Source organism: Edwardsiella hoshinae NBRC 105699 = ATCC 33379 (assembly GCF_000474215.1).
Taxonomy (GTDB): domain Bacteria; phylum Pseudomonadota; class Gammaproteobacteria; order Enterobacterales; family Enterobacteriaceae; genus Edwardsiella; species Edwardsiella hoshinae.
On record NZ_BAUC01000017.1, the window covers coordinates 1 to 184086 of the forward strand.

Sequence of the window (184086 nt, forward strand, 5' to 3'; positions counted from 1 at the left end):
GCCCAGCCCAGCCCAGCCCAGCCCAGCCCAGCCCAGCCCAACTGCATCGTCGGAAAATCCGCCAGTTACGCCGTTCCCCTCGTCTCAGGCTTGAAAGCCGGACGCGCTCTACTCATACTGCATGCTGAGTCCCTTAATTATCTTTGCCAGTGGCGTCTGGGGGAATTAAGAGACTCGCTTCGGGTTACGAAATTACTTTTATCACTATCTCAATCAAGGACATCCGTCATGGCTGAAGAGACCATTTTTAGCAAGATTATTCGCGGTGAGATCCCCGCCGATGTGGTGTATCAGGACGATCTGGTGACCGCCTTCCGTGACATTGCCCCGCAGGCACCGAGCCATGTGCTGATCGTACCCAACAAGCTGATCCCGACCGTTAACGATGTGCAGCCGGAGGATGAGGCCGCACTGGGCCGCATGGTGCGCGTCGCGGCGCAGATCGCGCAGCAAGAGGGCATCGCCGAGGATGGCTACCGTCTGGTGATCAACTGTAACCGTCATGCGGGGCAAGAGGTGTTCCACATTCATATGCATCTGCTGGGCGGTCGTCCGCTGGGGCCGCTGTTGGCACACTGATTGGCGCATGGGCATGGGGGCGCTATGGTCGGAAAGGCACAATGGGCGACGCTCATATTGGTGCTGCCGCTGGTATTGGCGGGATGCGGCTCATCGGCACGTATTCCGATCAATGCCGCGCAGCGTCTAGTGATGGAGCCGGCGTTACTGAGCGCAGGCGTGACCGCCGTCGCGCCACAGCTGGTGACGCGCGGGCTACTACGCCAGGCCGAGGCGCAGGTCAGTTATGGTGATGGTGAAGGGGGCGAGGCCTTGACGCTGCATTACCGTTTCTATTGGTATGATCGTCAAGGATTGGAGTTGAGTCCGCCTGCGCCACCTCGGTCGCTGACGTTGCGGGCCGGCGAGCGGGTCACCTTGACTTCATTCAGTCGCGATCCCCAGGCGCGTCAAGTGCGGTTGTACCTCTATCGTTGAGGATAAACAGGATTGAACACGATGAAAAAAATAATGGGTGTCACGCTGGCCGCCTTGGTATTGAGTGGCTGTCAGGGGTTGTTGCCACGCGGTGAAACGCCGGTTACACCAGCGCCACCGGCACCAACCACGCCGGCGACGCCGAGCGTGGTGCCGCCACCTGCGGTGACGCCGGTGCCACAGCCACCCAAGATGAGCAGTGTCGATTGGCAGGGCAGCTTTGCGCCGTTGGTCGCGCAACTGCTGAATGCGCAGGGTATCGAATCCGGCGCGGTGTTGTTAGTGGATGGCGTGCAGAACAAGACCAACGGCCAGTTGAGCATGGCGAACGCCAGTGAGGTGCTGCGTAGCGCGCTCTCTGGCGCTAGCCGTTTTCAGTTAGTCTCCGCCGCGCAGCTAGCGCAGGCGAAACAGAGCCTGGGATTGTCGCCCGACGATCGCCTTGGCTCGCGTAGCAAAGCGATTAGCCTGGCGCGTTTGCTGAGCGCCCAGTATGTGCTGTACACCACCGTCAGCGGCAATATCCAGTCTCCTCACCTGGCGATGCAGCTGATGCTGGTACAGAGCGGCGAGATTATCTGGTCAGGGAAGGGGCCGCTTGCGCTCTGAGTCCGCGGTTTCCCAAGACGAGTTGCGCGCGTTGCTGCGCCGTCGTTTCGCGGATCGGCTTGCCGCTGACTGGCGTTTTTGTCGGGTAAGTGGCCTGAGCGGCGCGAACTGGCGGGCGCGGAATGGTGACGGTGTCACTTTTTTGCTGCGCCCGACGACCGCGCTACGGCGTCAGTTGGGTATCGATCGGCGCTACGAGTGTCAGGCGTTGCGCCTGGCGGCGGCGGCGGCGTTAGCTCCCGGCTGTCATGGGGTGTTGGACGGCTGGTTGTTTGCCGACTGGCTGGCGGGGCGGTCCTTGGCGACGGGGGGGACGGATATAACGCGTTTGGCCTCGTTGCTGGTCGGTGTGCACCGTTTACCTCCGCGTCTGCCATTGCGCTCGTTGCGGTGTTACTGTGCGCGCTATTGGCAGCGGCTCGCACCGGCGCGGCGTACCTTTCAGGCCCAGCGGATTCACCGGCGTTGGCAGCGCCGACGCGAACCGCGTCCGCTCAAACTGGCCTTGCTGCATATGGACGTCCATGACGGTAACCTGTTGGAGACAACGCAGGGATTGCGCCTGATCGATTGGGAGTATGCCGCCAGTGGCGACATCGCATTGGATTTGGCCGCGTTGAGCCGTAACTATGGCCTAGAGCGCGCCGGACGGCACGCGTTGGCCGTCGATTATTGTCGCCACGGCGGTTATGCCGACCCCGCGCGTCTGGCGCGGCAGCTCGAACGCTGGCTGGGCTGGGTCGATTATATGGCCTGGCTGTGGTTCGAACTGCGTTGGCAACAGAGCCAACAAGCGAGTTATCGTCAGCAGGCCGATGCCTTGCTGACCCATCTAAGCCAATGAGTCATGCGGCGCGTTGTGCCGCCAGAAAGGAGAAGTGGTGTGGGTCCTGTAATGCTGGATGTCGTCGGCTATGAATTGGATGCCGAAGAGCGTGAAATCCTCAATCATCCGTTAGTCGGCGGTCTGATCCTGTTCAGCCGTAATTTTCATGATGCCGAGCAATTGCGTGAGTTAGTGCGCCAGATTCGTCAAGCCTCGCGCCAGCGTATTCTGGTGACCGTCGATCAAGAGGGCGGTCGGGTGCAGCGTTTCCATCAAGGATTTACCCGTTTACCGGCGGCTCAGGCCTATGGGGCATTGAATTCGCCGCAGGAGGCGCGGCGCTTGGCGTTAGAGGGCGGCTGGCTGATGGCCTGCGAGATGATCGCCATGGATATCGATCTCAGCTTTGCTCCAGTCTTGGATCTGGGACATGGCAGCGCCGCCATCGGCGAACGCGCGTTCCATCATCAAGCGTCGCAGGCGATTCCGTTGGCCGAGGCCTTTATCGATGGCATGCATCAGGCGGGCATGAAGTCGACCGGTAAGCATTTCCCGGGGCATGGTAAGGTCAGCGCGGATTCGCATAAAGAGACACCGATCGATGATCGTCCTCTGGCGCAAATCCTTGAGCATGATATGGTTATTTTCAGCGAACTGCATGCGCGCGCGAAACTGGACGCGGTGATGCCGGCACATGTGATCTTCCCTCAGGTCGATCCTCGCCCCGCCAGCGGCTCGCCCTATTGGCTGCGGCAGGTGTTGCGCCAGGAATTAGGCTTCGAGGGGGTGATTTTCTCGGATGATCTGTCGATGAATGGGGCGGCGGTGTTGGGCGGCTATGCGCAGCGGGCGCAGGCCTCGTTGGACGCCGGCTGTGACATGGTGCTGGTATGCAACAACCGCCAGGGTGCGGTCAGCGTGTTGGACAATTTGCGCGCCGCCGCCTCACCGCGTATCGCCAGCCTGTATCATCGTGGCGTGGTCGATGGCGCGGCGTTGCGCGCCAGTACGCGCTGGCAGCAGGCACATCAAGCGTTACAGCAGTTACAGCAGCGTTGGGAAGAGGCCAAAGCGGCCGGCATGCAGGCATAGCGAGCACTGCCTTATGGCTGTGTGATCGGCGGTGTAACGGCCCGGCGCGGGACTTGCCTCGCGGCGATGCCTGCGCCTGTGGGACGTCAGAATCAGCGCGGGAAACCGCCTAGGGAGAGAGATGATTATTTATCTGCATGGTTTCGATTCCACCAGCCCGGGGAATCATCAAAAGGTGTTGCAGTTGCAGTTTATCGATCCGGACGTACGCTTAGTGAGCTATAGCACGCGTCATCCGCGCCACGACATGCAGCATCTGCTGAACGAGGTGCATCGCGTAGTACAGCAGGGCGGCGATCAACGTGCGTTGATCTGTGGGGTCGGATTGGGCGGCTACTGGGCCGAGCGCATCGGTTTCCTGTGCGGCATCCGTCAGGTCTTGGTCAACCCGAATCTCTTTCCGCAGGAGACGATGCTGGAACTGATCGATCGCCCCGAGGAGTATGCCGATATTGCGACCAAGTGCGTAGACAACTTCCGCAGCAAGAATCGGGAGCGGGCGCTGGTGCTGCTGTCGCGCCATGATGAGGCGCTGGACAGCGCACGCAGTGCCAGCGTGTTGGCACCCTACTATGAGGTGGTGTGGGATGAACAGCAGGGGCATAAGTTTCCCAGCCTATCGCCGCATCTCCAGCGTATTCGCGCCTTTAAAAGCGTCGCATGATCATGTGGGCGGGGGCGTTGCGCCCCCGCGCCAAGTGGCGACGGCGCTTAGCGCCCGGCCTTCAGTTTCTGGAAGTCGGTTTCGTAGATTTCGCTGGCGCTGCCGACATCGTTCTGCCACTCACCCTTGGCGATGGTTTGCGCATCCGGGTAGAGCGACTTATCACCGACCACCTCTTTCGGCAGCAGTTTCTGTGCCGCCAGGTTCGGCGTCGGGTAGCCGATGGTTTCCGCAACCTGCGCCGCGATGTCCGGGCGCAATAGGAAGTTGATCAGCTTCAATGCCCCTTCCGGGTTCTTGGCGTTGGCCGGAATGGCCAGGCTATCCATCCAGAAAATGGCTCCCTCTTTCGGCCAGACGATCTGCACCGGCGTGCCCGCCTGACGCGCCACGTAGGCGGAGCCGTTCCAAATCATCCCCAGATTGACCTCCCCCTCCATGAACGGGTTGGCCGGGTTGTCGGAGTTGAAGGCCAATACGTTAGGCATCAGTTTCACCAACTCGTCATAGGCTGCCTGGATCTGCTTGGGGTCGGTGGTGTTGCCTGAGTAGCCCAGTTTACGCAGAGCGATCTGGAAAACTTCGCGCGCGTCATCCGTTAATAGCAGGCTACCTTTATACTCCGGCTTCCACAGGTCGGCCCAACTGGTGATGGTGGCGGGATCGATGGCGTCGCTGTTGACCCCGATCGCCGTCGCTCCCCAGATGTAAGGGATAGAATAGTCGTTTTGCGGGTCGAAGGACTTATGCAACAGGTTCGGATCCAGGTTGTGGAAGTTGCTCAGTTTACTGTGGTCGATCTTTTGCAGCATTCCTTCGTTACGCATCTTGGCGACGTAGTAGGTGGAGGGAACCACCAGATCGTAGGCCCCGTCCTGGTACGTCTTCAGCTTGGCGTACATGGTTTCGTTGGATTCGTAGGTCGAATAAATGACTTTGATGCCCGTCTCCTTGGTGAACTGCTCCAGCAGTCCCGGCGGCACATATTCGGTCCAGTTGTAGAAATAGACAGTGTTATTGTCAGTTTTCGGCGCATCGGCAGCGTATGCGACATGGCTCCCGCATACCAGCAAAGCTGCGGCTACCAGAGGTGACCACTTTTTCATTCAGCGTATCCCTATAGTGAAGGTCGAAACAGAAGGTGAAACTGTCCGCCGCCGGAACGCCTTGGCGAACCACAACAAACAGGCGGGCTATTATAGGAGCGCCTCGGACGGGGGTAAAGCTTCAATGGCCGAGACGGCGCGGAGCAGGGTAGACCGTCCGGCAAGGAAGCCGGACGGTCGGAGGGATGCGCTTAGCGCGACGTCTCACGGTTGAGACGGGCATAGGCTTGTTCGTGCGCGCTTTGGCGACGGGCGTAGAACATCAAGATACTCAGGCTGATGATGAAGGTCAGTGCTAGCTTGACCGACTCCGCTCCGCTCAGCGCGATGAAGCAGAACAGACAGCCCAGGGTCGCAGCCGTCAGGCTCAGCAGGTGATGCAGCGAGGCTCCCTCCAGGCGGATCAGGGCCACACAGGAGTAGAAGTAGGGCAACATGGTCAATAACACGGCGATGCCGATCAGGTTGCCGAAGATGTCCGAGGTTTTAGCACCGCTACTGGCCAGGCAGGTCATCAACGCCATCAGTGCCGTCATTTTCAGCGCCGACAGGATGATCCCCTTACGTGGAACCCCGTTGGCGTCGACCTCGCCGTAGATCTGGGGGAAGTTGCCGTCGCGCGCCGCTCGAACGCCCGCTTGGCCGACCAACATCATCCACGAACCTAATGCGGCTAGACAGGCGAAAGCGGTGAAGGCGGACACCAGCGGCGCAGCCCAGCCGCCGAGGATCATGGCGGCGCTGGCGGCGAAGGGGGCGCCGGTCGCCGCCATGGTGGCGGCGGGGAACATCCCACTCATCACCTGGGTCGCCAGGATGTAGATCAGACCGGCCAATGCCGTGCCTAGCATGGTCGCCAGCGGCACGGTGCGTTGCGCATTCTTCACCAGTCCCGAGCTAACGGCCGCGCTCTCGACGCCGACGAACGCCCACAGGCAGATCAAGATACTGTGCAGTATCGCATCGCCGCTACTGCTGTGGGTGGTGTTCCAGTTGGCGTGATACAGCGCCGGATCGAACCAGTGCCAGCCAGCGATGGCGGTGCCGACCACCGGGAGTAGTACCAGGATCAAACCGAGAGTGGTCAGGCGGCTGACCCAACGCCCGCCCATCAGGTTGATGAACGCCATGATCCAGATGATGACGATGCTGGCGATCCCGGCGGGGATCGGGTTATTTAGCATCGGGAAGAAGACCGACAGGTAGGCCACCCCTGCCAGGCAGTCGGCCAGGTTACCGATCCAGTTGGCGTGGTAGTAGAGCACCGCCGTTTGGAAGCCGAAGGCCGGGCCGAGACGGCCTGCATAGGCGATAGGCCCGCCAACCTGCGGGTCGCGTGTAGTCAAACGTGCAAAGACGAAGGCCAGCGACATCGCGCCGACCAACGCAATCAACCAACCAAAGAGAGCGATGGAGCCAATCTTGGCCAAGTTTGCCGGTAACAGTGCGATGCCGCTGCCCATCATGTTACCGGCGACAATACCCGTACAGGCGAAAAGCCCAATTTTTTTTGAAGACGCCATGTTAGCCCCGTAAATACTGACGTGGTGACCGTGCTCCTTCACGGTGCGCGCCGCTGCTATTAATCAATTCCTGGACGTAATTATAGGTTAATTTGTGATTCAAATCACAGGTGGTGGTATGATTAATGTATTACGGCGTTGTCCTCTTTCCCGTTTCTGCATCTTTATCCTGGCATGATCGCGGCTTCGCGCCGGCCCGCGGCGTGGGAGGGGACGTTGAGGGGAGCGAGCGCGTTGGGGGCCGGTAATACGCGGCACAAGGCGCCGTTAAGAGGCGTTTCCGCCCAGAGCGCGGTGGACGGCATCGTGCTACACCAGGCGCGTCAGCGCCGTGTTAGTGCGCGGCGACTCTCGCGGCGGGGAGGGGCGGCGGCCTGTATGCCCGCCGCACGCCATGGCCTCAGTGTTTGGTGCGGTCGCGGAGGATCAGTTGGCTGGCCAGCACCAGCAGCAGCGATAGCGCCAACAGGATGGTTGCCAGGGCGTTGACCTCCGGCGAGACGCCTACTTTGACCATCGAGTAGATCTTCAAGGGGAGGATCTCGTAGCCCGGCCCGGTGACGAAAGAGGAAACCACCACGTCATCCATCGACAGGGTAAAGCTCAGCAGCCAGCCGGCAGCCACCGCCGGCATAGCCAGAGGCAGCAAGATCTTGCGCAGAATGACCAGCTCGCTGGCGCCGAGATCGCGCGCCGCCTCCAGCATACGCACGTCGAACCCTTTCAGGCGTGAGAAGACCGTGACCACCACGAAAGGCAGGCAGAAGGTGATGTGCGAGAACAGCAGCGACCAGAAGCCGAGCGAAACGCCCAACAGCATAAACAGCACCAGCAGAGAGATCGCCATGACGATATCCGGCGACATCATCACCACAAACAGCATACCGCCGACGAAAGGCTTGCCACGAAAGTGGTAGCGGAACAGGGCCACGGCGGTCAAGGAGCCGATCAGGGTGGCGAAGGTCGCCGAGAGCACCGCCATGGTGATCGAGTGGCCGGCAGCCTGGAGCAGGCTGTCGTTGTTCATCAGCGTGCGGTACCAGTCGAAGGTAAACTGCTTCCAATTGATGCCAAAACGCGAGCTATTGAATGAGTTGGCGATCAAAATAATGATAGGGATATATAAGTAAGCGTAGATCAGGGTCATGAACCCTCCGCGCATCAGGCGACCAAACATGTCAGATCCTCCTGGGCGTGGCGGTATACGCCCCCGTGATACTTATGCAGCGTGGACAATTTGATTATCTTCTCCCAACCATTTGACATATCGTCAAATAAAACAAATGGATATCATCGTTTACTCCGTCGCTTCCCTGCGGCAGTCGTGGCGCCGCGTGCGCCGTCGTCAGTCACCTAAATCGCTGGCCTTGCGGTTGAGCAGTTTACCGACGCGGTAGTAGATCAAGAGCATCACGCCCATCACCAGCGTCAGGCAGATACTGGTGGCCGCACCGAACGGCCAGTCGCGAATATTCAGGAACTGGCTCTTGATGACGTTACCGATCAACAGGTTCTTCGCGCCGCCCAGCAGGTCAGCGATATAGAACAACCCCAGCGAGGGCAGCATCACCAACAGACAGCCAGCGACGATGCCCGGCATGGTCAGCGGAACGATGATGCGCAAGAAGGTGTGTAACTTGTTGGCTCCCAGATCGCGCGCCGCCTCCAACACCGAACGATCGAGCTTTTCGATGCTCGAATAGAGCGGCATCACCATGAAGGGGAGCAGGATATACACCAAGCCTAGAACCACTGCCGTCGAGGTATACATCAGGCGTAGCGGCTGATCGATGAGACCGATCCACAACAGAAACTCGTTGAGGTAGCCGCGGGTGCTGAGGAACAGCTTCAGCCCATAGACGCGGATCAGCGAGTTGGTCCAGAAGGGGACGATCAACAGGAACAACAACAGCGGGCGTACCCGCTGTGGCAGGCGTGCCAGAATAAAGGCGAACGGATAGCCGATCACCAGGCAACTCAGCGTCGCCATCAACGCCATGTTGAGCGAGTGCAGCAATACCTCGGCATACAGCGGATCGAATAACCGCTGATAGTTATCCCAGCTGAACACCATGCGAACCAGATTGGCGTCGTCACGAGTCAGGAAGCTGGTGGCGATGATCATCAAGTTGGGCAGGAAGACGAACAGCGACAGCCAGCCCACCACCATGGTGATCACCACATTCTGGAAAAGCTTACGCGATCTCTTCATCGGGTAGCACCACCTCCCAGCTTTCGACCCAGGTCACCGCCATCTTCTGATTGAGCGAGTGGTCCACATCGGGATCGTCTTCGTTAAAAAACTCGCTGACCATCACCATCTTGCCATTTTCGAGCTCGACGCTGGACTCCAAGGTCATCCCTTTGTAGTTGCGCTCGCGGACATAGCCGACAATGCCATCCACCTGCTCGCTGTCGCTGATCTCCTCGACGCGCAGATCCTCGGGGCGCAGCAGCACCTTGAGGCGATCGCCCGCGCCGACATGCATCTCAGGATTCACGTAGATGTCACATTCGCGTCCCTCGACGTTGGCGCGTACCCGCTGTTCGTCGATGCGATGCAGCACGCTGGCGTCAAAGATATTGATCTCACCGATGAAGCTGGCGACAAACAGGTTTTTCGGCTCCTCGTAGATCTCGCGCGGGGTGCCATCCTGCTCGATACGGCCGTCACGCATCACCACGATGCGATCCGACATGGTCAGCGCCTCTTCCTGATCGTGGGTGACGAAGATAAAGGTGATACCCAGTTTGCGTTGCAGCGCCTTGAGTTCATTCTGCATCTGTTTGCGCAGTTTGTAGTCCAGCGCCGATAGGGACTCGTCCAGCAATAGCACGCGCGGCTTGTTGACCACCGCGCGGGCGATGGCTACGCGCTGTTGCTGACCGCCGGAGAGTTGGTGGGGGCGACGCTGGGCCATCTCATCCAGCTGTACCATGCGCAGGGCGTCCATAACGCGCGGGGCGATTTCATCGCGCGGCGTCTTCTGCATACGCAGACCGAAGGCCACATTCTCAAACACGGTCATGTGCGGGAAGAGCGCATAACTCTGGAAGACGGTGTTAACGTGACGCTGCTCGGCAGGCAGGTGGGTGATCTCCTCACCATCCAGTACCACCTGGCCGCTGTCGACCTCCTCTAAACCCGCGATCAGACGCAGCACCGTGGTCTTGCCACAGCCGGAGGGGCCAAGGATAGTCAAAAATTCACCATGATTAATGGTGAGATCGAGATCGTTGATGATCGCTTTGCCATCAAACGATTTACGGATTTGGGTCAGACATACGACCGGAAGCGTTTGCGAGTCTACAGAGGAAGTCTCAGTCATTTAGTGGTTACTCTATCCCGAGAGATGTTGCAGATAGAACCGCCGCTGAAAAAGACTGCGTGAGCGGCGGAACGATCCCGTGCTCGAAACCAGCGGCGTCAATCAAATTTTTAGAGCGCGCATGATAGACCCTGTAGACAATAATTGAAAGCTAACGTGGGCAGAATTCGCCACTTTCCTGTCAAAATCCCAGCACTTGGTCGACGCTCAGCGCCAAATTTGGCGTCAAAGTGCCATGGACACTCGCCGCTCGCTAGCCGACACCGGGTCGAGTCAAGGCCATCAGCGGCCTGCGCTTCCGCGAGCCGAGTGAGGCGTCACCGCGCGTTCCTCGGCGTCTGTGGCCTCAGTGGATGAGGAGTGTGCGTAGTCGCTAATTCTCCCCAACCAGCCAAATGCCGGCTGTTTTAGTAGCGTTTGCCGGGAAAGGCGGCGGCATTTCGGGGCAATTCCCTGTCCGATCAGGTTTTTTCGCTGATAGGTAAAAGTAAAGATCGTTAAAAATGACCTGACGCAATATTCGGCCAAGAGCGGCTCCGCATAATGGGACGACAATAATGGGGAAAATAGCAAATGAATAACTTACTTGATCGTTTTCTTAACTACGTCTCTTTTGACACACAGTCCAAGCCAGGCGTACGCCAGGTGCCGAGTACCGAGGGCCAGCTGAAGCTGGCCCGCGTCTTACAGAGCGAGCTGACGGCGTTGGGGTTGGAGCAGGTGACGCTGAGCGAACATGGCTGTGTGATGGCGACGCTGCCGGCGAACGTCGATTGGCCGGTGCCGACCATCGGTTTTATTGCGCATATGGATACCGCGCCCGACGCGAGCGGGAAGAACGTGAATCCGCAGATCGTGGAAAATTACCGCGGCGGCGACATTGCCCTCGGTGTCGGCGATGAGATCCTGTCGCCAGTGATGTTTCCGGTACTGCATCAGCTATTGGGGCAGACACTGATCACCACCGATGGCAAGACGCTGTTAGGCGCCGATGACAAGTCGGGGATCGCCGAGATCATGACTGCGTTGGCCCGGCTTAAGCAAAGTGATGTGCCGCATGGAGAGATCCGTGTCGCCTTCACGCCGGACGAAGAGGTTGGCAAGGGGGCGCAATACTTTGACGTTGCCGCCTTCGACGCCGAATGGGCCTATACCGTCGACGGTGGCGGAGTGGGCGAGTTAGAGTGTGAAAACTTTAACGCCGCTTCGGTATCGATCAAGATCAGTGGTAACAATGTGCATCCGGGAAGCGCCAAAGGGGTGATGGTTAATGCCTTGGGCTTGGCTAACCGTATTCATGCGTTGCTGCCAGCGGCGGAAGTACCGGAGTTGACCGAGGGCTACGAAGGATTCTACCACCTGGTCGCGATGAAAGGCAGCGTCGAGAAAGCCGAAATGCACTACATCGTGCGTGACTTCAGTCGCGAAGGCTTCGAAGCGCGTAAGAAGCGCATCATGGATATCGCCAAGCAGGTCGGTCAGGGGTTGCATCCGGAGTGTTACATCGAAGTGACGCTGGACGATAGCTACTACAACATGCGCGACGAGGTGGCGAAGCACCCGCATATCGTTGCGCTGGCGCGCCAGGCGATGCGGGATCTGGACATCGAGCCGATCGAGCGGCCGATCCGTGGCGGTACCGATGGCGCCCAGCTCTCCTTCCGGGGGCTGCCTTGTCCGAACCTGTTCACCGGCGGCTATAACTTCCACGGTAAACATGAGTTCATCACCCTGGAGGGGATGGAGAAGGCGGTGGCGGTGATCATGCGTATCGCCGAGCTGACCGCCGAGCGTGCGCGTAACGCCTAAGCCTCCCCCGACCGCGCGGCGTGCCGGGCACGCTCGACGCCGTGCGGGATAGCCGAGTTAATGCGCCGGACGGAATAGCGGGGCCAGGTGTTCGCGATAGCGTGCCAGGTTGTGCTCGACGTCGGGCCGTTTGATCACGTCGCTACATAGGAAGGTCGGCAACGGGCGCATGCCAAGGAACTGGTTGGCCTTATGGAAGTGCAGGTAGACGCCATCGATGCCTTGACCGTGGAAGAACTGCGCGGGGTCGTCGAAGGCTTCTTGCGGCGCGTTCCAGGTCAGCGACAGCATATACTGCTTGCCTTGCAGCAAGCCGCCGGAGCCATATTTCTTGCTGGCGTCAGAGCGGGTGCGGCCATCGTTGCGATACAGGCGGCCGTGACCGGCGGTAAACACCTCATCCAGGTACTTTTTGACGATCCAGGGTTCTCCCATCCACCATCCCGGCATCTGATAAATAATGCAATCCGCCCACAGAATATTCTCCACCTCCTGTTCGATCTGGTAGCCCTGATCGATGGTGGTGGCACGCAATGTATGCCCCCATGCGCCCAAGACTTCACAGGCGGTATCATGCAGGGTGGTGTTCAACTGGCCGTTGGAGTGGCCAAATTTTTTCATGCCATTAAGCAATAAAATGCGACTCATATGAGACTCCGATAGTTCCGCTAGAGCGTTATATTTACCTGTTAGTGAAATTATCACCACGATGACTATATGAAAACCATTATGCTGGAGGCAGGGCACAAAATGGGTTGTGATGTTTGGCCGCGTCTGTGCGTTGCTGCCGCGGCCAAGTCGGTCGATGCGTTAGATTTCACTAGGATGGCTGTGTAAAAAAACATAGCAGCGCGTTGCGTATCGATTCTGTGGCGCAGATCCGTCGTCAGTGCAAAATCGTGCATTGTAATCCTCTACGCTGTCCCCTCTAGTCTGTGATCGGGCGCAAGTGAGATTCATGCTCAATCTCCGGCAGGTGTTTTTTAATAATTTAAATATCAATTAATTATCCGATGTGGTCGCCAAACTAACGTCGTGTGCTACCAGATATCCTCGCCGTCACAGGGCGAGCGATAGCGTAATATCGCGTCGGGAGAAAATCATCGCTGCCAAGTGGCGTCTGGGGGGGCGTAAAGAGGGACTCTTTTCTACGCGGCTGTGCTAGCTTGATGCGGAGACGCACAATCAATTAGCGCGCCGCGCTGGGGCCTTCGCGCGGCGCCGTAGAAGAAAAATTGCGTATACGGTTAACCAGTCGACAGGGAGTCAGTCCATGAAGGGAAATACCATAGCGAGCGCACAGGCACTCGCCGCCGGGATGGATAACGCGCAGTGGCGCGCCGCCACCCGGTTCGATCGTACTGATATCGCGTGGATCACCATGAGCATCGGGATGGCCATCGGGGCCGGGATCGTTTTTCTGCCGGTGCAGGTCGGGTTGATGGGGTTATGGGTCTTTCTGCTCTCGGCGCTGATCGGCTATCCGGCGATGTACCTGTTCCAGCGCTTGTTTATCAATACCTTGGCCGAGTCGGCAGCGTGTGACGACTATCCCGGGGTGATCAGCGGTTATCTGGGGAAGAACTGGGGGATCACGCTGGGTATCCTCTATTTTATCATGTTGATCATCTGGGTGTTCGTCTACACCTTGGCGATTACCAACGATAGCGCCTCCTACTTGCACACCTTTGAGGTGACGACCTCGCTACTGTCGCAGAACCCGCTGTATGGCCTGGGGTTGATCTGCCTCTTGGTGTTCATTGCCGCGGTAAGCGAGCGTCTGTTGTTCAGCCTTTCCGGGGTAATGGCGATCACCGTGCTGCTGGCGGTGAGCATGCTGGGCATCTTGATGGTGCCGCATTGGGATAGCGCCAACGTGGGGCCGTTGCCGCCGACGGGTGAGCTGATCAAGAACGCCATCATCACGCTGCCCTTTACCTTGACGTCGATCCTGTTCATTCAATCGCTGAGTCCGATGGTGATCGCCTACCGCGCCAAGAATGTCAGTATCGCCGTCGCCCGCTATAAGTCGCAACGGGCGATGACCGTGGCCTTTGTGATCCTGTTCGTCATCGTCTTCTTCTATGCGCTGTCGTTTTCACTGGGCATGTCGCATGACAGCGCCGTTTCGGCGAGCCAACAGAACATTTCATCGCTGGCGATTACCGCACAGTATATCCCCGGAGCCTGGCTGACCGTCGTCGGCATCGTGATTAATCTGTTCGCCGTGGTGACCTCATTTTTCGGCGTATTTCTGGGGTTTCGCGAGGCTTGCATCGGCTTGGTGAACAATGCGTTATCGCGTTTTCGCCCGCAAGAGTCACTGGATCAGACCCTGATCCGCCGTGCGGTCACCGGCGCGATCATCCTCATGGCCTGGGGCGCGCAGGTCACCAATTTACCGATCCTCAGTTTTACCTCGGTTTGTAGCCCGATCTTCGGCCTGGTTGGCTGTCTGATCCCGGCGTATCTGGTGTATCGCGTACCGGCGTTGCATCGTCTGAAGACGCCGAGCCTGTGGCTGGTGGTCATCACCGGTATCCTGCTCTGTATCTCGCCGTTGTTGGCGTTTGCCTAAGCCTAATAACGCCATCGGGCAGCCGTAAGGCTGCCCGATGCGCGCGGAGGTAGAGCCCGAGTGCGTCGTTAGGCGCTGAATGGGCGTGCGATCAGGCTGCGGGTGTCGAGACGGACCTCGCTCAGCGTCACCGGCACGGTGTCCCCCTGGCGGAAGACGACTTCGCCTTTCACCTGGATGGTGCCGCTCTCTTGGCTACAGACCAGCTCGTCGCGGACCGCATGGATGAAGGAGGCGGGGACGAAGGCCACCGCGCCGTTCTCCAGCAGACGCACGCGCATGCCGCCACGGGAGATGTCGATGATCTCCGCCTGGAATGGCGTCGGAGCGTTCACCTTGTCCTTCAGGAAGCGGGCGTACAGCCAATCGCCGACGTCACGCTCAGCCAGGCGGTTCTGGCGACGGCGCTCGGCCAGTTGCAGCGTTAGCGCCGCATCCGGCCGCGTCGTCGGTTGGTTGGCGATCAACGCCTTCAGCAGGCGATGGTTGACCATATCGCCATACTTACGGATCGGCGAGGTCCAGGTGGCGTAGGCCTCCAACCCTAGACCGAAGTGTGGCCCCGGTTCGGTACTGATCTCGGCGAAGGTTTGGAAGCGGCGGATACGGCTGTCCAGGAAGGTGCTCGGCAGCGAATCCAGGTGACGTCGCAGGGTGCAGAAGCCCTCCAAGGTCAGCAGCGCCTCGGCATTGGCGGCGACGTCGTTAGCAGCCAGCAGCGAGACCGCCTGTTCGACCAGCGCCGGATCGAAGCCGGTATGGGTGTTGTAGATGCCGAAGCCGAGCCGCTCGCGCAGTACCAGCGCCGCGCAGACGTTGGCGGTGATCATGCACTCTTCGACGATGCGGTTGGCGACGCGGCGCGGTTCGGCGACGATGTCGCGCACATCACCATTCTCGTCGAGGATGAAGCGGTAGTCGGGACGATCGCGGAACACCAGCGCATGCTGCTGGCGCCAGGCGGTACGGGCGTTGGCGACACGGTGCAGCAGGCGGATCTGCTCGGCGATTGTTTCATCGCTCGGTTGCCAATCGCCACATCCCTCCAGCCAGTCGGAAACTTGGTCGTAAACCAACTTGGCCTTGGATTCGATCCAACCGCTAAAGAAGCGGATGTCGTCGCGCAGGCTGCCGTCGCTGTCGATGGTCACTTCGCAGGCCAGCACCGGACGGCGTTGACCGGCGCGCAGCGAACACAGGTCATCCGACAGGTCGCGCGGCAGCATCGGAATGTTGAAGCCCGGCAGGTAGGTGGTGAAGGCACGCTGACGCGCTTCGGCGTCCAGCGGGCAGTCGGCGCTGATGTAGGCGGTCGGATCGGCGATAGCGATGGTCAGTTTCAGGCTGCCGTCGGCGTTTTCCGCCACGTACAGCGCATCGTCCATATCTTCGGTGCTGGCGCTGTCGATGGTGACGAAAGGCAGGGCAGACAAATCCTCCCGCGCCAGCCCCTCATCCAGCATCTCGCCGGCTTGCCATTGCGGTGCCTGACGCGCCAGATCGTGGCGTGTCAACGTCACCCACCAGGGGGCGAAATGGTCATTACCGTCGGTGATGAAGGCGGTGATTTCGGCGAAGAAGTTGCGATCGCCCTTCAGTGGGTGGCGGCGCATCTCGGCCAGTACCCAGTCGCCCTGTTGGAAATCGCGCTCCAGGCCGCGCGCCGGGCGGCAGCCGATGGCGTCTTTCAGCAATGGATGGTCGGGGATAATGGACAGGCGATCCTCGTTAGCCTTCTTCTGAACGCGGCCGACGAAACGGGTCAGGAATGGCTCGATCAGCGCTTCCGGTTCGGCGATTTCACGCTCCTTATCCATCTGGACGGCGGCACGCACGCGGTCACCGTGCATGACCTTCTTCATCTGCGGCGGTGGAATGAAATAACTTTTCTGCGCGTCGACCTCCAGAAAGCCAAAGCCTTTGTCGGTCCCCTTGACCACGCCTTCTACGCGCGGGGTTTGCGAGTGAAGTTGCTGTTTTAGCTGGGCAAGCAGCGGGTTGTCCTGAAACATAGTGTGAAATAGTGATTCCGGCTGATAAATGATCGTGACGACCAAAAAAGTGGTTGCCATTGTTACGCAAAGTGCCCTGCCGGGGCAAGCGTGGCCGGCGGCGGCATAATTCCCGCCGCCGGCAGGGTTAGCGGAAAGGCGGCTCGTTAAAGGTGCGTAGTTTGCGCGAGTGCATACGATCGCCTTCGGCGCGTAGCAGATCCAGGGCGTAGATGCCGATCTGGAGGTGCTCGGAAATGGCCCCTTGGTAGAAGCGGTTGGCCTGGGCGGGCAGCTTGATCTCGCCGTGTAGTGGCTTGTCCGAGACGCACAACAGGGTGCCGTAGGGTACGCGGAAGCGATAGCCTTGTGCGGCGATGGTGGCGCTTTCCATGTCGACCGCCACCGCTCGGCTGAGATTGAAACGGCGGGCGGAGGCGCTATAGCGCAGTTCCCAGTTACGATCGTCGGTGGTGACCACCGTCCCGGTGCGTAGCCGTTGTTTGACCTGCTCGCCAGGCATGCCGCTGATCTGCTTAGTGGCATCATACAGTGCGCGTTGTACCTCGGCGATGCTGGGAATGGGGATATCCGGTGGCAGAACGGCATCCAGCACGTGATCGTCGCGCAGGTAGGCGTGGGCCAAGACGTAGTCGCCGATGATCTGGCTTTGGCGCAGCCCGCCGCAGTGGCCGATCATCAGCCAGGCATGGGGACGCAGCACCGCCAGGTGATCGCAAATGGTCTTGGCGTTGGCCGGCCCGACGCCGATGTTGACCAGCGTGATGCCGTTCCCATCCTCTGCCATGAGATGGTAGGCCGGCATCTGGTGGTTTTTCCACGCCAGATCGGAGACGACCTGTTCGCTGTCGACGTTGTCGGCATCGATGTAGATCCCGCCAGCGCCGGAGAGCGCACAGTAGCCGCTGTTGGGGGCGGCGATCTGCCGGCAGGCCCAACGCACGAACTCATCGACATAGCGGCTGTAGTTGGTAAAGAGGATATAGGGCTGCACATGCTCCGGCGGTGTGCCGGTATAGTGGCGCAGTCGCGCTAGGGAAAAGTCGGTACGCAGGGCATCGAAGTGGGATAACGGCGCATCCTGCCGCCCGAGCAGGGCTCCGTCGGCGGTCTCATCCCCGATGTGAGCGAGATCGGGAATGGGAAAGTGACGGGCCAGCGCCGCACTCATCATCCGATCGAGCGCGAGATCGGCGCCGTCGATCACATAGGGATAGGGGATCTCCTGTGCGGAGGGGCGCACCTCAATGCGCGCGCCATACTCGCGTACCAGCAGGGTCAGCTGTTCCAGCAGGTAGCTGCGGAATAGCTCCGGGCGGGTGATGGTGGTGACATAATGGCCGGGGTGGTTAAAGCGCCCATAGGCGCGGGTACGTTCGGCCGGCTGGCCTTCGCCGTCCCAGCTGACGTGCAGCGCCGGATAGACAAAGCCTCCGGCGGCCCGGGCCGCGTCATCGGGGATCTCGCCGCGTTCGATAAACGCGCTGATGGCTTCGCGTAGGGCGTAGACGGCGCCATCGTAGTAGGCGCTCAGGCGATTGATCGCCTGTTCGGGGGTTAGGGATGTCGTGTGATGGACTGAACTCATGGCCTCTCCCACTAAGCTGGTATAATGCGCCGGAGCGATCGCCGGCGTTCTTGCAAGCCTAGTCGAGAGCGGCGGCGGGGAAAAGGGGGGCATAGCGGACTTTTTCGCGGTTGGCAACACATCAGAGCACCCAATTGGGGTACAATGCGCTATCTTATGCCCTGATTTCATCCATAAAACGGATAACAGACATCTATGATTATCAAACCTAAGGTTCGCGGTTTTATCTGCACCACTACCCATCCGGTTGGCTGTGAGGCCAACGTTCGCCGTCAGATCGCCTATACCCAGGCGAAGGGTCCGATCGAGAACGGTCCGAAGAAAGTGCTGGTGATCGGCGCCTCTACCGGTTATGGCTTGGCGTCACGTATCTCCGCAGCCTTCGGCGCCGGCGCCGCCACCATCGGTGTGTTCTTCGAGAAGCCGGGTACGGAAACCAAACCGGGCAGCGCGGGCTGGTATAACGCTGCCGCCTTCGATAAGGCCGCCAAAGAGGCTGGCCTGTACGCCAAGAGCATCAACGGCGATGCTTTTTCCAACGCCTGCCGCCAGCAGGTGATCGATCTGATCAAGCAGGATCTGGGCCAGGTGGATCTGGTGGTTTACTCGCTGGCATCGCCGGTGCGCAAGCTGCCGGACAGCGGGGAGGTAGTCCGTTCCGCGCTGAAGCCGATCGGTGAGGTGTATACCACCACCGCCATCGACACCAACAAGGATCAGATCATCACCGCCAGCGTCGAGCCGGCCACGGAAGAAGAGATCCAGAATACCATCACCGTGATGGGCGGGCAGGATTGGGAACTGTGGATGGCCGCGCTGCGTGATGCCGGTGTATTGGCCGACGGGGCTAAATCCGTCGCCTACTCTTACATCGGCACCGATCTGACTTGGCCGATCTACTGGCACGGTACCCTGGGGCGTGCGAAAGAAGATCTGGATCGTGCCGCTGCCGGCATTCGCGCCGATCTCGGCGCGCACGGCGGCACCGCTCATGTCGCCGTGCTCAAGTCGGTGGTCACTCAGGCGTCTAGCGCCATTCCAGTGATGCCGCTGTACATTTCCATGTCCTTCAAGATCATGAAAGAGAAGGGCATCCACGAAGGGTGCATGGAGCAGGTCGACCGCATGATGCGTACCCGTCTGTACGGCAGCGATCTGGCGTTGGACGAGCAAGCGCGTATCCGTATGGATGATTGGGAACTGCGCGACGATGTGCAGCAGGCCTGCCGCGATCTGTGGCCGTCCATCACCAGCGAGAACCTCTACCAACTGACCGACTATGCCGGTTATAAAGAAGAGTTCCTGCGTCTGTTCGGGTTCGGCCTGGAGGGCGTGGACTACGAGGCGGAGGTGAACCCGGACGTGCAGTTCGATGTGATCTCGCTGTAACGACCGTACGACGTATGACCCGCCCTGGGGGAATCGGTGATTCCCCCAGGGTTTCTTTTTGGCTTCTCGCCCCTGCTGGTGCACCTAGCGCCGATTCACCTTCTGTGATATGTCGCGCTTACGCACTGAACGCGTCACGGTTTTGCACCTCGCTCAGAGTAGGGTGCGTGCCATCTTGTGCCTCTCCGCTCGCCAGTTTCATGCATCCGGCAGCCGCCCGCGAACCACGCTGCGCTATCTATCGGGTGCCGCTATCGTCGCGCCCCGCGGGGATTAGCAGCTGACTTCTAATGCCTGTGCGGCGGCGGCCTCGACAGTATAGACGATCAAGCTCTGTTTCAGTTCCAGATAGACGGCGTAGTCGCGGGTGGTGGTATAGAGGCTGATCAGGATCTGGATACCATCTTTGGTGATGTTGTGCATGTGGACGAAGCGCTCCAGTTGCGTATTGACGCGGTTATCCTGGCTGATCTTGTCGTGCAACGTCGCCAGCAGTGTGGTGACCTGATCGGCATCGAAGGTCTTGATGATCGCCGCCAGCTCAACCCGGCGGTAGTCGCTGCGTCCAGGGTTCTCGATCATGATGGAGGAGAACACCGAGTTCGGAATATACAGCGGCTTCTGATCGAAGGTGACGATCTTGGTGGTACGTAGACCGATTTCGGCGACGACCCCCTCGGTGTTCTTCTCCGGCAGGCGGATCCAATCGCCGACGTTAAATGGCCGGTCGAAGTAGAGCATGACGCCGGAGAGCAGGTTCCCGAGGATATTGCGGCTGGCGATACCGATGGCCACGCCACCGACGCCGCCGAAGGTCAGTAGCCCAGACATATTCAAGCCAAGCTGTTCACCAAAGAGGGTGGCGAGCAGAAACAGGGTGATGATGTTGATGGCGCGGATCACCACCAGCGTCTTCGACTTGTTGATGCCGTTCTTGATTTGGCGATCGGCGATGATATTGATCGCCGAAGAGATGGCCTTAAACAAGACGAAGATGATCAGTACCGTCTGACAGAAAGAGATGTACTTGACCCACGGCCAGAGGCCGACGATCAGTAGGTACTTTTTGACCGCCTCACACAACAGCAGCACCAGCAGCAGCCATAGCAGCGTCTGCGCCACTTGGAGCAGGGCGGTGCTGCGATTTCCCCGGCATTTACGCAGGCCATACACTAATCCGCTGAGCAGCAGCAGGACGGCGGCCAGAATGATATGCGCATGTAATTTTTCGACTAACAACGTCACGGCAGGATACCTCTATTGGAACCAGCGGCGCCCTGGGCGACGCCTGTACTTGATCTCTTTCATCTGCCCCGCAGCGCCAGCGGGCCGCTTAAAAACCACCGCCATCGCGCCGCCAGGCATCGGCGGTCAACGCTTCGCCAAAGTGGCTGGTGATCAAGCGCTTGGTCAGATCGTGCAGAGGGGCGGCGAGCACGTCGGCGGTGCTGCCGCGCTCCACCACGTCACCGGCTTGCATCACCAAGACCTGATCACTGATATGTTTCATCATCCCCAGATGCTGGGTAACGTAGATATAGGCGATGCCGTGTTTCTGCTGTAGCTCCAGCATCAGGTTGATGATCTGCGAGCGCATTGACATGTCGAGCGCGGCCAATGCCTCGTCGGCGACGATCACCTTAGGTTGCAGGATCAGGGCGCGAGCCAGGGCGATGCGTTGCAGCTGACCGGCGGCTAGCATATGCGGGTAGTAGTAGGCGTGATCGTTACGCAGTCCCACTTGGCGTAGCGTCTGGTTGATACGCACCTCACGCGCCGGCGCATCCAAATCGGTGTTGAGGCGTAGCGGCACATCCAGGATCTGGCCGATGCGCTGGCGCGGGTTTAGTGAGGTCGCCGGATCTTGGAAGATCATCCGGATGCATTGGCTACGATAACGGTAATCGCCGTAGTGTAACAGGTGATCGTCGATCAGGATGCGCCCCTCGCTCGGCTCGATCATCCCGGCAATCATCTTGGCCAAGGTAGACTTCCCGGAGCCATTCTCGCCGATGATCGCCAGCGTTTGCCCTTCGCGTAGGGTGAAACTGAGCGGTTTGACCGCTTCGACCAGTTGCCGGCGGAACCAGCCGGTACGATAACGGAAAGTCTTTGCGAGATTGTGTACTTCGAGCAGGGTTTTCATCATTGCGCCTCCTCCATATTCAGCGGGAAGTGGCAGGCGAATTGATGCCCCTTCACGGTGCGCAGGGTGGGGGTCTCGATGCATTTCTTCTGGGCGTAGGGGCAGCGTGGCCCCAGACGGCAGCCGATCGGCAGGTGCTCCAGGGAGGGAATGGCCCCGGGCAGCGTGTTCAGCCGACTCTTGGGCGCGAGCGCACGGCCGAAGTCGGGCATCGCCCGGATCAGCGCCTGGGTGTAGGGATGATGCGGCGCGCTGAGGATCTCCTCGCAGCTGGCGCTCTCGACCGTCTGGCCGCAATACATCACGTTGATGCGGTCGGCCCACTTGCTCATCATCTGTAGATCGTGGCTGATCAGTAGAATGGTCGTGTTGTTATTCTGGTTCATGCGCGCCAACAGGCGGAAGATCTGCGCCTGCGTGGTCGGCTCCATGGCGTTGGTCGGCTCGTCGGCGATCAGCAGGCGCGGCTGGTTGGCCAAGGCGATGGCGATCATCACCTTTTGACACTCCCCTTCGGTCAGCTCATAGGGCAGGCTGCGCATGGCATCTTTATGATCCTTGATACCGACACGGTGCAACAGTTCGATGGCGCGGCGGCGACGCCAGCGTAAACGCTGCCACCAGCGTCCTTTGAAGGTCCAGCCGGGAATGGCCTGGATCAGTTGGCGGCCAATGCGCTCCGAGGGGTCGAGACAGGATTGCGGCTCCTGGAAGATCATCGACACGTTATGGCCGACCAGTTTACGCCGTTGGCGCGGCGTCAGGCGCAGCAGATCGATGTCATCGAAGCGCATGCGATCGGCAGTGACCCTCCAGTTGTCTTTAGTAATACCACAGATCGCTTTGGCGATGAGACTCTTACCGGAGCCGGATTCGCCGACCAGCCCGCGGATCTCCCCTTCGCTCAGGGTGAGGCTGACGCGATCGACAGCCTTGACCGCCCCCTCGGGGGTCATGAACTCAATCGTCAGGTTGCGGATATCGAGTAACGGCATTATTTCACCCCGGCGTTGATGGCACGGCGCAAGCCGTCGCCCAGCAGATTCACTAACAGTACGCTGAGCATGATGGCCCCCCCCGGCAACATGACAGTCCAGGGAGCCACATACAACAGTTCCAGTGCGTCGCCCAGCATGGCGCCCCACTCCGGTGACGGCAATTGGGCACCGAGGTCGAGAAAGCCGAGGGCGGCGATATCGATGATCGCCATGGAGAGGGCGCGGGTAAATTCCGACACTAGCACCCCGGCGATATTGGGCATCACCGCGTCCCAAAGGATAAACCAGGTCGAGGCGCCATCGAGTCGCGCCGCGACGACATACTCTTTCTCCAACTCCTCATGTACCGCGCTATAGACGGCGCGCACGATGCGCGGCAGCAGCGCCAGCCATACCGCCAGCATGGCGTGCTCCAGGCGTGGGCCGAGGAAGGCTACCACGATGATCGCCAGCAGTAGCGACGGAATGGCTAACAGGGTGTCGAGGATATGGTTGAGGATCGCCGAGCGGAGGCCGTGTGTAATACCGGCCAACACCCCGATCGAGACCCCGCACAGGCTGGCGGCGATGGTGACGACCAGCGCGGAACCGAAGGTCGGCGCGGCTCCGCACAGTAGGCGACTGAGCAGATCGCGGCCGAGATCATCGGTGCCGAGAAAGAAAGATACATTGCCATATCGCGACCAGGAGGGGGGCAACAGCTGATAGCCGAGGAACTGCTGATCCAGGCCATAGGGGGCCAACAGGCGACCGAAGGCGCATAGCAGTAACAGGGCGATGATGCCATACAGGCCCACCATGGCCAGTGAGTCGGCATGAAAGTGGTACCAGGTCTGACGCAGCGGGCTGGGGACCTTTTTTTCGCGATAGACGTTATCGAACTGCATACCATTCCTTATGTTTCAGCGGGCTGGTCATGGCGCCAATGATATCGCACAGGACGTTGACTACCAGCACTAACGCGCCGATCACCATCACGCCTGCCGAGATGGCGGCGAAATCTTGCTGACGAATGGCGGCGATCAGCCAGCGACCCAGTCCCGGCCAGTTGAACACCACCTCGGTGATCATCGCCAGGGTTAACATGGTGGAGAATTGCAGCCCTAACTGCGGAATGATCGGCGGCAGGGCGTTATGCAGCACATGACGGTGGATGATGGTCAGGCGCGACAAACCGCGCGTGGCCGCCGCCTTGATATAGTTTTGCCCCACCACGTTGTCGGTGCTGAGGCGTATCAGGCGGATCACCTCGGTCATTGGCACCAAGGCCAGTACGCTGACCGGCAGCACCAGATGGCGCAAGACGCTCAACAGCATCTGTTGGCGGTAGGGCGAGTCAGAGAGCCAGGCGTCCACGAGGGCAAAGCCAGTGATGTTCGGCACCGGGTACAACAAGTCGTAGCGCCCGGAGACTGGCAACCAACCGAGATGTAGGGCAAAGAACAGCATCATCAGCAACGCCAGCCAGAATACCGGCATCGAGTAACCGAGCAGCGCCAAGGTGGTGATGGCGCCATCGGGCCAGCGGCCACGCATCATACCGGCGGCAATCCCCATGGGGATGCCGCAGAACAGCGCCAGCAGGAAACCAAGGATACACAGTTCCAAGGTGGCGGGGACCACGACGCGCAACTGATTGACGATGGCCTGGCCGTTGATGCTGGAAACGCCGAAATCCCCCTGCAACAGGCTATGCAGATAGAAACGGTAGGCATCGCTCAGCGAAGCGCCGGACAGCGGCGCATGCGGCGTAAAGTAGAGCAGGCTGAAACTGACCAGGGTCAGGAAAAACAGGGTGACCAGTAACAGCAACAGGCGCCGTAGCGTAAAGATAATCATGGTGTCTCCTTGGTCGAGACCTGCGCTGAGGGGGGCGTCAGCGGCGCGGTCGGTGCCGCCTCACGGTATACCCCGGCGAAGGAGGCATTACCGAACGGGCTGAGCACCAGTCCCTTGATATCGTAGCGATAAGCTTGCAGGCGGAGTGAGGAGGCTAAGGGCAGGATCGGTAATTGCTGCTCCAGGATCTTCTGTGCCGCCTGATAGTCATCGATGCGTTGGGCGAGTTGTTGCGCCTGCAACGCCCGGTGTAACAGGGCGTCGAACGCCGGGTCGCACCAGTGTGCCAGGTTGGTCTGCGACTGGATGGCCGCGCAGCTCAGCAAGGGGCGGAAGAAACTGTCGGGATCATTACTGTCCGTCGCCCAGCCGGTGAGTGTCATGTCATGGCTCATGTCGCTGAGGCGTGCCTCCTGAAAGCGTCCCTCTACCGGAATGATGCTGACCTTGATCCCGACCTGGGCCAGGTCGGCCTGGATCAGTTCGGCCGTCTTCAGCGGGCTGGGGTTGTAGGCCTGCGAAGCGGTCGGCACCCACAATTGGAGGCGCAGGTTGCTGATCCCGGCGGCCTTGAGCATGGCGCGCGCCTTCTCGGGATCATAATCGGTGACGCGGGCATCGTTATCGTAGGCCCAGGAGGCGCGCGGCAGCAAGGAGGCGGCGGTCTCCGCTGTGCCGTAATAGATGGATTGCATCAGACGCTGATTGTTGATCGAGTAGGCAATGGCACGCCGTACATTTTCTTGATCCAGCGGCGGCTTGCGGGTGTTGAAGGCCAGGTAGGCCACGTTCATCCCGGGACGTAGCGTCAAGCGTAGGCGCGGGTCGTTACGCAAGATCCCCAACTGGCTGGCAGCCGGGTAGGCGAGGACGTCGCATTCGCCGGTCAACAGCTTAGAGATGCGCCCGGTGCCGCCGGCACCCAGATCGATCACCACTTGCTTCATGCGTGGGATGCCTTTCCAGTAAGTGGGATTGCGCAGCAGGCGGATGAATTGCCCGGCACGGTATTCTCCGCGCATGAAAGGCCCCGTCCCGACGGGCAGACGGTCGATCTGCGTCTGCCGGCCGCGCTGCGTCAGCTGGTCGGCATATTGTGCCGACAGGATCGGCGCATAGTGGGTTGCCAGATGCCAGAGGAAAGAGGCATCGGGCTGCTTCAGACGGATCTCGACCGTGTAATTGTCCAGCTTGCGCATGCTCTGCACGGCGTTGCTGAACTGTAGGCTATCGAAATAGGGGTAGTGGCCGCCATTGACGTCGTGGTAGGGATGCTTGGCGTCGAACATGCGTTCGAAGCTAAACAAGACATCGTCGGCGTTCATGTTACGCGTCGGTGTGAACCAGGGCGTTTTCTGGAAGGGCACATCGCGCCGCAGGTGCAGGATATAGGTGGCGCCACCGTCGAGTACTTCCCAACTCTGCGCCAGTTCCGGGATCAGACGATAGGTATAGGGATCGACATCCAGCAGCCGGTCATACAGCTGGGCGGCGAGGGTATCGACCGTCACACCGCCGCTCACCAGCTGTGGGTTAAAGGTATTCACGATACCGTTAACACAATAAATGAAGCCGCTCTGGCGGATATCCGGCACAGCGGGCTGCGGGGCGGTCGTCTTCTCGGCCGCCGTGGCTGCGGCCGACAGGCACAGCAGCGGGATCAGCAAGTTTTTCCAAGCACGCATAAAGGCTTCAACAGGTTGTGGGCTGTGTTCCTGGCCGGCGCTGCGCGAACCGTCGACGCAGACTACGGCGGCGCGGTAGACCAGCACGCCGGATAGTGGCGCTCCATTGAACGAATAGCCTAGTGTAACGTACATTGCCAGCCGGCCCAATCGCTGTGGCGATTCAGCGAGATTATTTGCTGTACGATTAGGCAATTAGCGCTTCCGTCCTGCGCGTAGCGAGCGACAAGAAAACGCTTTACAAACGATAGTGATAAACATTATCATTCAGGTGCTGCTTAACGATCCCGCGGCTCGGGGATCGTCGGGCGCGCGACATTGCTCACATTGCTTACAGTTTCATTTTAATGCCAGCTCGGGTGCTGGCTTTTTTTTGCGGCCGATTCAGGCCGGACCGTCCTCACCCTCTTCATCGTGCGCCTCGCGTACCGTCGTCGCGACGATCCCGTGTTTTTTCATGATGGCACGCAACTGATGGTAGCTGATGCCGAGCAGATCGGCGGCGCGGCGCTGCTGAAAGTGCGCCTGCTGCAACGCCGCGCGGGCTAAGGCCTGCTCCTGCTGATTCTGCCAGGTACGCAAATCGAGCGGCAGCGTTGGCAGGGCGTTCGTCGGGGAGGGCGTGGCACTGGCGAGCGTACTGGGGAAGGGATTGAGCACGATCTGCTGTAACGGTGTGTCATCATCGCCGTGACGGAATACCGAGCGCTCCACCACATTTTTCAACTCCCGAATATTGCCCGGCCACGGGTAGTCGAGTAAGACGCGTTGCGCTTGGGCGGCGAAGCCGGCGAACAAGGGGCGCCCCAGTTCGCGGCACATCTGCATGGCGAAGTGCTCTGCCAGCGGTAGAATATCCGCCTGACGTTGACGCAACGCTGGCAGGGCAATGACCTCGAAAGTCAGGCGGTCGAGCAGATCGGCACGGAAGCGCCCGGCGGCGGCCAGCGCTGGCAGATCGGCGTGAGTGGCGCAGATCAGGCGCACATCCACCTGTAGCGCCTGACTGCCGCCGACGCGCTCCAACTGGCCGTATTCGATGACGCGCAACAACTTCTCCTGGATCAGCATCGGCGCCGTGGCCAGCTCATCGAGAAACAGGGTGCCGCCGTCGGCCCGTTCGAAACGTCCCAGATGGCGGCGCTGGGCGCCGGTAAAGGCCCCGGCCTCATGACCGAATAACTCCGAGTCCAGCAGATTCTCGTTGAGTGCGGCGCAGTTGAGGGAGATAAACGGCCCTTGCCATCGTGGGGAGAGGTAGTGCAGCCGTTGTGCGATCAGCTCCTTACCGGTGCCCCGTTCGCCTAAGATCAACACCGGTTTGTTCAACTGGGCGAGACGTGAGGTTTGCTCCAGCACCTCCAGAAAGGCGTTGTCTCCGCCCAACAGGGTATCGTGTGTGGCCATGCTCCACCTTGCATTGGTTATTTTCACTATTTATTAGTTAAACTCATCACATCGAGTAGCGCAACGCTCACGCCCGACATTCTTTTAACGTATTAATTTTTAATGATATTTTAATCATTGAAAAAATGGCACGCTATTTGAATAGTATCGTTATAGATAGCGCGGGCGACGACAGCCCGTCGTGTGCCGGAGTGGCGCCATACTGACAGAGGACAACATCATGGGTATTTTTTCTCGCTTTGCCGATATCGTAAACGCCAACATCAATACGCTGTTGGATAAGGCCGAAGATCCGCAGAAGTTGGTGCGGCTGATGATCCAAGAGATGGAGGATACGCTGGTGGAGGTGCGCTCCACCTCTGCGCGCGCGCTGGCGGAGAAGAAGCAGTTGCTGCGCCGCATCGAGCAAGCGACCCAGCAGTGCCAAGAGTGGCAGGAGAAGGCCGAGTTGGCCCTGCGCAAAGAGAAAGAGGATTTGGCGCGCGCGGCGTTGATCGAGAAGCAACGCGTCGGCGATCTGCTGCTCAGTTTGCAGCATGAGGTGGAAAGTGTGGAGGAGACGCTGGAGCGGATGAAACGTGAAATCAGCGAGCTAGAGAGTAAACTAACCGAAACGCGCGCGCGCCAGCAGGCGTTAACCTTGCGCCAGCAGGCGGCGGCCTCCTCACGCGAGGTGCGCCGGCAGTTGGACAGCGGTAAGTTGGATGAGGCCATGGCGCGCTTCGAACAGTTTGAGCGCCGTATCGACCAAATGGAGGCCGAAGCGGAGAGCGTCGCGTTGGGCAAAAAGAAGAGCTTGGAGCAGGAATTTGCCGAACTGAAAGCCGACGACGAGATCACTCGTCAGTTGGCCGAGATGAAGGCGCGCCTGCAACGCGGCGAATAAGTGTGCCGTTCGGCGGCCACTCTCACTAATCCACCCAAGGAGCGTATATGGGCTATCTGTTTTTGGCCATTCCTTTAACGTTGTTTGTGCTGTTCGTCCTGCCGATTTGGCTGTGGCTGCACTATGGCAACCGGCAACGCAGCGATAGCGTCCTACAGGCACAGGAACAACAACGTCTGGCGCAACTGAGCGACGAGGCGCAGCGCATGCGCCAGCGTATCAGCGCCTTGGAGGCGATCTTGGATGCGGAGCATCCTAACTGGAGGGACGCCTGATGACCACATCGTTGCCTGAGCATCGTCTATACCGCCTGCCGCAACGCGGCATGATCAAGGGGGTGTGCGCCGGCATTGCCGACTATTTTTCAGTTCCGGTGGCGCTGGTGCGTGCGATGGCGGTGCTGTCGGTGTTTTGCGGGCTGTTTATCTTCACGCTGTTGGCCTATGTGGTTCTGACCGTGACTCTGCCGGTGGCGGAGGGGGAGCGGCCGCCTGCCGCGCCGTGCGCCCGTGACCAGTTGGCGCGCAGCGCGGGGGAGCTGGAGCAGTGTGAGCAACGCCTGCGCCGTTTGGAGCGTTACGTGACGTCGCCGGCCTTCACTCTGAATCGTCGCTTTCGTCAACTGTAAGGTGGTGTCAGCGCGCGGGAGTGGGACAAGAGGACGCCGCTCATCCGCTCCGCTCGTCTGGCGTCGCTGTGCCGGCGGTGAGTGGAGCCAGAGGCGCGCCGTGGTGTACGCTATGTGACGGAGCGTTATTTTCAGCCGACTGCTGCGGCGCACTCATCCGCTGGCAGTGGCAAGGAGAAGCATGAAAAGGTTACAACATGATCTCAATGCGTTAGTCAATCGCGGCTTGGATCGTCACCTCTGCCTGGCGGTGACGGGGCTGAGCCGTAGCGGCAAGACAGCCTTCATCACCTCGTTGGTGAACCAGTTGTTGCACGTCCATAGTGGGGCGCGTCTGCCGCTGTTTTCCGCCCAGCGTGAGGAGCGTCTCTTGGGCGTGAAGCGGGTTCCACAGCGTGAGTTAGGGGTGGCTCGCTTTACCTATGACGAGGGGATGGCGCAACTGTATGGGGAGCCGCCGGACTGGCCGACGCCGACACGTGGGATCAGCGAGATCCGCCTGGCACTACGTTACCGCAGCCGCGAGTCCTTGCTGCGTCACTTCAAAGAGACCTCGACGCTCTACCTGGAGATCATCGATTATCCCGGTGAATGGTTGCTCGACTTGCCGATGCTCGATCTGGATTATCTGAGCTGGTCGCGCCAAATGAACGGCCTGTTGCAGGGGGAGCGGCGGACGTTGGCCGAGCCTTTCTTACGCCTGTGCGCCGCCTGTGATCCCCATGCCCCAGCCGATGAGCGCCAACTGGCGGCTATCGCCCAGGCTTATACCGACTACCTGATCCAGTGTAAGCGGCAAGGGCTGCACTTTATTCAGCCTGGCCGTTTCGTATTGCCGGGCGATATGGCCGGGGCGCCGGCGCTGCAATTCTTTCCTTGGCCTGCGCTGGATGAGGCGAACGAATCGCGCCTGGCCCGCGCTGAACGCCACAGTAACCTTGGCATGTTGCGTCAGCGTTACGATTACTATTGCCGTGAGGTGGTGAAGGGGTTTTATCGTCAGCACTTTGCGCGCTTCGACCGTCAGATCGTGCTGGTGGACTGTCTGCAACCGCTGAACAGCGGGCCGCAGGCGTTTAATGACATGCGTCTGGCGCTGAATCAGTTGATGCAGAGTTTTCATTACGGCAAGCGTACTCTCTATCGTCGCCTGTTCGCGCCTTGCATCGATCGGCTGATGTTTGCTGCCAGCAAGGCCGATCATATCACCGCCGATCAACATGCCAACCTGGTATCGCTGTTGCAACAGTTGGTACAGGACGCCTGGCAGAATGCGGCTTTTGAGGGGATCACCATGGATTGCGCCGCTATCGCGGCGATCCAAGCGACCCAGAGCGGGAGGGTACAGCATCAGGGGCAGAGTATCCCGGCGCTACGCGGCGAGCGCTTGCGCGATGGCGCGCCGCTGACGGTCTATCCGGGGGAGGTGCCGGCGCGTTTGCCGCAGGCAACGTTCTGGCAGCAGCAGGGGTTCTGTTTCGAGCAGTTCCGCCCGCAGCGGATGACGGTGGACACGCCATTACCGCATATCCGGATGGACAGTGTGATGGAATTCTTATTGGGAGATAAATTACGGTGAGCGATCCGATTAAAGGCCGCATCGATTTCGCTGTCGATCTCAGCGCGGAGCCGAACCCGTCGGTGCGTCCCGGCGTCGCCTTCGACGGGCAACAGGCCGAGGCGTTTACCCCGGCAGCGATGGCGGAGGTGGAGACGGAGCAGGAGGAGGGACGTCTGGAGGGGATGGTCAGCGTGGCGCTGCGCCCGCGCCGTAGCCTGTGGCGGCGTATCGCCGGCGCTGGGCTGGCGCTATTCGGCCTCAGCGTATTGGCCCAGGGCGGACACTGGCTCTACCAGGCTTGGATCGATCAGGATTGGATCGCCCTTGGCGGCTGCCTGGCGGGGGGGATGATCGTACTGGCTGGCGCTGGCGCGACGTTGAGTGAATGGCGCCATCTTTATCGCCTGCGCCAGCGCGCCGAGGAGCGAGAATTGGCCGGCGAATTGCTGCACAGTCACGCCGTCGGCCAGGGACGGGCGTTCTGTGAACGCTTGCTACGTCAAGCCGGGTTAGATCACAGTCATCCGGCGGTACAGCGCTGGCGGGCTGCCTTGCACGAAACGCACAGCGACCGCGAGGTGGTGGCGCTGTACGCGACACTGGTGCAGCCGGTTCTCGACCGTCAGGCGCGCCGGGAGATCAGTCGCTATGCCGCCGAGTCGACGCTGATGATCGCCGTCAGCCCGCTGGCGCTGGTGGATATGGCCTTTATCGCCTGGCGTAACCTTCGCCTGATCAACCGCATCGCCGCACTGTATGGTATTGAGCTGGGCTACTATAGCCGTCTGCGTCTGTTCCGTCTGGTGCTGCTGAATATCGCCTTTGCCGGCGCCTCGGAGTTGGTGCGTGAGGTGGGGATGGACTGGGTCTCTCAAGATCTGGCGGCACGGCTATCGGCGCGCGCCGCCCAAGGGATCGGGGCCGGGCTACTGACGGCGCGCCTGGGGATCAAGGCGATGGAGCTGTGTCGGCCATTGCCTTGGCTCGACGACGATCGTCCACGTCTGGGCGACTTCCGGCGCGAGTTGCTGGCGCAGTTGCGTCGCACTCTGCCATCGCGCCAGGAGAACGATCCGGCATAACGCCAGGCCGCCGCCGCGTGACGCCCGCCTGTCGGCGTGGGGAGCGCGGCGGCTTATAGTTACACTGTCACTTCTAGCGGAAGGCTGGCGTCGGCTCCCCATTCGCTCCAGGCGCCGTCATACAGCGCCGTCTCGTCAATCCCCAATGCCGCCAGCGCTAACAGCAGCACCGCCGCCGTGACTCCAGAGCCACAACTGGCGATGATCGGGCGCGTCAAATCGAGGCCAGCCTGGTGAAATAAGGCGCGCAGCTCATCGGGCGTCTTCAGTGCGCCGTCACGCACTACCGTTTCCCAAGGAAGATTATGGCTGCCGGGAATATGGCCGCTGCGTAGGCCGGGACGAGGCTCCGGCGCCCGCCCTTGGAAGCGGGCGGCGGCGCGCGCATCGACGATTTGGCGCTGTCCGCTGCGCACCGCCTGCAAGACCTGAGCGGCACTACACAGGCGACGCGTATCCAGGCGGGCGCAGAACGCTCCGGGCTCGCTGGCACTCATCTCCCCTTGGCCGAGGGGCAATCCCAAACGCTGCCAAGCGGCTAGCCCGCCGGCGAGCAGGGAGACACGGGGCGCGCCGAAGACACGCAGCATCCACCAGGCGCGTGGGGCGCTGAAGAGACTACCATCGTCGTAGATCACCAGATGGTTGTCGCGCCGAATACCTAAGGCCTGCATCGCGGCGGCGAAGTCGGCGGCATCGGGCAGCATGTGGGGCAGGGGACTGCGCGCATCGGAGAGCGCCTCGATATCGAAACGACGGGCATGAGGCAGGTGTTGTGCGCGAAATTGTGCGGCCAGATCGCCCGCTTGTCCGGGCGGCAGTAGACGGGCATCAAGCAGTTGCAGATCCGCGTCCGCCAGGTGGGCGGCTAACCACTCAGGGGGGACAAACAGAGATGGCGACATAAGGGCTCCTGAAGATGAGAAGGATGGGCAATGGTATAGCGCAAAGGCGCGTCGAAGGGTAGTCGCTAGGGCATAGATAGATGCAGGGCGTATGCCATGTTTACATTATGTTCTGCTAAAATGTATGATAAATCTATGCTAAGATACTGTACGCGTTGGCTTACGCTCACCGCGGCGCGCCGTTGCAGACGGTGCGCGGGAAGTGAGGCAGTCGGCGTATGCCAAGCGGATGATCTGGCCTGTGAAAAACGATCAGATGGCTGGCGTATAACAGAAATGTCTGTAAACTTTATGTGACAGATTGTTACTTCAGCCGCTGTGCTGGTGGTTTGGATAAGCAACGGCTGTTTTTTCGCGTATACACGCAGCATAAGCAGAGTAGGATCAAAACTAATGCGTCTGGAAGTTTTTTGTGAAGACCGTATCGGTCTAACGCGCGAACTGCTGGATCTCCTCGCCGCACGCAGCATCGACTTGCGTGGCATCGAGATCGATACCATCGGGCGGATCTACCTCAACTTTACCGAGCTGGATTTCGAGATCTTTCGCCAGCTTATGGCCGAGATCCGTCGCATCAACGGGGTAACGGATGTACGCACCGTGCCCTTTATGCCCTCCGAGCGTGAGCACCGCGCCATGTGGGCGCTGTTGGAGTCGTTGCCGGAGCCGGTCTTTTCCATCGATATGAAAGGGAAGGTCGAGCTGGCTAACAAGGCGGCACTGTCCTTGTTTGCTACCAGCGAAGAGAAGATTTGTCATCAGACGGCGGCGACGCTGATCGGCGGCTACAATTTTCTGCGTTGGCTGGAGGATGACGATGTCGCACCACACAGCGAGAAGGTGGTGATCCGCGGTCAGGATTACCTGATGGATATCATGCCGATCTACCTAGACGACAGCAAACAGGCGCACCGTACCCCGGTCGGTGCGGTGGTGGTGCTGAAGTCAGCGGTGCGCATGGGACGCCAGCTACAGAACTTGGCGGTGAACGATAACAGCGAGTTCGACCATATCATCGGCATCAGCCCGAAGATGCGTCTGCTGCTGGAGCAGGCACGCAAGCTGGCGATGCTGGATGCCCCGTTGCTGCTGGTCGGCGAGACTGGCACCGGCAAAGATGTCTTAGCCCGCGCCTGCCATCTGCGCAGTCCGCGCGGCAAGAAGCCTTTCTTGGCGCTGAATTGTGCCGCCCTGCCCGACGAGGTGGCAGAGAGTGAACTGTTCGGCCACGCCGCCGGCGCCTATCCCAATGCATTGGAGGGCAAGAAGGGGTTTTTCGAGCAGGCTAACGGCGGCACCGTGCTGCTGGATGAGATCGGTGAGATGTCGCCGCGCATGCAGACTAAGCTGCTGCGTTTCCTTAACGACGGCACTTTCCGGCGTGTCGGCGAAGAGCATGAGGTGCGAGTCGATGTGCGGGTGATCTGTGCCACTCAGAAGAACCTGATCGATCTGGTACAACGCGGCCAGTTCCGCGAGGATCTCTATTACCGTCTCAATGTGCTGACCCTGAACCTGCCGCCGTTGCGTGAACGAGTGCAGGACATCATGCCGTTGACCGAGCTGTTTGTGTCGCGCTTCGCCGATGAGCAGGGGATGCCGCGTCCCAAGCTGGCGCCTGAGTTAAGCGCCTTCCTCAGCCAGTATGGCTGGCCGGGCAACGTACGCCAGTTAAAGAACGCCATCTACCGCGCCTTGACACAGCTACAGGGCTACGAGCTCCGTCCGCAGGACATCGTGCTGCCGGAGTTTGAGGCAGAGATGGCGCTGGGCGATGAGGTGCTGGATGGCTCGTTGGATGAGATCTGCAAGCGTTTCGAACGTTCGGTGCTGACGCGACTGTATCGCAACTATCCGAGCACCCGGAAGCTGGCTAAGCGGCTCGGCGTCTCGCATACCGCGATCGCCAATAAGCTGCGTGAATATGGCCTGAGTAGCCGCCGGCAGACAGAGCGTGAAACCCACAACCAGAGCGCATCGCGTTAAGCACCGCGTTCATCATTATTACAGGGCGGCATGGGCCGCCCTGTCTTCACTTAGCCCGTTTAACGCAATAGCGCCAAGGCCGCCTCGTAATCCGGCTCGTCGGCAATCTCGCTCACCAGCTGGCTATGGATGACTCGGTTATCCCCATCTAAGACCAGCACCGCCCGCGCCGTCAGTCCGGTTAACGGCCCCTCGGCGATCGCCACGCCATACGCCTGCTTGAATTGCGCGCCCCGTAGGGTGGAGAGGGTGATCACATTGTTCAACCCCTCGGCACCGCAAAAGCGGGCCTGGGCGAAAGGCAGGTCGGCAGAAATACACAGTACCACGCTGTTGTCGGCCTCGGCGGCCAATTGGTTGAAGCGCCGGACCGAGGTAGCACAGACACCGGTATCAATACTGGGGAAGATGTTCAGGATCTTACGCTGTTGGCCGAAGCTGGCTAGGGTAATGTCCTGTAACTCCTTGTTGACCAGGGAGAACGCGGGAGCCTGCTCGCCAGGCTGCGGGAAATGCCCATCCAGTTTGATCGGTGTACCACGGAATAAAACAGTTTGCGTCATGCTCGCTCCCCTTGTGTTTATGTTTTGTTAAAAACAAGTTTCAGTGTACGTCAATGACTGCGTCAGGGGTAGCGCCCTCGGCAGTATGCTTCGCGCCGACACGCGGCGAAATAGCGACAATAACGCGTGGCGACGGGCATCTCATTTAGACCAAGTATAGCTTGCCATGTCAGGGCGCGGTGTCGCCGGTCATCGCGTGCCATCGTGACAAGGAGGGCACGATAGGGCATGCATTTGCCACGGTGTCGTACCGTCTTAGCGCGTGATAGGCGTCGCGCAGCGGGGAGGCACCGGCCTACGCGTCAGAGGCGAGGCGGGTTAAATCGGGGCGGCAAAATGGAGCGGCATCCTTACCTTGAGGAAGCAAGCCGTCAACTGCACTTTATCCGGTACGCTCTCGATGGGCCTAGGGGAAGGGAACACATCATTTTTTCTGTAGACTTTCAGGTTATTTCTGGTCAATGCGGCGCGCGACCGTCTGAATAATTGAACGATTGTCATGCTAATTATAATAATTCATTTAAAAAAGTATATTTATTGTATTTTCCTTTAATTGTTCCCCCCTGCGGCTCTCCGCTTCCTAGAAAAAACACCTATTAATTTCCTTAATTGCATTATTCAGCGGGAAAAAAATGTTATGACCTCCGTGGAAATAGTCAATTGGCTGGCAAGCGAGTAAAAGCAAGACTTTTGTCGCAGGCCTGATCCTAGGGCATGATGCGCCCATCATGGCTAATTCACGCGGCGACCTGGGCCAAGCCAGGCGCTGGCGGCGCAGAGTGTGCGCGGGTCATCTTTTGCCAATCGTTTGAAAACAAATGTAAACTTAAAGTTTGTCGCAAGAAAACTAGGCACAATAGATTGCCATTAAGTAAGCAAGTATTAATACTTGTGTCATACGGCGTGGCGCCGGCTACCGTCACGGCGCCGTTGACTCATTGAATTGTTCAGGAACCCAGCATGAAGAGACGCGCATTAACCGCAATCAGCCTGATGTTGTCGCTATGGATGGCGGCAGGGAGCACCGCGCAAGCGGCCGATTATCCCCTGCCTGCGCCGGGTAGCCGGCTGATCGGTGAGAACTTTACCTATACCGTTCCCCAAGATGGTAAGCCGCTGGAGTCGACTGCCGCGCGCTTTCAGATTGGGTTGCTGGGAATGATGGAGGCCAATCCCGGCGTCGATCCTTTTCTGCCTAAGGCGGGCAGCGAGTTGATCATTCCGGCGCAAATGCTGCTGCCGGACGCGCCGCGCGAAGGGATCGTCATCAACCTGGCCGAGCTGCGCCTGTTCTACTATCCGCCGGGTGGGGAGCGGGTCGAAGTCTATCCGATCGGCATCGGTCAGTTGGGGCGTAACACGCCGGAGATGGTGACCCGGGTGTCACAGCATATCAAGGATCCAACCTGGACGCCGACCGCCAATATTCGCCGTCACTATCGCCAACAGGGCATCACTCTGCCGGCGGTGATGCCGGCCCGGGCCGGATAACCCGATGGGGCGTTATGCGCTGCGCCTGGCGGCGCAAGGCGGGGTCTATCTGATCCATGGCACCAATGCCGATTTTGGTATTGGCATGCGCGTTAGCTCCGGTTGCATTCGCTTACGACCTGACGACATCGAAGCGTTGTTCCGCAGCGTTCCGGCCAACACCCGAGTGCAGATAGTCAATCAGCCGGTGAAGGTTGCGATTGAGCCTGATGGCAAGCGTTATGTCGAGGTACATCAACCGTTATCGCGCACCGAGCGTGATGATCCGCAGACCATGCCGATCGCGCTCAGCCAGTCGCAGGCTGCTTTCGTCGCCAGCCCCTTGACAGATCGCGCCGCTTTCGCGCAGGCGATGCAGCGCCGCTCCGGTATGCCAGTGCTGGTGAGCTATGCGGCTAGCGTTACCCCGGCGGTGCTCTCCCGCTCTCCGTCGGCGGCACCGATCAGCGCGGCACAGCCAGAAACAGCGCCAGCAGCGCGTTAAATCGCTGTAGCGGCGAGAATGATGAGATAGGGGAGGGTAACCGCCCCTTTTTTTGTCGGCGCTGGTAGCGCAGCGCAGGGCGCGTTAACGCCAAAGGGCGACACCAGGCAATAAAAAAGGCGCACCGAAGTGCGCCTTTTTCGCTCAGCTCAAGAAATCTTATTTCTTGTAAGCGTGAGCCATGTTGTCCAGACGCTGGTTAGCGCGAGCTGCGTCGTCTTTAGCAGCCTGAACGTCAGCGCGCATTGCGTTCACGTCAGAAGACAGCTGGTCAACTTTGGTGTTCAGGGTCTGAACGTCAGAAGACAGCTGATCGATTTTCGCGTTAGAAGAGCAGCCAGCCAGCAGAGTAGAACCCAGGATAACGGCGCCCAGTACCAGTTTAGTACGATTCATTATAAAACCCTCTAGATTGAGTTAATCTCCATGTAGCGTTACAAGTATTACACAAACCATTTTCTAAAGAGAATAAATTTTTCATGCCAGAGCGGTTTATTTTGATCGTTCGCTCAAAGAACCACCTTGTTTTGCGGGAAGGTTAAAAAAGGGAGACAAAACAGGTCGCTTCTATTGGATTCTTCTTATTTCGCTATTCAGTTAATTCTATTAATAATATCAATTCAAGAGATAAAAATGTTGTACTCGGATAAAAAAAGCGCCGCAGTGCGGCGCTTGAAATTAATTATTTTTGTGCTATTACAGCACGTGGACAGAGGCGGTGTTGGTGGTGCCGCTCGGTACCAGCGCGCCGGATACCATTACCACCACGTCGCCTTTCTGAGCCAGGCCGCTTTCCAGCGCGGCCTCTTTACCGATACGGTAGAAGTCGTCGGTAGAGGCGATCTCTTTTACCATCATCGGAATGACGCCCTTGCTCAGGATCAGTTGACGCGCGGTCACCGGATTGGTGGTTAGCGCCAGGATCATCGCGTCCGGGAAGTACTTACGCACCGCCTTGGCAGACTTGCCGCCGGCGGTTGCGACGACGATCAGCGGGGCATCCAGTTTCTCGGCGGTTTCGACCGCGCCGCGGCAGACGGCTTCGGTGATGCGCAGCTTGCGTGAGTCGTGCAGGGTATCGATGCGGCTTTGCATGACGCGGTCGGTGCGCTCACAGATGGTGGCCATGATGCTGACGGCTTCCAGCGGGTATTTACCCTTGGCGCTCTCGCCAGACAGCATGACTGCGTCGGTGCCATCCAGGATGGCGTTGGCAACGTCACCGGCTTCCGCACGCGTCGGGCGCGGGTTCTTGATCATGGAATCCAGCATCTGGGTCGCGGTGATAACCACTTTACGCGCCCGGTTGCATTTCTCGATCATCATCTTCTGCGCGAAGATCACTTCTTCTACCGGGATTTCGACACCCAAGTCGCCACGCGCAACCATGATGCCGTCAGAGGCTTCCAGGATCTCGTCAAAGTTATTCAGGCCTTCTTGGTTTTCGATCTTGGAGATGATCTGGATCTGCTCGCCACCGTGGGCTTTCAGATGTTCACGGATCTCCAGCACGTCGGCGCGCTTACGGATGAACGAGGCGGCGACGAAGTCAACACCTTGCTCACAACCGAAGACCAGGTCACGCTTGTCTTTTTCGGCCAGTGCCGGCAGTTGGATGGAGACGCCCGGCAGGTTGACGCCCTTGTTTTCGCCCAGGTCGCCATTGTTCAGAACTTTACAGACGACGCTGCTCTCGGTGACATCGATCACCTCCATCCCGATCAGACCATCGTCGACCAGCACGGTGTTACCGATGCGCAGGTCGGCGGCGAAGCCCGGGTAGGTGACGGCGACGCGTTCGCGGTTACCAATGACACTCTGGTCGGTGGTGAAGGTGAAGGTCTGGCCGGCAGTCAAGGAGACATCGTTGCCCCCTTCCAGTTTCATGGTGCGGATTTCCGGGCCCTTGGTGTCCAGCAGGATCGCGGCTTTCTGACCCGTCTTCTCCATGACAGCGCGCAGGTTTTTGATGCGCTGGCCGTGTTCTTCATAGTCACCGTGGGAAAAGTTCAGGCGCATAACGTTCATGCCTGCGTTCAGCAGCTTACCCAGCATCTCTTCGGATTCGGTCTTCGGACCGATGGTGCATACGATCTTGGTCTTTTTCATGACATTCATTTCTGCAAGTTGTGATGGATTGGAAAACGCTTACGCTCACAGCCAGCGGCCGCGAGGACGGGGGGTAAAACAGGTGATGCGAAAATAGGACTACTAAGAAGAATAGATGGCAGCCGGGAAGCCGGGGCAAAAAGTGCATGCCCGAGGGGAGATGATAAGCGCGGAGGCCGCGTTGTAGTGTAATAGGCGCTGCGACGAATCAAGGGCTGAAACCATTCAACAAAATTGACGCCGTCTATTATACGTATATAACCGCTAGAAAGACAACGAATTCGGATGGCGTGTGCGCAATTACGAAAAATGACCTGCCGGATACGTTTTTTGTTGCGCAACAAAGCATGTTTTACCGAATTATTGCGCCCGTCAGACCGCCTTAGGCGCCAAGTTCGGGCGGCGGGGATCAGCCCGCGTCGCGGCTTAAGACCTGCCGTAAGGCGGCGATGAGGCGCGCATTATCGGGCCGTAGACGCACGCAGACGCGATAATAGCGGGCATCCAGCCCCGGGTAGTTGGCGCAGCTGCGGATCAACAGGCCGTGTGCCAACAACGCCTGACGGAGGTCGAGCGCCGGACGTTCGCAGCGTAGCAGCAAGTAGTTGGCGCGTCCGGGCCACACCGTCAGCCCCGTTAAGGCCTGGAGGGCGGCCTGCAACCACGGGCGCTCATGCGCCAGCCAGGCCAGCGTGCGCTGGCGGTAGTCATCATCACGCAGCACCCATTCGCCGGCCAACGCGGCGAAGGCGTTGATGCTCCAGGGATGGCGCAAGGCGCGCACTTGCGCCGTCAGCGCCTGATCGGCGCTCAGTAGGTAGCCGAGACGTAAGCCGGCGATGGCATAGAACTTGGTCAGCGAGCGCAGCACGCAGAGCGTGGGAAAGCGCGCCAGCAGTGGGATCGCGCCGGGCTCGTCGGCGATAAAGTCCCAGAAGGCTTCGTCGACGATCAGGCGTACGCCGAGGCGCTGGCAGCGCTCGGCTAGCGCCAGCAGGAGCTCGGGCGACACGGTTAGCCCGGTCGGGTTGTTGGGGGTGCAAAGAAAGACACAGTCGAGATCGGCGTTGATGGCGTCCAGCAGCGCGCCATCGACCGTAAATCCCGTTTCAGCCCGTAGGGTATAATGGCGCAGGGTGCAGCCCACGCGCTGCAACGCCCGGCGATACTCGGCGAAGCTGGGGGTCAGTAAGAGGGCCTGACGCGGCTGTAACGCCTCGACCAGATTAAAGATCAGCTCGGTCTCGCCGTTGCCGGCCACGATCCACTCGGGCGGCAGTTGATGGTGGGCTGCCAAGGCGCGATGTAGTGCGCGATAGTCGAGGTCGGGATAGGGTTGAGCCAGATCTAACTGGGCGTGCAGCGCCTGACGCAGGGTGTCGGGCATGCCCCATGGATTGATGTTGGCGCTGAAATCGGTGAGGCTGTGCACGGCGACGCCGAGCTGTTCGGCGACGCCGACGACGTCGCCACCGTGTGGGCTGAGCAACATAATGATCTGGACTCCTGAGCGGCTGTGGCGGCAAGGCGTCGACCCGGCGTAGCCGATGATCCTGCGCCGTTACGCTCACCGTCTCTCGGGGATATGTGGGCGCACAGCCTATTATTTTGCTTATTTTGCTGTAATTTATCCGTTTCGCCGGGCATCCGGCAAGCGCTTCCCGCGCCGCAGGGGGGCGGATGCGGTCGACATCCTCATCGTCGCCGCCTTCGCGGTGGCGATGGCCGCTGACGGGCGAGCCGCTGGGCGTAACGCGCCGCGCTGTTTTTTTGCGTCTGCACTGGATTAGTCGGCGGGGCAGACGCCGTGAGTTAATGATAACGATGGAGGGGGATATGACCCTATCAATTATGGTGCAAGGCACCGCGTCCGATGCGGGCAAGAGTGTGTTGTGCGCCGGACTGTGTCGGGTATTCTCCCAGGACGGCTACCGTGTAGCCCCATTCAAGTCACAGAATATGGCACTGAATTCCGGCATCACCGCCGATGGTGGCGAGATGGGGCGGGCACAGATGATGCAGGCCGAGGCGGCCGGCATCGCGCCGGATGTGCGGATGAATCCGATCCTGCTCAAGCCGAGCAGCGATTGCCAGGCGCAAGTGGTACTGATGGGACGGGTGTTACAGGATATGGACGCCGCGCATTATCATCGGTATAAGCCGCAATTGCTGGAGCAGGTGGCGCAGGTGTATCACCAGTTGGCGGCCCAGGTCGATATCATGGTACTGGAGGGGGCGGGCAGCCCGGCGGAGATTAACCTGCGTGATCGCGACATCGTCAACATGGGTATGGCGGAGAAAGTCGACGCTCCGGTGCTGCTGGTGGCCGATATCGATCGCGGCGGAGTCTTCGCTGCCATCTATGGCACTCTGGCGTTACTGGAGCCGCAAGAGCGCGCACGGGTGAAAGGCGTCATCATCAACAAGTTTCGTGGCGATGTCAGCCTACTGACGCCAGGCTTGCGCCAGATCGAAGCGCTGACCGGTGTGCCGGTACTGGGGGTGGTGCCCTGGCTGGATCTCGATCTGGATGATGAAGACGGCGTCGCCTTGCAGCGCGGCAAGTACCGTGACGAGACGGTGCGCGCGTTAGACATCGCGGTGCTGCAATTGCCTTATATGTCTAACTTCACTGATTTCTCCCCGCTGCTGGCCCAGCCGGACGTCACGCTGCGCTACCTGACCCGACCTGAGGCGATCGGTCGGCCGGATCTGCTGATCTTGCCGGGCAGCAAGAGTACGCTGGCCGACCTGCGCTACCTGCACGACAGTGGACTGACGCATGCGCTGCTCTGCGCCCATCAAGACGGAGTCCCTATCTTGGGGATCTGTGGTGGCTACCAGATGCTGGGGAGGCAAATCGTCGATGGCGTGGAGTCGACGCAGGCGGCGATGGCGGGGCTCGGACTGCTGGATTGCGAGACCCGTTTCGCTCGCCACAAGACCACCACCCAGGTGCAGGCACAGATCGCCGCCGCATTGCCCGGCCCTTGGGGCAGCTGTGCCGGCCTCGCGTTGACGGGCTATGAGATCCATATGGGGACGACGCAACGCGGCGCCGGCTGCGCGCCATTCTGCCAGCTACAGCAGCGTAACGGCGCACCCTGCGCGCAGGAGGAGGGCGCGATCAGCCATGATGGCCTGGTGATGGGCACCTACCTGCATGGCCTGTTCGATGCGCCGCGTGTGACGCGCAGCCTGCTCGATGCATTGCGCCGCGCCAAAGGAATGCCGCCGGCGGAGGGCGCACCACTGGATTATCATGCATGGCGCCAGCGCCAGTTTGACGCCTTGGCGGCGGCCTTGCGCGCGCATCTGGATCTGCCACAGATTTACCGCTTGATGCGTGAACATGCCAAGGAGTCCCAATGCTAACGTTGATCACCGGCGGCGCGCGCAGCGGTAAGAGCGCGCTGGCCGAGCGCCTAGCCGGCGCCCATGGTGCACGGGTATTGTATATCGCCACCTCACTGGCGACGGATGATGAGATGGCGGCGCGTATCGCCCATCATCGAGCGGCGCGCCCGGCCAACTGGCGTACGCATGAGGGGTTTACCCACCTGGATCAGGTGATCGCCCGCGAGGCACCGCAGTGTGACGCCATCATGTTGGAGTGTGTGACCACGCTGATCACCAATCTCCTGTTCGCCGAGGCCGGCGATCTTGCCCTGGAGGCGCTGGATTTCGCCAGGTTAGAGGCCACGATCCAGCACCAGGTCACGGCGTTGGCTGCGGCGTGCCGTCACAGCGCCTGCCCGGTCTATGTAGTGACCAATGAGGTGGGGATGGGCATCGTGCCGGAACATCGACTGGCCCGCCATTTCCGCGATATCGCCGGGCGCGTTAACCAACGCTTAGCCGCCGAGGCCCGCCAGGTGTACCTGGTGGTTAGCGGTATTGAAATGAAGATAAAAGGGTAAAGAGGAAAAGTCATGACGCAGTATGCCGAGGCGTTGGCGCAGATCATCGCCACGATCCGCCCATTGGATGAGGCGGCCCAGCAACGGGCGCGCCAGCACCAGGATAGTCTGTTAAAGCCCCCCGGCAGCCTGGGGCGCTTGGAGCAACTCTCGATCCAACTGGCCGGTATCTTCGCCGAGCGGCCATTGGCGATCAACAAGAAGCAGATCGTCGTGGTCGCCGCCGATCATGGGGTATACCAAGAGGGCGTAGCTATCACGCCACAGGCGGTGACGGCGATACAGGCGGGCAATATGGCGCAGGGTATCACCGGTGTCTGCGTATTGGCACAACAGGCCGGCGCGGCGGTGACGCTGGTGGATGCCGGCATCGACGCCGAACCGTTACCGCAGGCGATCGACATGCGGATGGGACGCGGTTGCGGCAACATCGCCCAGGGGCCGGCGATGACGCGGACGCAGGCTGAAACGTTGTTGGTGCGGTGTGCGCGCCTAGCTCAGACGCTGGCCGATGACGGGGTTAACCTGTTGGGGATCGGCGAGTTGGGGATCGCGAATACTACCCCGGCAGCGGCGTTGGTCAGCGTGTTGACCGATAACGCGCCGCAAGCGGTGGTCGGTCTGGGAGCTAACCTGCCGCCGGCGCGTCTCCAGCACAAGGTGGCGGTGGTGGAGCAGGCCATCCGTCGCAACGCGCCCGATGCTCAAGATGGCGTGGCGGTGTTGGCCGCCCTGGGCGGTTACGATCTGGTCGGAATGGCCGGAGTGATGATCGGCGCGGCGGCGGCGCGTATCCCATTGATCCTCGATGGCTACCTCTCCTATGCGGCCGCCTTGGCCGCCTGTCGCATCGCGCCGGGCGTACATCCTTATCTTATCCCTTCGCACCAGTCGGCAGAAAAGGGGGCGGCATTGGCGCTGGCTAGCCTCGGTTTAACGCCCTATTTGCATATGGAGATGCGTCTCGGCGAGGGCAGTGGGGCGGCGCTGATGATGCCGTTGGTAGAGGCCGCCTGCGCCGTCTATCAGCGTATGGGTCTGCTCAGCCAGAGCCAGATCGTGCTGCCAACGCATTGACCCGCCGCCGCCGGCATCTTTTCAAACCGCGATGCCGGCGGTGATACCTTTAAGGCGTATCCGGACGCTGGCGATAGCGGATGACGATTGGCGCGAGGATCACCAAGGCGATCACGTTGGGGATCACCATCAGCCCATTGAAGGCGTCGGCCATATTCCAGACCACATCCACCTGAAACAACGAGGCGGCGAATAGGGCCGCGATCACCAAGATCTGAAACAGACGTAACGCCAGCGGCGAGTCAAACAGGTAGCGGACGTTGGTTTCGGCGTAATAGTACCAGCCGATGATGGTGGAAAAGGCAAAAAACATCAGTGAGATCGAGACGAATACCCCGCCGAGGCCGCCAAATGCCAGTTGATAAGCATACTGGGTTACGGCGATGCCGGTGCCATTTTTCCCCATCAATGGCAGCAACTCCGCCAGGGGCAACCCCTGTTGCGCTAATGACTTCATTCCCGCGCTGATGATGACCAGCGCGGTCATGGTGATGATAAGACAGTCGATAAATACCCCCATCATGGCGATCAATGCCTGATCTTCCGCGTGGTTAACCTTGGCCACCGCGTGGGCGTGCGGCGTTGATCCCATCCCCGCTTCATTGGAAAACAGCCCGCGGGCGATACCGAAGCGGGCCGCTTGTTGGATCGAGATACCGATAGCGCCTCCCAGCGCGGCCTGGGGATTGAAGGCGGCGATGAAGATCAGCTTAAACGCCGCCAGGATGAAGGCGTAGTTAAGCAGCAGCACCAAGAGCGCTCCACAGAGGTAGAGTAGCACCATGAGCGGTACCATCTTCTCGGTGAAGGCGGCAATCCGATGCAGGCCGCCGACCACCACCAGCCCGGCCGCTCCGGCGACCAGCAGCCCGACTAACCAAGGATTGGCACCGAATGAGAGGGCAAAAGCATGAGTGATGGAGTTGGATTGCACCATGTTGCCGACCAGGCCCAGCGCCAGGATCAGCAGGATAGCAAAGAGCACTGCCAGCCACTTCTGATGCAATCCCTGTTCGATGTAGTAGGCCGGGCCGCCCACGGCTTGTCCGTGGCGGTCGGTCGCGCGGTATGTTTGCGCCAGGATCGCCTCGGCATAGATGGTCGCCATGCCGAGGAATGAGGAGATCCACATCCAGAATACCGCCCCGGGCCCACCGGCGATGAGCGCCGTGGCCAGACCGGCCAGATTGCCGGTGCCCACCTGGCCGGCGACGGCGGTAGCCACGGCCTGAAACGAGCTCATTCCCTCTTTGCCCGCGCGCTCGCCAGAGAGGGTGGCTCCGCGGTGCAGCATCATGAGCCCCGCCTTGAAACGCACGACCTGGATGAAGCGTAGGCGGACGGTGTAATAAATGCCGACGCCACAGAGTAGAACAATTAATAAATAGTCCCACAGGATCTGGTTGAGCGTGTCGACGATACTAGTCAGCGTAGCCATATCTGCTCCCTGCCATCGATGGTGATATATCCTTTGGCGTAACTTAATTGATGAATATGACGACCGTTCTTATAAATGATTGCCCGATAGCGCGGATGAATAGATGGCGGTTCTCGGTGAGGGGACACCGTCACCCTAATTTACTCTTGCCGGCGGTGATGTGATCGTTTTCATACTCTCCTCGTTTGCCTGCGGCGATTGGAGCGGAACGGGATGACAAGCAGAAACGGCGGGGTGAAAATATAGTGTTGTCTTATTTTCATCTATTACGTATGCATCAGCGTGATGCGGCGTCGGTGGCGCGAGCGGATGCTGGGCGACGTCGCCTTTAGGCGAGTCGAGCCTGTATGATGGGGCGTTATCTGCCGGCATTAATATCGCTGATTATCGTTATCGACGCAGCATCGCATTCTGGCGTGCGGCGATATACCGGCGGCGGATCACTATTACCATTTGCGCGCGATTATTCAACTCCAGATAAACTGGCGCGCCGTTTGGCGCCCGCGTAGGAGGTACCATTTTTTTATTCTGAGACGATGTGTGCCATTTTGGGGGCGGAGAAGTGCCGGTGCGTCGCTAGGGAGAGAAACCGCGCGGGTTTATTTCTGTCTGCATAATTCGCGAGCCGTTGCTGGCTGCAAAGGCTGGCCGGAAGGGGGCTTTCTTCGCGTGGATCTCGGCCCGTGTATCGGGCTGTCGCAACGCTATCGTCGTCGCGACATGGCGGCTTCGGCGCGCCTCACTGGCCGCATGCCGTGCTGCGCCGCCGGCCGCCACGCCCTGTGCGTTTGCCCGCCGCCATCGCTAGCGGAGCGTAAGGCGACCCGCTTGGTACGTACACCGTACGCCTCACTCGTCAAGGACGGTACCGTCGGCGGGGGGGGTTCGCCGTGGGGCGACGGTCTATTTTCGCTGAATCCCGCCGGGATTATGTGAATATGCCATAAATAAATTGATGGAATGATATGAGTGTTAATGCCAGCTATTTATCAATAGATAAAACGCTAATGCGGGGGAGGGATTTCGTGTATATGCCATAAATAAGCGAGGCGTAGTGCTCGGCGTTTCAGACGGTGTCTTATATGTGTTCGGCGAAATAGACCGAAAAGACGAGGCTCTCCTCTCTTGGCTTTATTGATAAGCATTGCTTGTCGCTTGGTGTGTTAAGTTGAGGTTGTCTCTGTTCTTAGATTTTTATTTCGTGCCAAGCGCCGGAATAAGTCTGTCATTGCCTGTTAGTGGCGTCCTGATGGGATGGTGATGGTTTGAAAAGAAACGGCCCACGGCCGCGTCGCGCGGCTTGTCCGGCTGGTGCGATGGCAGGGTTTAGCCGTTTTTTTACTGTGGCGATAAAACAAATCGCCGCTTTGCTTATTATTTTCTAATGATGCGAATGTCACGCCAAGCGGGGCGTCTCTGACGCCGCGCAACATAAATAAATACACGCTAATTACATTTAATGAACATGGCGCTGGCGTATTGTTGCTATTATTTCTGTCGGGGGATTTATTTGTTGGCGGCTTCAAAAAATAGTCTGCCTATTTCTCTATAATCAAAATATATAATAAAAAGGAGATTATATGAGCATCAGTCGTCGTGCTTTTTTAAAAACCCTCGGTGTAGGCTGTAGCGGATATGCCTTAACGAGTTTTCCCCCCGGTGCCTTGGCGTTAAATGCCTCTGCGGGCTTACAGGGTAAGACTACGCTGACCCCCAGTCTCTGTGAGATGTGTTCGTTCCGTTGTCCGATCCAGGCTCAGGTGGTCGATCAGCGTACGGTCTTCATCCAAGGGAATCCGGCGGCGCCCCATCAGGGCAGCCGGATCTGTGCGCGTGGGGGGAGCGGGGTGAGCCTGGTTAATGATCCGCAGCGTATCGTCAAGCCGATGAAACGTAGCGGCCCGCGCGGTAGCGGGCATTGGCAGGTGATCAGTTGGCAACAGGCGTATCGAGAGATCGCCGAGAAGATGAACGCCATCAAGGCGCAGCATGGTGCGCAGAGCCTGGTATTCTCGTCGAAGTCCGGCTCCCTGTCGGGGCATCTGTTTCACTTGGCGGCTGCCTTCGGCTCACCGAATACCTTTACCCATGCCTCAACCTGCCCGGCGGGCAAGTCCATCGCCGCGAAGGTGATGATGGGGGGCGATCTGGTGATGGATATCGCCCACACCCGCTATATGGTGGCCTTCGGTCATAACCTGTACGAGGGGATCGAGGTGGCCGACACCCACGAGATGATGAGCGCGCAGGAGAACGGCGCGAAGGTGGTGAGCTTCGATCCTCGTATGTCGGTGTTCTCCAGCAAGGCGGACGAATGGCATGCCATTCGTCCCGGCGGTGATCTCCCGGTATTACTGGCGATGTGTCATGTGATGATCGCCGAGCGCCTCTATGATGCGGCCTTCGTCGAACGTTATACCGAGGGGTTCGACCAATTGGCGCAGGCGGTCAGCGCCACCACGCCGGAGTGGGCGCAACAGCACGCCGATGTCCCGGCCGAGGTGATCGTACGCGTCACGCGAGAGCTTGCGGCCTGCGCGCCTCAGGCCATCGTCAATCCGGGGCACCGCGCCACTTACTCCGCGGAAGAGATCGACATGCGCCGGATGATCTTCGCCCTCAACGCCCTGTTGGGCAACATCGAACGCCGTGGCGGTCTGTTTCAGAAGAAGGGGGCGGCGATCTATAACAAATTGGCCGGCGAGACGGTCGTGCCCCCGTTGGCCAAACTGGGTGTCAAAGGGATGCCGGCGATTCAGGCGGCGCGCATCGATGCCACGGCCGCGCAGTTTAGCTACATCACCGCCAGCGGTGGGGTGGTGCAGAGTATCATCGACGCCACATTGCGGCAGACCCCTTATCCGATCAAAGGCTGGATCATGTCGCGCCATAACCCTTTCCAAACAGTGACTTGTCGGCCAGATCTGGAGCGGACGGCGCAGCAGTTGGATTTGATCGTCAGCTGCGACCTTTATTTGAGTGAGAGCGCCGCCTACGCCGACTACCTGCTGCCGGAGTGCACCTACCTAGAGCGGGACGAGGAGATCAGCGATGTCTCTGGCGCTAACCCGGCCTATGCCTTGCGTCAACAAGTGGTGGAGCCGATCGGCGAGGCTCGACCGAGCTGGCAGATTTGGAAGGAGCTAGGGGCGGCGCTGGGACTGGCACAGTACTACCCCTGGCAGGATATGCCGACGCGGCAACTGTTCCAATTGGCGGGCGATCAGGACGTGTATCGCGAATTGCGTAGCAAGGGCTACCTCAGTTGGGGCGTGCCGTTACTGCTGCGCGAGCCGGCATCGGTACGCCAGTTTGTCGCGCGTTATCCTCAGGCGGCGGCGCAGGTCGACAGCGATGGCACCCTGAGCCATGCCCTACGCTTCAAGTCGCCCAGCGGGCGTATTGAGCTGTATTCGGCGACCTTGGAAGAGAAGCTCCCCGGTTATGGCGTTCCCCGCTTCCGAGACGTGCCCTTAAAGCGCCCGGAGCAACTCTATTTCATCCAAGGTAAGGTGGCGGTGCATACCAATGGTGCCACGCAGTATGTGCCGCAGTTGAGTGCGCTGATGTGGGATAACGCGGTGTGGATCCATCCGCAGACCGCTTCGGCCCGCGGCATTCGCGATGGTGATGCGGTCTGGCTGGAGAATGAGACGGGCAAGGAGCGTGGGCGGGCATTAGTGACCCCGGCTATTCGTCCCGACACGCTGTTTGTCTATATGGGCTTCGGCGCCAAGGCCGGCGCGCGGACCGCAGCGACCAGCCATGGGGTCCACTGCGGCAATCTGCTGCCCCATGCGATTAGCCCGGTATCGGGTACCGTGATCCATACCGCCGGCGTAAGCCTGAGCCGAGCCTGACAGGAGCTCATCGATGAATCAGAAAGCCAATCACTATGTCATGCTGCATGATGAGAAACGTTGTATCGGCTGCCAGGCCTGTACCGTCGCCTGCCGCGTATTGAACGATGTCCCCGATGGCGTTAGCCGCCTTCAGGTGCAGATCCTGGGGCCGGATGCGGCGGAGGGCGGGCGTTTCCGTTTTATCCGCCTCTCCTGCCAACACTGTGAGGCGGCGCCCTGTGTCGCGGTCTGTCCGACCGGCGCCTCGTTTCGCGATGACGATGGCATCGTGCAGGTGGATAAATCCCGTTGTATCGGTTGTGACTACTGCGTCGCCGCCTGTCCATTCCATGTGCGCTATCTGGATCCGCGCAGCGGACTGGCCGACAAGTGCGATTTTTGCGCCGAGCGTCGGCTCAGCGAGGGGCTGCCCCCCGGTTGTGTCGCGGTATGCCCAACGGATGCCTTGCATTTTGGCCGGCTAGATGCGGCGGAGGTGCAGAGCTGGATCGGCCAAGAGGAGGTGTACCGGCGACAGGGTAAGCGCAGTGGTGCGGTGAGCCTGTATCGCCGTAAAGAGATCCATCGGGAGGAGCAAGCATGAATAGCATCTGGGGCGCAGAACTGCACTATACGCCGGACTATTGGCCGCAGTGGCTGGTGGCGGCGGCATTACTGCTGGCGGCGTTGCTGGTCGGGTTAGCGTTACATGCCGCGTTGCGTTATGCCTTGGCTCCGCGTGTGGCCAACGGCGAGTCGCAGCGCTTGTATCTCTACTCGCTGGCGGTGCGTACTTGGCACTGGAGCAATGCGTTGCTGTTTGTCCTGCTGTTGTTGAGCGGGCTCGGCGGCCACTTTAACCTCGGTCCGCTAGGGCTGTGGGTCTCGGTACATACCCTGTGTGGTTATGCGCTGATTGTCGCTTGGCTGGGTTATTTGCTGATCAATTTGCTGACGGGCAATGGCCGCCACTATCGGGTTCACTGGCGTGGCGTGTGGACGCGTTGCCGGCGCCAGGCCCGTTATTACCTGGTCGGTATCATGAGGGGGGAGGCACATCCTTTCGCCGCCGATGCGCAGAGCAAGTTCAACCCGCTGCAACAGTTGGCCTATCTGGCGATCATGTATGTGCTGTTGCCGCTGTTAATCGTCAGCGGTCTGTTGTGTCTCTATCCGCAGTCGCTCGCCGGCAATGGGCCGTTGATGCTGCGGCTGCATCTGTTGCTGGCGTTGGTGGCGCTGTGCTTTCTGTGTGCGCATATCTACCTGTGTACCCTTGGGGATACGCCGGGGCAGATCTTCCGCAGTATGTTGGACGGGTATCACCGGCATCGGCAGCAGGGTGCCGCCAGCGAGACGCCGCCGCGTGGTTAAGGCTTCGGCCAGTGGTTGACCGCCGGCCGCAACGGGGGGAGACCCCCGTTGCGCTTCTGGTGGTATGCGATCAGCTGCACTGCACTTTGATGGCCAAGCCGCCGCGCGAGGTCTCACGGTATTTGGCGTTGATATCCTTGCCGGTCTCATACATGGTTTCGATCACCTTATCCAGCGAGACGCGTGGCTCGGAGGTGCGTTGCAGCGCCATACGCGCGGCGTTGATCGCCTTCACTGCGGCGATAGCGTTACGCTCGATGCAGGGCACCTGCACCTGGCCGGCGACCGGATCGCAGGTCAGTCCTAGGTTATGCTCCATACCGATCTCGGCGGCGATGCAGACCTGAAGCGGGCTACCGCCCAGCAGCTCGGCCAGCCCGGCCGCGGCCATCGAACAGGCGACGCCGACCTCGCCTTGGCAGCCGACTTCGGCCCCGGAGATGGAGGCATTCATCTTATATAAAGCTCCAATGGCTCCGCTGGCGAGGAAGTAGCGCACGAAGATCTCCGGCGCAACTGGCTCGATAAAGTGGTCATAATAAGCCAGCACCGCCGGGACGATGCCGCAGGCGCCATTCGTCGGCGCGGTGACGACGCGGCCCCCAGCGGCGTTCTCTTCGTTGACCGCCAGGGCAAACATGTTCACCCAGTCGATGACGTTCATCGGATCGCGATTGTACTTGTCACTGGTGACCAGCATACGGCGCAGCGCGGCGGCGCGGCGTGGCACACGCAGCGGCCCCGGCAGGACGCCTTCGGTATTCAAGCCGCGCTCGATACAGGCGCGCATGGTATCCCAGATCGCGGTGAAGTAGGCGTAGATCTCGGCTTGGCTGTGCAGTGCCAGCTCGTTCTTCATCACCAGTCCGCTGATGGAGAGCCCGGTCTCGCGGCAGTGATCCAACAGAGCTTGGGCGGAGTGGAACGGATAGGGCACGTCGAGCGACTCGCCGCTCGTCTGGCCGAAGTGCTCGGCATCGACGATGAAGCCGCCGCCGATGGAGTAGTAGGTCTGGCTATACAGCAGGGTATCCGCGACGCCATAGGCGTTGATGGTCATGCCGTTCTCGTGCAACGGCAGATTGTCGCTGCGGAACACCAGGCCACTGTCGCGCGGGAAGGCGACCATGTGCCCCTGGGGGCCGAGAGGCAAGCGTTCGCTTTGCTCCACCTGGCGTATAAAGGTCGGGATAGCATCAATGTCGACGCTATCGGGTAAGTTACCGGCTAACCCCATAATGATGGCGATATCGGTATGGTGACCCTTGCCGGTCAACGATAGCGAGCCGTAGACATCGACGGCCACACGCGTGACCGACGGCAGTAGCCCTTGGGCCGTCAAGTCGTCGACGAACTGTTTTCCGGCCTTCATCGGTCCAACCGTGTGGGAACTCGACGGGCCAATACCGATCTTGAACATGTCGAAAACGCTAATCACGCTAAGCTCCTTAAAGAGGCAATGTCTCATGCTGCGGGTGTCAAATCGGCGCTCAAGAGGGGGCTCTCTCGGCGCAGGACACACCGTGCCGCGGGCGATACGCGCGGTTCGGGGTGTGTCTGGTTATTGTTATTCGCATTACTTTATTTCATGCTAACTAACCCGCTATCCGGCGGGGCGCCAACAATACCCGAACTTTTCCGCCGACGCACGTGCAATTATGCTGGTGGCGTGCCCACGGCGTGCGGTCGCGGGCTAAAGGCAGATTAACCTGCCACCGTTACCCCGCACTACCGATGATAATCGCTGTCGCTCTCCGCATACGCCGCCAATAATCTCAGATGATCATATGACCCTGTGATGAGGGAAAAGCAAGGGATATTGCTATATTTACTTGGTAATTACCCTGTCGCTTCACACATTGACTCGAATCGTGCCATCTGAGCACGCGCGTTGCTGGCGTACGTTGCCATTAGCCCGGCTTAGTGTAGGGATATCGCATAACGTGAAGTAAGGAGAGCGCCGCGCGCGTTAGCGCGCGGCGACTTGGAGCGCGAGACGCCGCAACATCGCCGCCGTGAGGCCCCAGATCAGGAAACGCCGGTAATGAGAGAGGTAGAGGCGATGGGGCTGGCCGCCCCGGGTGATCTCGAGTGTATGGTAGCGCCGGGCGTCCAGGGCCAGGGTCAATGGGATCTCGAAGATGTCGGCGACCTCGTGCGGGTTAGGACGTAGCGCCAGCGTAGGGGCGAGGAGGGCAACCACCGGAGTGACACAGAAACCGCTGCTGCTATCTTCCGCCGGTAGTTGGCCGAGGATCGCCGCCTGGTGTGGGCAGAGTGCGATCTCCTCCTGCGCCTCGCGCAGCGCGGTGGCGACCGGCGAGGCGTCGCGGGCGTCGCGGGCGCCGCCAGGAAAGGCCACTTGACCGGGATGTTGGCGCATCCTGAGTGCGCGCTGGGTGAGCAGCAGGGTTGGCTGCGGACGGTTGATGATCGGGATTAACACCGCCGCCTGGCGGGCATGGCGGGTTCCCCGTCCCGGTAACGGGGGCTGGAGCTGAAAACGGGTGACAAAGCGGGTCAACTCTGGGCTTAGGTGCATCAGAGAGACTCGCTCACCGCCAGCAGCGGCAGGATTTTGCTGACTTTGTCGAGCGTCTCTTGGTACTCCGCCTCGACTTCGCTGTCGGCGACGATTCCGCCGCCGGCCCAACAATATAGTCGCCCACGCTCCGCTAACAGGGTGCGGATGGTGATGCTGGTATCCATGTCACCGCAGGCGCTGAGATAGCCGATGGCTCCGCAATAGACGTTGCGCCGTTGCGGTTCCAGAGCATCGATGATCGTCATCGCGCGGATCTTCGGTGCCCCGGTGATCGAGCCGCCGGGGAAGCAGGCGCGCAGCAGATCGCAACCGTCGAGCCCGGCGGCCAGATGGGCACGAATGGTGCTGACCAGATGGTGCACGGCGGGGAAACTCTCCACGGCGAACAGTTCCGGTACTCTGACGCTGCCCGCGGCGGCGACACGGCCAACGTCGTTACGCATCAGATCGACGATCATCAGATTTTCGGCCCGATCCTTGGCCGAGGCCGCCAGCCGTTGACGCTGTTGTTCATCTGCCTGCGCGTCCGTCCGACGCGGTAAGGTGCCTTTGATCGGCCGGGTGCTGATTTCTCCGCGTTCGAGTCGTAAGAAGCGCTCCGGCGAGACGCTGAGTACCGCGCTCTGGGGCAGACGCAAAAAGGCGGAGAAGGGGGCGCGGTTAGCTTGGGTTAGACGCAGAAAGGCTTGCCACTCATCGCCTTGGTAGTCGGCGGCGAAGCGTTGTGTCAGGTTGATCTGGTAACAGTCGCCGGCGGCGAGGTGGGCCTGCACCCGCTGGAAAGCTTGGCGGTATGCCGCCTGGCTCAGGTTGGCCTGCCAGTCCGAGGTCAGGGCAAAGGGCGCGCTGGTCGCAGCGCTAGGAAGCGTCTGTAGCCAGTGCAGACGCTGTGTGGCGTCTCGCCAACTGAGCAGGGTGATGCGGCGTAGTTGGTGGTCGATGATCAGCGCCCAGTCGTAGATCCCCAGTGCCATGTCCGGCGTCTGGAGATCGGCGGCAGCCAGGGCGGGTAGGGTCTCGAAGCGCCGGCCCAAATCGTAGCCCCACAACCCGAGCGCGCCGCCGCAGAAGGGCAGATCGGGCTGTGGCGGGCAGGTGGGCAGGCAGCGAGCCAGTTCGTGGCGCAACAAGGTGAACGGATCGTCACGGTAGATCTGGCTTCCTGCGCTGTCGACGAGGGTGGTCAGCGCACCGCGCGTTTCGAGCGTCGCACAAGGCTCGGCCACGATGATGTCATAACGGTTATGGGGATGCTCGGCATTGCCAGAACTGAGCAACATCGCCCAGGGGCGATGAGCCAGCGGGGTAAAGTAGTGTAACGCCGCGTCGGGTCGGTAGGGTAGATAGCACTGGGTCAGTTCAGGAGTCACAGTCATGGCGCGGCATCGCTCTCATGGGTCGCTAAAACAAAGATAGATTGCGATTATCTACGGATGGCGGCGATACGGCAATTCCTGCACGCTGCTCTTACCGTTGCCTTGGTATATACTGCGGCGACGCGCAACAACAGGAGACGTAATATGGTGGGAGGCATGCCGGCATTGAGCCACGCAGAGCAACAACAGGCGGCTGAGCGTATTCAGGCGCTGATGGCCCAGGGGATGAGTAGTGGCGAGGCCATCGCCCAAGTGGCCGCGGAGATCCGGGCCGCCCATCGCGGAGCCCAGGTACGGGTGGCCTTCGACGATGAGGCGGAGGATGAAGCGGGACAGGCGTAATCCGCGCGCCCGCTCAAGCGCCCGTCGGGCGCTTAAGGTTGAATGACTACCGCGCTGCTGCACGCCCGTGCACGCTGGCGCGCCTGCTCAATATCCTCGCCCCAGGCTAGGGCGACGCCGAGGCGTCGCGCGCCGTCGATCTGCGGCTTGGCGAACAGACGTAGCTGGGTAGCCGGGCGCAGGGCCTGCACCAGGTTGGCGAATTTGACATCGTCGCTGTGCAACTGTGGGAGTAGTACCGCGGAGGCGCTGGGGCCGAACTGGCGAATGGCACCGATCGGCAAGCCCAAGAAGGCGCGGACATGCAGGGCAAACTCGGAGAGATCCTGCGACACCAGGGTCACCAGCCCGGTATCGTGCGGGCGCGGCGAGACTTCGCTGAAGATGACCTCGTCGCCACAAACAAAGAGTTCGACGCCGAACAGACCATAGCCGCCGAGGGCGCGTACCACTTGGGCGGCGATCGCCTGCGCTCGTGCCAGTGCCGTGGCGCTCATCGCCTGAGGCTGCCAGGATTCACGGTAATCGCCCGCCTGCTGGTGATGGCCGATCGGCGCGCAGAAATGGATCCCATCGCTGGCCTGAATGGTTAGCAGGGTGATTTCAAAATCGAAACGGACCTCACCCTCGACAATCACGCTCGCGGCATCACCGCGCGCCCCTTCTCGCGCATAGCGCCAGGCGGCGTCGATCTCATCGGCGCTGCGCACAATGCTTTGCCCTTTCCCCGACGAACTCATCACCGGCTTGACGAAACAGGGATAACCGATTTCGTCGATCGCCTGACGAAACGCCGCATTATCGCTGGCGAAGCGGTAAGGAGAGGTGGGCAGCCCCAGTGTCTCGGCGGCTAAACGGCGGATGCCTTCGCGGTTCATGGTCAATTGCACCGCGCGGGCGCTGGGCACGACGCGGACGCCATCGCTTTCCAACTGGTGCAGTGTCTGGGTGGCGATGGCCTCGATCTCCGGCACGATATAGTCGGGACGCTCACGCTCGATCAGCGCACACAACTGCCCGGCATCGCGCATGTCAATGATATGACTGCGGTGGGCTACTTGCATCGCCGGTGCATCGGCATAGCGATCGACGGCGATGATCTCCAAGCCGAGGCGTTGTCCCTCGATGGCAATCTCTTTGCCGAGTTCCCCAGCACCTAACAGCATGATACGCGTGGCATGGGGGCGCAGGGCGGTTCCGATTAGCTGCATGATCTGTTCCTGTATTTCGCGTGAGATGGGTCGCCGGGCAGTATATACGAAAACGTTTGCGTGGCAATGAGAAAGATTTTTTTACAATGAGCAACAAAACGGAAGAAATAATGAAATTAATTTAATTTCATATTGTTACGCCGTAAGTTCAGATAAGCGTTTGCCACTTTGTGCGCTATACGGGGCACGGCGATTTTCGTTGCTCGCGGCGGAGATATACTGAAAAAACGCTAGTGAGGGGGGTAGAAAAGCACGTTTTGTTCAGTGTTCTCTCCCGCTGGCGTCGGCCAGCGAGGCTTGAAGATTTGTAATATAAATAATATTGTATGATAAATGCTTTTGGCCGGAAGGACGCCGACCGTTTAAGACTTCAACAGCGCGGTATGAACGCGGGAGTGCATGAGTACGGCGGGAAGGTATGTGTAATGAGTAGTGCGACCTGTATTGAAGAAAGCGCCTTAAAACAGGATAACTGGTATCGCATCGCGGAAGAGATGCTGAACCGGGCTGGAATCGCGATAAATGGTAGCAAACCCTATGATATTCAAGTGAAAAACCCAGAGTTTTTTCACCGGGTTTTGCAGGAGGGCTCCCTGGGTTTGGGGGAGAGCTACATGGACGGTTGGTGGGAATGCGAGCGTCTGGATATCTTCTTTCAGCGCATCCTCGCCGCGGGTCTCGATAGCCAACTGCCAAAGCACCTTGCCGACATCGTACGTATCGCCGCTGCACGGTTGTTCAATCTCCAGAGTCGGAAGCGCGCCTGGATTGTGGGTAAGGAGCATTATGATCTGGGCAACGATCTGTTTAGCCGGATGCTCGACCCCTACATGCAATACTCTTGTGGCTACTGGAAACAGGCCGAGACGTTGGAGCAGGCGCAACAGGATAAATTGAAGTTGATCTGTGACAAGCTTCAGCTTGAGCCCGGGATGAAATTGCTGGATATCGGTTGCGGCTGGGGAGGATTGGCCCACTATGCGGCAGAGCATTATGGTGTCTCCGTCGAGGGGGTCACCATCTCCGCCGAGCAGCAAAAGATGGCGCAGGCGCGTTGCCAAGGGTTAGACGTGAAGATCTTGCTACAGGATTATCGCGATCTGAACAGCAGCTATGATCGTATCGTCTCGGTCGGCATGTTTGAGCATGTCGGGCCGAAGAACTACCGCACCTACTTCGAGGTGGCGGCACGCAACCTGAAACCTAATGGGTTGTTCCTGTTGCACAGCATCGGCTCGAATCAGACCGATCTCAACGTCGATGCCTGGATCAATAAGTATATTTTCCCCAACGGTTGCCTCCCTTCAGTCGCTCACATTGCGACGCACAGCGAGGGATTGTTCGTGATGGAGGATTGGCACAGCTTCGGGCCGGATTATGATCGTACTCTGATGGCATGGTATCAGCGTTTTCAGGCGTGCTGGCCGGAGATCAGCGCCAACTATAGCGAGCGCTTCTATCGCATGTTCTGCTACTACTTGACTGCGTGTGCCGGTGCTTTCCGTGCGCGCAACATTCAGCTATGGCAAGTCTTGCTCAGCCCGAAAGGCGTTGAGGGCGGACTGCGTGTCCCGCGTTAGGCGTGATTGGCTTGCGTGATAGTTTCCTCATTATTAGCGGCGTCGAGCATGGGCTCGGCGCTTTTTGCACCGCTGGACATCATCGACGGCCACTATTCCGCATCAAGCCACGCTAAGGCGCGCCGGTTTTATTTTGTAGAACTAAAGCGATAATTGTGACAAGAGTCATAATAATAAATTAGCAAACGATTTTGCTACGATTATTACTGATGTGTGCCTAGCGTAACATAATGTATTTAAAGAATATTTATATTTAATTTCATTTCCTTTCTCTCTGGAAATAAAGAAAGTGCTAGCCGTCATGAGGCGCAAGAAGAAGATTAAAAATGTCGTCAACGATTTGCGCCGCAAGATAAATTATGTCTTAATAATGACGCCTTAAACGGAGCGTTATCTATAGCGGGGAAATATCTGGAGTGATGTTTCTCGGCTTCACTGGAGCGCGTTGCCGCATTTAGGGTTAATCGTGCCCCCAGGGCAGTATTTCAAAGTGAAGGAAAGTGTAATGAGCAAGAAAACCGGCCAGGTCAAATGGTTCAACGAAAGCAAGGGATTTGGGTTCATCACGCCAACTGATGGCTCAAAAGATGTCTTCGTCCATTTCTCTGCCATCCAGAGCGACGGTTTCAAGACCCTGGCAGAAGGTCAGCAGGTTGAGTTCTCTATTCAAGACTCCCCGCGTGGACCGGCGGCGGCCGAGGTGGTTGCCCTGTAAGTACAGCGTACTCACTACGCTGCATGATGCGCGCTGACGCGTTGGCCTCAAGGCGTCAGCGGTATGAACGGCCCCCTGGTTGGGCCGTTTTCTGTTTTCCTGCCTGTGGTTTTTAGTTTTCGCGCTCTTGGCGTGTTATGCCGCATCGTGCATGACGCCGCGCCATCGCGGTTTGTGGTTTTCGCGCCGCTGGATAGCGCTTTTCCTCCCGTCCTCTCCCCGCCGCCATGCGCTACAAGGCTTGCAGCAAGCGTATCTATGCTTTACTGTATATAAAAACAGTGACGCAATGAGCGAGAGTAAGATGGCAGTAACGATCCAATATGTCGTGGTACGCGATGGGGTGGAAAAAATGACCTTTGCGAGTAAGAAAGAGGCAGATAGTTATGACAAGATGTTAGATCTAGCCGATAACCTGAGCGAGTGGTTGGCCTTATCCCCCGTGGCGCTGGCGGAAGAGACGCGTGAGGCATTAGGTTTCTACTTGGCTGAGCAGAAAGAGGCGCTCTCCCGCCTGTTGCGTGGAGCGAGCTTGGCCTCATTGCAGCAGCACGCTGTCGATAATGATGGTGAATGTGTGACGGACGAGGGCGCGGAAGAGCACAGCCGCGCGGCGTAGGGGGGGGACGCGGAGGCTTGAGGCTCTGCGCTGTTCTCCAGGAGTAAAATAATACTGATTGGCGTATGGGTAATGGCGAGATAGTATACTCGCCATATTTTTTCTTCTGGATTGTTTCCCGGTCGTCGTGATGCAAATGAAACCCGATATTACTTTTTATCAGCGCTTTGCCGCGGATATTCTCGCTGGTCGTAAGACTATCACCCTGCGTGATCACAGTGAGTCACATTTCCATCCCGGTCAGCGCCTCACCGTCGGCTATTATGAGGACGCACGATTATTTTGCGTGCTTGAGGTGCTCAGTGTGACCCCGCTGGCTTTTTCTCAGTTGAATGAACAGCATGCCGCCCAAGAAAACATGAGTTTGGCGGAATTGCGCAGCGTGATCCAAGAAATATATCCGCATCAGGATAAGCTTTATATGATCGCCTTTCGTCTGGTGCAACGCCTCGACTAATCAATCCGTACTGCCGCCGGTGCCGGTGCGGGCATGGCATTGATATTCCTCCGCCGGCAATACCATTTCGCTAACCAGGGCACTTCACGCGCGCTTAGCACCAGCGGCTAATATATAGACTCAGACGATGACTTTGTATTTTATCTCGGCGGCATATCTATTTGATGGATTTTTACTGTGCAAATAGAATTTAACTCTTGAGTGCGGCTAATGATTGGTTTTTTATTTCAATTTTTGCCTGATGGTAAATAATAAGTCTGGTTTTGCTGCGTCTTCATCCTGTTGCCATGTGAATTATCTCTACTAATCGGGTTACTATGCGCTAGAATAGCACTATAAATCATGTTATTTCATTAAGCATGCTAATGCACAAGGAATGTCGATGCTGTCTATCAAAATGAGAATTGTTCATCTCATGGGCAATTGATGTAATAAATACGATGCAAATGATTAGCTGCTGCTGCAATAATGACAAGATGTCAACGTCGCGACGGGAATACCGTACAGCTCCATGCCTTCTCCGTGAAGAAGTGAAATAAAGCCAGACAACAGAATGAATATTGAACATTACCATCTCTTAAGTGATGTGATGGCGCCGGGTGCGCGGCAGGCATCGCGCGACATATTGCGGGCGCGCTTACAATCTGCGCTCTCGGCATCTGAGTTTTTTCTCGAATATCTACCGCAGTGGGGGGAGGATGGTCATATTCAGGGGGCGGAAATGCAAGTGCATTGGCGTCATCCGCATTATGGCCTATTGCACCCCAACCAGTTTCTTGCGGCCGTGGTGCGTTGTGACTTGGCCGCGGCGTTATTGGCATGGATTGCGGAGCAGTCATTCCCATTATTACAGCGTTTGCGCCAAGAGGTGAACGCCGAGTTTTATTTATCATTGACGCTCCCCTTGTGCTTGGCGGAGCAGACGGCGCTATTTGCCGTCTGGCATCACGCGTTGCAAGCGCATGGATTGCCTCGTTCGGCGTTGGCGCTGATTTGGCAGGGCGAGGCAACGCAAGAGATGGATGCCTCGTGCCTGGCGGGGCTACGCCGCTTGCAGCAACAGGGGTATGGCGTTGCGCTGGCGGAGTATGGCTCAGGTTACCAGCGCTTAACCTCCTTGCCTGACCTTCCACTCGACCGTTTCTATATTCCCGCCACCTTAGTTTCCTTATTGCCACATCCCGAGGCGATGTTATTAGCAAGATTGTTATTACGTCTGGCCGATCAGTTGGGGATACGCTGTATCGCCCAGGGGGTCGATGATATTCAACGTTTCGAATGTCTGCGCGCGATGGGCTGTCGCCATTTTCAAGGCGGCTATCTCTATCGTCCGCTGAGCGCGCATCGCTTGCTGGTGCTGTGCCGACAATTGCAGGACGCGGACCACGCGATGTAATACGGCGGCGCGTGCGGGTGTTGCGCCGTCGGCAGGAATATTTTGGCATTTTCGACGCCGACAGCGGGGCGCAGCGTGTTATAAGATAGCTTGTGTGATAAATCCGTTAGGCATTGATAATGACAAAGGCACCGAAAGCAGCAAAACATCCTTATGAACTGGTCATTCATGGGGAGCGGCGGGTCGATGACTACTACTGGCTGCGCGACGATAGCCGCCGTGATGCGCAGGTCTTAGCCTACCTCGAGGCAGAGAATGCATACAGTGAGCACTGTCTGGCCCCCCAGGCCGCTCTACGCGAGCAGTTGCTGGCTGAGATGGTGGCGCGTATTCCTCAGCAGGATGCCTCGGTGCCTTATGTCCGGAATGGCTACCGCTACCAACACCGTTATCGAGCGGGCGCCGAGTACGCCGAGTATTGGCGTCAGCCTGAATCGAGCCGCGGCGAAGAGGATTGGCAGTGCCTGCTCGATTGCAATCAGCAAGCCGAGGGACATGCGTTTTATGCGCTGGGGGCGCTGGAGGTTAGCCCGGATAATCGCTTACTGGCCGTCAGCGAAGATACGGTATCGCGCCGGCAATATACCTTGCGGGTGCGTGCGCTCGTCGATGGTCACTGGCTGGACGATTGCATTACCGGTTGCGACGGGCATATCGAATGGTGCAACGATAGTCGCGCCTTCTACTATATTCGCCTACATCCTCAGACGCTGTTGCCTTACCAGGTTTTCCGTCATCGCTTAGGTACGGCGGTGAGCCACGATCAACTGGTCTACCAAGAACAGGATGAGAGCTTTTATCTCGGACTTGAGAAGTCGCTCTCACAGCGCTATGTGATGATCCATAGCAGTAGCACCACCACCTCGGAAGTATTATTACTCGATGCCGACGATGCGTCCGCCCAAGCACGCTGTTTCCTGCCACGCCGGCGCGATCATGAATATACCTTAGAGCATTACGATGACCGTTTTTATATTCGCTCCAATCGGGAAGGGAAGAACTTTGCCTTGTATTGGGGGCCGGATGGTGACGTGCTCAGTTGGCAGACGCTGGTACCGCCGCGTGAGGCGGTTATGCTGGAGGGTTTTTGCCTGTTCCGCAATTGGCTGGTGGTTGAGGAACGCGCCAATGGTCTGACGACGCTGCGTCAGATTCAGCGTCATAGCGGCGAAGAGCGCCGCATCCGCTTTGATGATCCGACGTATGTCACCTGGCTAGGCTATAACCCGCAACCGGATAGCACCACGGTACGTTACGGTTATTCGTCAATGACGACGCCGGGCAGCGTCTATGAGCAGGATTTGGAGAGCGGCGAGCGACGTCTGTTGAAACAGCAGCAGGTGCCCGACTTTGTCTCGGGTGATTATGTGAGTGAACGTATTTGGTTGCGCGTACGCGATGGTGTCGACGTTCCGGTGTCGTTGGTTTATCGGCGCGATCGTTTCATCCGCGGGCATAACCCGCTGCTGATCTATGGTTATGGCGCGTACGGCAGTAGTGTGGATCCCGGTTTTAGCACCAGTCGACTCAGCTTGCTTGATCGCGGTTTTGTCTTTGCCTTGGCTCATGTGCGCGGCGGAGCGGATCTGGGGCAGGCGTGGTATGAGCAGGGTAAGCTGCTGCATAAGATGAACACCTTCCACGACTTTATCGATGTGACAGAGGGGTTGGTGCGCCAGGGATACGGCGCCAAGGAGCAGGTCTATGCAATGGGCGGTAGCGCCGGTGGGTTGCTGGTGGCGGCGGTGATCAACCAGGCGCCGCAACTCTACCATGCGGCGGTGGCGCAGGTGCCATTCGTTGACGTATTGACCACCATGCTGGATCCCTCTATTCCGTTGACCACCGGCGAGTACGACGAGTGGGGCAATCCCGAGCAGGCCGAATATTATCACTATATGCGGCGTTACAGCCCTTATGATAATGTGCAGGCGCAGCGTTATCCCCATCTGCTGGTCACTACCGGCCTACACGACTCGCAGGTGCAATATTGGGAGCCGGCGAAGTGGGTCGCACGTCTACGCGAGATGAAGCAAGACGACAATCTGCTGTTGCTGTACACCGATATGGCGGCGGGACACGGGGGAAAATCAGGCCGTTTTAAAGCGTATGAAGATATTGCGTTAGAGTATGCCTTTATTCTGACGCTGGCGGCTGCATCACATGACGCCCGTTAACGGGGTTTTTATCAAGGAGTTTTATGCCAATACTGCATTTACATCAGCGCGATATGTACTACGAGGATCAGGGCAGTGGTTTTCCCCTGCTGCTGGGGCACAGCTATCTGTTCGATGCTGAGATGTGGCGTCCGCAGATTGCAGCGCTGAGTAAGCATTACCGGGTGATTGTGCCGGAGCTCTGGGGGCACGGTCGCTCCGGGGAATTACCCGAAGGGCACCATGCATTGACCTGTCTCGCGCAGGATTATTTGGCGTTATTGGCGCATTTGCAGATCGATCGCTTTGCCATGATCGGCTTGTCGGTCGGCGGGATGTGGGGGGCCGAGTTGGCCGCTCTGGCTGGTGAGCGCTGCGCGGCATTAGTGTTGATGGATACCTTCGTCGGTCGAGAGCCAGAGGTGACTCATCAGCGCTATTTCGCCATGTTGGCGGCGATTGAACAAGCAGGCGCGATTCCCGCGCCGCTGCTAGCACAGATCGCGCCGTTGTTCTTCCGTCAGACACCCGATCCGGCGTTGCTCGACGCATTGAAGCAGCGTCTGGCGGCGGTGCCCGCGCAGACGTTACGTCATAGCATCGTTCCCTTGGGGCGTATGATCTTTGGGCGTCCGGATCGCTGTGCGCAGTTGGCGTCGCTGACGATGCCGACGCTGGTGATGACGGGGGCCGAGGATCAGCCGCGTCCTCCCTTAGAGGGCTACTTGATGGCCGAGATCTTGCAGTGTCGCCAGGCGTTGGTCGCCGATGCCGGGCATATCTGTACCTTGGAGCAACCGCAGGCGGTGAACCAGTTGTTGCTCGACTTCTTGCAGCAGGCAGGCTTGCACTGATTTGCGTAGGCTAAGCGAGTAGCGTCATCGCGTCGCATCAGGCGCTATCGTTGCGGTTGGCGGCGCTCCCCCGTAATAAAGCGAGGCATAGCGGTGTGAGCGGTGGGGTCTTTCCGCGACGCCGCTCACACCGCGGTGCCGCGGTTTCCTAGCGTGCCTCACGTTTCTTCAGGGCGCGCGTGCTTCTAAGCTTATACCGCTGCCCGTCACTTCCTCGCTTCAGGCCATCAGGTGGGTAACCAGGCCCGGCGCGCTATGCCGCTGGCCGTGAAGCGCAACCGCATTGGCTACGCCGTCTTGCCTCCGCGTAAGCGCGTTGACGGGCGGTGCAACCGCACTCGGGGATAACGCGAGTCCCGCCGTCGCGTTGCCATGGCGAGAATATTGTCGGCAATCGATGCCGACATTTGCGCACACGTTGATTCTAGTATCGGACAGGCTATTTGCTCGCCATCGGGGATAGCTTGGCGTGGGGAAAATAAGCGGGGGAGGCTGAGGCGACATGCTGGTCAGTACGCGGTGCGTGCAGCCGATGAGAATACGGCCGGGAAAGACTCCCGGCCGTATATATGCCGTTATGGCTTGAGCTTATCGAAAGCGCAGCAGGGTATATCGCTGCGTTCGCTACTCCACCATCAGGCTGGCAGCTTAGTTCCTGGCTCCACGTGCGTGGAATTAGAACTGGTATACCAAGCCCAGCGCCACGATATCGTCGGTGTTGATAGCGTTGGCACGGGTGAAGCTGTTGTCGTCCAGCAGGTTGATTTTGTAATCGACGTAGGTCGACATGTTCTTGTTGAAGTAGTAAGTCGCGCCGACATCAACATATTTAACCAGGTCAGCCTTGCCGCCGTTGAAGCCTTTATAGGCGCCCAACTCAGAGCCTTTAGATTGCAGATAGGCGATAGACGGACGCAGACCGAAGTCGAACTGATACTGCGCTACGGCCTCGAAGTTCTTCGTCTTGTTGGCGATACCGTTAGAGCCGAACGGCGTCATGTTCTGGGTTTCGCTGTACATGGTAGCCAGATAGATGTTGTTGGCATCGTATTTCAGGCCGGCAGCCCAGGCTTGGGCTTTCTCGCCACCCGCCACGTTGGACTGTGCGTGTGTGCCGATAAACTTCTGCTGGGTAGTACGGTTAGAGGAGGTATAGGCAGCGCTGGCGCTGACGCCCCAGCCCAGATCGTAGCTGGTAGACAGACCGAAGCCGTCGCCGTTATCTTCTTGCAGCTTATCGTGATCGTCGATGCTGGAGGCGCTATCGTGGCTGTAACCGTCGTTTTTGCCCTGGTATTGCAGAGCAAAGTTCAGGCCGTTGACCAAACCGAAGAAGTCGTTATTACGGTAGGTCGCCAGGTTATTGGCACGCTGCGCCATAAAGTTGTCGGTTTGTGCGGAGGTGTTACCACCGAATTCCGGCAGCACGTCGGTCCAGCCTTCAACATCGTACAGCACGCCATAGTTACGGCCGTAGTCGAGGGAGCCGTAGTTGGCGAATTTCAGGCCGGCAAAGCCCAGACGGGTGAAGATGTTAGCGCCGCTGTCTTCTGACTGGTTAGCATTAGCCTGGGCTTCCCATTGGCCGTACCCGGTCAGTTGATCGTTGATCTGCGTTTCGCCTTTGAAGCCGAAACGGACATAAGATTGATCACCATCGTCAGCGTGATTGCTGGAGAAGTAGTGCAGGCCATCTACCTTACCGTACAGATCCAGCTTGTTGCCGTCTTTGTTGTAGATTTCCGCAGCGTTAGCTGCGCCTGCAACCAACAGAGCAGGAATAACGACTGCCAGCAGATTACGTTTCACAATAATATTCCTTCTTAGTTGCTGACCTAAGCGGCCAGATATGAGATGCCACTGCTTATTTTGTTTTTTCGTGCGCAATACGCGAACTAAATTGCGTTCCGTCTGTCGAAGCTAACGTAATGGGCACGCCATAATCATAGGTGTTTTTCACCATAAATAAAAAGAAGAGTTCCCGTTTAATTATTAGATAGGGTAATTAACTGTGTATAATTGTAAATATCGCTATATTTGATGTCGTATCGCGTGGAATTTAATCAGTATTTGTTTGGCTTATTTTATGACGCACTGCGGAGTCACAGTAGTGCGCATTATGATTAATTGGCGATCACACGAATTGTTAATGCAGGGAAATTTCTTGCTGTATACTTAAATCTCATCATTGTTACTGCATTTTATTTTTCTGTGTCTTAAAATTCTTTAAGCCAACCTTCTGGTTGGCTTTTTTTATGTAAATCTATTTATTTTTCTTTGAAAATCATATAGTTAAATAAAAGCCTTGTGTTTGTTTGACGTTGTTTGATTCATGTTCTAATACCCATTCACATGGCGCTGGTATGCGGTGAAAGGGGGAAGGGAAGGAGCGCGCGGTAATCATGGCGATACGATGTCAGCGTGGTGGCGGCGTTTTTCTTTATAGCTATTAATAAGCAATGGTTAACTGTTAAATTAGGTTTCCAGGCGTGTACATTTTGGTTTTTAGCAAAATGTGCGTAATTTTTATTGGCGATAAAATACACCAGTTAGGTTGTTGTCAGGGGTTTTATTAGACAAGTCTTAATTTGGCTTTTGTTCGACTTTGCCGTGGTGCACATATCTCCTGCGATGCTGTTTGACGGTGTGCGGAGGCGGTCAGTATGGCGCACAAAAAACCCGCCGTGGCGGGTTTATATGCAAAGAATTACCGTGCTGTCTTATTCTACCACATCCTCCATGTGGGCGCGTTTTGCGCGTTTCGCTGCGCGTTTTTCTGCTAGCGTTTTCTGCGGTTTTTTCTTCGCATCTTTTTTGCTATCCATTCCCTTACTCATAGTAGCCTCTCTTTAACTATCGTTGGGTTGGTTGCCTATTCACTTAAGCGCTATGGTGTATGAGTTGCAAGTCAAGAATCGTGAATTTTGTATATCATCATGAAAAAAAAGAATTTATTAGTGAATCATACGCTGGCAACTGAGGCTGCCAGTTGCGCTGGCGCAGGGGGAGAGGCGATGCAGCTTGGCGCGCTGTGTTGGCGAAGGAGAGACAGGGGGGGCCGACCAGACGTCGCTAGCGGGCACACATGCCAGTGTGCCCAGGTTCGTCAGGCTGCGGCTGGCATACCGCACAGTTTGCTGAGATTACGGGCGCCAACCATTACGGTGGCGACATAAGATTGACGCCGGGTCACGACTTCGACGGCGATGAGTTTGTCTCGGTATTTGAGGTGGTAGATGCAGGGCCATCCCTGCCGAGTGTGTCCGAAAGCTGAGGCATGCCGATCGATGGCGGCATGAGCAACAACAAGGTGAGAGAAGTTTGTATCGCCTTTAATGATTCGCTTCATACAGGCTCCCTACATAAATCAATCAGTTTGCTTGCGTCAGCGTGGCTGACCTCCTTGTTATAACACCATTATCTCCTCGGTAATACCCCGTGGAGCGCCATCCGTTCACGATGCTGCATGGTTGCTGAATAATGCGGCGGAGTGTAAACCGACGGGGACGGCAGGATCAGTGTTACCTATTAATGCTACGCTGAGATGAAAGCTATCGATTAAGGAGCCGTTATGGATCTTATCTACACACTGACGCTGTCCCCGTCGCTAGATTGCGCGACCAGTACCGCTAAACTCTATCCGGAAGGCAAGTTACGCTGCACCCCGGCCATCTATCAACCCGGTGGCGGCGGGATTAATGTGGCGCGCGCTATTCAGCGCTTGGGTGGACGGGCGGAGGCCATCTATCCCGCCGGTGGCTCGACCGGCGAACAGTTGAGCACCTTATTGCGGGCGGAGGGCGTCGCGGTGAACGTGGTCGCTTCGCGTGCCTGGACACGGCAGAATATGCATATCAATGCGACGGCGACCGATGAGCAGTATCGCTTCGTCATGCCGGGGGCCGTGTTAACGGCGCAGGAGTTTGCCGCGTTGACGCAGAAGATCATGGCCATTCCCCGCGGAGCGTTACTGGTGGTCAGCGGCAGTCTTCCCGATAGCGTCGCGCCAGCGGCATTGGCTGACTTGCTGCGTCAGGCGATGCAGCGCGGCATTCGTTGCATCGTCGATAGCTCGGGAGAGGCGTTACAAGCGGCAGTCGAGGTGGGGGGATTGACGCTAATTAAACCGAATCAGAAAGAGTTGGCGGCCTTGAGTGGGCAAGAGATGACGCTGCCCTCCTCGGTGTTGCAAGCGGCCCATGATCTGGTATTACGAGGAGCCGCACAGTACGTAGTGGTGTCGTTGGGGGCCCAAGGGGCGATAGTAGTCGATCGGCAATCGTGGGTGCAGGTAATCCCGCCGCCGATTAAGGTACTCACGACCGTGGGAGCCGGTGATAGCATGGTAGCGGCGATGACGCTGCAACTGGCGGCCAACGGCTCATTATTGGATTTGGCAATCCAAGGGGTCGCCGCGGGAACGGCGGCGACGCTGCGTCATGGCACAGAACTGTGTCAACGCACTGAGGTGGACGACATTATCGCCTATCTCCAGGCCTGTCAGCCGCAGGTGTATACCTTTTAAAGGTGGGCAGCCGAAAGATGGGGGCTGATTTCAGCCCCCGTGGCCTCAGGGGGAGGGCGTGTGCACCATTACTCGGCGAGGTGTGCTTCGATGAACCACAGGAACTTGTCCAGATCGCGTGAGGCTGCCGTCAACATGTCGGCACTATCTTCATCTTGTGCGCGGCCGATCGCCGCCCGGGTATGGTTAGCAACCATGGCATAACGCTCCGCCAGCGCCAGTAGATGCGCCCTAACGTGAGTGATATCTAACGGGTAGGGTGCCAGCGAGGTGGCACTGGCGGCCGTCTGTAGCGTCCCTTGGGCGGTGCCGCCGAGCTGGACGATACGCTCGGCGAAGATATCCTGGTGATTGAGCAGTGCGGCCCGGAAACTATCCAACATCTCATGTACGGCAATAAAGTTTTTCCCCTTCATATTCCAGTGCGCTTGCTTGGTCAACAACGCGAGATCGATAAACTCGACCAGGAGCGGTTGTAGCAGCGCGATGGTTTGCTGTTTGATCTCCGGCGCCAAATCATTGCGGGTGGCAAAGAGGGATGAGTCTGGATAAGCATTGTTCAAAGGTGTCACGTTCATGGTGATGTCTCCCACTGTTAGCCTGTGTCATGGGGATGCCTACGCTAGCGTACCCCGGAATACATACTGTTTGTGTCAGTATAGGGAGGAGCGGAAGAGGATGGCTAAGGGGTTCTCGGTATTACTTAAATAGGTGATGCCAATGATCCCCCGCTGGACGCGGCGGGGGCTCGTTGACACTCAATGTTGCCAGAATGGGGTGGCGACGGCGTGTAAGAGTGGGCATTCGCCACGCCCGATCACGCCGTGAGGATCTCGCAGCTGGTGTTCGCTCTTCAAACCGTAGGCGCTTAGGTACTGACACTCAAGGGCTAACCCGCCCAGTTTTTTACCCCCATTAACCAGGAAACCATAGCCAGTGAACAGCATGGCCAGATAGGCGACGATCAGCAGGAGCAGGGTCGTTTTAAGTAGACGCATGATAATTCCTTTGGGGTCAAACCGAGTGAACCAGTAGGCCACGAGAATTTGTTAAATAGTCTATCATAATCAGCAAAATAGGCGAGTGACTTTCCGGTGCAGCTGCGCAGCGAGCCCGTCAGTCGGCGATATTGAGAGTGTCTTTCGTGTGGGGGGAATGTGTACTGGTGGCAGCATATATTGGCCGCGAAGAAGAGACATGCCGGACAAAACAAGGCACTGGCTTGTGTTTATTGTTCCGCTTTGTTATTAATGAGCTGCTGTTGATACAGCGTTTGGCTTACCGATACTGAGTACTATCAAAAATAAGCGAGGCGTTTATGAGTAGAGGAAAGGATAAGGACAGCAAGAAAAAATCTGGCAAGACACTGAAAGAACGGCGCGCAGAAAAAAGAAATAAGCGCGATGCGCAAGCGTAGTTAAGTCGCTAAGGCAGTGTAATAGCCCGGCAATCGCCGGGTTTTTGTTTTTTCGCGCATTACCCTGTAAGTAAGCGGCGCGGATAAGCGCCAGACGGTTGACGACAATCGCGGTAGGAGGCGTGGGTGACGTGCCTGTTCCGGCAAGCGCGTGCCGGGTGAGCGCGCAAGTGAATAATATTGGGATTGCCTGTCATCAAATAAATGAGGCCTCATTGATGAGGCCTCGGGTAATAGCGAATGATTTGGGAATGACCACCGCGAGGCAGAAATCCCGCGCCATCAATTAGATGGCATTTTCCGGGCGGGCCAGGACGAGGGTCTGTCGTGTGCTACAATTCACTGCCGTCACGAATGTAATTAAATGTGCCATTTAACTCCTTTCGTTGCCTCGGATGGAATAAAGATAGCCTAATCCATAATAGGCGGATGTGATATGGCTCACCGATTCTCATTTTTTTTGCGTATGTGTTAAGGCAGGTTTGTACATCGTTGCGCAACACGTCGCTTGGCGTGCGAGAGGTGCGCCGGTGAGGGAAATATTATCTCAGTGATTGAGTTGTTGCCCGCGCTTGCTATCATCGCAGCACACCGAATGAGGAAGTTGATATGAAACCATTTTTGTCTTTGTTGGCGGCGGCATGGTTGCTGAGCGCTTGCAGCGCGCCCCCGGAGGGGAGTAACCCTTCGCCGCACCCTTTTCGCAGTAGCTTTCAATGCGATGTTCCGCTGGAGCAGGATTTTCCGCCGGTACAGAGCGCCAGCGATCTGCTGGTCAACATGCAGCATATGTCACAACGTTTACAGGCGGGTAATTTTGTCGCGGGTCAATGGTTGGCACAGAACGCGACCTTAAGCGAACGCGATCATATCAATGCGTGCCATACCGCTTTGTTGCAAGGCGCGCGGCGATTGATCGAGGCTCAATACCAGGTGGTCTATCCCCAATTGCAGAGTGCGGCTCAGCGCGATGCGCTACAAGCGGTGATGATGGCGTGGCGTAGCGCGATGCAAGGCATCACGCCGCAGGGGGTTAACGATCAGCAATTGGCAGCGTACGCCCAGGCGGCGCAGCAGTTACGCATGCTATTACCAGCGCACTAACGCCTCTACGCTGAACGGTTGGCGAGCATTCTGCGCTTGCTCGCCGCCGGGGAAGCGGGGCTCTCCTGCTGCGGTTGGGGTTTTCTGTACGGAGCATGCGCGGGGCATGGCTCAGCGGCCATGCGGCCCAAGGTGCCTTACGACGCCAGCGGCCCAACGCCGCGATGCCCCAAGGGGCCATCCACGAGTTGACGGCTCAATGGCGCAATGTTTGCCCACCGGTATGGTGGAACCGGCATAAGTCGCCGCATGCGCGTGCATACCGCGCGTCGTCGCATTTTTCTTTTTCCCCGGCAGTAAAATAATGCGGCTAACCACTTCATCAGGCAGAAAAAAGAAACTAGCGAGGCGCTCTCTTTTTAAATTGCACCCTCGTCTGAGGATGGGCAGATAATGTTTTGTCCAGGTTCGGAATAACCGTAAATGTCGTCGCGGCGTGCCGGCGGCGCAGTGCGACAGGTACGTCAGGAAATAGGGCAAGAAAAGGAAAGGGGAGGGCGTGCTCAGGCGCGTTTCTCTCACCGGTAAGCGTACAATGATTAAGCGAATTTATCGGCAGGTTACGATAAAACTTACTTGTTTTATTGAAAATGGGCTTGTTTTTCCTTATGATTTGCGCGTTTTCTTTGGGGTCGAACGTTCAATGAGCGTATCGATGGCGATTTTTTCGGGTAATTTTCACATTAAGGATGAGTAAATTGCGCGCATTATAAACTCACAGTGAGGGTATAACATGAGTCATAATGGCACGAGTGAACAAAGTAAAAAACACACTATTAATCCACCTGTTTTTATTATTTCCGCAGTATTAATCATCGCCTTAGTATTATCTGCCGGCATGATGCCGCAACAGGCCGAACAGGGATTCCAAACCCTACAGCAGCAGATATTTGCTAATGCCAGTTGGTTCTATATTTTAGCTGTCGCGCTAATTTTGTTGAGTGTAACCTATCTGGGCTTTTCGCGTTACGGCACGATCAAACTCGGCCCGGATCATGCGGAGCCGGAATTCAGCTATTTTTCTTGGTTCGCCATGCTGTTCTCCGCTGGCATGGGGATCGGCCTGATGTTTTTTGGCGTCGCCGAACCGGTGATGCACTACCTTTCGCCGCCGGAGGGCAGCGCGCAAACCGTCGCCGCCGCAAAGCAGGCGATGACGTTAACCTTTTTCCATTGGGGGCTGCATGCCTGGGCGATCTATGCCATCGTCGGGTTGATTTTAGCCTTTTTCAGTTACCGCCATGGGTTACCGTTGACCTTGCGTTCGGCGCTCTATCCGCTCATTGGGGAGCGTATCTATGGAGCGGCAGGGCACGCGGTCGATATTTTCGCCGTACTGGGCACCGTGTTCGGTGTCGCCACATCGCTCGGTTACGGCGTATTACAGGTCAATGCCGGCCTGAATCATCTGTTCGATTTGCCGATTTCGACCTCGGTACAGGTGGGGTTGATCATCGGCATCACCACCCTGGCAACCCTTTCGGTAGTCTCGGGCTTGGATCGCGGCATCCGCTTGCTGTCCGAGCTTAACTTAGGACTGGCGGTGTTGTTGATGCTGTTAGTCGCGGCGCTGGGGCCAACGGTGTTATTGCTCAAGTCGTTTGTCGAAAACAGCGGCGCCTACCTGTCGCAGATCGTCAGCAAGACCTTTAACTTATATGCCTATGAGCCGAAATCCAGCCGTTGGTTGGGGGGCTGGACACTGTTGTACTGGGGGTGGTGGCTATCGTGGTCGCCGTTTGTCGGCATGTTTATCGCGCGTGTCTCGCGCGGTAGAACCATTCGTGAGTTCGTTACCGGCGTCTTGCTCGTGCCGGCCGGTTTTACCCTGATGTGGATGACGGTATTCGGAAACAGCGCCATCGAATTAATCGCCCATCGCGGGGCCACCGATCTGGCGACCAACGTCCAGCGCGATGTCTCTCTGGCACTGTTCAACTTTTTGGAGCATTTCCCGCAGCCGACGCTATTGTCGTTTATTGCCATGGTGATGGTGGTGGTGTTTTTCGTCACCTCGGCTGACTCCGGCGCCATGGTGGTGGATACGCTGGCGTCCGGTGGTGCTAAGCATACGCCGCTGTGGCAACGTATCTTCTGGGCCGCGTTAACCGGGGTGGTGGCGATCGTGTTGCTGGTAGCCGGCGGCTTACGGGCATTGCAGACCGTGACCATCGCCAGCGCGTTGCCGTTCGCCGTGATCTTGCTGGTGGTGATTTACGGCTTGCTCAAGGCGTTACGTGTCGATATCTACAAGAAGCGTAGCCAATTGGTCACCACCATCGCCCCGCCCGCCAGCCGTAATCCGATCTCTTGGCAACGCCGGCTGCGTAACATCGTCTATAACCCGAAGCGTTCGCAGGTGCGCCGCTTTATCGCCGAAGTGATCCAACCGGCGATGATGATGGTGAGCGAAGAGTTGGCGCGTCAGGGCAAGGAGGTGACCCTGATCGGCGGGGAGGGGGAGGATGAGCGCATCAGCCTACAGGTTGAATTTGGCGATGATATGGCGTTTTGCTATGGTGTACGCTTGCGCGCCTATCGCAAGCCGACCTTCGCCATGGCGGGCTTGGATGAGGAGAGTCCGCGCGAAGGGGAGGTCTACTACCGTGCCGAGGTCTATCTGAAGGAAGGAGGGCAAGATTACGACCTGATGGGCTGGACGCAGGAGCAGGTGTTACACGACATCCTCGATCAGTATGAAAAACATATTCACTTCTTGCACTTGATCCGCAGTTAATGCTCAGCGCTGCGCTGAATGGCCTGCCGTCATCCCAAGGGAATGCGGTTGGCAATTCGCGCGCTCGGGGGTAATATTGCCCGACACCGATGTTAGTGCGCTCTGTTATCGCTTTGTGTGGGGAAGCAGGGCGTACGCATCTTGCTAAGTAGAGCAGGGGCGCATCGGTAACATACCGAAACTAAACAAAACTTTTTTCTATATGTGACCTGTCGTGTGGGTCACCACTGTAGATAAGGAATTCAAATGCCTGTTATTACGCTTCCTGACGGCAGTCAGCGTCACTTCGATCATCCCGTTTCCGTTATGGATATCGCCCGCGATATCGGCCCCGGTCTGGCTAAAGCCTGCATTGCCGGTCGCGTCAACGGTGAGTTGGTCGATGCGTGCGATCTGATCGAGCGCGACGCCACCGTCGCCATCATTACCGCCAAGGATCAGGAAGGGGTGGAGATCCTGCGTCACTCCTGCGCCCACCTACTGGGCCACGCCATCAAACAATTGTGGCCACAAACCAAGATGGCTATCGGCCCGGTGATCGACAACGGCTTCTATTACGATGTCGATTTGGAGCATACCCTGACCCAGGAAGATCTCGATCGCCTGGAAAAACGCATGCATGAGCTGGCGGAAAAAGATTACGACGTCATCAAGAAGAAAGTCAGCTGGCAGGAAGCACGCGACGCTTTCGTCGCGCGGGATGAGCCGTACAAGGTAGCCATCCTCGATGAAAACATCAGCCACGATGATCAGCCTGGTCTGTATCATCACCAAGAGTATGTTGACATGTGCCGTGGGCCGCACGTGCCGAACATGCGCTTCTGTCACCATTTTAAGTTACAGAAATCGTCTGGCGCTTACTGGCGCGGCGATAGCAACAATAAGATGTTGCAGCGTATTTACGGCACCGCCTGGGCGGACAAGAAGCAACTGAACGCCTACCTGCAACGTCTGGAAGAGGCCGCCAAGCGCGACCATCGTAAGATCGGTAAGCAACTCGACCTGTATCATATGCAGGAAGAGGCGCCGGGCATGGTGTTCTGGCATAACGACGGCTGGACCATCTTCCGCGAGCTGGAAGCTTTCGTGCGGATGAAGCTGAAAGAATACCAGTACCAAGAGGTCAAAGGCCCATTCATGATGGATCGGGTGCTGTGGGAGAAGACCGGTCACTGGGAAAACTACAAGGATGCGATGTTCACTACCTCTTCGGAGAACCGTGAGTACTGCATCAAACCGATGAACTGCCCGGGACACGTGCAGATTTTCAACCAGGGGTTGAAGTCCTACCGTGATCTACCGTTGCGTATGGCCGAATTCGGCAGTTGCCACCGTAACGAGCCGTCCGGTTCGCTGCATGGCCTGATGCGTGTGCGCGGCTTCACCCAGGACGATGCGCATATTTTCTGTACTGAAGAGCAGATCCGTGACGAGGTCAATAGCTGCATCAAGATGGTGTACGACATGTACAGCACCTTTGGCTTCGAGAAGATCGTGGTGAAACTCTCCACGCGTCCGGAGAAGCGTATCGGTAGCGATGCGATCTGGGATCGTGCCGAAGAGGATCTGGCCGCCGCGCTGGAAGAGAACGGCATTCCGTTCGAATACCAGCCGGGTGAGGGGGCCTTCTACGGGCCGAAGATCGAATTCACTTTGCATGACTGCTTGGATCGCGCTTGGCAGTGTGGTACCGTGCAGCTCGACTTCTCCCTGCCGGGCCGTCTGAACGCGTCTTATGTCGGTGAAAACAATGAGCGTGTGGTTCCGGTGATGATTCACCGCGCTATCCTCGGCTCTATGGAGCGTTTCATCGGGATCTTGACCGAAGAGTTCGCCGGCTTCTTCCCGACGTGGTTAGCACCGGTGCAGGCCGTAGTGATGAATATCACTGATTCTCAGGCTGAATATGTCGAAGAATTGAACAAAAAACTGCAAGCCGCAGGGATTCGCGCAAAATCAGACTTGAGAAACGAGAAGATTGGCTTTAAAATTCGCGAACATACTTTACGTCGTGTTCCTTATATGCTGGTTTGCGGCGACAAAGAAGTCGAGGCCGGTAAAGTGGCCGTGCGTACACGCCGTGGGAAAGACCTGGGCGTGATGAGCATCGACGACGTAATCGAGAAGCTGCTGCAAGAGATTCGCAGCCGTAGTCTTCATCAGTTGGAGGAATAAGGTATTAAAGGCGGAAAACGAGTTCAAACGGCGCGTCCTAATCGTATTAACGGGGAAATTCGCGCCCAAGAGGTTCGCTTGACAGGTGTGGATGGCGAGCAGATTGGTATTGTCAGTCTGAGAGAAGCTCTTGAGAAGGCCGAGGAAGCTGGCGTCGACCTGGTCGAAATCAGCCCCAACGCTGAACCGCCGGTTTGCCGTATCATGGATTACGGCAAATTCCTCTATGAGAAGAGTAAGGCTAGCAAAGAGCAGAAGAAGAAACAGAAAGTTGTCCAGGTGAAGGAAATTAAATTCCGTCCTGGTACCGATGATGGCGACTACCAGGTAAAACTCCGCAGCCTGGTTCGCTTTCTGGAAGATGGCGATAAAGCCAAGATCACACTGCGTTTCCGCGGTCGTGAGATGGCGCACCAACAGATCGGTATTGAGATGCTTAACCGCGTCAAGAGCGATCTGAGTGAACTGGCCGTGGTCGAATCCTTCCCAACGAAGATCGAAGGCCGCCAGATGATCATGGTGCTCGCCCCCAAGAAGAAACAGTAAGGCTATCAAGTAAGGGTTCCACGGTACGCTACGGCGTCTGTGGAACCGTTCGCCTCACTGATTCGTTGTAATTAACAATGCGAAGTGGAAATCGAAATGCCTAAGATTAAAACTGTGCGTGGCGCGGCCAAGCGCTTTAAGAAAACCGCCGGTGGTGGTTTCAAGCGTAAACATGCTAACCTGCGTCATATTCTGACCAAAAAATCTACCAAGCGTAAGCGTCATCTGCGTCCGAAGTCTCAGGTCTCCAAAGGCGATCTGGGTCTGGTAGTCGCGTGCCTGCCGTACGCATAAGTAATTTTTTTGAATCAAGAATAAGACTTTAGGAGAGAGCATATGGCTCGCGTAAAACGTGGTGTGATTGCCCGTGCACGTCACAAGAAAGTAATGAAGCAGGCGAAAGGCTACTACGGTGCCCGTTCGCGCGTATATCGTGTTGCCTTCCAGGCAGTGATCAAAGCGGGTCAGTACGCTTACCGTGACCGTCGTCAGCGTAAGCGTCAGTTCCGTCAGCTGTGGATCGCGCGTATCAACGCGGCTGCTCGTCAGAATGGCATCTCTTACAGCCGTTTCATCAATGGTCTGAAGAAGGCCTCTGTTGAGATCGACCGTAAGATCCTGGCCGACATCGCCGTATTCGACAAAGTGGCGTTCACCGCCCTGGTTGAAAAAGCGAAAGCGGCTCTGGCATAAGTCAGACGAAAGAGGGAGCTTGCTCCCTCTTTTGCTGTCTGATGCGGTCGGGCGTCTTGAGCGCGTTGTCGCCGGCGGTTAGACGAAATTTATTGACATTCTCTGGCGAGAGCTTTTCAATAGATGCAGAGTTTTCAATAAGTTCTGAATGTTCAAGGTAACGCAAGCATGAACGCTGCTATTTTCCGCTTCTTTTTTTACTTTAGCGCCTGATTGTCAGGAGGCTTTGCGCGTAAGAAAAGAAACGGAAAACAGCGCCAAAAGCCTCCCTCGTGGAGGCTTTTTTTTTAGCGCGGTGCCACGGCTCCGCAGACGAAGAGGGCGCGTGCCGTCATACGATGAGCGACTCATCGCTCAACATCGACCATCGGGCCATACTGGCCGGAAGAAGAGGAAAGTCATGTCACATCTCGCCGAGTTGGTTGCCCAGGCGAAGGCAGCCGTAGAGAGTGCCCAGGACGTCGCCACGCTGGATAACGTGCGTGTCGAGTTCCTGGGGAAGAAGGGTCATTTAACGTTGCAAATGACGTCACTACGCGAGCTGCCGGCAGAAGAACGCCCGGCGGCCGGGGCGGTGATCAACCAGGCTAAGCAGGCGGTACAGGAAGCGCTAAACGCCCGTAAAGCGGCGTTGGAAGCGGCGGCGCTGAATGCCCGCCTGGCCGAAGAGACCATCGACGTCTCGCTGCCGGGGCGTCGCATGGAAAACGGCGGCCTGCATCCGGTCACCCGTACGATCGAACGCATCGAATCCTTCTTCGCCGAATTGGGCTTTGCCGTTGCCACTGGGCCGGAGATCGAGGATGACTACCACAACTTCGACGCGCTGAACATTCCGGCGCATCACCCGGCACGCGCCGATCACGATACCTTCTGGTTTGACGCTACGCGTTTGCTGCGTACTCAGACCTCCGGGGTGCAGATCCGCACCATGCGCGATCAACAGCCGCCGATCCGCATCATCGCGCCGGGTCGCGTGTATCGTAACGACTATGATCAGACCCATACCCCGATGTTCCATCAGATGGAAGGGCTGATCGTCGACAAAGACATCAGCTTCACCAATCTGAAAGGGACGCTGCATGACTTCCTGCGCAACTTCTTTGAGCAGGATCTCCAGATCCGTTTCCGTCCCTCCTATTTCCCGTTTACCGAACCCTCTGCTGAAGTGGATGTGATGGGTAAGAATGGGAAGTGGTTGGAAGTGTTGGGGTGCGGCATGGTACACCCCAACGTCCTGCGCAACGTCGGCATCGATCCGCAAGTGTACTCCGGTTTCGCCTTCGGGATGGGCATGGAGCGCCTGACGATGTTACGTTACGGCGTCACCGATTTGCGTGCATTCTTCGAAAACGATCTGCGTTTCCTCAAACAGTTCAAATAAGGCGGGATTAACACATGAAATTCAGTGAACTTTGGTTGCGCGAGTGGGTGAATCCTGCCATTAACAGCGCGGCGCTGTCCGAACAAATCACCATGGCCGGCCTGGAAGTGGACGGCGTGGAGCCGGTGGCTGGCGCCTTCCACGGCGTGGTGGTCGGCGAGGTGGTCGCCTGCCAACAACACCCTAACGCCGATAAGCTGCGGGTGACTAAGGTCGATGTCGGCGCAGGGCGCCTGCTGGACATCGTTTGTGGCGCGCCGAACTGCCGCCAGGGGCTGCGTGTCGCGGTCGCCACCATCGGCGCGGTGCTGCCGGGCGATTTCAAGATTAAGGCGGCCAAGCTGCGTGGTGAACCCTCGGAAGGGATGCTGTGCTCTTTCTCGGAGCTGGGGATCAGCGATGATCACAACGGCATCATCGAGCTGCCGGCGGATGCGCCGCTGGGGTGCGATCTGCGTGATTACCTGAAGCTGGACGATAACAGCATTGAGATCAGCGTGACGCCGAACCGTGCCGATTGCCTCGGTATTCTGGGCATTGCTCGCGATGTGGCGGTGCTGAATGGCCTCTCTCTGACGGAGCCGGCAGTGACCCCGGTCGAGGTCAGCATCGACGATCGCTTCCCGATCGAGGTGCAGGCGGCGGAGGCGTGTCCGCGTTATTTGGGGCGTGTGGTGCGCGGCATCGATGTGACGGCGAAGACGCCGTTGTGGATGAGCGAGAAGCTGCGTCGCTGCGGCATCCGCAGCATAGATCCGGTGGTCGACGTCACTAACTATGTCCTGTTAGAGCTGGGGCAGCCGATGCACGCCTTCGACCTGAACCGGTTGCAGGGAGGCATCGTGGTGCGTATGGCGCGTGAAGGGGAGACCCTGACTCTGCTCGATGGCAATCAGGCCAGCTTGAGCAGCGACACGTTGGTGATTGCCGACCATCAGCAGCCGTTGGCGCTGGGGGGGATCTTCGGCGGGGAGCATTCCGGCGTCAATGGGGAAACCCGTGATGTACTGCTGGAGTGTGCCTACTTCAACCCGCTGGCCATCACGGGCCGCGCCCGTCGTTACGGCCTGCACACCGATGCCTCACACCGCTATGAGCGTGGCGTTGATCCGCAGTTGCAGCGGCGGGCCATGGAGCGCGCCACCGAACTGCTGCTGGCGCTGTGTGGCGGCCAAGCCGGCCCGGTTATCGAGGTGAGCAACGAAGCCTACCTGCCGCAGCCGGCGCACATTACCCTGCACCGCAATAAGCTGGATCGCCTGATCGGTCATCATATTGCCGATGACCAGGTGTTGGCTATCCTGCAACGCCTCGGCTGCCAGGTGAAGGTCATCGACGGGGGCTGGCAGGCGCTGGCGCCGAGCTGGCGTTTCGACATGGCCATCGAAGAAGATCTGATCGAAGAGGTAGCGCGGGTTTACGGCTACAATAATATCCCCGACGTGCCGCTGCGTGCCGATCTGGTGATGACCGCGCACCGCGAGGCGGATCTGCCGCTGAAACGCGTGAAGACCCTGCTGGTCGACCGCGGCTATCAAGAGGCGATTACCTACAGCTTCGTCGATCCTAAGGTGCAAGCATTGCTGCATCCGCAACAGCCGGCGTTGATCCTGCCGAGCCCGATCTCCGTCGATATGTCGGCGATGCGGCTGTCGTTGTGGAGCGGTTTGCTGGGCGCGGTGGTCTATAACCAGAATCGCCAGCAGACGCGTGTGCGCCTGTTTGAAACCGGCTTGCGTTTTGTCCCGGACGAGCACGCCAACTTAGGGATCCGCCAAGATATGATGCTGGCCGGGGTGATTGCCGGCCCGCGTAACGAAGAGCACTGGGGCATGGAGCGCCAGGTCGTCGACTTTTACGATCTGAAAGGCGACCTGGAGGCGGTGTTGGAGCTGACGGGTAAGCTGGATGAGGTGCAGTTCCGTGCTGAGGCGCATGATGCGCTACATCCGGGGCAGAGCGCCGCGTTGTACCTGCAAGGTGAACGTATTGGTTTCATTGGGGTTGTACATCCTGAGTTGGAGCGTAAACTCGATCTCAATGGTCGCACCGTGGTGTTTGAAGTCCGTTGGGATGCCCTGGCTGATCGCCGAATTCCGCAGGCGCGCGAGATTTCTCGCTACCCGGCAAACCGCCGCGATATCGCGGTTGTCGTGGCCGAAAACGTGCCGGCGGAAGATGTTTTGGCCGAATGTAAGAAAGTTGGCGCAAATCAGGTAGTTGGCGTAAACTTATTTGACGTGTATTGTGGTAAGGGTGTTGCAGAGGGTTATAAGAGTCTTGCGATCAGTCTGGTGCTGCAGGACACCACGCGTACACTGGAAGAAGAGGAAATTGCCGCTACCGTCGCCAAATGTGTAGAGGCGTTAAAACAGCGATTCCAAGCATCCTTGAGGGATTAAACCTATGGCGCTTACAAAAGCTGAAATGTCTGAACACCTGTTTGAAAAGCTTGGGCTGAGTAAACGGGATGCCAAAGACCTCGTCGAGCTGTTTTTCGAAGAGATTCGCCGCGCCCTGGAGAATGGCGAGCAGGTGAAGTTGTCCGGTTTCGGCAACTTCGATCTGCGCGACAAGAACCAGCGGCCGGGGCGCAACCCGAAAACCGGGGAAGATATCCCGATTACGGCGCGCCGTGTGGTGACCTTCCGTCCAGGGCAGAAGTTAAAGAGCCGGGTCGAGAACGCTACACCCAAGGACTAAATCAGGCAAACAGGACAAAAGGCCGCCTTTAGGTGGCCTTTTTCTTGCGATATTCAGCCGTTTGCGCGGCGCACACAGAGGCATGAATCATGCAAGTTAACGATAGGGTTAGCGTAAAGACGGACGGAGGTCCGCGCCGCATTGGGCGTATCCTGGCGTTGGAGCCGTTCAGCGAGGGGACCATGTATCTGGTGGCGTTGGACGACTACCCGAATGGAATTTGGTTCTTCAACGAGATCGGCTGCCAACAGGGGATCTTTGTCGAGCCCTATGACGATGATGCCTCCTGCTGAAGCGGAAGTCAGTCTCAGCGTCTTACTACGCCGCCAACGTTCCCATGATCGGCGGCGTTTGCTGGGGCTGGTGGTGTTGTTGTTCGGCGCGCTATTGCTGGGATTGAGTGCCGGCGACGTCTGGTTATGGCCGACGCAATGGCTCTCGCCGCAAGGGCAACTCTTCGTCGGCCAGCTACGCCTGCCGCGCATCTTGGCGGTGATGGCGGTCGGTGCCTCTCTGGCCGTCAGTGGCGCGGTGATGCAGGCGCTGTTCGATAACCACCTGGCGGAGCCGGGCTTGCTTGGCGTCTCCAACGGTGCCGGCGTTGCCCTGGTGATCGCGGTGTTGCTGGGGCCGAGCCTGTTGCCGCTCTGGCAATTGAGCGCACTGGCCATCGTCGGCGCGTTGGCGGCGACCTTGTTATTACTGTTATTCGCCCGTCGTGGGCGTATCCATAACGCCCGTCTGTTGCTGATCGGTGTCGCGTTGGGTATCGCTTGTAGCGCGGTGATGACCTGGGCGGTCTATTTCAGCACTAGCCTGGATCTACGTCAGTTGCTCTATTGGCTGATGGGGGGCTTCAGTGGCGTCGATTGGCGTCAGGGCTGGCTGGTGGTGGCGTTATTACCAGTCTTGTCCTGGTTACTGCGTTGCGGGCCGACGCTGGATCGGTTGGCGCTGGGCGAGTTGCCGGCGCGCCAGCTTGGGCTAGGCATGGCCTATTGGCGGAGTCTGCTAGTATTGGCCATCGGCTGGCTGGTCGGGGTGAGCGTGGCGTTGGCCGGGGTGATCGGTTTCGTCGGGTTGGTCGTGCCGCATATGTTACGCCTGTGGGGGATCACCGCACATCGCATGTTGCTACCGGCCTGTGCCTTGGCCGGGGCGGCGGTCCTGCTGCTGGCGGACGTGCTGGCGCGGGTGGCGTTATTCTCCGCCGAGCTGCCCATCGGGGTGGTGACCGCCTCCATCGGGGCGCCGTTGTTTATCTGGATGCTGCTACGCCGCCCGGCGGGGAGGCAGGATGGCTGAGCCGATGCTGCGTATCACACGCCTGGCGGTTGCCGGGCGTCTGGCGCCTGTCGACGCTGAACTGGCCGCCGGGCGGCTGGTGCATGTGATCGGCCCCAACGGCGCGGGCAAGAGTACGCTCTTGCTGCGTCTGGCCGGACTGCTGGAGGGCAGCGGTGAGGTGTGGCTGGATGGGCAGGCCCTGTTCGCGCTGTCGAGTGCCCAACAGGCGCGGCGGCGTGCCTGTCTGGTGCAGCAGCAATTGCCGAGCGGCTTGATGCCGGTCTTTGCCTACCTGGGGCTGTACGCCCCGCCGGCGGCCCCGGCGGCGGTGGATCAGGTCTTAGCCGCGCTGAGCGCGCGTTTGAGTCTGACGGACAAGTTGCGCCGGCCCTTAAGCCAGCTCTCTGGGGGCGAATGGCAGCGGGTCCGTCTGGCCGCGGTGCTACTCCAGATCTGGCCGACGCTCAATCCCCACGCTCGCCTGTTGCTGTTAGACGAACCGATGAGCGGGCTGGATATCCGCCAACAGGCGGCGTTAGATGGACTGCTCGCCGAGTTATGTGCCAGCGGGATCTCCGTGATCGCCAGCGCCCATGATCTTAACCATACCTTGTTTCATGCCGATGAGGTATGGATGGTCGGGCAGGGGCGGGTGACGGCACAGGGGCCGACGGCGACGGTGATGCAGCTGGCGACCTTGAGCGCGTTGTTCGGTGTCCCCTTCAGCCGCGTCCGCGGCGGCGATCGCGACTGGCTCTACTATCAGCCGAGTTAAAAATGCTTGACCGGTGCGTCGGTTTTGTCATGATTTAGCGGTGGCTGCCAGCGCGGTATCGCTTGATTCGGCAGCAGAAAATTCCTTATTCCTCCCACGCCTCGGCGTCTCGCCGAGTCAGGGATAATACAGGCATCACAGAGGTTCTCGGGAGATGAGTCGACGGATATCGAAATATCGCTACGGGGTCGTGTGTGGCATCGCGCTCTTCCTGGCCGGTTGTAGCAGTCAACAGCGCCCCCCGCCGGCCAGCAGTCGTCTGGGCGATCCTATCGTGGTGGTCGCGCAGTTGAATGATCAACTGCAACAGTGGCATGGTGCGCCTTATCGTTACGGCGGCTTGGAGCGTAACGGTGTCGACTGCTCCGGTTTTGTTTATCGGACTTTTCGCGATCGCTTCGCCATCCAACTGCCGCGCACCACCCAGGAGCAGACCTCGTTAGGAACACGCGTCGCGCGCGCCGATCTGCTGCCCGGTGATCTGGTGTTCTTCCGTACCGGACGTGGGGAGAATGGGTTGCATGTGGGGATCTACGACACCGACGACACTTTCATCCACGCCTCGACCTCACAGGGAGTGACACGGTCCTCGCTGGATAACGTCTATTGGCGTAACGTCTACTGGCAGGCACGCCGCCTGTAATCGCCACGGGCGCGTCTGCTAGCGCGCCCGATATCTTGATTTATCCTGAACTTATCCTGAGCGGGCGCGAGGTAAACTCGGCGACGGATGTACGTCGCCGGGAGAATGACGCGGGGCCATTACACCTGCGGCGTCGCCAGGGGAAAGGCTTGACGCAATTGGGCGCGCGTCGGCGCGCCAGCGGGGCCGGGACGGCCGACGACATAGGCGGCGACGCGATTACCGAGATCGACCGCCTGGGCTAGCGTGAAGCCAAGGGCCAGACCGGCCAGTACTCCGCCACAGTGGGCGTCGCCGGCGCCGATGGTATCGGCCACCGGCACCGTATAGGCGGGCAGATGGATCGGCGTCCCCTCGCGGCCACACAGCCAAGCGCCGCAAGCATCGAGACGGACGATGAGGCTGAGGGCGTGACGCCGGGCGAAATCGGCCGCCGCCGCGACCGGATCGCCGTCCCCGCACAACTGGGCGATCTCGTCACGATTCAGGGTCAACAGGCTACCGGCGGGAAGCCGGCACCAGAGGTCGGCCGGTAATGCGGCCAGCCGTGGCCCCGGATCCAAGAGCAGGGTGCAATGGGCCGGTAAGCGGTACAGCCAGTCGAGCAACGCCGAGCCTCCCGCCTCCGCCAGCTCATAGCCGCTCAGATAAACCAAGGCGCCCACTGGCAACGGGAGTGTAGCCAGTTGTTCGCGGGACCAATGCCCCTCGCAGCCGACGATACTGATGAACGTGCGTTCGCCGTCCGCCTCGACGCAGGCCAGGCACCAACCGTTGTCGCGCAGTGGATCGCGCAGCAACACCGGCAGCGCCAGTGCCGCCATCGCCTGCTCGGCCAGGGCGCCCCAGGGGCCGTTGCCGACCGGCATGCCATTGATCACCGGCAGATCGAGACGGCGCAGGGCGCGCGCCACGTTAAAGGCACAACCACCGATGGCACGTCCGCCTTCATCGGCCGCGATATCCTCACCGCGCCGCGGCAGGCGGGGCAGCGTTAGGATCAGATCACCGATGGCACCGCCGATCACGACGACTGGGCGCGCTGTCGTTAAGGTACTCATGCACGCCTCCCAAGCATGATCAGCAGGGCATAGCTCACCAGGCTAAGCAGGAAGGCGACGAAGAGTCCCAGGCTGGAGTCGGCGAAGACGCCGTACGCCAGAGGGCCGTCGATAAAGCCGGTGCGCGTCACCATCAGGCCGCCCAAGGCGCCGAACAGCCAGCACAGCAGCGGAGCGACACGGACACCGCCGTTCGGGCCACACAGATCGAACAACTGGCTGTCCCGGTAGCCCTGATGACGCCGCAGACAGACATAGTCGACCAGGAAGATGGCCTCCCAGGCGGCGAGAAACACGCCACAGCACAGCAGGAAGGCGATGAACGGCCCCATGAAATCACCGGCGACGAACAGGATATACAGCGCGATGCCTAACACGATCACGGCATCGAGCGTTACCGCCCAAACCTGACGAATGCGAACCCCGATGGTCAACAGGTTGAGGCTGGCGGAGTAAAGGCTGAGTACGGCGATAGTGACGATGCCGGCGGTGGCGGCCAACAGATAGGGGATGGACATCCACGGCGGCAGCACCGAACCGATCAGGGCGATCGGATTTTCCGCCGCCGCCAAATCGGGCAGACGGGCAGAAAGCAGGATACCGGCCAACATTAATAGGCAGAGCGGCAGGGCGGCCCCGCCACTGACGGCGGCGAAGATATGGCTATTCTTACTATTGGCCGACTGATAGCGGCTGTAGTCTGCCCCGGCGATGGCCCAACTGATGCCGGTTCCGGCGGCGATCACCGATACTGCCGGCAGGAAGGCCGTCAACCAGTCACCGGCGGGCATGGCCAACACTGCTTGCCAGGGGGTGGTAAACAGAATATAGCCGACGACGATTAGCGTCATGCTGCCGAAGATGCGGGTAAACCAACGCTGGATGGCGACCACCGCCGCCTGACCGAGGAGGCTCACGGCGATTGCCAATCCGGCGAACAGCACCAGACAAAGTAGGGTCAGGCCGTGGCCGCTTGCGAGGCCGCAGGCTTGTAGCAAGGCCGCCAGAGTCAGGGTACCGGTAATGATATTTACCGCCTCCCAGCCCATCAGGTTGATCCAGCTAAACAAGGTGGGGGCAATGTTACCACGGATGCCAAAGATAGCGCGGGAGAGGGTCAGGGTGGAGGTGCGGCCGAGCTTGCCAGCGAAGCTGAAATAACCGACCAGGCAAAAGCTCAATACACCGAGTAGCGCCGCCAGAATGGCTTGGATGAAAGACAGCCCAAAGCTGACAATGATGGCGCCGTAGACGACGCCGAGAATGCCGATGTTTGCCGCCGACCAGACCCAGAACAGTTCACTGGGGGTACTGCGACAGGCTGCCTCGGGAACCCGATCAATACCGATCTCCTCGACTTGCCAGGCCGAGTTCGCGTTAGTGTCACTCATTATTCGAATCACTCCCTGTTGTTGACGCGTGCTAGCACACCGTAACCTGTTAGCCGCCGCCTCCTGTGCGACGGTGCCGCGCAGTGGAGGGGAAAAATCCATGCGCGCACAGTCTACTGATTCCCGTCTGAGGATGCCAATATAAAACCATCGATGATGTCGAGGAGAGACGCGCCGGTGAGGGACCGGCGCGGGGAGGGTGCTTCAACGGCGCAGATGGATCTGGGGGTCGCCACTCTCGGGATGGCGTCCCGCAATGAGGTCGGCCTGGTACCAGCGGCTGAGTAACGCCGGCTGCAACACCTGTTCCGGCGTACCATCGGCGACCAACTCCCCTTGGTGCAGCAATAGAATGCGATCGGCATACAGAGCGGCCAGGTTAAGATCGTGCAGGATGCAACAGACCGCAAGGGGTTCGCGCCGCGTCAGCGTGTGTAACAGGCGTAGCAACTGTTGTTGATGGTAGAGATCGAGGGCCGAGGTCGGCTCGTCGAGGAACAGCCAGCGCGGTTGGGGATCGGCTTGCCACAGTTGCGCCAATGCTCGCGCCAACTGTACCCGCTGCTGCTCGCCGCCGGACAGGGTACGGTAGTCACGCTCGGCCAGCGGCAGGCAGCCGCTCAGCTGCATTACGCTCTGTAGCGCCTGCTGTTGCTGGCCGGCGGGACAGGGCGCGCGTCCCATGGCGATCACCTCGCGTACGCTAAAGGGAAAGGCCAGCGCGCTATGTTGGCGCATCACCGCGCGGCGGCGCGCCAGCTGCTGGGCGGGCCAGTTCGCCAGATCGCGTCCCAGGAGGGTACAACGTCCGGCGTCCGCGTGCAGGTAACCGGCCAACAACCGCATCAGGGTGGACTTACCGGCGCCGTTGGGGCCGATGATGGCCACCAGTTCGCCGCATGCCAGACTCAATGAGACGCGATCGATCAGGGTACGCCCGTTCGCGCGCAAACTAAGCTGTTCGGCACGCAAGGTGAGATCATGCGTCATGGCTTACCTCCCGATAACGCAATATCAACCAGAGAAAATAGGGGCCGCCGAGCAGGCTGGTCAGCATGCCGACCGGCATCTCCGCCGGCGCGGCCAGGGTCCGCGCCAGGGTATCGGCCAGCAATAATAGGCAGGCTCCGCCAAGCGCCGAGCAAGGCAATAGCCAGCGGTGATCCGCGCCCAAACGCAGACGGAACAGATGAGGCACCACCAGACCGATGAAGCCGATGACGCCGCTGACGGCCACGGCGGCCCCCACCAGCAGCGCGCTGATCAGCAGTAGTCGACGTTTGGTTCGCGCCACATCGAGGCCGAGATAGTGCGCCTCCTCATCTCCCAATTGCAGCAGATTAAGGCGTTGAGCCAAGGTCAACGCATAGAGCGTGGCGGGTAGGATTAGCAGGGCGCAGGCGGCCAGAGTATGCCACTCGCCGCGCGCCAGGCTGCCCATGCTCCACAGGGTGAATTGGCGCAGTTGCTGATCGTCGCTCAGGTAGCTCAAGACCCCGACCAGGGCAAAACAGAGTGCATTGATGGCGATCCCGGCGAGTAGCAGTCGTGACAGTGTCACGGATGCGCCGCGACTCAGCAGATAGATCAGCAAGGCGATGAGCAAGCTGCCGGCGAAGGCCGCCAGCATCTGGGCGTATAACGCCAACAACGGCGCCAGCGTCAACGGCAGCACGATGGTCAAGGCCACGCTCAGCGCCGCGCCGCTACTGATCCCCAGTAACGCCGGATCGGCCAGCGGATTGCGAAATAGCCCTTGCATGATGGCGCCAGACACTGCCAGCGCCATACCGATCAGCAGCGCCAGTAGGATGCGCGGTAAGCGTATGTTCAGCCAGATTTGCCACTGTAGAACATCGCCGTCGCGCAGCAGCGCGACGGGCGACAGGCGCAGGGCCCCCAGGTGTGCGGAGAGCGCCAGGGTCAGCAACAGCAGGGCGAACAAGAGCGCCAGGGTGCGGCGCGGCGAGCGTCGGGTCATGGTTGCTGCGCCTGCGCAGCCGCCTGATGCAGGGCCGCTAGGGCATCCGGGGTGCCGAGGGTGAAACCGAGCAGCGCCATGTCATCGACGACCAATACCCGTTGCTGGCGGGCGGCGGGCGTCTGCGCCAGGCCGGGCAAGCCCCAGACCCGCTCGCTGCCGCCGAGCGCCGCGGCACCATCCCGCGTCAACAGGATCAGATCCGGCTGTGCGGCGATCACTCCCTCCTGAGACAGCGGACGGTAACGGTTGAAACCTTGCATGGCATTCTGTGCTCCGGCGGCCCGGATGATGGCGTCGGCAGCGGTCTGTTGGCCGGCGGCCATCGGCGCCATACCGTTATGACTCAGAATGAACAACACCCGGCTGGCGAGCGGTGTGCGAGGTACCGCCGCCAAGCGGCGTTGATAGTCGGCGATCAGCGCCTGCCCCTCGGTCTGACGCCCGAGGGCATCGGCCAGTTGGCGGATCTTGACCTCCACGGCGGCCAGCGAGCTGGCGCCGTCGATCAGGGTAAGCGGCACGCCGACCTCACTGATCTGCTTGAGCGCCAGGGCCGGCTGAGCCTGTTCGCTGGCCAATACCCGTGTCGGTTTCAGCGCCAAGATCCCTTCGGCGTTCAATTGGCGCATATAGCCGATGTCGGGCAGGGCGTTGACGGCGGCGGGGTGGGTGCTGGTACTGTCACGCGCCACCACCTGATCGCCGGCACCGAGGGCGAAGACGATTTCGGTCACATCACCGCCGATGGTCACTAGACGCTCGGCGGCTTGACTGCCGGCGCTAAACAGCGCCAGCAGACACAGGGTATGGCGTAGGAAGCGTCTCATGCCGGCACCTCCGTCAGCGGCGTCAGCGCCGCCAGTTGCTCACGCCAACACGTTTGTTCGGCGTTGCCTTCGCTACGCTGACCGAACAGTTGGGCTATCTGGCTACCGTCGGCGGCGAATAGCTCCAGGCTGCTGACGATGCCATCACGCGTCGGTTTACGCGTGACCCAACTGCTGGCGATGGCGGGTGCTTGCAGATGCAGGGTGAAGCGCGGGTTAAACACGTTCAGCCACTGCTGGTGGGTCGTCACCTGCGCGATCTGGCCGGTGAAGATTTGTACGCAACCCCGATTGCCGACGAAGATCATGATCTCGTTTTGCTCGCGCTGTGCCTGGGCCAGGATCTGCTGTAATGCGCCGTTGTCCACCGGGTAGGCCAGATCGTCGGCCACCGCAGCGAAAGCCTGCTGACGGGTGACGGCGTGGCGGCGGAGTAGCGGGAAGAATTGGTGCACATCCGTCATGGCACGCCATTCACGCTCCAGTGCGGCGGCATCGACGGTAGAGGTTACTGCCGCCGTGGTTGGCGCAGTGGGGGATGCGGCGGGAAAGGCCGGATTGTCCGTACTGGCGAAACGCGTGACCAGCGCCTGCCAGGCGTCGAGGTCGCTCTGTTCGCAGGCATAGATCTTGTGTACCGCGTCGCCCTGTTGATCGAAGCACTGTAGGCTGAGGCGTTCACCACGCGCCGTCTGCTCGCACAGGGCGAAGACGCTATGCCAGTGTTGCAGGAACAGGCGTAGGTCTAGCTCACGCGGATTAAGGATCAGCCCGCCGTGTTCGCTCAGGCTTAGATTGGTGTAACGTCCCAGATGTTCATGCACGGCATATTCGTTGCGCGTGATGGCTTTAATTTCACCCAGCGCCGCACAGGCCTCGAGCAGGGTAGCGGCATCGACCTGGAGGCGGCGGGCATCGTGGCCGACGCGCGCTCGGGTCAGTTCGCCTTCGCTGACGCCTAAGTGTTGCGCCAGATCGCGGGCATAGCGCTGTGGCTGCTGTTGGCGGGCTTGCAGATAGCGTGCATACAGGTCATGACTCATCGGTTGACTCTTCCTTCATTGATTAGCGTGCAGGTGAACATGGGCCGTGTCGCCGGCCCTGATTATTATTTGTTTACCACTGGTAGCTCAGCAGCAGACGGGCGCCGCGCCCATCTTGTAGCGCCCCGTTTGGCGCGTAGTAGGTTTTGTCGAGCGCATTGCTGAGCACCGCCGTGGCGCTAAAGGCGCCACCCGTTACCGCGCCACGGTAGCTGAGATAGAGATCGTTGACGCCGTAGCCTGCCTGCGGCTTACTCCGTGGGCCGTAATGATGGAATGGCGCGGCGAAGGTCCCGATCCAACCGACGGAGAACCCAGTGTGAGCCAGCGGGACGTCCAAGCGGTTGGTGACGGTGTCCGGCGTCCCGTTGGCGATCCATGCACCGGTACGGCTGTTCTTGCCGCGGGTGCGGTTATAGGCGGATTGCCAACTGAAAGCGTCGCTTTGATAGTCCAGACTCATGTCCCAGCCCCACAGCTTGACATCGCTGACGTTGATCGAGGTGCTGTAGAACTGGAGGGGGTTGACGTCGGTATCGATATAGTCCTTGGCGCGGGTACCGAAGTAGCTGGACTTGAACTGGAGCGTGTCGCCCTCGCTCACCAGATCATCGAAGCGCAACCCGAATCCGGCCTCTTGGGTGGCGTTACTCTCCGGGCGCAGATTGGGGTTGGGGCGCCAGTAGTTGGTGAAGGGGCCGGCGCGGAAGTGAATAGCATCGTTGTACATCTCGCCGATGGTCGGGGCGCGGAACGCCTGGGCATAGCTGGCGAACAGCATCAACCAGTCGGTGGGGGTAACGGTCAACGCGGCACGCGATGACCACTTATCGGCATTGATGTCGCCATATTGGTCGTTATGCGCCCGATAGCTGTCGTAGCGTGCGCCAGCGACTAGGCTGACGGGGAGATCGCGCAAGGTGATCTCATCCTGCAACCAGCCGGAGGCGAAGCGGATGTCGGCCTGCGGGTAGCTGCTAGCGTTGCCGCCGGGTTTCTGGCTCTGGCTATAGGTCTCGCCGCCGTAGGTCAGCAGATGGGCCGCAGACGAGTCACTCAGCAGACGTGAACGGTTTTCCAGGCGTAGGCCGATGGTGCGCTGGGTTCGGCTCTCATAGCGCTCGCCCTCGGGGCTGGCGGTGATGCTGACATCGGAGTAGTAAGGACGCAGGCTAACATCCAACCAGGTCTGCTCGCCCGGGCGAAGGCGGTATTCCAATTGCGCATCGCGCTGACGCGTGTCGCGCTCGGTCATGACGTTATTGGCAGAGGCGCTGATCTCTTGCGGGTTCTTCGGTTCGCGTGCAGCGTTATCGTAGTAGCGTAGGCTGGCGCGCAGGGACTGAGCGTCGTCGATCTGCCAGCTGCCCTTGGCCAACAGATCGCCGATCACCTCGCGGTTGGCGGCGCGTTGGTCGGCGCCGAGCCGCAGATCGCCGCGTTGCCGAGTGCTGAAAGAGAGCAGGCCATCCACGGTGTCGCTCTTGGCGTAGGCGCTGGCGCCGATCCCCAGACTACTATCCTGGCTGCCGCCGCTGGCGAACAAACGGTAGCCGCTGCTTTTCCCCGGCAACAGCAGATCGGCCGCCTCCACCGTCTGGTAGGCGATGACGCCGCCCAGGGCGCCGCTGCCATACAGCAGGGCGCCGGGGCCGCGTACCACTTCGACGCGTTTGATCAGCGCCGGGTCGAGGAAGGTACCGTTGAGATGTCCGCTATTGTTCCCTTGACGCACGCCGTCCACCAACACCAAGACGCCGCGATTATCGTAGCCGCGCAGGGTGATGTCTTGACCATTACTCCGGCCCACTCCGCTCAGCGCCAAACCGGGAACGCCACGCAGCATCTCCGGCGCGGAGGCGGTGCTGCTGGCGACCGGGTCATGGCTATCAATGACGCTCACCATCATGGGGGCGCTAAAGCTATCGCGTTGGTTACCGGTGGCGATAACCGTCATCGTATCGTTGTGGCTTTCCGCCGCATGTAGCGTCGCCGGCAGTAATAACGCGCTGGCGATAGCCAGGGTGAGGGGCGTACGCTGGGACTTGAATAGTGGGGGCATGGCTCAACTCTCCAAAGGTAATCATGGCATTGGAATGCTGGCTGCCTTGCCGCACGCTATCGGGTGGGCTGGGTGGCTGGCAAAAATCGATGTGCACAACGATGTAGGAATTATTTGGTCAGGATCAGCTTGCCTGAGCGCGTCTGGCGCAGCTGGTAATGTTCTCCTTGATGGCTGATGATCACCCGGCCATCCTGGCCGAGCAAGAGATGACTAGCGATGACCGCTCCCGGCGTCGGGAGCGACACTGGCGTAGCTTTGCTACGCACTGCATCGGGATTCACTTTTTCCATAGTTGTGTCAGATCGAATTGAATCATTATCTTAATGATAATCATTATCGTATAAGCAGCTGGCGGCGGCAAGCAATTTTTACGTTGCGCGCGCGGCATCGGCCTGCAACTGCGGGTCGATCAGGGTATGGATTTGTCCCCACGCCTGCGGCTGTCCCATCAGGCGGTGCATCCACAGCGCGACATCGGCGCGGCGCACCAAGCCGTGACGCGGTGCGGCGTAGAGCTGTGCCTGTCCGGTGGCCTCACCGGGCAACAGCCCGCCGGGACGTAGGATGCAGTATGTCATGCCGCTGCTCTGTAGCCAGCTCTCCGCCAGGCTCTTTTCGCGTACGACCTGGCCGAAGGCGGTACGTGCCGCCGGCGAGAGTAACGGCCAGCTATCGCCGCAGCCTAATGATGTCACCAGCAGCATACGGCTGATCCCGTGGGCAACGCCTTGGTCGATCACCGCACGATGGGCGCTGTAGTCGCAACCGCCTCCGCCGAGAGTGGAGAGGATGGCGCTCTCTGTGCCGGCCTGTTGGAAGAGGGCTGCCAGCAGCGCCGAGTCGCGCGCATCACCGAGCGTAACCTGGACGCCGAGATCGCGCAGGCGTTGTGCCTGCGTAGCGCGCCGCACGAGGGCATACAGCGGGCGTTCGCCCGCAGCGCGTTGTGCCAGTGCCAGTCCACAGCCCTGACCGGCACCGAACAGGATCCACGGCGTCATGGCGTCACCTCGGAGGTCGCTTGCGTAACCAGACGTTGCGCCAGGGCGCGGAACTGCGCCAGCGGCTCTGCCCGCAGACGGCGTTGTTCATCGCGACCGACGAAGACCTTGAGCATCGCCTGCCCTTCGGGATTAAGGAACCAGACGCTGGCCGTCGCCATTCCCATAAAGGGGCGTTCCACCAGGGCGATATGTCGGCAACGCTCCGCGCGGATATGGCCGCTCAGTCCGCCGTTGCCCTTCAGGTTGAAGAAGCCGTGACGATGGCTACCGGAGGGGAGCGGGCCGTGAAACTCCAGGATCAGATCACGATTATTGATCAGGGTGGTGACGTCGCCCCAGCCGGTGAGCTCTTGCCAGACCTGATCGAAAGCGGTGCCGTCGCACAGGGTGACTTGAGGCAGACGGCGTAGCACCGCCAGGCAGGAGAGGGCGAAACGCTGGGCGATCTCTTCGACGGTGATGGTCGGGGCCGTGGCGAGAAAGGCGTCCAATTCGACGTCGTGACAGGTATTTTCAGGATGCATGATGATGAGCCTTGTGTCGGGGTGAAGGATGGCCGGGATGGCCGGCCGCCGCGCTCGCCGCCGGCTGTTCGCCGCGCAGTTGAGCGATGAGCTGTTGTAGTGCCTGCAAGAGATTGCTGGCCCAGAAGCGGCCACGCGCCGTCAGCAGGATGCACGACTGCTGGATATGCAACAGATCGCATTGTTGCCACTGCTGTAACAGAGGCCACAAGGGGGTGGGATCGGCCAGCAGGGTGGTCAAGTCCAGACGCCCGGTCTCGATACCGCCTTGCAGCGCCAGGCGCCAGCGGTGCTGAGGGGCGGGCGCACTAAGCATCATCAATGGCTTACGCCGGGCATCCACCTGGCGGTAATAACCCGCCAGATCGCGTTGCAGCATATAGGACTGACCGTCGAGGTGGCCGCCGGCGCCGCTGCCGAAAGCCAGACAGTCGGCCCCCTGTTTGATCAGCAAGTTATACAGGTTGCGTTCGCGGGTCGTGCGTGCCCAGTGGCTGTTGCTGAGTTGATGCCAGCCCCGTTGGGCTAGTTGCGCATGCGCATGCAGGTAGAACGCCTGACGTTGCGCGGCGTCGGCGACCTGGCTGCGGCCGCTGTCGACTGCCTTGGCCAGCGGCGTTGAGGGCAATAAGTTGAGGGCGTACAGATCCACGCCGTCTAGCGGTAGCGACGTGACGATATCCAGATCCTGTTGCCAGCTGGCGGCGGTCTGCCCCGGCAGGCCGAACATTAGGTCGCAGATCACCGCGGCCCGATCACGCTCGGCCAGCGCGCGCAGGAAGGCGATCGCCTCGTCACGATCGGCGCGGCGTCCCATGCGTTGGCGCAGACGGGTATCGAAGGTCTGGATGCCGATGGAGAAACGATTGGCTCCCGCCTCCAGACAGGCGTCGATGCGCGCGGCGTCGAAGTCAAAGATACGCCCCTCGATGGTGATCTCGCAGTCGGCGGCCAGCGGTAGCGAGCTGCGCAACTGGCCGATGAGGCGTCGCAGTTGTTCGGCGCTGAGGGCGCTGGGGGTACCGCCGCCGAAGTAGATGGCGTGGATCGGCGCCGATTGCTGGAGCGGTTGGGCGCTTTCCTGCGCGATCTCTTGCAGCAGATAGTCGCAGTAACGGGCGATGGCCGTTTCGTCAAGGCGATTCTGGTAGAAGCCACAGAAGGTACAGCGCGTGGCGCAGAACGGAATGTGGACATACAGTAGGCGCTTGTTGGCGGGCAGGGTACGTTGGCATAACGCTTGCCAGCCCGCGTCGACCTGCTCGGCGGGTAAGGGGTGTTGGTGGCGCCACGGCATGGTGGCCCAGCGTTCGGGAAACGGGATCCCGTCGGCCGCAGCCAGATAGGGGGTAATGTCCAGCGTCATGATAACTCTCCGTGAAGACCTGAGTGGCGAGGCATTGAATGATAATAGTTATCATTCGATCAACGACAATGCGTATCAATCATGATCTGGGTCAAGAAAAAAAAGAAAAAACAGCGTAGCGAGGAGGGGGACAGGTCAGGAAAGGAGCGGGACGCCGCGAGGGAGATCCCGCCGTGTGCTTAACCGCGGCAGGCGACCGCGTCAGCCAATAACGCCAGCAGTTGTTCGCTCTCCGCCCAACCCAGGCAGGGATCGGTGATGGATTGACCGTAGGTCAATGGCTGGCCGGGCAAGTTCTTCTGGGCACCCTCGGTGATGAAGCTCTCGGCCATCAGGCCGACGATATTGCGCGAGCCGGCGCGGATCTGGCATGCCACCGCTTCGGCGACCACCAGCTGCTGGCGGTGTTGCTTCTGACTATTGCCGTGGCTGGCGTCGACGATCAAGTAGGGCGGAAGATCGAACTGACGCAGGCTAGCGCAGGTCTGCGCGATGTCGTCGGGGTGGTAGTTCGGTTGCCTACCGCCGCGCATGATGATGTGGCCGAATGGGTTGCCGCTGGTCTGGTAGATGGTCATACGGCCTTCTTTATCCGGCGACAGGAACATATGACTGGCGCGAGCGGCGCGGATGGCATCGATGGCGATGCGGGTACTGCCATCGGTGCCATTCTTAAAGCCAACGGGGCAGGAGAGTGCCGAGGCCATCTCGCGGTGGATCTGGCTTTCGGTGGTGCGGGCGCCGATGGCCCCCCAACTGATCAGATCGGCAATATATTGCCCGGTCACCATATCCAAAAATTCGGTGGCGGTGGGTACGCCGAGCTGGTTGATCCGCAACAGCAGCTCACGCGCCAGGCGAATACCGTGATTAACGCGACAGGCGCCGTTCAGGTCGGGGTCGGAGATCAGGCCTTTCCAGCCGATGACGGTGCGGGGTTTCTCAAAGTAGGTGCGCATCACGATCTCCAGGCGATCGCGGTAGCGTTGGCACAGCGGCGCCAGGCGTTGGGCGTAGTCGAGCGCCGCCGTCGGATCGTGGATAGAGCACGGGCCGATGATGACTAACAGGCGGGGATCGTCGCCTTGGAGGATACGTTCAATGCGTTTTCGTGACGTTGTCACGTGTTCTGCCACCGAAGGGTCGATGGGCAGTTGCTGCGCCAATTCTGCGGGCGAAACGAGCGTGTCGATGCGTGCAGTGCGCAGTTCATCGGTTTTGTACATGGTGGTCTCTAAAAAGCTGGTCTTCTCAACGGCAGGAGTACCGGGAAGTGATGGAGATCACGATAAAGCAATTGCCGGACAAATCAATAGCGCACCGCCGCTTTTGTGAGCGGTTGGTGTACTTTCTTGCTAGTACGGTTGGGCGGGCGCACGATCGGTCACTTTTCCCGTCCGGCGCTTGGCGCGGCGAACGCTCAATACAGGCGGCGGTTGAGTCCCAGCGTGTCGATGATCTTGGCGGCGATCTCTTCGACCGAGTGGTTGGTGGTATTGAGGTAGTGGATCTGCTGCTTACGGTATAACGCCTCGACTTCGGCTAATTCGAGGCGGCATTGGCGCAAGGAGGCATAGCGGCTATTTTCCCGCCGCTCCTCACGGATGGCGGCGAGGCGTTCTGGATTGATGGTTAAACCAAACAACTTGCCGGCATGTTCACGCAGCGCCGGCGGTAGTTGCAGGTGATCCATGTCGTCGGCGGTAAAGGGATAGTTGGCGGCGAAGATACCAAACTGCATCGCCAGATAGAGGCTGGTCGGGGTCTTGCCACAACGCGACACCCCTAGCAGGATCACTTGGGCGCGTTCCAGGTTACGTAGCGAGATGCCGTCATCGTGGGCCAGGGTATAGTCCACGGCGGCGATGCGCGCATCGTAACGGTTGAGGTTGTGGGCCGTTAGGCCGTGGGTCAGGTTAGCGACATGCACCGGTTGGATGCCGAGCTCTTGCTGTAACGGGGAGACCAGGGCGCGGACGATATCCTGGCAGAACCCTTCACTCTGCTCGATAAGGTTACGCACGGCCGGTGAGACGATCGAATAGAACACCAATGGCCGCTCGCCCGTATGATGATAGATAGCATCGATCTGCTGCCGTACCGCCTCGGCGCGCTCCTCGGTTTCGACGAAGGGCAAGGTATAGCTGGTGATCTCCAACGCGAATTGCGAGAGCACCGCATGCCCCAGAACCTCGGCGGTGATGGCCGTTCCGTCGGAAATATAGAACACGCTACGCTTCATGCTCGGCTCCTGTCGCAGGCGGTAAGAAAAATACGCGGGGGCGCGCTGCCCCGGGTTTGCTGATAAATAGCACGAATGCTTTTTTAAGACTACAGTTAATTGAAGTGGCACAAGGAAAGTCTTTACTTTCAATATGCTGCATCGACATCTTTCCCGACTGCTCTCATCGGCTTCATGCCGTCGGCGAGCGGTGTTTCAGCAACGTGCCGCGCTAGCGCAAAATAGCTGACGGATTTCAGCTTGAATCGATAAAACAGAGCGCCGTTGGAAAAAATCGCAAAATCTGCGCTAGGTGGAACGATTCACCTGTCTTGGGCTGAGCGTACAGTGTGCTAGTCTGACGACACCGCTTTGGCGGAGTCATGTTTCCGAAACCCATTCTTTGAAACGAAAGGATCGCTTTGATGTCTAGTAACGACGCGCAATTGCATCATGTGGTGTGGTACAACCAGCTCGGGATGCACGATGTCGATCGGGTAGGCGGCAAGAACGCCTCCCTGGGGGAGATGATCACCAATTTGTCTGAACTGGGAGTGTCGGTGCCGAATGGTTTTGCCACCACGGCTCAGGCGTTTAACGATTTTCTGGAACAGAGTGGCGTTAACCAGCGCATTTATGCGCTGTTGGATCAAACGGATATCGACGATGTCGATGCGCTGGCACGCGCGGGCGCTCAAATCCGCCGTTGGGTGGTGGAGACGCCATTCCCGTCAGCGTTAGAACAGGCGATCCGTGAGGCCTACAGCCAACTCGCCGCCGATAATGCCCATGCCTCCTTCGCCGTGCGCTCTTCGGCGACGGCGGAAGATATGCCTGACGCCTCTTTTGCCGGTCAGCAGGAGACCTTCCTCAACGTGCAGGGCATCGATGCGGTAATGACGGCGGTGAAACATGTCTTCGCCTCACTATTTAATGATCGCGCCATCTCCTACCGGGTACATCAAGGGTACGATCACCGCGGCGTCGCGCTTTCAGCCGGGGTACAGCTGATGGTGCGCTCCGACCTGGCCTCCTCGGGGGTGATGTTTACCTTGGATACCGAATCGGGTTTCGATCAGGTGGTGTTTATCACTTCCGCCTATGGCTTAGGGGAGATGGTGGTTCAGGGGGCGGTGAATCCCGACGAGTTCTACGTTCATAAACCGACATTGCAGGCTGGGCGTCCCGCGATCGTGCGCCGCACCCTGGGTTCTAAGAAGATCCGCATGGTCTATGCCGATAACCAGGAGCATGGCAAACAGGTACGCATCGAAGAGGTACCGCCCGCGCTCTCGGCGCGCTTTAGCCTGCGCGATGAAGAAGTACAGCAGTTGGCGCGCCAGGCCTTGCTGATCGAACAGCATTATGGGCGACCGATGGATATCGAATGGGCCAAGGATGGGCATAGCGGCAAGCTGTATATCGTCCAGGCGCGGCCTGAGACGGTGCGCGCTAACGAACAGGTGATGGAGCGTTATCAGCTGAGCCGCCGTGGCGAGGTGCTGGTGGAGGGGCGTGCCATCGGCCATCGCATCGGTGCCGGGGTGGTGAAAGTGATCACCGACATCAGCGAGATGCATCGCATCGAACCGGGCGACGTGTTGGTCACCGACATGACCGATCCCGATTGGGAGCCGATCATGAAGAAGGCGGCGGCGATCGTCACCAATCGTGGCGGGCGCACTTGCCATGCGGCGATCATCGCGCGCGAGCTGGGTATTCCAGCGGTGGTGGGCTGCGGCGATGCCACCGAACGTTTGATGGCTGGTAGCCCGGTCACCGTCTCCTGCGCCGAAGGGGATACCGGCTATGTGTACCGCGAATGCCTCGACTTCCAAGTCCAGAGCTCACATGTCGATCAGATGCCGCCGTTGCCGTTGAAGATCATGATGAACGTCGGTAATCCGGATCGCGCCTTCGACTTCGCCCGTCTGCCGAATGACGGGGTCGGGCTGGCCCGCTTGGAGTTCATCATTAACCGGATGATCGGGGTGCATCCGCGCGCGTTGCTGGAGTTCGATCGTCAGGAGCCGGCGGTGCAGGCGGAGATCCGCCAACTGATGCAGGGCTTCGACGATCCGGTCGAGTTCTATGTCGGGCGCCTGACGGAGGGGATCGCGACCTTGGCGGCGGCCTTTTGGCCGAAGCGGGTGATCGTGCGTTTGTCTGATTTCAAATCCAACGAGTATGCCAACCTGATCGGCGGCGAGCGCTATGAACCGCATGAGGAGAACCCGATGTTGGGGTTCCGCGGAGCCGGGCGTTACGTGGCCGAGAGCTTCGCTCCCTGCTTCGCCTTGGAGTGTGCGGCGATTAAGCGGGTGCGCAACGAAATGGGGCTGACCAACGTCGAGGTGATGATCCCGTTTGTGCGTACGGTAGAGCAGGCGCAGGCGGTGGTTGGCCAATTGGCGCAGGAGGGGCTACGCCGTGGGGAAAACGGTCTGAAGGTGATCATGATGTGCGAGATCCCCTCCAACGCGCTGTTGGCTGACGATTTTCTGCAATATTTTGATGGCTTTTCGATCGGCTCTAACGACATGACGCAGCTGACGCTGGGGTTGGATCGCGACTCCGGCGTGGTCTCCGCGCTGTTTGACGAGCGCAACGCGGCGGTGAAGGCGTTGCTGGCGATGGCGATTCGCAGCGCCAAGGCGCAGGGTAAGTATGTCGGCATCTGCGGCCAAGGGCCGTCGGATCATCAGGACTTCGCCCGCTGGTTGATGGAGCAGGGAATAGACAGCCTGTCATTAAATCCTGATACGGTGGTACAGACCTGGATTAATTTGGCTGAAGAATAATCGAATCATATTAGATTAAATGAAAACGGTCGCTTGGCGACCGTTTTTTTTGCCTGAGAACGGGGCAAAAATAAACCGACAAGGGTGAGGTGGGAAAGTAAAAAAAAAGCCCACCGAGATGATGGGCAAAGACTACACACAGCAATAGGGGGAAGAAATCCACCACTCGGCAATAACACCGTGGCGTAATTCTTGATTCGGGGAACAGGCGATCTGTGGTCTGCTATTGGTCTACACCGCCTGGATACGCTACCGCAGCGGATTATATATCTAATTTATTACTATGACGATAGCTAACCTATAAAAAAGTAAGGAATACAGATTTTTATCATTAACGAATAGGAAAGCAATATGTACAGGGTAAGGCGTGACGTTATTAAATAATCACTCTCGTCTGCGAATAAATATCCGCCCGGGGGTGGGCGGATATTATTGTAGCATTACGGATTAACGTAATTTTTCCAGTTCGTCACTGAGTTGTTGCGCGTCTTTTACTGGCGCGGGTGCCTCATTGACCCAGGCTGAAACCAGACGATAGGAGACCGCCAGCACCACCGGTCCGATAAACAGCCCAATCATGCCGAAAGCCAACAGGCCCCCGATAACACCGGAGAGCACCAGGAGCATCGGTAGATCGGCTCCCATGCGAATCAAGGCCGGACGCAGTACGTTATCCATGGTGCCGACCACACCGCTCCACACCAGCAACAGTGTTCCCCAGGTCGTGTCGCCGCTCCAATAAAGCCAGCCGACCGCCGGTAACAAGACCAGTAACGGCCCAAGCTGCGCCAGGCAGCAGACAAACATCACGACCGTTAAGAGCACTGCATAGTGGATACCACTGACGGCCAGGCCTATCCCCGCCAACAGCGACTGTGCTAGGGCCGTCACTACCACCCCCAAGGCCACGGCACGGATGGCCTGACCGCCGAGGATCACCGCCGCGTCACCGCGATCGGCGGCCAGGCGGATGGCAAAATGGCGTATCCCCAGCGCCACCTCTTCGCCTCGGCTATACAGCAGCGCACTAAACAAGAGCATCAGCGAGCAGTGCAGGAAGAAACCGCCGATATGGGCTGCCTGGGTAACAAACCAGGTGATTGCGCGGCCGATGTAGGGCTGGATCTTTGCCATCAGCGCGCCTTCGCTCATCAGCCCGTGCCAACTGGCATACAGCTTCTCGCCGATCAACGGCAGGGTCTGTAGCCATTCGAGCTGTGGCATCTGCCAGTTACGCGCATTGGCCGCCCAGTCGAGGATCGGCCCGGCGTTGGTGATCAGGCTGGCGATCACCATTCCGATCGGAATGACGAACAGCAACAACAGCAGCAGGGTCATCAACAGCACCGCCAACCAACGCTTTCCCCAGAGGTGGCGCTGTAGCCACACCAAGACCGGCCAGGTGGCGATCACCACCATGCTGGCCCAGGTGAAGCCCAGAATGAACGGTTGCACCACCCACAGGCAGGAGATGAGCAGCAGGGCAATAAACAGTGACCCGAAAATGATGCGGGCCAGATCATACTTCGCTTGTGGCTTATCCATAGTCTCCATCCAGATTATGCGCAGCACTCTGCGCAATGCCTATGATGCGCAGAATAGAGTGAAAACCCAAGTCCTGCACGCGCTGCTTGCTACGGCCAAGCCATAGCGAGGAAAATTTCACCGCTGGCGCTTTTATGATAGCTTGAAGATTCGTCTGTTGGTTATACAGGTATAACCCGTGGGGGAGAGCGAGGCTGGCGGGTGGCCGTCGGAGACGAGGGATGGATTAGACAGCGCACGGATAATCAGACGATAAGGTGTGCCCCAGGGCGTGGGCCGAGGCCTGCGCAGTATTACTCTATGGACAGGATTGATGCGCATGATTCCACAGCTTTCTCAGCCGCCGGTGCTCGACCCGGCGGTAATGGCATTCATTCAACAGCTGACAGAACAGGGGTTTACCGGCGAATGTGATACGCGCTATGCGGCGCGCCTGAGCATGGCGACGGACAACAGCATTTACCAGCAATTACCGGACGCGATCCTGTTTCCTCGCTCGACAGCCGATGTGGTGCTCATCGCTCGCCTGGCGGTGGAAGCCCCGTTTCGCTCGCTCAGTTTTACGCCGCGCGGCGGCGGTACCGGTACCAACGGGCAGGCATTGAACGGCGGCCTGGTGGTGGACATGTCGCGTCATATGCAGCGCATTCTGGAGATCAATCTACAGGAGGGCTGGGTACGGGTTGAGGCGGGAGTGATCAAGGATCAGTTAAACGCCTGTCTTAAACCGCACGGCTACTTCTTTGCCCCCGAACTCTCCACCAGCAATCGCGCGACCCTGGGGGGGATGATTAATACTGACGCCAGCGGACAGGGCTCTCGGGTGTATGGCAAAACCTCTGACCACATTCAAGGGCTGCGCAGTGTGCTGTTGGGTGGCGAGATCCTCGACAGCGCCCCGATACCGACTCGCTTGGCGCAGACTCTGGCGCAGCAAGGGGGACGCATTGGCGCTCTCTACCGCGGCGTACTGGAAACCTGCCTCGGTCAGCGCGAGGCGATTGTCGAAAAGTTTCCGCCGCTTAATCGATTCTTGACGGGTTATGATCTGCGTCATGTGCTGAGTGATGATCTACAAACTTTCGACCTGTCGCGTCTGTTGGCCGGCTCTGAGGGGACGCTGGCCTTTGTCACCGAGGCGCGTCTACACATCACGCCATTGCCGCGTGTCCGCCGGCTGGTCAATGTGACATATGACAGCTTCGATGCGGCGCTGCGCAATGCGCCGTTGATGCTGGAGGCCAACGCCCTGTCGGTGGAGACGGTCGACGCGCGGGTATTGGATCTGGCGCGTCAGGATATCATTTGGCACGCGGTGCGTGAGCTGATCGCCGACCTCCCGGCGCGGCCGCTGCAAGGATTGAACATCGTCGAGTTTGCCGGTGACGACGAGACGCAGATCGATGCCGGGGTCACGCGCTTGTGTCAACGTCTTGCCGCGTTGGCCGCCGCCGGCGAGGCCGGGGTCATCGGCTACCAGATCTGTCGCGATGAGGCGAGCATCGAGCGCATCTACGCCATGCGGAAGAAAGCGGTCGGTCTATTGGGCAACGCCGCAGGCGCGGCCAAGCCGATCCCCTTCGTCGAAGATACTTGTGTACCGCCGCAGCACTTGGCGGACTATATCGCCGAGTTTCGCGCGCTGCTCGACGCGCATCAGCTCAGCTATGGCATGTTCGGTCATGTTGACGCTGGCGTGTTGCATGTTCGTCCGGCGTTAGACATGTGTAATCCGCAACACGAGGCGCTGGTCGGCGAGATCTCCGACGCGGTCGTGGCGTTGACGGCGAAGTATGGCGGTCTGCTGTGGGGAGAGCATGGCAAGGGATTTCGCGCCCAATATAGCCCGGCGTTCTTCGGTGAGGCGCTGTATCACCAATTGCGCCAGATCAAGACGTTGTTCGATGCCGACAATCGTCTCAATCCCGGGAAGATCTGCCCGCCTCTCGGCTGCGATGCACCGATGAAGCAGGTGGATGCAATAAAGCGGGGTACCTTCGATCGCCAGATCCCGCTGGCGGTACGGACGGCGTACCGTGGCGCAGTGGCGTGCAATGGTAACGGCCTGTGTTTTAACTTCGATCGCGACAGTCCGATGTGTCCGTCGATGAAGATCAGCGGCGACCGTATCCACTCGCCCAAGGGACGTGCCGCCTTGGTGCGCGAATGGCTGCGCCTCTTAGCGGAGCAGGGCGTCGATCCCTTAGCTCTGGAGGCGGCATTAGGGGGACGAGTCTCGTTGCGCGGATTGATCGCCCGGACGCGCCACAGTTGGCGTGCGCGCCACGGCGAGTATGACTTTTCGCATGAGGTGAAGACGGCGATGGCCGGCTGCTTGGCCTGTAAGGCGTGCTCCAGCCAGTGTCCAATCAAGATCGATGTTCCCGACTTTCGCGCCCGTTTCTTGCAACTGTACCATAGCCGTTATTTGCGTCCGCTGCGCGACCATCTGGTAGCGGAGGTGGAGCGCTATACGCCCTGGCTGGCGCGTGCGCCGCGTCTGTTTAACTTCTTTCTCCGCCAGCCGTTGATGGCGCGTCTTAGCGAGCGCGCCATCGGTATGACGGATCTGCCGCTGCTCTCGGCGCCGACCTTACGCCAGTCGTTGGCCGGTCACCCGGCGCTGATGGACTCCTTGGAGGCACTGGAGGGGCTGGATGCGGCAGCTCGGGCGCGACGAGTCTTGATCGTGCAAGACCCGTTCACCAGCTATTACGATGCGCGGGTGGTCGAGGCCGTGATCCGTCTGTGCGACCGCCTGGGTTTTCACGCCCAACTGTTGCCCTTCGTCCCGAATGGCAAGGCTCAACATATCAAGGGATTCCTGCATCGCTTCGCTCACACGGCGCGTCATGGCGCCGAGTTTCTTAATCGAGTCGCGCGCTTGGGGATAGCGTTAGTAGGCGTCGATCCGGCGATGGTGTTATGCTATCGCGATGAATATAAAACCATTCTTGGCGAGCAACGTGGTGATTTTCATGTGCAACTGATCCAAGAATGGTTGGCGCAGGTGCTGCCCGAACGGGACGCCGCGCCGGCGGGGCAACCCTGGTATCTGTTCGCCCACTGCACCGAAAGCTGCGCCGAACCGGCCAGTGTCGGCCAGTGGCAGCAGGTGTTCGCTCGCCTAGGTGCGCGGTTGGAGTCGGTACGGGTGGGGTGTTGCGGCATGGCGGGCACCTATGGCCATGAGATGCCCAATCAGGCGGCGTCGCGCGGCATCTATGCGCTGTCGTGGCAACCGGCACTGGCGGCGCGGCCGGTGGCGCGTTGCCTGGCGACCGGCTACTCTTGCCGCGGGCAGGCGCGGCGCCAGCAAGGGGTGGCATTACGCCATCCGGTTCAAGCCTTACTGGAGATAAGTCATGATTTGGAAACGCACGCTGACCTTGGCGCAGCTTAATCAGGCGGGAGCGGGCTGTATGGTCGGCCATCTGGGGATCACGATCACGCGGATGGGGGAGGATAGCTTAGAGGGCAGCATGCCGGTGGATGAGCGCACCCGCCAACCCTTTGGGCTATTGCACGGCGGCGCCTCGGTGGTGTTGGCCGAGACGCTGGGATCGCTGGCCGGTTACCTGTGCAGCGAGGGGGAGCAGCAGGTGGTGGGGCTGGAGATCAACGCCAATCACCTGCGCGCCGTGCGCAGCGGCGTCGTTCATGGGGTCTGCCGCGCCCTGCACCTGGGGCGTAGCCATCAGGTATGGCAAATCGAGATCCATGATGAGCGAGGACGGTTGTGTTGCACTTCACGGTTGACCACGGCGCTATTGGACGGGCGGCACCGCGCCTCGGGGCGACGAGATGGGTGTGACTGAGCTCATTGACGATACGACCCTGCCGGTGACGCGGGCGGTGTATGCTCTGCAACTGAATGGCTCGGGAGGATGCCAGCCGCTAGCAGCGACGGCGGCAAGCGCCGCGCCGCATGGCGCCTGGTTACACCTCGATGCCAACGATGCCGAGAGTCGTCACTGGCTGGCGGCGACACCGTTGGTGCCGGAAACGCTGCGCCAGAGTTTGTCGGGTGAGAGTCTGCGGCCTCGCATGACGCGCCAGGGCGAGGGGGTTCTGCTTACCCTGCGCAGTATCGAGTTGACGGGCAGTGCGGCGTTGTCGCACTGGGTGGTGATCCGCCTCTACGCTACCGGCCAACTGCTGTTGACCTCGGGACAACGTCATAGCGCGGTATTGGAGACGGTGCACGGCGATCTTCAGCATGGCCTAGGGGCAGATGATAGCAGTGGCTTGCTGGTGGCGATCGCCGACGCGCTGGTGGATCAGGTTAGCGAGGCCATCGACGCCCTGCACGATCGTATCATCGACATGGAGGATAGCCTGCTGGATCAGCAACGGCCAGCGCGCGGCGCGTTGGCTCAACTGCGTAAACAGTTGATCGTAATGCGCCGCTACTTGGCGCCGCAGCGCGATGTCCTGGCGCGTCTGGCGATCGAGCGTCTCGCCTGGCTGAAGGCGGATGATCGGCGTCGGTTACAGGATATTGCCGATCGTCTGGGGCGTGGTTTGGACGATCTGGACAGTGGTATCGCGCGTACCGCGCTGCTGGCGGATGAGATCGCCTCGCTGGTGGCGGAGGCGTTGAACCGCCGCACCTACACCATGTCGTTGCTGGCGATGCTATTCCTGCCGGCGACCTTTTTGACCGGATTGTTCGGCGTTAATCTGGGAGGTATCCCGGGTAGCGAGTCGCCGCTAGCCTTTTTGCTGTTCTGTCTATTGCTACTGATTTTGGCGACCTGCGTTGCCTTATGGTTAAAACGCAGTAAATGGTTGTAATGGCTTCGGCGGGTAATCTTTGTGACGCGTCAAACTTCACGGGGTCGCTGAATAAAAGCGCAAAGGAAATTGAGCAATATCAAGCTTTACTCATAATGGGTAGGGCAGACTTCATTTCGCAGGTGAATGCAACGTCAAGCGATGGGCGTTGCGCTCCATATTGTCTTACTTCCTAATTTTGAATTATTGCATAGCACAATTTAATTCGTCATATGCCGGTGATTACCGGCATTTTTTTTATCTTTGCCGCGTGGCGCGCGGGCGGGCAGCGCACCACGCGCCGCCGCGGACGGATTACTTTACTTCTAGCACATCCAGACGCAGCGCGGCGTCCAGCGACTGAGACTCGTCGTCGTCATTCAGGCCGATGGGTTGCAGCGGGATGGTTTGCCGGTCGAACGCCAGATCGCCACCATCGATCACCTCGCCACCCTGTTGCAGCCCTTTGAAGTCAAATAGTGCGCCGTCGGCCAGGTGTGACGGTACCACGTTCTGCATCGCGCGGAACATGGTTTCGATGCGTCCCGGATAGCGTTTGTCCCACTCTCGCAACATCTCCTTGATCACTTGGCGTTGCAAGTTAGGCTGCGAGCCACACAGGTTACAGGGGATGATCGGGAAAGCCTTGGCGCTGGCGAAGCGTTCGATGTCTTTCTCACGGCAGTAGGCCAGCGGACGGATGACGATGTGCTGGCCATCGTCACTCATCAGTTTGGGCGGCATGCCTTTCAGCTTACCGCCATAGAACATGTTGAGAAACAGGGTTTCCAGCATATCGTCGCGATGATGGCCGAGGGCGATCTTATTGCAGCGCAACTCAGTGGCGGTGCGATAGAGGATGCCGCGGCGCAGACGAGAGCAGAGAGAACAGGTGGTTTTGCCCTCGGGGATCTTCTCTTTGACGATGCCATAGGTGTCCTCTTCGACGATGCGGTACTCGATGCCTTGCGCGTCAAGATAGGCCGGCAGTACCGTCGCGGGGAAACCGGGTTGTTTCTGGTCGAGGTTGACCGCGACCAGGGTAAAGTTGACCGGGGCGCTCTGTTGTAGGTTACGCAGGATTTCCAGCATGGTGTAGCTGTCTTTCCCGCCGGACAGGCAAACCATGACGCGATCGCCTTCCTCGATCATATTGAAGTCGGCGATCGCCTCGCCGACACAGCGGCGCAGGCGCTTCTGCAACTTGTTCAGGTTGTATTGCTCTTTTTTACTGATCTCTTGCATCTCTGACATCGTTTCTGTTACCCGGCATAAAAAAGGGGTGGCGACGGCGCGGCGGGCGCGGTCGCATGAATAAAGGGCAGTCATCGGGGACGGCGTGGCGTGTATGGTACGGATTACGGCGCCGAATGCCAGCAAGAATTATACGTCCTGTACGCCGTTCATCCCATGTTGCGGCGAGGCCGCTCGTACCGCCACATGCCGTCATCTCCGTGAGTCGGTCATCAACCCCGTTTGCCGTCGCGGACGCTAGCTTGCTTTTGGGTGGCCCATATCTTATTTTGTATTAATTGGTACAAAACAAAGGGAAATAAGATGGAGTCCAGGCTGCGCGCGATCTTGCTGGTGATTTTCTTCTTCTCCGGGTTGGCTAAGCTGGCGGCGTTGCCGTTTGAGATGGTGGCATTCGAGCGCTGGGGTTATGGCGTAAAGGGGATGTATTTGGTCGGCGTGGCGGAGTGGTGTGCTGCCGTAGGACTGTTGTTGCCCCGTCTACGCCGCGTCGCCGCTATGGGCTTGGCATTACTGATGCTGGGCGCGTTGCAGACGCAGCTGCGGCATGGCGAGGGGGACATGGCGTTGCTGGCGGTGCTATTGCTGCTGGCATTATTGCTGACGGCGTGGCAGCCGGCAGGCAAGGCGTACGGGAGCGTTGACGGCCGCCGGCCGAGATAACCGCGTAGTGCGGCAGGGTGCTGAGTCTGCCCGCCGAGCGGCGGGCAGGGACGAGACACGGTTAGGCGATCTCTTCCAGACGGATGCGCGGGCGTTGTGGCTCGACGCCGAAGTAACGCATCATGCCGTCGGCGGCATGGCGCCCTTCGGCGATGGCGGTGACCACCAGATCGGCTCCACGGACGGCGTCACCGCCGGCGAAGATGCGCGGGTTCGTGGTCTGGTAGGGGATGGCGCTATCCACGCGGGCAATGATGCGCCCGGCGCGATCGAGCTTGACGCCTTGCGCCTCCAGCCACGGCATCGGATGCGGGGTAAAGCCGAAGGCGATGACGACGGCATCCGCTGGCATCAGGAATTCAGATCCCGGGATCGGCTTGGGACGGCGGCGTCCGGCGGCATCCGGCTCACCCAACGCGGTGCGTAACATATGAATGCCACACACCTTACCCTGATCGTCGACGGCGATAGAGAGTGGCTGGACGTTAAACTCAAACTCGACACCCTCCTCACGCGCGTTTTTGACCTCTTTCTTCGATCCCGGCATGTTGGCCTCGTCGCGGCGATAGGCGCAGGTCACGCGGGTAGCCCCTTGGCGAATCGAGGTGCGTACACAATCCATCGCGGTATCGCCACCGCCCAACACCACCACCTGCTTGCCTGCCATGCTGATGTAAGGATAGTCGGCGCTGTGCGCCAGCCCCATCACCTGCTTGGTGTTGGCGATCAGGAACGGCAGGGCATCATAGACTCCCGGCGCCTGTTCGTTTTCGATGCCAGCCTGCATCGAGGTATAGGTGCCGGCCCCGATAAACACGGCGTCGAAGTCGGCCAGCAATTGCTCTAGAGTGACGTCGCGTCCCACCTCGGTATTCAGGCGGAACTCGATGCCCATGGCGCTGAAGATCTCGCGCCGACGTGCCAGGATGCGCTTATCTAGCTTGAAGGCCGGAATGCCGAAAGTCAGTAAGCCACCGATCTCCGGATGGCGGTCGAAGACCACCGCCTGGATACCGTTGCGCGCCAGCACATCGGCACAGGCTAGGCCGGCCGGTCCGGCGCCGACGATAGCCACGCGGCGATCGACCGGTTTGACATAGGAGAGATCGGGACGCCAGCCGAGGGCGAACGCGGTATCGCTGATGTAACGCTCGATGTTACCGATGGTCATGGCACCATACTCTTTGCCCAGGGTGCAGGCGCCTTCACACAGGCGATCCTGCGGACATACGCGTCCGGTGACTTCCGGCAGACAGTTAGTCTGGTGGGACAGCTCCACCGCCTCCAGGATACGTCCCTCTTTGACCAGACGGATCCAGTGCGGAATATGGTTGTGTAGCGGGCAGGTCCATTCGCATACGCTGTGGGTGCCGCAGGCCAAGCAGCGTTCGCTTTGGCTCTGCGCCTGTTCGCGGCTAAAGGTGGGGTAGATCTCATCGAATTGGGTCTTGCGGATCGCCAGCGCGATCTTTACCGGATCCTGGCGAGGCGGCGTCTGGCGCAGTTGCCCAACTTTACTGCCGGCGCCGGGAGCGGCAAGGCGGATGGCTTGGGCATCGGCGTTGGCGCTGCCGTTGAACAGACGTCCGGCCTGTTCGTTAAACACGGCGCGCAGCTGCCGCTGTTGGCGCAGTTGGCTCAGTAGGGCCTCATCAATCAGTTGCAAGGCGTTGCTCGGGCAGGCGGCGACGCAGGATGGCGACTCGGCCACCTCGTCGCACAGATCGCATTTATGGGCATTGGCCCGCACGCTGTCGGGATGGTTACTACGTGGATCGGCCTGGGTGATCACCTCGATGGCGCCGAATGGGCAAGCCACGACGCAGGTTTTGCAGCCGATGCATTTCTCCTGCCTGACCTGAATGCTGTCGTTACGTTTCTCGATGGCTCCATTGGGGCACACACTGGCGCAGGGCGCATCTTCACAGTGGCGGCAGAGCAGCGCCGTGCTGCGGTTTTCGCGTTTGATGACGTGAATGCGCGGCTGAAACTGCGCCGCAGTGAGAACATGCTCGCCGTGATTGTGGGCCATTACGCAGGCGATCTCACAGCTACGACAACCGATGCAGTTGTTAGCATCGGCGATGACAAAACGATTCATAACGACCTCACCCAAAGACGAAAAGGAGAAAACATGTTTGGGATATATGCACATCGCGTGCACAAATGTTGGGATAATCCTTATTAAAGGTAAGGAAACCTGACGGCTGCGCAATGTATCACAGTTTTTGTTATGAACTGATTAAAAAATCGCTAAAAATGGGGAAATGATGCGTTGCATCAAGAGAAGCAGGCAAATTAATTCTTCCATCAGCTTTTTTTGAGCGTATCAGGATTATCACAGTGACACAGAATGAGTTTTCATCGTGTACAAAGTGATAATCGCCGCGAGAAATGTAACTGAGAGGTAAACTGGCGCTACCCCGAAGGATAGCGCCAGGGTTCATGCAACGGAGTTATCGTCGTTTTGACCGGCTAGACGGCTGAGGAAGGCGAAACGCTGACGTAAGTTCTCGGCCGCTTCCTGGTATAACGCCTGTGCCGCCTGAGGATCTTGGCTGTTCAAGCGGCGGAAACGTTGTTCGGCCAATAGCGTCTGCGCCAGATCGCCGCTAGGCGGCCGCGAGTCGAGCACCAATGCCGCCTTGCCGTTGGCGGGGCGGCGCGGATCGAAGCGGTATAAGGGCCAAAAGCCGCTGGCGGTCAGGCGTTTCATCTGTTCGTGGCTGTCGGCCAGATCGTAGCCATGCTCCTCGCAAGGGCTGTAGGCGATGATCAGGGCGGGGCCAGGGTAGGCCTCCGCCTCCTGCAACGCCTTGACGGTTTGGTTGAGTTGGGCACCCAGTGAGATTTGTGCCACATAGACATGGCCGTACATCATCATGCTGATACCGAGATCCTTGCGCGCCTTACGCTTGCCGTGCTCACCAAACTTGGTGACCGCCGCCAGTGGCGTCGCCTTGGATTGCTGCCCTCCAGTATTGGAATAACACTGGGTATCCAATACCAACACGTTGACGTTCTCCGTCAGACTGAGCACATGATCTAGCCCGCCAAAACCGATGTCATATGCCCAGCCATCGCCGCCGATCAACCAAATGGACTTCTCGACCAACGCATCGGCGTCGCGGGCCAGTTCACGCGCCTGCTCGCCCGCGATCCCGGCGAGGGCAGCGCGCAGCGCCGCTACCTGTTGACGCCGGGTCTCGACGTCGGTCTCCGGCTGTGTCAGCGCCTGGGTTAAGGTTGCCGGCAGACGATCGCGCAACGCGCTGAGCAGACGTAAGACTCGTTGACGATGGTGGTTGTTGCTCAAGCGGAAGCCGAGGCCAAACTCGGCGTTATCCTCGAATAGCGAGTTGGCCCAGGCCGGTCCACGCCCATCGGCATTAGTGGTGTAGGGGGTGGTTGGCAGGTTGCCGCCATAGATGGAGGAGCAGCCGGTGGCGTTAGCGATCAGCATACGGTCGCCGAACAATTGGGTTAGCAGCTTGATGTACGGTGTCTCGCCGCAGCCGGAACAGGCACCGGAGTACTCGAACAGCGGCGAGATCAGCTGCGAGGTGCGGATATCGATGCGCTCCAGACGGCGGCGATCGGTCTCCGGTAGGGCGAGGAAGGCGTCATAGTTGGCCCGTTCGCTCGCCAGATGAGCCAGGCGGGGTCGCATGTTGATCGCCTTGACGCTGGGATCCTGGCGGTCGGCGGCCGGACACACCGTGACGCACAAGTTACAGCCGGTACAATCTTCTGGAGCGACTTGTAATACATAGCGTTGGCCGCGCATATCACGCGATCTGACTTCCAGGCTGGCGAGGGTGTCGGGGGCGTTGGTTAACGCGGCCGGATCGACCACCTTGGCGCGGATCGCCGCGTGGGGACAGGCGGCGACGCAATGGTTGCACTGAGTGCAGAGCGCGGGCTGCCAAATGGGGATGGCGTCGGCGATATTGCGTTTCTCCCAGCGAGTGGTACCAACGGGCCAGGTGCCGTCCGGCGGGAAGGCCGAGACAGGCAGGGTGTCGCCGAGGCCTGCCATCATGGTGGCGGTCACCGTCTTGACGAAGTCCGGTGCCTGGTCGGCGACGATCGGGGGTCGCCGCGGACTGCTGGGATCGACCGGGCGTAATGGCACGGCATGCAGGGCATCCAGCGTCATGGCCAGCGATTGCCAGTTGCGTTCGACGATCTCTTGCCCCTTGCTGGCGTAGCTACGGGCGATGGCGTCTTGCAGCAACGGCAGGGCTCCCCCCGCGGGGATTAGCGCGCTGAGATGAAGGAAAGCCATCTGCATCACGGTATTGATGCGGGCGCCGAGTTGGCACTCGCGCGCGATGCGCGCGGCATTAATGACATAGAAACGCGCTTGGCGTGCATTCAGCAGCGCCTGAACCTCCTGCGGCAGTTGCGCCCAAACCTCGCTGGCGGAATAGGGGGTATTGAGCAAGAAGATCCCGCCGGGCCGTAACCGTTCGACCATTTGATAGCGTTCGATAAACTGCCACTGATGACAGGCGATAAAGTCAGCCTGCTCCACGAGGTAGGCGGAGTGGATCGGGCTTTCCCGTACTCGCAGGTGAGAGACGGTTAGGCCGCCGGCTTTCTTGGAGTCATAAACGAAATAGCCTTGGGCGTAGAGTGGCGTGCTGTTGCCGATAATCTTGATGTTGTTCTTGGCCGCCGAGACGGTGCCGTCGCTGCCCAGGCCATAAAACAGGGCCTCTAGGCGATTACTGACCGGGTGCACATCCGCCTGGCGCGCCAGGGAGAGGTGACTGATATCGTCGTTGATGCCGACGGTGAAGCGGGGCTTCGGTTGGGCGACGGCCAATTCGTCGAAGACCGCCAAGGCGCAGTCGGGGCCAAATTCCTTGGAAGAGAGGCCGTAGCGCCCGCCGATCACCAGCGGTAGCGAGGGGCGTTCTCCTTGGCTGACGGCTTGCGCCAGCGCGGCGATCACATCCAGATAGAGCGGCTCGCCGAGCGCCCCCGGCTCCTTGGTACGGTCGAGGACGGCGATGCGTTCGACGCTGTTGGGCAGCGCGGCGAGCAGATGGCGCGCGGAGAAGGGGCGATAGAGTCGCACCTTGAGCACGCCGACCCGTTCACCGCGCGCCAGCAGCATGTCACACAGCTCGCCGCAGGTACCACAGGCCGAACCCATGACGACGATCACTCGGGTCGCCTGGGGATGCCCCGAGTATTCGAAGGGCTGATAGCGTCGTCCGCTGTGTGCGGCGAAGTCCTCCATCGCCGCGGCGACATGGTCATAGGCGGCGTCATACCAGGGATTAGCCGCCTCGCGCGCCTGGAAGTAGGTGTCGGGGTTGGCCGAGGTGCCGCGGATCACGGGATGGTCGGGGGTGAGGGCGCGGGCACGATGGGCATCAATGGCCGCCTGTGGCAGCAGATCGCGTAGAGTGTCGTCTGCCAGCGGCACGATCTTGTTGATCTCATGCGAGGTACGGAAACCGTCGAAGAAGTGGATAAACGGCAACCGACTTTTCAGTGCAGCAATGTGGGCGATCAGGGCGAAGTCTTGCGCCTCTTGCACACTGGCGGCGCACAGCATGGCGCAGCCGGTCTGGCGCACTGCCATCACATCGGAATGATCGCCAAAGATCGACAGTGCATGGCTGGCGACGGTGCGGGCGGCGACATGCAGGACGAAAGGCGTCAGCTCGCCAGCCAGTTTATACAGGGTGGGGATCATCAACAGCAACCCCTGCGAGGAGGTGAAGCTGGTGGCCAATGCGCCACTCTGTAGCGCGCCGTGTACGGCGGCGATGGCGCCGCCCTCCGACTGCATCTCTACCACGCGCGGCGTATCCCCCCACAGGTTATGGCGGCCGTCCGCCGACCAAGCGGAGGCTTGCTCGGCCATGCCCGAACTGGGGGTAATCGGATAGATAGCAATGACTTCGCTCAGCCGGTAGGCCACGGATGCCACTGCGCTGTTACCATCAATGGTGATCATTAAGGTTACCTTTGGCTCACAGTGTGATGTTGTTATTAACGAAATTCTAGCAAACGCGATTTCAGCGTCTTATCAGTTTTATGGCAAATGGTTGTCGTTGGCGGGGATGAATGAATGTGTCGGCGCGCGGATTGTCGCCGCGAGGCGAGGCGGCTAGAATTGCGCCGGCTATGTTTATTAAAAGGATGAATAAATGAACGGATATGTCTATCTGGCGATGGCGATTGGCGCCGAGGTGATCGCCACCACGGCCCTCAAGGCGACCCAGGGATTCACCAAATTGGGGCCGAGCCTATTAGTCGTCGCCGGCTATGGCATTGCTTTTTGGGGACTTTCTCAAGTGGTCAAGACCATTCCCCTCGGGGTGGCCTATGCCATCTGGTCCGGTATGGGCATCGTGTTGGTCTCGTTGGCTGCCTACTGGCTGTATCAACAGCGGCTCGATTGGGCTGCGTTATTAGGGATGGCGCTGATCATTGCCGGCGTCGCGGTGATCAATCTCTTTTCCCACACTTCGGCACATTAAATTACATTCTGTCATCACCTGGGCGGCGTGGGGGACACCGCCCAGGGCGCCGCGCGGCTAACGGATCTCGATGATCTGTACGCCCGGTAGCGCCTGAAGCTGTTGATACAGTTCGCTGATCGGCTGCTTCGGGCGCAGCGTGAGCTCAAGACGCACCTCGCACAGCGCCGAATCCGCCGTTTGACGCAGTGAGAGACGCTCTGGCGTGAGCTGGCGTTGCTGGAGGGCCAACAGCAACGACGAGACATTTTCGGGAGGTAACTGCACACTGAGACGATGGTGTTGCCCCATCAGGCGGTTGCTCAGTTGGCGGAAGAGTTCCAAGACAATCAGCGTCATCAGGGTGCCATAGATCCCGATCTCATACAGCCCGCTACCGATGACCAGACCGATGGCGGCGGTGACCCACATTCCGGCTGCGGTCGTCAGCCCCTTTACCGCTTGCTTTTGAATAATGATGGTGCCGGCACCGAGGAACCCCATGCCGGAGACCACCTGCGCGGCGATACGGCTAGGGTCAAGTCCGACGTGACTCAGGGCGAGAATGTCGGCGAAGCCATACTTTGAGACGATCATAAACAGCGCACTGCCAATGCCGACCAGAATGTGGGTCCGCAGACCCGCTTCCTTGGCACGCCATTGGCGCTCGATTCCGATTAGTCCACCTAAGAGCCCTGCAAGGGCGACGCGCAGCAATAAGTCGCTGACCATACCTACCTCAGTTGTTTGTAACCCGCTTGTTTTCCGGCACCATTCAGCGTACAACCCCGAGCATGGTTCGGTTAGTTGTCTATGTTAACAAATCTTAGGCGTTTTGCCGCCTCGCACAGGGTGCCGTGGCGGGGCGATAACGCGCGCTCAGACAGAATAGGAGGAGATGATCGATGCGAGTTGGGGTATGCGCAGTGGCATGGCTGGCGCTGGCGTTGACGGGGTGTGCCGATGAGGCGGCGCAGCAGACGGCCAAGGCGTCGCCGCATATCGCCGCCAGCGCGGCGTTGAGCGAAGGCTGCGCGCTGGTGGGCGGGGAGATCGCGTTGGCACATCAACTCGATGGCAGCGCGCTGGTACAGTGCCAGTTACCGGACGGCAAACGCTGTACGGAGCGTGGGGTGCTCAGCGGCAATTGTCCCAACTGAGCGGCCTCACCCCACCACTAGAGCCAATCGCGTAGGCGATAGCTGAAGCGCTGGCCGTGACGATCGCGTAACTCCAAATGATCGGGAGCCTGGCGCCAGCGCAGTGTACCGCCTTGGCGCAGCAGGGCCGCCAGGCGATGCTGTGCCGCCTGCCAGGCGGGATCGGCGCAGGGCGCGGGGCGCTCGTGTAGGTTGGCAACGCGCAGGTGTCCAGCGTGCAGTGTCGCTTGGCCGCTCAGTTGGCCGCAGAGGGTAGCGCTGAGCCACAGGTCTTGACCAAACTCCAGGTCGGGCGTCATGCGCTGTGCGCTGCCAGCGATAGGTCGTCCATCGATGGCCTGTAATACGTAGTGATGATGCTGGAGCTGTGCCGCCGTCGGCGCAAGGCGACAGCCGCCGAGTAAGGCACACACGCCCAGTAGTAATAGGATGCGCATACGGTTTTTATTCCTTTCTTTGCGATAGTCTGACATCGTGCGCTGTTCTTTAAGCTTTTCCCGTCACATTTTCTATTTAACGCTACACTTAAAGGTAGGATGCGTCCCCGCTAACGCGCGGGCGCGTCGCCACGCGCCAAAATGAGCCGTGGCCGGGGGAGATCCAGTATGCCACAGTGTGTTGCCATTCTGGTGTCGGCGGCATTGACGTCGGGCTGTGGCGTGCGGGCGTCGTTGATCGACCTGCCGTGTGCCGCGCTTCAGGCTGCTGCGTGCAATCTCTACCGTCAAGCGTCCAGGTAGCGTGGGCGGCGGGGGAGTTAGGCAATTGGCATGTGTATCAATACAGAAAAAGGAGTGTGCGAAATGGTGATGGTATCCGAGCCACCTAACGCGGCGTTTAGCACAAATACCATGGACTTTCTGGCCAGCAGTATTGCAATGATGGAGTCTCAAGGGCGCAACATCAGCGCCCGTGATGTACAGGGTAACATGACGGCGCAGCAACGCGCGCTGTTCAATGAGCGTCTAGCCTACTATCGCCGGCAATATACGGAGGAGGCGTTGGCGTAAACGGTCGCGCTGTCGATGAGGATGAAAAAAACCCGCCGCGGCGGGTTTTTTTGTGGCCATGCGTCATCGCGCCATCAGGCAGTAAGCAGGTTCGGACAGTGACGATGCTGGAGAAGATCGTCAATATTTTGCAGTGTGGTCAACGAGATGCTGGTTAGCGCCTCCTCGGTGAGGAAGGCCTGATGGCCGGTGAATAGTACGTTATGGCAGGCCGACAGGCGGCGGAACACATCGTCTTGGATCACGTCGTTGGATTTGTCTTCGAAGAACAGGTCGCGCTCATTCTCATACACATCCATCCCCAACGCCCCGATCTTTTGCTGTTTCAGTGCGTCGATAGCGGCGCAAGAGTCGATCAAGGCCCCACGGCTGGTGTTAATGATCATCACTCCATCCTTCATTTGAGCGAAGGCCGCTTGGTTGAGCAGATGATGGTTTTCCGGTGTCAGCGGGCAGTGCAGGGTGATGACGTCAGACTGGGCATACAGCGTCTTCAGATCGACATACTCCGCGCCGAGCTCCAGCGCCTGCGGGTTGGGATAGGGGTCGAAGGCGAGGAGGTGCATACCGAATCCCTTAAGGATGCGCATGGTGGCGATACCGATCTTACCGGTTCCGATCACCCCGGCGGTGCGGTTATGCATGTTAAAACCGATCAGCCCCTCGAGCGAGAAGTTGGCGTCGCGAGTTCGTTGATAGGCGCGGTGGATGCGGCGATTGAGGGCCAACATCATGCCGACGGTATGTTCGGCGACGGCTTCGGGCGAATAGGCCGGGACGCGGACGACCTCGATCCCCAACGCCTTGGCGGCGGCCAGGTCGACGTTGTTAAATCCGGCGCAGCGCAGTGCGACGATACGGATGCCCATAGCCGCTAATTGTTCCAGCACTTCACGCCCGGCATCATCGTTGACAAAGATGCACACCGCATCGAACCCTTGGGCCGTTTTGACCGTCTGGGGACGCAGTAAAAAATCAAAAAACTCTAGCTCGAAGCCAAACTGTTTATTCACCAACTCAATGTATTTTCGGTCGTATTGTTTAGTGCTGTAGATAGCGAGTTTCATACGATGTCTCCAACTTAAATTGTGATCATCATAGCAAAAATCGCCCTGATCGACAAAAGCGACACTTAGGTGTGATGTAAATCATTTTTTCCTCTCAGGGCATTGAATGGCAATAGATTAATCCGCTATTGTCCCGGCGCCATTTCGCTAAACTGATCATTATGACGAGGCGCTTGTGTGAAACGGGACGGAAGGAGTATGCGAAGAGCGTGGTGCATCGGCGCGTTGACGCTCGCGCTGGTATTGAGCGGCGGTGCGGCATGGTGGGCGATGCCCCATTGGTTGCCTCGATTATTGCAACCGTGGTTGCCTGCCGGTGCAGAGTTGCGTTTGCCCGTGCGTCCTTACTGGTCGCAGGGCGCGTTGCGGTTGCCGCGGCTCGATTATCGCCAGGCCGGGTGTCCGTTGCTTACATTGCGACAGGCGGCGTTAGGTTATCACCAGGCGCATTGGCAGCTCCAGGTGGTCACACTGGAGGTGGAAAGCCGTTGTTTCGGCGCCAGCAAGGGTGACGCCACCCAGCTTACGCTGAGCGCGTTGCAACAGGCGCTGCCGCCGCTGAGTTTGACTATCGATCGCCTGACTCTGCGCCCCTGGCCGCATTATGGCGGTACGCTACGACTATATAACCAGAACGGCCGTCAGCGCCTGAGCTTGCAGGGTGAGCAGCTGCAACTGGAGCTGGCGCTGGTGCGCCAGACATTGCACATACACCAACTGTGGGTGAAACAGCTAGCGTTGGCTCACGCGCTGCAACTCCAGGGGCAGGTGACGTTGGGGCGGGATCTGGTCAGCCCTCCGACGGGCGGAGTGTTACAGGCGCAATTTCGCTTAGCCGCCACGCCCGAACCGTTGCATCTGCGCCTTGATTGGCAGGCGCAAGAGGGACGGGCGTGGCTGACCCGCGCCGGTACTCGTCGTCCGTTGCTCGACCTGCCCTGGCAGCAACGAGCGGAGAAGCTGATCGTCCGCGACGGCCGCTGGTTTTGGCCTGATGCGCCGCAAGCGCTTCATGGCGGCGTTAACCTGACGCTACAGCGCGACCCGACACAGGGATGGCGCCACGCCATGTTGCAGGCCCGCCTGAATATGCTGAGTCAAGGAGCCCAAGGTAAGGCAAATCTGGTGATGCAGCTCGGGCCGGGGCGACTGGACTTGCAACCGGGCGCTTTCCCCTTGCGCCTTGATGGGCGGGTCAATCATCGGGCGTTGTCGTTCGCCAGCGCGCTCTCGGCCGAGGTGAGCGGGACGCCGCGCGCCCCCCGACTGCGATTTTTGCCCGGTGCCTTGTTACGTGTCTGGGGGCGACCGGATGCCCAGACGACGATCGAGGAGGTACGTTGGCCCCTAGCTGGCGTTCAGCTTAGTGCCGCCGGGATCAGCGGTCGTCTACAGGCGATCCTCCGTGTCAGCCATCGTTACTGGGGGCGGGGACAACTGCATCTTGACGGTCAAGCCAGCGCCTTCCGCCCCGACCACGGCAGCTGGCGTTGGCGTTATTGGGGCCAGGGGCGTATGCCGCCGCTGCGCGCCCGTTGGACGGTGAGCGGCCAGGGACGTTGGCACGATGATGAATTACGCCTGGATCAGCTTTCCGCCGGCTTCGATCACCTGGCCTATGGCTTAGCCCGGGTGACACAGCCACGCCTGACGTTGAGTCAGCCCTTGATCTGGCGTCGCTCGGCTCAACATGCCGCCTTCAGCGCCGGTTTTGCGCTGGTGGCGCGGCGCGTTGATTTCAACCACGGTGGCTACCTGCCAACCCCTCAGTTGCGTGTTGTCGCCGTCGGCGCATCCCCCCAGGCGATGCAGTTACAAGGGGCGCTGCATGCGGGTGCCATCGGGCCGATCCGGCTGACGGGACGCTGGGACGGTCGTCGTCTGCGCGGGCAAGCCTGGTGGCGAAGCCAGCCGATGCAGGTCTTTCAACCGTTACTGGCGCCCTCGCTAGGCATGCAACTGTATGCCGGGCGTTTTCATGCCCAAGCGGCCTTTTCTGCGGCGCGGGGACAGGGATTTATCGCCGGGGGCCATCTTCAGGCCCAGCGGGTTGCGCTCTGGCTGAAAGAGGGACGGGTTGATGGGTTGGATCTGACGCTGCCTTATCGTCTGCACGACAAGCGTTGGCAACTCGGGCCGCATGGGCCGGCGACCTTGCGTATCGATCGTCTGGTCAATCAATTCGATCTGCAACAGATCCGCGCGGATTTCCAGGGCTATTATCCCTACAGTGAGGCCTATCCGTTGACCGTGCGAGAGGTAAGCGCCAGGCTGTTTGGCGGTGAGCTGGCCTTTTCCCAGTTGCGTCTGCCGCAACACCAGGCGACGGTATTGCGTCTGCATGATATCGAATTGAGCGAACTGATCACTGCACTCAAGGTGAAGCAGTTTGCTCTGTCGGGACGGGTGGAGGGCGCGTTGCCACTCTATCTGCACAACCCGCAGTGGATCATCCACCAGGGATGGTTCGCCAACACCCAACCAATCACTCTGCGTCTGGATAAAGATACGGTGGATGCGGTGGCGAGCAATAACCTGGCCGGAGGTGCGGCGTTGGATTGGCTGCGCTATATGGAGGTGGGCCGTTCCCATGCCCGTCTCGATTTGAGTAATCTGGGCGAACTGACGTTGAATGCCACCTTGTATGGCGTCAACCGCGTCAAGGATCGGCGCCGGGTCATCGCGCTCAATTACCGCCAACGGGAGAATGTCTTCCAGCTGTGGCGCAGTCTGCGCTTTGGCGATAACTTACAGGCCTGGCTGGCGTCCCGCCTGGCCCGGATGACGAGGAATCAGCATGAGTAACGCGATGAGGATGGGGCCAGCGTTAATGCTGGCGCTGCTGGTGATGGGGTGTACGCCGCGCATTGAGGTGGCGGCGCCGACCCAGCCGATCACCATCAATATGAATGTGAAGATTGAACATGATATTCACATCACCTTGGATAAAGAAGTGGAAGCCCTGTTGAAGTCTCAACCCGGCCTATTCTAAGGGGGACGCATGAACCGTTATCTTGCAGGATTGCTGGGCATACTGTTGGCGCTGAGTCTGGCATCACCGGCCTGGGCCCTGACGTTGGATGAGGCGCGTGCCAGTGGGCGCGTGGGGGAAACCTTGGCGGGGTATCTGGCGGCACGGAGCCAGGACAGTGCGACGTTGGCGCTGGTGGCGCGGGTCAACCAGGGGCGGGCGCAGCGCTACCAGGCACTGGCACAGCGCAATGGCGTGAGTCGCGCGAGCGTGGCGCGTTTGGCCGGTGAGAAGCTGGTGGCGCGCGCCCGCCGAGGGGAGTATGTCCAGGGCATGAATGGCTTGTGGCTGCGCAAGCCGTAAGGGCGCGCGTTACCGGTGCGACACGCCGTTGCCGCCTGGCTTGAGCCCGCCGATCTGCGTAGGGCCGGCGCGGATGACGAGGGCGTATGTCCGCAGGCAGCCGTCACCGTATTACTTGGGCGTTTGTGCGCTAGGCGGCGAGTGAGCGGCGAACACGACTATTCTGTTGGAAGAATGCGGCGTAGCGTCGCAGTAAATTGCGCGTGGCGTCACACTCCGATGCGGCGGTGGGCTGTGGTAAGATAAGCTTATGCCAGGATATTAACTGCCGCGTCGGCGTTGACTCGCCACGCGGGTACCGTTCCAAGGAATTCTGATCGTGAAATCCCCGCTTGCTGCGCTGGTCAACCAGCTTGATGATGTCATGTTGCGCGATCGTCAGCGTTTATTGCGCCGTATTCAGGGCGCCAAGAAGATAACTCAGCCTGCCGCGTTGCAGGAGATCGCCGCAACGTTAGCCAGCGATATTGCCCAGGCGCGCCAGCAGACCGCCAATCGGCGCGCCGCCTGTCCCACGATAAATTACCCGCCGGGGCTACCGGTCAGTCAGAAGCGGGAGGCGTTATTGGCGGCGATCCGTGACCACCAAGTGGTGATCGTGGCCGGCGAGACCGGTTCGGGTAAGACCACCCAGTTGCCCAAGATGTGCCTGGAGTTAGGGCGTGGCATACGGGGAATGATCGGCCACAGTCAGCCGCGTCGTCTGGCCGCTCGCTCGGTGGCCGAGCGTATCGCCCATGAGCTGGAGACCCCCTTAGGGGGGTGTGTGGGCTATAAGGTACGCTTTAGCGATCAGGTTGGTGAGAATACCTTGGTCAAACTGATGACCGACGGGATCTTGCTGGCGGAGATCCAGCAAGACCGGATGTTGATGCAATATGACACCCTGATCATCGACGAGGCCCATGAACGTAGCCTCAATATCGACTTCATTTTGGGCTATCTGCGCCAGCTGTTGCCGAAGCGTCCAGATCTGAAGGTGATCATTACTTCGGCGACCATCGATCCACAGCGTTTTTCGCGTCACTTCAATCAGGCGCCGATCATCGAGGTTTCCGGACGGACTTACCCGGTTGAGGTACGCTACCGACCGATCGCCGATGGCGACGCTGAACGTGATCAGACCCAGGCGATCATCGATGCCGTGGATGAATTGAGTCACGAGGCGCCGGGCGATATTCTAATTTTTATGAGCGGGGAGCGGGAGATCCGTGATACCGCCGATGCCTTAACGCGTTTGGCGCTGCCGCATACTGAAGTGTTACCGCTATATGCCCGTCTCTCTGCCGCCGAGCAGAATCGGGTGTTTCACGCCCATAGCGGACGGCGCATCGTGCTGGCCACCAACGTGGCAGAAACGTCCCTGACCGTGCCGGGGATCAAATACGTCATCGATCCCGGTAACGCGCGCATTAGCCGTTATAGCTATCGTACCAAGGTACAACGTCTGCCGATCGAGCCGATCTCGCAGGCCTCCGCCAATCAGCGTAAGGGGCGTTGTGGACGGGTTTCCGACGGTATCTGCATCCGCTTGTATGATGAGCAAGACTTCTTGTCGCGTCCCGCCTTTACCGATCCCGAAATCCTGCGTACCAACCTGGCGTCGGTGATCTTGCAGATGACGGCGTTGGGGCTGGGCGATATCGCCGCCTTTCCGTTCGTTGAGGCTCCGGATAAGCGCAATATCCAGGACGGGGTACGCTTGCTGGAGGAGTTGGGCGCAGTCACCGTGAATGCGCAAGGGCATCAGCAACTGACCGCCTTGGGGCGTCAACTGGCCCAATTGCCGATCGATCCACGCCTGGCGCGCATGGTGATCGAGGGCGAACGTAACGGTGCCTTACGCGAGGTGATGGTGATCGCTGCCGGTTTGTCGATCCAAGATCCGCGGGAGCGTCCCGCCGATCGTCCCCAGGCGGCGGATGAGAAGCACCGGCGCTTCCAGGATAAAGAGAGCGATTTCCTGGCGTTGGTTAATCTGTGGGACTATCTGCGCGCGCAGCAACAGGCGCTCTCCAGCAATCAGCTGCGGCGTCTGTGTAAGAACGAGTTTCTCAATTACCTGCGGGTGCGCGAATGGCAAGATATTTATACCCAGTTACGCCAGGTGGTGAAGTCGCTCGGCTTTCATATCAATAGCGCGCCGGCCGATTATCGCGCGCTACATGGTGCGCTCTTGAGTGGGCTGTTGTCCCATATCGGCCAAAAGGACGTCGAGAAGCAGGAGTTTACCGGGGCGCGTAACGCGCGTTTCGCCATCTTCCCTGGCTCGGCCTTGTTTAAGAAGCCGCCCAAGTGGACCATGGTGGCGGAGCTGGTGGAGACCTCACGTCTGTGGGGGCGCATGGCGGCACGAATCGATCCAGAATGGATCGAACCGCTGGCGCAGCATCTGATTAAGCGCAGCTACAGTGATCCGCATTGGGAAAAGGGGCAGGGCGCGGTGATGGCCAGCGAGAAGGTCACTCTCTACGGTCTGCCGATCGTCAATGAACGACGGGTCAATTATAGCCGCATCGATCCGCTATTGTGCCGCGAGCTCTTCATTCGTCACGCCTTGGTGCAAGGCGAGTGGCAAGCCAAATACGCCTTCCTACGCGCCAATCAACGCCTGCGCAGCGAGGTCGAGGAGTTGGAGCACAAGTCGCGGCGGCGCGATATTTTGGTGGATGACGAAACGTTGTTCGCCTTCTACGATCAACGTATCGGTCAAGAGGTGGTATCGACACGTCACTTCGATAGCTGGTGGAAGAAGGCGAGCGCCGCGCAACCGGAGTTGCTCAACTTCGAGAAATCGATGCTGATCAAAGAGGGGGCCGGGCGTATCAGCGCGCAGGACTACCCTAATGTCTGGCAACAGGGGAACTTCCGTCTGCGTCTCTCTTACCAGTTTGAACCGGGTGCCGACGCCGACGGGGTGACGGTACATATTCCGCTGGCGATCCTGAATCAGATTTCGGATCACGGCTTTGATTGGCAAATCCCCGGCATCCGCCGCGAGCGGGTGATCGCGCTGATCAAGTCGCTGCCCAAACCGCTGCGGCGTAACTTCGTGCCGGCGCCCAACTACGCCGAGGCTTTCCTGGCGCGTGCTACGCCGTTGGCGCTGCCATTGTTGGAGTCGTTGGAGAACGAACTGCGTCGCATGACTGGCGTGACAGTGTCACGTGATGATTGGCAGTTGGCGCAGGTGCCGGATCACCTTAGCGTCACCTTCCGGGTGGTCGACGAACGCAATCGGCCATTGGCCGAGGGCAAGTCGCTGGAGGCACTAAAGTTGCGCCTCAAGGATCGGCTGCAACAGACGCTCTCCGCCGTGGCCGACGACGGCTTGGAACAGCAGGGATTACACCTGTGGAGTTTCGGCGAATTGCCGCAGTGTTACGAGCAAAAGCGCGGTAATTACGCCATTAAGGCTTATCCGGCGCTGGTGGACGATAAGGACAGCGTGGCGATCAAACTGTTCGAGACGGAACAGGAACAACAGCAGGCCATGGGCGCGGGGCTGCGCCGCCTGCTGTTGCTAAACATCCCTTCGCCGGTGAAGTACCTGCACGAAAAACTGCCGAATAAGGCCAAGCTGGGCTTGTACTTCAACCCCTATGGCAAGGTGCTGGAGTTAATCGATGATTGTATCGCCTGCGGTGTAGATGCGTTGATTGCCCGCCACGGCGGGGCGGTCTGGCAGGAGGCGGCCTTCGCCGCGTTGCATGAGCAGGTGCGGGCCGAGCTGAACGAGACGGTGGTTAGTATCGCCGCCCAGGTGGAGCGTATCCTGACTTGCGCCAATGGCATCAATAAACGCCTGAAAGGGCGAGTCGACATGACGATGGCCTTGGCGCTCGCCGATATCAAGGCGCAGATGGGCGGGCTTATCTACCGTGGCTTTGTCACGGCGACCGGCGCCGAGCGCTTGGCGGATGTCGAGCGTTACTTGCATGCCATCGAACGGCGTCTGGAGAAGTTGGGCGTCGATCCGCATCGTGATCGGGCGCAGATGCTGCGTGTCGAGCAGGTACAGCAGGCATGGCAACAGTGGTGTCAGCGTTTGCCGGCGGTGCGGCGTCACGCGCCCGAAGTACAGGCGATCCGCTGGATGATCGAAGAGTTGCGCGTCAGTTACTTTGCCCAGCAACTGGGGACGCCGTATCCGGTCTCGGATAAGCGTATTCAACAGGCGATGGCTGCATTGGAGCAGGGCTAACAACAGCGGGAGCGGCATGGTGTCGCTCCCGTCGCGGGCTATTGCATCAGGCGTAACAGCCCAGCTTGCAGCGCGGTGACCGCCACCGCGTGGTTGTCGGCTAAAGCCCGGTTTTCCGGTGCCGGCGCTGAACTCTGGATCGCGACCAAGCGCCAGCCCTGATCATCGCGCATCAGTAACGGCGAGCCGCTATCGCCTGGCAAGGTATCGCAGCGGTGGCTCAACACACCACTTTGCGCCCAGCCGGTGATCAGGCAGTCCTGATGGCGGTAGAGACCGTCCAGATGATCCTGCGGATAACCGGCTTGGGTCACCTGACGATGTTGCGCCTTCAGCGCGGCGCTCAATGCGGGCGGTGTACCTTGCCATACCGGCAGAGGGCGAATGTTGGGAAGCGGGCCTGCGCTGATCTCGACCAGACCATAATCCTGTGCCGCCGCCGCCGGCGGGACGATCCATCCGTCACCATCCACCTTGAGCTTATTCTTCAGTTGCGGGTTGACCCGGGTACGCAGTTGTTGCGTCTGATAGCGCCATTTTCCCCCCTCGGCGATGAAGCGTAGCGCGACGGCGCGATCGGTCTTACCCGGCGGCGCGAGCAGGCAGTGGCCGGCCGTCAACGCCCAACGTGGGGCGATCAGCGTGGCGGTACACAGATTACCGCTGGCCGTCTCGACCTGGCCGATGGCGCTCCACGGCCAGACGCTGGCATCGCTGACTCGGTCGCGATCATCATGGCCGAAGAACAATTGGCGTTGTTGTGCCGCGGTGAGGCCGTCATCCGCGTGGGCGGTAGGCAGTAGCCCTGGCGTCAATAACAGCATGAGAGGCAATAGAGCGGGGAGGCGCATGATCAAATCCGTGAGTCGTCTATCATAATCAACAGTATAGTCAATATGTTGCACGCTGTGCCGGTCATCGGGCTTGCTACAGATAAAAACTGGCTGCAATGATACCGCACAGGATCAGCAACAGTAGCAGCAGTTCGAAGCGATAGTGGCGAAACATAGCGATACCCTGAAGGCGCGGGCTGGCGATGACATTATGGTAGAAGATCGCCAGGATGACGACTGTGGCGGAATGGTTTCGGCGTGTAACTCTTTGTACGTGTAGGCGCTCTGTGCGCGCAGGGTGACCAGGCTATCCGTTCGACGGCGACGCCTTCACGGTCGCCATGAGAAAGCGCAGGACAAAGAAACGGCTCAGGGGGACACGCTCTGGCGAGGGGGCGAAAACGTGGGCGAGGCGAGGCCTCGTCGCTGACGGGGCGCGGGAGGACGCCTTAACATGACGCATGATCCGCTGTTCCTCTCACCAATTAGTTACAACATACATTTAGTGCCATCCCCCGCCACCGGAACATTATCGTCGCCGAAAAGATCCTTTCAGCAAATAAGGGCAGGGGGAGAAAAGATTTCGCTCCCTCTCGCAGGGGGTATTATCCCTTATAACGGATAATTTATATTTAGCCGCTATAGGGGTTATTTTTGTTTTATCCTCTCAGAAGGAGTAAGGAGAACAAGATGAAAGTGACCTCCGCAGAGGCGCTCGCGGCAGCGGTACGCGATCAACGTAAGTGTCGCCGTCTCACCCAAAAGGAGACGGCGGCGCAAGTGGGGATCAAGCAGAGCACCGTATCGGGATTCGAGACTCACCCACAGGCAACAAAGCTGGACACCTTGTTTAAGATCCTCGCCGCACTCGAGCTAGAGTTGCAGGTGGTGCCTCGGGGCAGTACCGTTGACGTGGGTGGCGGCTGGACTAAGGAATGGTAACGATGAAGACGCAGTCGCTGAATGTCGCGATGAATGGCGAGTGGGTCGGTACATTGTGGCGGGCCGCCAATGGTGCCATGTCGTTTCAATATACGGCGACATGGTTGGCTGAACCGGGAGCGCGCGCCATCTCCCTGTCGTTACCGCTCTAGCATGGCCGCCATAAGGGCGAGGCCGTCTATAATTTCTTTAGCAATTTGTTACCCGACTCTGAGGCGATCATTGCCAGGATGCAGGCGCGCTTTCAAGTGAAAACGCGTCATCCTTTCGATTTACTCGCCAGTGTGGGCCGCGATGGCGTCGGCGCGATCCAACTGTTCCCTCCGGATACGCCGATGCCATCGGTGATGACGATGCAGGCGACGCCATTGAGCGAACAGGAGGTCGAGGCCTTGCTCGCGGGGTATCAGATGGCTCCTTTGGGGATGACCACCGAGGCTGATTTCCGCATTTCATTGGTCGGGGCGCAAGAAAAAACGGCGTTGCTCTGGTATCAGGGGCGCTGGCAACGGCCGCAAGGTAGTACCCCGGCGGCGCGTTTCGCATGACCCCGCTATACGACATTATGTCTGCCTTTCCGCTTTTTCAACGCGGCGGTATTCCCGAGCGTAAGGCTAAGATGGCGATGGCGCTGCTAGGAAAGCATCGTCAGTACCATTTTGCGCAGATCTTGCCGCGTCATTTTATCACTAGCGCCGCGCGCGTCGGTTTCTCTCCGACAGTGGCAGCGGAACTGATGGCGGAGATGGCCGCCGGGGCTGAGCGCGCGATCGCTCGGGTGAGTGCCGAATTACCCGCCACCTTCCCCAGCCATATTGGTGAGGCCATCTTTAGTGGTCTACGCCGCCAGGCGACTAAGATCCAGGCTTGGTGTGCCAGTGAGGGCGTAGCACACCAAGGGGATGATAGTGCGATCTCTGTGTAGCGAGCGCGTGGCGTTTTTCGAGCATCACTCCGCCAGATAACGCCGTTCCAGGTGGCGCCGCAGGTAGTCTGGGTTCAGCGGCTCACCGCAAGCGTTACGGATCAGGGTATCGGTATCCCAGCGTGAACCATGGCGCCAGATATGTTCACGCAGCCAGTCACTGACCGGCGCTAGCATGCCGGCGGCCACTTGAGCTGAGAGGTCGGGGATAGCCCGCTCTGCGGCGGCATACAATTGGGCGGCATACATAGCGCCGAGGGTGTAGGTCGGGAAGTAGCCGAAGGCGCCATCCGTCCAGTGAATATCCTGCATGCAACCATCGCGATCGTTGCCGGCGGTGCTGAGTCCTAACGACAGGCGCATCTTCTCGTCCCACAATGCGGGAATATCTTCGACCTCGATATCGCCTTCGATCAGTGCGCGCTCTATCTCATAGCGCAGGATGACGTGCGCCGGATAACTCACTTCGTCGGCATCCACCCGGATGTAACCCGGAGTGACGCGTTGATTGAGGCGGACGAAATTGTCGGCGCTAAAGGCGGGATCGTTACCGAAGGTTTCAATCACCCAAGGGCGTAGGGCGTTCAAGAAGCCATGGCTACGGGCGATCTGCATCTCAAAGAACAAGCTTTGTGATTCGTGGATTGCGGTAGAGCGTGCCTCGCCTAGCGGTTGACCCGCCCACTGGGCGGGGAGATTTTGCTCATAGCGAGCATGGCCGGTCTCATGCACGATGCCCAATAGCGCGCTGAGGAAGTCCGCCGTGTCGTAGCGGGTCGTGATGCGCACGTCCTGTGGGACTCCGCCGCAGAAGGGATGTGCGCTAACATCCAGGCGACCATGATTGAAGTCAAATCCCAGACGCTCCATAACGCGGAGTCCGAGTCGACGCTGCGCCTCCGGGGCGAAAGGGCCACGCGGCTGACGTGCAGGCTGACGCTGTTGCCGCGCCACGACCCGTTGTAGCAACTCGGGTAGCCAGCCCTTGACATCACCGAAGAGAGCATCGAGGCGGGCACTATTCATGCCTGGTTCATACAGATCTAACAGGGCATCGTAACGGCTGACGCCAGCGTGTTCGGCTCGGATGCGTGCCTCTTCTCGGCTCAGACGAACCACAGGGCGGAAGTTTTCCATAAATCCCGGCCAATCGTTGTGCTGCCGTTGTTGGCGCCAGGCGTGTTCACAGCGCATTCCGGCCAAGGACTTCTCTTCGACCAGCGTAGCGGGAAGGAGGCTGGCTTGCTGGTAGCGGCGCTGCATCTCGGCCAGATTGGCGCGTTGCTCGTCGCTGAGGCTCTCTTGCTCGGCGCGCTGTAGCCACTGGCCGGTCTGTGCATCGCTCAGGATCTGATGCATCAATAAGCTCAGTTCCGTCAGCGCCTCGGCGCGGGCGCGGCTGCCACCGGCAGGCATATGGGTTTGCATGTCCCAACCACTGATTGCGGCGAGGTGGCTGAAACGCGCCAGGCGTTGAAAGGTTTGTTCCAGGTGTTGATAGGCATTGGTCATGATAGAGCCTCCACGGCTCGCGTGCGGAGCCGTCTAATCGGTTAGTCGGGAATCAGGCCGGGGGTAACGGCGCTGAGGGTAGGGCGACGGCGTGGCGTGGCCAGGTGAACAGGAAGCTGGCTCCGCCGAGCGAGGAGCGACGGATGGTGATCTGCCCCTGATAGGCTTGGGCGATGCTGGCGACGATGGCTAATCCCAGGCCGCAGCCACCGGTGGCGCGATCGCGACTCGGATCAAGGCGGACAAAGGGTTCGAAGACCCGCTGACGCTCGGCCTGTGGGATCCCCGGCCCATCGTCCTCGACCTGTAGGCAGACATTGTCGCCGTCGAGCCACAGTCCAATACGGAGTTTATCCTGATTGTAGCGTAGGGCGTTGTTAATCAGATTATCCAACAAGCGCTCCAACAGGCGTACATCAATGGCACCAAAGTCGCCGTGCTGCGGAATATCCAAGCTGATGGTTTGTTGCGGATGCATCTGGCGTAATTCGGCGATCTTCTCTTCTAACCATCGTGACAGGTCAAGCGCCTCAAGATGGGTGCTGACTTGAGGACGGTCGAGCCGGGCATAGGTCAATAGTTCGTCGATCAAGGCCTCCAACTGGCCGATATCGCGATTAATCGCCGCTTGCTCCTGCTCACTGAGGCCGTCACTCATCGCCAGACGATAGCGTAAACGCACCAAGGGGGTGCGCAGCTCGTGGGCGATACCATCGATAAGCTGTTTCTTGCTGGCGATCAAGGTGTTGATATTATCCGCCATGTGGTTGAAGGCGAGTCCCAGGCGATGCAGGCTGGAGGTGCTATCGAAATGGGTACGCTCTTCGAGATGTCCCTCGCCGAGACGTTGAGCGGCATTTTCTAGCTTCAGCAGATCTTGCCAGTGGGGGCGCATCCAGAGAAAGACGGGGAGTGCCAACGACAGGCCGATGAGTAACATCAGGGCGAAATCGAACAGCCGCATCTCATGCAAGAAGAACAGGTAGGGGATCGGCCCGACCGCAAGTACATAGTGACTGCGTGGAATGCGTTGCAAAAAGGTGTATTCGTCGTCCAGCGCGACGATCTCGCCCTCGCGCAACTTACGCGCTTGGTTCGCGGAGAGCGGTCGTTTGCCGAGGGGTTCGATATGGAACTGGAAGGAGAGATTCCAGTCTAGCTTGTTGATGGTCTTATTCCAGTCACGCGGCGGGATCTCACGCAATTGGCTACGGATCAGATATAACGAGCTTTTCATCAGATCATCCATCGACTGACGGCCGGCTCGTTCGGCGGTGACCTTATAGACCAACCCCACCAACATCGCCATGACTAAGAAGCAGACAAACAGTAACAGATAGAACTGAATGAACAGTTTGCGCATCGCGTTACTCCCAGGCGTTGGGCGCGAACAGATACCCCTTATTGCGAACTGTTTTGATGCGTAAGGGTTCCGGGCCGGTGTCGTGCAGCTTACGCCGTAGGCGTGAGATGGCGACATCGATACTGCGATCCAGTCCGTCATAGCTGACGCCCCGCAGGTTTTGTAACAGGGCATCGCGATCCATGATGGTGCCGGCGTGAGTGGCCAACTCCCAAAGCAGATCAAAATCGGAAGTGGAGAGATGTACCTCGTCGGCCGCCAGGCGGACCGCCCGATTCACCGGATCGATGCACAGCTGGCCGATCTGGAGTGGATTGAGGCGAGTCGAGGCGCTGGGTTCATGACGAGCCGCCTCGGGCTGAGCGGTCGCATGTTGGCGTAGGTGTAGCCGTAGCCGCGCCAACAGCACCGCCGGCGGCGTCGTCTTGAGGATATAGTCGTTAGCGCCCATTTCCAGAGAGAGAATATGATTCATATCGCTATCGAGTGAGGTCAGCAGTACGATCGGCCCGCTGTACACCGGACGCAGATCGCGGCACAGGCTCATACCGTCTTTCCCCGGCAGCATAATGTCGAGCAGTGCCAGATCCGGCTTCAGCCGCGTGATGGTGGCTAAGGCGGTATCGCCGCGTGGCTCTAATGTGACTTCGATATCATGTTTGCCCAAATAGGCCGCAATCAGTTGGCCAACATCGGGATCGTCCTCAACAAATACAATTCTGTTCATCGTCTCTTCGCCTGGTTAACGCAGGGGGCGGCCGCCGTCGACCCCTATAGTACGACCGGTAATGAAACGACTATTCAACAGGAAGTCAATGGCATTGACAATTTCTTGTTCGCCTGCGGCGATTTTCATCAATGATTTGTCCAGAGCCTTATGACGATAGGCTTCGTCATCCTGCGGATTGAACAGGATCAGGGCGGGAGCGATGGCGTTTACCTTGACCTCTGGCGCCAGCTTGCGGGCGAAAGAGCGGGTCATATTATCCAGCGCCGCCTTGCTGGCGGCATAGGCGATATGGCCGTCGCTGCCTCGCTCCACGACATAGTCGGTGATATGGATGATATCGGCCCCCGCCTCGCCCTGGCCGCGCAGTTGCGGTTCTAACAGTTGGTTAAGCAGATAGGGGGTGTAAACGTGAATTTGTAGCATGGCGCTCAGCGTCTGCTCGGGCGGGACGTCGCGTGACTCCGCCTGCCAGGCGCTGGCGTTATGGATCAGCGCACGCAGCTGTGGCGTGATTTGCTGCACCTGCCGGGCGAACGCATAGATCCCCTCGGTGGTCGCAAAGTCGCTTTGGAGACACACGGCCCCGGCCTGACGCAGCTGCGCGAGGGCGGGGTAGTCACTACGGTAGGCGAGGATGACCGGGATTGCCCGGGCGCGTAACGCTAACGCGAGCGCCAATCCGACGCGGCGGGCACCGCCTGTGATCAGAATCGGCGCGCTCGGCAGAGTATCCATTTTTCTCTTTTCCTGTTAACAATATGGCTACGGTGTACCTAAACATTATGCCATTTGCTGCATGGCGATACCTATTGCGTTAATTTGATGTAAATAAATATAGGGCAATACCAAAATAGTGCAATAGCACCTACTGATTACGGGAGGAGGGGCTCGTGCGTGATCGTTGTCACTGCAATTCGTGGTGACAACAATAGCCTGCGGTAAAACAGGGAATAAAACTAGACATAATTATGTAAATAAAGATAAGCATGTCATGGTTAATATGTCGTTATCTTTTTAAATACGTTTTTCCCTATCATTGCAATATCTAACGCCTATTAATTTTTATTGTTCAAAATCAGTTAGTTGTATATTTTTGCGCTTGTATCGTTGATGTTAACTCGCTGCTAATGAACTGGGCTGCACGTTAATCTGTTGATACGAACACTACGGCTGATTTGTATGTTTAATCCCTGAGCGCCGAAAAGCCCTAACTTTTATATTGAACTCTCAGTAGTGAGTTGGAATAATAGCCCGATAGCGTAGAAATAAAATGCTATGCGCTATTCATGGATGTGCTGAGCGCCAGCGTGATGCGAGTAGGAGCCTGGAATATGTCTGATCTTCATCGGTCTGTCGGAAAACATGAACGTGTCTGTTTTGACTATACCCATTTTTTATCCGCATCCTGTAATAAGCGTTGGCGTTTCGTCGATGCCATTTGTGGCGTGATGCCGCTGTTCGGTATGGTCACCCGCGATAGTGGGGCCAACGGACGCGTTAGCCACAGTTCCCGCCTCGGTCAATTGGCGCTCCAGGTCTTGTCGACCCAAGTGAGCGATGAGACCAATATTCTGCGCCTGATTGAATTGGTGAATCATCAGGGACTGCCAGAGATTGAGATCCAGTTACCCTATGCGTTGGAGGAGTCACAACTGCACGCTATCGCCGCGCAGTCGACTATCCCCGTGCGTATCGAACCACATGGCGAACGTCTCCTAATTGCCTTGGAGTAATGGCCGATCCCGGCGGGGTCTCGTGAAGTCAGCGCGGTATAGCAACAAGGTGGCTTTCGCCACCTTGTTGCGTTGTTGCGCCGTGTGCCTAGTCGGCGTCCTCGGCTTAGTGCAGGATAAACCAGCCGGCGGGCAGGGTTGCCAACAGGAGCAGGCAGATCCCACCTCGCTCTAGCAGACTCATGCGTTGGCGATCGGTCAGGGCTCGCCGCGCATACATGAAGACCAGCAGACCCGGGGCGTACAGCAGTACCGACATCAACAGGTGTGCCAAGCCGGAAGCGTACAGCAGCCATAAGCCGTAGGCACAGGCGCCGAGTGCCGCCAGGGTGATCCAGCGGTCGCCCCGTTGCCGCGCCACTTTATACAGAAACGCGCCGACTAGGAAGTAGGGCACCAGGATCATTTCTGAGGCGATGGTCAGCAGGTTATTGTAATTGGCGCCGGTGGCCCAGATGAGGATCAGAGTGAGCTGAACGGCACCATTGGTCAGCCAGAGCGACGAGGCCGGGGCCTCTTTCGCGTTCTGGCGGGCGAAGATCTTGGGAAACGCACCATGCTGCGAGGCCAAGAACGGCACCTCCGCCGCCATGATGGTCCAACTCAGGTAGGCACCGCAGACGGAGACGATCAACCCCGCGGCGATCAACAGCTCGCCCACCGGGCCAATCATCTTCACCATCAGACCCGCCATGGAGGGGTTGCGCATCTCGGCTAACTCGGCGCGTGGGACCACCCCTAACGAAAGCAGGGTGATCAACAGATACACCACCAGCGCAGAGACTACCGCCAGCATAGTGGCGCGGCCGACATCCCGTTTATGGCGCGCACGGGCGGAGACCACAACCGCGCCTTCGACCCCGATGAAGACCCACAGGGTAAACAGCATGGTGTCTTTTACCTGCTCCCAGACCGGAACACCCATCTTTATGCCGGTGAAGTCGATCTTAAAGGTATCCAGGCGGAAGGCGATGGCGGCCAGGATCGCGAAGAGCCCCAGGGGGAGCAGTTTGGCTAAGGTCGCCACCAGGTTGATGCCGGCGGCCGTCTTCACGCCACGCAGTACCATGAAATGCACGACCCATAACAGGATCGACTCCCCCAATACCGCCTGCCAGGTGTTGCCATCGCCGAAAACCGTCTGTTGTGCCGAGTCGGTAAAGAAACTCAGGGCGGCGAAGACGATCACCAGATAAGAGACGTTAGCGATCACCGCGCATAGCCAATAGCCCCAGGCCGAGCAGAAGCCGACTAGTTCACCGAACCCCTCTTTAGCATAGGTAAAGATACCGCCGTCCAGATCGGGACGCAGACGCGTCAACAGCAACATGGCGAGCGCTAAAAACAGAATGCCGACGCCGGTAATAGCCCAGCCAATCAACAACGCTGCGGGGCTTGCCACCTCCGCCATATTTTGCGGCAGGCTGAATACACCGGCACCGAGCATGGAGCTCAGAACCAGTGCCGTCAGAGCGGTAAGTCCGAGTTTTTTTTCCAAGGCGAAATCCAACAGATAGATAAATTAACCCATATTTTACATCGCGATGATGTAAAAACTGACGATTACCGGGCTCCGTTGCGGAGTGTGGTAAAAGTGGCGCCGATTGTACGGAGTGCGCGTCGTGGGCGCAATGGAAGACTATGCAATTTGAGTAAAAATTTATTCAAAAATAGTCCGCAGCACGCGGGTTATGGTGAAAAAAACGGCCCCGTAGGGCCGTTGATAGCATAAGGCGCGGTTTATTTAAACAGATCGGCGCTGACGGTCAGGTTCCCCCCGCTCTGGTTCTGCCACTGGCGCGTGATGTGATAATACTTGGCGCCCTTGGCCGCCGCCCGCTTCGCTGTCTCCGTCGACATATCGGTCATGCTGTTAAATCGACCGCTGAAGGTGATGGAGTCAAAGGGAACCATCTGTGCGGCGGTGGCGTTGTTCAACTCTTGGATCTGTTTGCCGTCGGGAAGCGTGACAGTGTAACGCTTCCCGCTGGATGATTGAGTCTGCCAGAATTGACCGACGCTATGGCTCATGCTGGAAGAGGTCGCGACACCGGGGATCTCAACATTGGCGGCGGCGGCCCCTCCGGCAGCGAGCGCCGCGCGTCCGGCGTCGGAGTCGGCGGGGATTGCATCGGCGCTTTGTACCTGACGCGGAGGCGCATCGGCTTTAAAGACATAGGCGGTGATGCTCTGGTTACCACCATTGTTGGTGTCGATCTGGCGCACGATGTAGAAGGCGGCGGCCTCTTTTTTCTTCGCCGCTCGCGCGATAGCGTCATTCACCTCTGGCTGGCTATTGAAGAAGCCGTTGACCGTCACCGTATCGAAAGGTTGTAACCGGACGGCCTCCTGTTTAGGCAATTCTTTGACCCCGAAGAAGGTGCGGTAGGTTTGGCTCTTATCCACCGTAGGCGCGTCTTTCTTATAGATATCGGCGACGACACGCCAGTTACCGCCACCGTTACTGGCGTTGGTATCCTGAATATAAAAGTAGGCGGCACCCAACTGGTCGGCACGGCGCGAGACCGCATCGGCCGCCTCACTCAGCATATTAAAGCGACCGGTGATGGTGATGCGTTCGAATGGCTTCAGTTCTGCGGCCTTCTGGGGCGAGAGCTCTTGAGCGGCCTGGACAGAGCATGCAGCAGCGGAGAGGAGGGCCGACGCAATGAGGGTGGTTTTCAGCTTCATATCAAAAAAATCCTTTACGCCTTATTCAGTTATATTGGTTAGCGGCAGAAGCGCACACTGCGGCATTCCACGTTTGCCAAACCTTGCCGCGATTAACCGTGACGACACACAATAATGTGTTCGATTATTACATGTAATTGTCTGCCTTGCCTCAGGATTTTATACGATAAATGCGACGTAACCTATTTGTCCTGACGGGCAGAAAACGCTCTTCGGCGGTATCGCCGAGCGCATCATCTGACGCCCGACACCGGCAGAGAGCCACCGATTGATGGTAGGTGTGCGCTTTCATACGCGTTTTTAGGGCGGAAGCGGTGTGATAAATAGCCAGAAATCAGAAGCTAGTCGATATGACCATGGCAAATCGCCGGATTTGCTAATTTTACCGCCAGGCGTGATGAACAATAGTGGATCGGCGCATCTGTTTTCAGTAGTTTATAACAAGCTATTCAGCAATCTTCGCTAACAGCATACAAGGTCATCGCAGATTATGGATGACGCTCATCTTATTGACAGGTGAAAAGGGACGATTATGCGTATTGGTGTACCAAAAGAGCGGTTGGCCAATGAAGCCCGCGTAGCGGCGACGCCGAAGACGGTCGAGCAACTGCTTAAACTGGGTTTCACGGTGGCTATTGAGAGCGGGGCCGGCAAGTTAGCCAGCTTTGAGGATGCCGCGTATCAACAGGCGGGGGCCGACGTGGTTACGTTGGATGAGGTCTGGCAGAGTGATGTGATCCTGAAGGTCAATGCGCCGGAGGATGATGAGATTGCGCGCATGAAGGTGGGAACCACGCTGATCAGCTTTATCTGGCCGGCGCAAAACCAGCCGTTGCTCGATAAGTTGGCACAGCGTCAGGTGACGGTGATGGCGATGGATTCGGTGCCGCGGATTTCACGTGCGCAGTCGATGGATGCCCTGAGTTCGATGGCCAATATCGCCGGTTACCGTGCCATCGTGGAGGCGGCGCATGAGTTTGGCCGCTTCTTTACCGGGCAGATCACGGCAGCCGGCAAGGTACCGCCGGCGAAAGTGATGGTGATTGGAGCCGGCGTGGCCGGGCTGGCCGCCATTGGCGCCGCCGGGAGCCTGGGCGCGATTGTGCGTGCCTTTGATACCCGTCCAGAGGTGAAGGAGCAGGTGCAGAGTATGGGCGCCGAGTTCCTGGAACTGGACTTTGAAGAAGAGGCCGGCAGTGGCGATGGGTACGCCAAGGTGATGTCTGAGGCTTTCATCAAGGCGGAGATGGCGCTGTTCGCCGCGCAGGCGCAAGAGGTCGATATCATCGTCACCACGGCGCTGATCCCGGGTAAACCGGCGCCGCGCTTGATCACTAAAGAGATGGTCGCTGCGATGAAGCCGGGGAGTGTCATCGTCGACCTGGCGGCACAGACCGGCGGCAACTGTGAACTGACTCAGGCCGATCAGATCGTGACCACGGAGAATGGCGTTAAGATCATCGGTTATACCGATCTGCCGAGCCGCCTGCCGACGCAATCATCCCAACTGTACGCCACCAACTTGGTTAACCTGCTCAAGCTGTTGTGCAAAGAGAAGGATGGCACGTTACAGGTGGACTTCGAGGATGTGATCATCCGCGGGGTGACCGTGGTTCAGCATGGGGCGATCACCTGGCCGGCCCCCCCGATCAAGGTGTCTGCTCAACCGCAGGCGGCGAAAGCCGAACCGGCCGCTACCGTGGCCGCTAAACCGGCCTCGCCGTTGAAGAAGTATCTGCTCATCGCCTTGGCGATCGTGCTGTTTGGCTGGATGGCGAGTGTGGCACCGAGTGAGTTCCTCTCCCACTTTACCGTCTTCGCGCTCTCGTGTGTGGTGGGGTATTACGTGGTGTGGAACGTGAGTCATGCATTGCATACACCGTTGATGTCGGTCACCAATGCCATTTCGGGCATCATTGTGGTCGGGGCGCTGTTGCAGATAGGGCATGGCGGTTGGATCACCTTCTTTGCCTTTATTGCGGTGTTGATCGCCAGTATCAACATCTTCGGTGGTTTCACCGTCACCCAGCGCATGCTGAAAATGTTTCGCAAGAACTGAGGGAGGTAACAAATGTCTGGAGGATTAGTAACCGCAGCATACATTGTTGCCGCCATCCTGTTTATCTTTAGTCTGGCTGGTTTGTCTAAGCATGAGACATCGAAGCAGGGTAACACTTTCGGTATGGTCGGTATGGCGATCGCTCTGATTGCCACCATCTTTGGCCCGGATGCGGCTAACATCGGCTGGATCATCGTGGCGATGGTAATCGGTGGTGCCATCGGCATCTATCTGGCGCGGAAGGTTGAAATGACCGAGATGCCGGAACTGGTCGCCGTGCTGCATAGCTTCGTCGGCTTGGCCGCCGTCCTGGTTGGTTACAATAGTTATATTGAGCATCAGCCGGGCAGCATGACGCAGGTGCTGGAAAATATCCACCTGGTGGAGGTTTTCCTCGGCGTCTTCATCGGTGCTGTGACCTTTACCGGTTCGATCGTCGCGTTTGGTAAGTTGCGTGGCATCATTTCATCCAAGCCGTTGATGCTGCCGCATCGCCATAAGCTGAATCTGGCGGCGCTGGTCGTCTCATTCCTGTTGCTGCTGTGGTTCGTCAACACCGGCGCTACCGCCGCGCAGGTCTTTGCCTTGCTGCTGATGACGCTGATCGCCCTGGCCTTCGGCTGGCACTTGGTGGCCTCCATTGGCGGTGCCGACATGCCGGTCGTGGTGTCGATGCTGAACTCCTACTCGGGTTGGGCTGCCGCTGCTGCCGGTTTTATGCTGAGCAACGACCTGCTGATTGTCACCGGGGCGTTGGTCGGCTCTTCCGGTGCCATCCTGTCTTACATCATGTGTAAGGCGATGAATCGCTCTTTCATCAGCGTGATCGCTGGCGGTTTCGGTACCGACGGCTCGTCGACGGGCGATGAGGGTGAGATGGGCGAGTACCGTGAGGCGAGCGCCGAAGAGGTAGCCGAGATGCTGAAGAACTCTTCGTCGGTCATCATTACCCCAGGCTATGGCATGGCCGTCGCCCAGGCGCAGTATCCGGTGGCAGAGATCACTCAGAAGTTGCGTGAGCGCGGCGTGAAGGTCCGTTTCGGTATTCACCCGGTCGCGGGGCGTCTGCCTGGCCATATGAACGTGTTGCTGGCCGAGGCGAAAGTGCCCTATGACGTGGTGCTGGAGATGGACGAGATCAACGACGATTTCGCCGATACGGACACGGTACTGGTTATCGGCGCCAACGATACGGTCAACCCGGCGGCGATGGAAGATCCGCGTAGCCCGATCGCCGGGATGCCAGTGTTGGAGGTATGGAAAGCACAAAACGTCATCGTGTTTAAACGTTCGATGAATACCGGTTATGCCGGGGTGCAAAATCCGCTGTTCTTTAAAGAGAACACTCAGATGTTGTTCGGTGATGCCAAGGATAGCGTCGAGGCTATTCTGCGCGCGCTGTAAGCGTCGCTTTCATCGCATCGGCCCGAGTTTGCCTCGGGCCTGCCCAACAAGCGTCCCTGCGGGCGCTTTTTTATTGCCAGCCCCGCCCCTAGGCGAGCGGTGGCCGCACGACGGGGGACGATCAGTCATCTTCGTCGTCGTCATCGGCGACTGTCTGCGCGGTGAGCGGTGATTGGTAACCATCGGGTTTAATCGCCAGCAGATCGCAAGTGAGGTGGTCGATCACATGCTCGGCCGTGTTACCGATAAACGCCGCCGAGATACCGGTACGCCCTAGGGTGCCTAAGACTACCACCCCGGCATTGAGACGCCGTGCTACGTCGGGGATCACCTCTTCAGGCAGACCATGCTCGACATGGGTATGACTTTCCGGGATGGCGAACTTCTGCCGTAATGCCTTCATCGCTACCAGATGTTGACCGCGAATGGCTTCGTTATATACCCGTGGATCAAAGTCGGGGATCTCGATAGAGACATTGACTGGCGTGACGGGGTAGGCCGCGACCAAGTGGATGTCGTTATGACCGACGCGTTTCGCCAGATCCAGTGACTCACGAACCAGCTTCACGTTCAGCGGGTCATGATAAGGTTCCTCGCTGGAAAGGTTCACCGCCACCAGCGCAGTGCCATTCTCTGGCCAGGGCTGATCTTTTACCATCCATACCGGGCAAGGGCACTTACGCAGTAGATGCCAGTCAGTAGGGGTAAAGATCACCGATTCGAGTCGGTCGTGTTGATGTGCCATCTTCAGCAACAGATCGTGACCACCTTGGATGACTTCTTGGATGATGGCTTCATAGGGACGGTTATGCCAGATCACCTTAATCTCGATGGCGATCCCCGCCGTCAGATAGTAGTGGCACTGCTCACGGATCCAGGCTGTCCGTTGGGTGATCACGCTCTCACGCATGCTCATGCGTTCGCTCGGCGACAAGAGGGTAGTCATCTCATAGGACAGGTCATAGATGGGGAGAAATGCTAAAATTTGGCCGCCGTTACGTTGCACCAGGTATACCGCACGCCGCAGTGCCGGCTGGTCATCCTGATTCGGATCGATAGCCACCAGTATTTTCTGATAATCGGCCATATACTTTCTCCTTACTTCACCGTGATAGCCAATTGATACAATAAACCCATAGTTCACCATACAATAGAATAGGTAAGGAAAATGCTGTCGCGCGACAATTTGCAAAATATAATCATAAGTCGTGAGGTGTGGTGACGCAGGCTACATAAAAAAAACGGCGCAAGCGCCGTTTTTTTTATGTCTATCAAGACAACTTACTCACAGGGTGTCCGCGGGTTGCCGGCCAATTGGGCCAAGGCATCAATATCTTGAATTGTAATGTATTTACCTTTTACGCTCAGAATATCGCTTTTCTGGAAGCGCCCGAGCAGGCGGCTGATGGTTTCGACGGTGAGACCAAGGTAATTGCCGATATCGCCGCGGGTCATGGTTAGGCGGAATTCACGCGGCGAGAAGCCACGTTGGGCAAAGCGGCGGGAGAGATTGTAGATGAAAGCCGCCAGACGCTCTTCGGCGTTCTTCTTCGACAACAGCAGGATCATATCTTGATCGCCTTTAATCTCTCCGCTCATCAGACGCATCATCTGTTGACGCAGGCTAGGCATCTTGCCAGACAGATCATCCAGCGTTTCGAAAGGGATCTCACATACCATTGAGGTCTCCAACGCCTGGGCAAAGCTCGGGTGTATCTGCGCGCCGATGGCATCGAAGCCGACCAAGTCACCCGCCAGGTGGAAGGCGGTGATCTGCTCGTCGCCCTGTTCAGTGATGGTATAGCTTTTAATGGTTCCGGAACGGATCGCATACAGCGACTTCAGCTCATCCCCCGCCTTAAACAGCGCTTGGCCTTTTTGAATCGGCTTTTTACGTTCAATGATGTTATCAAGCTGGTCCAGCTCATGCTCATTAAGCGTAAACGGGATACACAGCTGGCTGATGCTGCAATCCTGGCAGTGGATCGCACAACCACCAGACTGGATTCGACGAATGACACGTTTTTCCGGAATCATAGGTGTTGCCTAAATAATATTGATATCGGTCAATTTTAACATCTTTTATGTAGGATAATAAACCCTATTCTTGATCCAGATGATGAGATGCGAATTAAGGCACAATTCGTGTATAAGCTGTGATGCATCGCACATTATTGATTAGTGACAATGTCACTGGAATATGATTAGCACCTCTAATTATGTTAGCACTATGATTATTCCTGTTGATGCGATGTTATTTCAGGCTAACGATAAGGGGTAAAAATACGCGTTAGGCTAGAGCGGAGGCGGCTTAGCGGCGAGGTAACGATTGGTGCGGAAATTAAAAATTACAGCGCGACCCAGAATAAAATCATACAAAATTACCTAAACCACGCATGCTTTGACGCAAGTTAATTGAGTAATAATAGCATATCGGAGCGATGGGCGAATAGTTGCGCGCGCTGCACCCACCGTAGACGCAGCGGCAATGGCGCTAAGAAATTCGGCGGACCAGCCTTGTAACTCCCTCTGACGCGACTACAATAGCGCCGTTTTACACACTAACCACGGTAACTGCATGCGCCAACCCACGAATAAGCTTGAACTCCTCAGTCCCGCCCGCGAGGCGGCCATCGGCCGAGAGGCCATTCTGCACGGTGCCGATGCGGTTTATATCGGCGGACCGAGCTTTGGCGCACGCCACAACGCCGGCAATTCTCTTCGCGACATCGCCGAGCTGGTCAGCTTCGCTCATCGCTATGGGGCGAAGATCTTCGTCACCCTGAATACCATCCTGCACGACAACGAATTGGCGCCGGCACAACGTCTGATCCACCAGCTGTACGATGCCGGGGTCGATGCGCTGATCGTACAGGATATGGGGATCCTTCAGATGGATATCCCGCCGATCGATCTTCATGCCAGTACCCAATGCGACATCCGTAGCGTCGAGAAGGCGCGCTTCTTGTCTCAGGTAGGCTTCTCGCAGATCGTGTTGGCGCGGGAATTGAGTCTGACGCAGATCGCCGAGATCCGTGACAGCATTGATGCCAATATCGAGTTCTTTATCCATGGGGCGTTGTGCGTGGCTTACTCGGGCCAATGCTATATCTCTCATGCCCAGACCGGGCGTAGTGCCAACCGGGGCGACTGCTCCCAGGCTTGCCGTTTGCCCTATACTTTGAAAGATGAGCAGGGGCGGGTCGTCGCCTATGAGAAGCACCTGCTGTCACTCAAGGATAACAATCAGAGCAATAACCTGGCGGCGTTGATCGAGGCCGGTGTACGCTCCTTCAAGATCGAAGGGCGTTATAAGGATATGAGCTATGTAAAGAACATCACGGCATACTATCGCCAGCAGCTGGATGCCATCCTGGAGCAGCGCCCCGACTTGAGTCGTGCCTCTTTGGGACGCACGTATCATCACTTTACGCCATCTCCGGCTAAGACCTTCCACCGCGGCAGCACCGACTATTTCGTGCGCCAGCGGCAGATCGACATCGGTGCTTTCGATTCGCCGACGTTTATCGGCGTGCCGATCGGCGAAGTGACGGCGGTTGCGGCAACGCACTTGGATGTTGACGTGAACGTCGAATTGCATAATGGCGATGGCTTGAATGTGTTGGTCAAACGGGAGGTCGTGGGGCTGCGGGCGAATACGGTCGAGGCGCGGGGAGCGGGGCGTTACCGTGTCTGGCCTAACGAGATGCCGCCGGCGCTGGCGACGCTGCGTCTGCCTCATCCACTAAACCGTAACCTGGATCATGATTGGCAACAGGCATTACTGAAACCCTCCAGTGAACGTCGGCTTGCGCTCGATCTGCATTTGACTGGGACGGCGCAGCAACTGCAACTGACGGTCACCTGCGAAGATGGCATCAGTGTGACGCAGACGTTGGCGGGGCCGTTCGAACCGGCTCGTCAGGCTGAGCGAGCGGAGCAGGGGCTACGCGACGGCTTAAGTAAGCTGGGCCAGACCTTATATCAGGCGCGCACCGTGACGCTCGATCTCGCTCAACCCTACTTTGTGCCGAATAGCCAGTTGAACCAGTTGCGTCGTGAGGCTATTGAGCAACTGGATGCCCTGCGCGCGAGCCAGGACACGCGTTTGCGGCGCAAACTGGCCGTGACCCCGCCAGCATGCTATCCGCAGACACACCTGACCTATCTGGACAATGTCTATAACCACTTGGCACGTGATTTCTACCGCCAGCATGGGGTGACGTTGATTGAGGCTGCCTATGAGGCGCATGGCGAGAAGGGCGAGGTGCCGGTGATGATCACCAAGCATTGCTTGCGTTTCGCGTTTAACCTCTGCCCCAAGCAGGCGCGTGGCATTCAAGGTGTCAAAGGGCGCGCCTCGCCGATGCAATTAGTGCATCAGGATGAGGTCTTGACCTTGAAGTTTGACTGCAAACATTGCGAGATGCAGGTCATCGGTAAGATCAAACCCCACGTCTTAAAGATGGCACTGCCAGGTAGCGTCGTTGGCAGCATTACGCCGGACGAGCTGGTGAAAACCCTGCCGAATAAACGGAAATAATCCCCTTCATTCTACGCCCGCCTCACCCTCAGCCAAGGCGGGAGATTCTCTCCCGCCAAAAACCTGATCTCGCTTATATTTCTGACTACTTCTCTGACAGCGCCAAGTTGGACTGATTCTCTAATGATTTGTTTTTAAAGCATAATTTTTATTTACCTATTTTGACATTATCACCAATACGCATTTCGCGTAAGTCGCGATCGGCGAGGCGTTATATAGTCGGGTATAGAAATATCCATACAATTAACGTGGAGAAGTCATTATGTCACTTCGTTTGTCTGAGGCCGACGCAGATGCGGCACTGGCGCGTCTACGTCGTAACTACCGGGTGTATGCCCCGGTGGCGGAGTACCGCGGCGGACGTTTTTCCGATACCGATAATATCGTTTACCAGGAGGTGAGCCGTTGGCGGGACATCGTCTGGCAGGAAAAGTCCCATATGGCCCCCAGTACGGTGATCGCTCCGATTACCGAGACCTTGTTCCACTTCGATCATGATGTCATCCAAATCGCCGAGGTTGACCGCCGCCCGCGCTTGATTTTAGCCCGCGCCTGCGACATCAATGCAATGAGTCGTCTCGACTATATGTATCTCAAGAATGGGAATAATGCCGACTATAGCTACGCCTTGATCCGCGACAGTATCAAGTTTGCCTTAATCGAGTGCGCCAGCAGCTTTGAAAACTGTTTCTGCGTCTCGATGGGTACCAACCGTACCGAGAACTACAGTGTCGCGTTACGTTTCGATGAGCAGGGCGTGAATGTCGAGATCACCGATCCCGCGTTGCAAGAGGCTTTCGCCGGCTTGGGACACGCGTGCGATTACCATGCCGGTTTCGTCAGCGAAAACCCGGAGCAGGTCGTGACCCCCGATCAGATCTGCGATGACCCCAAACGGATACGTCAGATCTTGCAAGACAGCCCCTTGTGGAATGATTATCAACATCGCTGCATCGGCTGTGGACGCTGTACTACCGGCTGTCCAACCTGTACCTGTTACAGCATCTTCGATGTCGCCTATGCCGAAAACCCGCAGCGTGGCGAGCGTCGTCGCCAGTGGGCCAGTTGTATGGTGGAGGGCTTTACTGATATGGCCGGCGGTCACCACTTCCGCAATAAGGTCAGCGAACGACTGCGCTTTCGTGCGTTACACAAGGTCAACGACTATCGCGCCAGAGCCAAAGAAGGCGAGCATATGTGCGTCGGTTGCGGACGCTGTGATGATCGTTGTCCGCAGTATATTAAATTCTCAAATATTATTAATAAGATGAGTGCTGAGGTCGCCCGCGTGATGCAGGAGGAGCAGAAATAATGTGTAACGGTAACTGTGAGAAACATCGTCAAGTCCTGCTGCCGACCGCTTATCCGATCCTGGATATTGAGAAACATACCGATCTGGAGTGGAACTTCCGCGTCGCCTGCGACTTTCCGCTACATTATGGCCAGTTTGTCGAAGTGTCATTGCCGCGCGTCGGTGAGGCGCCGATTTCCGTCTCCGACTACGGTGATGGCTGGGTCGATCTGCTGATACGCCGAGTCGGCAAGGTGACCGAGGCGCTATTCGCCTTGCAGCCTGGCGATCAGGTATGGCTGCGCGGTGCCTATGGGCATGGCTATGATTTGACGCAGTTTTACGGCAAACGTCTGGTGGTGGTAGCCGGCGGCACCGGTGTCGCGCCGGTGAAGGGGGTATTGCGCCATTTCTGCGAGCATCCCGACCAGGTGAAAAGCTTGGATATGATCCTCGGCTATAAGAATCCGCAAAGTGTGCTGTATAAGCGCGAATTGGATTTCTGGCGGGGTCAGCATAACCTCTGCCTGACCCTGGATGAGGGGGAGCCAGTGGCGGAGTACTATCATTTAGGGCGGGTGACCGACCATCTGCCGTATCTCGACTTTAGCGCCCCGGAAGAGATCCAAGCGATCGTGGTCGGGCCGCCGGTGATGATCCGGGCAACGGTTGCCTTGTTGCAAGCCAACGGCCTGCGCGATGAGCAAATCTGGGTCGATTATGAGCGGCGTATGGCGTGCTCAGTGGGTAAGTGCGGCCATTGCCGCATGGGGGATGTCTATATCTGTGTGGATGGGCCGGTATTTAACTATGCCGACGCTCGCACCATGGTCGATTAAAGGAGCCAACAATGAGTATCGATGTCGATATCTACCGCGCACGGGCGCTGAATGAATACCGCTTCTCGAAGGTTCGCTCCGAAGCTATGGTCAGCGTGCGCATACCCGGCGGTATCTTACCAGCCCGCCTGTTGAGCGTAGCCCAGCAGATCGCCGAGCAGTATGGCAACGGTTTGATCCACTTGACGACACGGCAAAAGTTGGCGATGCCGGGGATCCGTTATGAGGATATGGATAAGGTTAATGCGGCGCTAGAGCCCTTTATCCGTGAGATAGAGATTGAGACATGCGGCGTCGAGGTGGAGGATCCGCAGGCGGGTTATCAAGCCATCGGTGGTCGTAATATCGTCGCCTGCCAAGGCAACCGTATCTGTCAGAAGGCGAACACGGATACCACCGGGATGGCGCAGCGTCTGGAGAAGCTGGTTTACCCTAGCCGTTATCACCTGAAGGTGGTGCTGGCGGGGTGTCCCAACGATTGCGCCAAGGCGAGCATGGCCGATTTGGGGGTCTTGGGCATCGCACGCATCAAATTCACCCCAGAACGTTGTATCGGCTGTGGTGCCTGTGTGCGGGCCTGTAAGCACCATGCCGTCGATTGCCTGTCATTACGTAATGGTAAGGCCAGTAAACAGGAGAGTCTGTGCATCGGCTGTGGCGAATGCGTGTTAGCCTGTCCGACACTGGCTTGGCAACGACAGCCTGAGCAGCTGTACCAAGTACGTCTGGGGGGCCGAACCAGTAAGAAGACGCCACGCGTCGGTAAGGTGTTTCTCAACTGGGTTACCGAGGATGTGATTCAGGCGGTCATCCGTAACATCTTCGAGTTTGAGCGTGAGATGTTAGCCGGAACCCCGGTCTATCTGCATATGGGACATCTGATCGATCGTGCCGGTTATAGCTACTTTAAAGAGCGAGTGCTGCGTGACGTGACGCTAAACCCTGGTGCTCAAGTGGCCGAGCGGATGTATTGGAATGAAGACACCTATGTCGGCAATGTGCATCTGAAGTCGGTATAACCTTGCCACGGTGCTTGCTAGCAGAGGCTCGTGTTCGACGGGCCTCTGTTATTTTTATAATCTATAAAACTGGTTGTATATATTATCATTAATCGTTTTTATTGATTATTAATTTGTTTTACTCTAGACACAGTTGATAATAAATGAGGGTAATGTGATGAAAGACGTCGTCGATAAATGCAGTAATAAAGGGTGTGCAATCGATATTGGCTCCGTGCTGGATAACGACAATTGCACCACTGCCATCACTCAAGCCTATGCGACACGCGATGAAGCAGAAAAACAATTGGCTCGCTTAACCAGCAAAGCGCAAGCCGTCGCGCAGGCTGAATACCCCTGTGTTATTACTCATGAGATTAATGAAAAAGAAGGGGAGTTCGTTCTGGAGGCTCACTTTACTTTTTCTTGTCAGGCAGAAACCGTTATTTTTGAGCTTTCATTGCGTCACGCTTAAGTAGTAGGGGATAATGTCATGGTTAGAGACAAATTTATTTTAAAAAGTTTTTCAACCATCAAAGTATGGATCGCCAGTCATGTTCATTTAGGAATTAAGAGTGCCGATGTGGTGGCCATTTCCGGTTATTCCCGCTCTTATTTCCTACGTGAGTTTGAATTGGCGACAGGTATGACATTAGCCAATTACATCCGTCAAGAGCGGCTTAAACGTTCGCTACAGCAGTTGGAAGAGACGGATATGCGTATTAAAGAGATCAGCCATTCACTTGGCTATCCCAGTCAGAGCACCTTCTGTCAGATATTTAAGAACCAATATCGCGTTTCTCCCTCCGAGTATCGTCTCCTGTGTCGTCGGACCGCGTGTCTGGCCAGTTAGTTCCTCATGTCAGCGCGGCCTCATTGCAGGGGCCACGCTGACGCTGTCATGAACTGCAGGAACGATTTAAAGATATATACCAAAGTATTAATAATGAAAGTGAATATGATGATTCAGGTTCAGTCATTCCTTAATCTGTAGTAGTTCGGTAATTCAGGACACCTCGAAATCCTGTTAATGTTAAAACAGTGAAAATGAGGTGATGCATGCTCAAAACTCGTCGAACTAAAAAGAAATCCTAAAGCAGGCTGCCGTGCTGATGAGCGAAATCCCCGGCAAGCTGTCGCGATAATAATGGTGGTTTATCGCCTTGCTTGCATGAAGAAAAGTGGAAACAGGTTATTACAGTGTCCTGATTTTGTGATCCACTACACACCAAACTACCATGGTGCAACAGAACGCCGCCCTGGTTGAACAATCGACGGTCGCCTCCGCCGCCTTGCAGGGGCAGGCGAGTGAGTTGGCGGACGCCGTCGGTCAGTTCCAGATGTAATGCTCCAGATGTACTAATCGCTGTCATCCACCACGGCGCAGAGCATTATCCTGCGATTCTGTTCTCCGCCGTTTACACAGTACATTCATATTATTTATATGATCTCTGTACGCCTGCTATTCCTACCTAATCCATCGCATCGAATAGTCGCTATACTGCTTACCAGCACCATCATTATTCGGTGCCAAGGTGTACTCATTGCTAGGCAAGATCATGCAACCGATGAGGAAGAGCACGATGAAATTGAAATATTCTTTATGGGCAGTGTTAGCATCTGCGCCGCTAGTCTTAAGCGGTTGCGCCTCTGTACCCGCCAGTATTCAGGGGACTAATAGCCCGACATTACAGAAAAACTTCAGTCAGATACATATGACGCCGAATCTGTATACTGGCCAGCAGGTTCGGTTGGGTGGGCAAGTCATCAATGTGATCAACCAGCCGAAACAAACTTTACTTGAAATCGCCGTATTGCCGCTCAATAGCGCTGCCAGACCGGAGTTGGGCCAGGGATACCAAGGTCGGTTGATCGCCCGTAGCGATCATTTCCTCGATCCGGTCAATTATCGTCATCATTTGGTTACGGTACTAGGGACGATCAGTGGCAGTGAACAAGGTAAAATCGGCGCCACGCCTTATACCTTTGTTACCCTGAATATCCAGGGGATTCAAGCCTGGCAAGTTGATGAAACCCTGCCGCCGGTCGCGCAGTGGGACTATGGCATCGGGCCGAACTGGCCGATGACGTGGCGTAGCAATATGGATCCAGGCTGGGGATGGTATCCGCTGCTGCAACCTGAGGCGGTCGTCAACCGTTAAACAGGGAGTAAGGCCGCAGATAGTGCCAATGAGTAGTGTCAATTAACCGCCAGCATTCACATTTGGCGGTTTTTTTGTGCAAATTTGCCAGCGCTAGGTGAAATCTCGTGGGTAATCCATCTAATCTAATTCCAGATTTCACCTAGCGTTGCCATGGAGGGGGAAGAAAGCGGCAAAAGGCGGCCAAGATAGGCGGCTACTGGCATATTGGGATGGACGCAGTGTGTATGATGACCGGACCGCGACATTGACCGGCTGGGTCTGGCGATGGCGGTAAGGCATAGATCTATCGCCAAACCGTAAAGTTGATCGTCGCGGTAACGTAACAGGTCGTTGGCGATGGGGGTAAGGAAGAACAGGATTTTGAAATTGAGAAAATGATAAATGATATATGACCTGGAACGAACATTCGGCGAACGTAATGTGAAAAGGGATATAAGATTACGCATGATCCATGCCTTATAAGGTCGATACCAGCATGCTGCGTTCATGTCCGGAGATCCGTTTCATCTGGGAAACAACGTTGTGCAGATAGTTTGTATGATGGGGTCAGCGTTAGACGCTACTGATGGCGGACGGTTATCAGCAACCAAATCAATAGCCGTTCCCGGCAACACATGGCGGATTCTTTGCCTGATTATTAAGTTCGTATAATGTATATTATGTTAAATTAAACCAGGCGGTCATAATGGGACACCTTCTTGGGATTGTTCGTTGGCGCGTGAACAATGAATGCCACCTGGCTTCAATATGCCGCTGTTTTCGATGGCGTCCCGTCAGCGATCCTCGGCATTGAGTCTTTGCTCCCCTGCCAATCGATCGCCTCTCGGTGTTGCCCTTTCTCACCTTTCTCATTCAGCAAGATGCAGAATGCGCCTCCAGCGTTCGCCTATAATATCTATCATGCTCTCACGCTGAGTATTCCCGCGCGCATTAAACTGTTCTGGTGATGCCGTATGGCCGGCGGCACTTTCATGCTAGGGAGTCAGAAGCTCACGCCTGGCATTGTAGAAAATATCGGGCCTACACGGAGTTCGCGCCGTTTGCTGTCCTCATGCCGATCCGTGCAATGATGGCGGTCACGCTCGTTACGTGTCTCTCGCTGCGCCGCTGCCGATGGTTGATAATCGATGTCGGGGATCGCTTTGGCACTCACACGCAGAGGGCGGCTGGTCTTCGCGCGACTCAGCGCCCCCCTTCCCTGTGCGGCGGTGACCCGCCCGCTATCGGTAACGCTGGGTGAAATCTGGAATCAGATCAGGGGGATTACCCATGAGATTTCACCTAGCGCACTCATTTTTGGCGTTAAAATAAACCGCCATGGCGCGATGTTGGGACTTATTTGCGTGCTCTTGGCGGAATTCGGGTTGTAGCATTGGGCAAAAGCATGTCAAGGGGCAACCGCGCCCCTGCATTGGCCGCGTGGAAACTTCGCGATCTTTACTATTTAATATCAATGTGAAAATCGCTATGCGGAAGGCGCCTCTGGCACAGATGAATCACCCAGGCGAGATCGCAGGGGGCCAAGGCGACATGTGCTGCGGCTTACTGCGGATAAACCTGCCGACTACCGCCGCTTATCGGACCTTGGCCCATTCCCATTGGGCCGCCTCATATGGGTCAGTGACGGTAATAAAGTGACATTGTCACGAAATTGCCGCTTATCGGACTCGCTTGTGGAATGTGATACTGAATGGTGGAACGTCTTAGGCTCCGGCAAACAGATACTTACTATTCACATCCTGAGCCAGCTGAGTGAATAGTTGATTGGTTAACTCCCGAGTCACCGCTAAGGCTTCGGCGAACGCCTGCGTACAGAATTGCTGTACCAAGCAACGTGCTTTGAGGCTATCTTCTTGATAGACAGATAAATATTCTTGCTCCATCTCCAGGCGTAACGCCTCGAAGCGGGCCTCTAATTGCTGGTAGCGCTGCTGCACCCGCGGCGCATAGCGCGGATAGTTTTGCATCACCAGTGTTTGTAACTTACGGAACCGCCATTGCGCGGAGAGGTCATCTGCTGAGCCATCGGTGACGGTGCGATACGCCAAGGGAAACTCATCGATGGCCTGAGGATAGCAAGGAATATAGACGGAGAGACTGGGCATACCGTAGGAGACGTACTCGACATCGGCCAACGCAGGCGGCACCCCATTTCGCGACTGCAAGATATGCGATTGCTGGGTACGAAACAACGAGATCGGTCGCCAGGTATAGTCAGGCGTTTCTGCATAGGGTTGCCGTCCCAGATGCTGATAACTATTTCGCAATCCTTGTTTTACCGCCTCCACATCTAACTGCACCTGTGGGTGTTCGAATACTGCAAACTCATCAGGACATTGCAGATCACGCATCGCATCGGGCGTATACAATTGCTGCAAGGCATACACGCGTGGATAGTTGTAGTAATGATCGTGCGGGTCATCGTGGCGAGTATAAACCCGCTCAAAGTTGAAGCGTCCGTCGCGCGCAGCATCGTAGAAACCGTGCTGTTGGGCAAAGGCGATCAGCGTGGCCGACGCCATATAGTTTTCCCGATCGTCGGGATCATAAGCTCGCAACCTCCCCTGATTGCCGGTGACGAAATAGCACGCTTCCGGCAAACGGGCCGCCAGCCATTGATGGGCGCTGCCAGTTTCCAGGTACCAGATCTCATCGCGATCGATAAAGGCCACGCCAAATCCTTCACCTGCACCATAAGTTTCGATCAGTTTACCCAGCCGGGCAGCGCCTTCCCGCGCCGAGACGACGTACGGCAATACCACATCGGTGATACTGTCCTCGCTGATCCCGATGGTCGGTAGATAGGGATCACATGCCAGCACCTGGGGATTGGCAAAGATGGTTTCGGTGGCGCTCATCCCTACCCCACATTGATTAAAACCCGCTGCGCCCCAGGTCATCTGAGCGGCCGTTTTGCCTGGTTTACCATTCGCGAATACGCTATAGGCCTGGGCCATCGGCGGCAGCGGGCAGCTAAATGCATTCTCATTGGCCTGGAATAACGCTTCGCCTCTCTTCTTCTTGGCCGGATGCTTGAGCAATACCTTGGAGAGCAGCGGGTCATGGTCTTCTGTTCGCGCGATAATGCGTGAACCATCACATGTCGCCGCGCCTCCAATCAGGATAGTGGTACAGGAATCTGGATGCGCCTCAGCAGAGGAGTGTGTTGTCCGAGTCGCCAGGGGGAAGTTGTTCATCATGATGCTCCAACACCGCGGGAGAAAAGAATAAGATCCAGGTACGCTGGACCTTTGCCTCGCCTTTCAGCATACGCCATCGGACACCGTCGCGTAGAATTATTTCAGCGGTGATTATTGCGGCGCGAGTAACGGCGTTATGACTATTACTCATACATTAAACAGTTATTTTTTGTTACCGCATTCGGCTTGATACAGCTAAATTTGAATAGTAGGGCCAATAGGAGAAACGATTATGTATAGCAATATTATGATACTACTTGACCTGAAAGCAGCATCGCAAGCGGATGCACAATTATTGGACAAAGGGATGCAATTGGCGGATCGCTTCGACGCCAGTGTGCATCCAGTGCATGTAGTGCTCGATATTGAGCCGGGAGAGAATGGCAATCAATCACTGTATTTCAAGCAGTTAGAGGAGCAGGCGAATAATTTACAGCATGCACGAGGCGCGGCTTGTCCCGAGATCGCCATTATTATCAGCAATGACTTTTCCTCTTCCTTGCAGGATTTTATTCGACAGAAAAAGATTGATCTGATTATTCTCGGCCACCATAACAGCGCTTTCGCTCAGAAGTTTGTTTCTTTCCTCTCCGTTGCCAAAAACACTATCGATACGATTAACATCGATACTCTGATCGTACCGCTAAGCGGTAACTAACGCTATCCCGCTGATAAACCCGGCACATTTAGCGCCGGGTGCTATTCTTAGGTTATTGAGCCAGAACCGATGAATAGCCGACCATGAAGTCACCGCGTACCATTTCATTTTCTCTGCATATCGCCGCTCTATTTACCGGGTTACTGTTGGCTTTTTCCGCCCTGATCTTATGGTACCAATATCATGCCAGTACACGTCTTTTGTTGAGTAGCACCACGAGTCATTATCGGAATGTTGCGCTCGAAACGGCTAATGAAATGGAGCAGGCTTATCGCAGTGGGGCCTTGTTAGTTGATCTCTTGGCGAATCAACAGAGTAATGGCGCGGATGACACGCTGAGGCAACGCCTGACGCAGCTTGCTTTTTATGTCACCGCGTTACGCAATAGCCCAAAGCTAACGGCACTCTATAGCGGTTATGATAATGGCAGCTTTTTCCTCGTGCGCCGTTATATTCCTGCGGCGGAGCTCATTCGCCAGTTTGACCCGCCATCGGGCACGGCCTGGATCGTGCAGAGTCAAAGCACCGCTCCAGACGGTAAGATGTCCGGCGAGTATCTCTTCTATAACGATCAACTCAGACTATTGCAGCAGCGGCGTGTCGCCGCCTACCGTTTCGATCCGCGCATGCGAAACTGGTATCAACTGGCACAGCAGGCGGGCAAACTCACTAGCACCTCACCTTACCGGTTCGCCAGCGGTGGCGTGTTGGGGATCACCGTCGCCATGCGCATGCGGCATGCTCCTGGCGTAGTCGGCAGCGATATTCAGATCGATGGCCTAGACCGTCTGTTGCAAGCGGCTCGCATCACGCCCAACAGCCATCTGGCGTTGTTGAATACGCACGGGCAGATCCTCGCCAGCGATGTTGCACCGAGCGGCACCGATATTGCACATGATGTCTCGCGCCCGTTACTGACGCAGCTGCAACATTCGCCGCTAGCACCACTGATCCCGCTGGCGGATAAGCCCGCGTTGCAAACCATCCCACTGCATCTGGCCGATGGGAGTCGCTGGCAAGGGATGGTGGTCAAGTTTAAGGTACTCGGTGGCGAGACGTTGCGTCTGGTGATGGCCTCGCCCGACGATGAGTTGATGACTAGCGCGAGTGAGGATGTCGGACGCATACTGCATATCTCACTCTTGATCCTGCTATTGGGATTGCTCGGTGCCTTCTGGTTGGCACAGCGAGCCTCTAAGCCGTTGCAGCTTTTGCTGGCTGAAGTCGGTAAGATCGAGGCGTTTCGCTTCGATGAACCCGTGACCATCAAAAGCAATATCATCGAGATCCATCGTCTCGCCAAAGCATTCGCGCAGATGAAGGAGAGTATCAACCACTTCATGACCATTTCTCAGGCTTTAGTCGCTGAACGCCATCAACAGACGCTCTTGGCCCGTATTCTGGCGGAGATGACCCAACAGACCCATGCTTGCGGCGGGTTAATCCTCTTAGAGGATGCGGGAACACTACGTCCGGTGCAGTCGCGTTGGCAAGCGACTACATCGAACATCGATGCCCAGGCCCAGCAACGGACCTGGGTCTCTGCGTTGGGCATGGCGCGATTACAGCAAGCGCTACAGCAACATTGTCATCACCAAGTTATCACCCCGGCAGATTTCGCCGCCGCCTTTCCAGCTTTTCCGCCCGTTATCGCACCACTCACACTGCTGATCCTACCGTTGAGCAATGCGCAGCAGGAGCGTCTTGGTCTGTTGTTACTGTTTATCGATCAACAGTTTCCTGTGTCATCCCGTATGCTGGCTTTCGCGCAAGCCTTAGCCGGTAGTGCCGCCGTGGCGTTGAATACCCAGCACCTATTGGATGAGCAAAAACGCTTACTGGAAGATTTTATTCGCATGATTGCTGGCGCCATCGATGCTAAAAGTCCACATACTGGTGAGCACTGCCAACGCGTTCCCGTGCTGGCGAAAATGTTGGCCAAGGCGGCTTGCGAACAACAACACGGGCCCTTTGCCTCGTTTACCCTAAATGAAGATGAATGGGAGGCGTTACACATTGCCGCCTGGTTACATGATTGTGGCAAGATCACGACACCGGACTATGTGATGGAAAAGGCGACAAAGTTGGAGACGCTCTATGATCGTATTCATGAGATCCGTCTGCGCTTCGAGCTGTTAAAACGGGATGCCGATCTCGCTTATTGGCAAGGTATCGCCGCAGGCGGCACTGCGCAGGACTTGGCACAAACACGCGACACGCTAAAAGCCCAGCTAGATGACGAGTTCGGTTTTATTGCCCAGTGTAACTTAGGCGATACGCCGCTCTCATCCGACGATATTGCCCGTATACAACGTATTGCGCAACGATCCTGGACACGAACCCTCTCCGATCGGATCGGTATTTCCCATGAAGAGCGGCAGCGGAAACAGGAAACGCCGGAGGCACCACTCCCCGTCACTGAGCCCTTGCTGGCCGATCGACCGGAACACATTTTTTCTCGCCCTTCATCGCCGCGCGCTGCTGCGGCGCTCGCGGCGTCACGAGGATTCACGATGGCGATGCCCGAGCATCATTATCATCGCGGTGAGCTGCATAACTTAACAGTGCGCCAGGGAACACTGAATGAAGAAGAGCGTTTCAAGATCAACGAACACATCATGCAAACCATTTTAATGCTGGAACAGCTCACCTTCCCACGCCATCTGCGCCAGGTTCCCGAGATCGCCGGGAGTCATCATGAACATATCGATGGCTCCGGCTACCCGCGCGGGCTGACACAAGCGCAGATGACGGTGCCGGCCCGAATCATGGCGATCGCCGATATTTTCGAGGCGCTTACCGCCAGCGATCGGCCATATAAACCGGCGAAGACGCTAGCGCAAACCCTGGCCATCATGAGTGACATGGTCCGCCGCCGACACATCGATGCCGATCTATTTCGCCTGTTGCTTGAGAGCGGTACTTATCTGGACTATGCGCGTCGCTATCTCTCTCCCGCGCAGATCGATCGGGTCGATGTGGCTCAGCTGTTGCGTCGGGCCAGCGCAACAACGAAACAATAAGCCAGCGTATTCCGGCCCTGCTAACCCACGCGATGACGGGAAGCGCAATAAGAATGGCGCGCCAAATGCGGCGCGCCGAGGAGCATTAACGCATCAGTTATTATTTTCTATTGATATTATTTTGCAGTGCATTACGTAGTAGAATATATCCACTGCTTGCAATGAGCCCTAACAGTACCGAAAGAACCAAAATAAGACCGCGTTTCGGTCCGCTTCGAATAGTTTCGCAGGGGCTTACACTGACGGCATTAAAGTTATCGTGGTTCGCTTTAAAGCTATTAATGGACGCCAAAATCGCCTTGGCGTCATAATAACTATTACTAAGATTAAGCGGCAAATTATTTTCGTGCTCGATTATTGCGCGCAGTGTAGGAACCCCCAGCATAAACAGCAAATCATCAGAAATTTCTCCCGATGGTTGACTGATTTTACTCTGCTGAATATCCATCTTCATGGCAATCTGCAAGGCATTTTGTAGCATTGACAGACGATATTTTCTGTGCGCCCGTGCGTTATTCTCTTGCGCTTGCATTTGTAACTGGAGAGTATGCGCGCGTTCCTGTAGCGTGCTTTGCAGCGCCGCATACAGACGTTGCTGACTCAATGTATTTAAACTCGACAAGATCGATTGTAGATTTTTTTCAGCTGATCGTGCGGATGAATCACTATAAGATAGTAAGAATGTTCCGTGAACAGCCCCTGGCTTCAGGGTAATCGGCTGCTGGTTGGGGTTCTCGTTGGCAACGGCAATGAAGGTGTTGAACGCCTCATCGATAATTTTTCCCTCATCACCGCCGTTGCTTACGCTACGACTTCCGTTGTTACTGGTATCATCGGTGGGGCTCAATAACATCTGACTCAGTATCACACCGCGAGGATAATTAGCTAATTGATTAAGATAGGGTTTCGCCAGCGTGACCTCGGCGTTCCATTTCGGCGTCGCTAACATCAGGTAGCCGCCGGCAATAAGCAAACACAGTAAGGCTGAACCAAGAATAATCCATTTCCCTTGCCATAACTGCTCAATAATATCCAATAGGTCGATCTCATCAGTTGCATAATCGACTGAGTTCTTCTGCATCTCATCCAATCCTTAATCTTACTGTCGCAGGTCTATCATTAGATGATAATAATAGATCTATCTCTTTGCCGTAGATAGTGTATCGACATACTTTATTTCGGCGAGACGCCATTCAGTATGTTTCGAATTATTATCCTGGTTACAGGATAGAGTAAATCTGGCATGATGCCAGCAGGTCTCAATGCGAGGGAGTGAGTATGAACGTATTTATCACTGGTGCAACCGCCGGGTTCGGCGCCGCTATTGCCCGTAAGTTTATCCATCATGGTCACCATGTCATCGCTGCGGGGCGGCGCGTGGAACGTTTACAGGCACTACGCGACGAGTTAGGCGACGCCTTAACCATCCTGCCGCTCGATGTGCGTAACCGTGCCGCGATCCGCGATGCCCTTGAGCATCTTAACGCGGCACAGCGCACGATCGATCTGTTGGTGAATAACGCCGGCTTGGCATTGGGGTTAGAGCCGGCACATCAGGCTGATATCGAGGATTGGGATACCATGATCGATACCAACGTAAAAGGCGTGGTCAATATGACGCGCGCCCTGCTGCCTGACATGGTGGCACGCAACGCTGGCCATATCATCAATATCGGTTCTACCGCAGGCAGTTGGCCCTATGCGGGGGGCAATGTATACGGTGCGACGAAGGCGTTTGTGCGTCAGTTTAGCCTAGGACTGCGCGCTGATCTGCACGGTACCCAGGTGCGGGTGAGCGACATCGAGCCGGGTCTGGTCGAAGGAACCGAGTTTTCCTCCGTGCGCTTTAAAGGCGATGAGCAACGCGTCGCCAACACCTATAAAAATAGCCATGCCTTGACGGCGCAGGACATTGCCGAAGCTGTCTACTGGGTCGCCACCCTGCCCGCACACGTCAATATCAATAGTATTGAAATGATGCCGGTCTCCCAGTCCTTTGCACCGCTTGCCGTATACCGCAGCGAATAAAGATCACGTTACATGGGGGGAACGGCTATAGCGGCGCAAGAAAAATCGTGGCAGAGTGAATCTATTGCACTCCGCAAGGTCTGAGGAGTGGTATGTTCGTTGAGGATAACACTGTGAAGAGAGAGAAACGACACCTTCTGCGTCGCGCCACCCTCCCTATGGCGCTGTTGTTCACTAGCCTGGCCTGGCAAGGCGCTGCGCAAGCAGCCAACTGTGAGGCTGGTAGCACCTGTGTATTTGGCGCCAGCGGTGGCCAGGAGAATTCACTGACCAAGGAGCAGGCCCGTGAGCAACGCGATCAATGGGATAACACCCGGACGCTGCGCCATAAGGTGAATAACCATATGGAAAAGGTCTTTGATAAGGCCGATCGGGCCATCGACCAGCAGGAGCGCTGTGAAAGTAGCCTCAATGTGAACGCCTACTGGGAAGCGAATACCCGGCGCTGTTTAGATCGCCAGAGCGGCCGTCCATTAACCCCCTAACGTGACGACAGGTCATTTATGCGTAAGACTGTTTTATTGCCCCTACTCTTACTGAGCCCATGGTTCTCCCTGGCAGCCACCTTGCCTACCTGTGAGCACATCCGGGATGAAATCCAACAGAAGATCATGGCGAACGGTGTCCCCGCCGAGGCTTTCACCCTGGAGATCGTGGCTAACGATCAAGCGCAACACGCCGGTGGCCAGGTGGTTGGTCACTGCGGCAATGATACGCAAAAGATCATTTATATCCGTACCGATGGCGCAGAGCCCGGTGCCTATGGTTCTAACAACGCGCCACAGGATACCCCATAATACCTCAGGTAACGCCGGGCGACTGACGCCCGGCGACTATTTTTCATCGACAACCTCGATGCGTTCCCGTAATCCGGCCCCTGCCGGAATCAACCAGGCTGCTAACAACGCCAACCAGGCGATCAGTGCCGCGGCAATGAAGACCGCATGCAACGAACTGGCGACCGGCGTGAGTAGGATGACGGCCTCATCGCTATGCGTTAGGCGGTGTGCCATCAATTGTTGCACCGGATCGTTAACTTGCGGCAGACGCCAGGTTAAGTTGAGGTTAAGGGTCGCGCCGAGGATCGCGGTTCCCAGCGCCGAGCCTAACATACGGGTAAACACGGTACAGGCCGTCGCGATACCGCGCAGGGCTTGCGGGGCACTATTCTGCACCGACACCAGAAAGGTGGTATTGGTCATTCCCATCGCGGCACCGATGATGAAGGCCGAGACACGTCCCCACCATAGGCTACCTTGCGGCGTCTGCCACAGTAGACATAGACTGCCGATGATCAACAACACGCTGCCGATCAACGCAGTCGTTCGATAAGAGGTACGCAGCATCAGATGTCCACTTAGGGTGCTGGCGATCGGCCAACCGATCGACATCAATGCCAGCGTCATACCCGCCTCCAGGGCTGAATACCCCATCACCCCCTGCACATAGGTCGGCAGGAAGGCGGCGACCCCCATCATCGAGGCACCGACGATCAAGCCGCCGATGTTACCCGCCACCATGATGCGACTGCGCCAGAGCGCCGCGGGAAACAACGGCTCCACGGCTCGTTGTTCCTGACGCCAGAGCAGCAAGCCGCTTAATACGGCGATCGCCAGCAATACGCTGATCCAGCGGCCAAGCAGTTCCGCCTGCAATAGCGCGAGCAACAATGCACTGACGCCGATAGCTAACCAGGCGGTCCCGGCGAGATCCAGCACATGGCGCTGCGGACGCAGTTGTTCCGGGAAATAGCGCCATAATAGGTAAATAGCACTACAACCGATAGGCACGTTGATCCAGAAGACTAATGACCAATGAAAATGTTGAACGATGAAGGCCCCCAATAATGGCCCGACGATCGCCGATATTCCCCATACGCTGGACAGGTAACCTTGGATGCGTGGCCGCTCTAAAGGGCTATAGACGTCGGCGATAATGGTGACCGCGATAGGCGTGATGGCCCCGGCCCCGGCACCTTGCAAGGCGCGAAACAGAATAAGCCATAGCATATCGTGGGCAAAGCCGCAGAGTACGGAGCCCAGCAGAAATAGCGTTACGCCGATGTAAAACATCCGCTTACGGCCATGCAGATCGGCCAACCGGCCATAGATGGGGATCGAGATGGCCTGCGTCAACAAATAAGCGGCAAACACCCACCCCAACAGCGAGAAGCCACCAAGATCGGCAATGATCGTCGGCATGGCGGTGGAAACGATGGTCACCTCGATGGCGGCCATAAATGTCGCCAGCATACAGGCTGCCAGCACTAAGACCCGCTTGGGGGTAATCGACTGCGTATCCGTACTCATAAGCCCCGTGTCACGACAAACACTATTAAGGACATACTAGCATGCTATGCCGGAAACGCCGCGCCTTAGTTTCCTCGCTAACTCATTGAAGGTGCAACGCTCGTACAGCGTACGCTGTCGGCCTGGCAAGTCGATGCAACCCTGGCGTCACGCCCTTATGTCGGTTGTGCACGCTTACCACCTGATCTCGGCCTGTACACCAAAGCTTAACTGGTCACGCTTATCGTCGTCGAAGGTGAACTGGGTGATCTCGTTTTGTTGCGTCTTCAGATAGGTGCCATAGAAACGGATCTCCGGACGTGAACGCAGCATGCTGGTATCGACCTTAAAGGTATGGAACAGCGTAATCTTATACCCCTTTTCACGGTAGTCGCGCTGGTCGCTACGGTTCTTCTGGGTAAACCAGCCCAACTCGACTCCACTCTGATTAAAGGTATTCCAGATATAGGCCGGACGGAGTACGACTCTGAGCGCCGTGAAGTCAGTATGGGCCATCCTGCTCTGATAACTATAGAGATCGTTACCGTGCGCATAGACCAACGCATTCGCTACGATAATCTCTGGATAGAGATAGGCCTCACCTTGGGAGATGATGCGAATCGCGCTACCGTTCGTATGCTCACCGCCATAGTATTCATAGTGACCATAATGCGGATTGGAATCCGAAATACTCATGAAGCCGCTAGCGACAGAGTTATTTGCGCTCTGAATTACAAAGTCATTGAAGCCGCCGTCAGTGAACTGCTGATGGACGATCACGGTGGCGAGATAGGCGTTTTTCATGGCAAAGTAATCATCAGACTTTGCGTTGTTGCTACGATTGGCCTGGTTATAACGCCCCGCCAACGCTAGCGTAGCGCCTTCCCATAACGGTAAATGACGATAATGTAGATCGATGGCATTGGTATTAACGTGGGTGTTCGATGCGTAATCCCGGTGATAGAGCTTGAGGTCTTGTCGCACCACCGCCAGATCCAGCCAGCCGGGGCCTAAGGTTATATTCTCTAGGCCGACGCCGCCTGCGGATAACGCCCAATTCCCTTTCCAATCCAGCATCTGGATCTCATAGAAGGGCAAGCTGTTCTTTCCCACCCAGAAAGTTGCCTCAGGCAGAAAAGGAATAAAGCCCGTAGTTCTGACAAAGAGATTAGAAAACTGTAATTTGTTATCTTCGAAAGTATTGAACCAAGCCGGGGTATAGGACGTATTCAGGTTACCATCCAATTGTACTACCGCGTTAACCGTTTTCCCCTCATGGGAATAAACCGGTTTGTCTAAGCGAAGATCGAACCAGGCACCATATTCGTTACCGAGACGCCCCAATGAGCCGATGGCATAGGACTCGGCAACAGCGCGGCGCGACGTCACCCAACCGCTGCGGAAATAACCGGTATAGATCACCCCCATATCCTCTTTTCTCGCGTCCGCAGCGGGCGCCGCGGCGGCATAATCATAGACGAATGATAGGGCGAGCAGTAATAAGCCGTTTGTGAAGCTGTCTTTGGGATGCATGATGACTATTCCATGGTCGCGCATAAGAAACCTCCAGACGGTTTCTATAGCCGGATAATTTTTGTTATGAGCTCCGCGTCCAGTGCTATCGACACAACGGAAATAGGCTGCACCGCCCTTTCTGCATGGTGTAAAGAAATCTCTGCGACCGCTAAATGACGGTAACAGATTGGGCGCTGCGTACAGAAAACGATTACGCGTTAGGTTGAGGACATGATTTATCTCCTAGATTATCATCGCTATTTTAGCGAGCTTGGCTAACACGACGCCACGCGCGACGCATCGCTGACGTCCCTAATACAACTGGCTGGATATGGAATAATAACACCATTAATCATCGCGAATTTTAGTTTATTCCCGGCGGTTTTTACCCACATCTGGCGCCCGTCGCCTAAATTGGAGCAGGCACATCCCCGCTTATTGCGGTATCGTTTCCCGGTATATAGCGCGAGCCGCTAGGCAGAGTAAAGTAAGCAGAAAAAATAACGCCTGTCGCTATCATCGTCTCGGTGTGACGCGTATCTGCCCTAGTGGCAGAATAATGTATAGCCCGGCCTATTTATGAATTCGCCCGCGTAACGGTAAAAATACCCGATGTCTCAACGCTGGCGCTAGTCATGTAATGGCGCACGCAGATAATTAGCGCTACAAACAGCATGACGACATCAATAATGCTACACACTCAATATGCCAATGGTGAATAGCGTGCGAGCCTGTGTTGTTACTCATGGCTTCAACAAAAACTAAACGATGTCATCGCCTTAGTTTGATTTTTCTTGAATATACATCCACCATTAACGGATAGTAGCGAGCCTCATCCATAAGGGATCTCGCCTAATTATGCACATATCAACTCATACTTTACCTAATGGCATCGCGCTCTCCTGGTATCATCCCGCAGAGAAAGCCGTTGCCCCAGTGATTATTTTATGTCACGGCTTTTGCGGTATTCAGCAGGTATTATTACCGGCGTTTGCGGAAGCGTTCGCTCAGGCTGGATTCTCGGCGCTGACCTTCGATTATCGCGGCTTCGGCGCCAGTGCGGGGGAGCGTGGCCGCTTGGTACCAGCGATGCAGATTGCGGACATCACCAGTGTCATCGATTGGGCCGCGACGCAGTCGGCCATCGATGCCGGGCGCATCGGATTATGGGGCTCCTCGCTGGGGGGATGCCATGTGTTCGCTGCGGCCGCCACGGATCCACGAGTGAAGTGCATCGTTAGCCAACTGGCATTTGCCGATGGTGAGGCGATGGTGACGGGGCACATGAATGCCGAGGAGAAAAATGCCTTTATCGCCTCGCTGTTACGCATGGAGGCGAAAAAGCACGCCAGCGGTAAAGAGGTGATGGTATCTGTCACCCGGGTATTAAGCGACGAGGAGTCCAAGGCCTTCTTTGCCGAATACCGTTTACGTTATCCACAAATGGAGATCAAAATCCCTTTCTTGACGGTGCTGGAAACTATCCGTTATCAACCGGCGCATTTCGCGGCACAGGTAAAATGCCCTTCGCTGGTGGTGGTGGCGCAACAAGATACGGTCAACCCTCCACAGCAGGGTATCGCTCTGTTCGCCGCGTTGGGAGCAAGCAGTAAGCGCCTGTATATCGAGGAAGGCGCACATCACTACGATATGTACGACGGGGAACATTTCCAGCGCTCTATTCGCGAACAGTTAGCATGGTTTAATACCCAACTATAAATGGCGTCACAGCTTCACTTCTTGCCGGGGCTGAGGCTGTAGCGAAGAGCCATCCGCGCTGTATATCTCTGGGGATGCAGCGTGGACCTAGCTTATCCGTCTGCCCTCACACGTTTGGCGCTTATACGGCTCGGCATCAGTTGATCCTGCCGCACAACATTTATCTTTTTTCATGTCCTTTTATTTGGCGTAGGAAAATAGACTGAATGCGCGCTCCATGGCGTCGTCTGAAACGATATATTATAAAAATAAGTATACCAAGATAAAATACAGCATGTGGTTATGGACGCAGCATGATGACGAAATGAGATACTGTAAATTCTTCGCTAATCGCCAAATCCTATTCTAATGATAGGTAATCTCTGCCGCTATCGTTGACACTTATCAATTATCGCTTCGCCTCCCCCCTGCACTATGAGCGCGTCGGTTCGCCGGCATTTATCGGTTGCGTCGCAGCCGTATTCGCACTCTCAAAAGGAGTTTTGTCACAATGAAAAAAATAACGAAATGGGCAGGCGGGATAGTCATTGCCGGTATTGCCTGTTACTTAGGGTTGGTCGGTTATGTCTATAATCACGATAAAGCACGCAACACGTTGCCGAGTGAACCGGCGAGTTCTCCCCTTAACGCACAGGTCCTGGGCATCCTGAGCGAAAAGGGGTGTGATTATTGTCATACGCCATCGTCGAATCTTCCCTTTTACGCCAAGGTTCCCGGCGTGAAGCAGTTGATGGAATATGACATGTACCAAGGGTATAAGGCCTTTAATTTAATCCCCCTGCGGGAAAGTCTATTGAAGCCCTCCCCTTGGAAAAGCGCGAGCGGTAAGCCGCCGACACTGACCGATCTGAATAAGCTGGAATGGGTTATCGAGAATCAAACCATGCCGCCGACCCGTTATACCATGATGCATTGGGCGGGACGTCTGTCTGAGGCCGATCGTGAAACCTTGCTGGCATGGATCAAGGCGCAGCGTGAGCAGTACTACACCACGGCCGACATGGCGCCGGCGATGCGTAACGAGCCGATTCAGCCGATCCCCCAATCTTTGGCGGTCGATGCCGAAAAGGCCGCGTTGGGATTCCGTCTGTATCACGATCCGCGTCTCTCTGGCAATGATACTGTTGCTTGCGCGCATTGCCACCAGTTGGCTGCGGGCGGCGTCGATGGGCGCAAGACCTCGCTCGGGGTCGACGATCAGGTTGGACCGATCAACGCGCCGACGGTGTTTAACGCGGTGTTTAACATCGCCCAATTCTGGGATGGTCGAGCGGCAACGCTACAGGATCAAGCGGGTGGCCCGCCGTTGAACCCGATCGAGATGTCATCGAAGTCATGGCAGGAGATCATCGCGAAACTCGATAAGGATCAAGCCTTCAAGCAAGCCTTCCTTAAGGTGTATCCACAAGGTTTCAGCGGTACGACCATCACCAACGCCATCGCCGAGTTTGAGCGGACCCTGATTACGCCGAACGCGCCGTTTGACCGTTATCTGCGTGGCGATGCCAATGCTCTCAGCGCGCAGCAGCAGCGCGGTTACCAGTTGTTCAAAGATAATCGTTGCGCCACCTGCCACGCGGGGGTCGCCATGGGCGGGGAGTCGTATGAGCCGCTCGGCCTGATGGCCGATTATCCGTTTGGTAAGCTGACCAGCGCCGATATCGGTCGCATGAATGTGACACAGGATCTGCGCGATCGTCTGCGCCAGAAGGTGCCGACACTGCGTAACGTGGCGTTGACTGCTCCCTACTTCCATCGTGGTGACGTGAAGACGCTGGATGAGGCGGTGAAACTGATGCTGAAATACCAGGTCGGCGTCACGCTGCCACAGAACGAGGTGGACGATATCGTGGCCTTCCTGCACAGCCTCAATGGCGTGTATACCCCCTACCAGGCTACGCATGATACATCGGTGCCAGCGCATCCGGCGACTGAGATAAAAGCGCTCGGCGAGGTCTCCGCTACCCATGCCATGCCGGCAGGTCCCGCGTCAGCGCCCACGCCTGCCCACCCCTGATTCTGCCCACTGCTCATGGGCGCGCCCGCAGCGCGCCCATTTTTTATTCGTCACCCTTTTCTGGTGTGGATGAGCGATTATCGGAACCGAGTTCGTCAAAATCCGGCCCTGTGTGATGCGGCCATCAGGCTGTTCGCGAGGTTGCCTTATCTCATTCATTGGGTGTGCGCGCCTGGCGAGACACTCGACGGGTAAGCTAGAGAGGGCGTGGCGTCGTGAGGGGAAAGGCATTATACAACCACCCCCGGCTGAAGCGGGGGTGAAGGTAATACGAGGTGAGTTAAGCGAGCGCGGAGAGATCGATATAACGCGCCAAGGCTTTCTCTTCTGGCCGGTAGAGATACGGGATCTCACCCAATTGGGGCGCGGGTAACTTCTGGCGCAATGCCTCAATAGTTTCGGCGTAATGGGATAACCCCGGATTGATACGGTTGGCTATCCACCCCACGAAAGGCAAGCCGTCATTGATGATCGCTTGTGCCGTCAGGATGGCATGACTGATACATCCCAACTTGATCCCGACGACTAAAATCACCGGGAGTTGTTCCTGAACAACCCACTCCGATAAGGGGCGCAAGTCTTGCATCAATACGCGCCAGCCGCCAGTGCCCTGCACCACCACATGTTGGGCCTTGCTGCTTAAGTGTTGCAGCCCGCGGCTCATGGCGCCGTAGTCCAGCGCTTCGCCAGTGTGGGCACTCGCGATCGCTTCGCGCAAAGTGATCGGATTGACCTCGTCGTAACTCAATGCCAGGCTAGAGGCATGCAACAGTGTCAATGCGTCGTGGTTACGCAGTCCCTGCGCTGTTTCCTCACTGCCTACGGCAATCGGCTTATAGCCGACGGCGCTTTCTCCCGTCGCCTGAATGGCTTGTAATAACGCACGGGATGCCACCGTTTTGCCAACTTCGGTGTCAGTGCCCGTTACGAATACGCGTTTTAACATGAAATAATGACTCCGGAGAAACTCCGATTAGTAATAAAAAAGCTAAGTGTGATCTGACCGGAATATGCTGTGTGCCCGCGATCACCGATAAACCGGAAAAGTCTAGGCGAAGCGCTGGATGTCCGGCTTGCGTTAGCTCAAATTTTTATTTATCGCTCTGATGATTTTGCCGTTTTATGCCTGCGACGTAACAACCTGGCAAACTTGCAGACACAAACGGGTTGCTTAAGCGGGATTATCCTTGCAAGAGGCGTAGCAGTAGCGAACCATTGTACAGCGCCTCTTTGACTAACGCTGCCGCGGGCATGGTGCCATGATTGTGGAACTGACTGGCTTCAACAGCCAGGTGTTGCGTGTAATGCGGTAGCGCTTGTTGGCGGATAGCGCTGGCGATAGAGGGATAGAGCACATCGGCCGCCTGATTCAAGGGCGAACCGATGAGGATCTTCTCGGGGTTAAAGAGATTGACCATCACCGCCGCGATACGCCCCACGCTATGGCCGACGCTGTTGATCAGATCGCGTCCCAGTTGGTCACCTTGCAATGCGGCCTGGCAGAGCGCTTCGATGGTTAAAGGACGCATGGCATGTAGCTGTGATGAAGGCGACATCGCTAAGCGTTGCTCCGCGAGCGCCAGAATATTCTGTAAGCCGGCAATGGTTTCCAGGCAACCGTGGTTGCCGCAGTAGCATTGCTTCCCATAGGGGTCGACCTGGGTGTGCCCTATTTCGACCAGGCTTTGGCGGCTACCGTTTAGCAAGCGCCCTTCGCTGATCACTCCAGCACCCACGTTATAGTCGATGACGATCTGGATCAGGTTAGCGCAGCCATTGCCGGCACCGAACAGCGATTCGGCCATGGTCCAGGCGCAGACATCGTGCTGTAGGTAGATCGGGAGCCCCGTGTGACGTTCGAGCTCTTCGCTCAACGCCATGTCTTGCACCTCGGCGTAGTACGGCATGCGATGAACGATACCTTGCGCGGCGTTAACCAAGCCCGGGAGGGTCACGGCGATGGCGGTTAACCGTTCCAATTGATGTTGATGGCGGGTAAAGAAACCATCGATCTCACCGATCAGACGGTGCAATAACGGGGTCTCGCGTTGCGCCGGTAGCGCGATCTCTTCTTCGACGACTAACGCACTGCTCAGATCACGCAAGGCTAACGTCATGGTTCCGAGGCCGATACGCACACAGAGGTAATGCCAAGAGGCGGTATCGAGGATCAGGCCGACGGCGGGACGGCCGCGACTGCCTGGCTCCTGAAACTCCGTCTCTTGTACCAGATGAGCTTCGAGCAGCTCACGGACAATCTTAGTAATACTGGCCGGCGCCAGTTGCGCGCGTTTTGAAAGCTCAATGCGCGAAATAGGACCAAACCGATCGATAAGACGATACACTGCCCCAGCATTTATCTGCTTGATTTGATCAATATGCCCCGGCTGACCGTCAGCAATCACCACTGCTACTCCCAGTTATTTTTCGCGCTTCAAAATAAATCTTACCGACAATGGTGAGGATTTGACAAAAATGCGTAAGCCATTTGATTCGTTATGTGATTAGGCGCACAAATACTTGCTTTTTCAGCCTAAGTTCTGTCCCGTTCGATGCGCGTTAACGAACTTACGCCGGGGGTAGCAGCAGCGAGATTAAGGCTTGCGCCTGCGCACTTAACGCGCGCTGGCGGTGATACGCGAGCCAGATTTCGGTGTAGGCATCCGGCTCCGCCAAGGGACGATAACAGACCCCCTCCACCTGAATGCGAGTATAGGAGGCAGGCAAAATCGATACCCCCAGCCCCGACGAGATCAATCCGACGATGGTCATCGCCTCGCCAACCTCCTGGGTAATGTAGGGTACGATGCCCGCGCGTTTGAGCAAGGCCAGCAGTTCGTCATATAACGCCGTGCCATCACCGCGAGAAAAGAAGACGAAGGGCTGTTCGGCCAAGTCGCTAAAGCGTAACGCCTCCTTGCGCCGCGCCAACGGATGATGCTGATGCAACACTGCGACCAGTGACTCGCGCCGTAACATCCGATGGGTCAGCGTGCTGGGTAGTGTGGTATTACGCAGAATCGCGATATCTAGCTTGCCATCGCTTAACGGTTCAATCTGCTGCCTGGTATTTAGCTCACGCATTTGCAGATGGACTTGTGGATAGCGTTGACGGTAGGTGAAGAGCGCATGCGCGATTTGGGGGACAAACGGCATTGATGAGGTAAAGCCGATGGTGAGATCGCCACTCTCACCCCGATGTGCCCGTGCCGCTTTCTCTGCCGCCTGCTCCAACTGTCCAACGATGGCATAGCACTCTTTTAAAAAGATCTGGCCAGCCTGTGTGAGGCTGACGCTACGACTGGTGCGCAGTAATAGGCGTGCGCCAAGCTCTTTTTCCAGGGCTTGGATTTGCTGGCTCAACGGCGGCTGCGAGATCGCCAAGCGTTCCGCCGCGCGGTTGAAGTGCCGCTCTTCGGCGACGGCGATGAAGTATTTAAGGTGGCGAATTTCTATACGCATCGTACTATTGATATCTTATAAGTATTATTCGTTCTAATTAATATATTAGACATTGACGGATGGCAATCCTATTCTCGCTAAGCGCTCACGCAACAGGAGCGCTCATTAACAGTGTTACGTTTATGTTTGACCCGTATTGAAGGATATTGTGTGAATACCACCCCGGCAGATCTTGCGCCGGATGCCGTAGCTTCGGCACCCGCACAGGCCAATGATGGCGTCAATGGCAAATTCCCGCTGATTACCCGCGAGCACTCCGATTTTAAGCGCGTCACTCTGGCGCTCTTCTCCGCCGGTCTAGCGACCTTCGCCCTCCTGTATTGCGTCCAGCCGATTTTACCGGTGCTATCGCAAGATTTTGGCATTACTCCGGCGCGCAGCAGTTTATCGCTCTCCGTCTCGACCGCGATGCTGGCCATTGGCTTGTTGTTTACCGGGCCGCTCTCCGACGCCATCGGTCGAAAAAATGTCATGGTCACGGCGCTGTTGCTGGCGGCGGGCTGTACTCTGGCCGGCGCATTGATGAATAGCTGGCATGGCATCCTGGTGATGCGCGCTTTGGTGGGCCTGGCTCTGAGCGGCGTCGCCGCTGTCGCCATGACCTATCTGAGTGAAGAGATCGACCCCTCCGTGGTCGCCTTCTCCATGGGATTGTATATCAGCGGTAACTCCATTGGCGGAATGAGCGGTCGTCTGATCAGCGGCGTCTTGACTGACTATTTTTCTTGGCGTATTACCTTGGCCGTCATCGGCTTGTTTGCCCTGGCTTGTGCCCTGCTGTTTTGGCGTATCCTGCCGCCATCACGCCATTTTCGTCCAAGCTCGTTGCGCCCCCGCACTTTGCTGATCAATCTGCGCTTACACTGCCACGATCGCGGACTCCCACTGTTATTTGCCGAAGGCTTTCTCCTGATGGGGAGCTTTGTGACTTTATTCAACTACATCGGTTACCGCCTGTTAGCGACGCCCTACCTCTTGAGCCAGGCCGTTGTTGGGATGCTCTCACTGGTCTATATCAGCGGTACCTATAGCTCGCCGAAAGCCGGCACCCTGACCGCGCGCTTCGGGCGTGGCCCGGTGTTAAGTGTCGCGGTGATCATCATGTTGCTGGGTTTACTCATCACCGCGTTGAACCCATTGTGGGCGATCTTTATTGGTATGCTTCTGTTTACCACCGGTTTTTTTGCCGCTCACTCCGTCGCCAGCAGTTGGATCGGTCGACGCGCCCGACGCGCTAAGGGGCAAGCCTCCTCGCTGTATCTGTTCTGCTATTACGTCGGCTCCAGTGTCGCCGGAACGTTAGGCGGCGTCTTCTGGCACCAATTCGGCTGGAATGGCATTGTCATCTTTCTTGGTGCGATGCTGCTATTGGCCTGGCTGCTGGGTCGCCGTCTGCAACATTTACCCGAAGCCGCGCAGCGGTAGAAATACCCTAGGCTTTCACCGTCCCGATGGTACCACGCCCAGCATGATGCCATCGGGCGTCATCTTAGATGCGCTCCTCCTTAGCTCGCCTCGCATAAAGTCAATCCATACACCAGTAGGGATTGGCTCTCTTACCCAGTGAGTATGGCCGGCCCTTTCTTTAGGGTGTTATTTGTCCCGCCCTGTCCCCCCTGCGCTATCGTTGACATGAGGGACAAAACGCGGAAGGCGCTCCGGCGCAAAACGTGTGTGACTGGGCGCCCGCCGCGTTTTTACTGGTTAGCATTTAGGATTACGTTTATGTTTTCGTCGGCGTTATGTGGTTTTGGATGCTCGTATTATCAGGCGGTGTGCAGTAAGATAGCTATATGTATGTTGTAACTAATTAGATGAGGTTTACGAAACGACGATGTCCACCAGCAATATCATTGAACAACTCCACCTCTGCTTCCGTCAGTTGGAGGAAGCGTTGGCGGATACCGACCACCAGCTCGCCGAACTGGCGCCGCTCCGGGCCGAGGTCTTCGAATTGCCGGATATCGAAAAGGGCCAAGAGCATGACGCCATCCAACGAATCTCCGTCCTTCCCGTAAGTGGCGAGGCCGCCTTCAACCTAGGACGTCAGCACTTTCGCCGGCTTTTCCTGCACCATCATGCGCAGAATATCAGCACTAAGGCCGCCGTCCGGCTACCCGGCGTCTTATGCTATTGGGCTACCCCAGCCCAACGCCAAGCGCTACAACACACCCTCGCGCGAGTCAACGCTCATAAGCAGCGCCTGGAGCAGATCATCGCAGTAGAGAGCGGATTACCACCGGAACAACGCTTCGAATTCGTTCATCGCCAGTTAAAGGGATTATTAACCCTCAGCGCCTACCGTAGCCTCACCTTGTTGAACGCCCCGGACAGTATTCACTTTGGTTGGGCGAATAAGCAGGTTATCAATAAGTTAACTCGTGCCGAAATGTTGAGTCGTCTCGATAAAAGTCTGCGCGCGGGACGGGCCGTTCCCCCCTATACTCGGGAGCAATGGACGCAGCGTTTGCTAGCGGAGCGCGATCTGTTGCTGGCGCTTCCTGAGGATGTAGGTCTAAAAATACGCCGTCCGGTTAAGGTGCAGCCCATTGCCCGCGCGTGGTATAGCGCGAGCCAAAAGCAGGTACAACATCCTTGCAGTATGCCGCTTATCGCCGTGTATGAAGCGCCGGCCTCATGTCCACGTATCGGCACCTTAGCCGATTATGACGCCGATAACATCGCCGTACGCCACCGGCCACGCGCCCGGCCACTGATCCCGCTGATCCCACGCCTGCATCTCTATCGCGAAGCCGATACGGAAACGCATTAAGGCACGCCATGCGGGCACGGCAGCGCCCTTTGCATAGAGGATCAGGGTACGGAGATTAGGCTATGGCGAACGACTTTCACGATCAATTTTCTTGCCGAGACAGGGGGTGTTCCTGTTTACTGAAACAAATTCACCTTTCAAGACTAACGGAATCGACTGATGCAAAAGATGACTAACGCCATACAGCATTACGCCTGGGGTAGCCGCGATGCACTGAGTAAACTCTATGGCATCGCTAACCCGGATAACCAACCAATGGCCGAACTGTGGATGGGAGCCCATCCGTTGAATAGCTCACGGGTACAAGACGCCCATGGGGTAAGTCATACTCTGCGCGATCAGATCGCCGCCGATCCGCGGACACAGCTGGGGGACGCCGTCGCGCGCCGCTTTGGCGAACTGCCGTTCCTATTTAAGGTGTTATGCGCCGCCCAGCCCCTCTCCATTCAGGTGCATCCTAATAAGCGTGCCGCCGAAGACGGCTTCGCCCGTGAAGAGGCGGCCGGAATCCCCCGTAACGCCACCAACCGCAACTATAAAGATGCCAATCATAAGCCAGAGTTGGTTTATGCGCTGACGCCCTTCACCGCGATGAATGGCTTTCGTCCCTTCGCGCAAATCGCCACGCTGCTGCACCCCTTACGCGCGGCGCATCCCGACATTGATGCCTTTATCCAACACCCGGATGCCGAACACTTGCGCAACCTGTTCGCCAATCTGCTCACGATGCAGGGTGAGGTCAAGGCGCGGGCGCTACGTTGTCTGCATGAGGTATTGACGCAGCATCAGGGGGATGTCTGGGATACCCTACGCAACATCGCCGCTCTCTACCCGAATGACAGCGGGTTGTTCTCGCCCTTGCTGCTGAATGTCATTCATTTGCAGCCCGGTCAGGCGATGTTCCTAGATGCGGAGACCCCCCACGCCTATCTGCATGGCGTCGCGCTAGAAGTGATGGCTAATTCGGATAACGTGCTACGCGCCGGCTTGACACCCAAATATATTGACGTCGCCGAACTGCTGGATAATGTGCGCTTTATTCCCCGTCCCGCCGACACCCTGTTGACGGAACCTCAGCACGATGGCCATGAGACGCGCTTCCCGGTTCCCGTCGCCGACTTCGCCTTCTCGGTACACACGCTCAACGCCCAGCCTCAGCCAGTACGCCAGGCCAGCGCCGCGCTCTTATTCTGTATCCGTGGTGAGGCGCATGTGCATCAGGGCGAACGTAGCCTGATACTGCATCCCGGCGAGTCCTGCTACCTCAGCGCCGCCGAGGCACCGGTGACCGTAAGCGGCCAAGGCGAACTGGCGCGCGTATTTAATCAGTTAGATTAATTTTCCACGAATTATTTGCCAACCGACACAGCTTGCCGCCACAATAAAAAACGCCTACGGGCGTTTTTTTTCCTTACCGGGCCTAACGATAACCGATGCCCGATTCTGGCTACATTAAGGACAGAGTATGAAAAAATCAGCCGTCGCCGTTGCGATCATTGCCGTGTTAGCTGCCAGCTGGAGCGGCGCATCCTGGTACACCGGGAAGCTTATCGAGCAGCGTATGGACAGCGAAGTAGCCCGCCTGAACACGCAGCTCGCCCAGCAACTGCCTCAGGCCGGCCTGAAGGTCAGTTACCAGAATTACCAACGAGGCCTCTTTACCAGTCGGATGCAGGTCGTCATCCAAGCCGATACGAATCATAAATCCGCGGCCTGGTTACCCGCAGGGCAGCCCCTGATGCTGGACGAAACCATCAATCATGGCCCCTTCCCGCTCACCGATTTCTCGCTGCTGCCGCGCATGGCCGTGATCCATAGCCAGTTAGCCAATACCCCCGCGGTCGCGGCACTGTTTAAAGACAGCCAAGGTCAATCGCCGTTCACGGCTAACACTCGTCTGGCCTATAACGGTGATAGCCGTAACCAAATAAGCCTGGCTCCCCTGACCATCCAGCAAGGCGCGACCAAGGTGACCTTTGCCGGCGCACAAATCCAGGCTGACTTCGCTGCCGACCTGAGCCGCATCGATCTCAACGGCGATCTCAAGGGCATCACACTCAGCGCCCCCAACGGCGAACAGCCGGAAACCTTGGTGTTGGAAGGGGTGACCTTTGGCTCCCATAGCAAACTGGGTAAATTCGCTATCAATGTCGGCGAGCAGCAGATAACAGCCAAGCGCTTGAGCCTGACGGGAGGCGACAAAGAAAGCGTCGTACTGGATGATATAGCCTTGCATACCCGTCTGACAGAAGATGCGCGCACCTTAAACGCTAAGGCCGACTACACCTTAGGCGCAGTGCAGATCAATGGCAAAGCGTTTGGCAGTGGCGGGCTGACGTTGCACCTTAACGGGTTCGACGGCAAGGCCGTGCAGGCATTCAGCACACAGTACCAACGTTTCCTCACTCAGCAATTAGCCAGCGGTAACAGTAGCGATAGCCCCGCGTACCAACAGCAACTGGCGGCCCTGATGGATACCGCCTTGCCGACCCTGCTCAACGGCGATCCACAGATCAGCATCCAGCCGCTGAGTTGGAAGAACGACGCCGGGAGCAGCCAATTCACGCTCGATATGATGCTGGGCGCGCCGCAGACAGCACCCGCCGACGCGACGCTCCCGCCGTTGCTACAGATGATCCGCAGCCTGGATCTCTCGCTCGCCATCTCTATGCCGATGGCGACTCAGCTCGCCACCCAGGCGGCCGAACTGGAAGGTTACCCAGCCGATCAGGCGCAGAAACTCGCGAGCCAACAGGTTCAGGGCGTTTCTGCCATGGGGCAGATGTTTAAACTGACGACACAGCAAGAGCAGAACATCGTCAGTAAACTGCATTACGCCGCCGGGCAGATCACCCTAAATGGCAAGCAGATGAGCCTGGCACAGTTCGCCGGTCTGTTCGGTCTGTTTGATGGCATCGGTGGAGAGACGCCCGCCGATCAGTAAGCGAGCGCGACGCAACGATGCCTGCCACGCGGGCATTGTTGCGCTGTTTGCTGCGGCTCATTGCCCCTAACGCCTCCCGTCATTATTCCTTGTCAACTACGCCCGTCCCCCTCGCACAGCGGCCAACGTCCCACACCGTCTCGCCCTCCTCACGGCGAGGGGAACGTCGCCCCTTCCCTGGGAAAACATCGCTAACAAGGGGCAATGAATCGGCCAGCGGCACAATACCTGTATATATATACAGTCTATCGTAAAACGGCCACACCTCTCGATATTTTGTGATAAATATCACATTTATATGTAACGGAATAGAAATTTACATCGCATTGTTTTTATACTGACGCGCACTTTACGTCCGATAACTGAGAGTGCTCATCATGATTGATTCGCGTTTTCCCTTGACCGACCTGCACCGCCATCTCGATGGCAACATCCGACCGCAAACGATTCTAGATCTGGGACAACAGTATCAGCTGGCCCTGCCGGCCGATGAGCTGGAAGCATTACGTCCCCATGTGCAAATCGGCAACAATGCCCCCGATCTGGTCACCTTCTTACAAAAATTAGACTGGGGGGTGGCTGTCTTGGCCAGCCTCGACGCCTGCCGGCGCATCGCCTATGAAAACGTGGAGGATTTACAGCGCGCCGGGATCGATTACGCTGAGTTGCGCTTCTCCCCCTACTACATGGCGCGCCGCCATCATCTACCGCTGCAAGGGGTGGTCGAAGCGGTGATCGATGGCGTCAATGCTGGAGTACGCGATTTTGGGATCCCGGTACGCCTGATCGGCATCCTGAGCCGCACCTTCGGCCAAGAGGCTTGCCAGCAGGAGCTAGCGGCGCTGCTGGCCTGTCGCGACCAGATCTGTGCGTTGGATCTTGCCGGTGATGAACTGGGCTTTCCGGGAGCCCTATTCCTGCCACACTTCAACCAGGCGCGCGACGCCGGCTGGCACATCACCGTACACGCTGGCGAGGCCGCTGGTGCGGACAGTATCTGGCAGGCCATCCGTGAGCTCGGGGCCGAACGCATCGGCCACGGCGTCAACGCCATCCACGATGCACACCTGATGGATTACCTAGCCGAACACGCCATCGGCATCGAATCCTGCCTGACCTCGAATCTTCAGACCAGTACCGTCAGCGCGTTGGATCAGCATCCACTGAAACGCTTCTTAGCCCATGGCTGCCTGGCTAACATCAATACCGATGATCCGGCGGTCGAAGGCATCGAACTGCGCCATGAATACCAAGTTGCCGCTCCCGCCGCCGGGTTGAGCCGCGAACAGATCCGCCAGGCACAATACAATGGTCTAAGCATGGCCTTCCTCAGCCAGGCCGAAAAACAAGCGCTACGCGATGCCAAACAGCAGGGATAACCACCAAGACATCCCCCCTACTGCGGACGCCGCCCTACCGAACGGCGTTTAACGAGACGCGCCCATCTCGTCCTGCGCTGGTGCCGGCTGGCGGGCATAACGCTGCGCCAGCCAGGCACAGACCATCAATTGTAATTGATGGAAAATCATCAATGGCAACACCATCATGCCGACCGCTGCCGCCGGAAACAGCACATTCGCCATCGGAATACCGTTTGCCAGACTCTTCTTCGACCCGCAGAACACAATGGTTATCTCATCAGCTTTATCGAAACCCAATGCACGGGCGGCGTAGGTATTGATCAGCAACACCACCCCCAACAAAACGGCGGAAACCAGCAGGATGATCAGCAGCGACCAACCATCGATACGTTGCCAGATACCCTCGATCACCGCCTCACTAAAGGCGGTATAGACCACCAGCAAGATAGAGGAGCGATCGGTGATGTTGATTAAGCGGCGGTGACGGCCAACCCACGAGGCCGTCAACGGCCGCGACAGGTGGCCGAGCACAAAAGGCACCATCAATTGCAGAATAATCGCACCGATGGCGTGCAGGCTATCGATGCCATCGCCCTGAGTCTGCATCAACAGGCCGACCAGCAACGGCGACAGGAAGACGCCCAACATACTGGAGGCCGAGGCGCTACAGACCGCGGCGGCCACATTCCCCCCAGCTATCGAGGTATAGGCGATGGCGGATTGCACCGTGGCCGGTAAGGCACACAGATAGAGGAATCCCATGTAAATCACCGGGCTCATCAACGCCGGCACCACGACACCGAGCGCCATACCCAGCAACGGAAACAGGGCAAAGGTACTCAGGAAGACCAACAGATGTAGCCGCCAATGCCCCATACCGGCGACGATCGCCTCACGCGACAGCTTGGCGCCATGCATAAAGAACAACAGGGCAATGGCCGCCGTCGTCAAATGGCTGAACAGCGCTTTTGCCGTTCCCTGACAAGGAAACAGCGAAGCGACTAACACCACCAGGATCAAGACCAGCAGAAACGGATCAATCCGCAAACGTTGTAACCAACAAGACATGTCACCTACTTCCTTAGCTCACGACGGCGATTCCCCATCATAACCCGCTTTAGACGCGACACCAGCGCCATTTATCCGCGAAGAAGCGCTAACGGTGAACATTATCTCGGCCTGCTATTTGATAAATTTGCAATCCAAATCACTAATATCTCGCTAGACGTATTAGCGCAATTACTGAATACTGTTATTCATTATACATATCCGCCTAATACAACGATCAAAAGATGAGCACAATTGAATTTCTGCATAAGTTCCGCAAGGTAAATAATAGCGAGAGTCTGGAAAAGCTTTTCGATCATTTAAATTACTCGCTGCATGATGAAAAAGAGATCATCAATATGTATCGCGCTGCCGATCACCGCCGTGCCGAACTGGTCAGCGGCGGGCAGTTGTTCGATCTTGGCTGCGTGCCGAAAGAGATTTGGCATTACGTCGTCTAATCTCCCGTGGCGCTCCCTATTCAGTGTTGTCACCCGCCGGGCATCAACGACGCCCCGCGCTGGGGGCGTAGAGGTAGTGGTGCGTTTCACGCCGCAGCGGGCAGACGTATTAGCAAAACGAATACAATCTGCGGCGCGCACGGCATGATTAACGCTTATCTCGCCCTCGCTATTGGCGTGCGCGCAGGTGACTCACCGTTAGCACGATTCAGCGCCCTCGGCTTACCATTCACTCACCGAGGAAATATTACTCCGAGTAATTAACATAGTGAGCTGAATTATTGCGCTTGTTTTTTCACCACCATTTACAACACAATTCTCAGCAAGAATTTGCGCTTTCACCAAGTAACCGTTTGCGCACTGTGGCATAATCAACCCTATTCTCCGTCCAGGCGTATAATCATTGGCGTGCAGCCTCTTCCGCCTTGTGGCCAGTTGTCGGCGGCGCCTGGGTTTACACTGTCTCTATAAAGGATTACGACACGCTATGACATCTCGCTGCGAAACGATGCCCACCTGCCAACCCGCGTTGCAGCCGATCGCCGCCATCGCTAAGCGGATAGGCATCTCTCCGGAAGCACTGATCCCTTATGGCCCCTATGCGGCCAAAGTCGATCTGCGCCGCATCACTAACCGCGCACCGCGCGGCAAGCTGATCCTCGTCTCCAGTATTACCCCAACGCCCTTAGGTGAAGGCAAAACCGTCACTACCCTCGGACTAAGCCAAGGGCTTAACTACCTGGGCCATCCCGCCATCGCTTGCATCCGTCAGCCCAGCCTGGGGCCGGTCTTCGGCGTCAAAGGCGGAGCGGCCGGCGGCGGAGCCTCGCAGGTGCTGCCGATGGAGCAGCTCAACCTGCATCTTACCGGTGATATCCATGCCATCAGCGCGGCCCATAACCTGGCCGCCGCCGCCCTCGATGCGCGCCTCTTCCACGAACAACGGCTCGGCGACGAATTCACGGCCCAGAGTGGGCTGCCTCGTCTGGATATCGATCCGCAACGCATCGTCTGGAAGCGCGTCATGGATCATAACGATCGTGCGTTGCGTAGCATCGAGGTCGGTGTCGGTGGCGGCAACAACGGGGTAACGCGCCACGATGGCTTTGACATCAGTGCCGCCTCGGAGCTAATGGCCATTCTAGCCCTTTCCGAAAGCCTGGCTGACATGCGGACGCGTATCGGCAAGGTGATCTTGGCCTATTCGATGCAAGGGCAAGCGATCACCGCCGACGATTTGCAGGTCGCCGGGGCCATGACCGTGGTGATGAAAGAGGCCATCCACCCTACCCTGATGCAGAGCAGCGAACAGACACCGGTACTGATCCATGCCGGACCGTTCGCCAACATCGCCCACGGTAATTCGTCGGTTTTAGCTGATCGCCTGGCGTTGCAATTGGCCGACTATGTCGTCACCGAGGCAGGCTTCGGCTCCGACATGGGGATGGAGAAGTTTTTCAATATCAAATATCGCCAGTCAGGGATCGCCCCGTCTTGCGTGGTACTGGTCGCGACCCTGCGCAGCCTGAAAGCTAATAGCGGGCGTTTCAATATGAAACCGGGCCAGCCATTACCGGAAGCGGTGAAGCAACCGGATGCCGATCTGCTGCGCCTCGGTTGTGAAAATCTGGGCTGGCATATCGCCAACGCCCGTCGCTACGGCTTGCCGGTAGTGATCGCCGTCAACCGCTGGCCGGAGGATACCGCACAGGAATTAGCCATCCTGCGCGACTATGCGCTCAGTGCCGGCGCCTTCGGGGTTGAGTTCAGCGAGGCCTTCGCTCGCGGTGGCGAGGGCGCCGCCCGTCTGGCCGCCTGTGTCACCGATGCCTGTAGTCAAGCGGGGCAAGTGACACTGCTCTACCCGGATGATCTGCCGCTGGCCGACAAGTTGCAGACCCTGGCCCGCAGCTACGGCGCCCGCCAAGTTGAACTCACCCAACAGGCGCAGCAGGAGTTGGCGGCGCTGGAGCAGGCGGGCTTCGGCCACTTACCGCTGTGCATGGCCAAGACGCCGCTATCGATCAGTGCCGATCCGGCGTTGAAAAACGTTCCGCACGACTTTACGCTGCCGGTGCGTAGTCTACAGGTCTCCGCCGGTGCGGGCTTTATTCGCGTCTATGCCGGTAATATCATGACCATGCCGGGACTCAGCACGCGGCCAGCCTATCTCCATATCGATATCGATCACGACGGCAATACCGTCGGCCTCAGCTAAGGCTTCCCCCAATCCCCGATCTCTGCCCCCTGTCGGGCCGGGATCGGGTATACTGCCCGCCATCCGTTTCTTACTCGGTATCTTGTATTATGAAAACTAACCGCATCGGCGGCTGGCTGTTTGCCCCTTTGGCTTACATGCTGCTTTCTCTGCTCTCCTCCAGCCTGATGCTGATCCTGTTCATCATGGCGTTGCTGCAACATGGCGCCGGCAGACGGATCTGGACATTGGGCGGCGTCTTCTCGACCCAATGGGGCTTCTCGCTGCTGATCACCGCCGCCGTCTGGTGTTTCTCGCTGTATGTGCTGCGCCTGTTCTTTAAGCGCTCTCGCCGTTTTCCTAAGCTGTTCATCGTCTGGCTGCTGGTCATGCTGTTGCTGGCGCTGAAATCGTTCGCCTTCTCACCGGTCAGCGACGCCGTGGCGCTACGCGGCATTATCATGCCGCTGCTGGCTGCCGCGATATTCGTGCCCTATATCAAGCGTTCGACACGCGTTCGCCAGACATTTATCGAGCCGTAGGCGCTTTTTCGGCCATCAGAGCGAGCCATAGCGGAGGGAATTTGCGCAAATCGTAATAACCCCACGTTTCATCTGTTGTCGTTGGCCGGGTAAACCCCGATAATACAGCGGTTTTATCTTCCGGCTGATCTTTCTGCATTGTAGGTTTTGTGTGATGACCGATTACCTGTTGTTGCTGGTCGGCACCGTCCTGGTCAATAACTTCGTCTTAGTTAAATTTCTCGGCCTCTGCCCCTTCATGGGGGTATCGAAAAAACTTGAGACGGCGATGGGCATGGGGCTGGCAACCACCTTCGTACTCACCCTGGCGTCTGTCTGCGCCTGGGCCGTCAACCAGTTTATTCTGGTTCCCCTGGGGTTGGCCTATCTGCGTACGCTGACCTTTATCCTGGTCATCGCGGTGGTGGTACAATTCACTGAGCTGGCGGTACGCAAGACCAGTCCGGTATTGTATCGCCTATTGGGCATCTTTTTACCGCTGATCACCACCAATTGTGCGGTGCTCGGCGTAGCGCTGCTCAATGTCAATCAGTCGCACAACTTCTTGCAGTCGGCGGTGTATGGCTTCAGCGCCGCCGCCGGGTTCTCGTTGGTGATGGTGCTCTTCGCCGCCATTCGCGAACGCTTGGCCTTAGCCGACGTTCCGGCTCCGTTTCGTGGCTCGTCCATTGCCCTCATCACCGCCGGGCTGATGTCTCTTGCCTTTATGGGCTTTAGCGGATTGGTGAAATTCTGATGTCTTCATTGTGGATAGCGATTGCCGCCGTCAGCGCCATCGCGCTGATTTCCGGCTTGATCCTGGGCTTTGCCGCCCGCCGTTTTCAGGTGGAGGCCGACCCGATCGTCGAACGCATCGACGCCCTGCTGCCCCAGAGCCAATGTGGGCAGTGTGGCTACCCGGGCTGCCGCCCCTATGCCGAGGCCATCGTCGAGGGTGAAAAGATCAATCGTTGTGCGCCGGGCGGTGAGGCGGTGATGCGCAATATCGCCGCCCTACTGGCCGTCGACCCGCAACCGCTGGAAGGCGGGGCCGCTCAGGCAACGCCACCGCGCCAGGTGGCGCTCATCGATGAACATAACTGCATCGGCTGTACCAAATGCATTCAAGCCTGCCCAGTCGATGCCATCGTCGGCGCAACGCGCGCGTTGCATACCGTCATCAGCGCACAGTGCACCGGGTGCGGTCTGTGTCTGGATCCGTGCCCGACGGCCTGTATCCAGTTGATCCCCGTACGCACCTCTACCGCCAACTGGAAATGGGATTTGCACACCATTCCCGTACAGATCCTGGAAGTGAAGCCGCATGTTTAAGCTGTTCGCCGCGTTGCGCAAAGAGAGATTATGGGACTTTAAGGGCGGGATCCATCCGCCGGAGATGAAACAGATCTCCAGCGAAATCCCCTTACGCCGAATTCCATTAGCGAACCTGCTGATCATTCCGTTACAGCAGCACCTTGGGCCGGAAGGCGATCTGCTGGTCAAGGTGGGGCAACAGGTTCTCAAGGGGCAAGCATTGACACGCGGCAACGGGCGAACCCTCCCGGTACACGCCTCGACCTCGGGCACCATCAGCGCCATTTCACACCAAGTCACGGCTCACCCCTCCGGTCTCACCGAGTTGTGCATCAGCTTGATCCCGGATCATCAGGAGCGGTGGGCCGAACGCAAGGCGCTACCCGATTACCAGGCTCACAGCCCGCAAGCGCTGATCGAACATATTCACCAGGCTGGCATCGCCGGCCTTGGCGGTGCTGGTTTTCCTACAGCCGCCAAGCTGCGCGGCGGCGCGGACTGCGTCAACACACTGATCATCAATGCCGCCGAGTGCGAGCCTTATATCACCGCCGACGATCGTCTGATGCGTGAGCATGCCGCGGAGATCGTCACCGGCTGCGCCATCCTACAGCACATCCTGGCACCGGAGCGGATACTGATCGGTATCGAGGACAACAAACCGCAAGCCATCGCCACATTACGCCAGGCGTTACAGGGTCACCAACAGATTCAACTGCGCGTGATCCCGACCAAATATCCCTCTGGCGGCGCCAAGCAACTGATCAAGATCCTCACTGGAATGGAGGTGCCGCACGGCCAACACTCCGCGTCGATCGGGGTGTTGATGCAAAACGTGGCCACCGTCTATGCCATCAAGCGGGCCGTCATCGATGGGGAGCCGCTGCTTGAGCGCGTCGTCACGCTGACCGGCGAGCAGATGAAGCATCCCGGCAATGTGTGGGCGCCATTGGGCACTCCGGTCAAACATTTGCTGCAACACGGCGGATTTATCGCTCAGGATAAACACCCAATGGTGATCATGGGCGGTCCGCTGATGGGTTTTACCCTCTCCCGCCTCGGGGTACCGGTGGTTAAGATCACCAACTGTATTCTGGCGCCCTCACGCGACGAATTCAGCGCGCCGCAGGAAGAGCAACCCTGTATTCGTTGCAGCAGCTGTGCCGATGTCTGCCCCGTCCGTCTGTTGCCACAGCAGCTCTACTGGTATAGCCGCGGCCAAGAGCACGACAAGGCGCGTAGCCACCATCTGCAAGAGTGCATCGAATGCGGCGCCTGCGCCTACGTCTGCCCGAGCAATATCCCCTTAGTACAATATTACCGTCGAGAAAAAGCCGAGATCCGCGCCTTGGACGATGAAGCGCGGCGTGCCGCCGACGCGAAGGCCCGTTTCGAAGCCCGCCTCGCCCGTTTGGCACGGGAGAAAGCCGCGCGCCAACAACGCCATCAACAGGCCGCCGTTAGCGTCAGTCACAGCGATCAGGCTACCATCCAAGCCGCCCTACAGCGTATCAATCTGAAGAAAGCCACGGCAGAGAGCGAGGCGACGACGCCCGATGCGCGTCA

General features: G+C 57.9%; 155 protein-coding genes, 2 pseudogenes and 1 other annotated feature. Of the genes and pseudogenes, 90 read left to right on the forward strand and 67 right to left on the reverse strand.

Going from position 1 to position 184086, the window contains the following annotated elements; translation table 11 throughout:
* Nucleotides 1-228 precede the first annotated feature (228 nt).
* The 6 genes from hinT (at nt 229) to ycfP (ending at nt 4187) form a co-directional block, all read left to right on the forward strand.
* Complete coding sequence (hinT, locus tag EHO01S_RS07185; RefSeq protein ID WP_024523320.1) at nt 229-579, forward strand: purine nucleoside phosphoramidase; 351 nt, start codon at nt 229-231, stop codon at nt 577-579.
* 24 nt (nt 580-603) lie between these two features.
* On the forward strand, nt 604-996 hold the full coding sequence (locus EHO01S_RS07190; protein ID WP_024523321.1) for a YcfL family putative periplasmic lipoprotein: 393 nt from the start codon (nt 604-606) through the stop codon (nt 994-996).
* A 21-nt stretch (nt 997-1017) separates the two neighbouring features.
* On the forward strand, nt 1018-1605 hold the full coding sequence (gene lpoB, locus EHO01S_RS07195; protein ID WP_024523322.1) for a penicillin-binding protein activator LpoB: 588 nt from the start codon (nt 1018-1020) through the stop codon (nt 1603-1605).
* Entirely contained in the window at nt 1595-2449 is an 855-nt protein-coding gene (locus tag EHO01S_RS07200) for a phosphotransferase (protein ID WP_024523323.1), read from the forward strand. Before lpoB ends, EHO01S_RS07200 begins: the two co-directional genes overlap by 11 nt.
* 39 nt (nt 2450-2488) lie before the next feature.
* Complete coding sequence (gene nagZ / locus EHO01S_RS07205) at nt 2489-3523, forward strand: beta-N-acetylhexosaminidase (protein ID WP_024523324.1); 1035 nt, start codon at nt 2489-2491, stop codon at nt 3521-3523.
* 121 nt (nt 3524-3644) lie between these two features.
* Nucleotides 3645-4187: an alpha/beta hydrolase YcfP gene (gene ycfP, locus EHO01S_RS07210; protein ID WP_024523325.1), complete on the forward strand. Its 543-nt coding sequence runs from the start codon at nt 3645-3647 to the stop codon at nt 4185-4187.
* 47 nt (nt 4188-4234) lie between these two features.
* On the opposite strand, the gene potD is transcribed toward ycfP, so the two are convergent.
* The 5 genes from potD to potA all read right to left on the reverse strand — a co-directional run bounded on the left by potD (nt 4235) and on the right by potA (nt 10145).
* A complete protein-coding gene (gene potD, locus EHO01S_RS07215; protein WP_024523326.1) occupies nt 4235-5293 on the reverse strand; it encodes a spermidine/putrescine ABC transporter substrate-binding protein PotD in 1059 nt (352 codons plus the stop codon).
* Nucleotides 5294-5484: 191 nt separating this feature from the next.
* Nucleotides 5485-6816, reverse strand: a complete 1332-nt coding sequence (gene cadB / locus EHO01S_RS07220; RefSeq protein WP_024523327.1) for a cadaverine/lysine antiporter — start codon at nt 6814-6816, stop codon at nt 5485-5487.
* A 400-nt stretch (nt 6817-7216) separates the two neighbouring features.
* Nucleotides 7217-7993, reverse strand: a complete 777-nt coding sequence (gene potC / locus EHO01S_RS07225; RefSeq protein WP_024523328.1) for a spermidine/putrescine ABC transporter permease PotC — start codon at nt 7991-7993, stop codon at nt 7217-7219.
* Between the two features lie 168 nt (nt 7994-8161).
* Nucleotides 8162-9028, reverse strand: a complete 867-nt coding sequence (potB, locus tag EHO01S_RS07230; protein ID WP_024523329.1) for a spermidine/putrescine ABC transporter permease PotB — start codon at nt 9026-9028, stop codon at nt 8162-8164.
* Nucleotides 9012-10145, reverse strand: coding sequence for a spermidine/putrescine ABC transporter ATP-binding protein PotA (gene potA, locus EHO01S_RS07235; RefSeq protein ID WP_024523330.1), 1134 nt, complete (start codon nt 10143-10145; stop codon nt 9012-9014). The genes potB and potA overlap by 17 nt, the downstream gene beginning before the upstream one ends.
* Nucleotides 10146-10718: 573 nt before the next feature.
* Between potA and pepT the strand changes: the two genes are divergently transcribed.
* Complete coding sequence (gene pepT, locus EHO01S_RS07240; RefSeq protein WP_024523331.1) at nt 10719-11954, forward strand: peptidase T; 1236 nt, start codon at nt 10719-10721, stop codon at nt 11952-11954.
* Between the two features lie 57 nt (nt 11955-12011).
* Here pepT and EHO01S_RS07245 read toward each other — a convergent pair whose 3' ends face one another.
* Nucleotides 12012-12602, reverse strand: a complete 591-nt coding sequence (locus tag EHO01S_RS07245; RefSeq protein ID WP_024523332.1) for an NAD(P)H-dependent oxidoreductase — start codon at nt 12600-12602, stop codon at nt 12012-12014.
* Nucleotides 12603-13227: 625 nt separating this feature from the next.
* Here EHO01S_RS07245 and EHO01S_RS07250 point away from each other — a divergent pair.
* A complete protein-coding gene (locus EHO01S_RS07250; protein ID WP_024523333.1) occupies nt 13228-14532 on the forward strand; it encodes an SLC5/6 family protein in 1305 nt (434 codons plus the stop codon).
* Between the two features lie 68 nt (nt 14533-14600).
* Here the strand turns inward: EHO01S_RS07250 and EHO01S_RS07255 are convergent, their stop codons facing one another.
* A complete protein-coding gene (locus EHO01S_RS07255; protein WP_024523334.1) occupies nt 14601-16544 on the reverse strand; it encodes an exoribonuclease II in 1944 nt (647 codons plus the stop codon).
* Between the two features lie 127 nt (nt 16545-16671).
* Nucleotides 16672-18132 (reverse strand): AMP nucleosidase, encoded by a 1461-nt coding sequence (locus tag EHO01S_RS07260; RefSeq protein WP_024523335.1) that lies wholly within the window; start codon nt 18130-18132, stop codon nt 16672-16674.
* Nucleotides 18133-18327: 195 nt separating this feature from the next.
* Here EHO01S_RS07260 and fabV point away from each other — a divergent pair, with 195 nt between their 5' ends.
* Nucleotides 18328-19521, forward strand: coding sequence for an enoyl-ACP reductase FabV (gene fabV / locus EHO01S_RS07265; protein WP_024523336.1), 1194 nt, complete (start codon nt 18328-18330; stop codon nt 19519-19521).
* 273 nt (nt 19522-19794) lie between these two features.
* Here fabV and EHO01S_RS07270 read toward each other — a convergent pair whose 3' ends face one another.
* The 7 genes from EHO01S_RS07270 to pspF form a co-directional block, all read right to left on the reverse strand.
* Nucleotides 19795-20766, reverse strand: coding sequence for a mechanosensitive ion channel family protein (locus EHO01S_RS07270; protein ID WP_024523337.1), 972 nt, complete (start codon nt 20764-20766; stop codon nt 19795-19797).
* Nucleotides 20767-20854: 88 nt separating this feature from the next.
* The gene (gene sapF, locus EHO01S_RS07275; protein ID WP_024523338.1) at nt 20855-21670 is read right to left on the reverse strand and encodes a putrescine export ABC transporter ATP-binding protein SapF; all 816 of its coding nucleotides are present in this window, start codon (nt 21668-21670) and stop codon (nt 20855-20857) included.
* Complete coding sequence (gene sapD / locus EHO01S_RS07280) at nt 21667-22662, reverse strand: putrescine export ABC transporter ATP-binding protein SapD (protein ID WP_024523339.1); 996 nt, start codon at nt 22660-22662, stop codon at nt 21667-21669. Before sapD ends, sapF begins: the two co-directional genes overlap by 4 nt.
* On the reverse strand, nt 22662-23552 hold the full coding sequence (gene sapC / locus EHO01S_RS07285) for a putrescine export ABC transporter permease SapC (RefSeq protein WP_024523340.1): 891 nt from the start codon (nt 23550-23552) through the stop codon (nt 22662-22664). The genes sapD and sapC overlap by 1 nt, the downstream gene beginning before the upstream one ends.
* Nucleotides 23539-24504 carry a putrescine export ABC transporter permease SapB gene (gene sapB / locus EHO01S_RS07290; protein WP_024523341.1) on the reverse strand — a complete coding sequence of 322 codons (966 nt, stop codon included), beginning with the start codon at nt 24502-24504 and terminating at the stop codon, nt 23539-23541. Before sapB ends, sapC begins: the two co-directional genes overlap by 14 nt.
* Nucleotides 24501-26189, reverse strand: coding sequence for an ABC transporter substrate-binding protein SapA (sapA, locus tag EHO01S_RS07295; protein ID WP_024523342.1), 1689 nt, complete (start codon nt 26187-26189; stop codon nt 24501-24503). The genes sapB and sapA overlap by 4 nt, the downstream gene beginning before the upstream one ends.
* A gap of 384 nt (nt 26190-26573) precedes the next feature.
* Nucleotides 26574-27596, reverse strand: a complete 1023-nt coding sequence (gene pspF, locus EHO01S_RS07300) for a phage shock protein operon transcriptional activator (protein WP_024523343.1) — start codon at nt 27594-27596, stop codon at nt 26574-26576.
* Nucleotides 27597-27816: 220 nt separating this feature from the next.
* On the opposite strand from pspF, the gene pspA reads away from it, so the two are divergent.
* The 5 genes from pspA (at nt 27817) to EHO01S_RS07325 (ending at nt 31753) form a co-directional block, all read left to right on the forward strand.
* Nucleotides 27817-28482 carry a phage shock protein PspA gene (pspA, locus tag EHO01S_RS07305; RefSeq protein WP_024523344.1) on the forward strand — a complete coding sequence of 222 codons (666 nt, stop codon included), beginning with the start codon at nt 27817-27819 and terminating at the stop codon, nt 28480-28482.
* Between the two features lie 47 nt (nt 28483-28529).
* Nucleotides 28530-28757, forward strand: a complete 228-nt coding sequence (gene pspB / locus EHO01S_RS07310; RefSeq protein WP_005293469.1) for an envelope stress response membrane protein PspB — start codon at nt 28530-28532, stop codon at nt 28755-28757.
* A complete protein-coding gene (gene pspC / locus EHO01S_RS07315; protein ID WP_024523345.1) occupies nt 28757-29110 on the forward strand; it encodes an envelope stress response membrane protein PspC in 354 nt (117 codons plus the stop codon). Before pspB ends, pspC begins: the two co-directional genes overlap by 1 nt.
* A 181-nt stretch (nt 29111-29291) precedes the next feature.
* On the forward strand, nt 29292-30689 hold the full coding sequence (locus EHO01S_RS07320) for a YcjX family GTP-binding protein (protein WP_024523346.1): 1398 nt from the start codon (nt 29292-29294) through the stop codon (nt 30687-30689).
* Nucleotides 30686-31753 carry a TIGR01620 family protein gene (locus EHO01S_RS07325; RefSeq protein ID WP_024523347.1) on the forward strand — a complete coding sequence of 356 codons (1068 nt, stop codon included), beginning with the start codon at nt 30686-30688 and terminating at the stop codon, nt 31751-31753. Before EHO01S_RS07320 ends, EHO01S_RS07325 begins: the two co-directional genes overlap by 4 nt.
* 59 nt (nt 31754-31812) lie before the next feature.
* Here the strand turns inward: EHO01S_RS07325 and sseA are convergent, their stop codons facing one another.
* Nucleotides 31813-32658, reverse strand: coding sequence for a 3-mercaptopyruvate sulfurtransferase (gene sseA / locus EHO01S_RS07330; protein ID WP_024523348.1), 846 nt, complete (start codon nt 32656-32658; stop codon nt 31813-31815).
* 393 nt (nt 32659-33051) lie between these two features.
* Here sseA and tyrR point away from each other — a divergent pair, with 393 nt between their 5' ends.
* Nucleotides 33052-34644 carry a transcriptional regulator TyrR gene (tyrR, locus tag EHO01S_RS07335; protein ID WP_024523349.1) on the forward strand — a complete coding sequence of 531 codons (1593 nt, stop codon included), beginning with the start codon at nt 33052-33054 and terminating at the stop codon, nt 34642-34644.
* A gap of 59 nt (nt 34645-34703) precedes the next feature.
* On the opposite strand, the gene tpx is transcribed toward tyrR, so the two are convergent.
* Nucleotides 34704-35207: a thiol peroxidase gene (gene tpx / locus EHO01S_RS07340; RefSeq protein ID WP_024523350.1), complete on the reverse strand. Its 504-nt coding sequence runs from the start codon at nt 35205-35207 to the stop codon at nt 34704-34706.
* A 960-nt stretch (nt 35208-36167) separates the two neighbouring features.
* Here tpx and EHO01S_RS17490 point away from each other — a divergent pair.
* Nucleotides 36168-37182 (forward strand): annotated as a pseudogene (locus tag EHO01S_RS17490) (L,D-transpeptidase family protein).
* Nucleotides 37183-37341: 159 nt separating this feature from the next.
* On the opposite strand, the gene EHO01S_RS07350 reads toward EHO01S_RS17490, so the two are convergent.
* The 3 genes from EHO01S_RS07350 to cobD form a co-directional block, all read right to left on the reverse strand.
* A complete protein-coding gene (locus tag EHO01S_RS07350; protein WP_005285548.1) occupies nt 37342-37578 on the reverse strand; it encodes a major outer membrane lipoprotein in 237 nt (78 codons plus the stop codon).
* A 300-nt stretch (nt 37579-37878) separates the two neighbouring features.
* Nucleotides 37879-39291: a pyruvate kinase PykF gene (pykF, locus tag EHO01S_RS07355; protein WP_024523351.1), complete on the reverse strand. Its 1413-nt coding sequence runs from the start codon at nt 39289-39291 to the stop codon at nt 37879-37881.
* 409 nt (nt 39292-39700) lie between these two features.
* Nucleotides 39701-40783 carry a threonine-phosphate decarboxylase CobD gene (cobD, locus tag EHO01S_RS07360; protein WP_035370331.1) on the reverse strand — a complete coding sequence of 361 codons (1083 nt, stop codon included), beginning with the start codon at nt 40781-40783 and terminating at the stop codon, nt 39701-39703.
* 344 nt (nt 40784-41127) lie between these two features.
* On the opposite strand from cobD, the gene EHO01S_RS07370 reads away from it, so the two are divergent.
* Genes EHO01S_RS07370 through cobT form a run of 3 tightly spaced genes read left to right on the forward strand, consistent with a single transcriptional unit; the run spans nt 41128 to nt 44288 of the window.
* Entirely contained in the window at nt 41128-42666 is a 1539-nt protein-coding gene (locus tag EHO01S_RS07370; RefSeq protein WP_024523354.1) for a cobyric acid synthase, read from the forward strand.
* Entirely contained in the window at nt 42660-43211 is a 552-nt protein-coding gene (cobU, locus tag EHO01S_RS07375) for a bifunctional adenosylcobinamide kinase/adenosylcobinamide-phosphate guanylyltransferase (RefSeq protein ID WP_024523355.1), read from the forward strand. Before EHO01S_RS07370 ends, cobU begins: the two co-directional genes overlap by 7 nt.
* A 12-nt stretch (nt 43212-43223) precedes the next feature.
* The gene (cobT, locus tag EHO01S_RS07380; RefSeq protein WP_024523356.1) at nt 43224-44288 is read left to right on the forward strand and encodes a nicotinate-nucleotide--dimethylbenzimidazole phosphoribosyltransferase; all 1065 of its coding nucleotides are present in this window, start codon (nt 43224-43226) and stop codon (nt 44286-44288) included.
* Nucleotides 44289-44337: 49 nt separating this feature from the next.
* Here the strand turns inward: cobT and EHO01S_RS07385 are convergent, their stop codons facing one another.
* Nucleotides 44338-45726 carry an alanine/glycine:cation symporter family protein gene (locus EHO01S_RS07385; protein WP_024523357.1) on the reverse strand — a complete coding sequence of 463 codons (1389 nt, stop codon included), beginning with the start codon at nt 45724-45726 and terminating at the stop codon, nt 44338-44340.
* Nucleotides 45727-46395: 669 nt separating this feature from the next.
* Between EHO01S_RS07385 and EHO01S_RS07390 the strand changes: the two genes are divergently transcribed.
* The 4 genes from EHO01S_RS07390 to phsC all read left to right on the forward strand — a co-directional run bounded on the left by EHO01S_RS07390 (nt 46396) and on the right by phsC (nt 50942).
* Nucleotides 46396-46662, forward strand: coding sequence for a hypothetical protein (locus tag EHO01S_RS07390; RefSeq protein ID WP_024523358.1), 267 nt, complete (start codon nt 46396-46398; stop codon nt 46660-46662).
* Nucleotides 46663-47306: 644 nt separating this feature from the next.
* On the forward strand, nt 47307-49586 hold the full coding sequence (gene phsA / locus EHO01S_RS07395) for a thiosulfate reductase PhsA (protein WP_024523359.1): 2280 nt from the start codon (nt 47307-47309) through the stop codon (nt 49584-49586).
* Nucleotides 49587-49599: 13 nt separating this feature from the next.
* Nucleotides 49600-50172 (forward strand): 4Fe-4S dicluster domain-containing protein, encoded by a 573-nt coding sequence (locus EHO01S_RS07400; RefSeq protein ID WP_024523360.1) that lies wholly within the window; start codon nt 49600-49602, stop codon nt 50170-50172.
* Nucleotides 50169-50942, forward strand: a complete 774-nt coding sequence (phsC, locus tag EHO01S_RS07405) for a thiosulfate reductase cytochrome B subunit (protein ID WP_024523361.1) — start codon at nt 50169-50171, stop codon at nt 50940-50942. Before EHO01S_RS07400 ends, phsC begins: the two co-directional genes overlap by 4 nt.
* 70 nt (nt 50943-51012) lie before the next feature.
* On the opposite strand, the gene EHO01S_RS07410 is transcribed toward phsC, so the two are convergent.
* The 3 genes from EHO01S_RS07410 to pabB all read right to left on the reverse strand — a co-directional run bounded on the left by EHO01S_RS07410 (nt 51013) and on the right by pabB (nt 54863).
* Nucleotides 51013-52380 carry an L-serine ammonia-lyase gene (locus EHO01S_RS07410; RefSeq protein WP_024523362.1) on the reverse strand — a complete coding sequence of 456 codons (1368 nt, stop codon included), beginning with the start codon at nt 52378-52380 and terminating at the stop codon, nt 51013-51015.
* Nucleotides 52381-52911: 531 nt separating this feature from the next.
* Nucleotides 52912-53484 carry a CoA pyrophosphatase gene (locus EHO01S_RS07415; protein ID WP_024523363.1) on the reverse strand — a complete coding sequence of 191 codons (573 nt, stop codon included), beginning with the start codon at nt 53482-53484 and terminating at the stop codon, nt 52912-52914.
* Nucleotides 53484-54863, reverse strand: a complete 1380-nt coding sequence (gene pabB, locus EHO01S_RS07420) for an aminodeoxychorismate synthase component 1 (RefSeq protein ID WP_024523364.1) — start codon at nt 54861-54863, stop codon at nt 53484-53486. Before pabB ends, EHO01S_RS07415 begins: the two co-directional genes overlap by 1 nt.
* Nucleotides 54864-55007: 144 nt before the next feature.
* Between pabB and EHO01S_RS07425 the strand changes: the two genes are divergently transcribed.
* Nucleotides 55008-55205: a YoaH family protein gene (locus EHO01S_RS07425; RefSeq protein ID WP_024523365.1), complete on the forward strand. Its 198-nt coding sequence runs from the start codon at nt 55008-55010 to the stop codon at nt 55203-55205.
* A gap of 32 nt (nt 55206-55237) precedes the next feature.
* Here EHO01S_RS07425 and purT read toward each other — a convergent pair whose 3' ends face one another.
* Nucleotides 55238-56416: a formate-dependent phosphoribosylglycinamide formyltransferase gene (gene purT / locus EHO01S_RS07430; RefSeq protein ID WP_024523366.1), complete on the reverse strand. Its 1179-nt coding sequence runs from the start codon at nt 56414-56416 to the stop codon at nt 55238-55240.
* A gap of 425 nt (nt 56417-56841) precedes the next feature.
* Here purT and cfa point away from each other — a divergent pair, with 425 nt between their 5' ends.
* The 7 genes from cfa to EHO01S_RS07465 all read left to right on the forward strand — a co-directional run bounded on the left by cfa (nt 56842) and on the right by EHO01S_RS07465 (nt 64193).
* Nucleotides 56842-57996, forward strand: a complete 1155-nt coding sequence (gene cfa / locus EHO01S_RS07435) for a cyclopropane fatty acyl phospholipid synthase (protein ID WP_024523367.1) — start codon at nt 56842-56844, stop codon at nt 57994-57996.
* Between the two features lie 505 nt (nt 57997-58501).
* Complete coding sequence (cspE, locus tag EHO01S_RS07440) at nt 58502-58711, forward strand: transcription antiterminator/RNA stability regulator CspE (protein WP_024523368.1); 210 nt, start codon at nt 58502-58504, stop codon at nt 58709-58711.
* Between the two features lie 304 nt (nt 58712-59015).
* Nucleotides 59016-59330, forward strand: coding sequence for a YebG family protein (locus tag EHO01S_RS07445; protein ID WP_024523369.1), 315 nt, complete (start codon nt 59016-59018; stop codon nt 59328-59330).
* A 136-nt stretch (nt 59331-59466) separates the two neighbouring features.
* Nucleotides 59467-59787 carry a N(4)-acetylcytidine aminohydrolase gene (gene yqfB, locus EHO01S_RS07450; protein WP_024523370.1) on the forward strand — a complete coding sequence of 107 codons (321 nt, stop codon included), beginning with the start codon at nt 59467-59469 and terminating at the stop codon, nt 59785-59787.
* A gap of 553 nt (nt 59788-60340) precedes the next feature.
* Nucleotides 60341-61183 carry an EAL domain-containing protein gene (locus EHO01S_RS07455; protein WP_024523371.1) on the forward strand — a complete coding sequence of 281 codons (843 nt, stop codon included), beginning with the start codon at nt 60341-60343 and terminating at the stop codon, nt 61181-61183.
* Between the two features lie 119 nt (nt 61184-61302).
* Nucleotides 61303-63360: a S9 family peptidase gene (locus EHO01S_RS07460; protein WP_024523372.1), complete on the forward strand. Its 2058-nt coding sequence runs from the start codon at nt 61303-61305 to the stop codon at nt 63358-63360.
* Between the two features lie 23 nt (nt 63361-63383).
* On the forward strand, nt 63384-64193 hold the full coding sequence (locus tag EHO01S_RS07465) for an alpha/beta fold hydrolase (protein WP_024523373.1): 810 nt from the start codon (nt 63384-63386) through the stop codon (nt 64191-64193).
* A gap of 675 nt (nt 64194-64868) precedes the next feature.
* Here EHO01S_RS07465 and ompC read toward each other — a convergent pair.
* Nucleotides 64869-66002 carry a porin OmpC gene (gene ompC, locus EHO01S_RS07470; RefSeq protein WP_024523374.1) on the reverse strand — a complete coding sequence of 378 codons (1134 nt, stop codon included), beginning with the start codon at nt 66000-66002 and terminating at the stop codon, nt 64869-64871.
* A gap of 1297 nt (nt 66003-67299) precedes the next feature.
* On the reverse strand, nt 67300-67542 hold the full coding sequence (locus tag EHO01S_RS07480) for a DUF4060 family protein (protein WP_024523375.1): 243 nt from the start codon (nt 67540-67542) through the stop codon (nt 67300-67302).
* A 222-nt stretch (nt 67543-67764) separates the two neighbouring features.
* Here EHO01S_RS07480 and pfkB point away from each other — a divergent pair, with 222 nt between their 5' ends.
* Entirely contained in the window at nt 67765-68718 is a 954-nt protein-coding gene (gene pfkB, locus EHO01S_RS07485; RefSeq protein ID WP_024523376.1) for a 6-phosphofructokinase II, read from the forward strand.
* Between the two features lie 68 nt (nt 68719-68786).
* On the opposite strand, the gene dps is transcribed toward pfkB, so the two are convergent.
* Nucleotides 68787-69296: a DNA starvation/stationary phase protection protein Dps gene (gene dps, locus EHO01S_RS07490; protein WP_024523377.1), complete on the reverse strand. Its 510-nt coding sequence runs from the start codon at nt 69294-69296 to the stop codon at nt 68787-68789.
* 180 nt (nt 69297-69476) lie between these two features.
* The gene (locus tag EHO01S_RS07495) at nt 69477-69716 is read right to left on the reverse strand and encodes a YobH family protein (RefSeq protein ID WP_024523378.1); all 240 of its coding nucleotides are present in this window, start codon (nt 69714-69716) and stop codon (nt 69477-69479) included.
* Nucleotides 69717-70744: 1028 nt separating this feature from the next.
* On the opposite strand from EHO01S_RS07495, the gene EHO01S_RS07500 reads away from it, so the two are divergent.
* The 14 genes from EHO01S_RS07500 to EHO01S_RS07560 all read left to right on the forward strand — a co-directional run bounded on the left by EHO01S_RS07500 (nt 70745) and on the right by EHO01S_RS07560 (nt 84182).
* On the forward strand, nt 70745-71239 hold the full coding sequence (locus EHO01S_RS07500) for a hypothetical protein (RefSeq protein ID WP_024523379.1): 495 nt from the start codon (nt 70745-70747) through the stop codon (nt 71237-71239).
* 733 nt (nt 71240-71972) lie between these two features.
* Nucleotides 71973-73976 carry a choline BCCT transporter BetT gene (gene betT / locus EHO01S_RS07505; protein ID WP_024523380.1) on the forward strand — a complete coding sequence of 668 codons (2004 nt, stop codon included), beginning with the start codon at nt 71973-71975 and terminating at the stop codon, nt 73974-73976.
* Nucleotides 73977-74222: 246 nt separating this feature from the next.
* The gene (thrS, locus tag EHO01S_RS07510) at nt 74223-76151 is read left to right on the forward strand and encodes a threonine--tRNA ligase (protein ID WP_024523381.1); all 1929 of its coding nucleotides are present in this window, start codon (nt 74223-74225) and stop codon (nt 76149-76151) included.
* Between the two features lie 3 nt (nt 76152-76154).
* Nucleotides 76155-76697 (forward strand): translation initiation factor IF-3, encoded by a 543-nt coding sequence (infC, locus tag EHO01S_RS07515; protein WP_070244941.1) that lies wholly within the window; start codon nt 76155-76157, stop codon nt 76695-76697.
* Between the two features lie 96 nt (nt 76698-76793).
* Nucleotides 76794-76991, forward strand: coding sequence for a 50S ribosomal protein L35 (rpmI, locus tag EHO01S_RS07520; RefSeq protein ID WP_005293643.1), 198 nt, complete (start codon nt 76794-76796; stop codon nt 76989-76991).
* Nucleotides 76992-77033: 42 nt separating this feature from the next.
* Nucleotides 77034-77390 carry a 50S ribosomal protein L20 gene (rplT, locus tag EHO01S_RS07525; protein WP_024523383.1) on the forward strand — a complete coding sequence of 119 codons (357 nt, stop codon included), beginning with the start codon at nt 77034-77036 and terminating at the stop codon, nt 77388-77390.
* A gap of 163 nt (nt 77391-77553) precedes the next feature.
* Nucleotides 77554-77679 (forward strand) — a sequence feature (Phe leader region).
* Nucleotides 77559-77603 (forward strand): pheST operon leader peptide PheM, encoded by a 45-nt coding sequence (gene pheM / locus EHO01S_RS18845; protein ID WP_106120997.1) that lies wholly within the window; start codon nt 77559-77561, stop codon nt 77601-77603. It overlaps the preceding feature by 45 nt.
* Before the next feature lie 111 nt (nt 77680-77790).
* Nucleotides 77791-78774, forward strand: coding sequence for a phenylalanine--tRNA ligase subunit alpha (gene pheS / locus EHO01S_RS07530; RefSeq protein ID WP_024523384.1), 984 nt, complete (start codon nt 77791-77793; stop codon nt 78772-78774).
* Between the two features lie 14 nt (nt 78775-78788).
* Nucleotides 78789-81176, forward strand: coding sequence for a phenylalanine--tRNA ligase subunit beta (gene pheT, locus EHO01S_RS07535; RefSeq protein WP_024523385.1), 2388 nt, complete (start codon nt 78789-78791; stop codon nt 81174-81176).
* A gap of 4 nt (nt 81177-81180) precedes the next feature.
* Entirely contained in the window at nt 81181-81477 is a 297-nt protein-coding gene (gene ihfA, locus EHO01S_RS07540; RefSeq protein ID WP_005285818.1) for an integration host factor subunit alpha, read from the forward strand.
* A gap of 89 nt (nt 81478-81566) precedes the next feature.
* Nucleotides 81567-81770, forward strand: coding sequence for a protein DsrB (gene dsrB / locus EHO01S_RS07545; RefSeq protein ID WP_024523386.1), 204 nt, complete (start codon nt 81567-81569; stop codon nt 81768-81770).
* On the forward strand, nt 81754-82782 hold the full coding sequence (gene btuC, locus EHO01S_RS07550) for a vitamin B12 ABC transporter permease BtuC (protein ID WP_370447913.1): 1029 nt from the start codon (nt 81754-81756) through the stop codon (nt 82780-82782). The genes dsrB and btuC overlap by 17 nt, the downstream gene beginning before the upstream one ends.
* Nucleotides 82775-83539, forward strand: a complete 765-nt coding sequence (btuD, locus tag EHO01S_RS07555) for a vitamin B12 ABC transporter ATP-binding protein BtuD (protein WP_024523388.1) — start codon at nt 82775-82777, stop codon at nt 83537-83539. Before btuC ends, btuD begins: the two co-directional genes overlap by 8 nt.
* A 154-nt stretch (nt 83540-83693) precedes the next feature.
* Complete coding sequence (locus EHO01S_RS07560; protein ID WP_051355206.1) at nt 83694-84182, forward strand: NlpC/P60 family protein; 489 nt, start codon at nt 83694-83696, stop codon at nt 84180-84182.
* Between the two features lie 119 nt (nt 84183-84301).
* On the opposite strand, the gene EHO01S_RS07565 is transcribed toward EHO01S_RS07560, so the two are convergent.
* The 13 genes from EHO01S_RS07565 to ppsR form a co-directional block, all read right to left on the reverse strand.
* Complete coding sequence (locus EHO01S_RS07565; protein WP_024523390.1) at nt 84302-85243, reverse strand: PfkB family carbohydrate kinase; 942 nt, start codon at nt 85241-85243, stop codon at nt 84302-84304.
* The gene (locus EHO01S_RS07570; protein ID WP_024523391.1) at nt 85240-86634 is read right to left on the reverse strand and encodes a purine-cytosine permease family protein; all 1395 of its coding nucleotides are present in this window, start codon (nt 86632-86634) and stop codon (nt 85240-85242) included. The genes EHO01S_RS07565 and EHO01S_RS07570 overlap by 4 nt, the downstream gene beginning before the upstream one ends.
* 204 nt (nt 86635-86838) lie before the next feature.
* Nucleotides 86839-87624 carry a heme ABC transporter ATP-binding protein gene (locus EHO01S_RS07575; protein ID WP_024523392.1) on the reverse strand — a complete coding sequence of 262 codons (786 nt, stop codon included), beginning with the start codon at nt 87622-87624 and terminating at the stop codon, nt 86839-86841.
* Nucleotides 87614-88615 (reverse strand): FecCD family ABC transporter permease, encoded by a 1002-nt coding sequence (locus EHO01S_RS07580; protein ID WP_024523393.1) that lies wholly within the window; start codon nt 88613-88615, stop codon nt 87614-87616. Before EHO01S_RS07580 ends, EHO01S_RS07575 begins: the two co-directional genes overlap by 11 nt.
* Complete coding sequence (locus EHO01S_RS07585; protein ID WP_024523394.1) at nt 88612-89445, reverse strand: heme/hemin ABC transporter substrate-binding protein; 834 nt, start codon at nt 89443-89445, stop codon at nt 88612-88614. Before EHO01S_RS07585 ends, EHO01S_RS07580 begins: the two co-directional genes overlap by 4 nt.
* Nucleotides 89442-90488 carry a hemin-degrading factor gene (locus EHO01S_RS07590; protein WP_024523395.1) on the reverse strand — a complete coding sequence of 349 codons (1047 nt, stop codon included), beginning with the start codon at nt 90486-90488 and terminating at the stop codon, nt 89442-89444. The genes EHO01S_RS07585 and EHO01S_RS07590 overlap by 4 nt, the downstream gene beginning before the upstream one ends.
* A 73-nt stretch (nt 90489-90561) precedes the next feature.
* Complete coding sequence (locus EHO01S_RS07595) at nt 90562-92550, reverse strand: TonB-dependent hemoglobin/transferrin/lactoferrin family receptor (RefSeq protein ID WP_024523396.1); 1989 nt, start codon at nt 92548-92550, stop codon at nt 90562-90564.
* A gap of 110 nt (nt 92551-92660) precedes the next feature.
* A complete protein-coding gene (hemP, locus tag EHO01S_RS07600) occupies nt 92661-92843 on the reverse strand; it encodes a hemin uptake protein HemP (protein ID WP_024523397.1) in 183 nt (60 codons plus the stop codon).
* A 78-nt stretch (nt 92844-92921) separates the two neighbouring features.
* A complete protein-coding gene (locus EHO01S_RS07605; protein ID WP_024523398.1) occupies nt 92922-93554 on the reverse strand; it encodes an NAD(P)H-binding protein in 633 nt (210 codons plus the stop codon).
* Complete coding sequence (gene hutX, locus EHO01S_RS07610; RefSeq protein ID WP_024523399.1) at nt 93551-94081, reverse strand: heme utilization cystosolic carrier protein HutX; 531 nt, start codon at nt 94079-94081, stop codon at nt 93551-93553. The genes EHO01S_RS07605 and hutX overlap by 4 nt, the downstream gene beginning before the upstream one ends.
* Nucleotides 94071-95447 carry a heme anaerobic degradation radical SAM methyltransferase ChuW/HutW gene (hutW, locus tag EHO01S_RS07615; protein WP_024523400.1) on the reverse strand — a complete coding sequence of 459 codons (1377 nt, stop codon included), beginning with the start codon at nt 95445-95447 and terminating at the stop codon, nt 94071-94073. The genes hutX and hutW overlap by 11 nt, the downstream gene beginning before the upstream one ends.
* 179 nt (nt 95448-95626) lie before the next feature.
* A complete protein-coding gene (locus EHO01S_RS07625; RefSeq protein ID WP_024523401.1) occupies nt 95627-96673 on the reverse strand; it encodes a 3-deoxy-7-phosphoheptulonate synthase in 1047 nt (348 codons plus the stop codon).
* 194 nt (nt 96674-96867) lie between these two features.
* On the reverse strand, nt 96868-97689 hold the full coding sequence (gene ppsR / locus EHO01S_RS07630) for a posphoenolpyruvate synthetase regulatory kinase/phosphorylase PpsR (protein WP_024523402.1): 822 nt from the start codon (nt 97687-97689) through the stop codon (nt 96868-96870).
* A 404-nt stretch (nt 97690-98093) separates the two neighbouring features.
* Between ppsR and ppsA the strand changes: the two genes are divergently transcribed.
* Nucleotides 98094-100469: a phosphoenolpyruvate synthase gene (gene ppsA, locus EHO01S_RS07635; protein WP_024523403.1), complete on the forward strand. Its 2376-nt coding sequence runs from the start codon at nt 98094-98096 to the stop codon at nt 100467-100469.
* 447 nt (nt 100470-100916) lie between these two features.
* On the opposite strand, the gene ydiK is transcribed toward ppsA, so the two are convergent.
* Complete coding sequence (gene ydiK / locus EHO01S_RS07640) at nt 100917-102014, reverse strand: AI-2E family transporter YdiK (RefSeq protein WP_024523404.1); 1098 nt, start codon at nt 102012-102014, stop codon at nt 100917-100919.
* A gap of 319 nt (nt 102015-102333) precedes the next feature.
* Between ydiK and ydiJ the strand changes: the two genes are divergently transcribed.
* The 3 genes from ydiJ to zntB are packed head-to-tail and all read left to right on the forward strand — an operon-like array spanning nt 102334 to nt 106811.
* On the forward strand, nt 102334-105417 hold the full coding sequence (ydiJ, locus tag EHO01S_RS07645) for a D-2-hydroxyglutarate dehydrogenase YdiJ (protein ID WP_024523405.1): 3084 nt from the start codon (nt 102334-102336) through the stop codon (nt 105415-105417).
* Entirely contained in the window at nt 105380-105832 is a 453-nt protein-coding gene (locus EHO01S_RS07650) for a hotdog fold thioesterase (protein WP_024523406.1), read from the forward strand. The genes ydiJ and EHO01S_RS07650 overlap by 38 nt, the downstream gene beginning before the upstream one ends.
* Entirely contained in the window at nt 105819-106811 is a 993-nt protein-coding gene (gene zntB / locus EHO01S_RS07655) for a zinc transporter ZntB (protein WP_035370336.1), read from the forward strand. Before EHO01S_RS07650 ends, zntB begins: the two co-directional genes overlap by 14 nt.
* A 294-nt stretch (nt 106812-107105) precedes the next feature.
* On the opposite strand, the gene ttcA is transcribed toward zntB, so the two are convergent.
* Nucleotides 107106-108044 (reverse strand): tRNA 2-thiocytidine(32) synthetase TtcA, encoded by a 939-nt coding sequence (gene ttcA / locus EHO01S_RS07660; RefSeq protein WP_024523408.1) that lies wholly within the window; start codon nt 108042-108044, stop codon nt 107106-107108.
* Nucleotides 108045-108347: 303 nt separating this feature from the next.
* Between ttcA and EHO01S_RS07665 the strand changes: the two genes are divergently transcribed.
* Complete coding sequence (locus EHO01S_RS07665; RefSeq protein ID WP_024523409.1) at nt 108348-108707, forward strand: DoxX family protein; 360 nt, start codon at nt 108348-108350, stop codon at nt 108705-108707.
* Between the two features lie 61 nt (nt 108708-108768).
* Here the strand turns inward: EHO01S_RS07665 and aegA are convergent, their stop codons facing one another.
* Both aegA and nifJ read right to left on the reverse strand, forming a co-directional pair.
* Nucleotides 108769-110808 carry a formate-dependent uric acid utilization protein AegA gene (gene aegA, locus EHO01S_RS07670; protein ID WP_024523410.1) on the reverse strand — a complete coding sequence of 680 codons (2040 nt, stop codon included), beginning with the start codon at nt 110806-110808 and terminating at the stop codon, nt 108769-108771.
* A gap of 342 nt (nt 110809-111150) precedes the next feature.
* Nucleotides 111151-114684 carry a pyruvate:ferredoxin (flavodoxin) oxidoreductase gene (gene nifJ, locus EHO01S_RS07675; protein ID WP_024523411.1) on the reverse strand — a complete coding sequence of 1178 codons (3534 nt, stop codon included), beginning with the start codon at nt 114682-114684 and terminating at the stop codon, nt 111151-111153.
* 193 nt (nt 114685-114877) lie between these two features.
* Between nifJ and EHO01S_RS07680 the strand changes: the two genes are divergently transcribed.
* The gene (locus EHO01S_RS07680) at nt 114878-115210 is read left to right on the forward strand and encodes a DMT family transporter (protein ID WP_024523412.1); all 333 of its coding nucleotides are present in this window, start codon (nt 114878-114880) and stop codon (nt 115208-115210) included.
* A gap of 57 nt (nt 115211-115267) precedes the next feature.
* Here the strand turns inward: EHO01S_RS07680 and EHO01S_RS07685 are convergent, their stop codons facing one another.
* Entirely contained in the window at nt 115268-115921 is a 654-nt protein-coding gene (locus EHO01S_RS07685; RefSeq protein ID WP_024523413.1) for an MgtC/SapB family protein, read from the reverse strand.
* Nucleotides 115922-116094: 173 nt separating this feature from the next.
* On the opposite strand from EHO01S_RS07685, the gene EHO01S_RS07690 reads away from it, so the two are divergent.
* The gene (locus EHO01S_RS07690; protein ID WP_024523414.1) at nt 116095-116349 is read left to right on the forward strand and encodes a putative hemolysin; all 255 of its coding nucleotides are present in this window, start codon (nt 116095-116097) and stop codon (nt 116347-116349) included.
* Nucleotides 116350-116366: 17 nt separating this feature from the next.
* On the opposite strand, the gene EHO01S_RS07695 is transcribed toward EHO01S_RS07690, so the two are convergent.
* The gene (locus tag EHO01S_RS07695; RefSeq protein ID WP_024523415.1) at nt 116367-116786 is read right to left on the reverse strand and encodes an META domain-containing protein; all 420 of its coding nucleotides are present in this window, start codon (nt 116784-116786) and stop codon (nt 116367-116369) included.
* Between the two features lie 168 nt (nt 116787-116954).
* Here EHO01S_RS07695 and EHO01S_RS19280 point away from each other — a divergent pair, with 168 nt between their 5' ends.
* Both EHO01S_RS19280 and EHO01S_RS07700 read left to right on the forward strand, forming a co-directional pair.
* Nucleotides 116955-117089, forward strand: a complete 135-nt coding sequence (locus EHO01S_RS19280; RefSeq protein WP_255209545.1) for a hypothetical protein — start codon at nt 116955-116957, stop codon at nt 117087-117089.
* A 63-nt stretch (nt 117090-117152) separates the two neighbouring features.
* Complete coding sequence (locus EHO01S_RS07700) at nt 117153-117359, forward strand: glycogen synthase (RefSeq protein WP_024523416.1); 207 nt, start codon at nt 117153-117155, stop codon at nt 117357-117359.
* A 74-nt stretch (nt 117360-117433) separates the two neighbouring features.
* Here the strand turns inward: EHO01S_RS07700 and EHO01S_RS07705 are convergent, their stop codons facing one another.
* Entirely contained in the window at nt 117434-118426 is a 993-nt protein-coding gene (locus tag EHO01S_RS07705; protein ID WP_024523417.1) for a 2-hydroxyacid dehydrogenase, read from the reverse strand.
* Between the two features lie 198 nt (nt 118427-118624).
* Here EHO01S_RS07705 and EHO01S_RS07710 point away from each other — a divergent pair, with 198 nt between their 5' ends.
* The 4 genes from EHO01S_RS07710 (at nt 118625) to hrpA (ending at nt 125964) form a co-directional block, all read left to right on the forward strand.
* Entirely contained in the window at nt 118625-121231 is a 2607-nt protein-coding gene (locus EHO01S_RS07710) for a YdbH family protein (RefSeq protein WP_024523418.1), read from the forward strand.
* Nucleotides 121224-121418 carry a YnbE family lipoprotein gene (locus tag EHO01S_RS17495; protein WP_051355207.1) on the forward strand — a complete coding sequence of 65 codons (195 nt, stop codon included), beginning with the start codon at nt 121224-121226 and terminating at the stop codon, nt 121416-121418. The genes EHO01S_RS07710 and EHO01S_RS17495 overlap by 8 nt, the downstream gene beginning before the upstream one ends.
* 9 nt (nt 121419-121427) lie before the next feature.
* Nucleotides 121428-121760 carry a YdbL family probable chaperone protein gene (locus tag EHO01S_RS07720; RefSeq protein ID WP_024523419.1) on the forward strand — a complete coding sequence of 111 codons (333 nt, stop codon included), beginning with the start codon at nt 121428-121430 and terminating at the stop codon, nt 121758-121760.
* A 319-nt stretch (nt 121761-122079) separates the two neighbouring features.
* A complete protein-coding gene (gene hrpA, locus EHO01S_RS07725; protein ID WP_024523420.1) occupies nt 122080-125964 on the forward strand; it encodes an ATP-dependent RNA helicase HrpA in 3885 nt (1294 codons plus the stop codon).
* 38 nt (nt 125965-126002) lie between these two features.
* Here hrpA and EHO01S_RS07730 read toward each other — a convergent pair whose 3' ends face one another.
* Together EHO01S_RS07730 and ydgU are read right to left on the reverse strand one after the other, a co-directional pair.
* On the reverse strand, nt 126003-126815 hold the full coding sequence (locus EHO01S_RS07730; protein ID WP_024523421.1) for a trypsin-like serine peptidase: 813 nt from the start codon (nt 126813-126815) through the stop codon (nt 126003-126005).
* 76 nt (nt 126816-126891) lie between these two features.
* A complete protein-coding gene (gene ydgU / locus EHO01S_RS19475) occupies nt 126892-126972 on the reverse strand; it encodes a small membrane protein YdgU (RefSeq protein WP_456191817.1) in 81 nt (26 codons plus the stop codon).
* Nucleotides 126973-127487: 515 nt separating this feature from the next.
* Between ydgU and EHO01S_RS07740 the strand changes: the two genes are divergently transcribed.
* The 3 genes and pseudogenes from EHO01S_RS07740 to EHO01S_RS19290 all read left to right on the forward strand — a co-directional run bounded on the left by EHO01S_RS07740 (nt 127488) and on the right by EHO01S_RS19290 (nt 128664).
* Entirely contained in the window at nt 127488-127739 is a 252-nt protein-coding gene (locus EHO01S_RS07740; protein ID WP_024523422.1) for a helix-turn-helix domain-containing protein, read from the forward strand.
* 77 nt (nt 127740-127816) lie between these two features.
* Nucleotides 127817-128287: pseudogene (locus EHO01S_RS19285) on the forward strand (HipA N-terminal domain-containing protein).
* Nucleotides 128284-128664, forward strand: a complete 381-nt coding sequence (locus tag EHO01S_RS19290) for a HipA domain-containing protein (RefSeq protein WP_024523424.1) — start codon at nt 128284-128286, stop codon at nt 128662-128664. Before EHO01S_RS19285 ends, EHO01S_RS19290 begins: the two are co-directional and overlap by 4 nt.
* Nucleotides 128665-128688: 24 nt before the next feature.
* Here EHO01S_RS19290 and EHO01S_RS07760 read toward each other — a convergent pair whose 3' ends face one another.
* From EHO01S_RS07760 to folM, 4 genes are read right to left on the reverse strand one after another with little or no spacing between them, the layout of a single operon-like run.
* Entirely contained in the window at nt 128689-130176 is a 1488-nt protein-coding gene (locus tag EHO01S_RS07760) for a carboxypeptidase M32 (protein ID WP_024523425.1), read from the reverse strand.
* Between the two features lie 52 nt (nt 130177-130228).
* Entirely contained in the window at nt 130229-131539 is a 1311-nt protein-coding gene (gene rstB, locus EHO01S_RS07765; RefSeq protein WP_024523426.1) for a two-component system sensor histidine kinase RstB, read from the reverse strand.
* A gap of 4 nt (nt 131540-131543) precedes the next feature.
* The gene (gene rstA / locus EHO01S_RS07770; protein ID WP_024523427.1) at nt 131544-132266 is read right to left on the reverse strand and encodes a two-component system response regulator RstA; all 723 of its coding nucleotides are present in this window, start codon (nt 132264-132266) and stop codon (nt 131544-131546) included.
* A 15-nt stretch (nt 132267-132281) separates the two neighbouring features.
* Nucleotides 132282-133004 (reverse strand): dihydromonapterin reductase, encoded by a 723-nt coding sequence (gene folM, locus EHO01S_RS07775; protein ID WP_024523428.1) that lies wholly within the window; start codon nt 133002-133004, stop codon nt 132282-132284.
* 596 nt (nt 133005-133600) lie between these two features.
* Here folM and EHO01S_RS07780 point away from each other — a divergent pair.
* Nucleotides 133601-134002 carry a hypothetical protein gene (locus tag EHO01S_RS07780; RefSeq protein WP_024523429.1) on the forward strand — a complete coding sequence of 134 codons (402 nt, stop codon included), beginning with the start codon at nt 133601-133603 and terminating at the stop codon, nt 134000-134002.
* A gap of 106 nt (nt 134003-134108) precedes the next feature.
* On the opposite strand, the gene EHO01S_RS07785 is transcribed toward EHO01S_RS07780, so the two are convergent.
* The gene (locus tag EHO01S_RS07785) at nt 134109-135500 is read right to left on the reverse strand and encodes an amino acid permease (RefSeq protein ID WP_024523430.1); all 1392 of its coding nucleotides are present in this window, start codon (nt 135498-135500) and stop codon (nt 134109-134111) included.
* Nucleotides 135501-135742: 242 nt separating this feature from the next.
* Nucleotides 135743-136693 (reverse strand): DUF1471 family protein YdgH, encoded by a 951-nt coding sequence (ydgH, locus tag EHO01S_RS07790; RefSeq protein WP_024523431.1) that lies wholly within the window; start codon nt 136691-136693, stop codon nt 135743-135745.
* 532 nt (nt 136694-137225) lie between these two features.
* Between ydgH and pntA the strand changes: the two genes are divergently transcribed.
* Together pntA and pntB are read left to right on the forward strand one after the other, a co-directional pair.
* The gene (gene pntA, locus EHO01S_RS07795) at nt 137226-138752 is read left to right on the forward strand and encodes a Re/Si-specific NAD(P)(+) transhydrogenase subunit alpha (protein ID WP_024523432.1); all 1527 of its coding nucleotides are present in this window, start codon (nt 137226-137228) and stop codon (nt 138750-138752) included.
* Between the two features lie 12 nt (nt 138753-138764).
* A complete protein-coding gene (pntB, locus tag EHO01S_RS07800) occupies nt 138765-140156 on the forward strand; it encodes a Re/Si-specific NAD(P)(+) transhydrogenase subunit beta (protein ID WP_024523433.1) in 1392 nt (463 codons plus the stop codon).
* Between the two features lie 121 nt (nt 140157-140277).
* Here pntB and uspE read toward each other — a convergent pair whose 3' ends face one another.
* Nucleotides 140278-141243 carry a universal stress protein UspE gene (gene uspE / locus EHO01S_RS07805; protein WP_024523434.1) on the reverse strand — a complete coding sequence of 322 codons (966 nt, stop codon included), beginning with the start codon at nt 141241-141243 and terminating at the stop codon, nt 140278-140280.
* A 194-nt stretch (nt 141244-141437) separates the two neighbouring features.
* Nucleotides 141438-142193 carry a fumarate/nitrate reduction transcriptional regulator Fnr gene (fnr, locus tag EHO01S_RS07810; RefSeq protein WP_024523435.1) on the reverse strand — a complete coding sequence of 252 codons (756 nt, stop codon included), beginning with the start codon at nt 142191-142193 and terminating at the stop codon, nt 141438-141440.
* A gap of 541 nt (nt 142194-142734) precedes the next feature.
* Here fnr and EHO01S_RS07815 point away from each other — a divergent pair.
* The 7 genes from EHO01S_RS07815 to EHO01S_RS07850 all read left to right on the forward strand — a co-directional run bounded on the left by EHO01S_RS07815 (nt 142735) and on the right by EHO01S_RS07850 (nt 149989).
* On the forward strand, nt 142735-144699 hold the full coding sequence (locus tag EHO01S_RS07815; RefSeq protein ID WP_024523436.1) for a peptidase U32 family protein: 1965 nt from the start codon (nt 142735-142737) through the stop codon (nt 144697-144699).
* Nucleotides 144700-144961: 262 nt separating this feature from the next.
* Nucleotides 144962-146011 carry an anaerobic sulfite reductase subunit AsrA gene (gene asrA / locus EHO01S_RS07820; protein ID WP_024523437.1) on the forward strand — a complete coding sequence of 350 codons (1050 nt, stop codon included), beginning with the start codon at nt 144962-144964 and terminating at the stop codon, nt 146009-146011.
* Complete coding sequence (asrB, locus tag EHO01S_RS07825) at nt 146011-146829, forward strand: anaerobic sulfite reductase subunit AsrB (protein ID WP_024523438.1); 819 nt, start codon at nt 146011-146013, stop codon at nt 146827-146829. The genes asrA and asrB overlap by 1 nt, the downstream gene beginning before the upstream one ends.
* 11 nt (nt 146830-146840) lie before the next feature.
* Nucleotides 146841-147848, forward strand: a complete 1008-nt coding sequence (gene asrC / locus EHO01S_RS07830) for a sulfite reductase subunit C (RefSeq protein WP_024523439.1) — start codon at nt 146841-146843, stop codon at nt 147846-147848.
* Nucleotides 147849-148005: 157 nt separating this feature from the next.
* Nucleotides 148006-148302 (forward strand): DUF406 domain-containing protein, encoded by a 297-nt coding sequence (locus tag EHO01S_RS07835; RefSeq protein WP_024523440.1) that lies wholly within the window; start codon nt 148006-148008, stop codon nt 148300-148302.
* 18 nt (nt 148303-148320) lie between these two features.
* On the forward strand, nt 148321-148680 hold the full coding sequence (locus EHO01S_RS07840; protein WP_024523441.1) for a helix-turn-helix transcriptional regulator: 360 nt from the start codon (nt 148321-148323) through the stop codon (nt 148678-148680).
* A 730-nt stretch (nt 148681-149410) separates the two neighbouring features.
* A complete protein-coding gene (locus EHO01S_RS07850) occupies nt 149411-149989 on the forward strand; it encodes a Slp family lipoprotein (protein ID WP_035370338.1) in 579 nt (192 codons plus the stop codon).
* 1706 nt (nt 149990-151695) lie between these two features.
* Here EHO01S_RS07850 and EHO01S_RS07860 read toward each other — a convergent pair.
* Nucleotides 151696-153189, reverse strand: coding sequence for a C69 family dipeptidase (locus EHO01S_RS07860; protein WP_024523444.1), 1494 nt, complete (start codon nt 153187-153189; stop codon nt 151696-151698).
* A 235-nt stretch (nt 153190-153424) separates the two neighbouring features.
* Between EHO01S_RS07860 and EHO01S_RS07865 the strand changes: the two genes are divergently transcribed.
* Nucleotides 153425-153850: a universal stress protein gene (locus EHO01S_RS07865; RefSeq protein WP_024523445.1), complete on the forward strand. Its 426-nt coding sequence runs from the start codon at nt 153425-153427 to the stop codon at nt 153848-153850.
* An 83-nt stretch (nt 153851-153933) separates the two neighbouring features.
* A complete protein-coding gene (locus tag EHO01S_RS07870; RefSeq protein ID WP_024523446.1) occupies nt 153934-156873 on the forward strand; it encodes an HD domain-containing phosphohydrolase in 2940 nt (979 codons plus the stop codon).
* 100 nt (nt 156874-156973) lie between these two features.
* Here EHO01S_RS07870 and EHO01S_RS07875 read toward each other — a convergent pair whose 3' ends face one another.
* Nucleotides 156974-157954, reverse strand: coding sequence for a Wzz/FepE/Etk N-terminal domain-containing protein (locus EHO01S_RS07875; protein ID WP_024523447.1), 981 nt, complete (start codon nt 157952-157954; stop codon nt 156974-156976).
* Nucleotides 157955-158151: 197 nt separating this feature from the next.
* Here EHO01S_RS07875 and ydfG point away from each other — a divergent pair, with 197 nt between their 5' ends.
* The 3 genes from ydfG to EHO01S_RS07890 all read left to right on the forward strand — a co-directional run bounded on the left by ydfG (nt 158152) and on the right by EHO01S_RS07890 (nt 159698).
* Nucleotides 158152-158901: a bifunctional NADP-dependent 3-hydroxy acid dehydrogenase/3-hydroxypropionate dehydrogenase YdfG gene (ydfG, locus tag EHO01S_RS07880; protein WP_024523448.1), complete on the forward strand. Its 750-nt coding sequence runs from the start codon at nt 158152-158154 to the stop codon at nt 158899-158901.
* Nucleotides 158902-159059: 158 nt separating this feature from the next.
* Complete coding sequence (locus EHO01S_RS07885) at nt 159060-159386, forward strand: DUF1283 family protein (protein WP_051355208.1); 327 nt, start codon at nt 159060-159062, stop codon at nt 159384-159386.
* Nucleotides 159387-159404: 18 nt separating this feature from the next.
* Nucleotides 159405-159698, forward strand: a complete 294-nt coding sequence (locus EHO01S_RS07890; RefSeq protein ID WP_024523450.1) for a DUF1161 domain-containing protein — start codon at nt 159405-159407, stop codon at nt 159696-159698.
* Nucleotides 159699-159734: 36 nt separating this feature from the next.
* Here the strand turns inward: EHO01S_RS07890 and EHO01S_RS07895 are convergent, their stop codons facing one another.
* Nucleotides 159735-161210 carry an MDR family MFS transporter gene (locus tag EHO01S_RS07895; protein WP_024523451.1) on the reverse strand — a complete coding sequence of 492 codons (1476 nt, stop codon included), beginning with the start codon at nt 161208-161210 and terminating at the stop codon, nt 159735-159737.
* Nucleotides 161211-161384: 174 nt separating this feature from the next.
* Nucleotides 161385-162722, reverse strand: a complete 1338-nt coding sequence (locus tag EHO01S_RS07900) for a carbohydrate porin (protein ID WP_024523452.1) — start codon at nt 162720-162722, stop codon at nt 161385-161387.
* 840 nt (nt 162723-163562) lie between these two features.
* Here EHO01S_RS07900 and uilS point away from each other — a divergent pair.
* Both uilS and EHO01S_RS07915 read left to right on the forward strand, forming a co-directional pair.
* The gene (gene uilS / locus EHO01S_RS07905) at nt 163563-164423 is read left to right on the forward strand and encodes a UilS family quorum-quenching N-acyl-homoserine lactonase (protein ID WP_024523453.1); all 861 of its coding nucleotides are present in this window, start codon (nt 163563-163565) and stop codon (nt 164421-164423) included.
* A 490-nt stretch (nt 164424-164913) separates the two neighbouring features.
* A complete protein-coding gene (locus EHO01S_RS07915; protein ID WP_024523454.1) occupies nt 164914-166440 on the forward strand; it encodes a cytochrome-c peroxidase in 1527 nt (508 codons plus the stop codon).
* 280 nt (nt 166441-166720) lie between these two features.
* Here EHO01S_RS07915 and bioD read toward each other — a convergent pair whose 3' ends face one another.
* The 3 genes from bioD to EHO01S_RS17505 form a co-directional block, all read right to left on the reverse strand.
* Complete coding sequence (bioD, locus tag EHO01S_RS07920) at nt 166721-167386, reverse strand: dethiobiotin synthase (RefSeq protein WP_024523455.1); 666 nt, start codon at nt 167384-167386, stop codon at nt 166721-166723.
* Between the two features lie 235 nt (nt 167387-167621).
* Entirely contained in the window at nt 167622-168845 is a 1224-nt protein-coding gene (gene mlc / locus EHO01S_RS07925) for a sugar metabolism global transcriptional regulator Mlc (RefSeq protein ID WP_024523456.1), read from the reverse strand.
* A 163-nt stretch (nt 168846-169008) separates the two neighbouring features.
* Nucleotides 169009-169902, reverse strand: coding sequence for a LysR family transcriptional regulator (locus EHO01S_RS17505; RefSeq protein ID WP_035370342.1), 894 nt, complete (start codon nt 169900-169902; stop codon nt 169009-169011).
* 150 nt (nt 169903-170052) lie between these two features.
* On the opposite strand from EHO01S_RS17505, the gene EHO01S_RS07935 reads away from it, so the two are divergent.
* The 5 genes from EHO01S_RS07935 to add all read left to right on the forward strand — a co-directional run bounded on the left by EHO01S_RS07935 (nt 170053) and on the right by add (nt 176998).
* The gene (locus tag EHO01S_RS07935; protein ID WP_024523457.1) at nt 170053-171327 is read left to right on the forward strand and encodes an MFS transporter; all 1275 of its coding nucleotides are present in this window, start codon (nt 170053-170055) and stop codon (nt 171325-171327) included.
* A gap of 409 nt (nt 171328-171736) precedes the next feature.
* Nucleotides 171737-172675, forward strand: coding sequence for a DNA replication terminus site-binding protein (gene tus, locus EHO01S_RS07940; RefSeq protein ID WP_024523458.1), 939 nt, complete (start codon nt 171737-171739; stop codon nt 172673-172675).
* Nucleotides 172676-172834: 159 nt separating this feature from the next.
* Entirely contained in the window at nt 172835-174013 is a 1179-nt protein-coding gene (gene manA, locus EHO01S_RS07945) for a mannose-6-phosphate isomerase (protein WP_024523459.1), read from the forward strand.
* A 127-nt stretch (nt 174014-174140) separates the two neighbouring features.
* Complete coding sequence (locus EHO01S_RS07950) at nt 174141-175619, forward strand: YdgA family protein (protein ID WP_024523460.1); 1479 nt, start codon at nt 174141-174143, stop codon at nt 175617-175619.
* A gap of 377 nt (nt 175620-175996) precedes the next feature.
* The gene (gene add, locus EHO01S_RS07955; protein WP_024523461.1) at nt 175997-176998 is read left to right on the forward strand and encodes an adenosine deaminase; all 1002 of its coding nucleotides are present in this window, start codon (nt 175997-175999) and stop codon (nt 176996-176998) included.
* 48 nt (nt 176999-177046) lie between these two features.
* Here add and EHO01S_RS07960 read toward each other — a convergent pair whose 3' ends face one another.
* Nucleotides 177047-178048, reverse strand: a complete 1002-nt coding sequence (locus EHO01S_RS07960; protein WP_024523462.1) for a bile acid:sodium symporter family protein — start codon at nt 178046-178048, stop codon at nt 177047-177049.
* Nucleotides 178049-178272: 224 nt separating this feature from the next.
* Between EHO01S_RS07960 and ydgT the strand changes: the two genes are divergently transcribed.
* The 6 genes from ydgT to rsxC all read left to right on the forward strand — a co-directional run.
* Nucleotides 178273-178488: a transcription modulator YdgT gene (ydgT, locus tag EHO01S_RS07965; protein WP_024523463.1), complete on the forward strand. Its 216-nt coding sequence runs from the start codon at nt 178273-178275 to the stop codon at nt 178486-178488.
* A gap of 487 nt (nt 178489-178975) precedes the next feature.
* Complete coding sequence (locus EHO01S_RS07970; RefSeq protein WP_024523464.1) at nt 178976-180706, forward strand: formate--tetrahydrofolate ligase; 1731 nt, start codon at nt 178976-178978, stop codon at nt 180704-180706.
* A gap of 89 nt (nt 180707-180795) precedes the next feature.
* A complete protein-coding gene (locus EHO01S_RS07975; protein ID WP_024523465.1) occupies nt 180796-181227 on the forward strand; it encodes a DUF2569 domain-containing protein in 432 nt (143 codons plus the stop codon).
* A 154-nt stretch (nt 181228-181381) separates the two neighbouring features.
* Nucleotides 181382-181963 carry an electron transport complex subunit RsxA gene (gene rsxA / locus EHO01S_RS07980; protein ID WP_005286085.1) on the forward strand — a complete coding sequence of 194 codons (582 nt, stop codon included), beginning with the start codon at nt 181382-181384 and terminating at the stop codon, nt 181961-181963.
* On the forward strand, nt 181963-182538 hold the full coding sequence (gene rsxB, locus EHO01S_RS07985) for an electron transport complex subunit RsxB (protein WP_024523466.1): 576 nt from the start codon (nt 181963-181965) through the stop codon (nt 182536-182538). Before rsxA ends, rsxB begins: the two co-directional genes overlap by 1 nt.
* Nucleotides 182531-184086, forward strand: a 1556-nt coding sequence (gene rsxC / locus EHO01S_RS07990; RefSeq protein WP_024523467.1) for an electron transport complex subunit RsxC, incomplete at its 3' end; no start/stop codon positions are given. The genes rsxB and rsxC, both read left to right, overlap by 8 nt.

Coding starts and splice junctions, on each gene's coding strand:
- EHO01S_RS07700 (WP_024523416.1), top strand. CDS start 117,153: ATGGTGATGGTATCCGAGCCACCTAACGCGGCGTTTAGCACAAATACC.
- EHO01S_RS07350 (WP_005285548.1), bottom strand. CDS start 37,578: ATGAATCGTACTAAACTGGTACTGGGCGCCGTTATCCTGGGTTCTACT.
- ydiJ (WP_024523405.1), top strand. CDS start 102,334: ATGATTCCACAGCTTTCTCAGCCGCCGGTGCTCGACCCGGCGGTAATG.
- EHO01S_RS07585 (WP_024523394.1), bottom strand. CDS start 89,445: ATGAGACGCTTCCTACGCCATACCCTGTGTCTGCTGGCGCTGTTTAGC.
- hutW (WP_024523400.1), bottom strand. CDS start 95,447: ATGACGCTGGACATTACCCCCTATCTGGCTGCGGCCGACGGGATCCCG.
- EHO01S_RS07780 (WP_024523429.1), top strand. CDS start 133,601: ATGTCTGATCTTCATCGGTCTGTCGGAAAACATGAACGTGTCTGTTTT.
- EHO01S_RS07480 (WP_024523375.1), bottom strand. CDS start 67,542: ATGAAGCGAATCATTAAAGGCGATACAAACTTCTCTCACCTTGTTGTT.
- EHO01S_RS07415 (WP_024523363.1), bottom strand. CDS start 53,484: ATGCACCTAAGCCCAGAGTTGACCCGCTTTGTCACCCGTTTTCAGCTC.
- EHO01S_RS07840 (WP_024523441.1), top strand. CDS start 148,321: ATGGTTAGAGACAAATTTATTTTAAAAAGTTTTTCAACCATCAAAGTA.
- fnr (WP_024523435.1), bottom strand. CDS start 142,193: ATGATTCCGGAAAAACGTGTCATTCGTCGAATCCAGTCTGGTGGTTGT.
- uilS (WP_024523453.1), top strand. CDS start 163,563: ATGCACATATCAACTCATACTTTACCTAATGGCATCGCGCTCTCCTGG.
- sseA (WP_024523348.1), bottom strand. CDS start 32,658: ATGTCGCCATCTCTGTTTGTCCCCCCTGAGTGGTTAGCCGCCCACCTG.
- EHO01S_RS07970 (WP_024523464.1), top strand. CDS start 178,976: ATGACATCTCGCTGCGAAACGATGCCCACCTGCCAACCCGCGTTGCAG.
- fabV (WP_024523336.1), top strand. CDS start 18,328: ATGATTATCAAACCTAAGGTTCGCGGTTTTATCTGCACCACTACCCAT.
- EHO01S_RS07625 (WP_024523401.1), bottom strand. CDS start 96,673: ATGTACAAAACCGATGAACTGCGCACTGCACGCATCGACACGCTCGTT.
- EHO01S_RS07850 (WP_035370338.1), top strand. CDS start 149,411: ATGAAATTGAAATATTCTTTATGGGCAGTGTTAGCATCTGCGCCGCTA.
- EHO01S_RS07860 (WP_024523444.1), bottom strand. CDS start 153,189: ATGAACAACTTCCCCCTGGCGACTCGGACAACACACTCCTCTGCTGAG.
- ppsR (WP_024523402.1), bottom strand. CDS start 97,689: ATGAAGCGTAGCGTGTTCTATATTTCCGACGGAACGGCCATCACCGCC.
- folM (WP_024523428.1), bottom strand. CDS start 133,004: ATGGATACTCTGCCGAGCGCGCCGATTCTGATCACAGGCGGTGCCCGC.
- asrC (WP_024523439.1), top strand. CDS start 146,841: ATGAGTATCGATGTCGATATCTACCGCGCACGGGCGCTGAATGAATAC.
- nifJ (WP_024523411.1), bottom strand. CDS start 114,684: ATGATCACCATTGATGGTAACAGCGCAGTGGCATCCGTGGCCTACCGG.
- sapA (WP_024523342.1), bottom strand. CDS start 26,189: ATGCGTGCTTGGAAAAACTTGCTGATCCCGCTGCTGTGCCTGTCGGCC.
- ycfP (WP_024523325.1), top strand. CDS start 3,645: ATGATTATTTATCTGCATGGTTTCGATTCCACCAGCCCGGGGAATCAT.
- EHO01S_RS07720 (WP_024523419.1), top strand. CDS start 121,428: ATGAACCGTTATCTTGCAGGATTGCTGGGCATACTGTTGGCGCTGAGT.
- betT (WP_024523380.1), top strand. CDS start 71,973: ATGAGTCATAATGGCACGAGTGAACAAAGTAAAAAACACACTATTAAT.
- EHO01S_RS07595 (WP_024523396.1), bottom strand. CDS start 92,550: ATGCCCCCACTATTCAAGTCCCAGCGTACGCCCCTCACCCTGGCTATC.
- EHO01S_RS07690 (WP_024523414.1), top strand. CDS start 116,095: ATGCGAGTTGGGGTATGCGCAGTGGCATGGCTGGCGCTGGCGTTGACG.
- ydgH (WP_024523431.1), bottom strand. CDS start 136,693: ATGAAGCTGAAAACCACCCTCATTGCGTCGGCCCTCCTCTCCGCTGCT.
- cobD (WP_035370331.1), bottom strand. CDS start 40,783: ATGTTGCTCAGCCCACACGGTGGCGACGTCGTCGGCGTCGCCGAACAG.
- EHO01S_RS07815 (WP_024523436.1), top strand. CDS start 142,735: ATGCGCCAACCCACGAATAAGCTTGAACTCCTCAGTCCCGCCCGCGAG.
- add (WP_024523461.1), top strand. CDS start 175,997: ATGATTGATTCGCGTTTTCCCTTGACCGACCTGCACCGCCATCTCGAT.
- EHO01S_RS07680 (WP_024523412.1), top strand. CDS start 114,878: ATGAACGGATATGTCTATCTGGCGATGGCGATTGGCGCCGAGGTGATC.
- btuD (WP_024523388.1), top strand. CDS start 82,775: ATGGCTGAGCCGATGCTGCGTATCACACGCCTGGCGGTTGCCGGGCGT.
- cobU (WP_024523355.1), top strand. CDS start 42,660: ATGCTAACGTTGATCACCGGCGGCGCGCGCAGCGGTAAGAGCGCGCTG.
- EHO01S_RS19290 (WP_024523424.1), top strand. CDS start 128,284: ATGACCCCGCTATACGACATTATGTCTGCCTTTCCGCTTTTTCAACGC.
- EHO01S_RS07500 (WP_024523379.1), top strand. CDS start 70,745: ATGAAACCATTTTTGTCTTTGTTGGCGGCGGCATGGTTGCTGAGCGCT.
- cadB (WP_024523327.1), bottom strand. CDS start 6,816: ATGGCGTCTTCAAAAAAAATTGGGCTTTTCGCCTGTACGGGTATTGTC.
- rsxB (WP_024523466.1), top strand. CDS start 181,963: ATGTCTTCATTGTGGATAGCGATTGCCGCCGTCAGCGCCATCGCGCTG.
- EHO01S_RS07400 (WP_024523360.1), top strand. CDS start 49,600: ATGAATCAGAAAGCCAATCACTATGTCATGCTGCATGATGAGAAACGT.
- hinT (WP_024523320.1), top strand. CDS start 229: ATGGCTGAAGAGACCATTTTTAGCAAGATTATTCGCGGTGAGATCCCC.
- potD (WP_024523326.1), bottom strand. CDS start 5,293: ATGAAAAAGTGGTCACCTCTGGTAGCCGCAGCTTTGCTGGTATGCGGG.
- pfkB (WP_024523376.1), top strand. CDS start 67,765: ATGGATCTTATCTACACACTGACGCTGTCCCCGTCGCTAGATTGCGCG.
- potB (WP_024523329.1), bottom strand. CDS start 9,028: ATGAAGAGATCGCGTAAGCTTTTCCAGAATGTGGTGATCACCATGGTG.
- EHO01S_RS07605 (WP_024523398.1), bottom strand. CDS start 93,554: ATGACGCCGTGGATCCTGTTCGGTGCCGGTCAGGGCTGTGGACTGGCA.
- phsA (WP_024523359.1), top strand. CDS start 47,307: ATGAGCATCAGTCGTCGTGCTTTTTTAAAAACCCTCGGTGTAGGCTGT.
- EHO01S_RS07370 (WP_024523354.1), top strand. CDS start 41,128: ATGACCCTATCAATTATGGTGCAAGGCACCGCGTCCGATGCGGGCAAG.
- aegA (WP_024523410.1), bottom strand. CDS start 110,808: ATGAATCGTTTTGTCATCGCCGATGCTAACAACTGCATCGGTTGTCGT.
- pabB (WP_024523364.1), bottom strand. CDS start 54,863: ATGACTGTGACTCCTGAACTGACCCAGTGCTATCTACCCTACCGACCC.
- zntB (WP_035370336.1), top strand. CDS start 105,819: ATGGGTGTGACTGAGCTCATTGACGATACGACCCTGCCGGTGACGCGG.
- pepT (WP_024523331.1), top strand. CDS start 10,719: ATGAATAACTTACTTGATCGTTTTCTTAACTACGTCTCTTTTGACACA.
- ihfA (WP_005285818.1), top strand. CDS start 81,181: ATGGCGCTTACAAAAGCTGAAATGTCTGAACACCTGTTTGAAAAGCTT.
- EHO01S_RS07865 (WP_024523445.1), top strand. CDS start 153,425: ATGTATAGCAATATTATGATACTACTTGACCTGAAAGCAGCATCGCAA.
- EHO01S_RS07565 (WP_024523390.1), bottom strand. CDS start 85,243: ATGAGTACCTTAACGACAGCGCGCCCAGTCGTCGTGATCGGCGGTGCC.
- uspE (WP_024523434.1), bottom strand. CDS start 141,243: ATGGCCGATTATCAGAAAATACTGGTGGCTATCGATCCGAATCAGGAT.
- dsrB (WP_024523386.1), top strand. CDS start 81,567: ATGCAAGTTAACGATAGGGTTAGCGTAAAGACGGACGGAGGTCCGCGC.
- sapF (WP_024523338.1), bottom strand. CDS start 21,670: ATGATGAAAACCCTGCTCGAAGTACACAATCTCGCAAAGACTTTCCGT.
- EHO01S_RS07245 (WP_024523332.1), bottom strand. CDS start 12,602: ATGAGTCGCATTTTATTGCTTAATGGCATGAAAAAATTTGGCCACTCC.
- EHO01S_RS07740 (WP_024523422.1), top strand. CDS start 127,488: ATGAAAGTGACCTCCGCAGAGGCGCTCGCGGCAGCGGTACGCGATCAA.
- pspF (WP_024523343.1), bottom strand. CDS start 27,596: ATGGCCACACACGATACCCTGTTGGGCGGAGACAACGCCTTTCTGGAG.
- EHO01S_RS07975 (WP_024523465.1), top strand. CDS start 180,796: ATGAAAACTAACCGCATCGGCGGCTGGCTGTTTGCCCCTTTGGCTTAC.
- EHO01S_RS07455 (WP_024523371.1), top strand. CDS start 60,341: ATGAATATTGAACATTACCATCTCTTAAGTGATGTGATGGCGCCGGGT.
- EHO01S_RS07890 (WP_024523450.1), top strand. CDS start 159,405: ATGCGTAAGACTGTTTTATTGCCCCTACTCTTACTGAGCCCATGGTTC.
- potC (WP_024523328.1), bottom strand. CDS start 7,993: ATGTTTGGTCGCCTGATGCGCGGAGGGTTCATGACCCTGATCTACGCT.
- EHO01S_RS07960 (WP_024523462.1), bottom strand. CDS start 178,048: ATGTCTTGTTGGTTACAACGTTTGCGGATTGATCCGTTTCTGCTGGTC.
- ppsA (WP_024523403.1), top strand. CDS start 98,094: ATGTCTAGTAACGACGCGCAATTGCATCATGTGGTGTGGTACAACCAG.
- btuC (WP_370447913.1), top strand. CDS start 81,754: ATGATGCCTCCTGCTGAAGCGGAAGTCAGTCTCAGCGTCTTACTACGC.
- EHO01S_RS17505 (WP_035370342.1), bottom strand. CDS start 169,902: ATGCGTATAGAAATTCGCCACCTTAAATACTTCATCGCCGTCGCCGAA.
- EHO01S_RS07385 (WP_024523357.1), bottom strand. CDS start 45,726: ATGGCTACGCTGACTAGTATCGTCGACACGCTCAACCAGATCCTGTGG.
- EHO01S_RS07575 (WP_024523392.1), bottom strand. CDS start 87,624: ATGACGCATGATCTCACCTTGCGTGCCGAACAGCTTAGTTTGCGCGCG.
- pheT (WP_024523385.1), top strand. CDS start 78,789: ATGAAATTCAGTGAACTTTGGTTGCGCGAGTGGGTGAATCCTGCCATT.
- pheS (WP_024523384.1), top strand. CDS start 77,791: ATGTCACATCTCGCCGAGTTGGTTGCCCAGGCGAAGGCAGCCGTAGAG.
- phsC (WP_024523361.1), top strand. CDS start 50,169: ATGAATAGCATCTGGGGCGCAGAACTGCACTATACGCCGGACTATTGG.
- rpmI (WP_005293643.1), top strand. CDS start 76,794: ATGCCTAAGATTAAAACTGTGCGTGGCGCGGCCAAGCGCTTTAAGAAA.
- EHO01S_RS07950 (WP_024523460.1), top strand. CDS start 174,141: ATGAAAAAATCAGCCGTCGCCGTTGCGATCATTGCCGTGTTAGCTGCC.
- EHO01S_RS07895 (WP_024523451.1), bottom strand. CDS start 161,210: ATGAGTACGGATACGCAGTCGATTACCCCCAAGCGGGTCTTAGTGCTG.
- EHO01S_RS07695 (WP_024523415.1), bottom strand. CDS start 116,786: ATGCGCATCCTATTACTACTGGGCGTGTGTGCCTTACTCGGCGGCTGT.
- pykF (WP_024523351.1), bottom strand. CDS start 39,291: ATGAAAAAGACCAAGATCGTATGCACCATCGGTCCGAAGACCGAATCC.
- EHO01S_RS07875 (WP_024523447.1), bottom strand. CDS start 157,954: ATGCAGAAGAACTCAGTCGATTATGCAACTGATGAGATCGACCTATTG.
- EHO01S_RS07710 (WP_024523418.1), top strand. CDS start 118,625: ATGCGAAGAGCGTGGTGCATCGGCGCGTTGACGCTCGCGCTGGTATTG.
- EHO01S_RS07580 (WP_024523393.1), bottom strand. CDS start 88,615: ATGACCCGACGCTCGCCGCGCCGCACCCTGGCGCTCTTGTTCGCCCTG.
- lpoB (WP_024523322.1), top strand. CDS start 1,018: ATGAAAAAAATAATGGGTGTCACGCTGGCCGCCTTGGTATTGAGTGGC.
- tus (WP_024523458.1), top strand. CDS start 171,737: ATGTCCACCAGCAATATCATTGAACAACTCCACCTCTGCTTCCGTCAG.
- hemP (WP_024523397.1), bottom strand. CDS start 92,843: ATGGAAAAAGTGAATCCCGATGCAGTGCGTAGCAAAGCTACGCCAGTG.
- ydfG (WP_024523448.1), top strand. CDS start 158,152: ATGAACGTATTTATCACTGGTGCAACCGCCGGGTTCGGCGCCGCTATT.
- rplT (WP_024523383.1), top strand. CDS start 77,034: ATGGCTCGCGTAAAACGTGGTGTGATTGCCCGTGCACGTCACAAGAAA.
- EHO01S_RS07885 (WP_051355208.1), top strand. CDS start 159,060: ATGGCGCTGTTGTTCACTAGCCTGGCCTGGCAAGGCGCTGCGCAAGCA.
- pntB (WP_024523433.1), top strand. CDS start 138,765: ATGTCTGGAGGATTAGTAACCGCAGCATACATTGTTGCCGCCATCCTG.
- EHO01S_RS07915 (WP_024523454.1), top strand. CDS start 164,914: ATGAAAAAAATAACGAAATGGGCAGGCGGGATAGTCATTGCCGGTATT.
- tpx (WP_024523350.1), bottom strand. CDS start 35,207: ATGACGCAAACTGTTTTATTCCGTGGTACACCGATCAAACTGGATGGG.
- potA (WP_024523330.1), bottom strand. CDS start 10,145: ATGACTGAGACTTCCTCTGTAGACTCGCAAACGCTTCCGGTCGTATGT.
- EHO01S_RS07560 (WP_051355206.1), top strand. CDS start 83,694: ATGAGTCGACGGATATCGAAATATCGCTACGGGGTCGTGTGTGGCATC.
- pspB (WP_005293469.1), top strand. CDS start 28,530: ATGGGCTATCTGTTTTTGGCCATTCCTTTAACGTTGTTTGTGCTGTTC.
- asrB (WP_024523438.1), top strand. CDS start 146,011: ATGTGTAACGGTAACTGTGAGAAACATCGTCAAGTCCTGCTGCCGACC.
- EHO01S_RS07465 (WP_024523373.1), top strand. CDS start 63,384: ATGCCAATACTGCATTTACATCAGCGCGATATGTACTACGAGGATCAG.
- EHO01S_RS07835 (WP_024523440.1), top strand. CDS start 148,006: ATGAAAGACGTCGTCGATAAATGCAGTAATAAAGGGTGTGCAATCGAT.
- EHO01S_RS07590 (WP_024523395.1), bottom strand. CDS start 90,488: ATGAGTCATGACCTGTATGCACGCTATCTGCAAGCCCGCCAACAGCAG.
- cfa (WP_024523367.1), top strand. CDS start 56,842: ATGAGTAGTGCGACCTGTATTGAAGAAAGCGCCTTAAAACAGGATAAC.
- rstA (WP_024523427.1), bottom strand. CDS start 132,266: ATGAACAGAATTGTATTTGTTGAGGACGATCCCGATGTTGGCCAACTG.
- EHO01S_RS07250 (WP_024523333.1), top strand. CDS start 13,228: ATGAAGGGAAATACCATAGCGAGCGCACAGGCACTCGCCGCCGGGATG.
- EHO01S_RS07460 (WP_024523372.1), top strand. CDS start 61,303: ATGACAAAGGCACCGAAAGCAGCAAAACATCCTTATGAACTGGTCATT.
- EHO01S_RS19280 (WP_255209545.1), top strand. CDS start 116,955: ATGCCACAGTGTGTTGCCATTCTGGTGTCGGCGGCATTGACGTCGGGC.
- ydiK (WP_024523404.1), bottom strand. CDS start 102,014: ATGGATAAGCCACAAGCGAAGTATGATCTGGCCCGCATCATTTTCGGG.
- cspE (WP_024523368.1), top strand. CDS start 58,502: ATGAGCAAGAAAACCGGCCAGGTCAAATGGTTCAACGAAAGCAAGGGA.
- thrS (WP_024523381.1), top strand. CDS start 74,223: ATGCCTGTTATTACGCTTCCTGACGGCAGTCAGCGTCACTTCGATCAT.
- EHO01S_RS07760 (WP_024523425.1), bottom strand. CDS start 130,176: ATGACCAATGCCTATCAACACCTGGAACAAACCTTTCAACGCCTGGCG.
- ydgU (WP_456191817.1), bottom strand. CDS start 126,972: ATGTTTCGCCACTATCGCTTCGAACTGCTGCTACTGTTGCTGATCCTG.
- EHO01S_RS07730 (WP_024523421.1), bottom strand. CDS start 126,815: ATGCGCCTCCCCGCTCTATTGCCTCTCATGCTGTTATTGACGCCAGGG.
- EHO01S_RS07445 (WP_024523369.1), top strand. CDS start 59,016: ATGGCAGTAACGATCCAATATGTCGTGGTACGCGATGGGGTGGAAAAA.
- ttcA (WP_024523408.1), bottom strand. CDS start 108,044: ATGTCAGAGATGCAAGAGATCAGTAAAAAAGAGCAATACAACCTGAAC.
- sapB (WP_024523341.1), bottom strand. CDS start 24,504: ATGATTATCTTTACGCTACGGCGCCTGTTGCTGTTACTGGTCACCCTG.
- hutX (WP_024523399.1), bottom strand. CDS start 94,081: ATGCATCCTGAAAATACCTGTCACGACGTCGAATTGGACGCCTTTCTC.
- cobT (WP_024523356.1), top strand. CDS start 43,224: ATGACGCAGTATGCCGAGGCGTTGGCGCAGATCATCGCCACGATCCGC.
- EHO01S_RS07255 (WP_024523334.1), bottom strand. CDS start 16,544: ATGTTTCAGGACAACCCGCTGCTTGCCCAGCTAAAACAGCAACTTCAC.
- tyrR (WP_024523349.1), top strand. CDS start 33,052: ATGCGTCTGGAAGTTTTTTGTGAAGACCGTATCGGTCTAACGCGCGAA.
- sapC (WP_024523340.1), bottom strand. CDS start 23,552: ATGCAGTTCGATAACGTCTATCGCGAAAAAAAGGTCCCCAGCCCGCTG.
- EHO01S_RS07190 (WP_024523321.1), top strand. CDS start 604: ATGGTCGGAAAGGCACAATGGGCGACGCTCATATTGGTGCTGCCGCTG.
- purT (WP_024523366.1), bottom strand. CDS start 56,416: ATGCAGCTAATCGGAACCGCCCTGCGCCCCCATGCCACGCGTATCATG.
- EHO01S_RS07495 (WP_024523378.1), bottom strand. CDS start 69,716: ATGCGTCTACTTAAAACGACCCTGCTCCTGCTGATCGTCGCCTATCTG.
- manA (WP_024523459.1), top strand. CDS start 172,835: ATGCAAAAGATGACTAACGCCATACAGCATTACGCCTGGGGTAGCCGC.
- pspA (WP_024523344.1), top strand. CDS start 27,817: ATGGGTATTTTTTCTCGCTTTGCCGATATCGTAAACGCCAACATCAAT.
- rstB (WP_024523426.1), bottom strand. CDS start 131,539: ATGCGCAAACTGTTCATTCAGTTCTATCTGTTACTGTTTGTCTGCTTC.
- EHO01S_RS07705 (WP_024523417.1), bottom strand. CDS start 118,426: ATGAAACTCGCTATCTACAGCACTAAACAATACGACCGAAAATACATT.
- pntA (WP_024523432.1), top strand. CDS start 137,226: ATGCGTATTGGTGTACCAAAAGAGCGGTTGGCCAATGAAGCCCGCGTA.
- EHO01S_RS17495 (WP_051355207.1), top strand. CDS start 121,224: ATGAGTAACGCGATGAGGATGGGGCCAGCGTTAATGCTGGCGCTGCTG.
- yqfB (WP_024523370.1), top strand. CDS start 59,467: ATGAAACCCGATATTACTTTTTATCAGCGCTTTGCCGCGGATATTCTC.
- EHO01S_RS07650 (WP_024523406.1), top strand. CDS start 105,380: ATGATTTGGAAACGCACGCTGACCTTGGCGCAGCTTAATCAGGCGGGA.
- asrA (WP_024523437.1), top strand. CDS start 144,962: ATGTCACTTCGTTTGTCTGAGGCCGACGCAGATGCGGCACTGGCGCGT.
- EHO01S_RS07260 (WP_024523335.1), bottom strand. CDS start 18,132: ATGAGTTCAGTCCATCACACGACATCCCTAACCCCCGAACAGGCGATC.
- ydgT (WP_024523463.1), top strand. CDS start 178,273: ATGAGCACAATTGAATTTCTGCATAAGTTCCGCAAGGTAAATAATAGC.
- EHO01S_RS07870 (WP_024523446.1), top strand. CDS start 153,934: ATGAAGTCACCGCGTACCATTTCATTTTCTCTGCATATCGCCGCTCTA.
- EHO01S_RS07425 (WP_024523365.1), top strand. CDS start 55,008: ATGGTGGGAGGCATGCCGGCATTGAGCCACGCAGAGCAACAACAGGCG.
- pspC (WP_024523345.1), top strand. CDS start 28,757: ATGACCACATCGTTGCCTGAGCATCGTCTATACCGCCTGCCGCAACGC.
- EHO01S_RS07665 (WP_024523409.1), top strand. CDS start 108,348: ATGGAGTCCAGGCTGCGCGCGATCTTGCTGGTGATTTTCTTCTTCTCC.
- EHO01S_RS07900 (WP_024523452.1), bottom strand. CDS start 162,722: ATGCATCCCAAAGACAGCTTCACAAACGGCTTATTACTGCTCGCCCTA.
- sapD (WP_024523339.1), bottom strand. CDS start 22,662: ATGCCGTTACTCGATATCCGCAACCTGACGATTGAGTTCATGACCCCC.
- EHO01S_RS07570 (WP_024523391.1), bottom strand. CDS start 86,634: ATGAGTGACACTAACGCGAACTCGGCCTGGCAAGTCGAGGAGATCGGT.
- EHO01S_RS07320 (WP_024523346.1), top strand. CDS start 29,292: ATGAAAAGGTTACAACATGATCTCAATGCGTTAGTCAATCGCGGCTTG.
- rsxA (WP_005286085.1), top strand. CDS start 181,382: ATGACCGATTACCTGTTGTTGCTGGTCGGCACCGTCCTGGTCAATAAC.
- dps (WP_024523377.1), bottom strand. CDS start 69,296: ATGAACGTGACACCTTTGAACAATGCTTATCCAGACTCATCCCTCTTT.
- EHO01S_RS07685 (WP_024523413.1), bottom strand. CDS start 115,921: ATGGTCAGCGACTTATTGCTGCGCGTCGCCCTTGCAGGGCTCTTAGGT.
- bioD (WP_024523455.1), bottom strand. CDS start 167,386: ATGTTAAAACGCGTATTCGTAACGGGCACTGACACCGAAGTTGGCAAA.